Genomic DNA, 228048 nt, shown 5'->3' on the forward strand with positions numbered 1-228048 from the left:
CAAGTACGGCAAGAAGATCGAGGTGGACGACCCGTGGGGCTACGGCCGTTCGCTGGAGTGGGCGACCTCCTGCCCGCCGCCGCGGCACAACTTCCTCACGCTGCCGCGCATCCGCAGTGAATCCCCCGCCTTCGACCTGCACCACCCCGAGATCTCCGCTGTCGACCAGCTGGAGAACGTCGGCCACGGTGAGAAGGCCCTCGCCGGCGGCAAGGAGGCCGGGAAGTGAAGATCCAGGGCAAGATGTTCATCTGGTTGAGCGTCTTCATCCTCGCCGTGGCGGTCGTCTACGGCTACTGGTCCAAGGAGCCGGCCGGCACCACGGCGCTGTTCCTGGCCTTCGGCCTGGCCATCATGATCGGCTTCTACCTCGCCTTCACGGCGCGGCGGGTCGACGCCGGGGCGCAGGACAACATGGAGGCGGACGTCGCGGACGACGCCGGCGAGGTCGGGTTCTTCAGCCCGCACAGCTGGCAGCCGCTCGCGCTCGCCGTCGGCGGCGCGCTGGCCTTCCTGGGCATCGCGGTCGGCTGGTGGGTGATGTACTTCTCGGCACCGGTCCTCATGGTCGGCCTGTTCGGCTGGGTCTTCGAGTACTACCGCGGTGAGAACCGCACCCAGTAGCACGCGTCGAGCACCGAGGGGCCCGGACACTCCGTCAGGAGCGTCCGGGCCCCTTCGTCTGCCGTACCGCCCTCACCCTTCCGGCTTACCCACCGTGCCGCCGTTGACGTCTCTCCCTAGCGTGAGGCCATGAGCATCCCGGTTCACTTCCAGGCGCGGGGGCGCACGGTCGTCGGCTGCACCCTGCTGGTGATCGCCCTCGGCGCGAGCGGCACCGCCTGCCTCGGCGACGACGACAACCCGCTGTCCGCCACGCCCTACGACGCGGCCGGCCAGATCTCCTTCAACGGCCCCACGGACGCCGGGAAGAAGGCCGACCCGGACAAACCCCTGGAGGTGGTCGCCGAGGGCGCCGACGGGCGCATCACGGACGTCACGGCCATGGACGCGGCCGGACGCCAGGTCGCGGGCGAGCTGTCCGCCGACGGCGCCCGCTGGCACAGCACCTCGCCCCTGGCGGCCAACGCCAGCTACACGGTGCGCGTCAGCACCGAGGACGAGGACGGGGCGCCCGGCCGCAAGGTGCTCACCTTCGAGACCGGCAAGCCCGGCGCGAAGAAGACCCTGGACGTCGCCTTCGGGCCCAAGGCGGGCGGGTACGGCGTCGGTCAGCCCGTCACGGCGGAACTGAGCCAGCCGGTCCGGGACCCGGCGCAGCGGGCCATAGTGGAGCGTGCCCTGAAGGTCGACTCCACCCCGGCGGTGCAGGGCGCCTGGTACTGGGTGGACGACAAGAAGCTCCACTACCGGCCCCAGGAGTACTGGCCCGCCCACGCCACCATCAAGGTCCACAGCACCCTGGACGGCATCAAGATCGGCGACCGGATGTGGGGCGGCAAGGCCAAGCCCCTGAAGATCACCACGGAGGACCGCGTCGTGGCCGTCACCGACGCCTCCGCGCACACCCTGACCGTCTACCAGGACGGCGAGGCGATCCGGGAGATCCCGGTCACCACCGGCAAGCCCGGCTTCGAGACCCGCAACGGCGTCAAGGTCGTCCTCGGCAAGGAATCCTTCGTACGCATGCGCAGCACCACCGTCGGCATCGCCGAGGGCTCGTCGGAGGCGTACGACCTGCCGGTCCACTGGGCCACCCGCGTGACCTGGAGCGGCGAGTACGTGCACGCCGCCCCCTGGTCCGTCGGCTCCCAGGGCATCGCCAACGTCAGCCACGGCTGCGTCGGCATGAGCACCGACAACGCGGAGTGGTTCTTCAACACGGTCCAGGAGGGCGACCTGGTCCAGGTCGTCAACTCGGACGGCGAAACGATGGAACCCTTCGGCAACGGCTTCGGCGACTGGAACATGGACTGGACGAAATGGCGCACGGGCAGCGCCCTGACTGGCGGCACGGGTGCGTCGAACAACCAGGACACGGCACGTCTACGCCCAACGGCTGTGTGAGCTCCTGAGGGGCGCGGGGCTGTATCGATATGCGGCTCCGCCGCGTGGGCGCGACCAGCCACGACGCAGCCGCACCCGCCAGAGCGCCGCGCTCCCGAGCTCTCAGGCGCTCTGCAACCTCCGCTGCCGCAGCAGCGAAGCCAACGCACCCGCGAACTCCACCGGCTCCACCGGCAGCGTCACAGCCGCCTCCGCCCGGCTCCACGTCGCCAGCCACGCGTCCTGCGGCCGTGCGATGAGCAGCAGCACCGGCGGGCACTGGAAGACCTCGTCCTTGATCTGGCGGCACATGCCCATGCCGCCCATGGGCACCGCCTCACCGTCCAGGACGCAGACGTCGATCCCGCCCTTGTCCAGCTCCTTGAGCACGGCGGCCGGGGTGGCGCACTCCAGGAACTCGACCACGGGCACGTCCGGAGCCGGTCGGCGACCGGTCGCGAGCCGCACCTGTTCGCGGGTGTTGGAGTCGTCGCTGTAGACCAGCACCGTGGCGGTCGCCTGCATGCTTCCTCCGATACGCGGTGAGACCGGTGAAGGCTGTCGTAGCCCGTTGGGGCGGATGCTACTCCCTCGGACGTCCCGTCAGCACGGGTTCGGACAGGGCTTCGACGGGCCGTTCGATGGGCCATCCGGGCCGTACAAGCAGGGGGAACACACCGAACGGCACCCCCCGGGGTGAGGGCGGGATAAGCGACCGACATAATGTCGGTCGTGGCGACAGCAACGACAGTAGAAACCGGGCACGCGCACCCGTCGGTCAACCGGCCGAACCTCACCAGCGTCGGAACCATCATCTGGTTGAGTTCCGAGCTGATGTTCTTCGCGGCCCTCTTCGCGATGTACTTCACCCTGCGATCGGTGACGGGCCCGGACTTCTGGTCCGAGAAGGCCCACGCGCTGAACGTCCCGTTCTCCGCGACGAACACCACGATCCTGGTGCTCTCCTCCCTCACCTGCCAGCTCGGCGTGTTCGCGGCCGAGCGCGGTGACGTGAAGAAGCTCCGGATGTGGTTCATCGTCACCTTCGTGATGGGTGCGATCTTCATCGGCGGTCAGGTGTTCGAGTACACCGAACTGGTCAAGAAGGACGGGATCTCCCTGTCCTCCGACCCGTACGGCTCGGCGTTCTACCTGACCACCGGCTTCCACGGACTGCACGTGACGGGCGGCCTCATCGCCTTCCTGCTGGTCCTCGGCCGCACCTACGCGGCCCGGAGGTTCACCCACGAGCAGGCGACCGCCGCCATCGTCGTGTCCTACTACTGGCACTTCGTCGATGTGGTCTGGATCGGCCTGTTCGCCACGATCTACCTGATCAAGTAGTCGCGGCACGCACCCGCGCAATACCAGAAGCATCGACGCAGAAGATCCTGACACCGGGGTAATCCGTGAAAAAGCTCTCCGCACGACGACGCCATCCGCTGGCGGCCCTCGTCGTCCTACTCCTCGCGCTGGCATGCACAGGGGGGCTGTACGCCGCGTTCGCACCCGCGAGCAAGGCGCAGGCCGATGAATCCGCCCAGTCCCTCGCCATCGACGAGGGCAAGAAGCTCTACGCCGTCGGCTGTGCCAGTTGCCACGGCACCGGAGGGCAGGGCACCAGCGACGGTCCGAGCCTGGTCGGCGTAGGCGCCGCGGCCGTCGACTTCCAGGTGGGCACCGGCCGTATGCCCGCCCAGCAGCCCGGCGCGCAGGTTCCGAAGAAGAAGGTCATCTACTCCCAGGCGGAGATCGACCAGCTCGCGGCCTACATCGCGTCGCTGGGTGCCGGTCCGGCCGTCCCCTCGGAGGAGAAGTACGGCCCCGAGGGCGCGGACATCGCCAAGGGCGGTGAGCTGTTCCGCACCAACTGCGCGCAGTGCCACAACTTCACCGGCAAGGGTGGCGCCCTGACGCACGGCAAGTACGCGCCGAGCCTCGAGGGCGTCGACCCGAAGCACATCTACGAGGCCATGCAGACCGGCCCGCAGAACATGCCCTCCTTCCCCGACACCACGCTGTCGGAGCAGAACAAGAAGGACATCATCGCCTACCTGGACGCGGTCAACGGTGACGACACCGAGAACCCCGGTGGTCTCAGCCTCGGCGGACTCGGCCCGGTCAGTGAGGGTCTGTTCGCCTGGGTGTTCGGACTGGGCGCGCTGATCGCCGTCGCCGTCTGGGTCGCCGCTCGGACCGCAAAGGCCAAGAAGTCATGAGTAGCCAAGACATTCCAGAAACGAAGCTGCCGGCAGAGCAGGACCGCCCGCACGGCGCGGCCGCCCGGCCCGCGGACGAGACGAACCCGTTCGCCGACCCGGGGCTGCCGCCCCACGAGCCGCGGGTCCAGGACGTCGACGAGCGGGCCGCCAAGCGGTCCGAGCGCACGGTCGCCCTGCTGTTCACGCTGTCGATGCTGGCCACCATCGGCTTCATCGCCTCGTTCGTGGCGATCGACGTCGACAAGTCGGTCTACATCTTCCCGCTCGGTCACATCAGTGCGCTGAACTTCGCGCTCGGCATGACGCTCGGCGTCGCGCTGTTCGCCATCGGCGCGGGCGCGGTCCACTGGGCCCGCACCCTGATGTCCGACGAGGAGGTCGCCGACGAGCGGCACCCGATCGAGGCGTCTCCCGAGGTCCGTGCCAAGGTCCACGCGGACTTCAAGCAGGGCGCCAAGGAGTCCGTGATCGGGCGCCGCAAGCTGATCCGCAACACGATGCTGGGCGCGCTCACCCTGGTGCCGCTCTCCGGCGTCGTCCTGCTGCGCGACCTCGGCCCGCTGCCCGGGACCAAGCTCCGCCACACCCTGTGGTCCAAGGGCAAGCTCCTCGTCAACATGAACACCAACGAGCCGCTGCGTCCCTCCGACGTCGCGGTGGGCTCGCTCACCTTCGCCATGCCCGAGGGCCTGGAGGAGCACGACGAGGACTTCCAGAACGAGATCGCCAAGGCGGCCCTGATGATCATCCGGCTGGAGCCGGACTCCATCAAGGACAAGCGCGAGCTCGAGTGGTCGCACGAGGGCATCGTGGCGTACTCGAAGATCTGCACCCACGTCGGTTGCCCGATCTCCCTGTACGAGCAGCAGACGCACCACGCGCTCTGCCCCTGCCACCAGTCCACCTTCGACCTTGCCGACGGCGCCCGGGTCATCTTCGGTCCCGCCGGTCACGCCCTGCCGCAGCTGCGCATCGGCGTGAACGACGAGGGTTACCTCGAAGCGCTCGGCGACTTCGAAGAGCCCGTCGGTCCTGCTTTCTGGGAGCGCGGATGAGTACTGCAGCCAACGAACCGTCCCGCTCACGCGGGAAGGCACCGGCCGGCGAGCGCGTCGCCGACTGGGCCGACGGCCGACTGGGGATCTACTCCCTGGCCAAGGCCAACATGCGCAAGATCTTCCCCGACCACTGGTCGTTCATGCTGGGTGAGGTCTGCCTCTACAGCTTCATCATCATCATCCTCACGGGTGTGTACCTGACGCTGTTCTTCCACCCGTCGATGGCCGAGGTCGAGTACCACGGCTCGTACGTGCCGCTCCAGGGCCAGATGATGAGTGAGGCGTACGCCTCCACTCTGGACATCAGCTTCGACGTCCGCGGCGGTCTGCTGATCCGGCAGATCCACCACTGGGCCGCGCTGATCTTCCTGGCCGGCATGTTCGTGCACATGATGCGCGTCTTCTTCACCGGCGCGTTCCGCAAGCCGCGCGAGGTCAACTGGCTGTTCGGCTTCCTGCTGCTCGTCCTCGGCATGTTCACCGGCTTCACCGGTTACTCGCTCCCGGACGACCTGCTCTCGGGCACCGGCATCCGCTTCATGGAGGGCGCGATCCTGTCCGTGCCGATCGTCGGCACGTACATCTCGTTCTTCCTCTTCGGCGGGGAGTTCCCCGGCCACGACTTCGTGTCCCGGTTCTACTCGATCCACATCCTGCTGCTGCCGGGCATCATGCTCGGCCTGCTGGTGGGCCACCTGATCCTGGTCTTCTACCACAAGCACACGCAGTTCGCGGGTCCCGGCAAGACCAACAAGAACGTCGTCGGCATGCCGCTGCTGCCGGTGTACACGGCGAAGGCCGGAGGCTTCTTCTTCCTGGTCTTCGGTGTGATCGCCATCGTGTCGGCCATCGCCACGATCAACCCGATCTGGTCCATCGGTCCCTACCGCCCCGACCAGGTCTCCACCGGCGCCCAGCCGGACTGGTACATGGGCTTCTCCGAGGGCCTGATCCGGGTGATGCCTGGCTGGGAGATCAACTTCTGGGGTCACACACTCGTCCTCGGCGTGCTGATCCCGCTGATCATCTTCCCGCTGGTCCTGGCGGCGATCGCGGTCTACCCGTTCATCGAGTCCTGGGTCACCGGCGACAAGCGCGAGCACCACATCCTGGACCGCCCGCGCAACGCCCCGACCCGTACGGCCTTCGGTGTCGCCTGGCTGACCGTGTACTTCGTGCTGCTGATCGGTGGCGGCAACGACCTGTGGGCCACCCACTTCCACCTGTCGATCAACGCGATCACCTGGTTCGTCCGCATCGCGTTCTTCGTCGGCCCGGTCCTCGCCTTCATCGCCACCAAGCGGATCTGCCTCGGCCTCCAGCGCCGGGACAAGGACAAGGTGCTGCACGGGCGCGAGTCCGGCATCATCAAGCGCCTGCCGCACGGTGAGTTCATCGAGGTGCACGAGCCGCTCAGCCAGGAGCAGCTGCACACGCTCACGGCGCACGAGCAGTACAAGCCGGCCGAGATCGGCCCGACGGTCGACGAGAACGGCGTCGAGCGCAAGGCCACGGGCACGCAGAAGCTGCGCGCCAAGCTCAGCGAGGCCTACTACGGCGAGGAGTCCCAGATTCCGAAGCCGACCGTCGAGGAGTACAAGGAGATCACGAGCGGCCACGGCCACCACTGACCTTCCAGCGTCGCCACACCACGGTCGAAGGGCCCCGTTCCGTTCCGCGGACGGGGCCCTTCGCCGTGCCCGGGGCTGGATAGGGTGGGAGCACGACCCCCGTCGACGACCCACACGATTCAGGAGCGGCTATGAGCGCTGTGACCCCCGCTGGAGGCGACACCACGGCGGACCGCTCCTGGCCCGCCCTGCTGAACGGACTGCTGGACGGCCGCGACCTGAGCGCGGACGACACCGCCTGGGCGCTGGACGTGATCATGCGCGGTGAGGCGACCGACGCGCAGATCGCCGCCTTCGCGGTGGGCCTGCGGTTCAAGGGCGAGACGGTCGAGGAGATCTCCGGGCTCGTCCGCACCATGTACGAGCACGCCAACGTGATCGAGGTGCCGGGGGAGACCGTCGACATCGTCGGCACCGGCGGCGACGGCGCCAAGACGGTCAACATCTCCACCATGTCCGCGATCGTCGTGGCCGGCACGGGGGCGAAGGTCGTCAAGCACGGCAACCGGGCCGCCTCCTCGGCGTCCGGGGCCTCCGACGTCCTGGAGAAACTCGGCGTCAACCTGGAGCTGACGCCGAAGCGGGTGGCGGAGGTCGCCGAGGAAGCCGGCATCACCTTCTGCTTCGCGGTGAAGTTCCACCCGGCGCTGCGCCACGTGGCGGCGGCCCGCGGTCAGCTCGGCATCCGCACGGTGTTCAACTTCCTGGGCCCGCTGACCAACCCCGCCCGGGTGAAGGCCCAGGCGATCGGGGTCGCGCACGCCCGGATGGCGCCGATCATCGCCGGTGTCTTCGCCGAGCGCGGCCACTCGTCGCTGGTCTTCCGCGGCGACGACGGCCTCGACGAGCTGACCACCACCGCCACGTCCCGGGTCTGGACCGTGCGCGAGGGCCGGGTGACCGAGGAGACCTTCGACCCGCGGGACGTCGGCATCGAGCTGGTGCCGGTCGAGGCGCTGCGCGGCGCCGACGCCTCCTACAACGCCGACGTGGCCCGCCGCCTGCTGGCCGGCGAGACGGGCCCGGTACGGGACGCGGTGCTGCTGAACTCGGCGGCGGCCCTGGTGGCGCTGAACCCCGGCGAGGAGCCCCTGGCGGCACAGCTGCGGGCCGGGATGGACCGGGCGGCCGAGGCGATCGACTCCGGGGCGGCCCGCCGGGTGCTGGAGCGGTGGGTGGCCGTCAGCAACGCCTGAGCGGCAGTACGGCGGTACGGCCCTACATGTGACGTGCGTCCCGCGATCCGGACTCGGGTTGCGGGGCGCCGATCTCTTCCCCTAGGTTTTTCGACAGGTGATGAGTGACAGTCATGAGGCCCCGGCCGACTGTCCGGCAACCCTCCGTCCGTGGCGGGGTGCCCCGGGTGAAGACCAGGTCGTGGACAGCAAGGTCCACGGCAAGCGCGGACCCCTCGCGAAACCAGGGGTCCTGGGTCGTCTGAGGGAGTCTTCCGTGAACCAGCGAATGCGATAGGGCGCAGAGCCCCGCCTCCGCACGCCTTTCCTCACTTCACTTCACAGCGCCCCGCCGCGCGCTGGTCCTCACGGGAGTCCGTCATGTCCGTACCCACCGCTGTCGCCACCCCGCTGCCCGTCCTCGGCCGGGACGTCACCGTGCCGCTCGTCACCGGCGGGGAGGTCACCTACGCCGCGCTCGACTACGCCGCCAGCGCGCCCGCGCTCCAGCGGGTGTGGGACGACGTGGCCGCCTACGCCCCGTACTACGGCAGCGTCCACCGGGGCGCCGGGTACCTCTCGCAGCTGTCGACCGACCTGTTCGAGAACGCCCGCCGGACCGTCGCCGAGTTCCTCGGCTGCCGGGACGAGGACCAGGTGGTCTTCACCCGGTCCACCACCGACTCCCTGAACCTGCTCGCCGCCGCGCTGCCCGCCGGCTGCCGGGTCTTCGTCTTCGAGACCGAGCACCACGCCTCGCTGCTGCCCTGGCGGAACGCCGACGTGACCTACCTCGACGCCCCGCGCACCCCCGCCGAGGCCGTCGAGACCCTGGAGCGGGCCCTCGCCGCCCGCGAGCCGTACGGGCCCGCCCTGGTCTGTGTCACCGGCGCCTCCAACGTCACCGGCGAGCTGTGGCCGGTGCGGGAACTGGCCGCCGCCGCCCACGCGCACGGCGCCCGGATCGTGCTGGACGCCGCCCAGCTCGCCCCGCACCACCCGGTGTCGGTGGCCGACCTGGACGTGGACTGGGTCGCCTTCTCCGGGCACAAGCTGTACGCGCCGTTCGGCTCCGGCGTGCTCGCCGGGCGGGCCGACTGGCTGCGCGAGGCCGAGCCGTACCTGGCCGGCGGCGGCGCCAGCCGCAGCGTCTCCCGGCGCGCGGACGGCGGCGTGGACGTGCGGTGGCACGACAGCGCCGCGCGGCACGAGGCCGGATCGCCCAACGTCATCGGCGCCTACGCCATCGCCTCCGCCTGCAAGGCGCTCACCGAGGCCGGGTTCGACACGCTGGTCGCCCGCGAGGAGTACCTGATCGGCAAGGTGCGCGAGGGCCTCGCCGAGGTGCCCGAGGTGCGGATCCTCTCCCTCTTCGGGGACGACGCGCCCCGGGTCGGCGTGCTCTCCTTCGTCGTCGAGGGCTGGAACAGTTCGCACTTCGCCGCCGCGCTCTCCGCCGAGTACGGCATCGGCGTGCGCGACGGCCTGTTCTGCGCCCACCCGCTGGTGCGCACCCTGCTCGGCAGCGACCCGCAGACCCAGGGCGCGTGCGGGGCGCCCGAGGCGGCGCCCGGCGAGAAGTCCCTCAACGCCATCCGCGTCAGCTTCGGCGCGGGCACCCCGGACGAGCACGTCGAGCGGTTCGTGGACGCCGTCAGGGAACTGGTGACCGACGGCGCCCGCTGGAACTACCGCACCGAGGACGGGCGTTGCGTGCCCGACCGTACCTCCGCCGCCCCGGTGGCCGGTACCGGCGCCTGAGCCGCCCGGCCGGGCAGCCGCGACCCCAGCACGACCATCCGCAGCGCCCGCTCCGTGGCGTCCGTGAGGAGTTCGGAGGCGCGCAGCAGCGCGTCCGCCAGGGCCATCGGCGCCGGCATGATCCCGTGGCAGGCGTCCACCCCCGGCACCTCGTGCGCGCCCTCGCCGAGCGTGCCGGCCAGGGCGAGCACGGGCCGGCCGGTGAGCTTGGCGCGGCGGGCCACCTCGGCCGGGACCTTGCCGCGCGGCGTCTGGTGGTCCAGGGCGCCCTCGGCGGTGAGCACCAGGTCGGCGCGGGCGAGGCGGGCGTCCAGGTCGACGTGGTGCAGGAGCACGTCGAAGCGGGGCAGCAGCCGGGCGCCGACGGCGGCGAGACCCGCGCCGAGACCGCCGGAGGCGCCGGTGCCCGGGCCCGTACGCAGGTCGGTGCCGACGACCCCCAGGTCGCGGGTGAGGACGCGCGCCCAGTTCTCCAGCCCGGCCGACAACTCCTCGACCTGCGCGGGCGTCGCCCCCTTCTGCGGTCCGAACACCCGGGCCACGCCCCGCTGTCCGCACAGCACGTTGTACGGGTTGCAGGCGACCAGCAGCTCGGTGTCCTTCAGCCGGACGTCCAGACCGGACGGGTCGATGCGGACGAGGCGGTTCAGCTCCCGTCCGCCGGGCGGCAGTTCGAAGCCGTCCGCGTCCAGCAGCCGGGCCCCGAGCGCCTGGAGCGCGCCCGCGCCCCCGTCGGACGTGCCCGAGTCGCCGCAGCCGACCAGGACGCGCCGCACCCCGGTGTCCAGCGCGGCGCGGACCAGCTCACCGACGCCGTAGGTGGTCGTGGCGCCGGGGTCGCGCAGGGCGCGGGGCACCAGGGACAGGCCCGCGACGGCCGCCATCTCCACCACCGCCGTGTCCCGGGCGCCGAGCAGCGCGAAGTGGGTGCCGACCCGGTCGCCGACCGGTCCGGTGGCGGCCAGCGCGACCAGCCGCCCGCCGGTCGCCGACGCCAGCGCCACGGCGGTGCCCTCGCCGCCGTCGACCAGGGGGATGCGGTCGATCTCGGCGTCCGGCAGCACCCGGCGGACGCCCGCCGCGATGGCGTCGGCGGCGGCCTGGGCGGACAGGGATTCCTTGAAGCCGCTGGGCGCGACGACGACACGGTTCAGTACACGGGACGGAGAGGTCACGGACGGCTCCTTCAGCGGGTCACGGGCACGCCGAGCAGCGGCCAGACCGCGGCGGCGAAGAACAGCACGAGCAGGGCGGTCAGCGGCGCCAGCACGGCGGACAGCCGCAGCAGGTCGCGCGGGGTGTAGGTGGGGACGCCGGGGACGTCGGAGAAGAGCGTGACCGGCTTGGCGGAGGCCGGCAGCGTGTGGCAGAACCCGGCGGCCGCCGTGGAGGCGAGCGCGGCGGCGACCGGGTTGACCCCGGCGCCGACGGCCGCCGCGATCACCAGCGGGACCAGGACGGAGGAGCGGGCCGAGCGGGACTGGAGCACCAGGTGGGCCGCCGTGCTCACCGCGACCACCACGCCGAGGAAGACCCCCGGCGGGACGTCCGCGGGCAGGCCCGACACCAGCCACTTCGCCGCACCGGAGTCGGCCAGCGCGACGCCCATCGCCATCGTGGCCGCCATGAACAGCAGCAGCGACCAGGGGACGGTCTTCAGCGCGTCCTTGAGCCGTACGGTGCCCAGCGCGGGGGAGGAGGCGACGACCGCGCCGATCAGCGCCACGACGGCGGGGGAGACCCGGTGCAGGGGCTCGCTGCACCACAGGGCCACCACCGTGGCCAGCAGCAGCGCGCAGCGCTTCTCCGCCTGCGTCCACGGGCCGGTGACCGGGCTCTCGCTGTGCCGCTGCATCTCCTCGGCGGTGACGCGGACCGGGCCCGCGCGGTCCGCGCGCCGCGTGGTCGTCAGCAGGACCGTCTCGGCGGCGAGGTGGGAGGAGGCGACCGCCAGCGGCAGGCCGAGCAGCAGCCACTGGGTGAAGCCGATCCGGTCCCCGGTCGCCTCCCACAGCACCGACACCGTGATCAGATGCGCGCCCGCACCGATCAGGGTCGCCACCGCCGACAGCAGGATCACGGTCGGGAACAGCAGCGCCAGCATCACGACCAGCCTTTTGCGGTCGGCGAGCGCCTTGGCGAGGGCGAGGAACACCGGCAGCGCGAGCGCCGCCCGGCCCGAGGTGGCCGGCACCGCGAAGGCGGTGACGACCAGCGCGGCCGTCGTCAGGTGCACCAACTGCCGCACCGTGCGCGCCCCGCCCACCAGGAACGCCGCCGCCCGCCCCGCGAGCCCCGTCCGGGTGACCGCCGCCGCCAGCACGAAGGCGCAGATCAGCAGCCACACCGTGTCCTCGCCCAGGGTGCCGAAGAGGGTGTCGCTGCTGATGACGCCGGTCGCGGTCAGCGCGAGTCCGGCGCCCAGCGCGATGTACGTGTCGTCGACCGGCGTACCGATCCAGGCGCAGGTGGCCAGCGCGAACACGGCGAGGGTGAGGCGCGCGTCGCCGCCCAGGGCGGGGAAGTTGGCGGGGACCGCCAGCAGCGCGCACAGGGACAGCGCCACGCACAGGGCCGCCGCGAGGCGGAGGTTCAGCGTCACGCCTCGAGCGTCCACGGGCGCGGTGAGCCCCCAATGAGGGGCACATGAAGGAAACTTCACCAGGTCGGCAGTCGGTACCCCATCCCGCGCACGGTCTCCACCTGCTGGGCGCCGAGCTTCTTGCGCAGCGCCCGCACGTACACGTCCACGATGTTGGAGCCCGGGTCGAAGTCGTAGCCCCACACGTGCGACAGGATCTGCTCGCGGGACAGCACCTGCCCCGGGTGGCGCAGGAACAGCTCCAGGAGCACGAACTCACGGGCCGTCAGGTCCACCGTGCGGTCCTGGGCGCGGGCCCGGCGGGTGCGCAGGTCGAGGCTGAGCGACCCCGACCTCAGCACCGTCACCTCCGGCGCCCTGGCCGCCGTGCGCAGGCGCAGCCGCACCCGGGCGAGCAGTTCCTCGAAGCGGAACGGCTTGGTCATCCAGTCGTCGGCGCCGCCCTCCAGACCGGCCACCGTGTCCCGCACCGAGTCCCGGGCGGTCAGCACGATCACCGGGGTGGTCACCCGGGCCTCGCGCAGCTCCCGCAGGACGGTGAAGCCGTCCCGGCCGGGCAGCCCGATGTCCAGGACGACGAGGTCGAAGCCGCCGGTGAGGGCGTACTCGAAGGCGGCGTCGCCGTCGGCGACCGCGGTGGTGGTGAAGCCGTTGGCGCGCAGGCCCTTCTCGACGAAGGAGGCGATGCGCTCCTCGTCCTCGACGATGAGGATGCGGTTCATGGGAGCCTCTTCTTCGGGGTCAGTCCAGTGTGAGTACGAAGGTGGCGCCGCCGCCCTCGGTGGTGCGCAGCTCGACCCGGCCGCCGTGGCCCTCGGCGATCGCCCGCACGATCGACAGCCCGAGCCCGGCGCCCGTGCCGCGCACCCCGCGCCGGGCCGTGCCGCGCCGGAACCGCTCGAAGATCACCTCGGCGTCCTGCGGCTGCACGCCGGGTCCCGAGTCGGCGACGTACAGCTCGATCCGCGAGCCGTCGGCGCGGGAGCCCATGCGGACCCGCTGGCCGGCCGTGGTGTGCTGCACGGCGTTCTGCGCGAGCTGCACCATGGCCTGGGTGATCCGCTGCGGGTCGAGGTGGGCCTCCCGGTCGGCGACCCCGTCCAGCACCCACTCCCGGTCGCCCAGGGTGCGGGCCTTGACGTAGACGTCGGCGGTGAGTTCGGCCAGCTGCACCGGTTCGGGGGTGACGAAGTCGGGGCGTTCGGCCTTGGCGAGCAGCAGCAGGTCCTCGACGATGCGGCTCATCCGGTCCAGTTCGTCGGTGACCAGGCGGACGGTCTCCTCGCGCTCCGCCGGATCGTCGCCCATCAGCTCCAGGTGGCCGCGCACGATGGTGATCGGGGTGCGCAGTTCGTGGCCCGCGTCGTCGACGAACCGGCGCTGGGTGGCGAAGGCGCGCTCCAGGCGGTCCAGCATCGCGTTGAACGTCTCGGCCAGGGCCGCCACGTCGTCGTGGCCGTGCACCGGGATGCGCCGGGTCAGGTCCTGCTCGGTGAGCTGGGCCGCGGTCGTGCGCACCAGCCGCACCGGTTTCAGGATGCGGCCCGCGACCACCCAGGCGATGCCGGTCGTCATCAGCAGGGCGACGCCGGAGATGGCGAGCAGGACGCGGAACACCTCGTCCGCGCGCGCCTGTTCGCGGCCCGGGTGGAAGGCGACCACGAAGGCCGCCGCCGGTTCGCCGCCGTAGCGGGCCACGGTGACCTTGGCCCAGCGGATCTCCCCCTCGGGCCGGTCCAGGACGCCCGTGGAGTCGGGGGAGGCGTAGATGCGGCGCCGGGCGTCGGCGTCCTCGTGCAGGGGCCGGCCGACCGGGATCTCGCGCTGCTGGATGATCTGGGTGGGCTGGCCGCCCACCTCGCCGACCAGGCCGACCAGTTCCTCGTCCAGGTCGGCGTACTGCCGCTCCAGGAAGACCCGCAGCAGCCGGCCCGGATCGGTGAACGGACGGCCCGTCTCCGGGTCGAAGCCCTGCTCCTCGAAGTTGGCGAACTCGCCCGCCTCCTGCGCGAGCAGGCCGTTGATCCGCTGGTCGGTGTCGCGCAGCAGGATCGACCGGGTGGTCGCCGCCACCGAGGCCAGCGCGACCGCCATCACGAGCAGCAGCCACAGCAGGATGCGGACCCGGGCCGAGACCCGGCGGCGCTCGCGCTCACCCGTCACCGGGTCCGTCGTCGGCGTCCTGGCCCCGGTCGTCGTCATCGTCGTCATCCGCAGGGCCGTCGGTGACCGGCGGCCGCGTCACCACCTGGTCGCTGGGCGTCGGATCGGGCGAGGAGGAGGCCGGCTTCGGGGTGGGGGAGCCGCTCTCCAGCTCCACCTTGGCCGGGACCTTGGGCTGCTGCGGGCTGTCGGTCAGGGCGAAGCTGGTCGCGGCGATGCCGAGGGGGATCAGGACGACGGCCGCGAGGGCCGCCAGGCGGCGGGAGAAGACCATGCGGTGGATTCTGCGCGAGGAATCCGGTGGGCCGGATGAGTACCGCGTGAAGAACTCTTCATCCGGTGCCTCGGGCCGTCCGTCGTCTGCGGCTGCGTCGTGGCTGGTCGCGCAGTTCCCCGCGCCCCTGAAAAGCGCGCCCCTTCGGGGCGCGTCTCAGTTGTCCAGGCCGATGGCGAAGGCCGCCTCCAGGTCGTGCTGGGAGTAGGTGCGGAAAGCCACGTGGGTGTCGGTGCCCTCCACGCCCGGGATCTTGCTGATCCGGCCGGGGATGACCTCGGCCAGGTCCTCGTGCTTGCTCACCCGCACCATGGCGATCAGGTCGTAGGTGCCGGTGACGGAGAAGACCTCGCTGACGCTCTCCAGCGCGGCGATCTGCTCCGCGATCTCGGGAATGCGGTCCACGCTGGTCTTGATGAGGACGATCGCGCTGATCACGGCTGGTTCTCTCCCTCGGGCGCCGCCACTGGAACGTCACCAACTCTAGTCGTCCGTCCGAACCGCACCCAGGCGTAGGCGAAGCCCAGCCCGAAGCCCACCAGGTGCGCGAGGTACGCCACCCCAGGACCGTCCCCGGCCCGTCCCGCCGCCAGCCATTGCAGGGCCGCCCAGAACGGCAGCACCACCCAGGCCGGGAAGCGCAGCGGCAGGAAGAAGAGGAAGGGCAGCAGGCTGGTCACGCGGGCCCGCGGGAAGAGGAACAGGAAGGCGCCGAGCACCGCGGAGATCGCCCCCGAGGCGCCGACCAGGGACTCCTGGGAGTGGGCGTTGGCGCCCGCGTAGCCCAGCAGCGCCAGGTAGCCGCAGCCGAGGTAGAACAGGGCGAACTGGAGCCGGCCCATCCGTTCCTCGGTCATCGCGCCGAAGACGTAGAGGAAGAGCATGTTGCCCAGCAGGTGCACCCAGCTGCCGTGGACGAACAGCGCCGTGGCCGGGGTGAGCGCCGACCCGGGGGAGTCCTCGAACAGTTCTGCTGGGATCACGCCCCAGCGCCGGAAGTAGGCGCGCTGCGCCGCCAGCAGCTCCTCCCCGGTGCCGTACACCGGGTTCAGGCCCGCCGCCGGGCTGATCAGGAACAGCAGACAGCACAGCGTGATCAGCGTGTACGTCACCGGCGCCGCCCGGCGCCGCGACGAGCGGGCCCCGACCAGCGCCCCGACCGCGGTGACCGCTCCGCGGACCGCCTTGTTCCAGTTGCGGATCATGGACACAGAGCATGACGTAACGGGCGCGAGGGCTCATAGCGCCTCGCCGCCGCGGACACGCGGGCGTCGGACACCCGCCAGGCCGTAGGGTTACGTGCCACACGCCCCGGGAAGCCCGGCGCGTCACCGACACTGGAAGAGAGTGAACAGCCACGATGACGGTTCCCCTGCCGACCGACACGACGCGGTGGCGCTGCACCCTCTGCGGCAACCTCACCCGCTTCGACGTGACCCGGGCCTCGAAGGTCGTCGAGTACGTGCACCTCGATCTGGCCGGTGAGCCGACGGTGGAGGAGCGCGAGGTGCTCAGTGAGACCATCGAGTCGGTGCGGTGCCGCTGGTGCAACGCCGTGGACCAGGTGGAACTCGTGGACAGGCCGGGTGCCGCCTCCTGAGCGGAGCGGCCCCGCACAAGGCGATTCCGGCCCGGGATCGCCCTGAGACATTGGGGTGACGGATGGTGGAGACACACGGCGGGGGGCCGGGCGACGGCGCCGCTGAGGTGCTCGACCGCCCGCTGCCCGACGGCGTGCGCCGCCGGGTCGTGCAGATCGTGTCCGACGGCTTCGGCTCGCTCACCCTCGGTGAGCTGCCCGCCCAGCTCAGGCAGTACGCCAGGTTCGCCCCGAACCGCAGGGCCAAGTTCGCCGGCAACGCCATGGCCGCCGCCGTGGAGACCGACCCGCTCTTCCGCCAGCGCATCGGGGAGAAGTTCCGCGACGCCCAGCCGGAACTGGCCGGCGCCCTGGACGCCGGGTCCGCGCTCCCGGCCGCCGACCCGCTGGACGTGGCCGCCGCGGCCTACGTACTGCGCCCGCACGGCTGGGTGAAGCTGGTCACCGCCGCCGGCGAGGAGGCGCAGCGCGCGGACGCCGAGCGCGCCGACGAGGCGAACCGCGCGGAGCTGGAGCGGCTGCACGAGGAGCTGGCCCGGGCCCGGGAGTACACCAGGACCGAGACCGAGCGGCTGCGCGCCGAACTGGACGCGGCGAAGCGGGAGGCCGAGTCGCTGCACCGCAAGCTGCGCTCCGCCCTCAGCGACGTCAAGCGCGGCGAGGCGGCGCTGCGCAAGGTCCAGGCCGAGCTGGACACCGTACGGGCCGAGGGGCAGACCCAGGTGTCCGCCGCCGAGAGCGAGACCCGGCGGCTCAAGGCCCGTCTCGGGGAGGCCGAGGCGGCCCTGGAGGCCACCCGCAAGGCCGCCCGCGAGGGGCGCAGCGTCGAGGACATGCGCGTACGGCTGCTCCTGGACACCCTCCTCGACGCCACCCAGGGGCTGCGCCGCGAGCTGGCGCTGCCCCCGGTGTCCGTGCGGCCCGCCGAGACCGTGGACGCGGTCGAGCCGGGCCGGATGACGCCGAAGGACATCGCCAACCGGGCCCTGTCCGAGAACGACCCGGCGATCCTCGACCAGTTGCTGGCGCTGCCCCAGGCGCACCTGGTCGTCGACGGCTACAACGTCACCAAGACCGGCTATCCGCAGATGCCGCTGGAGAAGCAGCGACTGCGGCTGCTCGGCCAGCTCTCCCAGCTCGCCGCGCAGACCGGCGCCGAGATGACCTGCGTCTTCGACGGGGCCGAACTCGTGGCGCCGGTGCTGCTCGCGCCGCCGCGCGGAGTGCGGGTGCTGTTCTCCAAGCCCGGTGTCACCGCCGACGAGCTGATCCGCCAGCTGGTGCGGGCCGAGCCGCCGGGCCGGCCGGTCATCGTCGTCTCCACCGACCGCGAGGTCGCCGACGGCGTGGCGCGCGCGGGCGCACGCCCGGTGGCGTCCGCGGTACTCCTCAAGCGGCTTTCCTGAGCCCGCCGTCGGCTTCCGGCCACTTCCCTTCACTTCCGCATCAACCGTAACGTAGGCACCCTATGACCGAATTGACGGAACCGTCACGCAACGTAGCGTCAAAAGGGTGTCACTGCAGGTGAGTTGCGGCGAAAAACGCGGTGCGTAACCGTGATTTTTCGGCGGAGGATTTGAACTGATCACGAGTGGGTCACTAGGGTCACCCTTCGAACCCTCGAACGGGTGATCCCTCTCAAGAAGGAGCTCGTCTCCGTGGCGTCCCACCGTCGTCCCAAGCAGCCGAGCCGCACGCGCGTGACCGTGCTCACCACCGCTGCCGCCGCCGCTGTCGCTCTCAGCTCCCAGGCCGCCAACGCCGCCCCGAGCGAGAAGCCGAGCAAGGACGAGGTCAAGGCGAAGGTCGACAAGCTCTACGAGGAGGCCGAGCAGGCCACCGAGAAGTACAACGGCGCCAAGGAGAAGCAGGAGAAGCTCCAGAAGGAGATCTCCACCCTCCAGGACAACGTCGCCCGCGGCCAGGAGGAGCTCAACGAGCTGCGCGACGGCCTCGGTTCGATGGCCAGCGCCCAGTACCGCTCCGGCGGCATCGACCCCTCCCTCCAGCTCTTCCTGTCCGCCGACCCGGACAACTACCTGGACAAGGCCTCCACCCTGGACCAGCTGAGCGGTCAGCAGGTCGAGGCGCTGAAGAAGATCCAGACCAAGCAGCGCGACCTCGCCCAGCAGCGCTCCGAGGCGTCCGAGAAGCTCAAGGACCTCTCCGCCACCCGCACCGAACTGGGCAACAAGAAGAAGCAGGTCCAGGGCAAGCTCTCGTCCGCGCAGAAGCTGCTCAACACGCTCACCGCGCAGGAGAAGGCCGCCCTCCAGCAGGAGGAGCAGCGCTCCAACCGCGCCAGCGAGCGCCAGGTGCTCACCGGCGGCAGCTCCACCCCCGCCTCCGGCCGCGCGGGCGCCGCCTTCGCCGCCGCCCAGAGCAAGATAGGCACGCCCTACGTCTACGGCGCCACCGGCCCGTCCTCCTTCGACTGCTCGGGCCTGACCTCCTGGGCGTACGCGCAGGCCGGCGTCGGCATCCCGCGCACCTCCCAGGCGCAGGCCAACTACGGCACGCGCATCTCCTCGATGAGCGACCTCCAGGTCGGCGACCTCGTCTTCTTCTTCAGCGACCTGCACCACGTCGGCCTCTACGCCGGCAACGGCCAGGTGCTGCACGCGCCGCGCACCGGCACGAACGTCCGCTACGAGTCGATGGGCACCATCGGCGGCCCGTTCATGTTCGGCGTACGGGTCTGACCCCGACGCCTCCCGCGCCACCCGAAGTCACCCCCGCCGTGCCGCCCGTTCGGGCGAATCACGTCCGGGCCCTGTGACCCCCGCCCCGCCGGTGACCTGCGTCAGCGGCGGGGCGTCGTGTTGCGCGGCCCCCCGGGTCGTTGGCCGGTGCCCCGCCGTGGGGTTACTGTCTGCCGCGTTTCCCCGTCCGCCAGCGGAAGGAGTGCGGCTTCCCGTGGGGTCCCATCGCCGCCTTGCACCATCCGGGTTCGACCGTGGCTCCACCGCCGCCGTCGGCCTCCTCTCCGTGGCCGCCGCACTCCTGGGCGCCGTACCGGCCGCGGCCGCTCCGCACGACGACCGGCGGGCGGAGGTGGACCGCCTGCGCACCGAGGCGGAGCAGGCGACCGAGGCCTACAACAAGGCCGACGCCCGCACCGACGCGCTGCGCGAGGAGGTCTCGACCGCGCAGGACTCCATCGCCCGGCAGCAGCAGCGCGTCAACACCATGCGGGACGCGCTCGGTTCGCTGGCCGGCGCCCAGTACCGCTCCGGCGGCATCGACCCGGCGCTGGCGCTGCTGCTCTCCGCCGAACCGGACGACTACCTCGACCGGGCCTCCGTGCTCGACCGGATCAGCACCCGCCAGGCGGGTGAGCTGAGGGAGCTCCAGCAGGCGATGCGCGACCTCGCCCAGGACCGGGCCGAGGCGGCCCGCAAGCTCACCGAGCTGGAGAAGGGCCGCAAGGCCGTCGCCGCCCACAAGAAGACCGTGGAGCGCAAGCTCGCCAAGGCCCGCGCGCTGCTCGCCGCCCTGCCGGACGACGAACGGGCCGCCTACGGGCGCGGGTCCCGCTCGGGCCGCGAGGACCTGACCGCCCTCGCCGGGGCCGCCGCTCCCGCCTCCGGCCGGGCCGGGGCCGCCTTCGCCGCCGCCCGCTCCGCCCTCGGCAAGCCCTACGTCTGGGGCGCCAACGGCCCCTCCGGCTTCGACTGCTCGGGCCTGACCCAGTGGGCCTACGCCCAGGCCGGGGTCGGCATCCCGCGGACCTCGCAGGCGCAGTCCGGCGCCGGGCGGCGGGTGTCCCTGGCCGAGGCGCGGCCCGGCGACCTGGTCGCCTACCGCGACGACGCCAGCCACATCGGCATGTACGCGGGCAACGGCCAGGTGATCCACGCGCCCTACCCCGGCGCGCCGGTGCGCTACGACCCGGTCGGCATGATGCCGATCTCCTCGGTCACCCGGGTGTGACCCCACGGCCCCTCCCGGCCCCCGCGCTCTCCTCGCCCGGTGCCTTTCGCGGTCCCTCGCCCGTACGATCGGGAAGGTGGCTGGTCGAAGGCGGGTGTCGGGTTCCTCGGTGGTGGCGCTGTGCCTGCTGCTGGTCGCGCTGGTGGCGTGCGGCGGCCGGACCACGGCCGACCCCGCCCGGGCCGACGTCCAGCGGGTCCTGGACCGGCGTGCGGCGGCCGTCCTCGCCCACGACGCGGCCGCCTACGCGCGCACCGGCACCGGTACGGGCTTCGACCGCCTGAGCGCGCTCCCGCTGGCCGCCTGGTCCTACCGGGTGCGGGACGTGGAGCGCAGCGGCGACACCGCCACCGCCGACGTCGAGCTGCGCTACCGCGTCGACGGCTACGACCGGGGCCCCGTCGCCGCGGGCCGCACCGTGCGGCTGAGCCGGGACGGCACGGCCGGGACGTGGGCCGTCGACTCCGACCGCCCCGCCGAGGAGTCCGGCCAGCAGCCCTGGGACCAGGGCGCGGTCGAGGTCGTCCGCGGCACGCACAGCCTCGTCCTCGGCGTCGGGCAGTCCACCGCGCTGCTGCGCCGCTTCGCCGGCCTGGCCGACCGGGCGGTGCCCGCCGTCTCGGACGCCTGGGACGGCGACTGGTCCCGCCGGGTGGTCGTGGTCGTCCCCCGGTCGGTGGAGGGCATGGCGGGCCTGCTCGGGTCCCCGGTCTCGTCCTACCGGGGCATCGCCGCGGTCACCACCGGGGAGACGGGCGGCCGGGAACACGCCCCCGCGGACCGGATCATCGTCAACCCCGACGCGTACGGGCTGCTCGGCAGCCTCGGCAAGCAGGTCGTGCTCACCCACGAGACGACCCACGTCGCCACCCGCGCCGACACCACCTCGGCCACGCCGCTGTGGCTCTCCGAGGGCTACGCCGACTGGGTCGGCTACCGCGACACCGGCCGGACCCCCGCCCAGGCCGCCCCCGAACTGGCCGAGACGGTCGCCGAGGGCCGGGTGCCCGCGCACCTGCCGACGGACGAGGACTTCGGCTTCACCGCCGAGGCGGAACAGCTGGCCCGGGCCTACGAGGGCGGCTGGCTGGCCTGCCGGATGATCGCCGAGCAGTGGGGCGAGGACCGGCTGGACGCGTTCTACCGCGCCGTGGGCGCCCACGACGACCGCACCGACGCCGTCGAGAACGCGCTGCACGAGGTCCTCGGCACGACGGAGGAGGACCTCACGACGCGCTGGCGGGAGTACCTGCGGGCGAGCCTCGGCTGACCGGGACGGCCGGAGCGCTTCATGGTGTGGCGGCGGGGGCGTCCGCGGGCGCCGGGGCCCGGCCGAGGCGTCCGGGGGTGCCGGGCGGGGCCGGGGCGGGGCGGCGTACCGGGCTGCGCCACAGGGCGCGGGCGCCGAGGAGGGCGGCGGTCACCAGGAGGCCGTTGCGGACGAACAGGAGCGTGATGCCGAGGGGGGTGCTCGCCACGACGTCCCCGAACAGGAGCGGGAACTCCAGCAGCGTCAGCGGGGTCGCCGCCAGCACCAGGGCGACCGGCACCCGCATCCGGCTCGCCCGGAAGCACCGGCAGACCGCGCCGAGGCCCACCAGCCACACCAGGTACTGCGGGCTGATCACCCGGCTGGTCACCGTGAACATCAGCACCGCCACGAACGCCGCGTCCGCCGCCGTGTGCGCCGCGAACCGCGGGGCCGCCGGCCGCGAGGCCCGCAGCCGCCACAGCAGCAGCCAGCCGAACGCGACCGCGCTCAGCCCCAGGGAGACCGTGCCCACCGTGTCCACGTGCGGACCCAGGAACTCCATCGAGCCGTAGTTCAGCAGCACCCCGCCCTCCCAGCCGACGTGCCGGGCGACGTGGAAGACCAGCGAGCCCAGCGACTCCACCTCGATCCCGCGCTCGCGCTGGAACGTCAGGAACGCGAACGCCCCGGGCATCGACACGGCGAACAACGCGGCCAACACCGCCCCGCCCACCGCGGCGGCGATCCACGGCGCCCGCCCCCGCATCCCGACCAGCACCAGCGCCGGCCACACCTTCAGCAGCGCCCCGAGGGCCGCCAGGGTCCCCGCCACCCGCGGATGCCGCCCGGCGGCGAGCAGCGCGGCCACCGCGACCGCCGTCACCATCACGTCGTAGCGGGCGTACACCGTCGGCCCGAGCAGCGGCACGCCCGCCACCCACACCCACGCCCCGCGCGGCGACCGGCCCGCCCCCCGGCCCGCACGCCACAGCAGCGCGAGGACGGCGGCGTCCGTGACACACGCGAGGACGAAGAACGCCGTCGCGTACTCCAGGAAGGGCAGCAGCGCGGGGGCCAGCACCGCGAAGGCCGCCGCCGGCGGGTACTGCCAGGTGACGTCCGCCAGCGGAAACGTTCCGGTGCGCAGGACGCCGGCCCAGTCCCGGTAGATGACGGACACGTCGCTCGTGACGTCGGGACCGGGGAAGACCAGCACCTTCAGCACGAACAGCAGCAGCACCAGCCGCGTGGCGCCCCAGGCCGTCGGCAACCACACCGGTGACCGCCCCGCGTCCCTCGTCTCCACGTGCTACCTGCCCGTCCGTGCCCGCCTCGTACCTGCCTGTCCCCCTGCCCGTCCCCGCCCCGTACCCGCGTGTCCGCCGGTGCGGCCATGATGACCCGGACCCCCGTGGGCCTGCCACAGGAGGCGGCCGGGCCCGGCACCCGGCGGCCGGTTCGGTAGGGTCGGCGGCGTGCGCAAGACCTTGATCGTGACGAACGACTTCCCGCCCCGCCCGGGCGGCATCCAGGCCTTCCTGCACAACATGGCGCTACGGCTGGACCCCGAGCGGCTGGTCGTCTACGCCTCCACCTGGAAGCGCGGCCGCGAGGGCGTCGAGGCCACCGCCGCCTTCGACGCCGAGCAGCCCTTCACCGTCGTACGGGACCGCACCACGATGCTGCTGCCGACGCCGGGCGCCACCCGGCGGGCGGTGGGCCTGCTGCGCGAGCACGGGTGCACGTCGGTATGGTTCGGGGCGGCCGCGCCCCTCGGCCTGATGGCCCCGGCCCTGCGCAAGGCGGGCGCCGAGCGCCTCGTCGCCACCACCCACGGCCACGAGGCGGGCTGGGCCCAACTGCCCGCCGCCCGGCAACTGCTGCGCCGGATCGGGGAGTCCACGGACACGATCACCTACCTCGGCGAGTACACGCGCTCCCGCATCGCGGGCGCCCTCACGCCCGAGGCGTCCGCGCGGATGGTGCAACTGCCGCCCGGTGTCGACGAGAAGACCTTCCATCCGGCCAGCGGCGGCGACGAGGTGCGCGCCCGCCTCGGCCTGACCGAGCGCCCCGTGGTCGTCTGCGTGTCCCGGCTGGTCCCGCGCAAGGGCCAGGACACCCTGATCCGGGCGATGCCGCGCATCCTCGCCGCCGAGCCGGACGCCGTCCTGCTGATCGTCGGCGGCGGCCCCTACGAGAAGGACCTGCGCCGCCTCGCCGAGGAGACCGGCGTCGCCGCCTCCGTCCACTTCACCGGGGCCGTGCCCTGGTCCGCACTGCCCGCGCACTACGGCGCCGGGGACGTCTTCGCCATGCCCTGCCGCACCCGCCGGGGCGGCCTCGACGTGGAGGGCCTCGGCATCGTCTACCTGGAGGCCTCCGCGACCGGCCTGCCCGTCGTCGCCGGCGACTCGGGCGGCGCCCCCGACGCCGTACTCGACGGCGAGACGGGCTGGGTGGTCCGGGGCGACGACCCCAACGAGTCCGCCGACCGCATCACCACCCTCCTCGCCGACCCGGAACTGCGCCGCAGGATGGGCGAGCGGGGCAGATCCTGGGTCGAGGAGAAATGGCGCTGGGACCTACTGGCCGAGCACCTGAAGGCTTTGCTGTAACGCGGGCGCCTTGTCAGCACGGTGAAGTGGACCGACCCAGGGGCGCGGGGAACTGCGCGACAAGCCACGACGAGGCCGCACCCGCCCATGGCGACCAAGGGGCACCCCCATAGGCGCCCCCGCCCGACTACTTGGCGTAGATCGCCTCGATCTCTTCCGCGTAGTCCTTGGCGACAACATTCCGCTTCAGCTTCAGCGAAGGCGTCAAATGCCCCGAGTCCTCGGTGAACTGCGCCCCCAGCACCCGGAACTTCCGCACCGACTCCGCCTTGGACACCGCCGCGTTCCCGTCGTCGATCGCGTCCTGGATCGCCGCGAGCAGGTCCGGGTCGTCCTTCAGCGACACCGCACTCGAACCGGCCGGCTTCCCGTGCTCCGCGCACCAGCGGTCCAGGAACTCCTCGTCCAGGGTGACCAGCGCGCCCACGAAGGGCCGCCCGTCGCCGACCACCATGCACTCGGCGACCAGCGCGTGCGCGCGGATGCGGTCCTCTATGACGGCCGGGGCGACGTTCTTGCCGCCGGCGGTGACGATGATCTCCTTCTTGCGGCCGGTGATCCGCAGGTACCCGTCCTCGTCGAGGGTGCCGATGTCGCCGGTGTGGAACCAGCCGTCGGCCAGCGCCTCCGCGGTCGCGCCCGGGTTGTTCCAGTACTCCTTGAACAGGTGCTCGCCGTGCAGCAGCACCTCGCCGTCGTCCGCGATGCGCACCACGGAGCCGGGCAGCGGCTGGCCGACCGTGCCGATCTTCTGCCGGTCCCAGGGGTTGAAGGCGGTCGCCGCGCAGGACTCGGTGAGGCCGTAGCCCTCCAGCACGGTGAAGCCGATGCCGCGGAAGAAGTGACCGAGCCGCTCGCCGAGCGGGGCGCCGCCGGAGATGGCGTACTCGCCGCGGCCGCCGAGGACCGTACGGAGCTTGCTGTAGACGAGCTTGTCGAAGACCTTGTGCTTGAGCTTCAGGCCCACGGACGGGCCGGACGGGGTGTCCAGGGCCTTGCTGTACGCGATCGCCGTGTCCGCGGCCTTGTCGAAGATCTTGCCCTTGCCGTCGGCCTGCGCCTTGGCCCGCGCCGAGTTGTACACCTTCTCGAAGACGCGCGGCACGCCGAGGATCAGCGTGGGCCGGAAGGCGGCCAGTTCGTCGGTGAGGTTCTTGATGTCGGGGACGTTGCCCAGCTTGATCGGCGCGATCATCGGCGCGACCTGGACCAGCCGTCCGAAGACGTGCGCGAGCGGGAGGAAGAGGAGGACCGAGCACTCACCGGTGCGGAAGAGCGGGCGCAGCCGCTCGACGACGTTCCCGCACTCCGCGAAGAAGCTGCGGTGGGTCAGCACGCAGCCCTTGGGGCGGCCCGTGGTGCCGGAGGTGTACACGATGGTCGCGGGGTCGTCGGCCTTCGCGATCGAGCCGCGCTCCTCGACGGTGCGGTCCGTGACGTCCTGGCCCAGCCGCCCCAGCTCCTCCACGGCGCCGGCGTCGATCTGCCAGACGTTCTTGAGGGCGGGCAGCTGCTCGCGCACCGACTCGACGGTGGCGGCGTGCCCGGCCGACTCCACGACGCACGCCGTGGCACCCGAGTCGCTGAGGATCCACTGCACCTGCTCGGGCGAGCTGGTCTCGTACACCGGCACGGTGATCGCGCCCGCGCTCCAGATCGCGAAGTCCAGCAGGGTCCACTCGTAGCGCGTGCGGGACATCAGGCCGACCCGGTCGCCCGGCTGGACACCGGAGGCGATGAGGCCCTTGGCGGCGGAGTGCACCTCGGCGAGGAAGATGCGCGCGGTCACGTCCTGCCAGGCGCCGCCCACCTTGCGGGCGATGACGGCGACGTCCGGATGCTGCGCGGCGTTTCTGCGGACGATGTCGGTCAGGTTTCCGTCCGCGGGGACCTCGTACAAGGCCGGAAGGCTGAACTCGCGCAAGACTGCTGCTCCTCATAGGGCGCCGGCGCCACGACGTTGTGTGATGCGACGGTGCGGTCCAAGGCTCGGGCTGTGGCTCCGGAGGACTCATGCGGGATTCACATGTTGAAATCCAGAGCACGACTGGACTGCCCGGACGTTACCCGCCGGTATGTGGTCTCCGACAGGGGGTCCCCGCGAGATGTTCGCTGCGTCACACGGATGGGGTTTGCTGTGCGCACAGTAGTCGACGGATCAACGGACCAGCCAGTAACCGCAGGTCCGACCGCCACTGTTCACATCAGGCACGCGCTGCTTACGCTTGATCGCCATGGCACCCACACCGCCCCGTAACACGAGCACGCGCGTCCACGTGGTCAGCGACGTCCACGGCAACGCCCGCGACCTGGCCAGGGCCGGCGAGGGCGCCGACGCCCTGATCTGCCTGGGGGACCTGGTCCTCTTCCTCGACTACGCCGACCACTCGCGCGGCATCTTCCCCGACCTGTTCGGCGTCGCGAACGCCGACCGCATCGTCGAGCTGCGCACCGCCCGCCGCTTCGCCGAGGCGCAGGAGTTCGGGGCGCGCTTGTGGGCCGGGGTCGACGGGGACCGGCGGGAGCTGATCGAACGGGCAGTGCGCAAGCAGTACGCCGAACTGTTCGCCGCGTTCCCCACCCCGACGTACGCCACCTACGGCAACGTCGACGTGCCCCCGCTGTGGCCCGAGTACGCCCGTCCCGGCACCACCGTGCTCGACGGGGAGCGGGTGGAGATCGGCGGCCGCGTCTTCGGCTTCGTCGGCGGCGGGCTGCGCACCCCGATGCGCACGCCGTACGAGATCAGCGACGAGGAGTACGCCGCGAAGATCGAGGCGGTCGGCGAGGTGGACGTGCTGTGCACCCACATCCCGCCCCAGGTGCCGGAACTGGTCTACGACACGGTGGCCCGGCGCTTCGAGCGGGGCAGCCGCGCGCTGCTGGACGCGATCCGCCGCACCCGCCCCCGCTACGCCCTGTTCGGCCACGTCCACCAGCCGCTGGCCCGGCGGATGCGCGTCGGCGCCACCGAATGCGTGAACGTCGGCCACTTCGCGTCGACGGGACGGCCGTGGGCGCTGGAGTGGTGACCGTGCCCGGCGGACCCGCGCAGGTGGGTGGTGGCATGCGCGCTCCCCGTGCGCGATAGCCTTCACGCGGCACACACGTAGCGGCCCGCATCCGGAGGAGCCACGACGATGGCGGAACACACCAGCTCGAGCATCACCATCGAGGCGGCACCGGCCGACGTCATGGCGGTGATCGCCGACTTCGAGCGCTATCCGGACTGGACGGGCGAGGTGAAAGAGGCCCAGGTCCTCGCGGCCGACGCGCAGGGCCGTGCCGAGCAGGTCCGGCTCGTCATGGACGCCGGGGCGATCAAGGACGACCAGACGCTGGCCTACACCTGGACCGGCGAGCACGAGGTCTCCTGGACGCTGGTCAAGTCCCAGATGCTGCGCTCCCTCGACGGCACCTACCTGCTGCGCCCGGCGGGCACGGGCACGGAGGTCACCTACCGGCTCACGGTGGACGTCAAGATCCCGATGCTCGGCATGATCAAGCGCAAGGCGGAAAAGGTCATCACGGACCGCGCCCTGGCGGGCCTGAAGAAGCGGGTGGAGTCGAAGTAACGCAGCTGCGGGCAGTCGTGCCTCCCCCAGTGCCTGAACGGCCTGGGAGGTACCCCCAGACGACACGGGTGGGCGCAGCGGCACCCCGCGACGCCGGGCAGCGCACCCCGCCGGTCACCGCTCAACCGGCGGAGCCCCCAGGTAGCGTTCACCCCCATGCGCACCCTCCTGATCACGGGCCCCGGCGGCACCGGCCGTACCACCGTCGCCGCCGCCACCGCGCTCGCCGCAGCCCGGCAGGGCACCCGCACCCTCCTGCTCGGCACCGACCGCGACGACACCCTCGGCGCCGTGCTCGGCCTGCGCACCGGCCCGGCGCCGACCCCCGTCGAACCCGGCCTCACCGTCTGGCGCCCCGACGCCGCCCAGGGCTTCCGCGACGGCCTCGCCGCCCTCCAGGACCGCGCCGCCTCCGCGCTCGACCTCCTCGGCGCCGCCCGCCTCGACCCCGAGGACCTCACCCCGCTGCCCGGCGCCGAGGACCTCGCCCTGCTGCGCGCCCTGCGCGAGGCCGCCCTCGCCGAGGCGCACGACCTCCTCGTCGTCGACCTCCCGCCCGCGCCCCGCGCCCTCGCCCTGCTCGCCGCGCCGGAGGAGCTGCGCCGCTGTCTGCGCCGCCTGCTCCCGCCCGAGCGGCAGGCCGCCCGCGCCCTGCGCCCCGTCCTCGGCCGGCTCGCCGGCGTCCCCATGCCGGCCGAGGCGCTGTACGAGGCCGCCGCCCGCTGGGACCTGGAACTCGCCGCCACCGAGGCCGTACTGGCCGACCGGAACACCGTCGTACGGCTGGTCGCCGAACCCGGACCGGCCGGAGCCGACGCCGTCCGCGCCACCGCCCTCGGCCTCGCCCTGCGCGGCCTGCGCACCGACCTCCTGGTCGCCAACCGGGTCCTGCCGGAGGACACCCCGGCGGACAGCTGGCTCAGCGGCCCCCTCGCCCAGCAGCGCAAAACCCTGGAGGAATGGCGGGGGTCCCACGACGTCCGCGCCGTCGCCCATCTCGGCCGCGACCCGCGCGGCACGGACGACCTCGCCGCCCTCGACGTGCCGGGCGTCAACCCGGACGCCTCCCCGGTCGAGTGGCCCGTCACCGACCGGCTGGCCGAGGACGGCGTGCTGGTCTGGCACATCCCGCTGCCCGGCGCCGTCCGCGAGGAGCTGGACCTGATCCGCCGCGGTGACGAACTGGTCGTCGCCGCCGGGCCCTTCCGCCGCATCGTCGCGCTGCCCTCCGCGCTGCGCCGCTGCACCGTCGACGGGGCGGCGCTGCGGGACGGCACGCTCGCCGTCCGGTTCGCGCCGGACCCGGAACTGTGGCCGCGGGGACGCTGAGCCGACCGGACCCGCCTGAGCACCGGCCCGTTCGGGTAACGTCGTAAGGACGAACCGTAGTCAGGAGTCCGTCATGAGCGAAGAGCTCCCCCCGTCCGAGGCCCCCCGCCCCGACGAGGCCGACGCGGTCGACACGACGCGAGCGGCCGACGCCGACGCCGACGCCTGGTCCACGGCGTGTGCCGAGGACCTGGAGGCCGAGAAGGCCCGCCGCCGTGCCGAGTACGGGCCGCAGCCCGGCTCGGCCGCCGAGGAGCTGCGCCGGCTCGTCGACACCGTCGCGGACAAGCTGTCCGGTCTCCAGTCCCCGCTGCTCGGCCAGGTCGCCGGGCCCGCCGCCCAGCAGGTGGTCCGGCAGGTCGTGCAGCAGGCGAAGGCCGCCGTCGAACCGGTCATCGAACGCAACCCGGACGTGTTCGACCACCTCGCCGCCGCCGGCGGTGAACTCCTCGCCGCCTACCGCTCCGCCGTCCAGAACCAGGAACGCCGCTGGACCACCGGCGACCCCGCGCCCAGCGAGCCACGCGACCCGCGTGACCTGGACGAACACGAGGCCGACGGCCGCGACGACGGCGACGAGGGCACCGGCCCGGGACAGCGCATCGACCTGGACTGAGCCCCGCCTCGGGTACGGTTGCCCTTAGCGGGGCTCGACCGAACTGAGGGATTCATGGGACTCACCATCGGCGTCGACATCGGCGGCACGAAGATCGCGGCCGGCGTGGTCGACGAGGAAGGCAACATCCTCTCGACCCACAAGGTGCCGACCCCCACCACACCCGAGGCCATCGTGGACGCCATCGCCTCCGCGGTGGAGGGCGCGCGCGTGGGACACGACATCGTCGGCGTCGGCATCGGTGCCGCCGGATACGTCAACCGCCAGCGCTCCACGGTCTACTTCGCGCCCAACATCGACTGGCGCCAGGAGCCGCTCAAGGAGAAGGTCGAGGCCCGCGTCGGCCTCCCGGTCGTCGTGGAGAACGACGCCAACGCCGCGGCCTGGGGCGAGTACAAGTTCGGCGGCGGCAAGGGCCACCGCAACGTCATCTGCATCACCCTGGGCACCGGCCTCGGCGGCGGCATCATCATCGGCAACAAGCTGCGCCGCGGCCACTTCGGCGTGGCCGCCGAGTTCGGCCACATCCGCATGGTGCCCGACGGCCTGCTGTGCGGCTGCGGCTCGCAGGGCTGCTGGGAGCAGTACGCGTCGGGCCGGGCGCTGGTGCGGTACGCCAAGCAGCGCGCCAACGCCACCCCCGAGCGCGCCGAGGTGCTGCTCGCGCTCGGCGACGGCACCCCCGACGGCATCGAGGGCAAGCACATCTCGGTCGCCGCCCGGCAGGGCTGCCCGGTCGCCGTCGACTCCTACCGGGAGCTGGCCCGCTGGGCCGGCGCCGGCCTCGCCGACCTGGCCTCGCTCTTCGACCCGTCCGCCTTCATCGTCGGCGGCGGCCTCTCGGACGAGGGCGACCTGGTCCTCGACCCGATCCGCAAGTCCTACAAGCGCTGGCTGGTCGGCGGCAACTGGCGCCCGGTCGCCGACGTGATCGCCGCCCAGCTCGGCAACAAGGCGGGCCTGGTCGGCGCGGCCGACCTGGCCCGGGAGCCCGACCCGATCATGTAGCAAACGGTCACCGCACGCCGCCAGGGGCGCGGGGCGGAGTCCATCTGGGGCTCCGCCCCGCGGGCGCGACAAGCCACGTACTACCGGCAGTCGCCCACGATCCCCGCGCCCCGAGCCGGTGGGCGTACATTGATCAACATGGAGCAGCTCCCCAACTCCCAGACAGAACCCGACGGTTCCGCGGTCCTCCGCGTCCTGAGCTACAACATCCGCTCGCTGCGCGACGACACCGACGCCCTCGTCCGCGTCATCCGGGCCTGCGCACCCGATCTCGTCCTCCTCCAGGAAGCCCCCCGCTTCTTCCGCTGGCGCAAGAAGCTCACCCGCCTGGCCCGCGAGACGGACCTGGTGCTCCTCTCCGGTGGCGGAACCGCCGCCGGCCCCGCGCTGCTCTGCTCCCTGCGGGCCACCGTGGAGCGCACCGAGGACGTGCTGCTCCCGCTCACCCCCGGCCAACACCGCCGGGGCCTGGCCACCGCCGTGGTCCGGATCGGCGGGGCCCGTCTCGGCGTGCTCAGCACCCACCTGTCCCTGGACGCGGACGAGCGCCACGAGCAGGCGGGGCTCCTCCTCGACCGGCTGGCCGCCCTGGGCGTGCCCCACGCCGTGGCGGGCGGCGACCTGAACGAGCGCCCCGGCGGCCGCACCTTCCGGCGGCTCGGGGACGGGCTGCGCGACTGCTGGACCGCGGCCCCTTGGGGCGGCGAGTACACCTTCCCGGCCGCCGCCCCGGACCGCCGTATCGACGCGGTCTTCGTCACCGAGGGCGTCGAGGTGCTGGGCTGCGGGGTGCCGTCGGGGCTGCCCGGGGTGGCCGAGGACGACCTGAGGGCGGCCACGGACCACCTCCCGGTCCTGACCGCCCTCCGCGTACCCGCGACCGCCTGACCCGAGGCCCGAGGCCCGAGGCCCGGAGCCGGGCCGTCCGGCTACACCACCGCGCCCCGGCCCGGATCGTCGTCGTCCTCGTCGCCCGTCCGCATCCGCATGACCAGGGTGGCGAAGCCGCCGAGGAAGCCGCCGATGCTCAGGGTCGTCAGCCACCAGGTCATGTCCCAGCCGAGCACCACCGCCAGCAGGAGCAGCACAGGGCCGCCGAGCACGCCCAGCCAGGCGAACTTCGCGGTGGGGTCGGCGTCGGGCAGCGGGGGCGGCTCGGGCGGCACGAAGTGGCCCTCGTCGTCCGCGTCGAAGTCGTCGTCGGACGGCTCGGCGGGCGTGTGGTCGCGGGGCCCGACGCCGGGCGCGAAGGCGACGGAGCCGCCCAGCGGCCGGTCCGAGGCGGGCCGCTGCGCCGAAGGCTTCTCGTCGTTCACCTCCGGCTCCAGCAGCGCCAGGTCCTCGACCGACTTGAAGGGCTTGGTGCCCGGCGGGTCCGGGGGCTCCTCCCCGTACCCGGCGACGATCGCGGCCCAGGCGGCGTCCTCGTCGAGGGACACACCCTGCGCCTCGGGACCGCCGTCCGCCGCGCGCTCCCGTGCCTCGCGGCGCTCCCGCTCCAGGTCCCGTTCCTCGCGTTCCTCGCGGTCCTCGCGGTCCTCGCGGTCGGAGTCGTGCTCAGCCACCTGCGGCCGTCCCTTCCTTGCCGAGACCGGACTCCGGTTCCCCGACGGAACCGGGCGCGAGCCGGCCGATGAACGCGACGCTCTCAGCGAAGATCCGGTCCGCATCGTGGTCCAACGTCGCCACGTGGTAGCTCTGTTCCAGCAGGATCTCCGTCACGTCCGTCGACGACACCCGGCCCAGGATGCGCGCCGAGTCGGCCGGCGGCACCACGTGGTCCTGCGGACTGCGCAGCAGCAGCAGCGGCTGGGTCACCTGCGGCAGGTCGCCGTCGGTGAGCCGGAAGAAGGCGCGCAGCGAGTGCGCCGCGTGCAGCGGCACCCTGTCGTACCCCAGCTCCGTGCTGAGCGGCTTGGCGATGTCGCTGGCGATGCCCTTCGTCGCGGGCACCAGGTGGCGCAGGAGCGGAAGGGCGTGCTGGGCGACGCCGTGCATCCGGTTCGCCGGGTTGACCACGACGACGCCCGACACCGCGTCGCCGTGCTTGGCGGCGAGCCGCAGCGCCAGCGCGCCGCCCATGGACAGCCCGGCCACGAAGACCCGCGCGCAGCGCTCGCGCAGGACGCGCAGCTCGCGGTCCACCTCCGCGTACCAGTCCGGCCAGCCGGTGACCTGCATGTCCTGCCAGCGGGTGCCGTGCCCGGGCAGCAGCGGCAGCGCCACGGTCAGACCGCGCGCGGCCAGGTACTCGGCCCAGGGGCGCAGCGACTGCGGGGAACCGGTGAAACCGTGACAGAGGAGGACGCCGACCTCACCGCCCTCGTGGCGGTACGGCTCGGCTCCGGGCAGGACCGACACGTCTCGGTCTCCTGTCGTCAGGGATACTCGCGGGCCTTTCACCGTACGCGACCGCGGTGACACCGACCAGGGCCGTCGGGGCCATTGACGGTGCCCCGGGTTAAGGTCTGAGCCACGGACACGGGAGGCACTGGGTTGTTGTACGGCGCGATGAAGGTCACCATCGGGGGGTCGCTGAAGCTAGCCTTCCGGCCCTGGGTGGAGGGCCTGGAGCACATCCCGGCCGACGGCCCGGCCATTCTGGCCAGCAACCACCTGTCGTTCTCCGACTCGTTCTTCCTGCCCGCGGTCCTCGACCGCAAGGTGACCTTCATCGCCAAGGCCGAGTACTTCAACACCCCCGGGGTCAAGGGCCGGCTGACCGCCGCCTTCTTCAAGGGGGTCGGCCAGCTCCCCGTGGACCGCTCCGGCGCGCGCGGCGCGGGGGAGGCCGCCATCAAGAGCGGCATGGAGGTCCTGGAGCGCGGCGAGCTGTTCGGCATCTACCCCGAGGGCACGCGCTCCCCGGACGGCCGCCTCTACCGCGGCAAGCCGGGCGGACTGGCGCGCGTGGCGCTCGCCACCGGCGCGCCCGTCATCCCCGTCGCCATGATCGACACCGAGAAGATCCAGCCGCCCGGCCAGGTGATGCCGAAGCTGATGCGGCCCGGCATCCGCATCGGCACGCCGCTGGACTTCTCCCGCTACCAGGGCATGGAGCACGACCGCTTCGTGCTCCGCGCGGTGACCGACGAGGTCATGTACGAGATCATGAAGCTCTCCGGCCAGGAGTACGTCGACATGTACGCGACCGCCATGAAGCGGCAGCTCACGGAGGCGGCGAAGGCGGAGAAGGCTGCCAAGGCCGAGAAGGCCGCGCAGGCCGAGAAGGACCGGGCCGGGACGTAGGCACGGGGGAGGGAGGGGGGACATGGCCAGACGCGAGCGAGTCATGAGGATGTCGGTCGAGCAACCGCTGTGGCGCGCGCTCGCCGGCTACCGCGTGCTCACCATGCTGTACGCGATCGGCTTCTTCGCCACCGCCTGGTCCGGGTTCGCCCGCCCCTGGCTCGCCGTCGCCTACTACGCGGTCCTCCTCGTCTGGACCCTGGCCACCCTGCCCAAGGTCGCGAACGCCGCGAGCTGCACCAAGCGGTTCCTCGCCGCCGACCTCACCGTCGCGATGGCCGGCATCCTGCTCACGCCCTTCGCCGACGCCCACGAACGCGTCATGGACGGCGGACCGACCCTGCCGTCGATATGGACCGCCGGCTCCGTGCTGGCCTTCGCCATCAAGGGCGGCTGGCGCTGGGCCGCCGTGGCCTCCACCCTCGTCGCCGTCGCCAACCTGGTCGAACGCGGCACCCCGGCCCGCGACACCGTCCACAACGTCATCCTCGTCTGGGTCGCCTCCATCGCCATCGGCTACGTCGTCGAGGTCGCCCGCGCCTCCGAGCGCACCCTCGCGCGCGCCCTGGAGATCGAGGCGGCGACCAGAGAACGCGAACGGCTCGCCCGGGACATCCACGACAGCGTCCTCCAGGTGCTGGCGATGGTGCAGCGCCGGGGCGCCGTCATCGGCGGCGAGGCGGCCGAGCTGGGCCGGCTCGCCGGGGAGCAGGAGGTGGCCCTGCGCACCCTGGTCTCCCGCGGCCTGGTGCCCGTCTCCCGCGTGTCGGAGGACGCCGCCGAGGGCGCGGTCGTCCGGGTGGTCGACGAACCGGAGGGGGCGGACCCGGGCGGCCCGGTGGATCTGCGCGACCTGCTCGCGCCGTACGCCGGTTCCCTGGTGAACCTCGCCGAACCGGGCGCCCCGGTCCTCCTGGCCCCGGAGGCCGCGCGGGAGCTGGCCGCCGCCGTGGGCGCCGCCCTGGACAACGTCCGCGAGCACGTCGGTGCGCGGGCCCGCGCCTGGATCCTGGTCGAGGACGAACCGGACGAGGTGATCGTCACCGTCCGCGACGAGGGGCCCGGCATCCCGGACGGGCGGCTCGCCGAGGCCGAGGGCGAGGGACGGCTCGGCGTGGCCCTGTCGATCCGCGGCCGGCTGCGCGACCTCGGCGGCACCGCCGAGGTGATCTCGGTGCCCGGCCAGGGCACGGAGGTCGAACTGAAGGCGCCGAAGAAGACCGTCGGTACCACCGCACGGGGGAAGGCAGCGGACCATGAGCGAACGACAGAACCCTGAACGACAGGCCCCTGAACGGCAGGACCCTGCGCGCCAGGACCCTGGGAGCCGGGACGCGATCAAGGTCATGGTGGTCGACGACCACCCGATGTGGCGCGACGCGGTCGCCCGGGACCTGGCCGAGTCCGGCTTCGACGTGGTCGCCACGGCGAGCGACGGCGACCAGGCGGTGCGCCGCGCCCGCGCCGCGGCCCCCGACGTCCTCGTGCTCGACCTCAACCTGCCCGGCAAGCCCGGCGTCCAGGTCTGCAAGGAGGTCGTCGGCGCCGACCCGCGGCTGCGCGTGCTGGTGCTCTCGGCGAGCGGGGAGCACGCCGACGTCCTCGAGGCGGTCAAGTCCGGCGCGACCGGGTACCTGCTGAAGTCGGCCTCCACCGAGGAGCTGCGGGACGCGGTGCACCGTACGGCCGCCGGTGACCCGGTGTTCACCCCGGGGCTGGCCGGACTGGTCCTCGGCGAGTACCGCCGCCTCGCCTCCGAACCCGCCCCCGCGGCGGGCACCGACGACCCCGGCGCACCCCGGCTCACCGACCGGGAGACCGAGGTGCTGCGCCTGGTCGCCAAGGGTCTGAGCTACAAGCAGATCGCCGAACGCCTGGTCATCTCCCACCGCACCGTGCAGAACCACGTCCAGAACACCCTCGGCAAGCTCCAGCTGCACAACCGGGTCGAGCTGGTGCGGTACGCGATAGAACGGGGTCTGGACGACGCGTGACCCGCGCGGGACAGTGGCAGTGGCCTCAACCACCCACTGTGGCAAGGGGATTACGCGATGAAGGTCGGAGTACTGACCGGCGGCGGTGACTGCCCCGGGCTGAACGCCGTGATCCGGGCCGTCGTCCGCAAGGGCGTCCAGGAGTACGGCTACGAGTTCACCGGCTTCCGGGACGGCTGGCGCGGCCCCCTGGAGGGCGACACCGTCCCGCTCGACATCCCGGCCGTCCGCGGCATCCTGCCCCGCGGCGGCACCGTCCTCGGCTCCTCGCGCACCAACCCGCTCCAGCAGCAGGGCGGCATCCGGCGCATCAAGGACAACCTCGCCGCCCTCGGCGTCGAGGCGCTCATCACCATCGGCGGCGAGGACACCCTCGGCGTCGCCACCCGCCTCGCGGACGAGTACGGCGTGCCCTGCGTCGGCGTCCCCAAGACCATCGACAACGACCTGTCCGCCACCGACTACACCTTCGGCTTCGACACCGCCGTCGGCATCGCCACCGAGGCCATCGACCGGCTGCACACCACCGCCGAGTCCCACATGCGGGTCCTGGTCGTCGAGGTCATGGGCCGGCACGCCGGCTGGATCGCCCTGCACTCGGGCCTGGCCGGCGGCGCCAACGTCATCCTCATCCCCGAGCAGCGCTTCGACATCGAGCAGGTGTGCTCCTGGGTGACCTCCCGGTTCCGGGCGTCCTACGCCCCGATCGTGGTCGTCGCCGAGGGCGCGATGCCCCGCGACGGCGACCTGGTCCTCAAGGACCAGTCGCTGGACTCCTACGGGCACGTCCGGCTGTCCGGGGTCGGCGAGTGGCTGGCCAAGCAGATCGAGAAGCGCACCGGCAAGGAGGCCCGCACCACCGTCCTCGGGCACGTCCAGCGCGGCGGCACACCCAGCGCCTTCGACCGCTGGCTCGCCACCCGCTTCGGCCTGCACGCCATCGACTGCGTCCGCGACGCCGACTTCGGCACGATGGTCGCCCTGCGCGGCACCGACATCGTCCGCGTCCCGATCGCCGAGGCGACGGCCCGCCTGAAGACGGTCGACCCGGCGCTGTACGAGGAGGTGGGCGTCTTTTTCGGCTGACCGGCGAGGGCGGGCCCGGGGTCGTATATTCGGCCCGGAGCCCACCAGGACGGGAGCGGTCGTGGAGATCCTTGCCTTCGGCGTCCAGGCCGACGAGAAGCCCCTGATCGAGCGGGCCTTCCGCGACCAGGAGGAGGTCCGCTGCCTGGACGTCTTCCTCAACGAGGACACCGCCCCCATCGCGGCCGGCCACGAGATCGTCTCCACGTCCGTCAACGCCGACCTCGGCGCGGCCGTCCTGGAGATCCTCGCGGCCGGCGGCACCCGGATGGTGGCCCAGCGCTCCACCGGCTTCAACAACGTCGACCTGGACGCGGCCGAACGGCTCGGCATGACCGTGGCCCGGGTGTCGTCCTACTCGCCGTACTCGGTCGCCGAGTTCGCCTGGGCCCTCGCCATGGCCGTCAACCGGCGGATCGTGCGCGCCTCCATCCGCACCCGCGACTTCGACTTCCGCCTCGACGGCCTGATGGGCCGGGACCTGCACGGCCGCACCGCCGGCGTCCTCGGCACCGGGAAGATCGGCGAGGCCTTCGCCCGGATCGCCCACGGCTTCGGCATGCGCCTGCTCGGCTGGGACGTCGCCGAGAACCCGGCCTGCGCCGAACTCGGCATGCGCTACGTCCCGAAGGACGAGCTGCTCGCCCGCTCCGACCTGATCACCCTGCACGTCCCGCTGATGGCCGAGACCCGGCACCTGATCGACGCGGCCGCCCTGAAGGCGATGCGCGACGACGCCCTCCTGATCAACTCCAGTCGCGGCGGCCTGATCGACACCGCGGCCCTCGTCGGCGAGCTGCGCGCGGGCCGCTTCACGGGCGTGGGCCTGGACGTGTACGAGGCGGAGGCGGGCCTGTTCTTCCTCGACAAGTCCCTGGAGGCCGTCGAGGACGACACCCTGGCCCGCCTCGTCACCTTCCCGAACGTCCTGGTCACCTCCCACCAGGCGTACTACACCGAGGACGCCGTCGGCCAGATCGTCGACGCGACGGTGCGCAACGTCCTCGACTACCGCGCGGGCCGCCGCTCGGAGAACGTGCTCGTGCCGCGCAGCTGACCGGTCAGCTCCCGCACGATCGCCGTGCCGTTCAGCGTCAGCACCGACTCGGGGTGGAACTGCACGCCCGCCAGGCCCGGCCCGCGCAGCGCGTGCACCTCGCCGTTCGCGGCCCGGCTCACCTCGATGCCGTGCGCGGCCAGCCCGGCGGCCGCCCGGTCGTCGCAGCGCGCGGTGAAGCTGTTGTAGAAGCCGACCGTCTCCGGCCGCCCGAACAGGTCGATCCCGGTCTGCGCACCCTGGTAGGGCACCTCCTTGCGGACGACGTCCAGACCCAGCTCCGCCGCGATCAGCTCGTGCCCGAGGCAGACACCGAGGACGCCGTTCCGGTTCGCCCCCAGCACCTCGGCGGTCAGGGACCGCAGGAAGCGCATCTTCGGGTCGGCCGGGTCGGCGGGATCACCGGGGCCGGGCCCCAGCACCACCGGCCCGCCCTCGTGCCCGAGGACCGCCTCGCGCAGCCCCGGCTCGTCGTACCGCCGGACGCTCACCGCGAGCCCCGACGAGCGCAGCACGTGCGCGAGCATCGCCGTGAAGGTGTCCTCCGCGTCCACGACCAGCGCGTGCCCGGTGAGCGAGGCCGACGGCTCCCGCATCCGCAGCCAGAACGGGGCCAGCGAGGCGCGCCGCCCGTCCAGCGCGGCCCGCACCCGGGGATCGTCCGCCAGTCTCGGCCGCCCGGCCTCCGCCCGCGGCCGGGACGGGCGTACGCCCAGCGCCGCCAGCACCCCGGCCGCCTTGGCGTGCGTCTCCGCGACCTCGCCCGCCGGGGCGGAGCCGCGCACCAGGGTGGCGCCGACCGGCACCCGCAGCCGCCCGTCGGCGTCGATGTCGGCGGTGCGGATCAGGATGGGGGAGTCCAGGGTCTGGGGCCCGGCCGGCCGGCCCGGCCCCTCACCCGGGTCCCGGCCGAGCAGCGCCAGCGCGCCCGCGTAGTAGCCCCGGCCCCCGGCCTCGTGCCGCTCGATGACCCGGCAGGCGTTCTGCACCGGGGAGCCGGTGACCGTCGCCGCGAACATCGTCTCCCGCAGCACCTCCCGCACGTCCAGCGAGGACTTCCCGCGCAGCTCGTACTCGGTGTGCGCGAGGTGCGCCATCTCCTTCAGCCGCGGGCCGACGACCACCCCGCCCATGTCGCCGACGGTGCACATCATCTTCAGTTCCTCGTCGACGACCATCGACAGCTCCTCGATCTCCTTGCCGTCGGCGAGGAAGTCGAGCAGGTGCTCGGGCGTCGGCCCCTCGGCGGGGTAGCGGTACGTGCCGCTGATCGGGTTCATCACGACCGTGCCGCCGGACATCCGCACGTGCACCTCCGGACTGGCGCCCACCAGCGTCCGCTCCCCGGTGTGCACCACGAACGTCCAGTACGCGCCCCGCTCGCCCTCCAGGAGCCGTCGGAACAACGCCAGCGCGTCGGCCCGCCCGAACCCGGGGATCCGGCCCTCGTACGTCCGCCGGATCACGAAGTTGGCGCCCTCGCCCCGCCCGATCTCCTCGTCGAGGACCCGCCCGACGATCCGCGCGTACTCCTCGTCGCCGACGTCGAAGCCGCCGCCCTCGACCCGGACCTCGTGCGCGGGCAGCCGGTCCAGCGCCTCGGCGAGCGGGATGCCGTACCGCTCCTCGGGGGTGAGCATCAGCAGCGGGGTGCCGTCGTCGCGGACGTCGAAGCCGCGCTCGCGGATCTGCCGGAAGGGGACGAGCGCCAGCCCCTCGTCGGGCAGGTCGGCGAGACGGTCGTACTCCGCGACCGGTCCGACCAGCAGCTCCACCAGGTCGTGGTCGTGGCCGGGGGCGCGACGGCGCAGCAGGGCGAAGGGGCGGGGGTCGGTCAGGAGGCTGTCGAGCGGTGTCATGGGTCCGTGTCCTTCTCGGTTCGTCGGTGAGGAGGAACGGACCCGGGCTCGGAAACACCGAAGGCCGCCCCTCGGGCGGCCTTCGCGAAGTCTTGCGTACGCGCAGTCAGTGGGCCGCCGGATGAGCGGTCCACCACCAGTTCTGGGTCGAGTGCGCGAACATGCCGCCGACCCTAGCGCATCCGCGCCGGGGCCGACGGCGATCGACTCAGATGATCATGCCGTAGGTGTTCCAGCCGCCGCCGACCTTGGCGCGGGTCTTGAACGGCGCCGTGGCGCTGCCGGTGCCCTGGTAGAACCAGAGCACGCCGTCCTTGTCCCGGGCGATCAGGTCCGGCACCCCGTCGCGGTTCAGGTCGCTCGGCCCGTTCAGCACGGTGTAGACCGACCAGCCGCCGCCGACCCTGGACTTGGTCGCGAAGGGTGACGCGGCGTTGCCGGTGCCCTTGTAGAGCCACAGGACACCGCTCTTGTCGCGGGCGATCAGGTCGGCCTTGCCGTCACCCGTGAGGTCGCCGGTGTCGGTCAGCGCGTTGTAGACGGACCAGCCGCCGCCGACCCGGGTGCGGGCCGCGAAGGGCGCGGTCGTGTTGCCGGTGCCCTTGTAGAGCCAGAGCACGCCGCTCTTGTCGCGGGCGATCAGGTCGGCCTTGCCGTCACCCGTGAGGTCACGGGCGCCGATGATCGTGTCGTAGACGGACCAGCCGCCGCCGACCCGGGTGCGGGCCGCGAACGGCGCGGCGGTGTTGCCGGTGCCCTTGTAGTACCAGAGCACGCCGCTCTTGTCCCGGGCCACCATGTCGCCGGTGCCGTCGGCGCGCAGCGCCGTCATCGTCGTCACCGCGTCGTAGGCGTTCCAGCCCGGGCCGACGCGGAAGCGGCCGAAGAACGGCGAGGACGCGCTGCCGGTGCCCTGGTACTGCCACAGCACGCCCGAGGAGTCCCGGCCGAGGATGTCGTACCGGTCGGTGCCCGGGTCGGGCGCGGTGCCCTTGGCCAGCTGGACGTCGGCCGTGCGGACGTAGCCGATGCGGTGGTTGAAGTGGATCGGGTAGTACGTGGTGTTGCCCACCACCACCGTGCGCGAGCCCGCGCCCGAACCGTCCATGTTGCCGCTGTTGTAGTACGAGCCCTTCATGGCGCCACCGGCCAGCGCGTACTTCTGCCCGGCCAGGACGCCGTACTTGGTCAGCGACTCGTTGTTCTTGGTCTGAACCGGCACTCCGGTGCCCGTGTACGCGCTGTCCTCGGGGTAGGCGCGCCCGTACACCGGGACCGAGGACGACCCCGCCTTGGGCGTGACCACGTCCGGGGTGCCGACGGGGGTGGCGAACTGGCCGCCGCGGTTGGAGAACCAGGCCTTCTTGCCGCCGTACCAGATGGCCGTCCAGTCCTGCCGGGCCTCGGCGACCACGAACTCGCTGCCGGCCAGGACCTTGTTGCCCCAGTTCCAGCCCTCGGACCAGGTCTGGCTGCCCAGGTACGGGTCGGTGAGGGTGGCCGAGGAGGTGGACGGCGAGGAGTACAGGTAGGTGAAGTTCGCCGGCTGCGCGGGGACCGGGGAACCGCTGTTGGTGATCTTCGGCTGGTTGGCCGTGGTGAACGGCGGGACGACGCGGATCACCTGGCCGGCCTTGTACGGGCCGCCCGGACCCCCGGCGCCGGTGGGGGCGCCCAGCAGGTCCATGTAGTGGTTCCAGTCCCAGAACGGGCCCGGGTCCCAGTGCTGGGACTTCACGTTGCCGTCCAGGACGCCCGGGACCTCGTCGTGGCCGAGGACGTGCTCACGGTCCAGCGGGATGTCGTACTTTCCGGCCAGGTACTTCACCAGCGCGGCCGAGGACTCGTACTGCGGCTCGGTGTACCAGCTGCCGTCCTTGATCGCGTAACCCTCGTGCTCGATGCCGATCGAGTGCATGTTGAGGGTCTTGTTGGCCGCGTGCCACGCCTCGTTCTTGTTCTCGACCAGCTGGGTGACCAGACCGTCGGAGGCGCGGATCAGATAGTGGGCGCTGGCGTACGACAGGGAGTTCTGGAAGACGCCCAGGGCGCTGCTGTAACTGCCCTCGGTGTCGTGGATCACGATCGAGGTGATCTCGTGGCCGGCCGTGGGGCGGTTCGCGACGTTGTAGTTGCCCCAGTCGTCGATGCCGCCGTTCTGCTTGTAGGCGGCGGGACGGAAGTCGCAGTTCAGGCCGGACGGGCACTCGGGGGCCGGGGCGGCGGAGGCCGCGGCCAGCTCCAGGTCCGTCGTCTTGCGCGGCTTCACCGCCGGGTCGGCCGGCAGGCTGAGCGACTGGCCGTCGGCGGTGACGCGCTGCTCACCGGTCTTGATCGAATCGAACACGCGCTGCGCGAAGAGCTGCGCGCCCTTGGTGTCCGGGGCCTGGCTGGCGCGGGCCACCGCCGGGTACCAGGCGCCGGGGTCCGCGGGCAGCGAACCGGTCGCGTCCTTCTGGTACTTGGCCAGCAGCGCGGCGCCCGCCCGGATGCTCTCGCCGGTGTCGCTCTGCACCGTCTCGGCCGACGCGTCGATGAGGCCGGCCGCCTCGTCCAGGGTGTGCAGCCGCGGGTCGTCGGTGTCGACGGGCTCCTCGTCGAGGCTCTTGAGCGCCTTGTCGGCGTCGAAGTGCTTCTCGACCACCGGGTCGCCGCTGCGGTTCATGTGCTCGAGCCGGTGCTCGCGCTCCTCGGCGGCGCCGTCGTGCTCCAGGCTGTCCGCGTCGACGTCCGTGAGGCCCATCACGTTGTAGGCGCCGGTGGTGCTCGGCAGCCCGTCGTGGTCCTCCCAGCGCGTCTGCCGGTACGAGACCGCCATCAGCACGCTCTGCGGGACGTCGAACTCCTCGGCCGCCTGCTCGAACTCGCTCTGCAACCGGGCCCCCGGGGCCACGGCGGCCTGGGCCTGGTCCGAGCCGAGCAGGCCCGGCGAGGCCAGGGCCAGGCCGCCGGCCGTGGCGGCGACGGCCACCGCCGAGGCGGCGGCGTAGACGAGCAGTCTCTTCTTCTTGCGGTCTCTGCGGTGCTCCGCGCTCAAAACCCCACCCCGGTATGCGCTCGATATGAATATGTCTGTGAGTTCACCGTGATCCGAACTCAGGAGGCGCGTGAGGTTACCAACCCGGCAGCGCCGGCCCGCACCGGGGTCCCGTCTCACCTGTCGAGCCACGCGAAAACCGCGTGACGCGACCCCGTAGGGTTGAGGGGTGACCGTGAACGCTAAGACCAGCCCGAGCGCTGGCAACACCTGGCGAGACCTGCCCGCGGCGCAGCAGCCCGAGTACCCCGACCTTGAGGCTCTGCGCGCAGTGATCGCGGACCTCGAGTCGTATCCGCCGCTCGTCTTCGCGGGCGAGTGCGACCAGCTGCGCGCCCGGATGGCGGCCGTCGCCAAGGGAGAGGCGTTCCTCCTCCAGGGCGGCGACTGCGCCGAGGCCTTCGACGCGGTGTCCGCGGACCACATCCGCAACAAGCTCAAGACCCTCCTCCAGATGGGGGCCGTCCTCACCTACGCCGCCTCCGTGCCCGTGGTGAAGGTCGGCCGGATCGCCGGCCAGTACTCCAAGCCGCGCTCCAAGCCGACCGAGACCCGCGACGGCGTGACCCTGCCGACCTACCGCGGCGACTCCGTCAACGGCTTCGACTTCACCGAAGAGGCCCGGATCCCGGACCCCGAGCGGCTCAAGCGCATGTACCACGCGTCGGCGTCCACGCTGAACCTGGTGCGCGCCTTCACCACCGGCGGCTACGCCGACCTGCGCCAGGTGCACGCCTGGAACCAGGACTTCGTGAAGTCCTCCCCCTCCGGCCAGCGCTACGAGCAGCTCGCCCGGGAGATCGACAACGCGCTGAACTTCATGCGTGCCTGCGGCACGGACCCGGCCGAGTTCCAGACCGTGGAGTTCTTCTCCTCGCACGAGGCGCTGCTGCTGGACTACGAGTCGGCCCTCACCCGCGTCGACTCGCGCACCGGGCAGCTGTACGACGTCTCCGGGCACATGGTGTGGATCGGTGAGCGCACCCGGCAGCTGGACCACGCGCACATCGAGTTCGCCTCGCGGATCCGCAACCCGATCGGCATCAAGCTCGGCCCGTCCACCACGGCCGAGGAGGCGCTCCAGTACATCGAGCGCCTGGACCCCGAGCGCGAGCCCGGGCGGCTGACCTTCATCGTCCGGATGGGCGCGGACAAGATCCGCGACAAGCTCCCGGAGCTGGTGGAGAAGGTCACCGCGTCCGGCGCCACGGTCGCCTGGATCACCGACCCGATGCACGGCAACACCTACGAGGCGGCCTCCGGTCACAAGACCCGCCGCTTCGACGACGTGCTCGACGAGGTCAAGGGCTTCTTCGAGGTGCACAAGTCGCTCGGCACCCACCCGGGCGGCATCCACGTCGAGCTGACCGGCGACGACGTCACCGAGTGCGTGGGCGGCGGCGACGAGATCTTCGTCGACGACCTGCACCAGCGCTACGAGACGGCCTGCGACCCGCGGCTGAACCGCAGCCAGTCGCTCGACCTGGCGTTCCTGGTGGCAGAGATGTACCGGGACCAGTAACGGGACCGCCCCTGGCTGGGCGGGTGAAATGGGGCGCGGGTCACATGGGATCCGCGCCCCTCCCACTTTTGCCGGCCTTGCGCGATGGGTAAGGTTAGGTTTGCCTCACCGATCAGTCGGGCCCCCCGGTCGTCGGTACGGCACGACCTTGTACCCCGTCCGGGAGGTGAACCGCGTGTTCGTCTGCAGCTGCTTCGGTGTCACCGAGGAACAGGTGAAGAGCCACGCGGAGGCCGGCGCGTGCACGCCCCGGCAGATCGCCTCCGCCTGCAAGGCGGGCACCGACTGCGGCGGCTGCGTACGGCGCATCCAGGCCCTGCTCGGGCGCGGCGCCTGCCCCCGTCGGCAGCTGGCCGACCAGGGCGCCCCGGTCCTCGCGGAGCTTCCCGAGGCGGCCTGAGGGCCGTATCCGGTCAGAGCGATCCCGGTCCGGACGGGTCCGGCTGGGTCTGCTCGATCACCGTCGACAGGTAGAGCGACTCGCCCAGCTTCTCGATCAGGTCGAGCTGGGTCTCCAGGTAGTCGATGTGGTGCTCCTCGTCGGCGAGGATCGCCTCGAAGACGTTGGCCGACGTGATGTCGTGCTTGGCCCGCATCACCTCGATGCCCCGGCGCAGCCGGTCGATCGCCTCCAGCTCGATCTCCCGGTCGGCCTGGAACATCTCGGTCACGCTCTGGCCGACGCGCACGTGGAAGAGCCGCTGGTAGTTCGGCAGGCCGTCCAGGAGCAGGATGCGGTCGGTGAGCACCTCGGCGTGGCGCATCTCGTCGAAGGACTCCGCGCGCGTGTACTTCGCGAGCTTGGTCCAGCCCTTGTGGTCCTGCAGCTTCGCGTGCAGGAAGTACTGGTTGATCGCCGTCAGCTCGGCGGTCAGCTGCTCATTGAGGAACTCGATGACTTCCGGGTCGCCCTGCATCGCTTGAGGCTCCTTCGAACGGGAACAGGCGTGTTGCGCGGCATGATTGCACCGGCGTCGAAGATCGTCCAGTAAGTGTTGACTTAGTAAGTAAGTACAGGCTTAGTCGGATTGGTCGTTCTTGTTGCCGTTTGCCCGAATGTAAGTGAGGTGGGTCAGGGGCATCGGTCCGGGTCTGTCAGGATGGAGGCATGGGTCAGCCGGTGGAAGACGGATCGGGAGAAGACGGTTCGCAAGGAGCCTCGCGGTTCGAGCTCCCCCCCGGGCAGCGACTGCAACGAGGCTGGCCCGTCACGCACTACGGACCGGTCCCCAAGTTCCGCCCCGAGCGCTGGGAGTTCCGCGTCTTCGGCGCCACCACCGACGACGAGAAGCACGGCTGGACCCACGACGAGTTCACCGCCCTGCCCTACACCACGGTCGTCGCCGACCTGCACTGCGTCACGAAGTTCAGCATGCTCGGCGCCGAGTGGGGCGGCGTCCCGGCCGCCACCATCCTGGAGCTTGCCCCGCCCGCGCCCGACGTCACCCATGTGATGGTGTGGGCCGAGTACGGATTCAGCTCCAACCTCCGGCTGTCCGACTTCGCCGCCGAGCGCACCCTCTTCGCCACCCACAAGGACGGCGAGCTGCTCACCGCCGAGCACGGCTTCCCGCTGCGCCTGGTCGTCCCGCACCTGTACGCCTGGAAGGGCCCGAAGTGGGTGCGCGGCATCGAGTACATGACCGCCGACCGGCGCGGCTTCTGGGAGGAGCGCGGCTACCACAACATCGGCGACCCCTGGCGGGAGCAGCGCTACTCCTACCAGGAAGAGCCCGGGGACGGCCCCGAGCTGTGACCCCCCGGGGACCGCTCGGGGGTCAGCCGTCGCGCAGCCTCTTCAGCCGCGCCACGTCCGCCGCGTGCCCCTCCTTGCCGCCCGGCGTCTCGATGACCAGCGGCACGCCCTCGGTCGCCGGGTGGGTCATCAGCGCGCGGAACGGGTCCTCGCCGATGTGACCGGCGCCGATGTTCTCGTGCCGGTCCTTGTGGGCGCCGGCCACGTCCTTGGAGTCGTTGGCGTGGATCAGCTTCAGCCGGCCCGCGCCGACGGTGTCCACCAGCAGGTCGAGGGTCTGGTGCATGCCGGACGGGCCGGTCAGGTCGTGGCCCGCCGCGAAGATGTGGCAGGTGTCCAGGCACACGCCCAGCTTCGGGTGGGCGTCCAGCGCCTCGAAGTACGGCCCGAAGTCCCAGGTCCGCGAGCACAGGGAGGCGCCCTGGCCCGCCGTCGACTCCAGCAGCAGGTACGGGTCGTCGTCGTGGGTCAGCTCGTCGAGCAGCGGCAGCAGGTGCTCGCGCACCTGCTTCAGCGCCACCGACCTGTCCCGTCCGCCGGTCGCGCTGCCGGTGTGCACGACCACGCCGAGCGCCCCGATGGCCCGCCCGCGCCGCAGCGAGTGCCGCAGCGACTGAACCGACCGCTCCACCGTCGCCTCGGTGTGCGAGCCGAAGTTGATCAGGTACGGGGCGTGCACGTACGCCGGGACCGAGCCGGCTGCGCAGGCCTCCCGGAAGGCCTCGTCCTGCTTCGGGTTGCCGGCCGGGGTGGCCCAGCCGCGCGGATTGGCGACGAAGACCTGCACGGTCTCGGCCTTCAGCTCACGGGCGTAGGACAGGCCGACGGAGTGCAGTCCGCCGGCCACGGGGACGTGGCCGCCGACGGGGTTGCGCGGCACGGGGGAGGGGGATGCGGATGCGGTGCTCATGTCCGCACCAAGGATGCCAGGACGTGGGGACGGACCCCGGATCAGGGTACGGCCGCACCGGCGCCGCCCGTCACAGCGCCGGTCCGGCCCGGCCGCCGGGTCAGCGGATCGTGAGGGTGATGGTCGAGCCCTCGGGGGCCGTGTCCCCGCCGTCCACGGACTGCTTCTTGACGGTGTCGCCGAACAGTCCGAGCAGACCGCGGTCCTCGTCCACCTCGAAGCCTGCGTCCTGGAGCGTCCGCTTGGCGTCGTCCACGCTGTCGCCGACCACGTCCGGCACCTCGATCATCCGGGGGCCCTTGGACACCGTGAGCGTCACCGTGTCCCCCTCGGCGGCCCGGCCGCCCGGCTCCGGCGTCTGGCGGGCGACCTGGCCGCTGTCGTACTCCGAGTTCACCCGCGCGTCGGCGACCTTCACCTGGAGACCGGCCCGGGTCAGCTCGTCCCGCGCGTCGGCCAGGTCGTCGCCGGTGACGTCCGGGACGTCGATCGGGCTGCCCTTGCTGACGACCAGGGCGACCGCGGAGCCCGCGCGCACCGTGGTGCCCGAGCCTGGCTCGGTGGAGATCACGAAGCCCTTGGCCGCCTCGTCGCTGAACGCCCGGGTCACCATGCCCGGCTCCAGTCCCTCGTCCTCCAGCAGCGTGCGGGCCTTGTCCAGCTTGTAGCCCGCCACGTCCGGCAGCTTCACGGTGTCGGGGCCGTCGGAGACGGTGAGCGCCACGGAGTCGTTCTTCCGGATGCGGTCGCCCACCCCCGGGTCGGTGCTGATGACCTTGCCGCGCTCCACGGTGTCGCTGTAGGCGTGCCGCACCGTGCCGACGTCGAGACCGGCGTCGTCCAGCCGGTCCCGGGCCTGCGACTCGGTCTTGGACAGCAACGGCGGCACCTTGGTGAACTGGCCGGAGTTGATGTACCAGACGCCGGTGCCGAGCCCGAGCACCAGCAGCACGGCCACGACGATCGTCAGCGGCCCGCGGCGCAGCCGGAGCCGCCGGGGCGGGGCGGCGGGCGGCGGGGGAGCCGTGAGCCGGCTGGTGCGGTCGATCCCGTCCGAAGCGAAGCGACCGACCGTGCCGTCGGCCTCGTCGTCCTCGTTGACGGGCAGCGGCCGGGGCATCGTGAGCGCGCGCGGGATCACGCTCGTGCGGTCCTCGGCGTTGTCGTGCTCCGCGGCGAGCGCCTGCGGCGGCACGACGTCCAGCTGTGCCGCGCTCAGCGCCTCCCGCGCCTCGCGGGCCCGCGCGAGCAGCGCCACGGCGTCGTGCGGCCGGATCTCCGCGTTGCGCGCGGTGGCCGCGGCGACCAGCTCGTCCAGCTCGTACGCCAGCTCCGGCACGGCCGCCGACGGCGGCGGCACGTCCTCGTGGAGGTGCTTGTACAGGACGGCCGCGGGGGAGTCCCCGTCGTGCGGCTTGGCGCCGGTCAGCATCTCGTACAGCAGGACACCGCACGCGTAGACGTCGACCCGGGGGTCGGCGGTGCCCTGCTCGATCTGCTCGGGCGCCAGATAGGAGACGGTGCCGAGGACGGAGCCGGTGGTGCTGGTGACGGTGTCCACGGCGCGGACCAGGCCGAAGTCGGCGACCTTGACCCGGCCGTCGTCGCCGATCAGCACGTTCTCCGGCTTCATGTCCCGGTGCACGAACCCCGCCCGGTGCGCGGCACCGAGCGCGGCGAGGACCGGCTCCAGGATGTCCAGCGCGGCCCGCGGCCTGAGCGCCCCGCGCTCGCGCAGCACGTCCCGCAGGGTGCAGCCCGCGATGTACTCCATCGCCAGGTAGACGTACGCCCCCTCGGCACCCTGGTCGAAGACCTGGACGACGTTGGGGTGGTCGAGCCGGGCCACCGACTTGGCCTCGCGGATGAACCGCTCGACGAAGGCGGCGTCGGTCGCGAGCGTCGGGTGCATCACCTTCAGCGCGAGCACGCGGTCCAGGCGGGTGTCCACGGCCCGGTAGACCGTGGCCATCCCGCCGACCGCGATCCGCGCCTCGACGCGGTACCGGCCGTCGAGCACCTGCCCGACGAGAGGGTCCTGAAGGGTCGTGTCCACGCAGGTGAGTCTACGAGCCACCACGGACACCCCGCGTCGCCGACCGAAATCGGGGCGGGACTGTGACGCACGTAGCTGCGGGCAGTCGTGCCGCTGGGGCGGCACGGGTGGGCGATGGGGGTACCTCCCAGGCCGTTCAGGCACTGGGGGAGGCATCCCCGCAACGCCGGGCTGCGCAGCCACCTAAAAGGCCGGCCGCTCCGGGTCCAGCACCGCCAAGCCCTCCGCAGGAGACGACGCCTCGGCGAAGTGCCGCCGCGGAATCCGCCCGGCCCGCCGGGCCAACCGCCCCGCCTCCACCGCGGAGCGCATCGCCGCGGCCATCAGCACCGGCTCCTGCGCCCGCGTCACCGCCGAGGCGAGCATCACACCCGCACACCCCAGCTCCATCGCCAGGGCCACGTCCGAGGCCGTACCGGCCCCCGCGTCCAGGATCACCGGCACGCGCGCGTGCTCCACGATCAGCTGGAAGTTGTGCGGGTTGCGGATTCCGAGCCCGGACCCGATCGGCGAGCCCAGCGGCATGATCGCCGCGCACCCGACATCCTCCAGCTTCCGCGCGAGCACCGGGTCGTCGTTGGTGTACGGCAGGACGGTGAACCCGTCGTCGACCAGCGTCTCCGCCGCGTCCAGCAGCTCGACCGGGTCCGGCAGCAGCGTGCGCTCGTCGGCGATGACCTCCAGCTTGACCAGGTCCGTGCCGAGCGCCTCGCGCGCGAGGCGGGCGGTGAGCACCGCCTCCCCGGCGGTGAAGCAGCCGGCCGTGTTCGGCAGCACCCGGATGCCGAGCCGCTCCAGCACGGACAGCACCGACCCGTGCACCGAGGCGTTCACCCGCCGCATCGCGACGGTCGTCAGCTCCGTGCCGGAGGCCACCAGCGCGCGCTCCAGCACGTCCAGGCTGGGCGCTCCGCCCGTACCCATGATCAGGCGGGACGCGTACGTCGTGCCGCCGAGGACGAAGGGATCGTCGGCCATGGTCAGCCTCCTTGGACGGCGGTGAGGACCTCGACGCGGTCGCCCTCGGACAGCGCGGTGGCGGACCACCGCGCGCGCGGGACGACGGTCTCGTTCAGGGCGGCGGCCACTCCGGACGGCGCCAGGGTGAGCGTGCCCACCAGCGTGTCCAGGGCGGTGCCCGGAGCCACCTCGCGCGGCTCGCCGTTGACGGAGATGTTCATGCGGGCTGCTCCGAGAGGGCGGGGGCGGCGCTGAAGCGCCGGGGGCTGAAGGGACGGGCCTCCTCCGGCAGTTCCCCGCCGGTCAGGGCGTCCGCCATGACGTCGCCGGTGACGGGGGTGAGCAGGACGCCGTTGCGGTAGTGACCGGTGGCCAGCAGCAGGCCGTCCAGCGCGGTCGGGCCGAGCAGCGGGGCGTTGTCCGGGGAGCCGGGGCGCAGACCCGCGCGGGTCTCCGTCAGGGGCAGCTCCGTGATGCCGGGGACCAGCTCGTGGGCGTCGCGCAGCAGCTCGTAGACGCCGCCCGCGGTGACCCTCGTGTCCCAGCCCAGCTCCTCGCTGGTGGCGCCGACGACCAGCTCACCGCTCTCCCGGGGCACCAGGTAGACGTGGTTGCCGCGCACCACGGCACGCACGGTGCGGTTCAGCAGCGGCCCCGGCGTCCCCGGCATGGTCAGCCGCAGAACCTGCCCCTTCACGGGCCGCACCGGCGGCAGTACGGCCTCCGGCACACCCGGGAGCCGCCCGCTCAGGCTGCCCCCGGCCAGCACCACCCGCCCGGCCTCCAGCGCGGTGCCGTCGGTGGTGACGACGCCGGTGGCACGGTCCCCGGGGCCGACGGTGAGCCGCTCGGCCCACGCCCGGTGGAAGACCACGCCCGCGTGTGCGCAGGCGGCCACCAGCGCGCGGGCGAGTCGGCGGGGGTCGATCTGGTGGTCGCCGTCCACCCGCAGGCCCCCGCGCACGCCCGGCGCGAGCATCGGCTCCAGGCGTCGGCACTCGCGCCCCGACAGCCACTCGGACTCCAGTCCGGAGCGCTGCTGGAGCGCGTGCAGTTCGCGCAGGTGGGCGCGGTCGTCGGCGTCCAGCGCGACGGCGAGCGTGCCGCAGCGGCGGTAACCGAGGTCGTGGCCGGTCAGCTCGGTCAGCTCGGCCGCGAACTCGGGGTAACGGCGGGCCGAGGCGAGGTTCAGCGCGAGCAGCGTCTCCTCGCCGTAGTGCAGCTCCGTGACGGCGGCCAGCATCCCGGCCGCCACCTGGGCCGCCCCGCCGCCCGGCTCGGGGTCCACGAGGGCCGTGACCAGCCCGCGCTGCGCGGCCCGCCAGGCGGTGACGAGCCCGATGATCCCGCCTCCGACGACGAGGACGTCGGGGGTACGTGACGTACAAGGCATACGAGACGTGTGCGGTGGAGACGACATGGGCGTCCAGCCCCTCCCTTCGCCGGCATGACCCGGATCAGGTTCGTACGGTCGGAGGCCGCCAGCCTCCCTCTCAGCCCGGTGCGTCCGGGCTCCCGCGAGTGCCTTACGTTGGCCACCCTAGCCCGCAGCCCAACGCACGTGTAAGGGAGCCTCCATCCGTGGCGCGTTCACTCGACGGTCTCGTCCTCGCCCCCGTCGCCGACCAGGCGCCCGGCCAGGTGGGCACCCGGACCCGGTTCACCTACCACGAGCGGGACGGCGCCGTGTGGGCCGAGTACGCGGGCGGTGACGTCGTCCGCGGGCACCTGGTGGGCACCAGGGAGGGCGACCGCCTGGACTTCCGGTACGTGCAGCTCAAGACCGACGGCAGCACGTCGTCGGGGCACTGCGTGTCCACCGTCGTCGAACTGCCGGACGGGCGCGTGCGGCTGGACGAGAGCTGGGAGTGGGAGTCGCAGCCGGGCAGCGGAACCAGCGTGGTGGAGCAGCTCACCGCGCACGGGCACTGACCGGCGAATCGCGGGGTGTCTATGGTGATCAGGTGAGCGAGCAGACGCGGGAGCGGGGACAGGGACCGGCGGCGGACGGGGAGCGGCGCGCGGTCGTCGTGGGCGCCGGGATGGCGGGCGTGCAGACCGCGGTCGCCCTGCGCGAACAGGGCTTCACCGGACCGGTGACCCTGATCGGCGCGGAGCCGCACCAGCCGTACGACCGCCCCCCGCTGTCCAAGGCCGTCCTGCTCGGCACCGCGGAGGGCTCCGCCTTCGACGTCGACTTCGAGGCGCTCGGCATCACCCTGCGGCTGGGCTGCGAGGCCCTGGGCGTCCGCCCCGGCGAGCACCTCCTGGACACCTCCGAGGGGCCCGTGCCGTACGACGCCCTCGTCCTGGCGACCGGCGCCGAACCGGTCCGCCTCCCGGGCGCCGAGGGGGTGCCCGGCGTGCACCTGCTGCGCACCCTGGACGACGCCGCACGGCTGCGGCCGGTGCTCGCCCGGCAGCACGCCATCGTGGTGGTCGGCGCGGGCTGGATCGGCGCCGAGTTCGCCACCGCCGCGCGCGAGGCGGGCTGCGCGGTGACCGTGGTGGAGGCCGCCGACCGGCCGCTGGCCGACGCGCTGCCCGCCGAGGTCGCCGCGCCGATGACCGCCTGGTACGCCGACGCGGGCGCGGAACTGCGCACCCGCGCGCGCGTGGAGCGCGTCGAGCCCGGCGGCCCCGGTGAGTCCGGGCGGGTCGTCCTCGACGACGGCACCCGGCTGGCCGCCGACGCCGTCGTCGTCGGCATCGGCGCCCGCCCCGCCACCGGCTGGCTGGCCGGTTCCGGCATCGCCCTCGGCGCGCACGGCGAGGTCCTGGCCGACGACCGCCTGCGCACCTCCGCGCCGGACGTCCACGCGGTCGGCGACTGCGCCTCCTTCCCGTCCGCCCGCTACGGCGAGCGGCTCCTGGTGCACCACTGGGACAACGCCCTCCAGGGCCCGCGCACGGTCGCCGCCGACATCGTCGGCGCCCCGGTCGGCGAGGCCCCGGCGCCCTACGACCCGGTGCCGTACTTCTGGTCCGAGCAGTTCGGCCGCTTCGTCCAGTACGCCGGTCACCACACGGCCGCCGACACCACCGTGTGGCGCGGCGACCCGGCGAGTGAGGCGTGGACGGTCTGCTGGTTGCGCGAGGGCCGCCTGGTCGCCCTGCTTGCTGTGGGCCGCCCCCGCGACCTGGCGCAGGGCAAGCGCCTGATCCAGGCGGGTACGCCGATGGACCCGGACCTGCTGGCCGACCCGGCGAAGCCGCTGAAGGCGGCGACGGCCACGGCGTAGCCGGGTTTCCCACTGTCAGTGCCAGGTGGCAGGCTGGAGGCGTGACCGAGATTGACGCAAAGATTGATGCTCTCGTGCCCGCCTGGCTCACCGTTCCCGACATCGCCGAGATGCTCGGTGTCGAGGTGACCCGGGTGCGCCAGCTGATCAGGGAAGGCCAGCTCATCGCCGTCCGCCGCGGTGAGAACCGCGCACTGCACATCCCCGCGGCCTTCATCGACGAGGACAAGGTCGTCAAGGGCCTGGTCGGGACCCTGACGCTGCTGCGGGACGACGGCTTCACGGCCGAGGAGATGCTGGAGTGGCTCTTCACGCCCGACCCGAGCCTGCCCGGCACCCCCGCCCAGGCCCTGAGTGAGAATCGCGGTACGGAGGTGAAGCGCCGCGCCCAGGCGCTCGCCGTCTGACCGGCCGCCTCGCCGCTCCGCCACCCCGCTCGGCGTGCGGGCCACGCACGCCGGGCTTCCGTGCCCGTACGCCACCCTCGCGCGGCCCGTCACGGGCCCGCGCCACCCGACCCGGGGGACACCCGCATGCCCGCCACCACCACCGCCCGCGCCCGGCTCGCCGACGCCCGGCTCTACCTGTGCACGGACGCCCGCCGGAGCCAGGGCGACCTGCCCGAGTTCCTGGAGGCCGTGCTCGCCGGCGGCGTCGACATCGTGCAGTTGCGGGACAAGGGAATGGAGGCGGCCGAGGAGCTGGAGCACCTGGAGGTCTTCGCCGACGCCTGCGCCCGCCACGGCAAGCTCCTCGCCGTCAACGACCGCGCGGACGTCGCCCACGCCGCCCGCGCCGACGTGCTGCACCTCGGCCAGGGCGACCTGCCGGTGCCCGCCGCCCGGGCGATCCTGGGCGACGACGTCCTCGTCGGCCGCTCCACGCACGCCGAGTCCGAGGCCGCCGCTGCCGCCGCCCAGGAGGGCGTGGACTACTTCTGCACCGGTCCCTGCTGGCCGACCCCGACCAAGCCCGGCCGCCACGCACCCGGCCTCGACCTGGTCCGCCGCACGGCGGCGCTGGGCACCGACCGCCCCTGGTTCGCGATCGGCGGCATCGACCTGGGCAACCTCGACGAGGTGCTGGACGCGGGCGCCCGGCGCGTGGTCGTCGTCCGCGCCATCACCGCCGCCGACGACCCGGGCGCGGCGGCGGCCGAGTTCGCGAAGCGGCTGCGGCAGGCGGCCCCGGCACCGGCGTAGCCGCCCGTCGTCGCGGCGCGTCGGCTGCGGCGGGCTCTGACCGGCTCCGACGGGCAGTCCAAACGGGAGGTGTCCAAAGGGGAGGTGTCCAAAGGGTGGACAACAACTCGACAATGTGGACAAATATCCCGCATCCGGTTGGGTGACCGCCGCCCCCTGGCTAACCTGCCCGTATGGCCCTCGGAACCGCAAGCACGAGGACTGATCGCGCCCGCACGGTGCGTGACATCCTCGCCACCGGCAAGACGACGTACTCGTTCGAGTTCTCGGCGCCGAAGACGCCCAAGGGCGAGAAGAACCTGTGGAGCGCGCTGAGGCGGGTCGAGGCCGTGGCCCCGGACTTCGTCTCCGTGACCTACGGGGCCGGCGGCTCCACGCGCGCGGGCACGGTCCGCGAGACCCAGCAGATCGTCGCCGACACCACGCTGACCCCGGTGGCCCACCTCACCGCCGTCGACCACTCCGTCGCCGAGCTGCGCAACATCATCGGCCAGTACGCCGACGCCGGGATCCGCAACATGCTGGCCGTGCGCGGCGACCCGCCCGGCGACCCGGGCGCCGACTGGATCGCGCACCCCGAGGGCCTGACGTACGCCGCCGAACTGGTCAGGCTCATCAAGGAGTCGGGCGACTTCTGCGTCGGCGTCGCGGCCTTCCCCGAGATGCACCCGCGCTCCGCCGACTGGGACGCGGACGTGGCGCACTTCGTCGACAAGTGCCGGGCCGGCGCCGACTACGCCATCACCCAGATGTTCTTCCAGCCCGAGTCCTACCTCCGGCTGCGCGACCGGGTCGCCGCGGCCGGCTGCGCGACCCCGGTCATCCCCGAGGTCATGCCGGTGACCAGTGTGAAGATGCTGGAGAGGTTGCCGAAGCTCAGCAACGCCTCGTTCCCGCCGGAGCTGAAAGAGCGGATCCTCGCGGCCAAGGACGATCCGGCGGCGGTACGCTCGATCGGCATCGAGTTCGCCACGGAGTTCTGCGCGCGGCTGCTGGCCGAAGGTGTGCCCGGACTGCACTTCATCACGCTCAACAACTCCACGGCGACCCTGGAAATCTACGAGAACCTGGGCCTGCACCACCCACCGCGGGCCTAGACCGGCCGCACGTATTTGCGACACACTGCGTAACGGCCACTGGGAGAGGGGCGTACATGGGCTGGACGGTCCTCTACATCGCGTTCGGCGTCGTCGCGCTGTGGCTGCTGGGCGAGGTGCTGCTGCAATACAAGGCGCGCCTGCGCTGGCGGCTGCTCGCCTTCGGCGGCTTCGTCGGCGTCGTCGCCGGCGTGCTGATGTCGAACGTGTTCGTCATCGGTCTCGGCGCCGCCGCCTTCGCGGTCGGCCAGACCTACGTCACGCTGTCGTTCCGCCGCGGCTTCGAGGCCGGCTGGGCGGTCAACGCCCCGGCGAGCCTCGTCGGCAAACGCGGACGTCCCGAACGGGCCCGCCGGGAACCGGCGTCGGAGGTCTCCGGGCCCGGGCGCGCCGAGAGCGAGCGGGACCACCAGGATGGCTACGACGACCGCGCCCAGGCGCACGCCCCGGGGCAGGACGTCCCGCCCTACGGGCACGACGACTACGACCGCGACGACGTCTTCACCCCGGCCCGGCCCACCACCGCCCCCTCGGCCGCGGAGACCACCGCCGTCTACGAACCGCAGCCCATGCCGGACGACACCGCTTCGTACGGCGTGTACACGGACGCCGGTTACGGCACCGGCCAGCAGCAGGCGGCCACCGCGCCGGGCGCCGACCAGTCCTACGCCTACGACTACTCCGGCTACGGCCAGCAGCAGGACTACGGCTACGACAACGGCGGCCAGCAGCAGTACGCCGCCTACTCCGACCCGTACATCGGCACCCCCACCTACGACGGCGGGCCGTACGACACCGGCGGCTACGACACGACGGGTGCGCAGCCCTACGGCCAGCAGGGCTACGGGCAGGACCAGTACGCCACCGGCGAGTCCGGCGGCTACGGCGGCGAGACCCCGGCCGGCGGAGTGTGGGTGCCGCAGCAGCGCAGCACCGACGACCCCTACGGCGGCGAACTCCCGCCCGAGCAGCCGCCGTACCCCTACCAGGGCGACGGCCGGCCGCAGGGGCAGGGACAGGGGCAGAGCCAGGACTACGACGAGCAGTACCGCTACTGAGGAATCCTCCCCGAGGTTCCCGCCCGCTCACTGGGAGCCGCGGAACTCCGGCCCCTCCACCACGAGTCCGGCCACCAGCGCGCCCGACATCCCCGCGTGCGGCAGACCGCCGCCGGGGTGCGACCAGCCGCCGACGGTGAACAGGCCCACCGTGCGCGTGCCGTTCGCCGGGTGCAGCAGCCGTCCGTCGGCGCCCGCCAGCGCCGGCGCCGGAATCGCGCCGTCCGCCACACCGGTGTCCGCCGCGACCTCGGCCGGGGTGCGCACCTCATGCCACAGGAGGCGGGCGCGCAGGTCCGGTACCGCCCGCGCCGCGACGTCGATCAACTGCTCGGCCCAGCGGGCGAACACCTCGGTCGTGGCCCGGCCGGACGCGCCGTCCAGGGCGGGTACCGTCGCGGTGAGGGTCACCGCCTCGTGGTCCGCGTCCGGGACCAGCGCCGGGTCCTCGGGCCGCAGGACGGTGACGGTCGGCCGCGCGGCCATCCCGGGAGCGGCGCCGAACAGGCGGTCCAACTCGGCCGCACGGTCCGCCGCGTGCACCACCGTGCGGTGCGCCGTGCCCTCGGGCCGGCCGCCCCGCAGGGCCAGCAGCACCGTCAGCCGGCTCGGCCCGCCGCGCCGGGCCGGCACCTCGTCCGCGCCGCGCACCGGCGCTTGACCGCACAGGCGGTCCAGTACCTCGGGCGCCACGCCGGAGACCACGAACTCGGCCTCCGCCAGGGCCCCTTCGGCCAGCTCCACGCCCGCCACCCGGCCGTCCTTCTCGACGATCCCGGTGACCTCCGCCTCGAAGCGGAACTCGACCCGGCGGGCCAGACACCGCTCGTACACCGCCCGCGCCAGCTCCCGCAGACCGCCGCCGCGCACGTACCAGACGCCGAACGCGTACTCCATGTACGGCAGGACCGCGGTGTTGGCCGGGGCGGTGCGGGGGTCCAGGCCGTGGGCGAGCGCGTGGCTCTCCAGCAGGGCGGCGAGCCGGGCGTCGCGCAGCTCCCAGGCGCCGACCTCGGCGAGCGTGCCCGCCCGGCGGGTGCGCAGCAGCCGCTTGTGCGGGACCGCCGGATAGGGCTCGCGCTCGGCCAGCACCCGCCAGTTCGGCCACAGCGGCTCCTCCAGCAGGGGGCGGCGCGTGCGGTCCCAGGTCTCCCTGGCCCGCACCAGGAAGTCGCCCCAGCGCTGCCCGGCGCCCGCACCGAGCGCCGCGTCCAGGGCGGCGACGACACCCGCGCGCGAGGCGTTCGCCAGCGCGACCTCCGTGCCGTCGGCGAACACGTGCCGGGACGACGGGTCGACCTGGACCAACTCGACGCACGACTCCAGCGGCTCCTTGCCGGTCTTCACGAACAGATCGCGCCAGACCGCGGGCAGCGGGAGCAGACCGGGGCCGGTGTCGAAGGAGAACCCGTCCCGCTCGAACCGGCCCAGGGCTCCGCCGTACGTCCGCGTCCGCTCGTAGACCACCACCCGGTGGCCCGCGACGGCCAGCCGGGCGGCCGCCGCCATGGCGCCCATCCCGGCGCCGATCACCGCAATCCGTGCCATGCCAGGGACTTTATCCGCCGCTACCGACACCGCCGTGCGAGGGCTGAGTACCGGGACGGGCGTTCAGATGACCGGTCGGCGGCGCCGCGCCGTGGGGCGGGGTGCCCAGGGCTGAGTAGCTGTACCTAGTACGGCAGATGAGTACGCGCGCGGATGGGCTCCGACCTGCGGGAACGAGAGAGTGGAGACACGGAGAGGGGCACGGCTCCGGTACCGGCGGCACGGGGCGCCGGAACAGAGTTGGGCCCGCGATCCGCTCCTTCCGCCGACCGTGGTCGGCGGGAGCGAGACACGGGGGAGCCCGGAGGGACGACCGGCGACGGGAGTTCCGACGGGGGAACGTACGGGGGAGCAGGAGAAGGCGCCGGTCCGACGGCGGCCCGCGGGGGACGCGGCCACCACGGACCGGCGTTCTTCGTGCGCGGCCCCGCCCCTTTTCGGTCAGCCCCGGCCGCTCACGCGCCCCTGGAGCAGCCGCGACAGCGCGGCGTGCACGTCGTCCAGGGAGCGCTCCGGCTGGAACGCCTTCCAGTCCAGCGCGGCCACCAGGACCATGCCGACGAGCGCGGCGGCGGTCAGCGGCACGTCGATCTCCTCGCTGAACTCACCGCTCGCCACACCCGCGCGCAGCACCCCCTCCACCACCGCCACGGCCTCCTGCCGGACCACCAGCAGCGTGGACTGCCAGGCCCGGTTGGTGCGCCACAGCTCGGCCACGTACAGCTGCGTGAAGGCCGGATAGCGGTCGATGAAGACGAGCCCCGCGCGGATCATCGCGTCCAGGGCGTCGACCCGGCCGCGGCCCTCGCGGGCGGCCTGTTCCGCGGCCTGGCGCAGCGAGGCGGTCAGCAGGCCGACACCGTGCCGCAGCAGCTCCTCGAAGAGGACGGACTTGCTGGCGAAGTTGTAGTAGACCGTGCCCTTCGCGACCCCGGCCCGCTCGGCGATCTCGTCCACGGTGGTGGCGGAGAAGCCCTGCTCGGCGATGAGGGTGACCGCCGCCTCGTAGAGCTTCTGCCGGGTGGCCTCGCGACGGCCGCCGCTCTGCGCGGAGGTGCTGCTGCTTTCCATGGTCCCGATTCTCACAGCACCCCCCGTCAGGGCGGCACCGCAGGCCCGCCCGGACGCCGAACCGAACAGTCGATCGAACAAAAGCCCAGGTCAGAACGGATTGTCAGTGCCATACCTCACGATGGGCACATACGGCACCTCCTGCCAGGGGCGTGCCGTCACGGAGACGACAGGAGGATCGTCATGGCCCACTCGTCCGCAGCCGCCGCCCGGCGGCGCCGCGCAGCCGGCCCTGCACCCTCACTGACCGGACCGGCGAGCGACGTGCACCCCGTGCTCCGCCGGACGACCGCCCCGCCCGCCGCCCTCGACCTGCTCGCCCAGGCCCGGGCCGGACTGGAGGAGGCCACCGCCCTCGAAACGCCGAACGAGCGGTACGCGACGGCCCACCTCGCCGCCCTGCGCACCGCCGCCGCCGTGCTGGCCGCCCGCGGCCGCCCGGAGACCAGCCCACGGGCCAGGGCCCGCATCCGCAGCGCCTGGGAGGTGCTGCCCGAGATCGCACCCGAGCTGTCCGACTGGAGCGCGCTGTTCGCCTCCGGCGCCCGGCGCCGGGCCCGCGCCGAGGCGGGCATCCAGGGCGCCGCGGGCACCCGGGACGCCGACGACCTGATACGCGACGTGGCGATGTTCCTGCGTCTGGTCGAGCGGATGCTGGTCCTCCAGCCCGTCCTGCCCCAGCCCCGGTCCGACGCCGACCCACCGGGTCCCGAGCGGCCCGGCCGCTCCGACGCCGGTCACCCGGGCCGCGACCTGCCGGACGCCGGATGAGCGGGGGACGGACGGGTGCCCGGCGGGCGCGGCACAGGCAATAGGGTGGGAGTCGCCTGAAGCCTCCCCCGCCCCGCACCGGGGCCGGGGGCGGCAGCCCGTTCCGCTCCGCCCGTGTCCGAGGCGGTGCCGCGCCGAGGAGTCAACTGCCGTGTCGGACCCGATGCGCCCGCCCGCCTCCGAGCCCCGACCGCACACGGCGGCTCCGCGCTCCGAGCCCTCCCGTTCCCGGGCCGCCCTGCGCACCGCCGTGGTCTGGGACGTCCTCCAGGACGCTCTGGACCGCCGGGTCAAGGCCACCGGCCGCCAGGCACTGGACGTCCTCGACACCGGCGGCGGCAGCGGCAACTTCGCGGTGCCCGTGGCCGGCCTCGGCCACCGCGTCACCGTCGTGGACCCGAGCCCCAACGCCCTGTTCGCCCTGGAGCGCCGTGCCGCCGAGGCCGGCGTCGCCGACCGCGTGCGCGGCGTCCAGGGCGACGCCCGCGGCCTCTTCGACGTGGTCGAGCGCGGGGGCTACGACGCGGTGCTGTGCCACGGCGTCCTGGAGTACGTGGACGACCCCGCGGAGGGCGTCCGCAACGCGGTGGCGGCCCTGCGCGCCGACGGCGTCCTGAGCCTGCTCGCCGCGGGCCTCGGCGGCGCCGTGCTCGCGCGTGCCCTCGCCGGTCACTTCACCGAGGCCCGGCAGGCCCTGGGCGACCCGGACGGCCGCTGGGGCACGGGTGACCCCGTGCCGCGCCGGTTCACCGCCGAGCAGCTCACCGGTCTGGTCGAGGCCGCCGGGCTCCGGGTCGGCGCCGTGCACGGCGTACGCGTCTTCGCCGACCTCGTCCCCGGCGTGCTGGTGGACACCGAGCCCGGGGCCATGGACGCCCTGCTGAAGCTGGAGGCCGCGGCGGCCGAACTCGCCGCGTTCCACTCCGTGGCCACCCAGCTCCATGTGCTCGGTGAGACGCGAGGGGCCGACGGGGCCTGAGCCGACCCGTGGGGTGAGGCGCTGATCAGGGGCGCGAGTGCAGATGGAGTACGCCACAGGCCCCCCGAACGGGGGGCAGTCGCCGTATGATCGAGGGAGACCGCCCGGCATGACGGGTCGGCCGCTGGGGAATGGGACTTCAGTGAGCCGGTACGGCCATGACGGAGTCCGGTTTGGTCAATTGGCGCAGAGGGGCGGGTTTCACGGGGGCGATTCCCTGCCTATCCTGAAGGGACCCCCCGGGTCGCCCCGGCGACTGCACGATGAGGAGGACTCCGTGCCGCTCTCGGAGCACGAGCAGCGCATGCTCGAGCAGATGGAGCGAGCGCTGTACGCCGAAGATCCCAAGTTCGCGACAGCGCTCGAGGGAAGCGGGCTGCGTACGTACACCCGGCGACGGGTCTACCAGGCGGTCGCGGGCTTCCTCGTAGGTATTGCGCTCCTCATGGCCGGTATGGTCGCCCAGCAGGTGTGGCTCAGCGTGGTGGGTTTCCTCGTCATGCTGGGGTGCGCGGTGCTCGCCGTGACCGGCTGGCGCAAGGCCCCCAAGCCGGGCGAGCAGCCGCAGGCGGCCGGTGCCGGTCCGCAGGCGGCACGCCGCCAAGGACGCCAGAAACGTTCCATGATGGATCGCATCGACGAGCGCTGGCAGCGCCGCAGGGATGAGCAGCAGGGCGGCCAGTAGCGCCGCCGGAAGAGCCGCTCACCAGAACTTCCGCGTGAGGGGGTGACCACCGTCCGGGTGGCCACCCCCTCACGCACACCCAGGAGCACATGAGGCCGCCGTGAGCCGCAGTCCCCGCCCCACGGCGGGGTGCCCCGGCCTCACCGCTGAGCCCCACCGGCCGCCGCTGAGCCCCGCCGACCGGCGCGCTCTGCCTATCGGCGACGAGTTCTGCCTCGCCGCTGGACGACTCACCCCACCGGCCGACGGGCTCATCCCCGCCGGTCAGCCACCCGGTTGGCTGGCGGAGCCCTGTCGAGCAACCGGGCTGAGCCCGCCTGCCGACGGGCTCGGCCCTGACGATTGACGGTTTCAACCCACCGGCCCACGGTCGTCGCCACCCGGTTGGCTGGCTCAGCCCGGCCGAACAACCGGGCTGAGCCCATCGGGCGACGGACTCAGCCCCGCCGGCCGACGGTCTCCGCCGTCCGGTCGGCGGGCTGAGCCACCCGGGGCGGCTGGCTCAGCCCTGTTGGTCCGAGGTTTTTCGCCATGCCGGTCGGGGCGTCGTGGCGCGTCGTTTCAGGGACGTCCACCGGGCCGATGCTGCCCAGGTCACCCGAATGGCCGAACGTGGGGCGAACCGTGCGCGCAGCCGGGTGCCGCGGCCGACCGCGGCCCGCAGACCCGTGGCCGCCAGCCGTACGTCGTCCGTCAGCCCCGCCGTCAGGCGCGGGTGGGGCGCGTAGAGGACCTGCTCGACGGCGTCCGCCACCCGGTGCACCGCCTGCGCGGCCGTCGGCTCCAGTCGGCCCAGCCGGACGATGCGGGCCGCCGCCTTGCGCGGGGTCTGCGACTCCTGGGGCGGGATGCCGAGGTCCCAGGCCGTGTCGGTCAGCTCCTGCCACACCGCGAGGGTGTGCGGCCCGGCGTCCGCCGCACCGCGGCCGTGCGACCCGAGCCGTACCGCCCGGGCGCGCAACCGCCACAGCATCGGGGCGAGCGGGATCAGCAGCACCGCGAGCCCGGCCAGGGACCAGGCCAGCAGCGCGTACCACTTCGGTCCGTCGCCGCCGGTGACGGGCAGGGCCGCCGCGGTCTCGGTGGAGCAGGCGTCCAGCTTCTTGTCCTGCGGGGAACACGTCTCACTCGACGAGGGCGCCGCCGACGGCTCCGTCTCCGTGCTCTGCGACGGCAGGACCGGGTCCGGCACCGAGCTGCCCGGCCGGTCCGTGATGGTGTACGACGGGGTCGAACCACGCGTCGGCGTCGGCTCGAAGCGGGTCCAGCCCACGCCCTCGAAGTACACCTCCGGCCACGCGTGCGCGTCCCGCAGCCCCACGGACACCGAGCCGTCCGCCTGCGGGGAGCCCGGCGCGAAGCCGACGGCGACCCTGGCCGGAATGCCCAGGGAGCGGGCCATCGCCGCCATGGCGAAGGAGAAGTGGACGCAGAAGCCCTCCTTGTCCTTCAGGAACCGGGCGATCGCGTCCGAGCCGCTGCCGACCTTGACCTGGGTGTCGTACTCGAAGCCGCCGTTGACTGCGAAGTACTCCTGGAGCCTGACCGCCTGCTGGTACGGGTTCGCCGCGCCGGCGGTGACCTCGCGGGCGGTCCGGGAGACCACCGCGGGCAGCGAGTCCGGCAGCCGCGTGTACTCGCGCAGGAGCGCCGCCGACGGCGGGGGCGCCGCGGCGAGCTGCTCCGCCGTCGGCTGCACGTTCAGGCTGCGCACCTCGTACTTCAGCCCGCGGGTGTTCTGGCCGTGATCGCCGACCAGGGTCATGCCGACGGGTTCGTAGCGCCAGTTGCCCGCGACGCGCACGCCGCTGGGCGGGTAGGGCATGGGCAGCCAGTCCTGGGCGTACCAGTCGGCGGCCGCCACCAGGGTTCGGGTCTCCGTCCGCTTGATGTCGGAACCGAGTCCGGCCGGGGTGGGGAACGTGCCGTCCGGCACGGCGGTGATGTGCCGCTTGGACGGCTTCCAGGTGGTGCCGTCGAAGTCGTCCAGGGACACGATGCGCAGGTACAGGTTGGACAGGTCCTCGGAATCCGTCTGGACGGAGAGGACCTGGCGGTTCTCGTTGACGTTGAGGCTGTCCCGCAGGGAGACCAGCGGGTTCACCGCGGAGATCGTGCCGCCGCCCCCGGTGCCGGAGCCGACACCGCCGCGCGCGCCGTCCAGCAGCCCGCCGTCCATCGCGGGCAGGGCCAGCGGCACCACCAGGGCGATGCCCAGCGCGAAGGCGCCGATACGCCGCCCGGTGCGGATCGGGGCGAGGGCACGCCCCTGCTCCGGTCCCGGGGCGCGCGCCGAGCCGCCGAACACCCGGCCCCACTGCGAGAGCCGGTCACGTCCCTCGGCCAGGAGCAGCGCCAGATAGCCGACCGCCGCGACCAGGAACCACAGCCAGTCGGCGCCGCCCTCGGACAGTCCCGCGGCCACCGAGTAGAGGGCGAGCAGCGGCAGGCCGGCCGGGGCGGCACTGCGGAAGGTCACCGCGAGGGTGTCCACCAGCAGCCCGATCACCAGGACGCCGCCAACCAGCATCAGCCGGATGCCGTCCGACTCCAGCGGCGCCGGGATCGCGTACCGGGCGATGTCGTCGCCGCCCTGCTGGAGCAGGTCGGCGAAGCGCTGGAAGGCCTGCGGACCGGGGATCAGCCCGGCGAGCGCCTGCTGCCGGGCAAAGACCAGGGTCAGCAGCAGCAGCGTGACCAGGGCCTGCGCCGCGACGGTCAGCGGCCGGGCGAGCGGCACCCGCCGCGCCACCGCGCCCACGCCCGACTGCACCGCCAGCAGGACCGCCGCTTGCAGGATCCACGTGGCCGGCTCGACCAACGGCAACAACGCACAGGCCGCCGTCAAGGTGGCCGCCCAGGCACACACGGCCAACCGCGCCCGCCCACTCATCGCACCGCCCCCCGCCCACTGCCCCCGGCGGCGGGACAGGCATGCGAGGCACCGCCCGGACACCCGTCGACCCCGGACACCGCGCCGCGCACGTCCGTCATGAGCCGCGTCCGCCCGCTCATCGGGTTCCCTTTCCGCCGGTCGGCGTGGTGAGGGTGGTGCGTTCGTGGTCGGCCAGGCGCCACAGCTCCTCCACGGTGGCGCCCCGTGGGACGGTCACGGCGGTCCAGCCCGCCTCGCGGAGCATCCGCAGCCGCTCCCCGCCCCCGGCCAGCGGGCCGGGCACCTCGCCCGGCTCCCGTGCCCACGTCTCGCTGTCCAGGACGAAGGCGACGGCACCGCCGCTGCGCTGCCGCATCTTGGCCACCACCGTGGCCTGCTCCTCGTCCAGGTCGCCGAAGAACGCCACCAGCAGCCCCTCGTTCCCGCCGCGCAGCACGTCGTACGCCCGCGACAGGCTCGTGCCGTCGGACTGGTCGATCACGGCGAGGGTGTCCATCATCAGCCCGGCCGCGTCGGCCGTGCCCTGGCTCGCGCCCGCGAAGCCGTCCGAGCCCTCGCCCGGCGCCGAGTCGCCGGCGTCGGTGAGCAGCCGGACGGAGAAGCCCCGCTCCAGCATGTGCACCAGCACGGACGCCGCGCCCGACACCGCCCACTCGAAGGCCGAGTCGGGGCCCCCGCCCTCGAAGGCCACGACCCGGGTGTCGAGCAGCACCGTGCAGCGGGCCCGCTGCGGCTGCTCCTCACGGCGCACCATCAGCTCGCCGTAGCGTGCGGTGGAACGCCAGTGCACGCGGCGCAGGTCGTCGCCGTACCGGTACCCGCGCGGGATCACGTCGTCGTCGCCGGCCAGGGCGAGCGAGCGCTGCCTGCCCTCGCCGTACCCCTTCGCCTCGCCGCTCAGCCGCACCGGCGGCAGCGCCTCCACGCGCGGGATCACGGTCAGCGTGTCGTACGTCGAGAAGGAACGGGTCAGCTCGCACAGGCCGAACGGGTCGGTCAGGCGCAGTTGCAGCGGGCCCAGCGGATACCGGCCGCGCAGGTCGGAGCGGACCCGGTAGGACACCTCGCGGCGACCGCCCGGCTCCACCCGGTCGAGTACGAAGCGGGGACGCGGCCCGAGCACGTAGGGCACCCGGTCCTGGAGCATCAGCAGACCGGTGGGCAGCCGGGAGACGTTGTCGACGCGCAGATGGACCCGGGCCTCGCTGCCCGCGGACACCCGCCCGGGGGACAGCCGGCGGCTGCCCGCGACCCGGTAGCGCGTGCGGTGCAGCACGGCCGCGCAGACCAGCGGCAGCGCGCCCAGGAGCAGCCCGACCCGCAGCAGATCGCTCTGCCCCAGGACGTACGCGCAGATCGCGGCCGCGATGCCGGCGGCCAGGAAGGAACGCCCGCGGGTGGTCAGACCGGCCAGGGCGGTCCGGACACCGCCGCCCTCACCCCGGTCGCCCTCGCCCGGGTCTGTCCCCCCGGCGTCCATCACAGCCTCCGCGGCGGCTGCTGACCGTACGCCGGCGTGCCGCGGCCCACGCCGAAGCCCGGCTGCTGCTGGGACGCCGCGGGCACCGGGGTGCGCTGGAGGATCTCCTCGACGACCTGCTCGGCGGTGCGGCGGTTGAGCTGGGCCTGCGCGGTCGGCAGCAGCCGGTGGGCCAGGACGGCGACCGCGAGGGCCTGCACGTCGTCCGGCAGCGCGTACTCCCGGCCACTCAGGGCGGCGGACGCCTTCGCCGCGCGCAGCAGATGCAGCGTGGCACGCGGCGAGGCGCCGAGCCGGAGATCCGGGTGGGAGCGGGTGGCGGCGACCAGGTCCACCGCGTACCGCCGGACCGGGTCCGCCACGTGGACGGCGCGGACCGCCTCGATCAGCTTCAGGATCTCGTGCGCGTGCGCCACCGGCTGGAGGTCGTCCAGCGGGTTGACCCCGCCGTGCACGTCGAGCATCTGCAACTCGGCCTCCGGGCTCGGATAGCCGATGGACACCCGGGCCATGAAGCGGTCCCGCTGGGCCTCCGGGAGCGGGTAGGTGCCCTCCATCTCGACCGGGTTCTGCGTCGCCACCACCATGAAGGGGGCGGGCAGCTCGTAGGTCTGGCCGTCGATGGTGACCTGGCGCTCCTCCATCGACTCCAGCAGCGCCGACTGCGTCTTCGGCGAGGCGCGGTTGATCTCGTCGCCGATCACCACCTGCGCGAAGATGGCACCCGGTTTGAACTCGAAGTCCCGGCGCTGCTGGTCCCAGATGGACACCCCGGTGATGTCCGAGGGCAGCAGGTCCGGCGTGAACTGGATCCGGCGCACCGAACAGTCGATGGACCGCGCCAGCGCCTTGGCCAGCATGGTCTTGCCGACCCCCGGCACATCCTCGATCAGCAGATGACCCTCGGCCAGCAGCACGGTCAGCGAGAGCCGCACGACCTCGGGCTTGCCCTCGATCACGCCCTCCACCGAGCCGCGCACCCGCTCGACCACCGCGGTCAGATCATCACCCACGCCCGCATACGCTCCCGAGGGGGCACCCCCATGGCTCGCCCGATCGTCATAGGTCGTCACCCGGCCCTCCTCGGCCTTTCCCCGCACTCCCTGGGAAGTGGAGGTTCCCCAACTTGCCGGGCCGGGCCCGCACCGCGGACGGCCCACCCCGAATCACGGACGCCGCGCGGAAAAAGTTCCGCGCGACACCACTTCCCGCATTCTTGCCGCCGTTACCGATTCGTGTCACTCGCCTGTGGACAACTGGCCGCGATATGTCGGCCTTTGCGGCGCTTGCGCGGCGGGATCGCCGGGGCGGGCCACCGGATCAGGCGGGGTCGACCTCGCGCAGCAGGCCCGTCTTCACGTCGAAGACGAAACCGCGCACGTCGTCGGTGTGCAGCAGGAACGGCGAGGTGCGGACCCGCTCGATCGACTGCCGCACGTCCTGATCGGCGTCCCGGAAGGCCTCCACCGCCCACGCCGGACGCTGGCCGACCTCCAGCTCCAGATCGTGCCGGAAGTCCTCGGTGATGGTTTCCATGCCGCAGCCCGTGTGGTGGATGAGGGCCACGCTGCGGGTGCCGAGCGCCCGCTGGCTGATGGTCAGGGAGCGGATCACGTCGTCGGTGACGACACCGCCCGCGTTGCGGATGGTGTGGCAGTCGCCGAGCTTCAGGCCGAGCGCGGCGTGCAGGTCCAGGCGCGCGTCCATGCAGGCGACGACCGCCACGCGCTGTACGGGGCGGGCGTCCATCCCGGGGTCGGTGAACGCGGCGGCATAGCGCTGGTTCGCCTCGACGAGCCGGTCGGTGACGGTGTGGTCGGCCACTATGGCGGATTCCCGGCCTGCGGGTACCGATGCAGAAGTCGTCATATCCATGACGTTACTGGCCGTCCCCGCCCCCGGCCCGCTGTGAAGCGGGACAAAGAACGTCATCGGGGCTTGTTGTGAGCCAACCCACAGGGTGGTGCGGATGCGGCCGTCCGAGTGAAAAGGCGCGCGATGCCGGTTTGCGGACGCCGGGGTCCGCGACGCGCAGGCCGGTTGATTGACCGGGCGACACGGTGGACTAAAGTGACGCGAAGCGGGAGGCGAGGTCCTCCCTGCTGGACTGAAATCCCCGGAGACCTGGGCGACGTCCCGCCAGATCTCCCCACGTGCGCGGCGCGTACGTACGGCTCGGCCTCCTCCCGCTCCCGGCCGGCCGACGCTCTTGGCGCCGGCAGGCCTCCCCTTCAGATGCGAGCGGGAGGGGACCCGGCAGTGCGTGACGCCGCGCCGGACCTGAGAGGCCGCCCCACTTGAGCCAGAGTCGACACGTCCCGGTGATGCTCCAGCGGTGTCTGGACCTGCTGGCGCCCGCCCTCCAGGAGCCGGGAGCCGTGGTCGTCGACTGCACGCTGGGACTCGGCGGGCACAGCGAGGCACTCCTCGAACGCTTCCCCGAGGCCCGGCTCGTCGCGCTCGACCGCGACACGGAGGCCCTGCGCCTGTCCGGCGAGCGGCTCGCCCCGTACGGCGAGCGCGCCACCCTCGTGCACGCCGTCTACGACGAGCTGCCCGACGTGCTCGACCGGCTCGGCGTCCCCCGCGTCCAGGGCGTGCTGTTCGACCTCGGCGTCTCCTCCATGCAGCTCGACGAGGCCGGCCGCGGCTTCGCCTACGCCCAGGACGCCCCGCTCGACATGCGGATGGACCAGACCACCGGCATGAGCGCCGCCGAGGTCCTCAACACCTACCCGCCCGGCGAACTCGTCCGCATCCTGCGGGCGTACGGCGAGGAGAAGCAGGCCAAGCGGATCGTGTCCGCGATCGTGCGCGAGCGCGAGAAGGAGCCGTTCACCCACAGCGCCCGCCTGGTGGAGCTGATCCGCGCGGCGCTGCCGCAGGCCGCCAAGCGCACCGGCGGCAACCCGGCCAAGCGCACCTTCCAGGCCCTGCGGATCGAGGTCAACGGCGAGCTGTCGGTCCTGGAGCGGGCGATCCCGGCCGCCGTCGAGTCCATCGCGGTCGGCGGACGGATCGCCGTGCTGTCGTACCACTCGCTGGAGGACCGGCTGGTCAAGCAGGTGTTCGCGGCCGGCGCCGCCAACACCGCGCCGCCCGGCCTGCCGGTCGTCCCCGAACAGTACGCGCCCCGGCTCAAGCTGCTCACGCGCGGAGCCGAACTCCCCACCGAGGAGGAGATCGCCGAGAACCGGCGGGCGGCACCGGCACGGCTGCGCGGCGCCGAGCGCATCAGGGAGTCCCTCGGGTGAAGGCGGTCGGGCGGGTGGCACCAGCGAGGCAGGCCAGGCAGGGGTGGGGACGGCCCACCCGGGGCCGAGGGGAGGGCGCGTGAGCAGGAAACCCGAACTGAAGGGCCGGGCCGCCCGGCTCGCCCGGCTCCTCCCGGCCGGCGGCGCCCGCGGCCAGGCGGCCCGGGCGCCCTTCGTGCTCCTGGTCGTCCTCCTCCTCGGCGGCGGCCTCATCGGGCTCCTCGTGCTGAACTCCGCCCTGAGCGAGGGCTCCTTCCAGCTGGACGACCTCAAGCAGCGCACCAAGGAGCTCAGCGACGAGGAACAGGCGCTCCAGCGGGACATCGACGCCTACTCCGCCCCCCGGGCCCTCCAGCGCCGCGCCCGCGAACTGGGGATGGTGCCCGGCGGCGACCCCGCCTTCCTCGACCCCGACGGCACCGTCAAGGGATCGCCCAGCCCCGCGCCCGCCGCGGCCACCCCGCTCGTGCTGGCCCCCGAGGCGCTGGCCTCCACCTCCGCCGGCGCGGCCACGGGCACGCCGTCCCCCTACACCGCCCCCTCGGCACCGGCCCCCACGCCCACGACCGCGGCCCCACCCAGCACAGCCGCCACCCCCACCGCGGCGGCGACGCCCACCCCGACCCCGACTCCCGGCAGGTGACGGAAGTGTCCGACAGGGAACCGCCGCGCCGCCGGGTGCCCGGACCCGCGAGGCCCGTCCGCCCCGGCGGCGGGCGCCGCCCGGGACCGGGCGCCCGGCCGGCCCGCAGGCCGGGACCGCCCCGGCGGGCGCCCCGCGCCTTCCGGCTGGGCAGCCCGCGCCCCCGGCTGCGCATGATCGGCCTCGCGCTGACCCTGGTGCTGGCCGCCTTCGTGGTACGGCTCCTCCAGGTGCAGGCCGTCGACGCCGGCACGTACTCCGCGAAGGCCGAGCAGAACCGCTACGTCGTGCACACCCTGCCCGCCGAACGCGGCGGGATCACCGACCGCAACGGCGTCGCCCTGGCGACCACCGTGGACTCCTACGACATCACCGCCGACCCCACGATGTTCACCCGCGAGCAGCTGAAGGTCGACGACGGGCCCGAGCAGGCGGCGGCGCTCCTCGCGCCGATCCTCGGCGAGGACCAGGAGCAGCTGGCCAGGACGCTCCGCCCGAAGAACAGGGAACTGCGCTACGTCCGCCTCGCGCGCCGGCAGACCCCCCAGGTCTGGAACCAGATCAAGGACCTGAAGACCGCCCTCACCACGAAGGCGGAGACCGACCGGTCGACGGTCAACGTGCTCGCGGGCGTCTTCGCCGACCCCAGCAGCAAGCGCGTGTACCCGGGCGGCGACCTCGCCGCCGCCGTCCTCGGCTGGGTCGGCGCCGACGGCAAGGGCGGCGGCGGCCTGGAACGGAAGCTGGACAAGACGCTGGCCGGCGAGGACGGCAAGATCCGCTACGCGCAGTCCGGCGGACGCCAGGTGCCCACCGCCGGTTCCACCGAGACCCCCGCCGTGCCCGGCAGCGACGTCGAGCTGACCATCGACCGCGACATCCAGTGGGCCGCGCAGGACGCCATCAGCGAGCAGGTGGAGAAGTCCAAGGCGGACGGCGGCTATGTCATCGTCCAGGACACGACCACCGGCGAGATCCTCGCCATGGCCAACTCGCCCGGCTTCGACCCCGGCGACCTCGCCCACGCCGACCCCGCGGCGCTGGGCAACGCCGCGCTCCAGGACGCCTTCGAACCGGGCTCCACCGCCAAGGTGCTGTCGATGGCGGCCGTGCTGGAGGAGAACGCCGCCACGCCCGGCACCCACATCACCGTCCCCAACCGGCTCAAGCGCGGCGACCGGCTCTTCAAGGACGACATCGACCACCCGACCTGGTACCTCACGCTCAACGGCGTGCTCGCCAAGTCCAGCAACATCGGCACGATCATGGCCACCGGCGAACTGGGCAAGACCCAGGCCGAGGCCAACAAGGTGCTCTACTCCTACCTGCGCAAGTTCGGCCTCGGCGACTACAGCGGCCTCGGCTTCCCGGGGGAGACCAAGGGCATCCTCGCGCCGCCCGGCCAGTGGTCGACCTCGCAGCAGTACACGATTCCTTTCGGCCAGGGCGTCTCCGTGAACGCGCTCCAGGCGGCCTCGATCTACTCGACCATCGCCAACGGCGGCGTCCGGATCGAACCCACGCTCGTGCGCGGCACGAAGGGCGACGACGGACGCTTCACCCCGGCCCCCGAACCCAAGAAGACCCGCGTGACCAGCGAGAAGACCGCCAAGACCCTCTCGCAGATGCTGGAGTCCGTCGTCGACGACGAGGAGGGCACCGGCACCAAGGCCCGCATCCCCGGCTACCGGGTGGCGGGCAAGACGGGCACGGCCAACCGGGTGGATCCGGCCACCGGCCAGTACAAGGGCTACACCTCGTCGTTCGCCGGGTTCGCCCCCGCCGACAAGCCCCGCGTCACCGTCTACTGCGCCATCCAGAACGCCACCCAGGGCAGCTACTTCGGCGGCCAGATCTGCGGCCCCATCTACAAGCAGGTCATGGAGTTCGCCCTGAAGACCCTCCAGGTCCCGCCGACCGGGGCTGCCCCCGCGCGGCTCCCGGTCACCTTCAAACCCTGAACCGCACCGCCCGCCCGCTCCGCATCGAGCCCGTACCGAGCCAGCGCCGTTTCAGTACCGAGCCACCAGGAACCACCCGTGACAACGATCACCCCCGACCCCGGGAACCGGAGCGCCTCCCAAGCCTCCCCCCAGCCCTCGCTTCGCCGGGAAGCGGGTACTGCCGGTACGCTCACCGCCGTGCCACACCCTGATCAGTCCCAAACCACCCAGAAGGGCCACCCCGTGACATACCCGGGACCGCCCCGGCCGGTGCGGATCTCCGCCACCCCCCTCGCGGAACTCGCCGATCAGCTGGGTGTCGCCGCGCCGGACGGCTCCGCCGAGGTCACGGGCATCACCCACGACTCGCGTGCCGTGCGCCCCGGCGACCTGTACGCCGCCCTGCCCGGAGCCCGCCTGCACGGCGCCGACTTCGTCACCCAGGCCGCCGGCCTCGGCGCGGCCGCCGTGCTGACCGATCCGTCCGGCGCGGAACGCGCCGCGGCCGCCGGTCTGCCGGCGCTCGTCGTCGACGACCCGCGCGCGCGGATGGGCGAGCTGGCGGCCACGATCTACGGCCACCCGGGCCGCGACCTGCTCCAGATCGGTATCACCGGTACCTCCGGCAAGACCACCACCGCCTACCTCGTCGAGGGCGGCCTGCGCACGGCCAAGTCCACCGGCCTGATCGGCACGGTCGAGATGCGCATCGGCGACGAGCGCATCAAGTCCGAGCGCACCACGCCCGAGGCCACCGACCTCCAGGCGCTGTTCGCGGTGATGCGCGAGCGCGGCACCGAGGCGGTCGCCATGGAGGTCTCCAGCCACGCCCTGGTACTCGGCCGCGTCGACGCCTGCGTCTTCGACATCGCGGTCTTCACCAACCTCAGCCCGGAGCACATGGAGTTCCACTCCGGCATGGAGGACTACTTCCAGGCGAAGGCGCAGCTCTTCACGCCCGAGCGCAGCAAACTCGGCGTGGTCAACGTCGACGACGAGTACGGGCGGCGCCTCGCCAACGAGGCCACCGTCCCGGTCGTCACCTACTCCGCCGAGGGCCACCCCGACGCCGACTGGCGCGCCGACGAGGTCGAGGTCGGCCCGCTGGACTCCACGTTCACCGTGCTCGGGCCGAAGGGCGAGCGGATCGCCGCCAGGTCGCCGCTGGCCGGACCGTTCAACGTGGCGAACACCCTCGCCGCGATCGTCGCCCTGGCCGCCGCCGGACTCGATCCGCAGAGCGCCGCCGACGGCGTCGCCGCCGTACCGGGCGTGCCGGGCCGGCTGGAGCGCGTGGACGAGGGCCAGCCGTTCTTCGCGGTGGTCGACTACGCCCACAAGACCGACGCCGTCGAGTCGGTGCTGCGGGCCTTGCGCAAGGTCACCGAGGGCAGGCTGCACGTGGTGCTCGGCTGCGGCGGCGACCGGGACACCACCAAGCGGCAGCCGATGGGCGCCGCCGCGGCCCGGTTCGCCGACACCGCCGTACTGACCTCCGACAACCCCCGCTCCGAGGACCCCCTCGCGATCCTCGCCACCATGCTCCAGGGCGCGGCGTCCGTGCCCGCGCACGAGCGCGGCGAGGTGCAGGTCTTCGAGGACCGGGCCGCCGCGATCGCCGCCGCCGTCGCCCGGGCCGAGCCCGGCGACACGGTGCTGGTGGCCGGCAAGGGCCACGAGCAGGGCCAGGACATCGCCGGGGTCGTCCGTCCCTTCGACGACCGCCAGGTGCTGCGCGAAGCCATCCAGAAGACCCAGGGATGAGATCCCGAATGATCCAGCCGATCCTGATCCTGATCCAGGGGACGAACTTGTGATCACCCTCTCACTCGCCGAGATCGCAGACGTCGTCGGCGGGCGGATGCACGACATACCGGACGCCTCCGCCGCGGTCACCGGGCCGGTCGTCCGGGACTCCCGGGAAGCGGGGCCCGGCAGCCTCTTCGTCGCCTTCGTGGGCGAACGGGTGGACGGCCACGACTTCGCCGCGCAGGTCGTCGAAGCGGGAGCGGTGGCCGTCCTCGGCTCCCGCCCCGTCGGCGTGCCCGCGATCGTCGTGGACGACGTCCAAACCGCCCTGGGCGCCCTCGCCCGGCACGTCGTGCGACGCCTCGGCACCACCCTCGTGGCCCTCACCGGGTCGGCCGGCAAGACCAGCACCAAGGACCTGATCGCCCAGGTCCTGCGCCGCAAGGCGCCCACGGTCTTCACACCCGGCTCCATGAACAACGAGGTCGGGCTGCCGCTCACCGCGCTCACCGCCACCGACGAGACGAAGTTCCTCGTCCTGGAGATGGGCGCCCGCGGCATCGGCCACATCCGGTACCTGTGCGAGCTGACCCCGCCGAAGATCGGCCTCGTCCTCAACGTCGGCTCCGCGCACATCGGCGAGTTCGGCGGCCGGGAGCAGATCGCCCAGGCCAAGGGCGAACTCGTCGAGGCGCTGCCGCCGGCCGAGGAGGGCGGCACCGCGGTCCTCAACGCGGACGACCCCCTCGTACGGGCCATGGCCTCCCGAACGAAGGCGAAGGTGATCCTTTTCGGAGAGTCCGGCGAAGCGGACGTTCGCGCCGAGAACGTGCGACTCACGGACACCGGACAGCCTTCCTTCAGCCTTCACACACCCTCCGGTGCAAGCGATGTGACCATGCGCCTGTACGGTGAGCATCACGTGTCGAACGCGCTCGCCGCGGCCGCCGTCGCCCACGAGTTGGGCATGTCCGCAGACGAGATCGCCACCGCGCTCTCCGAGGCGGGCTCCCTCTCCCGCTGGCGGATGGAGGTCACCGAGCGCCCGGACGGCGTGACGGTCGTCAACGACGCCTACAACGCGAACCCCGAGTCCATGAAGGCCGCGCTGCGTGCGCTGGTCGCCATGAGCAAGGGGCGCCGTACGTGGGCGGTGCTCGGCAAGATGGCCGAGCTCGGGGACGAGGCGCTCGCCGAGCACGACGCGGTCGGACGGCTCGCCGTCCGGCTCAACGTCAGCAAGCTCGTCGCGGTCGGGGGCAGGGAAGCCCAATGGCTGCAACTGGGCGCATATAACGAGGGTTCGTGGGGTGAGGAGTCGGTGCACGTGTCCGACGCACAGGCGGCGGTCGACCTGTTGCGCAGCGAGTTGCGCCCGGGGGACGTCGTGCTCGTGAAGGCGTCCCGTTCGGTGGGTCTGGAAAGCGTCGCCACGGCGCTGCTCGAGGCCGGCACCGAGGGTGAGGTTGCCGCCCGATGATGAAGCAGATCCTGTTCGCAGGAGTCATTGGCCTCTTCCTGACGCTGGTCGGCACCCCGCTGCTGATCAAGCTGCTGGCCCGCAAGGGCTACGGCCAGTACATCCGCGACGACGGCCCGCGCGAGCACGCCAGCAAGCGCGGTACGCCGACCATGGGTGGTATCGCCTTCATCCTGGCGACGGTCGCCGCGTACTTCCTCGCCAAGGGCATCACCGGCTATCTGGACCCCGACATCGACGCGGGGCCGACCTTCTCCGGTCTGCTGGTGCTCGGCCTGATGGTGGGCATGGGCCTGGTCGGCTTCCTCGACGACTACATCAAGATCGTCAAGCGGCGTTCGCTGGGCCTGCGGGCCAAGGCGAAGATGGCCGGCCAGCTGATCGTCGGCATCGGCTTCGCCGTGCTCTCGCTTCAGTTCGCGGACAACCGGGGCAACACCCCGGCGTCCACGAAGCTGTCGTTCATCACCGACTTCGGCTGGACCATCGGCCCGGTGCTGTTCGTCATCTGGGCGCTGTTCATGATCCTCGCCATGTCGAACGGCGTGAACCTCACCGACGGCCTGGACGGCCTGGCCACCGGCGCCTCCGTCCTGGTCTTCGGCGCCTACACCTTCATCGGCGTCTGGCAGTTCCAGGAGTCCTGCGCCAACGCGCTGACCCTGACCAACCCGGGCGCCTGCTACGAGGTGAGGGACCCGCTCGACCTGGCGGTGGTCGCCTCCGCGCTGATGGGCTCCTGCCTCGGCTTCCTGTGGTGGAACACCTCGCCGGCCAAGATCTTCATGGGCGACACCGGTTCGCTCGCGCTCGGCGGCGTGCTGGCGGGTCTGGCGATCTGCTCGCGCACCGAACTGCTGATGGCCATCCTCGGCGGCCTGTTCGTCCTGATCACCATGTCGGTGGTCATCCAGGTCGGCTCCTTCCGCCTCACCGGAAAGCGGGTCTTCCGGATGGCGCCACTCCAGCACCACTTCGAACTCAAAGGCTGGTCCGAGGTCCTTGTCGTGGTCCGTTTCTGGATCATCCAGGGCATCTGTGTGATCGTCGGACTCGGCCTCTTCTACGCGGGATGGGCAGCGGACAAGTGACCTCCTCGGTGCCTTCGGAATTCACCGGCAAGCACGTCACCGTCGCCGGACTCGGCGTCTCCGGCGTCCCGGCGGCCAAGGTGCTGCACGGGCTCGGCGCGCACGTCACCGTCGTCAACGACGGCGCCGACGAGCGCGCCCGGACGCAGGCGGCGGAGCTGGAGGCGCTCGGCGTCACCGTGCGCCTGGGCGACGGGGACACGCTTCCCGAGGGCACCGAGCTGATCGTCACCGCGCCGGGCTGGAAGCCGGACAAGCCGCTGTTCACGGCGGCCCGCGAGGCAGGCGTCCCCGTCTGGGGCGACGTCGAACTGGCCTGGCGCCTGCGCGGCCCGGGCGCCGCCCCCTGGCTGGCGGTCACCGGCACCAACGGCAAGACCACCACCGTCCAGATGCTCGCGTCGATCCTGAAGGCGGCCGGTCTGCGCACCGCCGCCGTCGGCAACATCGGCGTCTCTCTGCTGGACGCGGTCACCGGCGAGGAGGAGTACGACGTCCTCGCCGTGGAGCTGTCCAGCTACCAGCTCCACTGGGCGCCCTCCCTGCGCGCCCACTCCGCCGTCGTGCTCAACCTCGCCCCGGACCACCTCGACTGGCACGGCTCGATGGAGGCCTACGCCGCCGACAAGGGCCGCATCTACGAGGGCAACCAGGTCGCCTGCGTCTACAACGTCGCCGACAAGGCCACCGAGGACCTGGTGCGCGCCGCCGACGTCGAGGAGGGCTGCCGGGCGGTCGGCTTCACGCTGGGTACGCCCGCCCCCTCCCAACTCGGCGTCGTGGAGGGCCTCCTGGTCGACCGCGCCTTCGTCGAGGACCGGCAGAAGAACGCCCAGGAACTCGCCGAGGTCTCCGACGTCAACCCGCCGGCCCCGCACAACATCGCCAACGCCCTTGCCGCCGCGGGCCTCGCCCGCGCCTTCGGCGTCCCCGCCGCCGCCGTACGGGACGGGCTGCGCGCCTTCACCCCGGACGCCCACCGCATCGCGCACGTCGCCGACGTGGACGGGGTGGCGTACGTGGACGACTCCAAGGCCACCAACACCCACGCCACCGAAGCCTCCTTGGCGGCCTACGAGTCGATCGTGTGGATCGCCGGCGGACTGGCGAAGGGCGCGACCTTCGACGAACTGGTCGCGGGCGCGGCGAAGCGGCTGCGCGGCGCGGTCCTCATCGGCGCCGACCGTGCCCTGATCCGCGAAGCCCTGGCGCGACACGCGCCGGAAGTACCCGTGGTCGACCTCGACCGGACCGACACTGGGGCGATGCTCCAGGCCGTCCAGGAGGCGCGGCGGCTCGCCCGGCCCGGCGACACGGTGCTGCTGGCACCGGCCTGTGCCTCGATGGACATGTTCACCAACTACAACCAGCGCGGTGACGCGTTCGCGCAGGCCGTTCGCGAACTCGGCGCCTGACCCGGCCGCCTCCTGCCGCCGGGTGAACTCGGGAGGACGCGTGGGACGGTCCATGCCGACGGACAGCGGAGGCCGCGATGCCCGGTAGTCCCCAGAGCCGCACCGGACGCCCGCCCGTGCAGCGGTCCGTCAAGCGACCCGCCGCACCGGTGCCGCCGCACGAGAACCCCGTGCTCCGCCTCTACCACCGGCTGCGCCGCGCCTGGGACCGGCCGCTGACCGCGTACTACCTGATTTTCGGCGGCAGTCTGCTGATCACCGTGCTCGGCCTGGTGATGGTCTACTCGGCGTCCCAGATCACCGCGCTCCAGCTGTCGCTGCCGGGCTCGTACTTCTTCCGCAAGCAGGCGCTCGCCGCGCTCATCGGCGCCGGCCTCATGGTCGCCGCCATGCGGATGCCGGTCAAACTGCACCGGGCGCTGGCCTATCCGATCCTCGCCGGGGCCGTCTTCCTGATGATCCTGGTCCAGGTGCCGGGGATAGGAGTCGCGGTCAACGGCAACCAGAACTGGATCTCGCTGGGCGGCTCCTTCCAGATCCAGCCCAGCGAGTTCGGCAAGCTGGCCCTGGTGCTGTGGGGCGCCGACCTGCTCGCCCGCAAGCACGACAAGAAGCTGCTGACCCAGTGGAAGCACATGCTGGTGCCGCTGGTGCCGGCCGCGTTCATGCTGCTGGGGCTGATCATGATCGGCGGCGACATGGGTACCGCGATCATCCTCACGGCGATCCTCTTCGGCCTGCTGTGGCTGGCCGGCGCGCCCACCCGGCTGTTCGCGGGCGTGCTCTCGATCGCCCTGCTGCTCGGCGTCATCCTCATCAAGACCAGCGCGAACCGCATGGCCCGGCTCAACTGCCTCGGTGCCACCGACCCGGGGCCCGGCGACTCCTGCTGGCAGGCCGTGCACGGCATCTACGCCCTCGCCTCGGGCGGGCTGTTCGGGTCCGGGCTCGGGGCCAGTGTGGAGAAATGGGGCCAACTCCCCGAAGCGCACACCGACTTCATCTTCGCCGTCACCGGTGAGGAACTGGGTCTGGCGGGGACGCTGTCGGTGCTCGCCCTCTTCGCGGCTCTAGGCTATGCGGGTATCCGCGTGGCCGGACGCACGGAGGACCCCTTCGTGAGGTATGCCGCGGGAGGCGTGACCACCTGGATCACGGCCCAGGCCGTGATCAACATCGGCGCGGTCCTCGGGCTGCTGCCGATCGCCGGTGTCCCGCTCCCGCTGTTCTCCTACGGGGGTTCCGCCCTGCTGCCGACCATGTTCGCCATCGGTCTGCTGATCGCCTTCGCGCGTGACGAACCCGGTGCGCGGGCGGCGCTTGCGTTGCGGCAACCTCGCTTTGGTAGAAAGCGGGGAGCCAGGGCACCCGCGGCCAAGCGGAGCCCTGGGAGTTGGAACACGATGCGACGGCGCGCCTCCGCGGCGCGCTCGTCCGGAGAGCGGTGAATTTCGGTGCATGTCGTACTCGCCGGCGGAGGAACCGCGGGCCACATCGAGCCCGCGCTCGCCCTCGCGGACGCCCTGCGCAGGCAGGATCCGACCGTGGGGATCACGGCCCTGGGCACGGAACGCGGCCTGGAGACCCGCCTGGTGCCCGAGCGGGGTTACGAGCTGGCGCTGATCCCGGCCGTACCGCTGCCGCGCAAGCCCACCCCCGAGCTGATCACCGTCCCGGGCCGGCTGCGCGGCACCATCAAGGCGGCCGAGCAGATCCTGGAGCGCACCAAGGCGGACGCCGTGGCCGGCTTCGGCGGTTACGTGGCGCTGCCCGCCTACCTCGCGGCCAAGCGGCTCGGCGTGCCGATCGTCGTCCACGAGGCGAACGCCCGGCCCGGTCTCGCCAACAAGATCGGCTCGCGCTACGCCGCGCAGGTCGCCGTCTCCACCCCCGACAGCAAGCTGCGCAACTCCCGCTACATCGGCATCCCGCTGCGCCGGTCCATCGCCACCCTCGACCGGGCCGCCGTCCGTCCCGAGGCCCGCGCGATGTTCGGGCTCGACCCCAACCTGCCGACGCTGCTGGTCACCGGCGGCTCGCAGGGCGCCCGCCGTCTCAACGAGGTGATCCAGCAGGTCGCGCCCTGGCTCCAGCAGGCCGGCATCCAGATCCTGCACGCGGTCGGCCCCAAGAACGAACTGCCGCAGGTCCACCAGATGCCGGGGATGCCCCCGTATGTCCCGGTAAGTTATCTGGACCGGATGGATCTCGCGTACGCCGCCGCCGACATGATGCTCTGCCGCGCGGGCGCGATGACCGTCGCCGAACTCTCCGCCGTCGGGCTCCCGGCCGCCTACGTCCCGCTGCCCATCGGCAACGGCGAACAGCGGCTCAACGCCCAGCCGGTGGTCAAGGCCGGCGGCGGGCTGCTGGTCGACGACGCGGAACTCACGCCCGAGTGGCTCCAGCAGAACGTCCTGCCCGTGCTCGCCGACCCGCACCGGCTGTACGAGATGTCCCGCGCCGCCGCCGAGTTCGGCCGCCGGGACGCCGACGACCTCCTCGTCGGCATGGTGTACGAGGCGATCGCCGCCCGCGCGCACCGCTAGACACGTCTGACGGAAGGCAGGGGAGCGTGGCCGGACCGACCACCGCCGAGCGCGGTGCACGCCAGGAGGAGTCGTCCGGCCCGCCCCGGGCCCGCCGCTTCCGGCCGCCCCGCCTTCGTACGATCATCATCCTCGCCGTCGCGCTCGTGCTCGTCGCGGGCGGAACGGTCTGGGTGCTCTACGGCTCGAACTGGACGCGCCTCGAAGACGTGTCCGTCTCGGGTACACGTGTTCTGACGCCCGCTCAGGTGCGCGAGGCCGCCGACGTGCCGGTCGGGGACCCGCTGATCTCGGTCGACACGGAGGCGGTCGAGGCCCGGCTGCGCCGGAAATTGCCCCGCATTGACGAGGTCGAGGCGGAGCGTTCCTGGCCGCACGGAATCGGACTGAAAGTGACCGAGCGTACTCCGGTCCTGATTGCCCAAAAGGGCCGAAACTTCGTAGAAGTGGACGAGGAAGGTGTCCGTTTCGCCACGGTTTCCAAGGCCCCGAAAGGCGTGCCCGCGCTGAAATTGGAACCCGCCCGTTCCGGCTCCGCCGCGCCGAGCCTGCGCCGCTTCGACGACGACCGCCTGGTGCGCGAGGCGGTGCGGGTGGCCGGCCGGCTTCCGGACAAGGTCGCCCGGGACACACGGGTCGTCGAGGTCCGTTCCTACGACGACATCTCGCTGGAGTTGAGCGGCGGGAGGACCGTGTCGTGGGGCAGCGGTGAGCAGGGTGTGCGCAAAGCCCGCGCGCTCACCGCGCTGATGAAAGCGACGCCCGACGCGCGGCACTTCGACGTGAGTGTTCCCACCGCCCCGGCGTCATCGGGGAGTTGACGGCCATACACGCAGGCCAGCACCCTGGTTGGGCAGCGCTACGGCTGATCACATAGGGTGAAAAGAAAAACGGGAGGTTCGGCGTGTTCGTTGAACGTGCGCCACTTGTCGACTTAGTGTCCTGTTCGGAAGAGTCCAAGGAACAGACACACTGGTAACCCTAAACTTCAGCGTTAGGGTTCGGGTCGGCGCTACGGACCGTCCCAATCGGCATCAGTCGTCGGGTCGCGGGGGCATCAGAGCTTCGGCGGCCGGACGACACGTAACTCGAGGCGAGAGGCCTTCGACGTGGCAGCACCGCAGAACTACCTCGCAGTCATCAAAGTCATCGGTGTCGGCGGCGGTGGTGTCAATGCCATCAACCGGATGATCGAGGTCGGTCTCAAGGGCGTCGAGTTCATCGCCATCAACACCGACGCACAGGCGCTGTTGATGAGCGACGCCGACGTCAAGCTCGACGTCGGCCGCGAACTCACCCGCGGACTCGGCGCCGGAGCCAACCCGGCCGTCGGCCGCAAGGCCGCCGAGGACCACCGCGAGGAGATCGAGGAGGTCCTCAAGGGGGCCGACATGGTCTTCGTGACAGCCGGTGAAGGCGGCGGCACCGGCACCGGCGGCGCACCCGTCGTGGCCAACATCGCCCGCTCGCTGGGCGCCCTCACCATCGGCGTGGTCACCCGCCCGTTCACCTTCGAGGGACGGCGCCGGGCCAACCAGGCCGAGGACGGCATCGCCGAGCTCCGCGAAGAGGTCGACACCCTCATCGTCATCCCCAACGACCGCCTGCTGTCCATCTCGGACCGGCAGGTCAGCGTGCTCGACGCGTTCAAGTCCGCCGACCAGGTGCTGCTCTCCGGTGTGCAGGGCATCACCGACCTCATCACCACGCCCGGCCTGATCAACCTCGACTTCGCCGACGTGAAGTCGGTCATGTCCGAGGCCGGTTCGGCGCTCATGGGCATCGGCTCGGCCCGCGGCGACGATCGCGCGGTGGCCGCGGCCGAGATGGCGATCTCCTCGCCGCTGCTCGAGGCGTCCATCGACGGCGCCCGGGGCGTGCTGCTCTCCATCTCCGGCGGTTCCGACCTCGGTCTGTTCGAGATCAACGAGGCCGCCCAGCTGGTCAGCGAGGCCGCCCACCCCGAGGCCAACATCATCTTCGGTGCGGTCATCGACGACGCCCTCGGCGACGAGGTACGGGTCACCGTGATCGCGGCCGGCTTCGACGGGGGCCAGCCGCCGTCCAAGCGGGACAACGTCCTCGGGTCCTCCTCGGCCAAGCGCGAGGAGCCCACCCCGGCCCGGCAGACCGAGAGCCGCCCGTCCTTCGGCTCGCTGGGCAGCGTCAAGCCGAAGGAGGAGCCCGAGCAGGCGCCCGCGCCGGAGCCGGTCGCCGACCTGCCGCCGGTCTCGCCGCCGCCGGTGCCGCCGTCGCGGACCTACTCGGACAGCGCGGCCGAGGAACTGGACGTGCCGGACTTCCTGAAGTGATAGGACAGCGCGACACCGTGAACGGCGCGCACTTCGGCTTCACCGACCGGTGGGGCGGAGTGAGCGCCGTTCCGTACGAGGAGCTCAATCTCGGCGGCGCGGTCGGCGACGAACCCGGCGCCGTCACGGCCAACCGGGAGCTGGCGGCCAAGTCGCTGGGCGTCGACCCGGCCCGGGTGGTCTGGATGAACCAGGTGCACGGCGCCGACGTCGCCGTGGTCGACGCGCCCTGGGGCGACCGCCCGGTGCCGCGGGTCGACGCCGTCGTCACCGCCGAACGCGGTCTCGCCCTCGCCGTCCTCACCGCCGACTGCGTGCCCGTCCTGCTGGCCGACCCGGTCGCCGGCGTCGCCGCCGCGGCCCACGCGGGCCGGCCCGGCCTGGTCGCGGGGGTCGTCCCCGCCGCCGTACGGGCCATGACCGGACTCGGCGCCGACCCCGCCAGGATCGTCGCCCGCACCGGACCCGCCGTGTGCGGCCGGTGCTACGAGGTGCCCGAGGAGATGCGCGCCGAGGTGGCCGCCGTCGAACCGGCCGCGTACGCCGAGACGAGCTGGGGCACTCCGGCGCTCGACGTGGGCGCCGGGGTGCACGCACAGCTCGAACGCCTCGGGGTGCGCGACCGGGCGCAGTCGCCGGTGTGCACCCGGGAGTCGGCGGACCACTTCTCGTACCGACGCGACCGCACCACCGGGCGGCTCGCGGGCTATGTGTGGCTGGACTGATGGGGCATGACGGACCGTAAGCACGAACTCGCCGCCAACCTGGCGGCAGTGGAAGAGCGCATCACCGCGGCCTGCGCGGCCGCGGGCCGCCCGCGCGAGGACGTGACCCTGATCGTGGTCACCAAGACCTACCCCGCGGACGATGTGCGCATTCTCTCGGAACTCGGGGTGCGCCACGTCGCGGAGAACCGCGACCAGGACGCGGCGCCCAAGGCCGCCGCCTGCTCCGACCTGCCGCTGACATGGCATTTCGTCGGTCAGTTGCAGACCAACAAGGTGCGTTCCGTAGTCGGTTACGCGGACGTCGTGCAGTCGGTCGACCGGGCCAGGCTGGTCACGGCCCTGTCGAAGGAGGCCGTACGGGCCGGCCGCGAGGTGGGCTGCCTCCTCCAGGTCGCGCTCGACGCGGGGGAGAGCGGGCGCGGGGAGCGCGGTGGCGTCGCGCCCGGCGGAATCGAAGAGTTGGCCGACCTGGTCGCCGGATCGGACGGGCTGCGGTTCGACGGGCTGATGACCGTGGCCCCGCTCACCGGCGAGTACGCGGGACGGCAACAGGCGGCGTTCGAGCACCTCATGGATTTGTCGACCTACGTGCGCCGAACCCATCCGGCTGCGAACATGGTCTCCGCGGGGATGAGTGCGGACCTCGAACAGGCCGTGGCCGCCGGAGCGACACATGTACGCGTCGGCACTGCGGTACTCGGAGTCCGCCCCAGGCTCGGGTAACGTCGCCAAGAAGTCGGACCACAGCAGAAAATATGGTCATTACCGCCGAAAGGCGGACGCAACGACCTCGTGGATCGCAGGCACTTGGAGTCGTCGGCAGATCCACCACAGAGCGGAGGACTCAGAGCATGGCCGGCGCGATGCGCAAGATGGCGGTCTACCTCGGCCTCGTGGAGGACGATGGGTACGACGGCCGGGGGTTCGACCCCGACGACGACTTCGAACCCGAACTGGACCCGGAACCCGAACGGGATCACCGGCGCCACGAACCGGCGCACCAGTCACATGGTGCGCATCAGCCCCAAAGGGACGAAGAGGTACGAGTCGTACAACCGCCCGCGCAGCGCGAGCCGATGCCCCGTTCCTCTTCGCTCGCGGCGGAATCCGGTCGTCCGGCGCGGATCGCGCCCGTGGCGTCCATCACACAAGAACGCGCAAGCCTGGAAAAGAGCGCACCGGTCATCATGCCCAAGGTCGTGTCCGAACGAGAGCCCTACCGGATCACCACACTTCACCCCCGGACCTACAACGAGGCCCGTACCATCGGGGAACACTTCCGTGAGGGCACTCCGGTGATCATGAATCTCACTGAGATGGATGACACAGATGCGAAGCGACTTGTCGACTTTGCGGCCGGTTTGGTGTTTGGTCTTCACGGCAGTATCGAGCGGGTGACGCAGAAGGTGTTCCTGCTGTCTCCTGCTAACGTCGATGTCACGGCGGAGGACAAGGCCCGCATCGCAGAGGGCGGGTTCTTCAACCAGAGCTGAGACGCACCACCGGTACAGAGCAAGAACACGGGCCCGAAGAAGGGTCCGAGAGATGGTTCAGGGGAGAGGGAAGCACAGGTCATGAGCGTGGTCCTGGATGTCATCTACATCGCGCTGATGTGCTTCCTCATCGTGCTCATCTTCCGGTTGGTCATGGACTACGTCTTCCAGTTCGCCCGCTCGTGGCAACCCGGCAAGGCGATGGTGGTCGTTCTGGAGGCCACCTACACTGTCACCGATCCACCGCTGAAGCTTCTGCGGCGGGTCATCCCGCCGCTGCGTCTCGGGGGCGTGGCGCTCGACCTGTCCTTCTTCGTACTGATGATCATCGTCTACATCCTGATCTCGATCGTGAGCCGGCTGTGATCGATGAGAGAGATACGGGCTTGCCGAATGCCGACGACAACGTTGAGGTGAAGAGATGCCGTTGACCCCCGAGGACGTGCGGAACAAGCAGTTCACGACCGTCCGCCTCCGAGAAGGCTATGACGAGGACGAGGTCGATGCCTTCCTCGACGAGGTCGAAGCCGAACTGACCCGGCTGCTCCGCGAGAACGAGGACCTGCGCGCCAAGCTGGCCGCGGCGACGCGCGCGGCCGCGCAGAACCAGCAGAACATGCGCAAGCCTCCGGAACCTCCGCAGGATCAGCAGCAGCAGCCGCAGCACCAGCAGGGGCATCCCCAGCAGCAGGGCGGTATGCCGCAGCAGGGCATGCGAGGACCCGGCGCTCCGGTGCCCGCCGGCATATCGGGCCCGCCGCAGCAGCAGATGGGTGGCCCCATGGGTGGACCGCCCCAGCTGCCGAGCGGTGCCCCGCAGTTGCCCGCCGGCCCCGGCGGACAGGGTGGCCCGCAGGGTCCCGGCCCGATGGGCCAGGGTCCGGGGCCGATGGGCCAGGGTCCGATGCAGGGCCAGATGGGTCCCGGTCCGATGGGCGGCCCCATGGGCGGCCCGCAGGGTCACGGCGGCCCCGGCATGCCCGGTCAGGGCGGCCCCGGCGGCGACAGTGCCGCCCGGGTGCTCTCGCTGGCCCAGCAGACCGCCGACCAGGCGATCGCCGAGGCCCGTTCCGAGGCCAACAAGATCGTCGGTGAGGCCCGTTCGCGCGCCGAGGGTCTGGAGCGGGACGCCCGTGCCAAGGCGGACGCCCTGGAGCGGGACGCGCAGGAGAAGCACCGCGTCGCGATGGGCTCCCTGGAGTCCGCCCGCGCCACGCTGGAGCGCAAGGTCGAGGACCTGCGCGGCTTCGAGCGCGAGTACCGCACGCGGCTGAAGTCCTACCTGGAGTCGCAGCTGCGCCAGCTGGAGACCCAGGCGGACGACTCGCTCGCCCCGCCGCGCACGCCCGCGACGGCTTCCCTGCCGCCGTCCCCGGCGCCCTCGATGGCACCGGCCGGTGCCAGTGCCCCGTCCTACGGCGGCAACCAGTCGATGGGCAGCGGTCCGGGCCAGTCCGGTCCGTCCTACGGCGGCCAGCAGCAGATGTCGCCGGCGATGACCCAGCCGATGGCACCGGTGCGGCCCCAGGGGCCGTCGCCGATGGGGCAGGCGCCGTCGCCGATGCGCGGGTTCCTGATCGACGAGGACGACAACTGAGCTGTAGTACGGCGTAGCCTTCGGCAACGTTCAGGGAGGGCCCCGGGTTTCCGACCCGGGGCCCTCCCTTTTGCGCGGCGGCGCCCGGCAAGCGCCGGTGAGCGAGACCCACCCTTGGGCCCGCACCGACAGACAGCAACGGCAGACAGCACTGGGCCCGGCGCCCCTCGCGCGAGGGAGGCCGGGCCCAGGTGTCGCCGGGCGGTTACTGCTTGCGCAGCCGGAACGAGAGGGACAGCCCCTCGTCCGTGAACGGCTCGCCGTATGTGTCGTCCGCCTCGCCCTGGGCGAAGTCCGTCGCCAGGACCTCGTCGGCGATCAGGCCGGAGTGGTCGGTCAGGGCGGCGATCGTCGCCGGGTCCGTGGCCGTCCAGCGCAGGGCGATCCGGTCGGCGACGTCGAGGCCGCTGTTCTTGCGGGCCTCCTGGATCAGGCGGATCGCGTCCCGGGCGAGGCCCGCGCGGCGCAGCTCCTCCGTGATCTCCAGGTCGAGCGCCACCGTCGCGCCCGAGTCGGAGGCGACCGACCAGCCCTCGCGCGGCGTCTCGGTGATGATCACCTCGTCGGGGGCGAGGGTCACGGTCTCGCCGTCGACCTCCACCGAGGCCGTGCCCTCGCGCAGCGCGAGGGACAGCGCGGCGGCGTCCGCGGCGGCGACGGCCTTCGCCACGTCCTGGACGCGCTTGCCGAACCGCTTGCCCAGCGCCCGGAAGTTGGCCTTCGCCGTCGTGTCGACCAGGGAGCCGCCGACCTCGCTCAGCGACGCCAGGGACGCGACGTTCAGCTCCTCGGTGATCTGCGTGTGCAGCTCGGGGGAGAGCGTGTCGAAGCCGGCCACCGCGATCAGCGCGCGGCTGAGCGGCTGCCGGGTCTTGACGCCCGACTCCGCGCGCGTGGCACGGCCCAGCTCGACCAGGCGGCGGACCAGGACCATCTGCTTCGACAGCTCCGGGTCGATCGCCGTGAGGTCGGCCTCCGGCCACGAGGACAGGTGCACCGACTCGGGCGCGCCCGGGGTGACCGGCACGACCAGGTCCTGCCAGACCCGCTCGGTGATGAACGGGGTCAGCGGCGCCATCAGCTTGGTGACCGTCTCGACGACCTCGTGCAGGGTGCGCAGCGCCGCCTTGTCGCCCTGCCAGAAGCGGCGGCGGGAGCGGCGCACGTACCAGTTGGACAGGTCGTCGACGAACGCGGACAGCAGCTTGCCCGCCCGCTGGGTGTCGTAGGCGTCCAGCGCCTGCGTGACCTGGTCGGTCAGCGCGTGCAGCTCGGAGAGCAGCCAGCGGTCGAGGACCGGGCGGTCGGCCGGGGCCGGGTCCGCCTCGCTCGGCGCCCAGCCCGAGGTGCGGGCGTACAGGGCCTGGAAGGCGACCGTGTTCCAGTACGTGAGGAGCGTCTTGCGGACCACCTCCTGGATGGTGCCGTGGCCCACCCGGCGGGCCGCCCAGGGCGAACCGCCGGCCGCCATGAACCAGCGGACCGCGTCGGCGCCGTGCTGGTCCATCAGCGGGATCGGCTGGAGGATGTTGCCCAGGTGCTTGGACATCTTGCGGCCGTCCTCGGCGAGGATGTGGCCGAGGCAGACCACGTTCTCGTAGGACGACTTGTCGAAGACGAGGGTGCCGACCGCCATCAGCGTGTAGAACCAGCCGCGGGTCTGGTCGATGGCCTCGGAGATGAACTGCGCCGGGTAGCGGCTCTCGAACAGCTCCTTGTTCTTGTACGGGTAGCCCCACTGCGCGAACGGCATCGAACCCGAGTCGTACCAGGCGTCGATCACCTCCGGCACGCGCGTGGCCGTCTTCCCGCACCCGTCCTGGGGGCAGGCGAAGGTCACGTCGTCGATGTACGGGCGGTGCGGGTCCAGGGCCGACTGGTCGGTGCCGGACAGCTCGGTCAGCTCCGCTCGGGAGCCGACGACCGTGAGGTGGTCGTCCTCGCAGCGCCAGATGGGCAGCGGGGTGCCCCAGTAGCGGTTGCGGGAGAGCGCCCAGTCGATGTTGTTGTTCAGCCAGTCGCCGTACCGGCCGTGCTTGACCGCCTCCGGGAACCAGTTGGTCTTCTCGTTCTCCTGGAGCAGGCGGTCCTTGATGGCGGTGGTGCGGATGTACCAGGACGGCTGCGCGTAGTACAGCAGCGCCGTGTGGCAGCGCCAGCAGTGCGGGTAGCTGTGCTCGTAGGGGATGTGCTTGAAGAGCAGGCCCCGGGTGTCCAGGTCCTCGGTCAGCTTCTCGTCGGCCTTCTTGAAGAAGACGCCGCCGACGAGCGGGACGTCCTCCTCGAAGGTGCCGTCCGGGCGGACCGGGTTGACCACCGGCAGGCCGTACGCGCGGCAGACCTTGAGGTCGTCCTCACCGAAGGCGGGGGACTGGTGGACGAGGCCGGTGCCGTCCTCGGTGGTGACGTACTCCGCGTTCACCACGTAGTGCGCGGGCTCGGGGAACTCCACCAGCTCGAAGGGGCGCTGGTACGTCCAGCGCTCCATCTCGGCGCCGGTGAAGGATTGCCCGGTGGTCTCCCAGCCCTCGCCGAGGGCCTTCTCCACCAGCGGCTCGGCGACGACCAGCTTCTCCCCACCTTCCGGGCCCTTCGTCGCGACGACGTAGGTGACGTCGGGGTGCGCGGCGACCGCCGTGTTGGAGACCAGGGTCCACGGGGTCGTCGTCCAGACGACCAGCGCGGCCTCGCCGGCCAGCGGGCCCGAGGTCAGCGGGAAGCGGACGTAGACGGACGGGTCGACGACCGTCTCGTAGCCCTGGGCCAGCTCGTGGTCGGACAGGCCGGTGCCGCAGCGGGGGCACCAGGGGGCGACGCGGTGGTCCTGGACCAGCAGGCCCTTGTCGAAGATCGTCTTCAGCGACCACCAGACGGACTCGATGTACTCGGGGTCCATCGTGCGGTACGGGTCCTGGAGGTCCGCCCAGTAACCCATGCGCGTGGTCAGCTCTTCGAAGGCGTCGGTGTGCCGGGTCACCGACTCGCGGCACTTCGCGTTGAACTCGGCGATGCCGTACGCCTCGATGTCCTGCTTGCCGGAGAAGCCCAGCTCCTTCTCCACCGCCAGCTCCACGGGCAGGCCGTGGCAGTCCCAGCCGGCCTTGCGGCCCACGTGGTAGCCGCGCATCGTGCGGAAGCGGGGGAAGACGTCCTTGAAGACCCGCGCCTCGATGTGGTGGGCGCCGGGCATGCCGTTGGCGGTGGGCGGGCCCTCGTAGAACACCCACTCGGGGCGGCCCTCGGACTGCTCCAGGCTCTTGGCGAAGATCTTCTGCTTACGCCAGAAGTCGAGCACCGCGTGTTCGAGCGCGGGCAGGTCGACCTGGGCGGGCACCTGGCGGTACTGCGGCTGCGTATTCAACGAGCTTCCTCCGGCGGACGTGCTGCCTTCCGTCGGAGGGACGAGAGCCGTGCTCCCGCGGTACCACCCTCCTTGGCCCGCCGGTGCGTCGTGTGCTCCGGTGAGCCCCCTCATTGGGGTCGCGAGCCGGTTCTACTCGCCGCGGCGGTCCTGCCACGGCTTTCTTCCGGCGGCTCCGGGGTGATCTTCACGTCGCGCTTGGCCCCCGGGCTCACACCGTCCCCGGGTCGCTCTGGGCTGCTGACGCCGCTACTCGTCCCCATCCACGCTTTTCGCTGCGCCCAGTGTACGGCGCCGGGCGGACAGCGGCCGACCGGATTTGTTGTGACCCGAATGCCGCCGTCCGGGGACCGGGTCCCGAGCGGTCCGGCCAGGGGGCTCGCGGCGGATTACCGGGCGGGGAGCTGGGCACAACGCAGGCATGCTCGCCGCGCGGCGCACGGTGGGCGGGCGAGTCGGGCGGCGTGCCCCGTTGCCGCGAGGGCGGAGTCGATTTATCGTCCCAGCACGATTCGCACGCAAGATCACAATATGTGAAGGGGCCGCGGCCATGGTGGCGAAGAAGAAGACGACGGCCGCGAAGCAGGGCGCCGCCGAGGAGGGCGCCGCGGAGCAGGACCCCGCGAAGAAGGCGGCGGCAGGGAAGAGCCCGGCACGGAAGACCGGGGCCGAGAAGACCGCGGCGAAGACCGCCGCGAAGAAGAGCACGGCCAAGAAGAGCACGGCGAAGAAGAGCACGGCCAAGAAGGCGGGCGCGGCCGAGGCCGCGGAGCAGACGGGAGCCACGACGGTGGTTGCGAAGAAGACTCCTGGCACGGCCACGGCGGCCAAGACCGCTGTTCCCAAGGCCCGCGGCACCGCTGCGGACCCCGGCGACCTCGCGGTACGCCCCGGGGAGGAACCATGGACCCCGCAGGAGGTCGAGGAGGCGCGCGGCGAGTTGCAGTCCGAGGCCGACCGGCTGCGCACCGAGATCGACTCCTCCGAGCGGTCGCTCCAGGGCATGATGCGGGACTCCGGCGATGGCGCGGGCGACGACGAGGCGGACACCGGCAGCAAGAACATCACGCGCGAGCACGAACTGGCGCTGGCCGCCACCGCGCGCGAGGTGCTCACCCAGACCGAGCGCGCCCTGGAACGCCTGGACGCGGGCACCTACGGCCTGTGCGAGAACTGCGGCAACCCGATCGGCAAGGCGCGGATGCAGGCCTTCCCGCGGGCCACCCTCTGCGTCGAGTGCAAGCAGAAGCAGGAGCGCCGGTCCTGAGCCGCGGCCGGGACGGGAAGTGTGCCGTACCCTCGTGCTCAGTCAAGGACCTAGGCTGAGGGACTCACGTGGCAGAGGCGGAGCGCATCATCGGTACTCCGGACACCCCGGACGCGGCGGGGGACGGGCGGGAGCGGCCCGACGCCGAACCGGAGCGGAAGCAGGAGCAGGCTCCTGAGCACCCTCGGGGCAAGCGGCGGGTCGCCGTGCTGTTCGCGGTCGCCGTGATCGCGTACCTGCTCGACCTGGGCAGCAAGATGCTGGTGGTCGCCAAGCTGGAGCACCACGAGCCCATCGAGATCGTCGGGGACTGGCTGCGGTTCGCGGCGATCCGCAACGCGGGCGCGGCCTTCGGCTTCGGCGAGGCCTTCACGATCATCTTCACGGTGATCGCCGCGGCCGTGATCGTCGTGATCGCCCGCCTCGCGCGCAAGCTCCGCAGCCTGCCCTGGGCGATCGCGCTCGGCCTGCTGCTCGGCGGTGCCCTCGGCAACCTCACCGACCGGATCTTCCGCGCCCCCGGCGTCTTCGAGGGCGCGGTCGTGGACTTCATCGCGCCCAAGCACTTCGCCGTCTTCAACCTGGCCGACTCGGCCATCGTCTGCGGCGGCATCCTGATCGTGATCCTCTCCTTCCGGGGCCTGGACCCGGACGGGACCGTCCACAAGGACTGAGCGGGCACCGGGGCTGAGCGGGCACCGGGACTGAGCGCGCGTTCGGGAGTGTCCGGGCCGTCCGGCATACTCGACGGGTGAGCACGATTCCCGAGATCCGCACCCTGCCCGTGCCCGACGGCCTGGAGGGCGAGCGCGTCGACGCCGCCATCTCCCGCATGTTCGGCTTCTCCCGTACCAAGGCCGCGGAGCTTGCCGCGGCGGGCAAGGTGCAGGTCGACGGATCGGTGGTGGGCAAGTCCGAGCGGGTCCACGGCGGCGCCTGGCTCGAGGTCGAGATGCCGCAGGCGCCCGCGCCCGTGCAGGTGGTCGCCGAGCCCGTCGAGGGCATGGAGATCGTGCACGACGACGAGGACGTGGTCGTGATCGTCAAGCCCGTCGGCGTCGCCGCCCACCCGTCCCCGGGCTGGAACGGGCCGACGGTCATCGGCGGACTGGCCGCCGCCGGGTACCGCATCTCCACGTCCGGCGCCGCCGAGCGCCAGGGCATCGTGCACCGCCTCGACGTCGGCACCTCCGGCCTGATGACGGTCGCCAAGTCGGAGCGCGCGTACACCTCGCTCAAGCGCCAGTTCAAGGAGCGCACGGTCGACAAGCGCTACCACACGCTCGTGCAGGGCCACCCCGACCCGACCAGCGGCACCATCGACGCCCCCATCGGGCGCCACCCGCAGCACGACTACAAGTGGGCCGTCACCGCCGAGGGCAAGCCCTCCGTCACGCACTACGACCTCATCGAGGCATTCCGCGCCGCCTCCCTGCTCGACGTGAAGCTGGAGACCGGCCGCACCCACCAGATCCGCGTCCACATGGCCGCCCACCGCCATCCCTGCGTCGGCGACCTGACCTACGGCGCGGACCCCACCCTCGCCAAGCGGCTGCGGCTGACCCGCCAGTGGCTGCACGCCGTGCGGCTCGGCTTCGAGCACCCCGGCACCGGCGACTGGGTCGAGTACGCCAGCGACTACCCCGAGGACCTCCAGCAGGCCCTGGACCTGGTCCGCGAGGAGACCTACGGATGAGCACCCCGAGCCCGGCCCCGGCCGCCTACGAGGTGCGTGTCGCCGAGGACCCCGCCGACCGCGAGGCCTGCTTCGCCGTGCGCAAGGACGTCTTCGTCGCCGAGCAGAAGGTCCCCGAGGACATCGAGTACGACGCCTACGACGCCGATGCCGTGCACGTCCTGGCCCTGCGCGAGGACGGCGTGCCGCTCGGCACCGGCCGGCTGCTGCATGGCGCGGCCGCCGCCGCGAAGAACGGTGACGGCGACCCGGCCGTCGGCTCCCTGGGCCGGCTCGCGGTGACCGCCGCCGCCCGCGGACTGGGCATCGGGGCCGCGCTGGTGCGGGCCGTCGAGGACGCCGCACGCGCGCGGGGGCTCACCGCCGTGGACCTGCACGCGCAGACCCACGCCCTGGGTTTCTACGAGCGGTTGGGGTACCAGGCGTACGGACCCGAGTTCCCCGACGCCGGGATCCCCCACCGCGCGATGCGGCGCTCCCTGTAACGGGGGCGGCGCACCGGCCGGTGCGACCGGTGGCGTGGCAGGCTTGGGGTTCGCCGGGTGAACGCCCAGACCACAGCCCCTAGACCCCCCGGAGCGGTGACCGTGGATCAGCTGGCCCTGTTGTTCATGCTGTTGCTGGGGGCCCTGCTGAGCGTCCCGATCGGTGCCCGGCTCGGGCTGCCGGCGCCGGTGCTGATGACGCTCCTCGGGATCGTCCTGGCCCTGCTCGACTTCGTGCCCAACGTCGACATCCCGCCCGAACTGATCCTGCCCGGGCTGCTGCCGCCGCTGCTGTACGCCGCCGTGCGGCGCACCTCCTGGCGGCAGTTCGCGGCCAACAAACGCCCGATCTTCCTGCTGGCCGTCGCGCTGGTCCTCGTCACCATGGTCTGCGTCGCCTCCGTGGCCCACGCGATCGTGCCGGGTCTGCCGCTCGCCGCCGCCTTCGCGCTGGGCGCGCTGGTGGCGCCGCCCGACCCGGTCGCCGCGACCGCCGTCGCTGGACAACTGGGGCTGCCGCGCCGCCTGGTGTCCATCCTGGAGGGCGAGGGGCTCTTCAACGACGTGACGGCCATCGTCCTGTACCACGTGGCCATCGCCGCGGCGGTCGGCGGCTCCTTCTCGCCGTGGCGGGCCGGGTTCGACCTCGTGCTGTCCGCCGTCGTCGCCGTCGCGGTCGGGCTCGTCCTGGGCTGGGGCTCCAACAAGCTGATGAGCGTCCTCGGCGACCCGACGTTGCAGATCGGGCTGACCCTGCTGGTGCCGTTCGTGAGCTATGTCGCCGCCGACGAACTGCACGGATCGGGTGTGCTCGCCGTGCTCACCACCGCCATGTTCCTCGCCGAGTACGCCTCGGACGCCGACGACGTGATGACCCGGCTCGGCGGACACACCGTGTGGGACGTGGTCGACACCCTGGTCACCGGGGTGGCCTTCGGCCTGATCGGACTGGAACTGCACAACGCCGTCCGCACCGCCTCCGGCCGGTGGACGGAACTGCTGGGCTGGGCCGCGGCCATCCTGGTGGTGGTCGTCCTGGTCCGGCTGCTGTGGCTGCTGCCGGCCACCTGGCTGACCCAGCGGCTGCACGCCCGGCGCGACCAGGACGAGGACATCCCGACCAGCTGGCGGGAGACGGTGGTCATGTGGTGGGCGGGGATGCGGGGCGTGGCCTCGGTCGCGCTGGCCCTGGCGATCCCGCTGGAGACCGACGACGGGGCCGCCTTCCCGCACCGGGAGGAGATCGTCTTCATCGCGTTCGGGGTGATCATGGGCACGCTGCTGCTCCAGGGACTGACCCTGCCCTGGCTGGTGGGCCGGCTCGGGGTGCGGGCGGACACCGAGCGGGAGCAGGAGTTCGAGCGGGACCTGGCCCTGCGGGCGGCCAAGGCGGCCAAGCAGCGGCTCAAGGAGATCGAGTCGGTGGAGGAGCTGCCGGAGGAGCTGTCCGAGCAGATGCTGCGGCGTGCCTTCGACATCGGCGTCCGCATCAGCCCGGACCTCGGCGACGAGGAGCGGCGGGAGGCCCAGGAGCAGCGGGCGCGGCGGATCAAACGGGTCCGGCGCATCCAGGGCGAGATGCTCAGCGCCGCCCGGCACGAGGTGCTGGCCGCCCGCAGCGAGCCCGGCGCCGACCCGGAGATCGTCGACCGGGTCCTGCGCCACCTCGACGTACGCAGCCTGCGCTGACCCGCGGGCGCGGCCCCGCGCCGGTCACCGGCTCTTCGTCGGCCGTTCCGTGAAGTGCCGGGAGCCCGCCCCGGACGGGCGCCGGGAGTCCGCGTCGCGGGAGCGGCGGGCGTGCGGGAGGCCGTCGCGGGACGGGCGCGCGGCCGCGTCCGCCGTGTTGACCCGGGGCAGCGCGTAGGGGTGCTCGTCGGCCAGCCAGCGGATCATCCCCTCGCGGACCGCGACCCGCACCGTCCAGATGTCGTCCGCGTCCTTCGCCGTCACCAGGGCCCGCACCTCCATGGTGGTCGGGGTGGAGTCCGTGACGGTCAGGTTGTAGCTGCGCCCGTCCCAGGCCGGGCACTCGCGCAGCAGGTCGCGCAGCCGCTCCCGCATCGCGTCGAGCGGCGCCGCGTGGTCGAGGTGCCAGAACACGGTCCCGGTCATCTGCGGGGTGCCGCGCGACCAGTTCTCGAACGGCTTCGAGGTGAAGTACGACACCGGCATCGTGATCCGGCGCTCGTCCCAGGTGCGCACGGACAGGTACGTCAGCGTGATCTCCTCGACGGTGCCCCACTCGCCGTCCACCACGACCGTGTCGCCCATGCGCACCATGTCGCCGAAGGCGATCTGGAACCCGGCGAACAGGTTGCCCAGCGTGGACTGGGCCGCCACACCGGCGACGATGCCGATGATGCCGGCCGAGGCCAGCAGCGAGGCGCCCGCGGCGCGCATCGCCGGGAACGTCAGCAGCATCGACGACACGGCGACCACGCCGACGATCGCCGTGACCACCCGCATGATCAGCGACACCTGGGTGCGCACCCGGCGCACCCGGGCCGGGTCCCGCTCGGCGTGGGCGTGCGCGTAACGGGAGTAGGACGTCTCGACGACCGCCGCGGCGATCCGGACCACCAGCCAGGCCACCGAGCCGATCAGCGCCAGCGTCAGCGTCCGGCCGACCCCGATCCGGTGCTCGGGGAAGACCCCGGCCTCGACGTACGACCCTCTCAGCAGGCCCGCGCACAGCGCGATCTGGTAGGGCACGCGGGCCCGCCGCAGCAGCCCCCACAGGGGCGTCTCGGGGTGGCGTCCGTCGGCCTTGCGCAGCAACAGGTCGGTGGCCCAGCCGATGACCAGGGTCAGCAGCACCGAGCCGCCGACCACGATCAGCGGGCGGAGTATCGTCTCCATCCCTCGAACGTAACCGGCCGCGCGGCGTTGTGAACCTGTGACCTGTGTCCCGTGCGGGGGAACTCCGCGCGCCACCCCGTCACACCCGGCTGGCACCATGGCCTCATGAACATCGTGCTCTTTCACTCGACCCTCGGCCCGAGGCCCGCGGTGCGGCAGGCCGCCGACCGGCTGCGCGAAGCCGGGCACCAGGTGTGGACCCCGGACCTCTTCGAGGGCCGGACCTTCGACTCGGTCGAGGAGGGCATGGCCCATCAGGACGGGATCGGCCGGGAGGAGCTGCTGAAGCGGGCCGTGCTGGCCGCCGCGCCCTACTCGGAGCGGGGGCTGGTGTACGCCGGGTTCTCGCTCGGCGCCTCCATCGCCCAGACCCTCGCCCTCGGTGACCACCGGGCGCGCGGGCTGCTGCTCCTGCACGGCACCTCGGACCTCGCGCCCAACGCCTCGGTCGACGAGCTGCCGGTCCAGCTGCACGTGGCCGAGCCGGACCCCTTCGAGACCGACGACTGGCTGAGCGCCTGGTACCTCCAGATGGGCCGGATCGGCGCCGACGTCGAGGTGCACAGGTATCCCGGGGCCGGTCACCTCTACACCGACCCGGAGCTGCCCGACTACGACGCGGAGGCGGCCGAGGCCACCTGGCGGGTGGCGCTCGGCTTCCTCGAGTCCCTCCGGGAGGCTCAGACCGGGGCGTAGACGCGCTCGACGCGCTGCGTGCCGCTGCGCGTGCGGTAGGAGCGGGCCCAGGCGGAGGTGGCCGCCGCGTCGGTGCGGTCGGAGACGACGTAGTAGTCCATCTGCGCCCGGTCCGCGGTGATGTCCAGGACGCCGTAGCCGTGCCGGTCGGTGTCCACCCAGTGGACGTGCCGGTTCGCGGCCCGGATCACCGGCGCGGCGATCGCCGAGACGGTGCCCTCGGTCACCTTCACGATGTCGTCGAGGTTGTCGGAGGTCACCGACGTGACGACGAACTCGGTGGCCGCCGAGGCGGACAGCGGGTAGGTCCCGGCGTCGTACGGCACGTCGTTGGCCCACGCCATGTGGATGTCGCCGGTCAGGAACACGGTGTTGCGGATCGCGTGCGCGCGCAGGTGGGCCAGCAGCTCGCGGCGGTCGTCGGTGTAGCCGTCCCACTGGTCGGTGTTGAGGGCGATGCCCCCCTTCGGCAGCCCGAGCAGTTCGGCGAGCGGCCCGAGCAGCGAGGCGGGCAGCGAGCCGATCGCGAACGGCGAGATCATCACCGGGTTGCCGACCAGCCGCCAGGTGGCGTCGGAGGACGCAAGCTGCGACTTGAGCCAGTCGAGCTGGGCGCGGCCGGTGAGGGTGCGGTCCGGGTCGTCGACCTCGCCGTCGCCGAGCGCCACCTGCTGCGAACGGTAGGAGCGCAGGTCGAGCAGCGAGAGGTCGACGAGCTTGCCGAAGCGCAGCCGCCGGTAGGTGGTGCCGGCGATCGCCGGGCGCACCGGCATCCACTCGAAGTAGGCACGCTTGGCGGCGCTCTGCCGCTCCGCCCAGCTCCCCTCGGCGCCCTCGGTGTGGTTCTCGGCGCCGCCCGACCAGGTGTCGTTGGCGATCTCGTGATCGTCCCAGATGGCCACCACCGGCGCGGTGGCGTGCAGCGCCTGGAGGTCGGGGTCGGTCTTGTAACGGCCGTGCCGGATGCGGTAGTCGGCGAGGGTGAGGATCTCGTGGGCCGGGGCGTGCGGGCGCACGACGGTGTCGCGGGTGCCGTACTCGCCGGTGCCGTACTCGTAGATGTAGTCGCCCAGGTGCAGCCAGGCGTCCAGGTCGCCGCGGGCCGCGAGATGGCGGTACGAGGAGAAGTACCCGGCCTCCCAGTTGGCACAGGAGACCACGCCGAAGCGCAGGCCGGTGACGGCCGCGTCGTGCGCGGGGGCGGTGCGGGTGCGGGCGACGGGGGAGTCGGTGGGGCCCGCGGAGAAGCGGAACCAGTAGTCCGTGGCGGGCGCGAGGCCGCGGACGTCCGCCTTGACGGTGTGGTCGGAGGCGGCCGTCGCGGTGACGGAGCCCTTGGCGACCACGTGGGTGAGGGCCTTGTCCGTGGCGACGACCCAGCTCACCTCGGTGTCCGGACCGGCACCGGAGCCGGGTATGGCCTCGGGCGTCGGGGTCACCCGGGTCCACAGCAGGACGCCGTCGGGCAGCGGATCGCCGGAGGCGACGCCGTGCAGGAAGGCGGGGGCCGCGTCGGCCGCGCCGGCGGGCAGCGCCGCGGCGAGCGGGGCGGCCAGGACCGCACCGGCCGCCGCGGCCTTGACGACCGTACGGCGGCTCGGGGTGCGGGAGTTCTCAAAGGCTCTGTGTCGACTGGTCACGGCCGATCAGGTTACTGATCGGTACCCGCGCGGGTGGGCGAACGCGCAAAAGTTCGCCCACCCGTCAGACGACGATCACCGGGTCACTTGGTGACGCCCGCGTCCTTCAGCGCCTTCTGCCACGCGTCGGGCGTGCTCGGGGTCTCGATCACCTTGTCGTCGATCTTGATGGTCGGGGTCGACTGGACGCCCTCGGCCTTGTCGAAGGACTTGCTCATCCGCATCGCCCAGGCGTCGTAGGTGCCCTTCTCCACGGCGTCCTGGAACTTCTTGTTGTTCTTCAGGGCGTCGACCGTGTCCGCCACCTTGATCAGGTAGTCGTCCTTGGCGAACTCGTCGCTCGACTCCTCCGGGTGGTACTTGGTGGAGTACAGCGCGGTCTTGTAGTCGACGAACGCCTCGGGGCTGACGTTCAGCGCGGCGCCGAGCGCGCTCAGTGCGTTCTTCGAACCCTCGCCGCCCAGGTTGCCGTCGAGGAAGGTGCCGATGGTGAAGGACAGCTTGTAGTCGCCGTCCTGCATGCCCTTGTTGACGGTCTCGCCGATGCTCTGCTCCATCGCCGCGCAGCCCGGGCAGCGCGGGTCCTCGTAGAGGTGGACGACGTGGTCGGACGTGGACTTGCCCATGACGACGGTGGTGCCGTCCTTGCCCGAGGTGTTGGCCGGGGCCACCACCTTGGCCTCGGCGGCCTTGTCCCAGCCGCTCGGCTTGTTGCCCTGCACGACGGCGTAGCTGATGCCGCCGGCTATCGCCAGCACGCCGACGATGGAGGCGGCCACGATGACCTGCCGCCTGACCTTGTCGCGCTTGGCCTGGCGCTCGCGCTCCTGGCGCAGACGCTCACGGGCCGCCGTCTTCGCCGCCTGGCTGTTCCGCTTGCTCATGATGGTGATCTCTCCGGGGACGCGCACACGGGAGTGTGCGGAGTGCGTATGGGGGACTGCGTGCTCGGTGGTCCTGGTGCGGCCCGGGTGCCGGGTCACACGAGGGCGGTCACCGGGTACGGCGGTCCGCGTCGTCCCAGGGAGTGGGTGAGGATCCGCTCGCGGGCGCCGGCGGCACGGCGGGCCGGGGGAGCCGGGCGGCGCACCGCAGGGGCCCGGCGTACGCGCACGGCCGCGACGGCGAGCAGCAGGGGCCGGAAGGTGGTCGCGGCCACCGCGCCGAGCAGCTGGCCCAGCGCCCGCTCGCCGCGCCGCAGCCAGGCCGCCGCGAGCAGCCCGACCCCGACGTGCGCGGCAAGCAGCAGCCAGGCGGTGCCGGGGGCGGCCTGCGCCAGCACCGACGCCATCCGGTCGGTCTCCGCCCCGGTCACCCGGGTCAGCGGCGCCGTCACCCCGGCGTGGAGGCCGGTCCCGTCGCCGCACAGCACGTCGAAGCCGACCGAGCGCAGCGGGCCCGCGACCGGGCCGCCCGCCCGGCCGTAGCAGACGTGCTGGCCGGTGGTGAAGACCGTGTCGGCGGCCAGCTCCAGCGGGATCAGCAGGGCGGCGATCCGCCCGAAGCCGCGCTCGCGCCGCCCGGCCAGGGCGTACGCGATCAGGAACACGGCGGCGGCGACCGCGGCCACCGTGGGCAGCGGCAGCGGAACCCCGGACAGCAGCACGTGCGACGCGGTGCTGAGGGTCACGGCGAGGGCCGTGAACAGCGCCGCGCGTACGGCTCTGAGCGGGGTTCCGGATATGTCCATAGCAGTAGAAGAGTGTGTCACGGGGTCCGGTAAGGGACCCCTAAAGGGTTCCTGTGAGCCTACCGACAGACGCGGGCCCGCTACAGGCCCGGGATCCGGCCGTTGCGGAACAGGTCGACGAAGGTCTGGTGGTCGGCACGCGCGCGGGCGCCGTAGCGGTGCGCGAAGTCGACCAGCAGCGGCGCGAAGCCCTCCTCGTCGGCCGCGATCGCCGCGTCGATGGCCCGCTCGGTGGAGAACGGCACCAGGGACTCCCCGGACTGGTCGTCGGCCGCCGCGTGCATGGTCGCGGTGGCCCGGCCCAGGTCGGCGACGACCTCGGCGATCTCCTCCGGGTCGTCGATGTCGCCCCAGTCCAGGTCGACGGCGTACGGCGAGACCTCGGCGACCAGCTGCCCGGCGCCGTCCAGCTCGGTCCAGCCCAGCCACGGGTCGGCGTGCGCCTGGAGGGCGCGCTGGGAGATCACCGTGCGGTGGCCCTCGTGCTGGAAGTAGTCCCGGATCGCCTGGTCGGTGATGTGCCGGGAGACGGCCGGGGTCTGGGCCTGCTTGATGTAGATCACGACGTCGTTCTCCAGGGCGTCGCTGTTGCCCTCCAGCAGGATGTTGTACGAGGGCAGGCCGGCCGAGCCGATGCCGATGCCCCGGCGGCCGACGACGTCCTTGACGCGGTAGGAGTCCGGGCGGGTCAGGGAGGACTCGGGGAGCGTCTCCAGGTAGCCGTCGAAGGCCGCGAGCACCTTGTAGCGCGTGGCGGCGTCCAGCTCGACGGAACCGCCGCCGGGGGCGAAGCGGCGCTCGAAGTCCCGGATCTCGGTCATCGAGTCCAGCAGCCCGAAGCGGGTCAGCGAGCGGGCCACCCGCAGCGCGCCCAGCAGCGGGCCCTCCGCGGTGTCCAGCGTGAAGGGCGGCACCTCGTCGCTCTTGGCCCCGGTGGCCAGGGCGCGGATCCGCTCGCGGTACGCGCCCGCGTACACCCGCACCAGCTCGGTGATCTGCTCGTCGCTGAGCGCCTTCGCGTACCCGATCAGCGCGACGGAGGCGGCGAAGCGCTTGAGGTCCCAGGTGAAGGGGCCGACGTAGGCCTCGTCGAAGTCGTTGACGTTGAAGATCAGCCGGCCGGTGGAGTCCATGTACGTGCCGAAGTTCTCCGCGTGGAGGTCGCCGTGGATCCACACCCGGGAGGTCCGCTCGTCCAGATAGGCGCCGCCGGGCTGGTCACCGAACTCCGGGTCCTCGGTCAAATCGCGGTAAAAGAGACCGGCGGCGCCGCGGTAGAAGGCGAAGGCGGAGGCGGCCATCTTCCGGAACTTCACGCGGAAGGCGGCGGGGTCCGCGGCCAGCAGCTGGCCGAAGGCGGTGTCGAAGACGGCGAGGATCTCCTCACCGCGGTGCTCCTCGTTGAGCTGCGGGACCGACATGCCTGGTGCCTCCTGGTGCGGGTGGTTCCTCACGGATGGAGCGGATCTCCACTGGGGCCAACGTGCGAGCCGGAGTGGGAGTGCCCGCCCCAGAAGGTACGCGTGGTGGCCCTCGGAGTGTCAGTCGCGAGGCATAGACTTCGACGCTGACCCCCCGGATCGACCGCCGTCAGTCGTCCCCAGTTTTCCCAGGAGGCCGCACGTGTCCAAGCCGCCGTTCACGCACCTGCACGTCCACACCCAGTACTCGCTGCTGGACGGTGCCGCGCGGCTCAAGGACATGTTCAACGCCTGCAACGAGATGGGCATGACGCACATCGCCATGTCCGACCACGGCAACCTGCACGGGGCGTACGACTTCTTCCACTCCGCGAAGAAGGCCGGAGTCACCCCGATCATCGGCATCGAGGCGTACGTCGCCCCCGAGTCCCGGCGCAACAAGCGCAAGATCCAGTGGGGCCAGCCGCATCAGAAGCGGGACGACGTGTCCGGTTCGGGTGGTTACACCCACAAGACCATGTGGGCGACGAACAGCACCGGCCTGCACAACCTCTTCCGCCTCTCCTCCGACGCGTACGCCGAGGGCTGGCTGCAGAAGTGGCCGCGGATGGACAAGGAGACCATCAGCCAGTGGTCCGAGGGCATCGTCGCCTCCACCGGCTGCCCCTCCGGCGAGGTGCAGACCCGGCTGCGCCTCGGCCACTTCGACGAGGCCCTCAAGGCCGCCGCCGACTACCAGGACATCTTCGGCAAGGACCGCTACTTCCTGGAGCTGATGGACCACGGCATCGAGATCGAGCACCGGGTCCGCGACGGACTCCTCGAGATCGGCAAGAAGCTCGGCATCCCGCCGCTGGTCACCAACGACTCGCACTACACCTACGCGCACGAGGCGACCGCCCACGACGCCCTGCTGTGCATCCAGACCGGCAAGAACCTCTCCGACCCGGACCGCTTCCGCTTCGACGGCACCGGCTACTACCTGAAGTCCACGGACGAGATGTACGCCATCGACTCCTCGGACGCCTGGCAGGAGGGCTGCGCCAACACGCTCCTGGTCGCGGAGATGGTCGACACCACCGGCATGTTCGAGAAGCGCGACCTCATGCCGAAGTTCGACATCCCCGAGGGCTACACCGAGATCACCTGGTTCCAGGAGGAGGTCCGCCGGGGCATGGCACGCCGCTTCCCGGGCGGCGTCCCCGAGGACCGCCAGAAGCAGGCCGAGTACGAGATGGACGTCATCATCCAGATGGGGTTCCCGGGCTACTTCCTCGTGGTCGCCGACTTCATCATGTGGGCCAAGAACCAGGGCATCGCGGTCGGCCCCGGCCGAGGCTCCGCGGCCGGTTCGATCGTGGCGTACGCGATGGGCATCACCGACCTCGACCCGATCCCGCACGGCCTGATCTTCGAGCGCTTCCTCAACCCCGAGCGCGTCTCCATGCCCGACGTCGACATCGACTTCGACGAGCGCAGGCGCGTCGAGGTGATCAGGTACGTGACCGAGAAGTACGGCGCCGACAAGGTCGCCATGATCGGCACCTACGGCAAGATCAAGGCGAAGAACGCCATCAAGGACTCCGCGCGCGTCCTCGGCTACCCGTACGCGATGGGCGACCGGCTCACCAAGGCCATGCCCGCCGACGTCCTCGGCAAGGGCATCGACCTCAACGGCATCACGGACCCGACGCACCCGCGTTACAGCGAGGCCGGCGAGATCCGCTCGATGTACGAGAACGAGCCGGACGTGAAGAAGGTCATCGACACCGCCAAGGGCGTCGAGGGCCTGGTCCGGCAGATGGGCGTGCACGCGGCCGGCGTGATCATGTCCAGCGAGCCCATCGTCGACCACGCCCCGATCTGGGTGCGGCACACCGACGGCGTGACCATCACCCAGTGGGACTACCCGCAGTGCGAGTCGCTCGGCCTGCTGAAGATGGACTTCCTCGGCCTGCGCAACCTCACGATCATGGACGACGCCGTCAAGATGGTGAAGTCCAACAAGGGCATCGACCTCGACCTCCTGTCGCTGCCGCTGGACGACCCCAAGACCTTCGAACTGCTCCAGCGCGGCGACACGCTCGGCGTCTTCCAGTTCGACGGCGGCCCGATGCGCTCCCTGCTGCGGCTGATGAAGCCCGACAACTTCGAGGACATCTCCGCCGTCTCCGCGCTCTACCGCCCCGGCCCCATGGGCATGGACTCGCACACCAACTACGCGCTGCGCAAGAACGGCCTCCAGGAGATCACGCCGATCCACAAGGAGCTGGAGGAGCCCCTCCAGGAGGTCCTCGCGGTCACCTACGGCCTGATCGTCTACCAGGAGCAGGTGCAGAAGGCCGCCCAGATCATCGCGGGCTACTCGCTCGGCGAGGCCGACATCCTGCGCCGCGTGATGGGCAAGAAGAAGCCCGACGAACTGGCGAAGAACTTCGTCCTCTTCCAGGCCGGAGCCCGGAAGAACGGCTACAGCGACGAGGCCATCCAGGCCCTGTGGGACGTGCTGGTCCCCTTCGCCGGCTACGCCTTCAACAAGGCGCACTCGGCCGCCTACGGCCTGGTCTCGTACTGGACCGGTTATCTGAAGGCGAACTACCCGGCCGAGTACATGGCCGCCCTGCTCACCTCGGTCAAGGACGACAAGGACAAGTCGGCCGTCTACCTGAACGAGTGCCGGCGCATGGGCATCAAGGTGCTGCCGCCCAACGTCAACGAGTCCATGTCGAACTTCGCCGCGCAGGGCGACGACGTGATCCTCTTCGGCCTCTCCGCGGTGCGCAACGTCGGCACCAACGTGGTCGAGTCGATCATCAAGTGCCGCAAGGCCAAGGGGAAGTACGCGTCCTTCCCCGACTACCTGGACAAGGTGGAGGCGGTCGTCTGCAACAAGCGGACGACGGAATCGCTGATCAAGGCCGGCGCCTTCGACGAGATGGGGCACACCCGCAAGGGCCTCACCGCGCAGTACGAACCGATGATCGACAACGTGGTCGCGGTCAAGCGCAAGGAGGCCGAGGGGCAGTTCGACCTCTTCGGCGGCATGGGCGACGAGCAGAACGACGAGCCGGGCTTCGGACTCGACGTGGTCTTCGGCGAGGACGAGTGGGACAAGACCTACCTCCTCGCCCAGGAGCGGGAGATGCTCGGTCTCTACGTCTCCGACCACCCGCTCTTCGGCCTGGAGCACGTGCTGTCCGACAAGGCGGACGCGGGCATCTCCCAGCTCACCGGCGGGGACTTCGGCGACGGCGCGGTCGTCACCATCGGCGGCATCATCTCCGGCCTCCAGCGCAAGATGACCAAGCAGGGCAACGCCTGGGCCATCGCCACCGTCGAGGACCTCGCCGGCTCGTTGGAGTGCATGTTCTTCCCGGCGACGTACCAGCTGGTGTCCACGCAACTGGTCGAGGACGCCGTGGTGTTCGTCAAGGGACGCCTCGACAAGCGGGAGGACGTGCCGCGGCTGGTCGCGATGGAGCTGATGGTTCCCGACCTGTCCAACGCGGGCACCAACGCGCCCGTCGTCCTCACCATCCCGGCGACCCGCGTCACCCCGCCGATGGTCAGCAGGCTCGGGGAGATCCTGACCCACCACCGGGGCGACAGCGAGGTGCGGATCAAGCTCCAGGGGCCCACGAAGACGACGGTGCTGCGCCTGGACCGGCACCGGGTGAAGCCCGACCCGGCGCTGTTCGGCGACCTGAAGGTGCTGCTCGGGCCGTCCTGCCTGGCGGGCTGAGCGGACAGACGCGCGAGGGGCGCCCCCGGTTGCCGGGTGCGCCCCTCGTCGTGCGGGGGCCGCGACGGCCCGTACCGCGGGTGTCAGTTGTGGCCGAAGCGCTTCTGCCGCTTGCGGGAGGCCGCGTCGCCGGGCGTCGTCAGCTGCGGGGAGTGCTGCTCCTCGCGGTCCAGCACGGCCGACTCGGCGGCCTGCGGGGAGCGCTCGGCCTGGGGCTGCTTACGATCACGGTTGTTCTTGTTCTTGGCCATGGTGATCTACCTCCTGAGGGGGATCTGGGGGCCAGGTCCTGCCTCAGATTCACATAGCCCAACAAAGAACGCATATCGGGCAATTACCGTCCGTGACGCGGTGCGGCGGGGCGCGGGGCGCCGAAACGCCACGCCGAAGATCGAGTTCGGGCCGTTAACCTCCGTGCGGTCGGGCAGACTCGAAGGAAGCCCGAAGCAAACCTCCCGGAAAGAGGGTGGATCGCGTGGACCGCTGCATCGTCCTGGTGGATGCCGGGTATCTGCTGGGGGCCGCCGCGAGTCTCCTTGCGGGAGAACCCTCGCGTTCGCGCATCACCGTCGACCACGCCGCCCTCATCCAGGGGTTGCGCGACCGTGCCGAGTCCGACACGCAGCAGCCCCTGCTGCGCATCTACTGGTTCGACGGCGCCCCCGACCGCGTCCCGCAGCCCGAGCACCGGCGGCTGCGCGTGATGCCCCGGGTCACCGTCCGGCTGGGCGCCCTCACGCGCAGTGACGGGCGCTGGGCGCAGAAGGGCGTGGACGCCGCCATGCACGCCGAGCTGACCGAGCTGGCCCGCAACCGCGCCTGCTCCGACGTCGTCCTGGTGACCGGCGACGGCGACCTGCTGCCCGGCATGATGGCCGCCAAGGAACACGGCGTCGCCGTCCACCTGTGGGCCGTACAGGCCGCCGACGGCGACTACAACCAGTCCGAGGACCTGGTCGCCGAGGCCGACGAGCGCCGCGTCCTCGACCGTACGTGGATCACGAAGGCCGTACGCGCCAAGGAGCTCGGCGGCATCTGCGCGCCGCCGCCCGTGCCCCGCCCGGAGATCGCCGCGATCCTCTCCGCGCCGCTGCCCGAGTCCGCCCTCTCCGCCGCTCTGCGGCCCGCCGAGACGCCCGAGCACCCCACCACGTCCGCCGCAGGGCCCGCGGGGCAGGGCGGCACCGACGAGCGGGTACCGCCCGCCAAGGGCGTCCCCACCCCCAAGGACCTCGCCGCCCTGCGCGCCCCCGGCGCCCAGACCGCCGCCCCGCAGCCGGCCAACGCCACCCTGCGCTGGTCCTCCGACAAGGGCTGGGTGGACCGGCCCGTCGCCGAGCCCTCCGAGGCCGCCTCGCTGCCGACGCTGGCCCAGCTCACCACCGCCGAGCAGCGCTGGGCCGACCGCGAGGAGGACATCACCACGGTCGGCGGCGACCCGTACGAGGTGGGGCAGGTCTTCGCCCGGCGCTGGCTCGAACGCCTCGGCGACCACGGCCACCTGCAGAAACTCTCCGGGATGTACCCGCGCATCCCGCACCGCGTCGACGGCGAGCTGCTGCGCTACGCGGCCCGCTTCGGGCTGCTCGCGCACAAGGACGACCAGATCGACGAGCACGACCGGTACGCCATCCGGGCGGGGTTCTGGCGCGAGATCGACGTGCGCACGGCGACCGAACGCACGCCCGCCGCGGACTGAGACACCCCGGCGCTCCCGGCCGGACCGACACCTGCTGAATCGACACTTATGGGCGGACCCGGGAGCGGGCCGGGGGGACCGACCCCGTAGTCTCCTCCCTTGTGAGTACGCGCGCGGCACAGGCACCTGGACCCGGTGGCGATGCCGTGTGCGTGGTGCGCGCGCTGACCAAGACCTATCCGGCCGTGCGCGGCAGGCGCGGCGCGCCCGCCACTCCCGAGGTGCGGGCCACCGACGACGTCACCCTGGACATCCGCCGCGGTGAGATCTTCGGGCTGCTCGGACCCAACGGCGCCGGCAAGTCCACCCTGGTGCGCCAGCTCACCGGGCTGATGCGGCCCGACGGCGGCAGCGTGGAGATCCTCGGCCACGACATCGTGCGCCACCCCGAGCGGGCCGCGCGGATCCTCGCCTACCTGGGGCAGGAGTCCAGCGCCCTGGACGAGCTGACCGTGTCGCTCGCCGCCGAGACCACCGGGCGGCTGCGCGGCCTGGAGGTGCGCCGGGCGCGCGCGGAGCGGGACGCCGTGCTGGAGGAGCTGGGCCTGACCGGGCTCGCCGCCCGCCCGATCAAGAAGCTCTCCGGCGGTCAGCGCCGCCTGGCCTGCTTCGCCGCCGCCCTGGTGGGCCGGCGGCCGCTGCTCGTCCTGGACGAGCCGACCACCGGCATGGACCCGGTGGCCCGGCGCGCGGTGTGGTCGGCCGTCGACCGGCGGCGCGCCGAACACGGCGCCACCGTGCTGCTCGTCACCCACAACGTCATCGAGGCCGAGACCGTGCTCGACCGGGTCGCCGTCCTCGACCGGGGACGCGTGATCGCCTGCGACACGCCCTCCGGGCTCAAGGAGAAGGTCGCCGGAGAGGTCCGCGTCGACCTGGTGTGGCGGGAGAGCGCGCCGCTGCACGTCCCGGAGGTCGCCGCCCTGCGCGACCGCGTCGTCGCGTCGGGGCGCCGCTGGACGCTGCGGCTCGCCCCCGAGGAGGCCCGCGCGGTCGTCGCCACCGTCACCGGCGGTGCCGCCTTCGCCGCCCTGGACGACTTCACCCTGGCCACGCCCAGCCTGGAGGACGTGTACCTGGCGCTGGGCGGCGCCGCGCGGCAGGGGCTGGTGAGGGCGTGAGCACGCGAGCGGTGAGAACACCGGCCGCCGCATCCGTACCCGTCGGGGCGAGCGTCCCCGCGGGGGCGACCGCTTCGAACGACCCGAGCGAAGGGGAGCTGCGCGACGTGAGTGTCGTACCCGCCGATGCCCTGCGAGGTGCCGCCCGGGCAGCCGAGGGGCAGCGCGTGGCCGGCCCGGCCGAGCTGGCGCCCAGGGCACGGCTGTGGCCCTCCCTGGTGGCCGTGTACCGGGCGCAGCTGTCCCGGGCGCGGGTCGCGCGCATCCCGCTGCTGTTCGTGGCGACCTTCCAGTCGGTCGGCATCATGATCCTGATGCGCGGCGTCGTGGACGGCGGCGGCGAGGCACGCGCCGTGGTCGCCGGGTCCGCGGTGCTCGTCGTGGCCTTCGTCGCGCTGAACCTCCTCGCCCAGTACTTCGGCCAGCTGCGCGCCAGCGGCGGCCTCGACCACTACGCGACGCTGCCGGTGCCGCCCGCCGCGGTGGTGCTGGGCGCGGCGGGCGCCTACGCGTCCTTCACCGTGCCCGGGACCGTGGTGACGGCGGTGTTCGGGTGCCTGCTGTTCGGGCTGCCGATGACCCATCTGTGGGTGCTGGTGGCCGTGATCCCGCTGGCGGGCGCCGCCCTCGCCGGACTCGGCGCGGCGCTGGGCCTGCTCGCCCCCCGGCCCGAGTTCGCCACCCTCCTCGGCCAGCTCGGCATGTCGGCGGCGCTGCTGCTCGGCGTGCTGCCGCCCGAGCGGTTGCCGCAGGTGGTCCGCCTGGCCCGGGACCTGCTGCCGTCCACGTACGGCGTGGAGGCATTCGCGCGCACGTTCGGCGAGCGGCCCGACTGGGGCTTCGTCCTCGGCGACCTCGCGGTGTGCGCCGCGGTCGGGGTGCTCTCGCTGGCCGTGGCGACCTGGGCGTACCGCCGGGCCGCCGTCCGGTGACGCGCCGCACAGGCGGGTTTGGCACGATGGCACGGTGACCGCACCCTTGACTCCGCCACCGCCGCCGAACGAACGCTCGTCGTACCAGGGCGGGCCGGTGCCGCAGCCCGTCGGCGCACACGCGGTGGGAGCCGCGCCCGGCGGTTCCCACGACCCTGACGGCAGGTACGGCGAACAGGACGGCCCCGGGATGCTGACTGAAGTGCGACAGGCCGCCGTGACCGCGGTGGCGGTCGCGCTCTCCGGTGCGCTGCTGGGCGTGCTGTGGTGGAAGCTGGCACCGAGCGTGCCGCTGGTGGGCGAAGTGCTCAACGGCCGATGGATCGTCTATCTCAAGGACTCCGAGGGCGAGCAGGCGATCGGCGTCGACGGAACGTTCACGCTGCTCGCGCTGGCGTTCGGGGCGCTCAGCGCGGTCGTGGTCTTCCTGCTGCGGCGGCGCGGGGGCGTGCCGCTGGTGGTGGCCCTCGGCGCCGGCGGGCTGCTCGGGTCGCTGCTGGCCTGGCGGCTCGGCGTGTGGCTCGGGCCGACGCAGGACGTGATCGCGCACGCCAAGGACGTGGGCAAGGGGGTGACCTTCCCCGCCCCGCTCAAGCTGGGCGCGAAGGGTGCGCTGCTGGCCTGGTCGCTGGCGGCGCTGGTGGTCCACCTGGGGCTGACCGGCCTGTTCGGGCCGCGGGACCCGGAGCCCGACCCCTGGCCGGCACCGGGGCAGTACCCGTCGGCACCGTACGGGGACAAGCCGGCCTAGGCCGGGCGGCGGCCGTGGCTGGCCCTGCCCTTCCGGGCCCGCCGGCCTGTCGGGATCAGGCGCGTCCGACCGGCGCCAGGACCGCGCCCGTGAGCTGGGCCAGGTCGTCGGGGGACAGCTCGACCTCCAGGCCGCGGCGGCCCGCCGAGACGCAGATCGTGGCGTGCTCCGAGGCCGACGCGTCCAGGACCGTCGCCAGCCGCTTGCGCTGGCCCAGCGGGGAGATGCCGCCGCGCACATAGCCCGTGGTGCGCTCGGCCAGGGCCGGGTCGGCCATCGCCGCGCGCTTGCCGCCCACCGCCGCCGCCAGCGCCTTGAGGTCCAGCTGGCCCGCCACCGGCACCACCGCGACCGTCAGGGCGCCGTCGACGTCCGCGACCAGGGTCTTGAACACCCGCTCCGGCGAGACGCCCATCGCCTCGGCCGCCTCCTCGCCGTAGGACGGGTGGGCCGGGTCGTGCTCGTAGGCGTGGACGGTGTACGTCACCCCGGCCGCCGTGAGCGCCACCGTCGCGGGCGTGCCGCCGGACTGCTGCTTCTTCGTCTTGCTCGGCTTGTTCGGCTTCTTCGCCATGCGGGCTAGTACCTCAGTTGAGACTCGTCGGGCCGCGCGTCAGGTCCGACGCCGGCAGGGACGGCAGCGTACGGATGATGGAGGTCTCCGAGCGAAGGAGTTTCAGCTCGTCCCGCAGCCGCGAGGCGGTGTCCGGGGCTTGGAGCAGGCGCTGCTTCGTCGGCGTGTCCAGCATCATCGCGGCGGCGACCAGGTACGAGACCACCCCCGGTTCGTCCGGCAGGTCGGAGCCGGTCGCCAGCGACCGCTCGCGCGCCCCCGCCAGCCGCTTCTGGTACTGCCGGAAGGACCGCAGCACGCCCTCCGCCAGGGCGCCCGCCTCGTCGCCGGGCTCCTCGGGCAGCGGGTCCAGCTCGGCCGTCAGGAACGGGCCCGACGTCTCCACCGACAGCAGCCGCATCCGGGTCGTGCCGGTCGCCAGCACCTCGAAGGTGCCGTCGGCCCGCTCGCGGATCGTCGCCGCGTCCGCGACGCAGCCCACCTTGTGGAACGCCTTGAGCGGGTCGGTCCCGAACCCGGCCGCCGGCCCGCGTTCCACGGCGGCCGTCGGGTCGGGCAGGCCGGGGGCGGTCTGGGCCACCTCGTAGCCGTCGCGGATCGCCACGACGGCGAACCGGCGTGGTTCGTCCTCGGGAGTCTTCAGCAACTCGCGCATCATGGCGCGATAACGCTCCTCGAAGATGTTGAGCGGGAGCACCAGCCCCGGGAAGAGGACCGAGTTCAGGGGGAAGAGGGGGAGCCGGACGGTGGTCACGACGCAGAAGCCTAATGGTCGCCGGGGCGGACGCGTCCGCCGTGCCCACTTCGTGGCTGTCCCGAACACGCCGTACCGGCCCCGGAGACCGCTCACGCCACGCGCGCACGGACGTCCGCGCGCACCCGGAGGAAGCCGCCGAGCGGGTCGTCCGTGTCCCGGTCCCACGGGAAGGACGTGACGTACGGGCCGGTCAGCCGCAGCTGCTCCGCCGCGTCCCGGTGGCGTTCCAGGCGGACGAGGACGTGGACGAGCAGGTTCCGCAGCTCCGCCGCCCAGGGGTCGGCCGCCGGGTGCACCGCGGAGAGGGCGATCGCGCGGTCCGCGGCGGCGTCCAGGCGGCGGCGGTGGGTGCGGACGGCGGTGGGCGTCGGGCAGGTGAGCGCCGCGTGCAGCGGCAGTGCCCGGACGAGGGCGTCCTCGGGGGCGTCCTGGGCGGCCGTCTCCGCGAAGTCCAGGCACTCGCCGTGCGCGTCGGGCGAGGCGGCGGCCAGGTACTCCAGGGCGGCGACGTGGCTGCCGTAGTGGTGCGGGCAGCGCCGGACCGCCTGCTCCCACAGGCGCTCGAACTCGGCGTGTCCGGCACGCGCGCCCCGCGCGGCGTCCAGGGCGGTCCGCCACGGCACCGGGTCGTCGGGGCCGGCGGACTCGGCGGCGGCCACCACGGTGGGGACCACCTGGCGCAGCAGTTCGGCGCGGGCCGGCGAGTCCCAGTCGCGGTGGACCGTCAGCCGGGCCGCGACCAGCAGGGCGTCGGGGTCGTCCGGGGCGGCGGCACGCCAGGCGTCGAGCCACTCGGAGCGGGAGCGGGCGAAGGCGGCGAGCCGGGTCGCGTAGCGGTCGCGGTGGTCCCATTCGGCGTTCTCGCGGGTACCGGCGAGCAGGCCGGCCGCGGGGCCGTGCTCGCCCCGGGCCGCGGCGACGAGGGCGGGGGCGAGGCGGTCGTCGGGGGCGTCGAGGAGCACGTCGTCGTCTTGGGCGGGCCGTGACGACCGGGAGCGGGCCCGGGCGGTCGCGGTCCGCAGGAACGCGCGCAGCATGGCCAGTACGACGGCCGAGGGTTCGGGATGGTTGTGCGGCCCCGGCTCCGCCTTTGGCCGAACCTGTGTACCCACCCGCACCACCTGTGCGGCATGCGGCGCCGGGTGCGAGCCCACACCGGGAGACGGGTGTCCGGGGCCCGTCCTGCCGCCGGGGCGGGCCGGGGCCGTCCCGGCGGAGTCAGTTGCGGCGGAGCAGGCGGGTGGCGCCCGCCGCCACCGTGGTGGCCAGGACCCAGCCCAGCAGGACCAGGGCCGTCGACAGCCACTGCCAGCCGTCGTGGAGCTGCCAGGAGGCCGCCTGGCCCAGGTCGATCACCGGGAGGAGGAGGTCGAGGGCGAAAAGCGCCGGGTTCCAGTCCGGGTGCTCGCCGCTCTTCAGCGGAGGCGGCTCCGCGCGGGCGAAGGCGAGGGAGCCGGCCGCCCACAGCACCGCCATCCACACCGCCGCCCGGCCCGGCCGGTAGCCGTAGGCCACCGTCCAGTCCTGCGCGTAGCCCACCAGCTTCGCGGCGACCGGCAGGCTCTCGCGGCGCCTGCGGTGCTTGGCCAGCAGCACCTCGCGGGCGTCCTCGTCCTCGCCGCCCGCCCGCAGCACGGCGGCGAGGCGCTCGTACGGCTCCGGGTGGTACTCGGCGGTCGCGGCGCCCACCCAGCGCAGCCGCTTCTCCAGCGGGAACGGCCCGCGCGGCACCAGGTTCTCGTAGGCGAAGCCGCCCATGTGCAGCCGGCCGGGGCCCGGCCAGCTGTCCGCCCGGTCCATCAGGTTGACCACCCGCGCCCCCGACAGCACCACCCGCCCGCGCGCCGGACGCTCGCCCAGGAAACGCAGCTCGGGCGTCTGCACCCGGCGCAGCGACAGCTCCTGGTCGTCGGTGAAGGTGAACCGGGCGTGCTCCAGGTCCAGGGCGTCGCCGAACCGCCCGTCGTCGAGGCGCACCCCGCCCTCGCACTCGAAACGCTGGATGCGGGTGCCCTGCGCCGGGGTGGTGCCGCGCAGCAGCGGGCTGCCCAGGCCCGCCGGGGTCAGGTACAGCGTGCGCTCCACCGTCAGCTGCGGGGCGTTCAGCGCGTGCCGCGTGTACGGGTTCAGCAGCCGGGCGCCGCGCAGGCTCAGCGACACGCCGACCTGGGCGCTGCGCAGGCTCACCTCGCCGTGCGACTCCAGCATCTCGGCCTGGAGGTCCTGCCCGACCGTCATGCCGTCCGCGGCGATGGAACGCCCGCTGCGGTCCCGGTGCACGATCGCCTGGTTGAGCAGCAGGTCGGTGCCTATGCGCGCGTCCGTGAGCCGGATGCCGCCCGGGAAGCGGGAGCGCGGCAGGTGCAGGTCGCCCTCGGTGTGCAGCCGGGCCGCCTCCAGGCGCGGCACCGCGCAGTCCACCAGCCGCACCGTCGTGAACCGGGTCTCCGGCAGCAGCACCTCGCGCTCGAAGCGGCAGCGCCGCAGCTCGACGTAGGGCACCACCGTGCCGCCCGCCAGATCCATCGTGTCGCTGATCCGCACGCCCACCAGCTGGAGCGAGGACACCCGGCCCGCGAGCGCCGGCGGACCGTCCAGGAGCAGCCAGCACACGACGCGGGCCCGCACGGTCCGCTCCGGCCCCCACGGACGCCCGCCGTGCGGGTCGTCGACGAGCGGGTCGCCGCTGCTCAGGTCGTACACGCTGCCGTTGCGGAACGCCTGCCACATGCCGGCCTCGGCGATGGTCAGGTCGTCCGGCAGCTCTCCGTCACGATGGCCGGCCCCCTCGGTCACGGTGCTTCACTCCCTCCCCGGCTACTCGTCGGTCGCTCACTCTTCGTACAACCGTTCATGCCCACTGCGTGACCTTCCGAACACTCAAAGTGAGCACGGATCGCGTGAGTTCACCGCGGGCCGTGAGGTCCGTCGCGTTCTGTATCAGCCATTGATACGCGCGGACCGTGCCGGACGCGGGTCTGAGAGAATTGGTTCCGTGATCTCCCGAATCGATCTGCGCGGCGACGCCCTCCCCGAGGGCCCCGCCCTGCGCGACCTGCTGCCCCGAGCCGACTTCGACGTCTCGGCCGCCCTGGAGAAGGTGCGTCCGATCTGCGAGGCCGTGCACCATCGCGGGGACGCGGCGCTGATCGACTTCACCGAGCAGTTCGACGGCGTCCGGCTGGAACGGGTGCGGGTCCCGGCCGAGGAGCTGACTCGCGCGCTGGAGGGCCTCGACCCGGCCGTGCGCGCCGCGCTCGAGGAGTCCATCCGCCGCGCCCGCCTCGTCCACCGCGAGCAGCGCCGCAGCACGCACACCACCCAGGTGGTGCCCGGCGGGTCGGTCACCGAGAAGTGGGTGCCGGTCGAGCGGGTCGGGCTCTACGTGCCCGGCGGCCGGTCGGTCTACCCGTCGTCCGTCGTCATGAACGTGGTGCCCGCGCAGGAGGCCGGCGTCGGCTCGATCGCGCTCGCCTCGCCCGCGCAGGCCGAGTTCGGCGGCATCCCGCACCCCACCATCCTCGCCGCCTGCGCCCTGCTCGGCGTGGACGAGGTGTACGCGGCCGGCGGCGCCACCGCCGTCGCGATGTTCGCCTACGGCACCGAGTCCTGCCCGCCCGCCGCCATGGTCACCGGCCCCGGCAACATCTGGGTCGCCGCCGCCAAGCGCTTCTTCACCGGGAAGATCGGCATCGACGCCGAGGCGGGCCCGACCGAGATCGCCGTCCTGGCGGACTCGACCGCCGACCCGGTGCACATCGCCGCCGACCTGATCAGCCAGGCCGAGCACGACCCGCTGGCCGCCGCCGTCCTGGTCACCGACTCCGTGGAGCTGGCGGACGCGGTGGACAAGGAACTGCGGCCGCAGGTCGAGGCGACCAAGCACATCGAGGACCGGATCCGCCCGGCCCTCGCCGGCCGCCAGTCCGCGATCGTCCTCGTCGACGGCCTGGACGAGGGCCTGCGCGTGGTCGACGCCTACGGCGCGGAGCACCTGGAGATCCAGACCGCCGACGCCGCCGCCGTCGCCGACCGGGTCAAGAACGCCGGCGCGATCTTCGTCGGCCCCTGGGCGCCCGTCTCGCTCGGCGACTACGCGGCCGGGTCCAACCACGTCCTGCCCACCGGCGGCTGCGCCTGCCACTCCTCCGGCCTGTCCGTGCAGTCCTTCCTGCGCGGCATCCACATCGTCGACTACACGCGCGACGCGCTCGCCGAGGTCGCGCGGCACGTGGTGACGCTGGCGGAGGCGGAGGACCTGCCCGCGCACGGCGCGGCGATCAAGGCGAGGTTCGAGTGGAAGGTCCCGGAGAGCAAGTGACGTTCGGCATCGACGATCTCCCCGTACGGGACGAGCTGCGCGGCAAGTCCCCCTACGGCGCGCCCCAGCTGGACGTGCCGGTACGGCTGAACACCAACGAGAACCCGTACCCGCTGCCCGACGCGCTGGTCGAGCGGATCACCGAGCGGGTCCGCGAAGCCGCCCGCGACCTCAACCGCTACCCCGACCGGGACGCGGTCGAGCTGCGCACCCAGCTCGCCGCGTACCTGACGAAGACCACCGGGCACCCCCTGGACGTGCGCAACGTCTGGGCGGCCAACGGCTCCAACGAGGTCATCCAGCAGCTGTTGCAGACCTTCGGCGGGCCGGGCCGCACCGCGATCGGCTTCGAGCCGTCGTACTCGATGCACGGCCTCATCGCGCGCGGCACCGGCACCGGCTGGATCTCCGGGCCGCGCCACGAGGACTTCACCATCGACGTGCCCGCCGCCGAGCAGGCGATCGCCGAGCACCGCCCGGACGTCGTCTTCGTCACCACCCCCAACAACCCCACCGGCAACGCGGTCCCGGCCGAGACGGTCCTCGCCCTGTACGAGGCGGCCCAGGCGGCGAAGCCGTCCATGGTCGTGGTCGACGAGGCGTACATCGAGTTCAGCCACGGCGCCTCCCTGCTGCCGCTGCTGGACGGCCGGCCGAACCTGGTCGTCTCGCGCACCATGTCGAAGGCGTTCGGCGCGGCGGGCCTGCGCCTGGGCTACCTCGCCGCGCACCCCGCCGTCGTCGACGCGGTCCAGCTCGTACGGCTGCCGTACCACCTGTCGGCCGTCACCCAGGCGACCGCGCTGGCCGCCCTGGAGCACACGGACACGCTGCTGAAGTACGTGGAGCAGCTGAAGACCGAGCGGGACCGGCTGGTCGCCGAACTGCGGGCCATCGGCTACGAGGTGACCGAGTCCGACGCCAACTTCGTCCAGTTCGGGCGGTTCACGGACTCCCACGCGACCTGGCGGAAGATCCTCGACCGGGGCGTCCTGGTCCGGGACAACGGCGTGCCGGGCTGGCTGCGGGTCACCGCCGGCACCCCGCAGGAGAACGACGCGTTCCTCGACGCGGTACGTGAAGTCAAGAAGGAGCAGCACACATGAGCCGCGTAGGGCGCGTGGAGCGCACCACCAAGGAGACCTCGGTCCTCGTCGAGCTCGACCTCGACGGCACCGGCAAGACCGACATCGCCACCGGCGTCGGCTTCTACGACCACATGCTCGACCAGCTCGGCCGGCACGGTCTGTTCGACCTGACCGTGAAGACCGACGGCGACCTGCACATCGACTCCCACCACACCATCGAGGACACCGCCCTCGCGCTGGGTGCCGCCTTCAAGCAGGCGCTCGGCGACAAGGTGGGCATCTACCGCTTCGGCAACTGCACGGTCCCGCTGGACGAGTCCCTCGCCCAGGTCACCGTCGACCTCTCCGGCCGCCCCTACCTCGTGCACACCGAGCCCGAGAACATGGCGCCGATGATCGGCGAGTACGACGTGACGATGACCCGGCACATCCTGGAGTCCTTCGTCGCCCAGGCCCAGGTCGCCCTGCACGTGCACGTGCCCTACGGACGCAACGCGCACCACATCGTGGAGTGCCAGTTCAAGGCGCTGGCCCGGGCCCTGCGCTACGCCTCGGAGCGCGACCCCCGCGCGGCCGGCATCCTGCCTTCCACGAAGGGCGCGCTGTAACCGATGAACGGTACGTCCACCGCACTGATCGTCGTCGGTCTCTTCCTCCTCGGCGGCATCTACTCCTTCGCCAAGCAGCAGATGCCCAGGGGCCTGATCGTGCTGCTCTCCATCGGCGCCGGCATGTGTCTGCTCGCGGGCGTCCTGAGGCTGGAGGTGTGGAGTTGACCGCCGCCAAGAAGGTCGTCGTCTTCGACTACGGCTTCGGCAACGTCCGTTCCGCCGAGCGTGCCCTCGCGCGCGCGGGAGCCGACGTCGAGATCACCCGCGACTACGACCGGGCCATGAACGCCGACGGGCTGCTGGTCCCCGGCGTCGGCGCCTTCGCCGCCTGCATGGACGGCCTCAAGGCCGCCCGCGGCGACTGGATCGTCGACCGCAGGCTGTCCGGCGGACGCCCGGTCATGGGCATCTGCGTCGGCATGCAGATCCTCTTCACCCGCGGCATCGAGCACGAGGTGGAGGCCGAGGGCCTGGACGAGTGGCCCGGCACGGTCGGACCGCTCCAGGCCGACGTCGTGCCCCACATGGGCTGGAACACGGTGGAGGCACCGGCCGACTCCCGGCTCTTCGCCGGCCTGGACCCGGACGCCCGCTTCTACTTCGTGCACTCCTACGCCGTCCACGAGTGGACCCAGGAGGCGCACAACCCGCTGATCGCCGCGCCCAGGGTCACCTGGGCCACGCACGGCGAGCCCTTCGTGGCCGCCGTGGAGAACGGCGCGCTGTGGGCCACCCAGTTCCACCCCGAGAAGTCCGGTGACGCCGGAGCCCAGCTCCTCACCAACTGGATCGAGACCCTGTAGAGATGAGCCCGGTAGAGATGAGCAAGTTCGAACTCCTCCCCGCCGTCGACGTCCGCGACGGCCAGGCCGTCCGCCTCGTGCACGGCGAGTCCGGCACCGAGACCTCCTACGGCTCCCCGCTGGAGGCCGCCCTCGCCTGGCAGCGCTCCGGCGCCGAGTGGCTGCACCTGGTGGACCTGGACGCGGCGTTCGGCACCGGGGACAACCGCGCGCTGATCGCGGAGGTCGCGAAGGCGATGGACATCAAGGTGGAGCTGTCCGGCGGCATCCGCGACGACGACACCCTCGCCGCCGCCCTCGCCACCGGCTGCACCCGGGTGAACCTGGGCACCGCCGCCCTGGAGACCCCCGAGTGGGTCGCCAAGGTCATCGCCGAGCACGGCGACAAGATCGCGGTCGGCCTGGACGTACGGGGCACCACGCTCCGCGGCCGGGGCTGGACCCGCGACGGCGGTGACCTCTACGAGACGCTGGACCGCCTGAACAAGGAGGGCTGCGCCCGGTACGTCGTCACCGACATCGCCAAGGACGGCACCCTTCAGGGCCCCAACCTGGAGCTCCTGAAGAACGTCTGCGCCGCCACCGACCGCCCGGTCGTGGCCTCGGGCGGCGTGTCCTCCCTGGACGACCTGCGCGCGATCGCCGGGCTGGTCCCGGACGGTGTCGAGGGGGCCATCGTCGGGAAGGCCCTCTACGCGAAGGCGTTCACCCTGGAAGAGGCCCTGGAGGCTGTGTCCACATGACATCCGAAGCCGTACGCCGCGTGCAGAGCGGAAGTCCCTGGGAAGAGTCCTTCGGTTTCGCACGGGCGGTGGCGGCGGGTGATCGTGTCATCGTGGCGGGCACCACCGCCGCCAAGGGCGACATGCTCCACGGCGAGGGCGACCCGTACGAGCAGACGAAGGTGGCCTTCGGCTTCGCCGTCGAGGCCCTCGCCGAGTTCGGGCTCGGCATCGAGTCCGTGATCCGGACCCGTGTGTGCCTGGCACATTCCCGTGACGTCGACGCGGTGGGCCGCGCCCACAAGGAGCTGTTCGACTCCGTACGCCCGGTCACGACCCTGCTGGTCGTGCAGGGCTTCATCGACTCGCGGGTGCTGGTGTCCGTCGAAGTGGAAGCGTATAGAGGAGCCGTGGATTCATGACCCTGGCGGTCCGAGTCATCCCCTGCCTGGACGTGGACAACGGCCGGGTCGTCAAGGGCGTCAACTTCCAGAACCTGCGCGACGCGGGCGACCCCGTCGAGATGGCCAAGGTGTACGACGCCGAGGGCGCCGACGAGCTGACGTTCCTGGACATCACCGCCTCGTCGGGCGACCGCGAGACGACCTACGACGTGGTGCGCCGCACCGCCGAGCAGGTGTTCATCCCGCTGACCGTGGGCGGCGGGGTGCGCACCGCCGACGACGTGGACAAGTTGCTGCGGGCCGGTGCGGACAAGGTGGGCGTGAACACGGCCGCCATCGCCCGCCCCGACCTGATCCGCGAGATCGCCGAGCGGTTCGGCCGGCAGGTCCTCGTGCTGTCGGTCGACGCCCGCCGCACCGAGGCCGGCACCTTCGAGGTGACCACCCACGGCGGCCGGCGCGGCACCGGCATCGACGCGGTCGAGTGGGCGCACCGGGCCGCCGAGCTGGGCGCGGGGGAGATCCTGCTCAACTCGATGGACGCGGACGGCACGAAGGACGGCTACGACCTGGAGATGCTGGCGGCGGTGCGCAAGCACGTGACCGTCCCGGTCATCGCCTCGGGCGGCGCGGGCGGCCTCGCCCACTTCGCCCCGGCGGTCGAGGCGGGCGCGGACGCGGTACTGGCGGCGTCGGTCTTCCACTTCGGCGACCTGCGGATCGGCGAGGTGAAAACCGCCCTGCGCGAGGCGGGGCACCCCGTTCGGTAGTTCGAAGGGTCCCCCTTGGTAGTGAAGGCGGTAGTGGCTGCGGTTTCGCTATCGCTAAGGTGCTCATATGCCTGGGATCACGATTGAGTTCACCGAGGAAGAGCTGGCCGAGCTGCGCGCGGAGGCCAAGGAGCAGGGCGTCGCGATCAAGCGGCTGGCGCACGACATACTGACCGAGGACGTGGTGCGCCGGCGGCAGAAGCAGCGGTTCGTGGAGGGGGCGTCCAAGAAGGCCCGCGAGATCATGGCCGACTTCGAGGAGCGCTTCCCGAGGGGGCTTCGGTGACGCTGTATGTGGACACCGGCTGGGTCCTCAACATCCAGGTGAACGTGTCACCGCAGAACACGCCGATCCGGGACTGGGGCGCGCTGCACTGCATGGTCGAGCGGCACAGGTACGAGCGGGTCGCCGGTGAGCCCTACTACGAGGAGGTGCCCGCGCGGGCCGCGACGTTTCTGCACACCGCGCTGCGACTGAGGCCCTTCACCGACTACAACGCTTCCATCGGTGTGGCCTGCTCCTGGGAGTACATGGAGCAGGCCGGGATGCCCTTCGAGCTGCCGTACGGGGAGATGGCCAAACTCGTCTCCGACATCCGCAGCGACGAGGCCGACCTCAACGAAACCGCCCGCCTGCTCCGTGACTGGGCCGCCTGACCAGGTGTCCGACCTCACCGACATATCCGACCGCCGGATCGAGTCCACCCCCGGCCGCCCCGCCCACCGTGACCCCAATGTCCTGCGCTGGGTCGGTGCCTATACCGCGTCCATGGTCGGCGACATGGTGTTCTTTCTCGCGCTGTCCTGGGCCGCCGTGCAGAACGGCACCCCCGCGCAGGCCGGCCTCGTCACCGCCGTCAGTGCGGTGCCCCGGGCGCTGCTCATGCTCGGCGGGGGAGTGGTCGCCGACCGGCTCGGGCCGCGCCGGGTCGTCATCGGCAGCGACGCCGTACGGTGCGGCGCGGTCCTCGCCGTCGCCGCCGTGCTCTTCGCGGCCGACCCCGGGCTGTGGCTCCTCGCCCTGCTCGCCCTTGTCTTCGGCACCGTCGACGCCGTGTTCCTGCCCGCGGTCGGGGCCCTCCCGGCGCGGATCACCTCCAAGGACCAGCTCGCCCGCGTCCAGGGACTGCGCGGTCTCGCCGTGCGCTTCGCCGCCGTCGTGGGCGCACCGCTCGGCGGACTCGGCGTGGCGCTCGGCGGCGCGGCGGCGGCCTTCGCGTTCGCCGGACTGCTGATCGCCGTGTCCCTGCCGCTGCTGGTCTCCGTACGGATGCGCGACCTGCCCGCCGACGACGCGCCCACCGCGCGGGGGACCACCGCCTGGCGGGACCTGGTGGGCGGGCTCCGCTACGTCCGCCGGCACCGCGTCCTCGGCCCGCTCATGGTGACCATCGCCCTGGGCGACCTCGGCTTCGTCGGCCCCCTCAACGTGGGCCTCACCCTGCTCGCGGACGAGCGGGGCTGGGGCGCCTCCGGGATGGGCTGGGTGCTCGCGGGGTTCGGGACGGGCGCCGGAGCCGCCGCCCTGCTGCTGACCGTACGGGGACGCCTGCCGCGCGCCGGGTGCGTCGCCGCCGGCGCCATCATCCCCGGCGCGGCCGCGATCGCCGCCCTGGCCCACGCGCCCGGCCTCCCCGCGGCCGTCGGCACGGCGCTGCTCATCGGCCTGCTCACCGGGCTCAGCGGCGCCATGTGCGGCGCCCTGCTGCAAACCCAGTCCGACCCCGCCTACCTGGGCCGCGTCACCGCCGTCGGAGGCATCGTCAGCCTGGGGATCGCGCCGCTGAGCATGCCCCTGTCGGCCGCCGCCATCGGCGCCTGGGGCACCGGCCCCGTCTTCGCCGTCAGCGCCGTGGTCTGCGGCCTCGGCGGGGTCGTCGCCCTGTGCGCGCCGGGCGTACGGCGGGCCGAGCTGCCGAAGTGAGCGACCCGGGGATCAGATCCCGAGCTGCTTGGTCTCCCGCAGCTTGGCGATGGCGTCCTGCTCGCCCTCCAGCTCCACCTTCGCGGCGCTCTGCCGGCCGTACGCGAACAGCAGCAGCTCGGACGGCTCGCCCGTCGCCGTCACCACCGGCGTGCCCCGGTGGGCGACGGTCGTCTGGCCGTTGGGACGGCGCAGCACCAGACCCGTCGGGATGCCCCGGCCCATCAGGCGGGCGGCGCGCTCCAGACGGGACCACAGGGCGTCCTGGAAGACCGGGTCCAGCTCGCGCGGCGACCAGTCGGGCTGGGCGCGGCGGACGTCCTCGGCGTGGACGTAGAACTCGACCGTGTTCGCCGCCTCGTCCACCTGCTTGAGCTGGAAGGGGGAGAAGCGCGGCGGGCCCGTGCGGATCAGCTGGAGCAGTTCCTCGTACGGCTTCGCGCCGTACTCCTCCCTCACCCGGTGGAGGCGGGAGGCCAGCGGCTTGATCAGGGCGCCTCCGGCCGCGTCCGGGCGCCGTTCGCGCACCACCACGTGCGCGGCCAGATCACGGGTCCGCCAGCCCTCGCACAGGGTAGGGGCGTCCGGACCCGCCGTCTCCAACAGGTCCGCGAGCAGAAGTCGTTCACGCTTGGCGAAGGTCGACATGGAGTCAGCCTACGGCGGCCCGCCGGGTCCGCCCAATGGACATCCCGGAAGCGTGTCCGTCCCGCGCGGCACAATGGGCGCATGACCAGCAGCTCCCCCACCAGCGGCGGCCCCGGGCGGTCCGGCCCGCTCGCCTCCGAGATCGCCGACCGGCTCAAGCGCAGCGCCGACGGCCTCCTGCCCGCCATCGCCCAGCAGTACGACACCGGCGAGGTGCTGATGCTCGGCTGGATGGACGACGAGGCACTGCACCGCACGCTGACGACCGGCCGCTGCACCTACTGGTCGCGCAGCCGCCGGGAGTACTGGGTCAAGGGCGACACCTCGGGGCACTTCCAGTGGGTGAAGTCCGTCGCCCTTGACTGCGACGCCGACACCGTGCTCGTCAAGGTCGACCAGGTGGGCGCCGCCTGCCACACCGGCACACGCACCTGCTTCGACACCGACGTGCTCCTCGCCGAAGACGCCGAAGACGCCGCGGGCACCGACGCGCCCGGTGCGGGTCAGTAGGGTCTGCCGCCATGGACGACATGGACCTCGAGACCTTCCGCAAGCTCGCCGCCGACCGCCGGGTGATCCCGGTCGGCCGCAAGCTCCTCGCCGACGGCGACACCCCCGTGGCCCTGTACCGCAAGCTCGCCGCCGAGCGCCCCGGCACCTTCCTGCTGGAGTCCGCGGAGAACGGCCGGTCCTGGTCCAGGTACTCCTTCGTCGGCGTCCGCAGCGCCGCCACCCTCACCGAGCGGGACGGGCAGGCCCACTGGCAGGGCACCCCGCCCGTCGGCGTCCCCACCGACGGCGACCCGCTCGCCGCCCTGCGGGCCACCGTCGAGGCCCTGCACACCCCGCGCGACCTCGCCCACGACCTCGGCCTGCCGCCCTTCACCGGCGGCCTGGTCGGCTACCTCGGCTACGACATCGTGCGCCGCCTGGAGAAGGTCGGCCCGGGGGAGCGCGACGACCTGAGGCTCCCCGAGCTGACCATGCTGCTCACCAGCGACCTCGCCGTCATGGACCACTGGGAGGGCTCGGTCCTGCTGATCGCCAACGCGATCAACCACAACGACCTGGAGACCGGCGTCGACGAGGCCTACGCCGACGCGATCGCCCGCCTGGACGCCATGGAGGCCGACCTCACGCGCGCGGTGGCCCAGCCCCCGGCCGCGCTGCCGCCCTCCGAGCTGCCCGAGTACACCGCGCTGTGGGGCGGCCCCGACTTCCAGGACGCCGTCGAGGACATCAAGGAGCGCATCCGCGCGGGCGAGGCCTTCCAGGTCGTCCCCTCCCAGCGGTTCGAGACGCCCTGCACGGCGAGCGCGCTCGACGTGTACCGGGTCCTGCGGGCCACCAACCCCTCGCCGTACATGTACCTGCTCCGCCTCGACGGCTTCGACGTCGTCGGCTCGTCCCCCGAGGCCCTGGTCAAGGTCGAGGGCGGACGCGCCCTGGTGCACCCCATCGCCGGCACCCGCCCGCGCGGCGCCACCCCGCAGGAGGACCAGGCCCTCGCCGACGAACTGCTCGCCGACCCCAAGGAGCGCGCCGAGCACCTGATGCTCGTCGACCTCGGCCGCAACGACCTGGGACGCGTCTGCGAGCCCGGCTCGGTCGAGGTCGTCGACTTCATGTCCGTCGAGCGGTATTCGCACGTCATGCACATCGTCTCGACGGTCACCGGACGGGTCGCCCCGGGCCGCACCGCCTTCGACGTCCTCACCGCCTGCTTCCCGGCCGGCACCCTCTCCGGCGCGCCCAAGCCGCGCGCCCTTCAGATCATCGACGAACTCGAACCCTCCCGGCGCGGCCTGTACGGCGGCTGCGTCGGCTACCTCGACTTCGCGGGCGACTCCGACACCGCCATCGCCATCCGCACGGCGCTGCTGCGTGACGGCACCGCCTACGTCCAGGCGGGCGCCGGCGTCGTCGCCGACTCCGACCCGGTCGCCGAGGACACCGAGTGCCGCAACAAGGCGGCGGCCGTGCTGCGGGCCGTACACACGGCCAACCGGCTGGCGCAATAGGGGCAACCGGCCGGAGGGGTGGGGCGATTCTCACGCCCCCAATGCGAACCCCGGGTGACGGTTCGCCCGGGGTTCGGGTGATAGTGGAGTACGTGACAGCCGTTCCTCACCCCCGCACCCCAGCCGCAGGACCCGCCCGGGCCGGCCGCCGGAGCCTCGCCGTCGCCCTGATGTGCGGCGCGCTCGGCGCCGCCGTCGCCCTGCTCGCCACCCGGCAGGAGTGGGCGGAGGGCACCGCGACGGTGGCCGGCGGCGCGTTCACCCTGACCGCCAAGGGCAGCGACGTCACGGGCGTACCCGCGGCGCTCGCCATAGTCGGCCTCGCCGCGCTCGTCGCCGTCTTCGCCGTCCGCCGCGCCGGCCGCTTCGCCGTCGCCGCCGTGCTCGCGCTCAGCGGCGCGGGCACCGTCGCCGCCGCCCTGGCGGGCGCCTCCGACAGCTCGGCCCTGGACGACCAGGCCGCCAAGGCGGCCGGTGACACCTCGGCCACCGTCGACGTGCTCTCCCACACCGCGTGGCCGTACGTCGCGGCCGTGGGCGGTGCGCTGCTCCTGCTGGCCGGGCTGCTCGCGCTGCGCTACGGCCGCCAGTGGCCCGCGATGTCCGGCCGCTACGAGCGCGACGGCACCCCGCGCCCGCGCCGCAGGCCGCAGACCGTCGACCCGGACCGCCCCGAGGACCTGTGGAAGGCCATCGACCGCGGCGAGGACCCCACCAGCGCCTGACCGCCCGAACCGCGTGTTCACCCGCCGGAGCACCCCCGCTCACGGCGCGTGCCCCCGTGCGGGACAATGGGTGCGAGCGTCCTGCTCAGACATGGCACACAGCAACGAGGAGCAAGCAATGGCGGGCAGCAGCCACGGTCACACCCCGGCCGCCTGGACCGGTGTCATCATCTCCTTCATCGGTTTCTGCATCGCGGGCATGTTCATGGTGGCCGCCCAGCCGTGGGGTTTCTGGGCCGGCCTGGCGGTCGTGCTCCTCGGCGGTGTCGTCGGCTACATCATGAAGATGATGGGCCTCGGCCAGCCGAAGCAGAACCACCCCGTGCACCAGGTCAGCGGCGAGCGCGCGCAGGCCGGCGCCAAGGGCTGACCACCGGGCACGGCGGTCACGGACCTCCTGAGGGGCGGACCGGCACAGGGGTGCCGGTGACCGCCCCTCACGTGCGCGCGGGGGCCGCCGGGGGCAGAATGCGGGCGTGGACGTCGAGAGCGGGAAACCCATGCGGACCGGCACCGGCACCCTCCGGCCCCGCGGCGCGGTCCTGCGCCTGGCCGTCCCGGCCGGAGTGCTCGCGGCCGTCGCCGGGGCCTTCGCCTACGTGGGGAGCGTGGACCCCTACGAGCCCGGCCACTACCCCGTCTGCCCCCTGCTGCGTTTCACGGGCGTCTACTGCCCCGGCTGCGGCGGCCTGCGCAGCGCCCACTCCTTCGTGCACGGCGACCTGACCGCCGCGCTGCACGCCAACGCGCCCGCCGTCCTCGCCTATCTGGGCTTCGCCGTCCTGTGGACCGTCTGGGTGGTCCGCGCGGCCCGGGGGCGTCCGGTGCGCATCGACCTCGGGCCGGTCCACCTGTGGACCCTGGGGACGTTGCTGCTGGTCTTCACCGTTGTCCGGAACCTGCCGTTCGGCGGCTGGCTCCTTCCTTGATCATCCACGGAACGTCCACCCAGTGGGACCCGGATCGGCCGGATGCGGGACCGGTGCCCGGCTCCGGATACCATCACAGTGACCACACGTTTCGCCGTCTGAAAGGGGGCCGCTCGCGTGAGTGTGCTCGACGAGATCATCGACGGAGTCCGTGCCGACCTCGCGGAGCGGCAGGCGCGCGTCGGCCTCGACGAGCTCAAGGAGCGCGCGGCCAAGGCCCGCCCCGCGAAGGACGGCGTGTCCGCGCTGCGCGGCGACGGCGTCAAGGTCATCTGCGAGGTCAAGCGCTCCAGCCCCTCCAAGGGCGCGCTCGCGGCCATCGCCGACCCGGCCGGGCTCGCCGCCGACTACGAGGCGGGCGGCGCGGCCGTCATCTCCGTCCTCACCGAGGAGCGCCGCTTCGGCGGCTCGCTGGCCGACCTGGACGCGGTCCGCGCGCGCGTGGACATCCCCGTGCTGCGCAAGGACTTCGTCGTCACCTCGTACCAGCTGTGGGAGGCCCGCGCCCACGGCGCCGACCTCGTGCTGCTGATCGTCGCGGCCCTCGAACAGCCGGCCCTGGAGTCGCTGATCGAGCGCGCCGAGTCCATCGGACTCACCCCGCTGGTCGAGGTGCACGACGAGGACGAGGTCGAGCGCGCGGTGGACGCGGGCGCCAAGGTCATCGGCGTCAACGCGCGCAACCTGAAGACGCTCGAGGTCGACCGCGGCACGTTCGAGCGGGTCGCCCCGGAGATCCCCGCGCACATCGTCAAGGTCGCCGAGTCCGGCGTCCGCGGCCCGCACGACCTGATCGCCTACGCCAACGAGGGCGCCGACGCCGTCCTGGTCGGCGAGTCCCTGGTCACCGGCCGCGACCCCAAGACGGCGGTCTCCGACCTGGTGGCGGCCGGCGAGCATCCCGCACTCCGCCACGGCCGGGGCTGACCCGCCGGTAAGCTGAGCCCGATGACTCCCGCACTCGCTCCGGCCCCCCGGGACCCGTACGCCCGCCTCGCGCGCGGCTGCCGGCCCCGCGGCTGCCGCGCGCCCGCACGCCGGGTGCACGGCCGCCGGGTGCGGTACGTCATCGGCGACGAACCGGGTCAGGTCAACGGCATGCGATGGCGACGCGCCCCATAGGGGTGCGGGGAACTGCGCGACCGGCCCGCCACGGCGGCCGGTGGCCGACACATGGTCCCCGCCCCCACGGCGATTAGTCCCCACCAGACACTCACCGTGAGGTACCCGCATGCCCAGCACCTTCTTCATCCCCGACCCGGAGGGCCAAGTCCCCTCCGCAGAGGGCTACTTCGGCGCCTTCGGCGGCAAGTTCATCCCCGAGGCCCTCGTCGCCGCCGTCGACGAGGTCGCCGTCGAGTACGACAAGGCCAAGTCCGACCCCGAGTTCGCCCGGGAGCTGGACGACCTCCTGGTCCACTACACCGGCCGCCCCTCCTCCCTCACCGAGGTACCGCGCTTCGCCGCCGAGGCCGGCGGAGCCAGGATCTTCCTCAAGCGCGAGGACCTGAACCACACCGGCTCGCACAAGATCAACAACGTGCTCGGCCAGGCCCTGCTCACCAAGCGCATGGGCAAGACCCGCGTCATCGCCGAGACCGGCGCCGGCCAGCACGGTGTGGCCACGGCCACCGCCTGCGCCCTCTTCGGCCTCGACTGCACCATCTACATGGGCGAGATCGACACCCAGCGCCAGGCCCTCAACGTGGCCCGTATGCGCATGCTCGGCGCCGAGGTCATCGCCGTGAAGTCCGGCAGCCGCACGCTGAAGGACGCGATCAACGAGGCGTTCCGCGACTGGGTCGCCAACGTCGACCGCACCCACTACCTGTTCGGCACCGTCGCGGGTCCCCACCCCTTCCCGGCGATGGTCCGCGACTTCCACCGGGTCATCGGCGTCGAGGCCCGCCGCCAGCTCCTGGAGCAGGCCGGACGCCTGCCCGACGCCGCGATCGCCTGCGTCGGCGGCGGCTCCAACGCCATCGGCCTCTTCCACGCCTTCATCCCCGACGCGGACGTCCGCCTCATCGGCTGCGAGCCCGCCGGGCACGGCGTCGAGACCGGCGAGCACGCGGCCACCCTGACCGCGGGCGAGCCCGGCATCCTGCACGGCTCCCGGTCCTACGTCCTCCAGGACGACGAGGGCCAGATCACCGAGCCGTACTCGATCTCGGCCGGCCTGGACTACCCGGGCATCGGACCCGAGCACGCCTACCTCAAGGACTCCGGCCGCGGCGAGTACCGCGCGGTCACCGACGACGCCGCCATGCAGGCCCTGCGCCTGCTGTCGCGCACCGAGGGCATCATCCCGGCCATCGAGAGCGCCCACGCGCTGGCCGGTGCCCTGGAGGTCGGCAAGGAGCTGGGCAGGGACGGGCTGATCGTGGTCAACCTGTCCGGCCGCGGCGACAAGGACATGGACACCGCCGCCCGCTACTTCGGGCTGTACGACACCGACGCCGAGGTCGCCGCCGACGAGACCGGCGCCGCGGAGATCGAGGGGGACGCCAAGTGAGCGGGAACGTACAGCTGCTGGACGACACCCTCGCGGCCGCGAAGTCCGAGGGCCGCGCCGCCCTGATCGCCTACCTCCCGGCCGGGTTCCCGACCGTCACGGGCGGCATCGCGGCGGTCAAGGCCGCGCTCGACGGCGGCGCCGACGTCGTCGAGGTGGGCCTGCCGCACAGCGACCCGGTGCTCGACGGGCCGGTGATCCAGACCGCCGACGACATCGCCCTGCGCGGCGGCGTGCGGATCGCCGACGTGATGCGCACGGTCCGCGAGGCGCACGAGGCCACCGGCAAGCCGATCCTCGTCATGACGTACTGGAACCCGATCGACCGCTACGGCGTGGAGCGCTTCACCGCCGAGCTGGCCGAGGCGGGCGGCGCCGGGTGCATCCTGCCCGACCTGCCCGTCCAGGAGTCGGCCCTGTGGCGGGAGCACGCCGACAAGCACGGGCTGGCCACGGTCTTCGTGGTCGCGCCCAGCAGCAGGGACGCGCGCCTCGCCGAGATCACCGCGGCCGGCAGCGGCTTCGTCTACGCGGCCTCCCTCATGGGCGTCACCGGCACCCGCGAGTCGGTCGGGGCGCAGGCCGAGGACCTGGTGCGGCGCACCCGCGCCACCACCGACACCCCGGTCTGCGTCGGCCTCGGCGTCTCCAACGCCGCGCAGGCCGCCGAGGTCGCCCGGTTCGCCGACGGCGTGATCGTCGGCTCGGCGTTCGTCAAGCGGATGCTGGACGCGCCCGACGACGCGGCCGGCCTGGAGGGCGTCCGCGCGCTCGCCGCCGACCTGGCGAAGGGCGTGCGCGGACAGGCGTGACGCCGGGCCCGGGAACGGGCCCAGCACAGAGGTCCCTCGTACGAGTGGACCTGGGACCGGGGAGGCGCGCTGCGCCTCCCCGGTTCGTTCTGCGGGGTGTGAGCGAGAAGAACCGACAGGGAAAGCGCGGCGCCCGCGAGAAGCTGGCGGCCGAGCGCGAGAAGCAGAAGTCCAGGGACAAGCGCCGCCGCGCGCTGATCGTCGGCGCGAGCGTGGTCTGCGTGCTGGGACTCGCGGCGGTGATCGGCGTGGTCGCGGCCAACGCGGGCAAGGACGACGGCAGCGAGTCGGCCGGTCCGGTCGTGGCGCCCTCGGGGGCCCAGGGCAAGGACGGCCTGGCGATCCCCGTCGGCAAGGAGAGCGCCAAGTCGACGCTCACCATCTGGGAGGACTTCCGCTGCCCGGCCTGCAAGGCCTTCGAGCTGGCGTACCGCGACACCGTCCACGAGCTGACCGACGCCGGGCAGCTCAAGGTCGAGTACCACCTCGCGACCATCATCGACGGCAACATGGGCGGCACCGGCTCGCGCAAGGCGGCCAACGCCGCGGCCTGCGCCCAGGACGCCGGGAAGTTCCCCGCCTACCACGACGTGTTGTACGACAACCAGCCGCCGGAGACCGAGGACGCCTTCGCCGACGAGGACAAGCTCCTCGACCTGGCGGGCAAGGTCGACGGCCTCGACACCACCCTGTTCCAGGAGTGCCTGAAGAACGGCAAGCACAACAGCTGGGTGGAGAAGTCCAACAAGGCCTTCCAGAACGGCGGCTTCAGCGGCACCCCCACGGTCCTCCTGGACGGCAAGAACATCTACCAGGACCGCTCCATGACCCCGGCCAAGCTCAAGCAGATGGTGGAGGAGGCGAACAAGTAGCGCGCCCGCTCGTTACGGACCCGTAGCCGGGCTGCCCACCGCGCCCCGCGTCCGACACGGTAGCGTCGACCCTGCCATGGAACTTGCCTTCATTCCCAGCCCGTCGCGCGGGGTGCTGCACCTCGGCCCCATCCCGCTGCGCGGCTACGCGTTCTGCATCATCATCGGCGTCTTCGTTGCCGTCTGGCTCGGCAACAAGCGCTGGATCGCCCGGGGCGGGCGGCCCGGCACGGTGGCCGACATCGCGGTCTGGGCCGTTCCCTTCGGCCTGATCGGCGGACGCCTCTACCACGTGATCACGGACTACCAGCTGTACTTCAGCGAGGGCCGTGACTGGGTCGACGCGTTCAAGATCTGGGAGGGCGGGCTCGGCATCTGGGGCGCGATCGCGTTCGGCGCGGTGGGCGCCTGGATCGGTGCCCGGCGCCGGGGTGTCCCGATGCCCGCGTACGCCGACGCCGTCGCCCCCGGCATCGCTCTCGCGCAGGCCATCGGCCGCTGGGGCAACTGGTTCAACCAGGAGCTGTACGGCAAGGCGACCGACCTGCCGTGGGCCGTGGAGATCACCTCGACGGCCGACGGCCGGGTGCCGGGCACCTACCACCCGACCTTCCTGTACGAGTCGCTGTGGTGCATCGGTGTCGCGCTGCTCGTCATCTGGGCCGACCGGCGCTTCCGGCTGGGCCACGGGCGAGCCTTCGCCCTGTACGTCGCCGCGTACTGCGCGGGCCGGTTCTGGATCGAGTACATGCGCGTCGACGACGCCCACCACATCCTGGGCCTGCGGCTGAACAACTGGACCGCGCTCGTGGTGTTCCTGCTCGCCGTGGTGTACATGGTGCTCTCGGCGCGGAAGCGGCCGGGCCGGGAGGCCGTGGTGGAGCCCGGCGCGGAGACCGCCGCCGGTGACGCCGGGACCGACGGGACCGCCGGGGAGAAGGACGCGAAGCAGGACGCCGGGGCCGCCTCCGCGGACGCCGGAACCGACGACGCGGACGATGCGGACGGTGCGGACACCGCCGGGAAGACCGACGCCCCCGACCTCACCAAGCCCACCGGGACCGCCGGGGACACGCACGCCCCGGAGGACGCGAAGGACGCCGAGGCCGTGAAGGACGGCGCCGACTCCGCGAAGAAGGGCTGACCCGCCCGTCACGTACGCCGCCGAGGGCGCCCGGGACTTCCCGGGCGCCCTCGGCGTATGCCGGGCCGGGGCTCAGGACAGGGTCGGCCGCCGGGCCAGCGCCAGGGTGCGCCGGGCCGTCGCCACCACGGCCGCGTCGATGAACCGGCCGTCCGGCAGCGCCTGCGCGCCCGGCTGGACCGTGGCCGCCTTGACGATCGTCTCCGCCTCCTCCAGCTCCCGCTCGGTCGGCAGGTACGCCCGCTCGATGATCGGCAGCTGGCGGGGGTGGATCGCGGCCCGCCCCAGGAACCCCAGGGCGCGGCCGTGGGCGCAGGACGCCGCCAGACCCTCCAGGTCCCGGGTGTCCGGATGCACCGTCTGGGACGGCGGCGCCAGCCCCGCCGCCCGCGCGGCCACCACCACCCGCGAGCGCGACCAGTCCAGGCCGGCGTCCCCGCGCACCCCCAGGTCGGCCCGCAGGTCCGCCTCCCCGAGGGCGATCCCGCGCAGCGCCGGGTGGGCGGCGGCGATCCAGTACGCCCGCTCCACCCCCAGGGCCGTCTCCAGCAGGGCGTACAGCGGCGGCCCGCCGGTGGTCTCGGCGACCTTGATGACCTGCTCCGGCGACGTGATCTTGGGCAGCCGCAGCCCGGACAGACCCGGCAGCGCGGCCAGTGCCGCCAGGTCGCCGGCGGCGAGCGGACCGTCCAGGGCGTTGACGCGGACGTGCACCGGCACCGGCTGCGGCTCGCCGAGCAGCTCGGCGGTGGCGTCACGGGCGTACTCCTTGCGGTCGGCGGCGACCGCGTCCTCCAGGTCGACCACCACCACGTCGGCACCGGCGGCCAGCGCCTTGGCCACCACCCGGGGCCGGTCCCCGGGGGCGTACAGCCAGGTCAGCGGGGGTGCGGTCATACGACGCCCTCCTCACGCAGCTCCTTCACGTCCGCCGGGGTGAGCCCCAGCCCGGTCAGCACCTCCTCGGTGTCGGCGCCGTGCGGGCGGCCCGCCCAGCGGATCGCGCCCGGGGTGGCGGAGAGCCGGAAGAGGACGTTCTGCATGCGCAGCGGGCCCAGCTCCGGATCGTCGACCGTGGTGAGGGTGTCGAGGGCCCGGTACTGCGGGTCGGTCATCACATCCCGCACGTCCTGGACCGGCGCGACGGCCGCCTCGGCCCTCTCGAACGCGGCGAGCACGTCGGCGCGGGAGTGCCGGGCGATCCAGTCGCCGACCGCGGTGTCCAGCACGTCGGCGTGCCGGGCCCGGTCGGCGCCCGTCGCGAACCAGGGCTCGTCGATCAGCTCCGGGCGGCCCACCAGGCGCATCACCCGTTCGGCGACCGACTGCGCCGAGGTGGAGACGGCGACCCAGGTGCCGTCGGCGGTGCGGTAGGTGTTGCGCGGGGCGTTGTTCTGCGAGCGGTTGCCGGTGCGCGGCTGGACGTGACCGAGCTGGTCGTACCAGAGAGGCTGCGGGCCCAGCACGGTCAGGATCGGCTCGATGATCGCCATGTCGACGACCTGGCCCTCGCCGGTGCGCTCCCGGGCGGCCAGCGCCGTCATCACGGCGTACGCCGTCGCCAGCGCCGCGATGGAGTCCGCGAGGCCGAACGGCGGCAGCGTCGGCGGCGCGTCCGGTTCGCCGGTCATCGCGGCGAAGCCGCTCATGGCCTCGGCGAGGGTGCCGAAACCGGGGCGGCGCGCGTAGGGGCCGAACTGGCCGAAGCCGGTGACCCGGGTCAGGACCAGGCGCGGGTTGACGGCGGACAGCTCGTCCCAGCCCAGGTTCCACTTCTCCAGGGTGCCCGGCCGGAAGTTCTCGACGACGACGTCGGCGGTGGCGGCGAGGCGGAGCAGCGTGGTGCGCCCGGCGGGTTTCGACAGGTCCAGGGTGATGGCGTGCTTGTTGCGGCCCAGCAGCTTCCACCACAGGCCCACGCCGTCCTTGGACGGGCCGTGCCCCCGGGAGGGGTCGGGCCGGGTGGGGTGCTCGATCTTGATCACCTCGGCGCCGAAGTCACCGAGCATGGTGGCGGCGAGCGGTCCCGCGAACAGGGTGGCGAGGTCGAGGACGCGCAGGCCGGTCAGGGGAGGGGAGACGGGGCGAGGGGCGGCGGGCTCGGGCATGGGCGGGTGGCCTCCCGGTGGGTGAGGTGGGCGAGGGTGTCGAAGCCGACGCCGTCGAAGTCGCCGACGGAGGTGGCCAGGCGGTTCTTCAGCGGGGCCGTCCAGTGCGCGGGCAGCGCGGCGGGGGAACCGGCCAGCAGTCCGGCGACGCTCCCGACGGTGGCGCCGTTGGAGTCGGTGTCCCAGCCGCCCGACACGACCCGCGCGACCGAGCCGGTGAAGTCGCCGTCCGCGTGGGTGAGCGCGGCGGCGATCAGGGCGGTGTTGGGGACCGCGTGCACCCAGTGGTGGGCGGGGGAGTGGACGGCGTGCAGCTCGTCCACGACCGTGTCGAAGTCGGCGTGCGCGCCCGCGAGCCGTACGGCGTGGCGGACGGCCCCGGCGAGGCGGGAGCCGGGCGGCACGACCGCGAGGCCGGAGCGCAGACAGGCGTGGACGTCCTGGGTGCCGCCGGCGGCGGTGGCGATGACGGCCGCCGCGAACATCGCCGCGTGGACGCCGACCGCGGTGTGCGTGAGGGTCGCGTCCCGGTGCGCCTGCCCGGCGGCGCCGGCCGGGTCGCCGGGGTTGGTCCAGCCGTGCGCGTCGGCGCGGATCAGGGCGCCGATCCACTCGCGGAACGGGTTGCGGTGACGGGCGGTGTCCGGGGGTTCGAGGCCGGTGAGGAGGTTGCGCAGGGCGAGGCGCTCGGCGGTGAAGGTACGGCCGGCCGGGAGTTCGTCGAGCCAGACCCGGGCCACGTCGGCCGTCTCGAAGCCCCGGCCGTGGCGCTGGAGCAGCTTCAGGCCCAGGAGCGGGTAGTTGAGGTCGTCGTCCTCCGGCATGCCGTCGATGTTCTCGGCCAGGGAGGTGGGCGCGGAGCGGCGGTTCCAGGGATACGCGGCGAGCAGGTCGCCAGGGACGCCCCGGGCGGTGAAGTACCTGGCCGGGGGCCAGTTCCCGGTAGCCCGGCCGAGCAGGCGGATGCCGGTCAGGGGCAGTTTCTCGACCGGCTTGCCCAGGAGGCACCCGACGGCGCGGCCGAGCCAGGCGGCCTCCAGACGGGAGGGGGGCACGGACGCGGCGGGGCGCGGGGTCGGCCAGTCGGGGCACAGGGCCCTGATCCGGCCGAGGTCCGTCGGCTCGGCGTCCGCCAGGGGAGCGGGCAGGCGGGCCAGTTCGTCCAGGAGCTCTTCGGCCAGGGCCCGGAGGCCGGGCGATGCGGGCCGGTCGGAGGCGCCCGCCCGGGGCGGGGCCTCGCCGCCGCCCGCCGTGCGCCAGCGGGCCGCCACCGCCGACGCGTCGCGGCCGTCCAGCCGTGCCTGGCGCAGTTCGTGGCCGACCAGGTCCTCGGGCTGGACCCAGGTCAGCCGGAGCATCCCGCGCCCCCGATCGCGGCGAACGCCTCCTCATGGGCGCGGCGGCGCCGTACGTCGCGCGCGAAGACCTCCCGCGCGACCCCGGTGAGCGTCGCCGCCGGTTCCCACAGGTCCAGGCGGCTCGCCTCCGCGACGGTCTTCGCCCAGTCCTCCGGCACCGGCGAGCCCAGCGCCCCGGCCAGGGCGCCCGCCATCGTGGCGATGGAGTCGCAGTCGCGGCCGTAGTTGACCGCGCCGAGCACCGCGTGCCGGAAGTCGCCGCCGGAGACGAGCAGCATGCCGAGGGCGACCGGCAGTTCCTCGATGGCGTGCAGGCGCGAGGGGCGGCGGGCACCGAGCGAGGGCGCCCGGTAGTCGGGGCCCACCGTGTCGTACGGGGCCACCGCCGCGCGCAGCGGTGCGAGCGCCGACTCGAACTCGGAGTGGCGTGACGCCACGTCGCACACGGCCTCGATCGCGGCCCGGGTGCCGTCCTTGGCCAGGGACAGCGCGGCGGCCACCACCGACTCGGGGGTCGCGCCCGGTGCGCAGGCCGCGGCCACCGCCGCCGCGAAGACACCGGCCGCCTCCCGGCCGTACGACGACTGGTGCGCGCCCGCGACGTCCAGGGCCTCGGCGTAGGCGGCCGCGGGGTGCGCGGCGTTGACCAGGCCGACCGGGGCCATGTACATCGCGGCACCGCAGTTGACGATGTTGCCGGTGCCGGCCTCGCGCGGGTCCACGTGGCCGTAGTGGAGCCGCGCGACCAGCCACTTCTCGGCGAGGAAGATCCGCTGGAGCGGAAGCGCCTCGGCCTCCAGTTCCGGGATCCAGCGCGGGTGGGTGATCAGGTCCGGGACCAGGTGCTCGGCGATCGCGTACGCGTCCAGGTGGTCGCGGACCGTGCCGTAGACCCGGACCAGCGCATGGGTCATCAGGGTGTCGTCGGTGACGTGGCCGTCGCCCTTGTGGTACGGGGCGAGGGGGCGGGCGGTGCGCCAGGCGTCGCCGTTCCAGGGGCCGACGACGCCGTGGACGCGGCCGCCGTGGCGTTCGAGGATCTGCTCGGGGGAGTAGCCCTCGACCGGGCCGCCGAGCGCGTCGCCGACGGCGGCGCCCACGAGGGCGCCGGTGACGCGCTCGTCGAGGGGTGCGGTGGAGCGGTGGTCCTGGGTGGGGGTGGTCATGGGGTGGTGCCTCGTCCTTCCGGTGGGGACGGTCGCGTGGCGTGCAGGAGACCGGCGAGTTCGACCAGGTCGGTGCCGGTGAGCCGGGGCAGTACGCAGCCGGGCAGGGTGCGGCAGGCGTCCCGCCAGGACGCGGGGAGCGACGTGCCGCCGCCGAGCGCGCCGGTGAGGGCGCCGGCCAGCGCGGGAGCGGAATCCGCGACCCTGGACAGACAGGCCGCCGCCGGTACCGCCTCCGCGACGCGGCCCCGGGCGGCGGTGGCCAGGGCGAGGGCGACCGGGACGGTCTCGGCGGCGGCGATGCCGTAGCTGTAGACGTGGTCGACGATGCGGTGCTCCAGGAGCGGGACGAGGGCGAAGGTGCTCCCGGCGTCCGCCGCGAGGGCCAGGGCGTGGCGGGCGTTGCGGCCGATCTCCGTCGCCTCGGGGAGTTCGGCGAGCGCGGCCCTCACGCAGGCGTCCACGTCGGCGCCGTCGAGGGCGCACGCCAGTGCCGCCGCCATGGCCCGCGCGCCGTGCACGCCGTCGCCGTCCTGGGTGTAGCGGGCGTCGAACTCGGCGAGGTCGGCGGCGGGGCGCGGGGCGCCGGGGTGGGCGACGGCGAGGACGCAGGCCCGTACGCAGGCGGCGTCGTCGAAGTAGTGCGGGTTGTCGTGGCCGGTGGCGGGCGGCCGCAGGCCGGTGGCGAGGTTGCCGAGCCCGGCCCGCACCGAGATGCGGGCGCGCAGCGGCAGCACCGCGGACTCCACCTCGGGGGCGCGGTCGGCCGCCGCGGCGACTTCGCTGGCGACGGCGTTCCAGGTCAGGTCGATCGCGGCCCGCATCCGGCGGTCCCGGCTCAGGTCCCCGAGCACGCTGTCGTCCCCGGCCCGCAGCACGGCCTCGGCCGCGAACGCCGCCCACTCGGCGTCGTCCGAGGGGCCCAGGCGCAGCGGTTCCGGAGGCTGGTTCAGGGCGATGGGGACGGGCAGGGTGGTGGTCGCGTTCTGCTCGGCGAAGGTGTCCAGCTCGCGGGTGAGGCGGCGCGTCCACTCCGGCATCCGGGCGGCCCGGTGCCGGGCGGCCGGCCAGCCGGCGGCGTCTCCCGCGGCGAGCCCGAGCAGCAGCCCCTCGATGCGGTCCAGCAGCGGCACCGCACGGGACGCCACCGTCCCCGGGCCGGTTCCCGGCCGTTGCCCGCTCCCGCCCGGCGGGTCCGTCCCCGGCCCCCCGGGCCCCTCGACGTACGCCGTGACGCCCGTCGCCCCGACCCCGGAACGCGCCGTGCTCACGGCCCGACCTTCGCCGGAGGGGTGGGGGCGGTGTCGCCGGGTGGTGCGGCCGGTGCCTGATGACGGGCTCGGTCCGGGTGACGCGGCGGCAACGCGACGGAGTCCGGGGCGGGGAGGCCGGCCCCGGGGTCGCCCACGTCTCGCGCGTCCGGCGGAGCCTCGCGTGCCGCCCGGGTCAGCAGGTCCGCCACCTCCAGGACGTGGTGGCCGGCCATCGTCGGGAGGCAGCTGCCGCGGGCCGGGGCGATGGCGGCGGCCCAGTCGGCCGGGATGGCGTGGACGCCGCGGGTCGCGCCGGCCAGGGCACCGGCCACCGCGGCCGTGGTGTCGGCGTCCCGGCCCATGTTGACGGCCGTCAGCACGGAGTCCGTGAAGTCGCCGTCGGCCGCCGCGTAGGCGCCGAAGGCGAGGGCGACGGCCTCCGGGGCCAGGTCGGTCCACGGGTAGCCGCCGATGACCACCGCGGAGCGCACCGCGCGTTCGCCCCGGTGGGCCGCCGTCAGCGCGCGGCGCAGACAGCGGGCCGTCCAGGAGTCGTCCGGGACGACGGCCAGCGCGGAGGCCGCCACCGCGACGGTCGACGCCCCGGCCATCGCCGCCGCCACGCCCGCCGCCACCGCCTGGCCGCCGTAGATCCCCTCGCCCTCGTGGCTGACCGAGCCGTCGATCGCGGCCAGCCGGGCCGCCTCGGCGGGGCGCCCGGCCGCGAACACGCCGTGCGGCGCGGCCCGCATGGCCAGTCCGTCGCTCCAGGCGTGCCGGTGCTGGGCGGAGATCGGGGCGGCGAGCCCCCGGCGCAGGTTCTCCAGGGTGCCGCGTTCGCTGAAGCCCGCGCCCCGGAACGGGCCCTCCTCCCGGTCCGCGATCCACTCGTGCCAGGCCGCCTCCACATGGGCCTGGGTCAGCCCGGCGCCGTGGCGGGCCAGCAGCAGCCCGGAGAAGATCGCGTACTCCGTGTCGTCCGTACCGGCGGGCCGGTCGGCGACGTACCCCGTGATGCGGCCCCAGCGGGCGCGGATCTCCGAGGGCTTCATGTTCTCGGCCGGCGCCCCGAGGGCGTCCCCGACGGCCAGTCCGAGCAGCGCGCCCCTGGCCCGGTCGCGGAGCCCGACGGTGTCGTGCGGCGCGGGGACCGGGGGAATGCAGGCGGTGGATGCCATGCGGCCTCTCCTCTCCCTCCGCACATCTGTCCCCGGCGCGGTGCGCACCGCAGCCGAACCGGGCGCAGCGTCACCCGGTCGACATATGAGCGGGCAAGATCACGAATGAGTGCGAAGAGGTAAAGCCGCAGGTAAGCGCAGCCTTTCCTTGCTGGCGAGGCGGAAATGATCGGCGTAGATTGTGTGTTGTTAAAAAGTGGAATGAGTCCAAACTAGCTCCCGGGGGGACCCTGATGGCCATCATCGAAACCGAGGCGCCACTGCACGAGGCGCACCGTGACAACCACACCCACCGCGACGTGAACGGCGGCTGGCTGCGCCCCGCCGTCTTCGGCGCGATGGACGGACTGGTCTCCAACCTCGCCCTGATGACCGGTGTCGCCGGCGGCACGGCGAGCCAGCAGACCGTGGTGATCAGCGGACTCGCCGGACTGGCCGCCGGCGCCTTCTCCATGGCCGCCGGCGAGTACACCTCCGTCGCCTCCCAGCGCGAGCTGGTCGAGGCCGAGCTGGACGTGGAGCGCCGCGAGCTGCGCAAGCACCCGGCGGACGAGGAGGCCGAGCTGGCCGCGCTCTACGAGGCGCGCGGCGTCGAGCCGGACCTCGCCCGCGAGGTGGCCCGCCAGCTCTCCAGCGACCCCGAGCAGGCGCTGGAGATACACGCCCGCGAGGAACTGGGCATCGACCCCTCCGACCTGCCCTCGCCGACGGTCGCGGCCGTGTCCTCGTTCGGGTCCTTCGCGCTGGGCGCCCTGCTCCCCGTCCTGCCGTTCCTGCTTGGCGCGAGTGCGCTGTGGCCCGCCGTGCTGCTCGCGCTGGCCGGACTGTTCCTGTGCGGCGCGGTGGTCGCCAAGGTCACGGCCCGCAGCTGGTGGTACAGCGGGCTGCGGCAGCTCGCCCTCGGTGGTGCGGCGGCCGGTGTGACGTATCTCCTGGGCAGCCTGTTCGGAACGGCCGTAGGATAGTCCGGCTCGAACTTATGCGGTGGACCGTATAAGTAGCCGTTACTCGCTGGTTTCGAGTACGTAATCTCCGGGCATGAGCCGTAAGCGCTGTGGGCAATGACGCCTGCCGTGCACTCGTGGAGTGGGCGACGACGCCCCCGCCACCCCCCTCGGACCGACGGACACCGATCTGCCCGCCCCGGTCCCCATAGCTTCCACCGCGGGTGCGGCACCCCACCGCCACCCTTCGGTGTCCGCATGCTGGAACGGATTGTCCCGTTTACCGAGAACTCATCCATCATGTAACCTGCACCAAATTTTGCACCCACCGCAGAGGGCCAACGTCGTCCCTCGGCACCTGCACATGCCAGATGACGACGACGGGAGAGCCGATGCGTACGCCGCGCCAGCCGTCCCAGCACTCCGCGAATGGCCAGAACTGGTCCTTCATGGATGCTCGCCCTGCTGCTCAGGGTATGTACGACCCCCGCAACGAACACGACGCGTGCGGCGTCGGTTTCGTCGCCACCCTCACCGGCGAGGCCTCCCACACCCTGGTCGACCAGGCGCTCACCGTGCTGCGCAACCTGGAACACCGCGGCGCCACCGGCTCCGAGCCCGACTCGGGCGACGGCGCGGGCATCCTCTCCCAGGTGCCCGACGCGTTCTTCCGCGAAGTGGCCGGATTCGAGCTGCCGGAGGCCGGGGCGTACGCCGTCGGCATCGCCTTCCTGCCGGGCGACGGCACCGAGGACGCCGTCTCGCGCATCGAGACGATCGCCGAAGAGGAGGGCCTCACCGTCCTCGGCTGGCGCGAGGTCCCGGTCGCCCCGCAGATGCTGGGTGCCACCGCCCGCTCCACGATGCCGGTGTTCCGCCAGATCTTCGTGAGCGACGGCGTCTCGCAGGGCATCGCGCTGGACCGCAACGCCTTCGCGCTGCGCAAGCGCGCCGAGCGCGAGGCCGGTGTCTACTTCCCGTCGCTGTCCGCGCGGACCATCGTCTACAAGGGCATGCTGACCACCGGCCAGCTGGAGCCGTTCTTCCCGGACCTGTCCGACCGCCGCTTCGCCTCCGCGATCGCGCTCGTGCACTCCCGGTTCTCCACCAACACCTTCCCGAGCTGGCCGCTCGCCCACCCGTACCGCTTCGTCGCGCACAACGGCGAGATCAACACGGTCAAGGGCAACCGCAACTGGATGCGCGCCCGCGAGTCCCAGCTGGCCTCGGACCTGTTCGGCTCCTCCGCGGACCTGGAGCGGATCTTCCCGATCTGTACGCCGGACGCCTCGGACTCCGCCTCCTTCGACGAGGTCCTGGAACTGCTGCACCTGGGCGGGCGCTCGCTGCCGCACTCCGTGCTGATGATGATCCCGGAGGCGTGGGAGAACCACGCCTCCATGCAGCCGGACCGGCGCGCCTTCTACCAGTTCCACTCCACGATGATGGAGCCCTGGGACGGCCCCGCCTGCGTCACCTTCACCGACGGCACCCAGGTCGGCGCCGTACTCGACCGCAACGGCCTGCGCCCCGGCCGCTACTGGGTCACCGACGACGGCCTCGTCGTCCTCGGCTCCGAGGTCGGCGTCCTCGACATCGACCCCGCCAAGGTCGTCCGCAAGGGCCGCCTCCAGCCCGGCCGCATGTTCCTCGTGGACACCGCCGAGCACCGCATCATCGAGGACGACGAGATCAAGGCCCAGCTCGCCGCCGAGCAGCCGTACGGCGAATGGATGGAAGCCGGCGAGATCGAGCTGTCCGACCTGCCCGAGCGCGAGCACATCGTGCACACCCACGCCTCGGTCACCCGCCGCCAGCAGACCTTCGGGTACACCGAGGAGGAGCTGCGCGTCATCCTCGCGCCGATGGCCAAGGCCGGCGCCGAGCCGATCGGCTCCATGGGCACCGACTCGCCGATCGCCGCGCTCTCCGAGCGCCCCCGGCTGCTCTTCGACTACTTCACCCAGCTCTTCGCCCAGGTCACCAACCCGCCGCTGGACGCCATCCGCGAGGAACTGGTCACCTCCCTGCGCTCCTCCCTCGGCCCCCAGGGCAACCTGCTGGACCCGACCGCCGCCTCGTGCCGCAGCGTCCTGCTGCCCTTCCCGGTGATCGACAACGACGAGCTGGCCAAGCTCATCCACATCAACGCCGACGGCGACATGCCGGGCTTCAAGGCCGCGACCCTCTCCGGTCTCTACCGGGTGCACGGCGGCGGCGACGCGCTGGCCGCGCGCATAGAGGAGATCTGCGCCGAGGCCGACGCCGCGATCGAGAACGGCGCCCGGCTGATCGTCCTGTCCGACCGCCACTCGGACGCCGAGCACGCGCCCATCCCGTCGCTGCTGCTCACCGCGGCCGTCCACCACCACCTCATCGGCACCAAGCAGCGCACCCAGGTGGGCCTGCTGGTCGAGGCCGGCGACGTCCGCGAGGTCCACCACGTCGCCCTGCTCATCGGCTTCGGCGCCGCCGCGGTCAACCCGTACCTCGCGATGGAGTCCGTCGAGGACCTGGTCCGCGCGGGCACCTTCCTGCCCGGCGTCGAGGCCGAGCAGGCCATCCGCAACCTGATCTACGCCCTCGGCAAGGGCGTCCTCAAGGTGATGTCCAAGATGGGCATCTCCACCGTCGCCTCCTACCGCGGCGCCCAGGTCTTCGAGGCCGTCGGCCTGGACGAGGCCTTCGTCGCCAAGTACTTCAACGGCACCACCACCAAGATCGGCGGTGTCGGCATCGACGTCGTCGCCAAGGAGGTCGCCGCCCGCCACGCCAAGGCGTACCCGGCCAGCGGCATCGCGCCGGCCCACCGCGCGCTGGACATCGGCGGCGAGTACCAGTGGCGCCGCGAGGGCGAGCCGCACCTGTTCGACCCGGAGACGGTCTTCCGCCTCCAGCACTCCACGCGCTCCGGCACGTACGACATCTTCAAGAAGTACACCGAGCGGGTGAACGAGCAGTCCGAGCGGCTGATGACGCTGCGCGGCCTGTTCGGCTTCAAGTCGGACCGGCAGCCGGTCCCCCTCGACGAGGTCGAGCCCGTCTCCGAGATCGTCAAGCGCTTCTCCACCGGCGCCATGTCGTACGGCTCCATCTCCCAGGAGGCGCACGAGACCCTCGCCATCGCCATGAACCAGCTGGGCGGCAAGTCCAACACCGGTGAGGGCGGCGAGGACCCGGAGCGCCTGTACGACCCGGCGCGCCGGTCCAGCATCAAGCAGGTCGCCTCCGGCCGCTTCGGCGTCACCTCCGAGTACCTGGTCAACGCCGACGACATCCAGATCAAGATGGCCCAGGGCGCCAAGCCCGGCGAGGGCGGCCAGCTGCCCGGCCACAAGGTGTACCCCTGGGTCGCCAAGACCCGGCACTCCACCCCGGGCGTCGGCCTGATCTCCCCGCCGCCGCACCACGACATCTACTCCATCGAGGACCTGGCCCAGCTGATCCACGACCTGAAGAACGCGAACCCGCAGGCGCGGATTCACGTCAAGCTGGTCTCCGAGGTCGGCGTCGGCACGGTCGCGGCGGGTGTGTCCAAGGCGCACGCGGACGTGGTGCTCATCTCCGGCCACGACGGCGGTACGGGCGCTTCGCCCCTGACGAGTCTCAAGCACGCGGGCGGCCCCTGGGAGCTGGGCCTCGCCGAGACCCAGCAGACCCTGCTGCTCAACGGCCTGCGCGACCGGATCGTCGTGCAGACCGACGGCCAGCTCAAGACCGGCCGCGACGTCGTCATCGCCGCGCTGCTGGGCGCCGAGGAGTTCGGTTTCGCGACCGCGCCGCTCGTCGTCTCCGGCTGCGTCATGATGCGCGTCTGCCACCTGGACACCTGCCCGGTCGGCATCGCCACCCAGAACCCGGTGCTGCGCGAGCGGTTCTCCGGCAAGGCCGAGTACATCGTGAACTTCTTCCGGTTCATCGCCGAGGAGGTCCGCGAGATCCTCGCCGAGCTGGGCTTCCGCTCCATCGAGGAGGCCGTCGGCCACGCCGAGACCCTCGACGTGACCCGCGCGGTCGACCACTGGAAGGCGCAGGGCCTGAACCTGGAGCCGCTGTTCCACGTGCCCGCGCTGGCCGAGGGCGCGGTGCGCCACCAGGCCATCGGCCAGGACCACGGCCTGGAGAAGGCACTCGACAACCAGCTGATCAAGCTCGCCTCCGACGCGCTGGCCGCCCCGGACGCCACCCAGGCCGCCCCGGTGCGCGCCCAGGTCGCGATCCGCAACATCAACCGCACGGTCGGCACCATGCTCGGCCACGAGGTCACCAAGAAGTTCGGCGGCGGCGGTCTGCCCGACGACACCGTCGACATCACCTTCACCGGCTCCGCCGGCCAGTCCTTCGGCGCCTTCGTCCCGCGCGGCATCACCCTGCGCCTGGAGGGCGACGCCAACGACTACGTCGGCAAGGGCCTGTCCGGCGGCCGGATCGTCGTCCGCCCCGACCGGGGCGCCGACCACCTCGCCGAGTACTCCACCATCGCCGGCAACACCATCGGCTACGGCGCCACCGGCGGCGAGATGTTCCTGCGGGGCAAGGTCGGCGAGCGCTTCTGCGTCCGCAACTCCGGCGCGCTGGTCGTCTCCGAGGGCGTCGGCGACCACGGCTGCGAGTACATGACCGGCGGCCACGCGGTCGTCCTCGGCGAGACCGGACGCAACTTCGCGGCCGGCATGTCCGGCGGCATCGCCTACGTCGTCGACCTCGACCGCGACAACGTCAACGTCGGCAACGTCGACGCGATCCGGGCCCTGGACGACGCCGACAAGGACTGGCTGCACGACGTGGTGCGCCGCCACGCCGAGGAGACCGGGTCCACGGTCGCCCAGAAGCTGCTCGCCGACTGGCCCGTCGCCGTGGAGCGCTTCAGCAAGATCATCCCCAGCACGTACCAGGCAGTGCTCGCCGCCAAGGACGCCGCCGAGCGAGCCGGTCTCTCCGAGACCGAGACCACCGAGAAGATGATGGAGGCGGCGACCAATGGCTGATCCCAAGGGCTTCCTGAACCACGGACGCGAGGTCGCCAGGACCCGCCCCGTCGAGGAGCGCGTCAAGGACTGGAACGAGGTCTACGTCCCCGGCTCCCTGCTGCCGATCATCAGCAAGCAGGCCAGCCGCTGCATGGACTGCGGCATCCCGTTCTGCCACAACGGCTGCCCGCTCGGGAACCTGATCCCCGAGTGGAACGACTACGCCTACCGCGAGGACTGGTCGGCGGCGTCCGAGCGCCTGCACGCCACCAACAACTTCCCGGAGTTCACCGGCCGTCTGTGCCCGGCCCCGTGCGAGTCGGCGTGCGTGCTCGGCATCAACCAGCCGCCGGTCACCATCAAGAACGTCGAGGTCTCGATCATCGACAAGGCGTGGGAGACCGGGGACGTCGCCCCGCAGATCCCGGAGCGCCTGTCCGGCAAGACCGTCGCCGTCATCGGCTCGGGCCCGGCGGGCCTGGCCGCCGCCCAGCAGCTCACCCGGGCCGGCCACACCGTCGCCGTCTACGAGCGCGCGGACCGCATCGGAGGTCTCCTCCGCTACGGCATCCCCGAGTTCAAGATGGAGAAGCGGCACATCAACCGCCGCATAGAGCAGATGCGCGCGGAGGGCACCCGCTTCCGCACCGGCGTCGAGATCGGCCGCGACCTCAAGGCGACCGACCTGAAGAAGCGCTACGACGCCGTCGTCATCGCCGCCGGTTCCACCACCGCCCGCGACCTGCCGGTCCCCGGCCGCGAGCTGAACGGCATCCACCAGGCGATGGAGTACCTGCCGCTGGCCAACAAGGTCCAGGAGGGCGACTACGTGGCGCCCCCGATCACCGCCGAGGGCAAGCACGTCGTCGTCATCGGCGGCGGTGACACCGGCGCCGACTGCGTGGGCACCGCCCACCGTCAGGGCGCGGCCTCCGTGACCCAGCTGGAGATCATGCCCCGGCCGGGCGAGGAGCGGGACCCGGCGCGCCAGCCGTGGCCGACCTTCCCCATGCTCTACAAGGTCACCAGCGCCCACGAGGAGGGCGGCGAGCGGGTCTACGCCGTCTCCACCACCCACTTCGAGGGCGACGAGGACGGCAACGTCCAGTGGCTGCACCTGAGCGAGGTCGAGTTCATCGAGGGCAGGCTGACCCCGAAGCCGGGCACCGAGCGCAAGATCCCGGCCCAGCTGGTCACCCTCGCCATGGGCTTCACCGGCACCGACAAGGAGAACGGTCTCGTCGACCAGTTCGGCCTGGAGCTCGACGAACGGGGTAACATCGCCCGGGACGCCGACTTCCAGACCAACGTGCCGGGTGTGTTCGTCGCCGGTGACGCCGGCCGCGGCCAGTCGCTCATCGTCTGGGCGATCGCCGAGGGCCGCTCGGCCGCGCGCGGCGCCGACCGCTTCCTGACCGGGGCCAGCGACCTGCCGGCCCCGATCCGCCCGACCGACCGCGCCCTCGCGGTCTGACGGACGGAACAACCGAAGAACGTCCCGCACAAAGGCGTGCGGAACACTGATGGCGCCTGCCCCGTCCCCGACCGGACCAAGGGCAGGCGCTGTCGCATGCTCAGGGCACCCGGTAGGTGTCCCCGTACATCTCCCACACCAGCGGCGTCGCCAGCTCCAGGTTCCCGGCGGCGAGGAACCGGCGCTGGGCCGTGCCGACGCGGGAGGTGTCGATGCCCGGGCGCTTGGCCTCCATGGCCCGCTCGCGCACGCCCAGGAAGGTGTCCAGGTAATCCTGTTCGGCACCGCCCTGGCCCGGCGTCCTCGCCTCGGCCATGGCCCGCTGGCGCAGCCCGTAGAAGCCCTCGGCGTCCGTGTCCGGGCCGTGGAAGACCATCGCGTCGTAGTAGACGAACTGGCCGAGCGTGCCCAGGCCGTCCAGCTTGGCCAGGCGCACCGCCGGTTCGAAGTAGACCCGGTCGCGCTCCTCCTCCTGGGCCGCGCGGAACGCCGGGACCTCCGCCTCCGCCTTCCACGCCGCGGTGAAGCCCGGGTCCAGGCCCTCGTGGGAGTCGCTGCCGTCGACCTCGCGCAGGGCGGGCAGGTACGCGGCCAGGCCGTTGCCGGGGTGGGCCTCGGTGTAGCGCTCGACCAGAGCGAGCAGGTCGTGGGTGCCGGTGCAGAAGCCGATGATGCCCGCGGTGTACCCGTCGCCGTCCCCGAGGTCCTCGATGCTGCCGTAGGCCGTGCGCCACCGCGTGGTCGAGTTCTCGGCGCTGGACACGAGCTGCTGGGCCAGCTCCTTCTTCGCCGGTGCGGCGAGCCCCGGCGGCAGGTCGGCGATGAGCGCGTCGTCCGCCTCCCGCTCCTGTTCGGCCCGCTCCTTGGCGTCGTCGCGGGCCGAGCGGGCGGTGGCCGACGAGGACGCGGACGCGGCGGCCGCGGTGTCCGCCGGCCCTGCCCTCCTCGCCGGGCCGTCCGGCACGGCGAGGTACACGCCCGCGGCGATCACGGGCAGGGCTCCGAAGAGCAGCAATCCGGCACGTTTCACAGGGGGACACCTCTCCTGGGGGGCAGCTCGCGCAGCGGGGGACGCTCACGGCGGGGACGTCTCACAGGGGGAGGCCCCCGCCCGTCAGCTCGGACACTCTGACCGCCGCCGCGACCGCCAGCAGTACCAGCAGCGCGGCACCCGTACCGGCCTGCACCGCCGCCCGGCGTCCGTCCCGGGGCGCGTACGCGAACGCCAGGGCCAGTGCGCCGCCCACCAGCAGGCCGCCGAGGTGCCCCTGCCACGAGGTGAACCAGGCGGAGACCACCAGCCACAGCAGCAGCCCGGCCATGAGGCGGTCGACCCGGGCCATGTCGGCGCCCAGCCGGCGGTGCAGCACGTAGTACGCGGCCCCCACGCCGAAGACCGCGCCGGACGCGCCGACCGAGACCTGCCCGGGGTCGGCGAGGAGCAGCTCCAGCACGGAACCGCCGAGCGCCGACAGCAGGTACAGGGCGGCGAACCGGACCCGGCCGAGCATCAGCTCCACCACCCGCCCCAACTGCCACAGCGCGACCATGTTCAGCGTGACGTGCAGAATCCCGAACGTGCCCTCGAAGGGCGACTGGTGGAGGAAGGCGCTGGTGAGCATCCGCTCCCACTCGCCCCCGGCGACACCTTCCACCCGCGGCACCCCGAGGACGAAGAGCGGCTGGTCCGCGGGGTAGTAGCCGCCGTCCGGAGCGACCAGCCGGGCACCGACCATGGCGAACCGGTCCACGATCTCCGGCCGCACCACCTCCGCCAGATACGCGAGCACGGTGAGCGCGAACAGCACGTACGTCACCACCGGCGTCGTCGACACCCGGCCGCCCGCGAGGGTCCGGGCCTGCCGCACCGACCGCGCCGCCTCCTTCACACACTCGGGGCACTGGTGGCCGACGGGCGCCGCACGCATGCAGTCGGGGCAGATGTACCGCTCGCAGCGGGTGCAGCGGACCTGGCACTCCACCGCGGGATGGCGGTAGCAGGGGGTGGCGGTGGACTCGGAATCCACGGGGCCGGCTCCTCGGGACGGGCGGACGGTGAGCCGGTGGGGACGGCGGCGAACAAAATAGCGAATGCCCGGGGACCGGCGCAGCGGCGGGGTGCGCCGTGCCGTAACCTCGGCACCCGGATGCCGCAGGGCAGGGGTGACGGGGGAGTCCGCATGGCCGCGATCAGTCTCACCAAGGTGCGGGAGACGGCGCCCGCGCTGGTCGATCTGTACAAGACCGCCGGGGTGTCGCTCACCCGGCACGGCATGGAGGGGACCCGGGCGGCGGTCTACCTCGTCGTCGACTACTCCGGCTCGATGAAGCCGTACTACAAGGACGGCAGCGTGCAGGCGCTCGCCGACCGGGTGCTGAGCCTGTCCGCCCACCTCGACGACGACGGCACCGTGCCCGTGGTGTTCTTCTCCACCGACGTCGACGCCGTCACCGAGATCGCGCTCGCCGACCACCAGGGGCGCATCGAGCGGATCGTGGCCGGTCTCGGGCACATGGGCAAGACCAGCTACCACCTGGCCATGGACGCCGTCATCGACCACTACCTGGACAGCGGCGCCCGCCACCCCGCCCTGGTCGTCTTCCAGACCGACGGCGGCCCGATCAACCGGCTCGCCGCCGAGCGGTACCTGTGCAAGGCGGCGCCGCTGCCGCTGTTCTGGCAGTTCGTCGGCTTCGGCGACCCGGACAGCCGCCAGTTCGAGTACCTGCGGAAACTCGACGAACTGGCGGTGCCCGGCAAGCGGGTCATCGACAACGCCGGGTTCTTCCACGCGGGCCGCGACCCGCGCCAGGTGACCGACGCCGACCTGTACGACCGGCTCGTGGGCGAGTTCCCGCAGTGGCTGGCGACCGCACGCGCCCAGGGCATCGTGCGGCCCGCCTGAGCCGGCGGTCAGTGCCTGAGCGAGAAGCCCAACGCGACCCGGGCGGAGACCTCCACCACTCCCGGAGCCAGCGCGCCGGGCGGTCCGCCGCCCGCCGAGGCACGGAAGGCGGCGACCGGCTCGGCCTCCACGTCCTGGATGTGCAGGACCGGCCCCAGCCGCGCGTCCGCCGCCTCCGCGTACACCTCGGCCTTGCGGCGGGCCGCGGCCACGGCCCTGCGCCGTGCCTCGTCGAGCAGCCCGGGTCGGTCGCGCACGTCGAACTCGACGCCGTCGATCCGGTGCGCGCCCGCCTCGACCACGTTCGCGACCAGCCGCTCCAGCTCGTCCAGCGCCTCGGTCTCCACCGCGTAGGAGGCCTGGCACCGGTAGCCGAGCAGCGTGCGGCCACGGCCGTGACCGTCGTACTCCGAGCTGAGGCCCAGCCGGGAGCCCGACACCGAGGCGTCCGGCACGCCGTGCCGGCGCAGGACCTCCCGCAGCCGGGCCACGGCCTCCCCGGCCCGCTGGAAGGCCAGCTCCGGCGACGGTTCCAGCACGTCCACGGCCGGCCGGACCCGCGCGAGTGACGGTTCGGCCCGCACCGTGCCCGAGCCGAACACGCTGATGCCCCAGGGTTCTTCGATGGCCTGTGTCATACGGGCATTCAAGCAGCGACCCGGCACCGCGCGTGCCCGATCACGTGTCGCACTCCAGCACCGTCCGGCACAGCCCGCACCGCGCCCGGACCCGCCCGCGCACCGGCACCCTGATCCGCTGGTGGCAGGTCGGGCAGGGGAACGACACCCGGAGCTGTCCGGGCGGGCGAGCGGTGAAGGAGTAGGGGTCGCCGTCCGCCGCCGCCTGGGCGGTGTGCGGGTCCTGCGCCTGCCGGCGGTCCCGGGCGTAGCGGCGGCGGCCCGCCCAGCCGGCCGCGGTCAGCGGCGGCTGCCGCTCGTCCCGGCGCGCCCGGGCCAGGCCCTTGCCGTACGCCGTGTACGCCTGCGGACTCGTGAACCACACCGACGGGTCCTCGCCGAACAGCAGCGCCCGCTTGGCCAGCACGTAACCGAACTCCTCCGGCGTCAGGTACCCCAGCTTCTGCGAGGTCGCCGCGTCCTCCCGGTAGGCGTCGAGCAGCAGCCAGCCCGCGCCCAGGTACGTCGTCGCCGTGTCGGTGAGGATCTCGTTGTCCCGGGTGGAGGGGAAGGACAGGTCGAGGCGGTGCAGGTACACGTGCATCACCTCGTGCGCGAGGGCCGCGCCGATGTCCCGGCGATGGGTGCGGAAGCGGTCGTTCAGCTCGATGAAGTACTCCGGGCCCGCCGTCAGTTCCACGTTCGCCGCGTGGGTCATCTCGCGGAACGAGACGATCATGCGGGCGTCGGGCAGCCGGTAGTGCCGCACCAGCTCGTGCGCCACCCGCTGCGTGCCCAGGTGCAGGTCGTCCGTGTCGCAGAACGCCACGTCCACCGGGGCCACACTGGCCGAGAACGTCCGGACGGTGTCGTACGACAGCCGCCGGTACAGCGCCGTGACCGCCTCCCGCACCGTCTCCAGGTGCGGGAACCCGTGCTCGACCGGTCCGCCGTTCGCCACGCCCGACCCCCAAGACGCCTGGACCCTGCCTCCTGAACCCTGCTCCCACTGTACGAGGACCCGGCGGCGTTCAGCGCCTGAGACGGTCTGCGACAGCCGGGCCGGCGCCCGTAGGGTGTGCGCCCATGACCACCAGCAACACCGGTACCGATGCCGTCGAACCCGCCGTCCGCGAGGAGCTGGCCCGGCTGCGGGACAGTATCGACAACATCGACGCGGCCGTCGTCCACATGCTCGCCGAGCGCTTCAAGTGCACCCAGCAGGTCGGCCACCTCAAGGCCCGCCACCGGCTGCCGCCCGCCGACCCGGCCCGGGAGGCCCAGCAGATCGCCCGGCTGCGCACCCTCGCCGAAAGCGCCAAGCTGGACCCGGCGTTCGCCGAGAAGTTCCTGAACTTCATCGTCGCCGAGGTGATCCACCACCACGAGCGCATCGCGGAGAGCAACGGCGGCGGCGCGCGGGCCTCCGACTGAGACGGGCCGCGCCCCCGTCCGCGGGGGCGCCCGCCCGCGGAGCGCGACCGCCGCCGCGACGGACCGGACATACGGCGCGTACCGAACCGCCTCTGTGCCCTGCCCACCGCATCAGGCAGCATGTCGTGCATGTCCGTACTGACGCGCGACGAAGCGCAGACCCGTGCCCGGCTCCTCGACGTCCACCACTACGCGATCGACCTCGATCTGACCGGTGGGGACGAGACCTTCGGCTCCCGGACCGTCATCCGGTTCACCGTCCGCGGCGACACGGACAGCACGGACACGTTCGTCGAGGTCAAGCCCGCCGAGCTGCGCACCGTCACCCTGGACGGACACCCCCTGGACCCGGCCGCCCTGGACGAGAACCGGCTGGCGCTGAAGAACCTCGCGCCCGGCGAGCACGAGCTGCGCGTCGAGGCCGCCATGCGCTACTCCCGCACCGGCGAGGGCATGCACCGCTTCACCGACCCCGCCGACGGCGAGACCTACGTCTACACCCAGCTCTTCCTCGACGACATCCAGCGGGTCTACGCCGCCTTCGACCAGCCCGACCTCAAGGCCGTCTTCGACCTCACCGTGACCGCCCCCGAGGGCTGGACCGTCCTCGCCAACGGCGTCACCGAGCACACCGGCGACGGCCGCTGGAAAGCCGCCACCACCCCGCTGATCTCCACCTACCTCGTCGCCGTCGCCGCCGGCCCCTGGCACTCCGTGCGCACCGAACACCGCGGCCTGCCCTTCGGCATCCACTGCCGCCGCTCGCTCGCCCCGCACCTGGACGCCGACGCCGACGAACTCTTCGAGGTCACCCGGGCCTGCTTCGACCGCTACCACGAGAAGTTCGACGAGCCCTACCCCTTCGACTCCTACGACCAGGCGTTCGTCCCCGAGTTCAACGCCGGCGCCATGGAGAACCCCGGCCTGGTCACCTTCCGCGACGAGTTCGTCTTCCGCTCCGCCGTCACCGACACCCAGCGGCAGACCCGCGCCATGGTCATCGCCCACGAGATGGCCCACATGTGGTTCGGCGACCTCGTCACCCTGCGCTGGTGGGACGACATCTGGCTGAACGAGTCCTTCGCCGAGTACATGGGCTACCAGACCACCGCCGAGGCCACCCGCTTCACCGACACCTGGACCGACTTCGGCGTCACCCGCAAGGCCTGGGGCTACGACGCCGACCAGCGCCCCTCCACCCACCCCGTCGCCCCGGAGGACGTCCGGGACACCGCCTCCGCGCTGCTCAACTTCGACGGCATCTCCTACGCCAAGGGCGCCTCCGCCCTGCGCCAGCTCGTCGCCTGGCTCGGCGAGAAGGACTTCCTGGCCGGCATCAACACCCACTTCGAGCGGCACAAGTTCGCCAACGCCTCCCTCGCCGACTTCATCGACTCGCTGGCCGCCGCCACCGACCGCGACGTCCACGCCTGGGCCGACGCGTGGCTGCGCACCACCGGCGTCGACACCCTCGTCCCGAGCGTCACCGGCGACAACGGCAGCCGCGCCCTCACCGTCCGGCGCACCGGCGAGCGCCCCCACCGCATCACCGTCGGCCTCTACGACCAGAACCCGGGCGACGCGGGCCGCCTCACCCCGCGCGAACGCCTCGACCTCGACGTCCCCCAGGCCGAGCCCCGGCCCATCGGCAAGCTCCCCGCCCTGGTCGTGCTCAACGACGGCGATCTGAGCTACGCCAAGGTCCGCTTCGACGCCGACTCCTTCCGGACCCTGCGCGAGAGCCTGTCGGGACTGCCCGACCCGCTCACCCGGGCCGTCGTCTGGAACGCGCTCAGGGACGCCGTCCGCGACGGCGAACTCCCCGCCGCCGCCTACCTGGACATCGCCCGCGCCCACCTCCCGCACGAGACGGACCTCGCGCTCGTCGACGGCGTCCTCGCCTTCGCCGCCGGCCAGGTCGCCGACCGCTACGTCACCCCCGAGCAGCGGCCCGCCGCCCTGCACACCCTCGCCGAGCTGTGCCGCGACCTGATCCGCCGCACCGAGGACGGCGACCACCCCGGACTGCGCCTGATCGCCGTCCGCCACCGCATCGCGACGGCCGCCCACCCCGACACCATCGCCGCCTGGCTCGCCGACGGCACCGTGCCCGGTGGTCCCGAACTCGACCCCGAGCTGCGCTGGCGCATCCTCACCCGGCTCGCCGTCCTCGGCGCCACCGACGAGGACGCCATCGCCGCCGAGCTGGCCGACGACCCGAGCGCCACCGGCCAGGAGGGCGCCGCCCGCTGCCGCGCCGCGCTGCCCGACGCCGAGGCCAAGGCCCGCGCCTGGGACGCCATGTTCGCCTCCGACGACCTCTCCAACTACCTGTTCACCGCCACCGCCCAGGGCTTCTGGCAGCCCGAACAGGCCGACCTCGTACGGGAGTACGTACCGCGCTACTACCCCGAGGCCGTCGCGCTCGCCGCCCGCCGCGGCCCCGCCATCGCCGACGCCGCAGGACGCTGGGCCTTCCCCGCCCACGCCGTCGACGCCGACACCCTCCGCCTCGGCCGGGAGTGCCTCGCGGACGCCGACCCGATCCCCGCCCTGCGCCGCAAGCTCGCCGACCAGCTCGACGACCTGGCACGCGCCCTGCGGGTGCGGGAGGCCAACACGGACTGACGCACCGGACCCGGCCGGTCCGCCCCGGGGCGTCCCGGGCGCGGGGACGGACCGGCCGCGGGGGACCGGTCGGGACCCGGCCGGGAGCCGGGGGGGATACCCTTTCGGGTCCCCGCCCTGCGCCGCAAGCTCGCCGACCAGCTCGACGACCTGGCACGCGCCCTGCGGGTGCGGGAGGCGAACACGGACTGACGCGCCGGACCCGGCCGGTCCGCCCCGGGGCGTCCCGGGCGCGGAGGCGGACCGGCCGCGGGGGACCGACCGCGACCCGGCCGGGGGGGCGGGGGATACCCCTTTCGGGTTGTGGTCACTGGGCTGTCCGGGCGTACGCGCCCTTCCGCGTGGAAGCTGTAACCCCAGCCCCCGTGCCCGGAGGACAGCTCATGGGCATGCCGCCCCTCGCCTCGGGACCGCACGGCACCGACGCCCTGCGGCCCCTGCTCGACACCGTGCTCGACGCCCTGCGCGCCGGCACGGCCCGGCGCGGCGGTCCGCTGCCCGCGGGCGGCCCCGGTGCCGTCGCCGCCCGGGTGGCGGACGCGGCCGGCGACATCCTGCCCGACCGGGGCGACCCCGAGGCGCTCCGCGTCCTGGTCACCGCGCTCGCCGAGGGCGCCGCCGACCCCGCCCACCCGCTGTGCGCCGCCCACCTGCACACCCCGCCGCTCGCCGTCGCGGCCGCCGCCGACCTGGCCGCGAGCGTCCTCAACCCCTCCCTCGACTCCTGGGACCAGGCACCCGCCGCCTCCGCCCTGGAAGCCCTCGTCACCCGCGCCCTCGCCCGGGAGACCGGCGCCGCCGACGCCGTCGTCACCACCGGCGGCACCGAGTCCAACCAGCTCGCCGTCCTGCTCGCCCGCGAACGGCACGGCGCGGGCCTGCGGCTGGTCCACGCAGCCGGCGCCCACCACTCGCTGCCCCGCGCCGCCTGGCTCCTCGGCCTGCCCGCACCCGTCGTCGTCCCCGCCCCCGCCGGCACCCTCGACCCGGCCGCCCTGGACGAGGCCCTCACCCGGACCCCCGGCCCGCACCTCGTCGCCGCCACCGCGGGCACCACCGACGCCGGGCTCATCGACCCGCTGCCCGGGATCGCCGACCGCTGCGCCGCCCACGGCGCCCGCCTCCACGTCGACGCCGCCTACGGCGCCGGCCTCCTGTTCAGCGACCGGCACCGCGCCCGGCTCGCGGGACTGGAGGCCGCCGACACCGTCACCCTGGACCTGCACAAGCTCGGCTGGCAGCCGATCCCGGCCGGCTTCCTCACCGTCACGGACGCCGACGACCTCGCCGCCCTCCACCACCGCGCCGACTACCTCAACGCCGACGACGACACCGAGGCGGGCCTCCCCGATCTTCTCGGGCGCTCCCCGCGCACCAGCCGCCGCCCCGACGTCCTGAAGACCGCCGTCACCCTCAAGACCCTGGGCCGCGCCGGACTGGGCGCCCTCGTCGACGCGGTCTGCTCCCTGGCCGGGGAGTTCGCCGGGCTGGTCGAGGCCCACCCCGGGTTCGCACTGCACGCCCCGCCCGCCCTCAGCACGGTCCTGTTCCGGCCCGCGCGAGCGACCGACGACGACGTCGCCGCCGTACGCCGCGCGCTGCTCACCACCGGCCGCGCCGTCCTCGGCCGAGCCCGCGCCGACGGCCGGCTCTGGCTCAAGGCGACCCTGCTGAACCCGCACACTCGCCCAGACGACCTCGCAGCACTCTTGACGCTCGTGGAAGGACACGTCCCGCGATGAACACCCCCGCGCACCACACCCCCGACGCCCCCCGGGACCTCGTCGGCATCGGCATCGGCCCCTTCAACCTCTCCCTCGCGGCCCTCGCCGACCCCCTCACCGGCCTCGACGCCGTCTTCTACGACCAGCGCCCCGACTTCCGCTGGCACCCCGGCCTGCTCCTCGACGGCGCCCGCGTCCAGGTGCCCTTCCTCGCCGACCTGGTCACCCTCGTCGACCCGGCGAGCCCCTGGACCTTCCTCAACCACCTCAGGGCCAGAGAACGCCTCTTCCCCTTCTACTTCGCCGAACGCTTCCACATCGAGCGCGCCGAGTACGACGCCTACTGCCGCTGGGTCGCCGAGAACCTGCCCGCGCTCCGCTTCCACCACCAGGTCGACGCGGTCCGCTGGAACCCCGACCGCGACCTCTTCGAGGTCGACTACACCCAGCTCGACACCGCCGGGGAGGCCGAGGCCCTCGGCCGCACCCACACCAGGAACGTCGTCCTCGGCATCGGCACCGAACCCCACGTCCCCGACCCGCTCAGGCCGCTCGTCGAGGACCCCACCGTCCCCGTCGTGCACGCCGCCGACTACCTCCGCCACCGCGACACGCTCCTGGCCGCCGGGCACGTCACCGTCATCGGCACCGGCCAGTCCGGCGCGGAGGTCTTCCTCGACCTGCTCCGCCACCGCCCCGCGGGCCGCGAGCGGCTGCACTGGCTGGGCCGCACCGGGGCCCTCGCGCCCATGGAGTACTCCAAGCTCGGCCTCGAACACTTCACCCCCGACTACACCCGCTACTTCCACGGCCTGGCCGAACCGGTCCGCGACCGCCTCGTCGCCGCCCAGTGGCAGCTGCACAAGGGCATCGACGCCGACACCACCGCCGCCATCCACGACGAGCTGTACCGGCGCACCCTCGACGGGGGCTGGCCCGACACCACCCTCACTCCCGGCGTCCACGTCCGCACCGCCGGCCGCATCGCCGCCACCCAGGTCGAACTCCACCTGGAACACGAGCAGCAGAAGACCCGCTCCCGCCTCACCACCGACGCCGTCGTCCTCGCCACCGGCCACCGCGAACGCCCGCTCGGCCGCCTCCTCGCCGGTCTCGACCCCTACATGCGGCGCGACAACTCCGAACGCCCCCGCGTCGACGACCGCCACCGCCTCGTCCTGGACCCGTGTGTCACCGGCTCCGTCTACGTGCAGAACGCCGAGACGCACACCCACGGGGTCGGCACGCCCGACCTGGGCCTCGCCGCCTGGCGCAGCGCGACCATCCTCAACGACCTCACCGGGCGGGAGCCGTACCCGCTGCCCGCCCGCACCGCCTTCACCACCTTCGGCCTGGAGGGCGGCCGGCCCCAGATCCCGTCCGCGCGCCACCACCGGGCGCTCACCCCCCTGGTGGACGGAATCTGAGGAGGCGGCCGCGCCGGGCCCGAGCCCGTCAGAACACCGGCGTGCCGTCGCGCGTCAGCGACCAGTTCACGGACGCGAAGTCCTTCGGGTCCAGCACGCCCTTCGCGGTCGCCCACTCCGCGATCCGGGTGCGGATCTCCGTCGACTCCGACCACAGCTCCTTGGCCGACGCCACGTGCGGGAAGGCGCCGCCGCCGTTGGCCCGGTAGTTGTTCACGGCCAGCACGAACTGCCGGGCGTCGTCCAGCGGGGCACCGCCGTAGGTGAGGTTCTTGATCCGGGAGCCGGCCGGCTGCGCGATGTCGATCTCGTACGTCAGGCCCGAGACGTAGTCGTAGTTGTAGTCCGGACGGCCGTTCGCGTTGGTCAGCTTGGCCACGTCCACCGGCGCACCGGCGGCCGTCCGCACGTAGTACTCCGCCGAGTACTCCAGGTACGCCCGCAACTGTGCGCCCGTCAGCAGCTTGGCGACCAGCGTGTTGTCGTACACGTACAGGCTCGACAGGTCCCGGATCGTCACCTCGCCGGCCGGGATCTCGGAGGTCCGCGAGAAGGGCGACGCCTGCGCGAGGACCGGCAGCGAGGCGTACTCCGTGCCCGCCAGCGCCTGCTTGACCACGTCCTCCTGCACCGTGGTGATCAGGTCGATGATCGGGGCGTCCTTGTACCGCGCCTCGACCGTCGTCAGCGTCTCGGTGGCGGTGCCGACGACCTGGTTGACGTACGCCACCACCTTCGCGTGCTCGTCCGCCAGCAGCCTCGTGATCCGCGGGTCGTCCTCGACCGCGTTGGAGTTGCGCAGCGACGCCTTGACCGACTCGACGTGCCAGCGGCCCCGCTCGAAGACCAGCTCGAAGTCGAACAGGGTGAGCCGCTCGGCGTAGCACAGCGGCTCCGACAGCACGACCGTCTTCCCGGTCTCCTCGTTGACGACCTTCAGCTCGGCGATCTCCTCGTGCGCGTGCCCGACGAGGATCGCGTCGATGCCCGGCACCTGCCGGGCCACGTTGGCCGCCGCGTTCTCCACGTAGGGGACCTGGTCACCGTAGGAGGACGTGCCCGAGGAGCCCGAGTGGGCGGAGACGACCACCACGTCCGCGCCCATCGAGCGCAGCTTCGGCACCCACTTGGCCGCCTGCTCCTCCAGGCCCGGGAAGGCCAGCTTCCCCTGCACGTACGCCTTGTCCCAGATCGCGATGCCCGGGTTGGTCAGCCCCAGCACCGCCACCTTCACCGGCGGCGCGCCCTTTACCCGGAACGTCTTCATGAAGTACGGCGGGAAGGCGGGCTTCAGGGTCTTGGCGTCGACCGCGTTCGCGCCGAGCAGCGGGAAGTCGCACTGCTCCTCGAACCGGCGCAGCGTCTCGATGCCGTAGTTGAACTCGTGGTTGCCGAGGGCCACCGCGTCGTAGCCGATGGCGTTCATCGCCTGCGCCATCGGGTGCACCGGACCGCCCTCGGCGGTGATCGGGTCCACCTTCGCGTAGTAGTACGTCAGCGGGGTGCCCTGAATGGTGTCGCCCGCGTCCAGCAGCAGGGTGTTGTGGCGGCCCTTCTCCTCGCGGACCTGGTTCACCAGGGTGGAGATCCGGCCGAGGCCCTGGGCGTTGCCCGCCGTGTCCGTGTACTCGGCGTCCTTGAAGTAGTCCCAGTTGAAGACGTGTCCGTGCAGGTCGGTGGTGCCGAGCACGGTCAGCGCGTACCGCTTGGGCTTCCGGCGGCCCGGGTGCGCGGGGGCCGCGGCCTCGGCCGCCGGAGCAGCCGCCGCGCCGGCCAGGGCGACCCCCGCCCCCGTCACGGCGGACCTGCTCAGGAACGTGCGGCGGTTCAACGGCATGACTGACTCTCCTCGGTGGACCCGCGCAGACAGGGGCAACGCGCGTAGATTCTGTCCTGGACATGTCTTCTGTCAAGAGGCGCAGTCCCACTCGAATGCTCATCGGAGCGGCCCGCCGCGCAATTCAACACTTGTCAATATCCCTTTACTCAAAGGTTGTTGAGTGGTCATGCGTGGCCAATTCGCTACCCGGCAGTAAGTCATAGGCTCGACTCATGCGCCGAGCAAAGATCGTCTGTACTCTTGGGCCCGCCACCGACTCGTACGACCAGATCAAGGACCTGGTCGACGCCGGTATGGACATCGCCCGCTTCAATTTCAGCCACGGCACCCACGCCGAGCACGAGGAGCGCTACCGCCGGGTCCGCAAGGCGTCCGACGAGACGGGCCGCAGTGTCGGCACCCTCGCCGACCTTCAGGGTCCGAAGATCCGGCTCGGCCACTTCGGTGAGGGCCCGGTACTCCTTGAACGCGGCGACAGCTTCACCATCACCGTCGAGGAGGGCGTCGAGGGCGACCGCCACACCTGCGGCACGACCTACGCGGGCCTCGCCGAGGACGTCACCCCCGGTGAACGCGTCCTCGTCGACGACGGCCGGGTCTGCCTGGAGGTGACCGGCGTCGACGGGCCGCGCGTGCGCACCAGGGTGATCGAGGGCGGCATGGTCTCCGACCACAAGGGCCTCAACCTGCCCGGCGTCGCGGTGTCCGTGCCCGCCCTGTCGAAGAAGGACGAGGACGACCTGCGCTGGGCGCTGCGCAGCGGCTTCGACGTCGTCGCGCTGTCCTTCGTGCGCAGCGGCCGGGACGTCCTCGAGGTGCACCGCATCATGGACGAGGAGGGCCGCCGCCTGCCCGTCATCGCCAAGGTCGAGAAGCCGCAGGCCGTGGAGAACATCGAGGACATCGTCGCGGCCTTCGACGGGATCATGGTCGCCCGCGGCGACCTCGGCGTCGAGATGCCCCTGGAGCAGGTGCCGATCGTCCAGAAGCGCGCCATCAAGCTGGCCAAGCGCAACGCCAAGCCGGTCATCGTCGCCACCCAGATGCTCGACTCGATGATCGACAACGCCCGCCCGACCCGCGCGGAGGCCTCCGACGTCGCCAACGCGGTCATCGACGGCACGGACGCGGTGATGCTCTCCGGCGAGACCAGCGTGGGCAAGCACGCGACCGACACGGTGCGCACGATGGCCCGGATCGTCGAGGCGGCCGAGGAGGACATCCTGGCCAAGGGGCTGCCCCCGCTGACCGAGCGCAACAAGCCCCGCACCCAGGGCGGTGCGGTGGCCCGCGCGGCGGCCGAGATGGGCGACTTCCTCGGCGCGAAGTTCCTGGTCGCCTTCACCCAGTCCGGCGACACCGTCCGCCGCCTGTCCCGCTACCGCTCACCCATTCCGCTGCTCGCCTTCACCCCGGAACCGGCGACCCGCTCGCAACTGAGCCTGACCTGGGGCGTGGAGACCTTCCTCGGCCCGCACGTGGACTCCACGGACGCGATGGTCGACCAGGTGGACGAACTGCTCACCCGGTACGGGCGGTGCGAGAAGGGGGACACCGTGGTCATCACGGCCGGCTCTCCGCCGGGGGTGTCCGGCACCACGAACCTGGTGCGGGTGCACCACATCGGGGAGGACGACCGCTGAACGGGTGTCCCCGCGGCGGCTTCGGGATGCCTTCGAAACGAAGGTAAAGTGCCCCGGGTGGGACTCGAACCCACACTGAATGCCTTTTGAGGGCATCGTCTCTGCCGATTGGACTACCGGAGCCTCTTCGAACCGAAGGTCAGTGTAGCCCCTCGGTGACTCAAACATACAGGAGCTAGGTAGGCTCTTGTCAGCAGTACCCCTGCCCCGAACGAGGAGCCCACGTGACCGCCCCCGAGTCGCCCCAGCCCGTTGACGTGCCCGACGACGACCAGTCGCACGTTCCTCCGCTGACGACCCGTGTCGTCATCGCCGAGGACGAGGCGCTCATCCGGCTGGACCTCAAAGAGATGCTGGAGGAGGAGGGGTACTCCGTCGTCGGTGAGGCCGGTGACGGTGAGCAGGCCGTGGAACTGGCCCGCGAGCACCGGCCCGACCTGGTGATCCTGGACGTCAAGATGCCCAAGCTCGACGGCATCTCCGCGGCCGAGAAGATCGCCGAGGAGTCCATTGCGCCGGTGCTGATGCTGACCGCCTTCTCGCAGCGCGACCTGGTGGAGCGGGCCCGGGACGCCGGAGCCATGGCGTACCTCGTGAAGCCGTTCAGCAAGAGCGACGTCGTGCCGGCGATCGAGATGGCCGTCTCGCGGTTCACGGAGCTGAAGGCGCTGGAGAAGGAGGTCGCCGACCTCAGCCAGCGCCTGGAGACCCGCAAGCTGGTGGACCGCGCCAAGTCGGTGCTCCAGACGGAGTACGGGCTGACCGAGCCGGCCGCCTTCCGCTGGATCCAGAAGACCTCGATGGACCGGCGGATGTCGATGCAGCAGGTGGCCGAGGCGGTCATCCAGGACGCCGAGGAGAAGAAGGCGTCCAAGGGCTGAGCCCTCCGGCGTACGAGTGAGGCCCGCGTCCCCGGTGGGGGAGCGGGCCTCAGCCGTGCGGTTCCTCGGGGGCCTCAGTCCTCGCCGAGGTAGGCCTTGCGGACCGACTCGTCGTGCAGCAGGTCCTGGCCGCTGCCGGACAGGACGATGTTGCCGACCTCCATGACGTGGCCGTGGTCGGCCAGGGACAGGGCGGCCTGGGCGTTCTGCTCCACGAGCAGGATCGTGGTGCCCTGGGACTTCAGCTCCGCGATCGTCGCCATGATCTTCTGCATCATGATCGGCGAGAGGCCCATGGAGGGCTCGTCGAGCATGAGCAACTTGGGCTGGGACATCAGGGCACGGCCCATGGCGAGCATCTGCTGCTCACCGCCGGACAGGGTGCCCGCGGCCTGCTTGCGGCGCTCACCGAGGATCGGGAAGAGGTCGTAGGCGCGCTGGATGTCCTTCTCGATGCCCGCCCTGTCGCTGCGCAGGAAGGCGCCGAGGCGCAGATTGTCCTCGATCGTCATGCGCGGGAAGATGTGCCGCCCCTCGGGCGAGTGGGCGAGCCCGAGCGAGACGATCTGGTGCGCGGGCACCTTCTTGAGCGACTTGCCGCCGAACTTGATCTGGCCGCCGACCGGCTTCAGCAGCCCCGACAGGGTGCGCAGCGTCGTGGTCTTGCCGGCGCCGTTGGTGCCGATGAGGGTGACCACCTCACCGGCGTCCACCGTGAAGGAGATGCCCTTGACGGCCTCGATCTTGCCGTAGGCGACGCGGAGGTCCTCGACCTCGAGCAGTGCGGTCATCGGTCGTTCTCCTTGCCGGCCGCGGTGTCCGTGGTGGTGTCCGCTCCCGATGCCTGCGCCGCCTCGGCGGCCTCCACCTCGGCCGCCTCCGTGGCACCGGGGTCGTTCTCCAGGGGCTCGCCGAGGTAGGCGGCGACCACGCGTTCGTCGCCCTGCACCGTGGCGCTGTCGCCCTCGACGAGCTTCTCGCCCTGCACGAGCACGGCGACGCGGTCGCAGAGGTTGAAGATGAACCGCATGTCGTGCTCGATGACGAGGACGGCGATGCCCTGGTCGCGGATGGCGAAGACCAGTTCCTCGGTGGCCCGCGTCTCCTGCGGGTTCATGCCGGCCGTCGGCTCGTCCAGGAGCAGCAGCCCCGGCTCGCTGGCCAGCGCGCGGGCGATCTCCAGCTTGCGCTGCTCGCCGTAGGGCAGGTTGCGCGCGAGGTGGTCGGCCTTGGGCGCGAGGCCCACGAACTCCAGGAGTTCCATGGCGCGTTCCCGGGAGGTTTTCTCCGCGCGGTGGAAGCCGGGACCGCGCAGCACGGCCGACCAGAAGCCCTCCTTGGTCCGCGTGTGCCGGCCGACAAGGACGTTCTCCAGCACCGTCATGTTGCCGAACAGCCGGATGTTCTGGAAGGTGCGGGCGATGCCGGCGGCGGTCACCTTGAAGGACTTGGCCGGCAGGACCCGGCCCTTGTAGCGGACCTCGCCCTCGGTCGGGGTGTAGAGGCCGGTCAGGCAGTTGAAGAAGGTCGTCTTGCCGGCGCCGTTGGGGCCGATCAGGCCCACGATCTCGCCGCTGTCGACGGTGAGGTCGACGCCGTTGACGGCGGTCAGTCCGCCGAAGCGCATCGTGACACCGCGCGCGTCGAGGATGGTGGTGCCGGGGGCCGGGGCGCCCGGTGCGGTGTCCTTGGTGGTGGTGTCGGTGGTCATGGTGGTCAGGCCCCTGTCTTGCTCAGGGTGGTGGGCGCTTCGGCCTCTTCGTGGAATTCCAGCTTGCGGCGCCGGTTGGCGATGAGGCCTTCGGGACGGAAGCGCATGAGCAGGACGAGCGCGAGTCCGAAGGCGAAGAGCTGGTAGTCGCCGAGGAACTGGAGCTTGTTGGGGATCAGGAAGAGCAGCGAGGCGCCGATGAGCGGACCCGCGATGGTGCCCATGCCGCCGAGCACGACCGCGGCGAGCAGGAAGGCGGAGTTGGGCGGGGTGGTGCCCGCGAAGAGGTACTGCTCGGGCGTGACCGTGTAGGTCACGTGCGCCTGCACGGTGCCGGCCAGGCCCGCGAGGGTGGCGCCGACGGCGAACGCGATGAGCTTGACGCGGAAGCCGTTGATGCCCATCGCCAGAGCGGCGGTCTCGTCCTCGCGGATGGCGACCCAGGCCCGGCCGATACGGGAGTCACCGCTGCGCCGGAAGACGAGGACGACGACGGCCGTGATGATCAGCATCAGGAAGAAGTAGTTGGCGAACCGGCCGATCGTGAAGCCGCCGACGTCGTGCTGGACGCCGAGGTCCAGACCGAGGACCTTGAGGTCCGGGATGGACGAGACGCCGTTGGAGCCGTTGGTGAGGTCCGGTCCCGAGGTGCCGTCCAGGTTGTTGGCGGTGATGCGGAAGATCTCACCGAAGCCGAGCGTCACGATGGCGAGGTAGTCGCCGCGCAGCCGCAGGGTCGGGGCGCCGATGAGCACACCGAAGATCAGCGAGGCGAGGGCACCGACGATGACCGCGGCCCAGAACGGGAAGTGCACGTCGAACGGCGAGCTGGGCGAACCGGAGACCAGCGCGGCCGCGTAGGCGCCGACGCCGAGGAAGGCGACGTAACCGAGGTCGAGCAGGCCCGCGAGGCCGACGACGATGTTCAGGCCCAGGGCGACCGTGGCGAAGATGAGGATGTAGACGCCGAGGGTGGCGTACTGGTCGTCGGACTGCGTGAAGGGGAAGCAGGCCGCCGCGACGAACGCGCCGCACACGGTGATGTTCTGGTGCCGGGAGGTGATCTCGGTGGCCTGGGCGATCAGGCCGGCCCGGTGCACGGCGGCGAAGCCGAGACCGGAGACGATCAGGAATCCGACGAAGAGCTCGTCGTACTCGGTGCCGATGCCGTAGGTGAAGACGAGCAGGGCGATCGCGAGGACGGCGACGATGATCAGGATCTCGGCGTAGGACGGCAGGGCGCGCACGGGGCGCGGGGTGCCGGTGGCGAAGGCCGCCCTGACGGTCTGCCAGCTGTGGGAGGCACTGTGCTTGAACTGCTCCCAGCCGGTGTCGTCGGGGTCGATCGGGTCCGGCTCGGGGCGCTCGAAGGGGAGCGCGAGGGAGCCGACGAGGGCGAGCAGGGTGGCGGCCGCGGCGACGTAGCCGCCGGGCTCCAGGTTGACCAGGCCGCCGAGCTGGGCGCTGATCGCGACGATCGTGTACCAGGTGGTCGCGAAGGCGGCGAGGGCGGCGAACTTCAGCGCCGCGTCGGCGCCGGCGGGCACGAGCCAGCGCAGCCCCTTGACGCCGTACGAGGCGAGGCCGAACAGGGTGGTGAGGGCGCCGGCCACCAGCACCAGCACCTGGAGGCCGCCCGGGTAGCCGTAGACGGTGAGGTCGCCGGGGAACTCGGCGGTCCACGTCCAGGCCAGGAAGGTGGAGACGACGGTGAGGACGCCGCCGCCGGTGGCGAGAGCACGGCCGAGGGGCGCGGGTATGCCGATGAGGCCGGGGGTGTCGGCGGCGGCGGAGGCGCCGGCCGTCTTCGGAGCGGTGGTCTGTGTGGTCATCGGTGTCACGCCCTGTCCGCAACGCGTTCGCCGAGCAGGCCCTGTGGCCTGAACAGCAGCACGAGGATGAGGAGGATGAAGGCCCAGACGTCCGCCCAGGACTGGCTGCCGAGCTTGTCCAGACCGGGCACGTCGGCGATGTAGGCGGTGGCCAGGGTTTCGGCGACACCGAGGACGACGCCGCCGATCATGGCGCCGTAGATGTTGCCGATGCCGCCGAGGACGGCGGCGGTGAAGGCCTTGAGACCGAGGATGAAGCCCATCCGGAAGTCGATGTCGCCGTACTTCAGGCCGTTGGCGACACCACCGACGGCGGCGAACACGGCACCGAGGGCGAAGGCGACCACGATGATGCGGTCCGTGTTGACACCCATCAGCTTGGCGGTGTCCGGGTCCTGCGCGGTGGCCTGCATGCCGCGTCCGGTGCGGGTGCGCATCACGAAGTAGGCGAGGATGGCCATGCTGACCGGGGCCGCGACGAGCAGGAAGATGTCGCCGGTCTGGATGGTGACGCTGCCGATGTGGAACGGCCCGCCCTCGATCTGCGGGAAGCTGATCTTCGACTTGGCGCCGGGGTACCAGGCCCACACCGCCTGCTGGAGGGCGAGGGAGAGGCCGATCGCGGTGATGAGGGGGGCGAGGCGGGGGGCCCCGCGCAACGGGCGATAGGCGAACCGTTCCGCGCCGACGGCCACGGTGACGGCGACCACCATCGCGCCGATGAGCATGAGGGGAAGGGCGATCAGCATGGAGGTGCCGTCGGGCAGGATGTACAGATAGACCGTGAGCGCGCCGAAGGCGCCGGTCATGAAGATCTCGCCGTGGGCGAAGTTGATGAGCTGGACGATGCCATAGACCATCGTGTAGCCGATGGCGACCAGCCCGTACATGGATCCCAGTAGCAGGCCGTTGACCAGCTGCTGCGGCAGTTCGTTCACCGCATGTCCTCCGAGACGTTCGGAAATTTCGACGGATGTGGCCGGATGCGAGTCCGCGCGGGGCGCCTGTGGAACAGCGCCCCGCGCGGCTCGTGATCACGTGATCAGTGATGCGGAGGTGGGTCAGCCGGTGTAGGTGCCGGACTTCACCGACGCCCAGGCACCGTCCTTGACGGCGTACACGGTGAGCTGCTTGTTCGTCGCGTCACCGAACTCGTCGAAGGAGACCTTTCCGGTCACACCGTCGAAGGAGACGTTCTGCATGGCCTCGGTGACCTTGGCGCGGGCGTCGTCGGGAAGCTTCCCGTCGTTGTCCTCGACGACCTTCTTGACGGCCTCGATGATCGCCCAGGCGGAGTCGTAGGAGTAGCCGCCGTACGCCTCGTAGGCCTCCTTGTAACCGGCGGCCTTGTAGTTGGCGACGAACTCCTTGGCGGAGGGCAGCTCCTCGACCGGGGCGCCGACGGAGGTCGCGAGGTCACCGGTGCCGCTGGCGCCGGCGAGCTTGATGAAGTCGGCGCTGTAGATGCCGTCACCGCCGACCACCGGGATCTTGGCACCGGCGGCCTTGATCTGCTTGCTGAGCGGGCCGGCCTGCGGGTATTCGCCGCCGTAGTAGACGACGTCGGCGCCGGAGTTCTTGACCTTGGTGGCGACCGCGTTGAAGTCCTTGGTGTCCGGGTTGATGTGCTCGGTGCCCGCGACCTGGCCGCCGAGCTTCTTGAACTCCTCGGTGAAGGTGGCGGCCAGACCGGCGCCGTAGGTCTTCTTGTCGTCGATGACGAAGACCTTCTTCTTCTTGGCGTCGTTGTAGACGTACTGCGCGGCGAACGGGCCCTGGACGGCGTCCGTGGTCGCGGTGCGGAAGTACGACTTGTAGGGCCGGACCTTCTCCTTCTGCCAGTCCACGCCCTGGGTGAGGGCGGGGTTGGTGTTGGCCGGGGAGACCTCGACCAGCTTGGCCGTGTCGAAGACCTTCTGCATGGACTCGCCGACCGAGGAGTTCAGCGGGCCGACGACACCGAGGACGTCGTCGTCGGCGACGAGCTTGGTGGCGTTCTGCTGGCCCACGGAGGGCTGGCCCTGGTCGTCGAGGGCCTCGACCTTGAAGGTGATGCCGTCGACGGTCTTGTCCTTGTTGGCCGTCTTGGCCGCGAGGTCCACCGAGTTCTTGATGCCGAGGCCCAGCGCGGACAGGTCGCCGGTCAGCGGGGCGTCGACACCGATGACGACGGTGGTGCCACCGCCGCCGCCGTTGCCGGAGTCCGACCCGCCGTCGTCGTCGCGCGAGCCGCAGGCGGTGAGGGTGAGCGCTCCCGCCGCCAGAGCGGCGGTGATGGCGATGAGCGAACGTTGACGCACGATCAGTCCTTTCCCTGGCACAGCCGCCTCCCCGTGGAAACGGCCGAGTCGAGCGCTGGACCGAGATGACTATCGGACGGCGCGGTGACTGGCCGTGACTCTAAGCGTGTGTGGGGAAGGTGGAGGAGGGTCTGACTGAGGCTGTGACTCTCTTGTTATGACATCGGGTATTGCAGAGCGGTACTCGCTGGGAAGAAGGGCTGAATTCAGGCTGATTCGCCCTGTCCGCATGCTGAGAACTCGCAGGACCGGCGGCCCGAGTTCAGGCGTCTCGGGCGTTTTGGTAGTTACCTTGAATCGTTGCCACAGGCGACTTCAAGGGCCTGGGAGAGGTCCCGCGCATAGCGCGTCCCCAGGATGAAACTGTGGGCTTCTATTGCGCGCGCATTACGCAGTGTTACATCCAGGAAAGGGAGTCCGGGATTCCGGGGCGCTTTTTCACATTCCGTCACCCGTAGCGTGACAGTGATCTTTCGGGTGAAATGCGAATTTGTCTGGAAAGGTGCCGCGGGGGAGGACGTCACCGACAGGCCGTCGTAGGGCTGGGTCAGCCGCGTCACGGTGACGGGCGGTCCCGACCGCACGGTCAGCAGCACCGTGAAGCGGTAGCCGCCGCCCGTGGCCCCCGGCGAGCCGGCCGCGGGGGCCGCGTAGACGAGGTCGACCGCCTGGGAGGGGTAGGGCGGCGGGGGAGCGGGCCGCGGCTGCGGACGGCTCGCGTACAGGTAGCCGCCGCCCGCCAGGACGACGAGGGCGGCGCCGGAGGCGAGGACCGTCCTGCGGTGGCGCGCGTAGCGCAGCGCGAGGCGCCCGCGCGGCCGGGGCTGCGGGGTGTCCCGGACGCGGGTGTCCTCGCCCGGCTCGACCGGTCCGATGCCGCTCATCGCTGCCACGGGCCGACGCCCGGAGCACCGTCGCGGTACCGCTCGGCACCCGCCCGGCGCACCTGGCGGCCGATCAACTCGCCGGCGGCCGGGGCGCCTTGGTCCCGCTCCTTGGCCCGTGCCGCGTTCACGACCTCCCGCAGGATGCCGTACTGCCGGTTGGACAGTCCCATCGACTGATAGTCGCCGTAGGGCTCGCCGCCGTCCAGCGTCTCGCGCGCCCAGTACCCGACGGCGCGGACGCGCTGCGCGTGGCGCGCCGGGGGAACCGCCCCCTCCGTCACGGGAGTTGCCGCAGCCGACGACCGCGACGGCCGTCACCGGCGTCAGCGCCGCCCGTCCCCGCCGGAGGGGCCCTCCCCGTCCCATGCCCCGACGCCAGGACGCGGGGGGACCGCGGGCCATGCCGCGGCCACGGGTGCCGCGGACCGGCATGGCACCGGGGAGCGTCCGGCGCGGGCCCTCAGCCCGCCGCGCCTGCCGGGGCCGCGTCGCCGGGGTTCACGTCCCGCAGCAGGCAGGTCAGCCGGGCCGTGCACACCCGGCGGTCCTGCTCGTCGCTGATCACGATCTCGTACGTCGCCGTCGACCGGCCCCGGTGCACCGGCGTGGCCACCCCGGTGACCAGGCCGGAGCGGGCCCCGCGGTGATGGGTGCAGTTCAGGTCGACACCGACGGCGATCTTGGAGGAGCCGCCGTGCAGCATCGAGCCGACCGACCCGAGGGTCTCGGCGAGCACGGCCGAGGCGCCGCCGTGCAGCAGTCCGTACGGCTGCGTGTTGCCCTCCACCGGCATCGTGCCGACGACCCGGTCCGCCGACGCCTCGACGATCTGGACGCCCATGCGCGTCCCCAGGTGCCCGGCGGAGAACAGCGCGGGCAGGTCGACGCCGAGTGCGGCGTACTCGTCGATGACCTCCTGCGGGAACTGCACCTGTTGCTGCTCGCCCATGGGCCGGCTCCGTTTCGTCGATCCGTCTGTGCCCGACGGCCGGTCGCTGGGGCCGGCCGGCCGTCGGCATCGCTTCGCTTCGCTGAGCAAACGCTCAGTCGGTCGCCGATTGTTCCAGACGGACGACCACGGACTTGCTGGCCGGGGTGTTGCTGGTGTCCGCGGTGGCGTCCAGTGGCACCAGCACGTTGGTCTCCGGGTAGTACGCCGCCGCGCAGCCCCGGGCCGTCGGGTAGTGCACGACGCGGAAACCGGGCGCCCGCCGCTCCACCCCGTCCCGCCACTCGCTCACCAGGTCGACGTACGAGCCGTCCGCGACGTCCAGACTCCGGGCGTCCTCCGGGTTGACCAGGACGACGCGACGGCCGTTCTTGATCCCCCGGTAGCGGTCGTCCAGGCCGTAGATCGTGGTGTTGTACTGGTCGTGCGAGCGCAGTGTCTGGAGCAGCAGCCGCCCCTCGGGCAACTCGGGGAACTCGACCGGCGCGGCGGTGAAGTTGGCCTTGCCGGTGGCCGTCGGGAAGCGGCGCTCGTCGCGCGGGGCGTGCGGGAGGGCGAAGCCCCCGCGGTGCGCCACGCGCGCGTTGAAGTCCTCGAAGCCCGGCACGACCCGCCCGATGCGGTCGCGGACCGTCGCGTAGTCCTTCTCGAACTCCTCCCACGGCGTGCGGCTCTCCTCGCCCAGCACCCGGCGCGCCAGCCGGCACACGATCGCGGGCTCGGACAGCAGCTGCCGGCTCGCGGGCTCCAGCCGCCCGCGCGAGGCGTGCACCATGCCCATCGAGTCCTCGACGGTCACGAACTGCTCGCCGCCGCCCTGGAGGTCCCGCTCCGTGCGGCCCAGCGTCGGCAGGATGAGCGCCCGGGCGCCCGTGACCGCGTGCGAGCGGTTCAGCTTCGTCGACACGTGCACGGTGAGCCGGGCGCGGCGCATCGCCGCCTCGGTGACCTCCGTGTCGGGGGAGGCGGAGACGAAGTTGCCGCCCATGGCGAAGAAGACCTTCGCGTCGCCGTCGCGCAGCGCGCGGATGGCCCGTACGACGTCGTAGCCGTGCTCGCGCGGCGGGGCGAAGCCGAACTCCCTCTCCAGGGCGTCCAGGAAGGCGGGCGCGGGCCGCTCGAAGATGCCCATCGTGCGGTCGCCCTGCACGTTGGAGTGGCCGCGCACCGGGCAGACGCCCGCGCCGGGACGGCCGATGTTGCCGCGCAGCAGCAGGAAGTTCACCACCTCGCGGATCGTGGGCACCGCGTGCTTGTGCTGGGTCAGGCCCATCGCCCAGCACACGATGGTGCGCTCGGAGGCGAGCACCATGCGCAGCGCCGCCTCGATCTCCGCGCGCGTGAGACCGGTCGCCGCGAGCGTCTCGTCCCAGTCGGCGGCGCGGGCGGCCGCGGCGAACTCCTCGTAGCCGTGCGTGTGTTCCTCGACGAAGGTCTGGTCGACCGCGCCCTCCGTCTCGAGGATCAGCTTGTTCAGGAGCCGGAACAGCGCCTGGTCGCCGCCGAGGCGGATCTGCAGGAACAGGTCGGTGAGGGAGGCGCCCGCGGTGAGCCCCTTGGGGGTCTGCGGGTTCTTGAAGCGCTCCAGACCGGCCTCGGGCAGCGGATTGACGCTGATGATCCGCGCGCCGTTCGCCTTGGCCTTCTCCAGCGCCGAGAGCATCCGCGGGTGGTTGGTGCCCGGGTTCTGGCCCGCCACGATGATCAGGTCGGACTTGTACAGGTCCTCCAGCAGGACGCTGCCCTTGCCGACGCCGATGGTCTCGGACAGGGCCGAGCCGGACGACTCGTGGCACATGTTGGAGCAGTCCGGCAGGTTGTTGGTGCCCAGCTCGCGCGCGAAGAGCTGGTACAGGAACGCCGCCTCGTTGCTGGTGCGCCCCGAGGTGTAGAAGACCGCCTCGTCGGGCGAGTCCAGCGCGGCGATCTCCTCCGCGACGATGTCGAAGGCGCGCTCCCAGGTGACCGGCTCGTAGTGCTCGCCGCCCTCCGGCAGGTACACCGGGTGCGTCAGCCGGCCCTGCTGGCCCAGCCAGTAGCCGCTGCGGGTCGCGAGATCGGCCACGGAGTGCGCGGCGAAGAACTCCGGGGTGACGCGGCGCAGGGTGGCCTCCTCGGCCACGGCCTTCGCGCCGTTCTCGCAGAACTCCGCCTTGTGCCGGTGGTCGCCCTCCGGCCAGGCGCAGCCCGGGCAGTCGAAGCCGTCCTTCTGGTTGACGCTCAGCAGCGTCAGCGCCGTCCGCCGCACACCCATCTGCCGCTGCGCGACCCGCAGGGTGTGCCCGATGGCCGGGATGCCCGCCGCCGCGTGCTGCGGCTCCGAGACCCGCGGCGCGTCCTGAACCGGATCACCCTTGGGCGGCTTGGTCGCCATCGCGCGCTCCTTCGCTTACGCGTTGTGAAGTACGTCTCCGATCCTCGCACGCCCCGGCCGCAGCTACCGATGCCGGGCGCGACTGGCCTCCAAAGGGGTGCGGGGCTCTGCTCACTGTGCGGCTCCGCCGCGTGGGCGCGACCAGCCACGACGCACCCGCCGACGAATGGCCGCGCCCGTGCCACCGGCGATCGCGGCACCGACTGTCAGTGCCACGTGGCAGGATCGGAGTCGTGGCGAAGACAGCATCGAAGAAGACCGACAGCACCTCCGGCGACCGACCGCGGCTGATGCTCATGGACGGGCACTCGCTGGCGTACCGCGCGTTCTTCGCGCTGCCCGCGGAGAACTTCACGACCGCGACCGGCCAGCCGACCAACGCGATCTACGGCTTCGCGTCGATGCTGGCCAACACCCTGCGTGACGAGGCGCCCACCCACTTCGCGGTGGCGTTCGACGTCTCCCGCAAGACCTGGCGCTCCGAGGAGTTCACCGAGTACAAGGCGAACCGCTCCAAGACCCCGGACGAGTTCAAGGGGCAGGTGGAGCTGATCGGCGAGCTGCTCGACTCCATGCACGTCCCCCGCTTCGCCGTCGAGGGCTTCGAGGCCGACGACGTCATCGCCACCCTCGCCACCCAGGCCGAGGCCGAGGGCTTCGACGTGCTGATCGTCACCGGCGACCGGGACTCCTTCCAGCTGGTCAGCGAGCACACCACGGTCCTGTACCCGACCAAGGGCGTCTCCGAGCTGACCCGCTTCACCCCGGAGAAGGTCTTCGAGAAGTACGGGCTGACCCCCGCCCAGTACCCCGACTTCGCGGCGCTGCGCGGCGACCCGTCCGACAACCTGCCCGGCATCCCGGGCGTCGGCGAGAAGACCGCCGCGAAGTGGATCAACCAGTTCGGGTCGTTCGCGGAGCTGGTCGAGCGCGCCGACGAGGTCAAGGGCAAGGCCGGGCAGAACCTGCGCGACCACCTGGAGTCCGTGAAGCTCAACCGCCGGCTCACCGAGCTGGAGCGCCGGGTCGAGCTGCCGAGGACCGTCACCGACCTGGAGCGGACGGCCTACGACCGCAAGGGCGTCGCGGTGATCCTGGACACCCTGGAGATCCGCAACCCCTCCCTGCGCGAGCGGCTCTACGCCGTCGACCCGGGCGCCGAGGAGGCCGAGGCCACCCCGGTGGTCGCGGACGGCGTGGAGCTGGACGGCACCGTGCTGGGCACCGGCGAGCTGGCCGGCTGGCTCGCCGAGCACGGCACCCGGCCGCTCGGTGTGGCCACGGTCGACACCTGGGCCCTGGGCACCGGCTCGGTGGCCGAGGTCGCGCTCGCCGCGTCCGACGGGAAGGCCGCCTGGTTCGACCCGACGGAGATCGACGAGGCCGACGAGACGGCGTTCCGCTCCTGGCTCTCCGACCCGGACCGGCCGAAGGTCTTCCACAACGCCAAGGGCGCGATGCGCGTCTTCGCCGAGCACGGCTGGAGCGTCGCGGGCGTGGGCATGGACACCGCGCTGGCCGCCTACCTGGTCAAGCCGGGACGCCGCTCCTTCGACCTGGACGCGCTGTCCCTGGAGTACCTGCACCGTGAGCTGGCCCCCGCCGCCGCGGCCGACGGACAGCTCGCCTTCGGCGCGGACGAGGGCGCCGAGGCCGAGGTGCTGATGGTGCAGGCCCGCGCCATCCTCGACCTGGGCGAGACCTTCGAGAGCCGCCTGGCGGAGGTCGGCGCCGCCGATCTGCTGCGCGACATGGAGCTGCCCACCTCCGCGCTGCTCGCCCGCATGGAGCGGCACGGCATCGCGGCCGACCGCGAGCACCTCCAGGCCATGGAGCAGATGTTCGCGGGCGCCGTCCAGCAGGCCGTGAAGGAGGCGCACGCGGCGGCCGGCCGTGAGTTCAACCTGGGCTCGCCCAAGCAGCTCCAGGAGGTCCTCTTCGGCGAGCTGAACCTGCCGAAGACCAAGAAGACCAAGACCGGCTACACCACCGACGCCGACGCCCTGGCCTGGCTCGCGGCCCAGACGGACAACGAACTGCCGGTGATCATGCTCCGCCACCGCGAGCAGGCCAAGCTGCGCGTCACGGTGGAGGGCCTGATCAAGACCATCGCCGCGGACGGGCGCATCCACACCACGTTCAACCAGACGGTCGCCGCGACCGGCCGCCTCTCCTCCACCGACCCGAACCTCCAGAACATCCCGGTCCGCACCGACGAGGGCCGGGCGATCCGCCGCGGCTTCGTGGTCGGCGAGGGCTTCGAGTCCCTGATGACGGCCGACTACAGCCAGATCGAGCTGCGGGTGATGGCCCACCTCTCCGAGGACGCGGGCCTGACCGAGGCGTTCACGTCCGGCGAGGACCTGCACACCACCGCCGCCGCCCAGGTCTTCTCCGTCGAGCAGTCCGCCGTGGACGCCGAGATGCGCCGCAAGATCAAGGCCATGTCCTACGGCCTGGCGTACGGACTGTCCGCCTTCGGGCTCTCCCAGCAGCTGAACATCGAGGCGGCCGAGGCACGGGGCCTGATGGACGCCTACTTCGAGCGCTTCGGCGGCGTACGGGACTATCTGCGCCGGGTCGTCGACGAGGCACGGGCCACCGGATACACGGCGACCCTCTTCGGCCGCCGCCGCTATCTGCCCGACCTCAACAGCGACAACCGCCAGCGCCGCGAGGCGGCCGAGCGGATGGCCCTGAACGCGCCGATCCAGGGCACGGCGGCCGACATCGTCAAGATCGCCATGCTCAACGTGGACCGGGCGCTGCGCGAGGCCGGCCTCACGTCCCGCATGCTCCTCCAGGTCCACGACGAAATCGTCCTGGAGATCGCCCCGGGGGAGCGCGCGGCGGCGGAGGAACTCGTGCGCCGCGAAATGGCCAACGCGGTGCAGCTCAGGGTCCCCCTGGGCGTCTCCGTGGGCTCGGGCCCAGACTGGGAATCGGCAGCACACTAGCCGCCACCCGCCGTAGCTGCGGGCAGTCGCCGTTCCCCCGCCGCCGCTGCGGGCAGTCGTGCCGCTGGGGCGGCACGGGTGGGCGCAGCGGCACCCCGTTACGCCGGGCTGCGCACCCCCCCCGGGCCCCACCCGCGCCGCCTACCTGGTCAGCGACGGGCTGCGCAGTCCCCGGTCCGCTCGCGCCGGCCACCCGGTCAGCGCCGGGCTGCGCGCCCAGAGCCCGCTGCGCCCACCCCCCGTCACTCCGGTGGCCCCCGAGGAAACGCCCCACCCCCGCTCTCCCGTGAGGATGCGGGCATGGGTATACGCATGCTCCACCCCCGGACGACACCGGCATGGGCACGCACCGACGCACCCGCCCGCGTGCCACTCCTCCCGGTCCCGGTCTGCGCCCCGGGCGCAAGTACCGGCCGCACCCCCGCCACCCTCCCGACGGTCCTGCGCCGCACCGCGACCGGCCTCCGCCGCGGACTCGCCCGCCGCACCCCCGCGGCCACCGTTCCGCAGGAGACACCCGCCTGGCGGTTGTGGGCCGACCTGGCCCGCGGCTACCTCGCGCTGGCCCTCACCCTGCTGCCGCGCCCCCGGCCCGCCCACACCTTCACCGTCTTCGTCGCGACCGCCGACACCCTCGGCGCGCGACGCGGCGGTCCGGCTCCGTACTGACGTACAGTCCCGGGGCTCATATGGCCAAGTGGTGAATATCGGGCAGGAACGGGTGCCCGCGCAAAGGAAGTTGTCGTAGGGTCGCCTGCGGCACCGTACTGGTCGAACAGACGAGCACGGTGCTCGGAGGATCGCCGTGCAACCGTCTGCGCCGGTCGATCGTCACAACAGGGCGGGCACAGCCGGTACAACGGGCGCGTACGACAGCAGAAGACGGACGGAGACGGACGCGCGGGCGTCCAGGGGAGGGCTTCACTCTATGGCGGCGCAGTTCGACAGGAGGCTCCGCAAGGCGGCGGTCACCACCACCGTGGCTGCGGTCGTGGTCGCGGCCCTGTCCGCGTCCCAGGCCCCCGACGTGACGGCCGACGGCAACGGCAGACAGACCACCGCCGACAACGCGCCGACGTCCGACCCGTCGTCCCAGGAGAGTGCCACCGGCAACTCGCCCTACTACACCGACCTGCCGCCCCTCAACAGTCCGCTTCCCTCCCCGACCACGGGCACCCCTCCCGCCCGGGGTTCGGCAGAGGCCGGCATTCCCGCCACCGTCCTCGACGCCTACAAGCAGGCCGAGTCGGAGCTGCGCCGGTCCAAGCCCGGCTGCAACCTGCCGTGGCAACTGCTCGCCGCCATCGGCAAGGTGGAGTCCGGTCAGGCCCGCGGCGGCCGCGTCGACGCGGCCGGTACCACCATCGGCAGGATCATCGGCCCGCAGCTCGACGGCAACGGCTTCGCGCTCATCAAGGACACCGACAACGGCGTCTACGACGGCAACAGCAGCTACGACAACGCCGTCGGTCCCATGCAGTTCATCCCGTCGACCTGGGCGTGGGCGGGCCGCGACGGCAACGGCGACGGCAAGGAAGACCCCAACAACGTCTACGACGCCGCCCTCGCCGCCGGCCACTACCTGTGCCGCAACGGCTGGGACCTGTCCGTCCAGGCCGACCTCAACCGCGCGATCCTCAGCTACAACAACTCGCAGGACTACCTGAACACGGTCCTGTCGTGGCTGGAGCACTACCGCAGGGGCATCCAGGAGATCCCGGACGGCACCGGCAGCCTCCCGGTCGGCCGCAGCGACGACCCCGACCTGGGCATCAGTCCCTCACCGGGCCGCACGGGCGCGCACACGGGGTCCCAGGCGCCGGGCACGGTGAAGCCGAGCCCCGACCCGTCCCCGAGCAAGCCGCCGGCCTCGGGCAAGCCCACCGACCCCGGGCGCCCGAGCACCAAGCCGCCCACGGACCCGGCGCCGCCGACCGAGAACCCCACGCCCATCCCCACGCCCACCGACACGGTGCACCACCTGGAGAACGCCGGCAGTACCGGCCTCACCGCGGTCGCGGGCGACACCTTCGCCAAGAAGCTCAGCGCCCGCGCCGAGACCAAGGCCGGAAAGGCCGTCGGCAAGGTGCGCGTCCGGTTCACCGTCCTGGGCGACACGGACGCCACCTTCACCGGCGGCGAGAAGGTCGCCGCGGTCATCACCGACGCCTCCGGCGTGGCCGTCGCGCCCGCGCTGGTGGCCGGCGAGCAGACCGGCGAGTTCACCGTCCGCGCCACCGTCATCGGCCGTACCGTGCCGGGCCTCGACTACAAGGCCACCGTCACCGAGCGGGTCGCCGACGCCCTCGCCCGCACCACCGCGACCGAGCTGACGTGCACGCCGGGCGGCGAGTTCGCCGACCCGGTCCAGGTGAAGGCCACGCTCAAGGGCGCCGTCGCGGACAAGGTCGCGGTCACCGCCACGCTCATCAAGTCCGCGGCCGACCCGACCGAGAACGACAAGGGCCCGTACTTCAAGGGCGCCGACGGCAAGACCGTCCGTACGCTGTCCGGCCTGAAGACCGACGCCAAGGGCCTGCTGACGCTGCCGAAGCTGTACGCGGACCAGGCCGAGGGCTCCTACGTCCTCCGCCTCACCACGGCGGGCGGCGCCCACCTCGACGTCACGCTGAAGGTGGCCAAGGCGGCCGAACCGACGCCGGACCCGTCGACCGAGACGCCGACGGCACCGGAGGCGTAGGCACACTCCCGCCCGGCGGGGTGCTTCCCCGCCGGGGCCCGGTCACGTGCCGAGCCGGGCCTTCGTGTACCGCGTCGGCTCCGCCGTGGCCGGGTCCTCCGGCCACGGGTGCTTCGGATACCGGCCGCGCAGCTCCGCCCGTACGCCCTTGTAGCCGTCCTTCCAGAACGAGGCCAGGTCGGCGGTGACCGCGGCGGGGCGGCCGGCGGGGGAGAGCAGATGTACGAGGAGCGGCACCCCGGCGATCTCGGGTGACCGCTGGAGCCCGAACATCTCCTGCAACTTCACGGCGAGGACGGGCTGTTCGGGGTCGCCGTAGTCGATCCGGATCCTGGACCCACTGGGGACGAGGATCCGCTCGGGGGCCAGCTCGTCGAGCCGCGCCGCTTCCCCGGACGCCCAGGGCAGCAGCCGCGTCAGCGCCTGCCCGGCGTCGATCCGGCCCAGGTCGGCCCGCCGCCGGGCCCGGCTCAACTCGGGTTCCAGCCACTCGTCCGCGCGCGCGAGCAGTGCCTCGTCGGTGACCTCCGGCCAGGGCTCACCGAGGTGCCGCCGCAGGAACGCGAGTCGCTTGCGCAGCAGGTCGGCGTCGGCCGAGCGACGCAGCAGCCCGAGCCCCTCCCGGCGCAGCCCCTCCAGCAGCGCGTCCCGTACGAGGGCGGGGTCGGGGTCGGCGAGGGGCCGCACCGCCAGTTCCACCGCTCCGAGCCGCTCGACCCGCCGGGCCACCACGTCGCCGTCGGCCCAGTGCACCTCGTCCCGCTCGGTCAGCAGCGCTCCCGCCGCGAGCCGGGCGATCTCCTCGTCGACGGCCGCGCCGAGCTGCACGCGCGCGTGCCCCCGGCCCACGGGCCGGTCGGCCACGGCGACCGCGATCCACGGCGCCCCGCGCAGCGCCGACGCCTGAGGCAGTTCCGCCCGGGTGCCGGAGACCATCAGGTACGAACCGCCGTCCTTCCTGGCCACCCGCTCGGGAAACGCCAGCGCGGCCACCAGCCCGGCGAGGACGTCGTCGCCGACCGGCACTCCCCGCCCGCCCTCCACGGCGGCCCGCAGCCGCCGCACCTCGGCCCGCCACCGCGGCCCGTACGCGTCCCCACCCCGCCGAGCCGCCCGCAGTACGGACACGAGATCGTCCCCGTACTCCCGCGGCGCCTCCTCACTCAACAACCCCACCACCTCCGCCACCACCTCGCCCCCACGGCCCCCCGCCCGAGAACCGCCGCTCCGACCCCCACCCGCCCCCGTGGCGTCCGCTGCGTGGCCCGCTGTCGGGAAGGAAGCCTCCCCGGCCCGGCCGGTCCCGGACCCGACCGCGCGGGTGGCGTCGGCCCGGAAGCCGCCTGCCCGGGAGCCGCCGGCCTCGGAGGTGGTCGGACGCGTGGTGTGGCCGTCGGCAGGGTGTGGGGCCGTGGGTGGTGCCGGTGTCGAGGTGGGCCGGGGTGGGAGGGTCGCGGCCAGGTCCGTCGCGTCCAGGAGGGCGCGGCCCAGGCGGGGGTGGAGGCCGAGGCGGGCCAGGCGTGCGCCCCGGTCCGTCGCCCGGCCGGCGGAGTCCACCGCGCCGACCGCCTCCAGCACCGACCGGGCGGCCGTCATCGCCCCGCCCGGCGGCGGATCGAGCAAGGCCAGACCGGACGCGTCCGGATCGCCCCAGCAGGCCGCCTGCAACGCGAACGCCGTCAGGTCGGCCACCTTGATCTCCGGCGCCGGGAACCGCGGCAGACGGGCGTCCTCCGCCTCCGCCCAGCAGCGGTACACCACCCCCGGCGCCTCGCGGCCGGCCCGGCCCGCCCGCTGCCGTGCCGCCGCCCGCGAGGCCCGTACCGTCGTCAGCGCGCTGAGCCCGCGCGCGTGGTCCACCCGCGGCTCCCGCGCCAGCCCCGCGTCCACGACCACCCGGACGCCGGGGACCGTCAGCGACGACTCGGCCACCGAGGTCGCCAGCACCACCCTGCGCCGCGCCCCGGGCGCCAGCACCGCGTCCTGCACGGCCGCGGGCGCCCGCCCGTGCACCTGGAGCACGTCCACGTCCCCGAGGCCCGCCAGCTGACCCGAAACCCGGGAGATCTCCCCGACCCCCGGCAGGAAGCACAGGACGTCCCCGTCCCGTTCGGCCAGCGCCCGCCGTACCACCGCGGCCACGTGCGCGAGCAGCGCCGGGTCCACCCGCATCCCGTGCGGCGGCCGCACCGGACGCACCGGCGGCGCCCACACGACCTCGACGGGGTACGACGCGCCCCGCGCCTCGACGACCGGCGCGTCCCCCAGCAGCCGGGACCAGCCCTCCGCGTCGGTCGTGGCGGACGCGGCCACCAGCCGCAGCTCGGGCCGTAGGGCCTGCCGCACGTCCCACAGGAACGCCGCCGACGTGTCCGCGTCCAGATGCCGCTCGTGGCACTCGTCCAGCACCACCACGTCGACGCCCGTCAGCTCCTGGTCCCGCTGGAGCCGCTGCAACAGCACACCCGTCGTGACGACCTCCACGCGCGCGTGGCGTCCGACGACCCGCTCCCCGCGCACCGTGTAGCCGACTCGCGCGCCCGGCTCCTCACCCAGCAGCCACGCCATCCGCCGGGCCGCCGCCCGCGCCGCGATCCGCCGCGGCTCGGCCACGACCACGCGCCGCGCGGGAGCCTCGTCCCCGCCCAGCAGCCCGGCCAGCGCGAGCGGCACCAGCGTCGTCTTGCCGGTGCCGGGCGGCGCGACCAGCACCGCCGTGCCGTGCCCCTCCAGGGCGTCGTGCAGCGCGGGCAGGGCACCGCGCACGGGCAGCGCGTCCAGGGCGTCGTAACGGATCACGCCCCCAGTGTCGTACGTCCGCGAAACCGCCCTCCGCGCGCGGGCGCCCGCGCCCCGAGTACGGCTCAGTCGCGCTCGCAGACGAAGATCGCCGTCCCCGGGATCAGGTGTCCGCGCAGCGGCGACCAGCCGCCCCACTCCGAGGTGTTCCAGTCCGGCCACTCCGGCTCCACGAGGTCCACCAGCCGGAACCCCGACACCACCACGTCCCGCACCCGGTCACCGAGCGTCCTGTGGTGCTCGACGTACACCGCGAGGCCCTCGTCGTCCTGCTCGACGTACGGCGTCCGGTCGAAGTACGAGGCGGACACCGACAGCCCCTCGGGGCCCGGCTCGTCCGGGAACGCCCAGCGCAGCGGGTGCGTGACGGAGAAGACGAAGCGGCCGCCGGGCCGCAGCACCCGGCGCACCTCCCGCAGCACCAGCCGCGGGTCGGCGACGAACGGCAGCGCCCCGTACGCCGAGCACGCCAGGTCGAACGAACCGTCCGCGAAGGGCAGCACCGACGCGTCGGCACACACCAGGGGGAACGAGCCGCCGATGCGCAGGGCGTGCTGGAGCTGGCGGTGGGAGAGGTCCAGGGCCACCGCACGGGCCCCCTGGGCGGTCAGCCAGCGCGAGCACTGGGCGGCGCCGGCGCCGATCTCCAGGACGTCCTTGCCCTTCAGCTCCTCCGCCGGGCCGAGCAGCTCGGCCTCCACCTCGTCCAGGCCCTCGGGACACCACACGAAGCGGTCGTCGCCGAGGAAGGTGCCGTGCTCGGTCTGGTACTCGTCCGCGTTCCGGTCCCACCAGCCGCGGTTGGCGCGGGAACTCTCCGTCACACCGGCCGCGCGCCGGGTGGCCTCGGGCTCTGGTCCGTCGGTTCCTTCGGCCTCGGACGTTATGGGCTCTTGGATGACCGGCTCCCTCGTACTAGTCTGCGGGCTCTTCCGTGCCGCCCGCCCCGCGTGTCAGGCAAGGGGCGTCCAGGGGTCCGTGTGGCCTCGGGAGACGGCTTTTGTGCCGGGTATGCGAGGATCCGCCCCGGGTGTGCGGCTTCGCGCATTGACCCTGCCCGGCTGCCCCCGTATGCTACAAGTTGCGCTGCGGGCCTGCGCACCTCAGACGTAGCAGGTCGCGCTCGCATCTGTTGTATGTCCCCTCGGTTCTCGAGGCGTCACCAGTGGATTTCGGTGACGCTTCCTTGGCTGTCCGGCTTCGGCAGAGCGAAACGGGCTCCCGGCGTAAGCAGTACCTACGACTTCAATGTCCGTACCGGAGCCCTTTCCCACATGACGAGCAGCACCGAGACCACCGCCACCACCCCGCAGGTAGCGGTCAACGACATCGGTAACGAGGAAGCCTTCCTCGCCGCGATCGACGAGACGATCAAGTACTTCAACGACGGCGACATCGTCGACGGCGTCATCGTGAAGGTCGACCGGGACGAGGTCCTGCTCGACATCGGTTACAAGACCGAAGGCGTTATCCCGAGCCGCGAGCTCTCGATCAAGCACGACGTCGACCCCAATGAGGTCGTCGCCGTCGGTGACGAGATCGAGGCCCTTGTTCTCCAGAAGGAGGACAAGGAAGGCCGCCTGATCCTCTCGAAGAAGCGCGCCCAGTACGAGCGTGCCTGGGGCACCATCGAGAAGATCAAGGAAGAGGACGGGATCGTCACCGGTACCGTCATCGAGGTCGTCAAGGGTGGTCTCATCCTCGACATCGGCCTCCGCGGCTTCCTCCCGGCCTCCCTGGTCGAGATGCGCCGCGTCCGCGACCTCCAGCCCTACGTGGGCAAGGAGCTCGAGGCGAAGATCATCGAGCTGGACAAGAACCGCAACAACGTGGTCCTGTCCCGCCGTGCCTGGCTGGAGCAGACCCAGTCCGAGGTCCGCCAGACGTTCCTCACCACCCTCCAGAAGGGCCAGGTGCGTTCCGGCGTCGTCTCCTCGATCGTCAACTTCGGTGCCTTCGTGGACCTGGGTGGCGTCGACGGCCTGGTCCACGTCTCCGAGCTGTCCTGGAAGCACATCGACCACCCGTCCGAGGTGGTCGAGGTCGGCCAGGAGGTCACCGTCGAGGTCCTCGACGTCGACATGGACCGCGAGCGTGTCTCCCTGTCGCTGAAGGCGACCCAGGAAGACCCGTGGCAGCAGTTCGCCCGCACCCACCAGATCGGCCAGGTCGTGCCCGGCAAGGTCACGAAGCTGGTTCCGTTCGGTGCGTTCGTCCGCGTGGACGAGGGCATCGAGGGTCTGGTCCACATCTCCGAGCTGGCCGAGCGCCACGTGGAGATCCCGGAGCAGGTCGTCCAGGTCAACGACGAGATCTTCGTCAAGGTCATCGACATCGACCTCGAGCGCCGCCGCATCAGCCTCTCGCTGAAGCAGGCCAACGAGGCCTTCGGTGCCGACCCGTCCACGGTCGAGTTCGACCCGACCCTGTACGGCATGGCCGCGTCCTACGACGACCAGGGCAACTACATCTACCCCGAGGGCTTCGACCCCGAGACCAACGACTGGCTCGAGGGCTACGAGACCCAGCGCGAGGCGTGGGAGACGCAGTACGCCGAGGCCCAGCAGCGCTTCGAGCAGCACCAGGCGCAGGTCATCAAGTCCCGCGAGGCGGACGAGAAGGCCGCTGCCGAGGGTGTCGACACCGCTGGTGCGGCTCCGGCCGCCTCCAGTGGTGGCGGCGGCGGCTCGTACTCCTCCGAGGGCGGCGACAACTCCGGCGCCCTGGCGTCGGACGAGGCGCTGGCCGCGCTGCGCGAGAAGCTGGCCGGCGGCCAGAGCTGAAGCTCTGAACACCGGCCGCTGATCCCAGCGGTCGCAGCACAGCGGTAGCCGAGGGGCCGCACCTTCCGAGGTGCGGCCCCTTCGGTGTGTCCTGGCGGGAATGCCCCACCCCACAAAGGCGTTGCCACAGACGAACACATGGAGGGGAGCGGTCACTGTGCTTGATCCGCAGGATTTGTACGCCTGGGAGCCGAAGGGCCTTGCCGTCGTCGACATGGCACTCGCCCAGGAGTCCGCCGGACTGGTCATGCTGTACCACTTCGACGGATACATCGACGCCGGGGAGACCGGCGACCAGATCGTCGACCAGGTGCTCGACTCGCTGCCCCACCAGGTCGTCGCCCGCTTCGACCACGACCGGCTCGTGGACTACCGGGCGCGTCGGCCGCTGCTGACGTTCAAGCGGGACACCTACACGGACTACGAGGAACCCACCATCGAGGTGCGCCTCGTCCAGGACGCCACCGGAGCGCCGTTCCTGCTCCTGTCGGGCCCCGAGCCGGACGTCGAGTGGGAGCGGTTCGCCGCGGCCGTGGCACAGATCGTGGAGCGGCTCGGCGTGCGCCTCGCGGTGAGTTTCCACGGCATCCCGATGGGCGTCCCGCACACCCGCCCCGTCGGCATCACCCCGCACGGCAGCCGCACCGACCTGGTGCCGGGCCATCGCAGCCCCTTCGAGGAGGCGCAGGTCCCCGGCAGCGCGGAGGCCCTCGTCGAGTACCGGCTCGCGCAGGCCGGCCACGACGTGCTGGGCGTCGCCGCGCACGTCCCGCACTACATCGCCCGCTCCGCGTACCCGGACGCGGCACTGACCGTCCTGGAGGCGATCACCGCGGCGACCGGTCTGGTCCTGCCGGGCATCGCGCACTCCCTGCGCACGGACGCCCACCGCACCCAGACGGAGATCGACCGGCAGATCCAGGAGGGCGACGAGGAGCTCACCGCCCTCGTCCAGGGCCTCGAGCACCAGTACGACGCCGCCGCGGGCGCCGAGACCAGGGGCAACATGCTCGCCGAACCCGTCGAGATCCCGTCCGCGGACGAGATCGGCCGCGAGTTCGAACGGTTCCTCGCGGAGCGGGAGGGCGACAACTGACGTCGTGACCGGCACCCTCTAAGCTTCCGCCCATGCTGAAGGTGGGCCTGACCGGAGGGATCGGCGCCGGCAAGAGCGAGGTGTCCCGGCTCCTCGTCGAGCACGGCGCCGTACTGATCGACGCCGACCGGATCGCGCGCGAGGTCGTCGCCCCCGGAACACCGGGACTCGCGGCGGTCGTGGCGGCGTTCGGCGAGGACGTCCTGGCCGAGGACGGCAGCCTGGACCGGCCGAAACTGGGCGCGATCGTGTTCGCCGACCCGGAGAAGCTGGCCGTCCTGAACGGCATCGTGCACCCCCTGGTCGGTGAGCGCTCCCGCGCCCTGGAGGAGGCCGCCGCCGAGGACGCCGTCGTCGTCCACGACGTCCCCCTGCTCACGGAGAACGGCCTGGCGCCGCTGTACGACCTCGTGATCGTCGTGGACGCCGACCCGGCCACCCAGCTCGACCGGCTGGTCCGGCTGCGCGGCATGACCGAGCAGGACGCACGAAACCGCATGGCCGCCCAGGCGACGCGCGAGCAGCGCCGGGAGATCGCCGACCTGGTCGTCGACAACGACGTACCGCTGGAGGAACTGCGGCGCCGCGTCAAGGAGGTCTGGGACGAACTGGTGCGCAGGACGCACACGGAATAGCGGCCCCCGCGCGTGCGTTGATCCCTTGCAGCGAGGGAAGGACTCAGCCGTGCCCGAGACCAGCAGTCCCACCGGACGTACTCCGGAGACGGATGTCATCGACTTCCGTGCCGCCGAGCAGCTGCTCGCGGCGCGGGACCCGCGCGGCGCGGTGAAACTGCTCGACGGAGTCATCGGCGCCCACCCCGAGAACACCGCCGCGCGGCTGCTGCGCGCGCGTGCCTTCTTCGCGGCGGCGCAACTGCGACCGGCCGAGCTGGAGTTCACCATCGTCCTGGAGCGCGAGCCGGACAACGCGTTCGCGCACTTCGCCCTCGCCCGCACCTACGAGCGCCGGGGCTGTCCCGACCAGGCCCGCCGTCACTTCCGGCTGGCGGCCGCGCTGGACCCGAACCCGGAGTACCTCCAGCAGGCGCGCTTCGACTCCTGACGGTCAGCGTCTCGGCGGCGGGTACGGCGGGATGTTCCGGCCCGGCTGGTAGTGCGGACCCTGGCGGATGTGCCGGAGGATCACGGCCAGGTCGACCGTGACGACGAGCCACAGCACTCCGCAGGCCAGTGCCCAGCCGAACCGCCCGGTGAGCGCGAAGGCGGCCGTGCCGAAGACGGCCCAGACCAGCCCCCACAGGCTCAGCCAGAACCGCGCCCGCAGGGCACTGCGCGCGGTCGCCGGTTCACTGCCCGTACGCATCGGTTCACCACTCCTCTATCGAACCTACTGCGGCAGGTCGGGAGGGGGAAGCGAGCCGTACCGCCGGCCCGGCGGCCCCTTTGGGAACCGGCGCGTTCACTCGGACGGGTGAATCCGCACCGGAGGGGAACGGCTGTGCGGGCGTGGGCCGTTGGACGGGCATGGAACTGAGAATGCGAGAGGGACACCAGGGGACGGGACCCGGAGCCATCACGCCGGACGGCTGCGCCGTCGCGCTCTATTCGCGGCTGCCCGCCGGAGCCGAGCCGGACATCGTCGCCGCCGCCGTGCCCGAGGGCGCGCGGATCCTGGAGCTGGGCAGCGGCGTGGGGCGCATGACCCACCCCCTGCTGGAGCGCGGGTTCACCGTCACCGCGGTGGACGAGTCCGCCGAGATGCTGGAGCACGTGCGTGGGGCGCGCACCATATGCAGCCCGATCGAGGACCTCGACCTCGGCGAGCGCTTCGACGCGGTGATGCTGGCGTCGTTCCTCGTGCACACCGGGGACGTCGAGGTGCGGCGCGGGCTGCTGCGCACCTGTGCCCGGCATGTCGAGGAGACGGGCTGTGTGCTGATCCAGCGGGAGGGAGCGGACTACCACACGAACGTGCCGCGGGAGCGGGTGGACCCCAGCGGCTTCACCGTCCGGATCCTGTCGGCGGACCCGGTGGGTGACGGCGTCAACTCCGTCCGGGCGGAGTACGAGTTCCCGGACGCCGTCTGGACCCAGACCTTCCGGGCCCGCCCGCTGACCACGGAGCAGTTCGAGGAGGCACTGGGGGAGGTGGGACTGGCGGTGGACCGGTATCTCACCGAGGACGGGACGTGGGTGAGGGCGGTTCCCGCGCAGGGGTAGCGGCACGCCGCGGCGATGAGTTCCGGGGCGGCGAGCGGTCTGTATCCCGACAGCAGCACGGACCGCCCAGCCCAGGAGAGCGCCATGTCCGAGACCACCGTTTCCCCCGCCCCCACCGTTTCCCCCGCCTCCACCGTGTCGGCCCGCGGGCGTGGCGCCCGGGTCGCCCTGCGCGTGGTGCAGGTGTTCCTCGCGCTGTTCTTCGCCCTCGCGAGCGCCCTGCCCAAGCTGATCGGGCACTCCTCGGCGGCGGACGCCTTCGCGGAGATGGGCTGGGGCGACGCGGGCATGTACGCGATCGGTGTCCTCGAACTGGCCGGAGCGATCGCCCTGGTCGTCCCGGTGCTTCAGTCGGTGGCCGCGGCGGCGCTGAGCGCACTGATGGTGGGCGCGTTCGTCGTCCAGCTCACCAGCTTCGACGGGGCGAACGCGGCGACGCCGCTCGTCCTGATGGTGCCGCTCCTGGTCATCGCCCGGGCCCGCCGCGGGCACAACGAGGACCTGCTCCGGCTGGTGCGGTCGCGGGTCCGGCGCGGCTGATCAGGACCGGACCGCCCGCGAACCGGCCCCGCTCAGGGGCGGTTCGCGGCGTCCCGCCGGGAGCTGCTCAGGCCCTCGAGCCCGCGCAGCCGGTCCATCTCGCGGCGGTCCCGCTTGGTCGGGCGTCCGGCGCCCCGGTCGCGGATACCGGCCGGGGCGACGGCCTCGCGGGGCGGGGGCGGCGGGGAGTTGTCGACGTAGCACTGGACGGCGACCGGCGCCCCGACGCGCTTGCGGATCAGCCGCTTCACGACGACGATCCGCTCCCGGCCCTCCTGTCGCAGGCGCACCTCGTCGCCGACGCGGAGCGAGTGGGCGGGCTTGACCCGCTCGCCGTTCACCCGGACGTGGCCGCCGCGGCAGGCGGTCGCGCCCAGCGAGCGGGTCTTGATCAGGCGGACGGCCCAGATCCAGCTGTCCACGCGGACGCTCTCGCCGTGCTGCGGCCCGGCCGCCTCGGCGGCGGCGATCGCCGCCGCCGTCTTCGGGTCGGGTGCCCCGGCGGTGGCAGCGGCGTCGTCCCGCGCGGCGGCCACCCGGCCGCTCCCGCCTTCGTCATGCTCGGAAGCCATGCTCCGACCCTAACCGCCCGGCGCGGCGGAACGGGCCGCAATTTCGGTGGCCATCGGCGGACCCCGACCAGCTCCACGGACCCCCGCGTGTCCCGTACCCGCGGGCCGAGGTCTTACGGTGGACGCATGGACACCGGCGGCCTCTCCGTACTCGACCAGCGCATCGCGGGGTGCCGGGCCTGCCCGAGGCTGGTCGAGTGGCGCGAGGAGGTCGCCCGTACCAAGCGGGCCGCCTTCGCCGACTGGACGTATTGGGGCCGGCCGGTGCCGGGGTTCGGCCCGCCCGACGCCCGGCTGCTGATCGTCGGACTGGCCCCCGCCGCCCACGGCGGCAACCGCACCGGCCGGATGTTCACCGGCGACCGCTCCGGAGACGTCCTGTACCAGGCGCTGTACGACGTGGGCCTCGCCTCGCAGCCCACCGCGGTCCGGGCCGACGACGGTCTGGAGCTGTACGGCGTGCGCGTCACCTCGCCGGTGCACTGCGCCCCGCCCGCGAACAAGCCCACCCCCGCCGAACGGGACACCTGCCGTTCCTGGCTCGTCCAGGAGCTGGAGCTGCTGCGGCCGACGCTGCGGGCGGTGGTCGTCCTCGGTGCCTTCGGCTGGCAGGCCGCGCTGCCCGCGTTCGCCGGGGCGGGCTGGACCGTGCCCCGCCCCCGCCCGGCCTTCGCGCACGGCCGGCACGTGCGGCTGGACGCCGCCGACGGACCCGGCCTGCACCTCTTCGGCTGCTTCCACGTCAGCCAGCGCAACACCTTCACCGGCCGGCTCACCCCCGAGATGCTGCGCGAGGTGCTGCGCACGGCGGCGGACACGGCGGGGCTGCCCGCCGGGTGAGGCCCTCCACAAAAGCGGGTGAGCGCCCGGGCCGCCGCGGCTACGGTGCTCCGATGGGCCTGTATCCGCAGATCGAACCGTACGACCACGGCATGCTCGACGTCGGCGACGGCAACCACGTGTACTGGGAAACCTGCGGGAACCCGCACGGCAAGCCCGCGCTCGTCCTGCACGGCGGACCGGGCAGCCGCGCGAGCCCGGGGCTCAGGCGCTACTTCGACCCGGCCGCCTACCGGATCGTCCTCCTCGACCAGCGGGGCGCCGGACGGTCGCGGCCCCGCGCCAGCGCCTACGACACCGACATGAGCGTCAACACGACCGCCCACCTCATGGCGGACCTGGAGCGGCTGCGCGCCCACCTGGGGATCGAGCGGTGGCTGGTGTGGGGCGTGTCCTGGGGCTCGGTCCTGGGCCTGCGGTACGCGCAAACACACCCCGGCGTGGTGACCGAGCTGGTGCTGACCGGCGTCGCCACCGGCTCCGACGCCGAAGTGGCCCTCCTGACGCGGGGGCTGGGCACCATCTTCCCCCAGGCGCACGAGCGGTTCCTCGCCGAGCTGCCCTCGGGCGAACGCGACGGGAACCTGGCCGCCGCGTACAACCGGCTGCTGGAATCACCGGACGCGGCGGTGCGCGAGCGGGCCGCGCGGGCCTGGACCGACTGGGAGACGGCGACGATCCCGGCCCCGCCCGGCTCGGTCGCCCGGTTCCAGGACCCGGAGTTCCGCATGGGCTTCGCCCGCACCGTCACGCACTACTGGGGCAACGACCACTTCCTCGGCGACGGCAACGACGAGGGCGTGGTCCTCAGGGACGCGCACCTGCTGGCGGGCATCCCCGGCACCCTGGTCCAGGGCAGCCTCGACTTCGGCAACCTCCTCGGCATCGTCTGGCGGCTGCACCACGCCTGGCCGGACAGCGAGCTGGTGATCGTGGACGAGGCCGGGCACGACGCCGGGGCGGCCGGCGACGAGGCCCTGCTGGCGGCGACGGACACGTACGCGCGCGCGTACACCGGCGGATGAGGGACTAGGGGGTGTCGTTTGGATCTTGCCGGGGTCGCGGGGTCTGGCACGCACATCTGCGGCGTTGTCGTCACTCGCCGACGCTCCGCGTCGACTCCCTCCTCCGCCTTGCAGCTGCACGCACCAGACCCCGCTCGGGTCGGGAACAAGGCACCGTCGCCCGGAGCCGGCCTGATCCAAACGACACCCCCTAGGACCGCCGGGGCCGCCACACGTAGCGCACGTCCGGCTCCCGTTCCTCGTTCCGCTCGCCGTCCGTCCACTCCACGGGCGTGAAACCGTGCCGCTCGTAGAAGCGCCGCGCGGGCGCGTTGACCTGGAAGGTCCACAGCGACAGCCCGTCCGCCCGGCGCTCCTTGGCCAGGGCGACGAACCGGTCCCCGATCCCGCGCCCGCGGCGCTCGGGGGCGAGGTACAGCTGAGACAGCTCCTCGCCCTCCAGCACCATCACACCGGCGACCGCGCCGTCGGCCTCCTCCGCCAGCCAGGTCTCGTACCGCTCCACCACCACGTGCCGGAAGTAGGCACGGACCTCGGTGTCCGAGCGGGGCCGGACCACGGTCGGCAGCGCGGCCGCGAAGGAGCGCAGCCAGACGTCGGCCGCGGCCCGCGCGTCGGCGGCGCGGGCGCGGCGCAGAACGACCCCCTCGGCACCGGACGCGGCACGGGACTCGGCTCCCGTCTCCCGGTTCATGGGCGGCCGGTCTCGGGCACGGCCGCGGTCGCGGTGATCTCCACCAGCTGTCCCGGATAGCCGAGGCAGCTCACCCCGAGCAGCGTCGAGGAGTGCGGACCGGCGCTGAGCCCGGACGCCTCGACGACGTCCCAGACGGCGGACAGCGGGGCGGTCTCGGTGCTCACGACGTACACATCGGTGGACAGCACGTGCTCCGGGCCGCTCCCGACGGCGCGCAACTGCTCGGTGAGGTTCGCGATCACCTGCTCGGCCTGACGGACCGGATCGCCCTCGCCGACCAGCTTCCCCTCCGCGTCGAGCGGCACGGAACCGGCGAGGAACGCGAGCCTGGTCCCGGCCTCGACCACGGAGGCGTGCGAGTAGCGGGGCGGCGGGAAGAGGCCGGGCACGGTGACGCGCTGGATCACGGGGGCTCCTGGAAGACGGGCGGGCAACCTCCTGATCGTCCGTTCTCCGCCCGCGCCGCGCACCCGAATTTCGCTCGCGGCCCGCTCCCCGGCCGCCTAGGCTCCCCGGCGTCGGCCCCACCCCGCCCGCCCGTACCGTCAGGAGCCCGCACCAGTGCCCACGCCCACCCTCACGGACCAGGCCTTCCTCGACACCACGGCCGACCGGCTCGCCGCCCTGCCCGCGGTCCGCGCGGTGACCCTCGGCGGCTCCCGGGCGCAGGGCACGCACGGACCGGACAGCGACTGGGACCTGGCGGTCTACTACCGGGGCGCCTTCGACCCGGCGGACCTGCGGGCCGTCGGCTGGCCGGGCGAGGTCTCGGAGATCGGCGCCTGGGGCGGCGGCGTCTTCAACGGGGGCGCCTGGCTGACGATCGACGGGCGCCGCGTCGACGTGCACTACCGGGACCTCGACGTGGTCGAGCACGCGACGACGGAGGCCGAGGCGGGCCGCTTCGGCGTCGAGCCGCTGATGTTCCATCTGGCGGGCATCCCCACCTACCTCCTGGCCGCCGAGCTGGCGATCAACAAGGTGCTGCGCGGCGACCTGCCCCGCCCCGACGGCTACCCGGAGGCCCTGCGCACCACCGCGCCCGCACACTGGTACGGCGCGGCCACCGCCACTCTCGCCTACGCCGAGACCGGCCACGCCCCCAAGGGCGCCCTCACCCAGGTCGCCGGCGCACTCGCCCTCGCCACCACCCAGACGGCACACGCCGTGCTGGCGGCGCGGGGGGAGTGGGTGACGAACGAGAAGGGGATGGTCGGCCGGGCCGGGCTCGACGGCGTGGACGCGCTGCTCGCCGGACTGACGCCACAGCCGCGGGCCCTGGCCGACGCGGTGACGCGGGCCGGGACACTGCTGCGCGAGACCCTGGAGGCCGCCCGCTGCTGAGCGCACGGCGCCGCGGTGCTCCCGGGTGCCCGGCGGCCGTCATCCGCCCGAAACAGGCCCGTTTCCGCGCCTACGAAAACCCGTCGTACGCTGGACAGCGCACCGCCCAGCCCGGCCACCGTCGCCCGAAGGCTCACCACCGCCCTCGACCGGACGACAGGAGCCCCGCACCCCGTGTTCCGCACCGCAGCCCAAGCGCTCCCGCCCTGGCTCGGCCACGCCCTGAACGCCCAGCACGGCCCCGTGCCCTGGAACGCGGTGGCCCGGGGGGCCCTGGCGGGCGGGCCGCTGCTGACCGCGGCCCTGGTCGCCGGGCGGCCCTCCCTCGGAGTCGTCGCCGCGATCGCCGCCATGCTGGCCGGCATCAACGACCGGCCGGGCAGCCGCCGCACCTCCGTGCGCCGGATCGGCGTACCCGCGCTCGCGGGGGCCGCCGGACTGCTCGTCGGGACGTACGCCGGGCAGCACCTCGGGGCGGTGGCGCTGACCCTGGTGCTGACCGGGCTCGGACTGGTCGCCGGATGCGTCAGCGCCGTCGGGCCGGTGGCGTCCGGGACGGGGACGCAGGTGCTGGTCACCGCGGCCGTGGGCGCCGGGATGCCGCTGCCCGACCCCGGATGGCGGAGCGCGCTCGCCTTCCTCGCCGGCGCCGGCTGGCTGCTCCTGCTGAGGCTGGCCCTGCCCACGCCGACCGCTCTCACCGGCGACCTCCGTCTCGACTTCCGCTTCGACGGGGAACGGGCGGCCGTCGCCGACGTCTACGAGGCGGTCGCCGCGCTGCTCGACGCCGTCGGCACGGAGCACGCCGTGGCTCGCCGGGCCGCGCTCACCGCCGCCCTCGACCACGCGCAGGACGCGCTCGCCGGACCCCGGCTGCGGCGCCGTGCCTCGACCGCGGCCGAACGCCGGCTGCACGCCCAGTACGCCGCCGCGCTGCCCCTCGGTGAGGCCGCGACCGCGCTCGCGTGGGCGGAGCAGGTCGTGCCCGCGCGGGCCTCCGAAGGGCCCCGGCGGCTCGCGGCGGCCGTCCGCGTCAACGCCCACGCCGGGCCGCTGCCCGCGCCCAGCCGGACCGACCCCGCCCTGCGCGCCCTGGACGACGCCCTGCTGCACGCGGCCGATGCCTTCGACCGGGGCAGGGGCGCCGACCTGCACGTCCGCAGGCGATCGCCCCGCTCCGTGGCGCGCGCCGTGCTCGGCCCGGCCGGGCGGGAGTACGGGCTGCGGGCCGGGCTGTGCTTCGGCGCCAGCGCCGCCGTCGCCCAGGCACTGCACCACGGTCACTGGTACGGCTCCCACCAGCACTGGTACTGGCTGCCCGCCACCGCCGTCTTCCTCGTCAAGCCCGACCTCGGCCCGCTCGTGTCCCGGGTGCTGTGCCGGGCGGCCGGGACGGTGCTCGGGGCGCTGCTGTTCGCCGGGTTCGCGGCGGTACTGCCCCGGCCGGAGGGGCTCGTCGTCCTCGTCGCCGTGTGCGGTGCCCTGGTGCCGGTCGCGGCGCGGCACTTCGCCGCCCAGACCACCGTCGTCACCATTCTCGTCCTGGCCCTGGTCATGGTCGGCGGCGAACCGCAGGCCTCCGCGGGCCGCATCGGGGAGACGCTGCTGGCCTGCGCGATCGTGCTGGTGATCGGTCACCTGCCGCTGCCGGGGCAGCGGGGCGCCGGCATCCGGGCGGGCGTCGACGCCGCCGACGCCGCCGCACAGGCCTACCTCGCGCACGTACTGGGCGAGTCCGACGACCGCGCCACCCGCTGGACGCTGCGCCGGGAGGCCTACCGCACCCTCGCCCAGGCCCGCGCCGCCAGCGCCCGCGCCGCCGCCGAACTGCCCGCCCTCGCCCGGCACTCCGCGGGCACCGACGAGGTCGCCGCGGTCCTGGAGCGGCTCGTCGACACCACCACCGCGTGCGCCGTGCACCTCGACGACACCGGGCGGCTCACCCCGCGCCACACCGAACGGCTCGCCGCACTGCGGGACGAACTCGCCGAGCGGCGCGGACGCGTGGGACGGCACCGTACGTTGGCGTGATGACGCCTTCCTCACCCGAGCCCGCCGATCTCGTCATCACCGGCTGCACCGTCCTGGTGCACGACGCGCACGAACGGATCGGCTTCGAGCAGGACGCGGCCGTCGTCGTACGCGCCGGGGTCGTCGACTCCGTGACCACCGCCGCCGCAGGCGCCGCGGTGCCCGCCGCCGAGCGCATCGACGCCCGCGGTCAGGTGGCCCTCCCCGGGCTGGTCAACTGCCACACGCACGCGCCCATGGTCGCGCTTCGCGGCCTCGCCGAGGACCTGCCCACCGAGGAATGGTTCAACGACGTCGTCTGGCCCGTCGAGTCCAACCTCACCGCGCGGGACGTCGTCCTGGGCGCCCGGCTGGCCTGCGCCGAGATGATCCGCGCGGGGGTCACGACCTTCGCGGACAGCTACTTCCACATGGACGCCGTGGCCGCGGTCGTCGACCGGTGCGGGATGCGGGCCCAGCTGGGGCAGGCGTACTTCTCCTCGCAGGGGCCCGAAGGCCGGGAGGCGTCGCTGGAGTTCGCGCTCCGGCACCGTGGCGGGGCCGGCGGCCGGATCACCACCGCCCTCGCCCCGCACGCCCCCTACACGGTGACCGACGCCGACCTCGCCGCGACCGCGGAACTCGCCCGCGACCACGGCCTGCCCGTGCACCTGCACGCCGCCGAGAACCGCGAGCAGACCGACGCCAGCCTCGCCCGGCACGGGGTCACCCCCATCGAGGTCCTCGAACGCACCGGCGTCCTCGACACCGACGTGCTCATCGCCCACGGCACCGGCATCACCGAGGGCGACCTGCCGCTCCTCGCGCGCGCGGGGGGTCGTACGGCGGTGGCGACCGCGCCCCGCGGCTACCTCAAGTTCGCCTGGCCCGGCACCACACCCGTGCGCGCGCTGCGGGACATCGGCGTCGCCGTGGGGCTCGCCACGGACGGTGCCGCGTCCAACAACTCCCTCGACGTGTGGGAGTCGATGGCGCTCACGTCCCTGGTCCAGAAGTCGGCCGAGGGCGACCCGCGCTGGCTGACCTCCCGCCAGGCCCTCCACCACGCCACCGTGCAGAGCGCCCACGCGGTCGGCCTCGGGGACGCCGTGGGCCGCATCGCACCCGGGCGGCGGGCGGACCTGATCCTCGTCGACCTCACCGGACCGCACACCCAGCCCGTGCACGACCTCGCCGCCACCCTGGTGCACAGCGCGCGCTCCGCCGACGTGCGCACCACGATCGTGGACGGGCGGGTCCTCATGCGGGACCGCGAACTGCTCACCGTGGACGTGCCCGCGGTGGTGCGGGAGCTGGGGGAGCGGCTGCCCGCCCTGACCGACCGCGGACACGGCCGGCGCATCCAGGAGTACGACACCTGAACAGCCTGCTCGGAGACCGTTCGGCGACCTGTGGAAAAGAATCTTGCCGGGCAGCGATGAGTTCCGCTCCGCCCCTCGGTCACCACCCGGACGGCCCGGCCGCTGCGGACCGTCGGCCGTCGGACCGAAGCACGACGCACGTCGCACAGGAGGCTGGAGCCATGTCGCTGCCCGAGATCGTCACCCGCGCCCACTGGCGCGCGGCGCGCGAGGCCTTACTGGCCAAGGAGAAGGCGGCCACCCGCGCGCGTGACGCCCTCAACGCCGAGCGGCGCGGGCTGCCCATGGTGGAGGTCGACAAGGAGTACGTGTTCGAGGGCGGCGACGGCAAGGCCACCCTGCTCGACCTCTTCGAGGGCCGCGAGCAGCTCGTCGTCTACCACTTCATGTTCGCGCCCGAGTGGGACGCCGGCTGCCGCAGCTGCTCGGCGTTCCTGGACCAGATCGGGCACCTCGCGCACCTCAGGGCCCGCGGCACGTCGTTCGCCGCCGTCTCCCGGGCGCCGTATCCCAGGATCCTGCCGTTCAAGGCGCGGATGGGCTGGACACTGCCCTGGTACTCGTCGTACGTCAGCGACTTCAACACCGACTTCGAGGTGACCCTGGAGCACGAGGGCGAGCTGGTCGAGCGGCCGGGGCTCAGCTGCTTCCTGCGGGACCGCGAACGGGTCTTCCACACCTACTCGACGTACGAGCGCGGCCTGGACGGGCTCGGCTCGACGACCAGTCTGCTCGACCTGACCGCGCTCGGCCGGCAGGAGCCGTGGGAGAAACCCGAGGGGCGCGCGTCGGCTCTCGGTGCGCCCGCGGGCAGTGCGGGAGTGCGCTATCACGACGAGTACGAGGACTGAGACGCTCGGTAGCGAGAACGGCCGGACGGCCGAGGCGCCGCTCACCCTTTGCGGTGAACGGGTGTCGACTGTGTCTCAGTACCATCACCGGGCGAGGTGTTCACCCCATGGTGGCGTTTGACTCTACGAGTACAGCGCTACATGGAGGTGCGGAGTGAACGGGCGAACGGTGCTCGAACGCTTTCCCGCCGGTGGACCACGAGGATCCTGGCCCGCGGAGGAGTTCGCTCAGGCGCGGCGCCTGGAGGGTCTGGCCGCCGAGGTCGTGATGGACCTCGCCACGGACATGTTCCTGGTCGTCGTGCGCGGCGGCGACGCCGCGGGTGACGCGGCGGCCTGACGCGCCGCCGCCCCGCGCCTACGCGCTGACCGTCCGGTGCCTACGCGCTGACCGGCCGCGACCAGGTCGGCGTCGTGTTCGTCAGCCGGCACAGGGCCAGATACAGCGGGATCGGCGGCGTGTAGGGAACCGTGCCGTCCGAGCGGTGGAGGAGAGCCGGCAGGTCCGAGGTGCCGGGTACGACCGCACCGGTGGCGTACCGCGCGGGCGCGGGCCATTCCAGGGCGTAGTCGGAGTCGGACGGAACGATCCACCACCAGTGCGTCTCATCGGCGTAGACGCACCCCACGCGCGGCAGCCGGGGCAGCACCTGCTGGGCGAGGAACGCGGGCACCGCCACCGCGTCGCAGCCCAGGGGTGCCGTCATGCCGTCCGGCATGGGCAGTCTCCGAGGTGTCCCGGCGGTCTGCCGTCCGCGCTGGAGGCGGACCATCGTGTCCAGACCGAGAGGTCGGACGCCGGACGCGGCCCTCATAGCCATTCGGTCCCCGTTCCGCGGAGTGTCTCCCGGGCTTCCCGGCCTTCCCTGCGGCGGGACTCGGCCTCGTCCTCGTCCCCCGGGTCGTCCGTGGGGGCGGGCTTCGGCCGGGCGCCCCAGCCCAGGTCGTTGTGGGGCTCCAAGGGGTCGCGCGGTCCGTCGGCCTTGCGCGGCAGCTCGGCCCAGACCAGCAGTCCGGGACCGTGCTCGTGGGCGCCCCAGGCGTCGCACAGGGCGTCGACCAGAAGCAGCCCCCTGCCGTGCTCGTCCTCGGGCTGCTGACCGGCCGAGGGGTGGGGCTGGCCCGGGGCGCAGCCCTCGTCGCGCACGGCTATGCGGACCAGGTCGTCGGCGTCGTGCAGCTCGCACACTATGTGCCTGCTCGCCGTGTGCACGATCGCGTTCGTCACCAGCTCGGAGACCACCAGGGCCGCGGTGTCACAGGTGTCGTCGCACACCGCCCAGCCGCTCAGCCGGGCCCGTGTCAGGCGTCTGGCCTGCGAGGGAGAGCCCGGATGAGCGGCCAGCTCGAAACGGAACCGGCGCTCGGCGGCGGCGGCTCCCGAGAAGCCGGCTCCCATGGCGGCACCGAGGCCCAGGGAGCCCGCGGTGGCGTCTGTTCCTAAGGGCGCGGACGGAATCACGCTTGCCACTATCGCCCCGCCGTGAACACTTGGCAAGTGTCACTCTGAAAAATGCAGAGTGCTGTGTGACGTTCTGGGTGGCCGTGGCACACTGCTCGCAACAGCACGTCGAGCGGCGCCACTTCAGGTCGTCGAAGACTTCTCCAGGTTTTCGAACGCATCTTCGAATGGCGCCGCCGGGCTGTCCGCACCAGGACACGCCGGGCTCGCCGAGGCTGTCCGTACCAGGGAACAGGGACGCAACGACTCTTTCGGACTCTTCAGGAGGTGGGCGGTGAGCGAGCCGCGGTCCGCGCCGACGGTCGGCCAGGTCGTCCTCGGCCGGCGCCTGCTGGACCTGCGGGAACGTGCCGGTCTCAAGCGCGAGGAAGCGGCCCGCATCCTGCGCGTCGCCCCCGCCACGGTCCGCCGCATGGAGATGGCCGAGGTCGCCCTCAAGATCCCGTACCTCCAGCTCCTGCTGAAGGCCTACGGCGTCGGCGACGAGGAGGCCGAGGCCTTCGTCCGGCTGGCCGAGGACGCCAACAAACCGGGGTGGTGGCAGCGCTTCCACGACATCCTCCCCGGCTGGTTCTCGCTGTACGTCAGCCTGGAGGGCGCGGCCTCCCTGATCCGCGCCTACGAGCCCCACTTCGTCCCCGGAGTGCTCCAGACCGAGGACTACGCGCGTGGCGTGCTGCGCTCGGGCGCCATCGGGCAGACCCGCCCCGACGACATCGAGCGCCACGTCGACCTGCGCATGCGGCGCCAGGAACTGCTCACCCGCAAGGACGCACCCCGGCTGTGGGTCGTGATGGACGAGACCGCGCTGCGCCGCCCCGTCGGGGGCCCGGAGGTGATGCGTGCCCAGATCGACCGGCTGCTCGACGCCACGAAGCTGCCCAACGTGACGCTGCAAATCGCGCCGTTCTCCAGCGGGCCGCACCCCGGCACGTACGGGCCCTTCGTGCTGTTCCGATTCGCCATGCCGGAACTCCCGGACATGGTCTACAGCGAGTACCTGACCGGCGCCGTCTACCTCGACGCGCGTGCCGAGGTGGCGACCCACCTCGAGGTCATGGACCGCATGGCGGCGCAGGCCGCCACGGCACATCGCACGAAGGAGATCCTCCGGGATCTCCGCAAGGAGCTGTGAATGAACCGCATCAAAGCCCAGCGCCCGCCACTGACCCGCGGTGCGCGGATCTACAACGGCATGCCCGCCCGTGAACTGGGCAGCGAGGGCTGGCACAAGCCGTGGAGCGGCGGCAACGGAGGCAACTGCCTGGAGGCCATGAAGCTCGCCGACGGCCGGATCGCGGTACGGCAGTCCACCGACCCGGACGGGCCGGCGCTCATCTACACCTCGGCCGAGATGACGGCGTTCATCGAGGGAGCGAAGGCGGGAGAGGCGGACTTCCTTCTGTCCTGAAACGGGTCACCCCGTTGCTTGTTCTTTTTAAGCTGTTTGGCACCTGAGTTGATCACCCATCGCGACGAGGACTCGACACCTGGGAGTGCGTCATGACCGGGCAGCACGGCCCCGCCGGGATCGACACGAGCAAGCCGCACCCCGCGCGGATGTACGACTGGTATCTCGGCGGAAAGGACAACTACCCGGTCGACGAGGCGATGGGCCGGCAGATGCTCGCCCTCGACCCGAGGGTGCCGGTGATGGCGCGGGTCAACCGCGCCTTCATGCACCGTGCCACCCGATGGCTGGCGAGCCGCGGCACACGGCAGTTCCTGGACGTCGGCACCGGTATACCGACCGAGCCCAATCTGCACCAGGTCGCCCAGGAGATCGCGCCCGACGCCCGCGTCGTCTACTGCGACAACGACCCCATCGTGCTGGCCCACGCGGCGGCCCTGCTGCGCGGCACGCCCGAAGGGGAGACCGAGTACCTCCAGGCCGACGTCCGGGACCCGGAGGCCGTCCTGGAGGGGGCCGCGAAGATCCTGGACTTCGACCGGCACGTCGCCCTGTCCCTGGTCGCGCTGCTGCACTTCGTCCCGGACGAGGACGGGGCGCACGACCTGGTCCGCCGGCTGCTGGACGCGCTGCCCTCCGGCAGCCACCTGGTGATGACCCACGCGACGGCCGACTTCACCCCCGAGGAGTCGCGGGCGGCCACCGAGAAGCTCCGTGCCGCCGGGGTCACCCTGGCGCTGCGCTCGCGCGAGGAGTTCACCCGCTTCTTCACCGGCCTCGACCTGGTGGAGCCCGGAGTCGAGGTGCCGCACCGGTGGCACCCCGAACTGGGCGAGCCGGTCGCCGGCCAGGACGACGGCGTCATCCCCGGGTACGGGGCGGTGGCCCGCAAGCCGTGAAGGGCAGGGCCCGGCGGCCGCGCGCGAGGTGGTGTGTGCGGTGGATCGGGCCGCCGGTGGATCAGGCCGTCATCGGCCGGACGGGTCAGGCCGTCATCGACCGGACGGATCAGGCGGTCATCGGCCGGTCGTACGGGCCGATCGGCGCCGGCAGCCGGGTGGCGCCGCCGGACAGATGGCGGTCGACGGCCGCCGCCACCGCCCGCCCCTCCGCTATCGCCCAGACGACGAGGGACTGCCCGCGTGCCGCGTCCCCGGCGGCGAACACCCCCGGGACGTTGGTCGCGAAGTCCCGGTCCCGGGCGATCGTGCCACCGGCGTCCAGCTCCAGCCCGAGACCGTCGACGAGCCCGTCCCGCCGGTCGGGTCCCGAGAACCCCAGGGCGAGGAGGACCAGGTCCGCGGGGAGCGAGCGTTCGGTGCCGGGCAGCGGCCGGCGGCCGGCGTCCACCCCGACCAGGTGCAGCGCACGCACGTGCCCCCGCTCGTCGCCGGTGAGGCGGAGCGTGGACGCCGCGAACAGCCGGGCGTCCACGTCCGCCGCCGGCGCGGACCGCAGCTCGTCCGCCTCCTCGTGCGCCGCCGACAACCGGTACAGGCGCGGGTACGTCGGCCAGGGCTCGGACTCCTCGTCGCGTTCCGCACCCGGCCGCGCGTAGATGTCCAGCTGCGTCACGGACGCCGCCCGTTCCCGCACCGCCGTGCCGAGACAGTCCGCGGCCGTGTCGCCGCCGCCGACGATGACGACGTGCTGTCCGGCGGCGGACAGCGGGGAGCGCTCGAGGTCGCCCTCGCACACCCGGTTGGCCAGCGGCAGGTACTCCATCGCCTGATGAACCCCCGCCAGCTCCCGGCCGGGCACGCTCAGCTCGCGCCACGCGGTCGCCCCGGTGGCGATCACCACCGCGTCGTAGCGGGCCCGCAGCCCCGCGGCGTCCACGTCCCGGCCGACCGCCGTCGACGTACGGAACCGCGTCCCCTCCGCCCGCAGCTGGCCGATGCGCCGCTCCAGGTGCCGCTTCTCCATCTTGAACTCGGGGATCCCGTACCGCAGCAGCCCGCCGATCCGGTCGTCCCGCTCGTACACGGCGACCGTGTGCCCCGCCCGGGTCAGCTGCTGTGCCGCCGCGAGGCCCGTGGGCCCCGAGCCGATCACCGCCACCGTCCGCCCGGACAGCCGCTCCGGGGGCCGCGGCGGGGCGAGGCCCTTCTCCCAGGCCATGTCGGCGATCGCACACTCGACGTTCTTGATGGTGACGGCGGGCTGGTTGATGGCGAGTACACAGCCCGCCTCGCACGGTGCCGGACACAACCGGCCGGTGAACTCCGGGAAGTTGTTGGTGGCGTGCAGCCGCTCGCTCGCCGCCCGCCAGTCCGACCGGGAGACCAGGTCGTTCCACTCCGGGATCAGGTTGCCCAGGGGGCAGGCCTCGTGGCAGAAGGGGACGCCGCAGTCCATGCACCGGTCGGCCTGCCGACCGACGATCGGCAGCAGCGCTCCCGGGACGTACACCTCGTCCCAGTCCCCGACCCGCTCCCCGGCCGGCCTGCGGGGCCACTCCTCGCGGGGCGTGGTCAGGAAACCCTTGGGATCGGCCATGGCCGTCTTCCTTGCGTGCGGGGTGGCTGGCCGCGCGCCGTGGGGCGGCGCTCTCGCGCTCCACGATACGACCGGCCCGCCCGACGCGCAGAACGCCCGGACGGCCCCTCGCGCGCGGTGCCGCCCAGCACCGGACGGCGTGGGTCTTCCCTCGGTCCGGGCCCCGCCTCACCCGCCTCAGGCGAGCGCCAGCACGTACGCCACCGCCGCGGCGGCCGCAGCACCCGTACGCACGTGGTTCCAGGCCGTCCACTCGCGCACGTACGCGGTCCAGCGGTCCGCCGCCTCCGCGGAACCCGGCTCCAGCCGGAGCAGCGCGTCGTTGCGGGGCACGTTGGCCGCCACGGTGACCCCGAACGACCCGACCAGGTACAGCCCGCTGCCCAGCAGCAGCTCCACTGCCGCGTCCTTCGGCCACACCGCCAACGTGACCACCGCGATCGCCAGGGCCAGCACCGCCGTCCCGAGGAACACGGACATGAAGGCCGGCCGTACGGCGGCCTTGTTGATCGCGTTCATCGCGGCGACCCCCTGTGCGGGCGGCAGCGCGGCCAGCCCCCGCATGACGAAGGTGGAGAACGCGCAGAAGACACCGGCCGTCACACCGGTCCCGAGCACGCCCAGCACCGTCAGCACGAAGTACGGTCCGTCGATCATGTCCTGTCGACTCCCACCCGTCTCGACTCCCACCCGTCCCGACTCCCACCCGTCCCGACTGCCACCCGTCGAGCTGCCGTCGGACCGGTGGGCGCCTCCCGGCGTCGCCGTCCGTCGACCACCCCAAGTCAAGCTCCGCACCGGCACGGTGACCATGGCCGAGCGCCGCGGGGCCATGCGCGAGCGTCCAGGCCGGCCGGGCGGCGACCGACGGGACGACCGTCGTGTCGGCCGACGCGGGAACTGACGCATCATGGGCGGGTGCGACTGGAAGCGATCACCTGGGACCGGCTCGGCGACCGGCTCGCCGAGCGAGTGCTCGACCTGGAGCCCACCGACGGCAGCGCCTGGACCCGTGTCGCCCTCGACGGCGCCCCGGCCGCCCGCCCCGGCGACCTCGCCGAACGGGTCGGCGAGGCCCTGCGCGTCCGCGGCCGCCCCTCCCTCGTCGTCGGAACGGAGGGCTTCCTGCGACCCGCCTCGCTCCGTCTGGAGTACGGGCACCAGGACGTCGAGTCCTACTACAACGGCTGGTACGACACCGGCGCACTGTGGCGCGAGGTCTTCGATCCCCTCGGCCCCGGCGGCGACGGGCGGGTCCTGCCCGACCTGTGGGACCCGGTCACCGACCGAGCCACCCGCAGCCCCTACGTCCCGCTCCCTCCCGGCGGTGCGCTGCTGCTCCACGGCCCCTTTCTGCTCCGGCACTGGTTCCCCCTCGACCTGAGCGTCCATCTCGTCCTCACCCCGGGCGCCCTGCGCCGCCGCACCCCCGAGAGCGAGCAGTGGACCCTGCCCGCGTTCGAGCGCTACGACGAGGAGACCGACCCGTCGGGCGCCGCCGACGTCCTGGTGCGTGCCGACGACCCACGGCATCCCGCCTGGAGCGGCTGATCCGGCGCGGCCGGCCCGGAGCGGCTGACCTCTCAGAGCCAGCCGTTGCGCCTGAATCCCCGGTGCAGCGCCAGGCAGGCGACGGCTATCACGCCTATGACCATGCCGTAGCCGTACCGCCAGCCCAGCTCCGGCATGTGGTCGAAGTTCATGCCGTACACGCCGCAGACCATCGTGGGCACCGCGACGATGGCCGCCCACGCCGTGATCTTCCGCATGTCCTCGTTCTGCGCGACCGTCACACGGGCCAGGTGTGCCTGGAGGATCGAGTTGAGGAGTTCGTCGAAGGCCGCGAGCTGTTCGGTGGCCCGCAGCAGGTGGTCGGCGACGTCGCGGAAGTAGGCCCGTATCTCCGGTTCGATCACCCGGAACGGCCGCGTGGCCAGCTCCTCCAGCGGCCGGCCCAGCGGCACCACGGCCCGCCGCAGCTCCAGGAGTTCACGCTTGAGCTGGTAGATGCGCCCGGGGTCGACCCGCGCGCCGTTCTCCGCGAACACCTCCGTCTCGACGTGGTCGACGTCCTCCTGGACCGACTCGATGACGCTCAGGAAGTCGTCCACCACATGGTCCGCGATCGCGTGCAGCACCGCCGACGGTCCCTTGGCGAGCTGCGCCGGATCGGACTCCAGCTCTTCCCGCAGCGGTCCCAGCGAACCGTGCCGCCCGTGCCGCACGGTGATCACGAAGTCCTGCCCGGCGAACACCATGATCTCGCCGGTGCTCACCACCTCGCTGGTGGCCGTGAGTTCCTCGTGCTCCACGTAGCAGACGGTCTTGAACACGGCGAAGAGCGTCTCTCCGTACCGCTCCACCTTGGGCCGCTGGTGGGCCTCGATCGCGTCCTCGACCGCCAGCGGATGCAGCTCGAAGAGCTCCGCGACACCCGCGAACTCCGCGTCCGTCGGCTCGTGCAGGCCGAGCCAGACGAAGCCCGCTCCGCGCCCGCGCATCCGCGCCACGGCCTCGGCCGGATCACCGCCTTCGGGTGTGCGGACCCCGTCCCGGTAGGTCACGCAGTTCACCACCGAGGAACCCAGCGGGGAACGGGCGTGGTGGCTCAGGTCCACCCGCGGCCGTCGGCGGGCCAGCCGTGTCACCTTCCGGAGGCCGCCGGTCCTTCCCAGCTCCGTGACCTTCCGCAAATTCCCCGCCATGGTCATCCGAATCTCCTCGCGTGGGTCCCCTCGCGCCGTGCTTCCCGCGCCCTTGGCCCGCCAGTCTGCCAGGACGGCGGGCACGGCGAACGAGCCTGTGGAAACGGCGGGTTCCGCTTTGTTCCCGCCTGTGGACAGACCGCTCGGGGACCGCCCACGGCCCCGCCCTGACGGCCTCGGCCGCCCGGAGGAGGCCCGCGTGCCGGAGCGTCGCCCCCTTCGCACAAGCGGGACAACTGGGATGATCGCCGCATGACGCGAACCGACGGATACCTCCTCGACAACGGCCGGTCCGAGGCGGCGGAGCGCTTCGACGCCTTCGCCACGCTCTTCGACCCCACGACGTTCCGGCACCTGGAGGCGCTCGGCGTCGGCCCCGGCTGGCGCTGCTGGGAGGTCGGGGCCGGCGGCACCTCCGTGGTGTCGTGGCTGGCCAAGCGGGTCGGACCGACCGGCAAGGTCCTCGCGACGGACATCGACACCTCCCGGGTCGTCCCGGCCCGTCGGCCGCCGGTCGAGGTCCGCGTGCACGACGTCGGCGCGGAGGAACCGCCGGGGGAGGGCTTCGACCTGGTGCACGCACGGCTCGTCCTCGTCCACGTCCCCGACCGGGACGCGGCGTTGCGGTCGATGATCAGGGCCCTGCGTCCCGGTGGCCGCCTCCTGGTCGAGGACGCCGACCCGGCGCTCCAGCCCCTGCTCTGCCCCGACGAGCACGGCCCCGAGCAGCAGCTGGCGAACAGGCTCCGGCACGGCTTCCGCCACCTGCTGTCCCAGCGTGGCGCCGACCTCTCCTACGGCCGCCGGCTGCCCCGGCTGCTCCGGGAGGCGGGGCTGCGCCGCGTGGAGGCCGACGCCTACTTCCCGGTCACCTCGCCCGCGTGCGCCGCCCTGGAGTCCGCGACGGTACGACAGCTCCGCGACCAGCTGGTCGCCGCCGGGGTCGCCACCCACGACGACATCGACCGCCACCTCGCGAACGTCGCGTCCGGCGGCATGGACCTCGCGACCGCGCCGATGATCTCGGCGTGGGGGCGCAAGGCATAACCCGGCCACCAACCCCGGCTACCCGTCGGCCGCTCGCCCGTCGTTCGTTCGCGGCGGTCTCCCGCCCACCCGCTCGACCGCCCGTGCTCCTGCCCGGCACCCGGCGGCCGCCGCCTCCCCGGGCTCCGCGCCCGCGAGCAGCGCGGCGAGGAACGCGCCGGTGAAGGCGTCACCGGCCCCAGTGCTGTCCCGGGGCGACGCCGTGACCGCGGCGACCCGTGCGCGCACGCTGCCGGACCGGGCCACCAGGGCCCCTTCCGCCCCCTGCTTGACGATCACCAGTGGAACGTGCCGGCTGAGCTTCGCGGCAGCGTCCGCCGCGTCGGGCAGGCCGGTGAGCAGACACGCCTCGTCACGACTGGGCAGCAGCACGTCCACACCCTCGACGAGGCCGAGGAAGCGGCCCACCCCCAGCGCGGTGAGGAACCCGGTCGACGCCGGGTCCAGGCTGACCGGCACCCCACGCGCGCGGGCCGCCGACAGGGCGACCGTCACCAGGGCGCGGCTCGGCTCCGAGAACAGGAGGTAGCCCGACAGGTGCAGCCGGCCCACGCCGTCGAGCAGCGCGTCCGACCAGTCGTCCGGCCCGAGCCGCAGCGACGCCCCGCTGTCGGTGAGGAACGTCCGCTCGGCCGAGTCGGCGGTGTCGACCAGGCAGATCACCGTCCCCGTGGGCGCCGCCGCGTCGACGACGAGGAGCGGGCGCACCCCGCACGCCGCCAGCTCCCGCTCGTGCCACGCGCAGGCGTCGGTGCCCACCCGGCCCAGCAGCCGGACCTCCCCGCACCCTTCGTGCGCGGCCCAGCAGGCCACGTTGGCACCCGCCCCGCCGGGCAGCCGCCGGACCGAGGCGGCGGTGTCCGTGCCGGCGGCCAGCGGCCCCCGGTGCCGGGCAACGACGTCCGTGACCACGTCCCCGACGACCAGCAGCGCACCGCCCGGCGCCACCATCACGCCCCGGTCCAGGCCGCGGCGATCCGGGCCGCCAGCCGCACGTTCCCCCGCACCGCGGCCAGGTTGGCGCTCAGCGAGGCCCCGTCGGTGAGCCGTACCAGGCGTTCGAGGAGGAACGGCGTGACCGCCTGACCGGTGACCCCCTCCGCCTCGCAGGCGTGCAGCGCGTCGGCGAGCACGCGCGCGTGGAGCGCCGGATCGAGCTGCTCGTCCTCGGGCACCGGGTTGGCGACCACGAGCGCGGACGGCGGCCCGCCCAGCGCGTCCTGCGCCCGCATGGCCGCCGCCACCTGCTCCGGATTGTCCAGCGTCCAGTCCACCGGGTGGCCCGAGTCGGACAGGTAGAAGCCGGGGAAGCGGTCCGTCCCGTACCCGGCCACGGCGACCCCCAGCGTCTCCAGCCGTTGCAGGGTCGCCGGTACGTCCAGGATGGACTTCACGCCCGCGCAGACCACCGTGATCCGGGTGCGGGCCAGCAGGCCCAGATCGGCCGACTCGTCCTGCGTCACCGTCCACTCCCGGTGCACGCCGCCCAGCCCTCCGGTCGCGAACACCCGTACGCCCGCGAGGGCGGCCAGCAGGGCGGTCGCCGACACGGTGGTCGCCCCGCTCGCGCCGGAGGCCACCGCGAGCGGCAGGTCCCGGTGCCCCAGCTTGCGGATGCCGTCCTCGTTGGCGACCCGCTCCAGTTGCTCCTTGTCCAGGCCGACGTGCGGCCGTCCGTCCAGCACGGCGATCGTCGCCGGTACGGCGCCCTCCCGCCGGACCGCCTCCTCCAGCTCCCGCGCCACCAGCAGATTGCGCGGGCGCGGCAAACCGTGCGCGATGATCGTGGACTCCAGGGCCACCACGGGGCGACGGGCGTCCAACGCCTCCCGTACCTCTTCCGACACCACCAGCATCACGAGCCTGCCTCCCGCCGACGGTTCTCCCTCAGCTCCGGTCTCCCTCATCCCTGGCGGGCGGGGGACCCCGCCAAACCCCGCCGGTGCCGCGACGGGCCCCTTGCGGCGCCGGGGACCGGCCACGAGCCTGGAGTCATGACGGACAACACGACACGTCTCGACCACGTCGTCCTCTGGGTGCGCGACCCGGTCGCCGCCGCCGGTTTCTACGAGAAGAACCTGGGCCTGGAACCACTGCGGGTCACCGAATACGCCGCGGGGACCGTGAGCTTCCCCTCCGTGCGTCTCAACGACGAGACCATCCTCGACCTCGCACCGCACACCATGGCGGACCGCATGCGGATGGTCCCCGGCGCCGACGCCAGTGCCGGGCATCCCGTCAACCACATCTGCGTGTCCCTGCCCGCAGACGACTTCGACGCCCTGCGCGCCCGCCTGCGGGAGCAGTCCATCCCCGTCTCGGACCTCTCGCACGACTCCTACGGCGCCCGCGGCCTGGCCAGGCGGAGCTTCTACTTCGGCGACCCGGACGGCAACATCATCGAGGCCCGGCACTACGAGTAGCCCCGCCCGGCGGCTGTCCGCCCCTCAGAACAACGGCTCGGGGAGCACGCCCTCCAGCGCGAGCAGCCGCCGCTTGGTGTCCACACCGCCGCCGAACCCGCCGATGCCGCCGTCGCTCTCCACGACCCGGTGGCACGGCACGACGACCGGCAGCGGATTGGCCCCCATGGCCATGCCCACCGCCTGCGCGGCGCCCGGCTGCCCCACCCGGCCGGCCAGGTCGCCGTAGCCGACGACCTGGCCGTAGGGGACGCCGGACGCCAGCTCGCGCAGCACCTGCCGGTTGAAGCCCGAGATCAGCGACCAGTCCAGCGGCACGTCGAAGTCGCGCCTGCGGCCCGCGAAGTACGCCTCCACCTGGCGTATCGCCTCGGCCAGCAGCGGGGAACCGGGCGCCTCGACGGGCTGAGTGCCCAGCCGGGCCGCGAGCCTCTCGAGCGCCCGGTCGCGGATGGCGTCGGTGGCGTGGAACACCACGTTGACCAGACCGTCGCGAGTGGCGGCCAGCAGCAGCGGACCGATGCCGGTCCCGACGACGGTCCACACGACCCGCTGTTCGTACTGCCCAGGGCTGTCCATGCGCCCACGGTACGGCCGGCCACTGACAACGCCGGGTCAGTCCACGGCGTCCCGCACCACGTCGGGCTTGTTGGTGATGATGCCGTCGACGTCGTACCCGGCGACCCGGCGCGCGGTGTCCGCGTCGTTCACCGTCCAGGTGAGCACCTCCAGCGGCCTGCCGTGCGGCCCGGTGAACGCGTGCACCGCGGACACGTAGCTCAGGGAGAGCGAGCCGTACGACGGGTTGATCTGGTCGACGAACTCCGCGTACGCCGGCAGCTCCGCGACGGCCGGGGTGCCGAGGAGGCCGGTCTTGACGGCGGGCTTGAGGTCGTGGACCGTCCGGATGCTGTCGGCGTCGAAGCTCTGCACGACCAGCCGCCCGGCCACGTGCCGCCGGTCGAGCCAGCCCTCGTTGGCGAGGACCTTGAGGGTCTGCCGCTCGATGCCCGGGTACAGCCCGGGGCTCTTCAGCTCCAGGAGCAGCTTCTGGTGGTTGTGCTCCACCCGGTCCACGTACTGCTCCAGCGTCGGCACGCGCGCGCCCGCGTACGCGGGACCGAACCAGCTCCCCGCGTCCAGCCGCGCGATCTCGGCGGCCGTGAAGTCCTTCACCTTCCAGGGCGACCGGTCCGGGAAGACCTCCTCCACGTCGGTCGTACGGGCCAGGCTCTCGTCGTGCAGGACGACGAGCTCGCCGTCCCGGGTGCGCTGGACGTCGTTCTCCACCCAGCGGATGCCCAGCTCGGCCGCCCGGTCGATGGCGGCCAGGGTGTTCTCCGGCGCGTATCCGGAAGCGCCCCGGTGGGCGACGACCGTGGGCCCGTCGTCGCCCGCCCCGTCGGCCCGGGCGTGCGAGAGGGGAGCCGTGAGGGCGACCCCAAGAAGGGCGGTGGTCGTGACGGCTACTGCGCGCACGTGCATGCGTACTCCTCGCGTCGAACGATCACGGACAGCACCACTGTGACACCAGAGAGTCGACAAAAGAGGGGTGCAGAGTGGCCACAGGCTGAATGGAGTTGCTCAACTACGCTCACGAGGACGGCACAACTGGGGCGAGGCCGTGATTCTTTGCCGGAGAATCGTTCGTCCATTCCGGTGGACGTCATACTCTCTGCCTCGACCCTGATCGTTCGCGCGGTCCTGGGAGGGGGGCGCACATCAGGAGAATCCGGGACACCACCGGGGCGTAAGAAGGCGGAAGGGCAGCCGCACATGCACACCACGGTCCACGGATTCGGCTACGGACTCGTCACACCGCTGGCCGCCTACCTCATGGCGTGCCTCGGCGGCGCCCTCGGCCTGCGCTGCACCGCCAGGGCCATGCTGGTCACCCGTTCCTGGCGCCCGGGATGGCTCGCCCTGGGCGCGGCGGCGATCGGCTCCGGCATCTGGACCATGCACTTCGTGGCGATGATGGGCTTCACGATCGAACACACGCCGATCCGCTACGACTGGCTGATGACCTTCGCCAGCCTGGCCGTCGCCGTCGTCATGGTGGGGGTCGGGATCTTCATCGTCGGCTACCGGGGCGCGAGCGGGGCGGCCCTGTTCACCGGCGGCACCATCACCGGCCTGGGCATCGCCTCGATGCACTACCTGGGAATGGCCGGGATGCACCTGGACGGACAGCTGACCTACAACACGTTCACCGTCGCCGTGTCCGTCGTCATAGCCATGGCCGCCGCCACCGCCGCCCTGTGGGCGGCCGGACAGGTCCGGGGCTTCCTGTGGAGCGTGGGCGCCGCCCTGATCATGGGACTGGCCGTCACCGGCATGCACTACACGGGGATGGCCGCCGTCGAGGTCCACGTCAGCGGCACGGCCGAGCCCTCCGCCGGCGGATCGCCCGCCGAACTGCTCGCCCCCATGCTGATCGGTCCCCTCGTCTTCCTCCTCCTCGCCGGTGTCGTCGTCGTGCTCGACCCGCTGATGGTCATGGGGAAGCCCGCCGCGGCCCCCGTCGAGCGGAAGCCGGGCATCTCCGCCCACGCCGAGGGCGCCCGCACGATCCGCCACCCGGCACACCACCCCGCGCGCCGCACCCGCCGCCCCCTGGTCCACCGGCGCCCCCGCACCCCGCAGAACCGCTGACCGGGACCCGTTGTCAGTGCGGGGTCGTACGGTGGAACCCATGCGGCCCGTTTCCCAGATCGAACGCACGGTGGCGCCCTTCGAGGTCGTCAGCCCGTACCAGCCCAACGGCGACCAGCCGGCGGCCATCGCCGAGCTGGCCCGGCGCATCCAGGCAGGCGAGAAGGACGTCGTCCTGCTCGGCGCGACCGGCACCGGCAAGTCCGCCACCACCGCGTGGATGATCGAGAAGCTCCAGCGCCCCACCCTGGTGATGGCGCCGAACAAGACCCTCGCCGCCCAGCTGGCGAACGAGTTCCGCGAGCTGCTGCCCAACAACGCCGTCGAGTACTTCGTCTCGTACTACGACTACTACCAGCCCGAGGCATACGTCCCCCAGTCGGACACCTACATCGAGAAGGACTCCTCGATCAACGAGGAGGTGGAGCGACTGCGCCACTCCGCCACCAACTCGCTGCTCACCCGCCGTGACGTCGTCGTGGTCGCCTCCGTGTCCTGCATCTACGGCCTCGGCACCCCGCAGGAGTACGTCGACCGCATGGTCCCGCTGCGGGTCGGCGAGGAGCACGACCGGGACGAGCTGCTCCGGCGCTTCGTCGACATCCAGTACACGCGCAACGACATGGCCTTCGCCCGCGGCACCTTCCGGGTGCGCGGCGACACCATCGAGATCTTCCCGGTCTACGAGGAGCTGGCCGTTCGCATCGAGATGTTCGGCGACGAGATCGAGGCCCTGTCCACGCTCCACCCGGTCACCGGCGAGATCATCAGCGACGACCAGCAGCTGTACGTCTTCCCGGCCTCCCACTACGTCGCCGGCCCCGAGCGCCTGGAGCGGGCGGTCAACGACATCGAGAAGGAGCTGGCCGAGCGCCTGACCGAGCTGGAGAAGCAGGGCAAGCTCCTGGAGGCCCAGCGGCTGCGGATGCGCACCACGTACGACATCGAGATGCTCCGCCAGATCGGCTCCTGCTCCGGCGTGGAGAACTACTCGATGCACTTCGACGGCCGCTCGCCCGGCTCCCCTCCGAACACACTGCTGGACTACTTCCCCGACGACTTCCTGCTCGTCATCGACGAGTCGCACGTCACCGTCCCGCAGATCGGCGCCATGTACGAGGGCGACGCGTCCCGCAAGCGGACCCTGGTCGACCACGGCTTCCGGCTGCCCTCCGCGCTCGACAACCGCCCGCTGAAGTGGGAGGAGTTCCAGGAGCGCATCGACCAGACCGTGTACCTGTCGGCCACCCCGGGCACCTACGAGCTCTCCCGCTCGGACGGCGCCGTCGAGCAGATCATCCGCCCCACCGGCCTGGTCGACCCGGAGGTCGTGGTCAAGCCCACCGAGGGCCAGATCGACGACCTGGTGCACGAGATCCGCAAGCGGACCGAGAAGGACGAGCGCGTCCTGGTCACCACCCTCACCAAGAAGATGGCCGAGGACCTCACCGACTACTTCCTGGAGCTCGGCATCCAGGTCCGCTACCTCCACAGCGACGTCGACACGCTGCGCCGCGTCGAGCTGCTGCGCGAGCTGCGCGCCGGTGAGTACGACGTCCTGGTCGGCATCAACCTGCTGCGCGAGGGCCTCGACCTGCCGGAGGTGTCCCTGGTGGCGATCCTCGACGCCGACAAGGAGGGCTTCCTGCGCTCCGGCACCTCCCTGATCCAGACCATCGGCCGCGCGGCGCGCAACGTCTCCGGCCAGGTCCACATGTACGCGGACAAGATCACGCCGGCGATGGAGAAGGCCATCGACGAGACCAACCGCCGACGCGAGAAGCAGGTCGCGTTCAACAAGGCGAACGGCATCGACCCGCAGCCACTCCGCAAGAAGATCAACGACATCGTCGCGCAGATCGCCCGTGAGGACGTCGACACCGAACAGCTCCTCGGCTCGGGCTACCGCCAGGGGAAGGAGGGCAAGGGCGCCAAGGCCCCCGTGCCCGCGCTGGGCGGCCAGGCGACGGGCGGAGCCAAGGCGGCCAAGGGCAGGGCCAAGGAGACGGCGGTGACCGACCGTCCCGCGGCGGAACTGGCCGAGCAGATCGAGGACCTCACCACCCGGATGCGGGCGGCCGCGGCCGACCTCCAGTTCGAGATCGCGGCCCGGCTGCGCGACGAGGTCTCCGAGATGAAGAAGGAACTGCGCCAGATGAAGGAGGCGGGCCTGGCCTGACGGCCCGTCCGGGCACGCGCTGTGTTGCAAGACCGACACAAAGCACGGGCCGGGGTGGGGCGCTGTCAGTGCCCCTGCGTAGGGTTCTGGTCAACCGCGGAGACCGCGGCAACAGGGGACAGCTCGAGAGGGGATCAGCGCGTGACCGTCAACATGACCAAGGGTCAGGCCATCAGTCTGCAGAAGAGCGACGGCGGCAGCCTGACGTCGGTGCGCATGGGTCTCGGCTGGCAGGCGGCTCCCCGGCGCGGCCTGTTCGGATCGCGCACCCGGGAGATCGACCTGGACGCCTCCGCGGTCCTCTTCGCGGACAAGCAGCCGGTCGACGTCGTCTTCTTCCGCCACCTGGTGAGCGACGACGGCTCCGTGCGCCACACCGGGGACAACCTCGTCGGCGGTGTCGGCCAGGGCGGCGACGACGAGGCGATCCTCGTCGACCTGCAGCGCGTTCCGGTCCACATCGACCAGATCGTCTTCACGGTGAACTCCTTCACCGGCCAGACCTTCCAGGAAGTGCAGAACGCCTTCTGCCGCCTGGTCGACGAGACCAACGGCCAGGAACTCGCCCGCTACACGCTGGCCGGCGGCGGAGCCTTCACGGCCCAGATCATGGCCAAGGTGCACCGCGCCGGCCAGGGCTGGGCGATGACCGCCATCGGCACCCCGGCCAACGGCCGCACCTTCCAGGACCTGATGCCGGCGATCCTGCCGGTCCTGTAGCGGCCGCAGCGGCCGACCCGCGGGGGGTCCGGCCCGCAGCAGTCCGACACCGACGGCCGGTCCCGCGCGCGGGAGCGGCCGGGCCCGCCTGACGTCTCGCGGGTGCCGCACGAATGACACAGGGGGAAAGGCGATGACGGCCGAGCTGACGCGGGGACAGAACCACCCGCTGCCCCGGGCTCGTCTCGAGATCCGGATCTCGGCCGGCACGCCGGTCGTGACCGGGGCCACGCTCGGCGACGAGAACGGCACCGTCCACGGCGTCGACCAGGTGGTCCACCCGGGGGCGCCCACCCTGCCGGGCCTCGAGGTCTCCCGGCAGGCCGCCGCCGACCACCGCCTCGCGGTGGACCTGGACGCCGTGCCCGACGCGGTGCACCGCGTCAGCGTACTGCTCGCCCTGCCCGCCGGCGGGACGGGACCGGCCCGGTTCGGGGCCGTCGCCGCCCCCTTCGTCGCCGTCACGGACCTCGACGGTGACGAGGTCGTCAGTTACACCATCACCGGCCTGGAGGCCGAGACCGCCGTCGTCGCCCTGGAGCTCTACCGGCGCCAGGGCGCCTGGAAGGTCCGCGCCGTCGGCCAGGGCTACGCGGGCGGGCTCGCCGAGCTTCTCGCCGACCAGAAGCTGTCCCAGGCCCACCAGCTCGCGGCGAGCATCCACGAGGCGGTGGCCAGCGGGCTGGCCCGTTCGATACCGGCCCCGCCGGCCGCCGCCCCGGCACACCGCCCGGACCACAACACCGCGCCCCGGACCGGCCCGGGTGCTCCCGTGGCGCCGGCGTCGCCGTACGACCCCCAGGGCGCCTCCGCTCCCGGCCCGCAGACGCCCGGGGCGCCGGGGCGGCCCGGCGCACCGCAGCCGTACCCGGGCGGACCGGGGGAGCCCGCCACCGCCGGCCAGCCGTCCGCGCCCACCGCAGGCGGCCCGATCGACTACAGCCACCCACGCCGGCAGAACGCGGCGCCGCCCCCGCCCCCGCCGGCCGCGCCCCCGGCCGAACCCGGCCGGCCGGCCCGGCCCGTCGCGGGTGACGCCACCGGCTGGTCCCTGGAGGAACGGCTCTACAACCAGGTGTGGGGCATGTTCGAGGACCTGGCCCGCACCACGGCCGCCTACCGCAGCGCCGTCGACTTCGCCGAATCCCGCATGGAGAAGGAACTCGACCAGGTCCTGTCCGATCCCCGCAGCCGGATCGGCGGGCAGGGCGACGCCGCCAGGGAAGCGGCGCGCTCCCGGCACGGCCTGCTGGTGTCCCAGGCCCGGGAGGTCCTGGACCGGGACGTCGCGCAGCTCGTCGCCGAGGCCGAGGTCGTCGAGCCCGCCCTGCCGGCGGCCTTCGCACGCTGGGACAACCCCGTCTGGCACGCCTACCGGGTCCCCATGGAGATCCCGATGGCCCTGCGGCTGGGCGATCTCCATCTGCCGGAGGCCGACCGCATACGCATCCCGATGCTGATCCGGCTGCCGCTGGAGCGCGGTCTGTGGATCGACAGCGGGCGCTCCGCCTCGCTCGACGGTTCGTTCGCCGACTCCCACGAGATGCGGCGCCTGGGCCTGGAGACGGCCGTCGCCCACGCGGCCCGGCTGCTCGCCGTCTACCCGGCGGGCGAGTTCACCGTGCACGTCATCGACCCGGCCGGGTCCGGGGCGCAGGCCTTGGCGCCGCTGGTGCTGAGCGGGGTGCTCGCCGCGCCGCCCGCCCAGGGCGCCGCGGGGGCGGCGGACGTGCTGGCCCGTCTCACCCAGCGCGTCGACCTGGTCCAGATGGCGTTGCGCGGAGGGGCTCCGGACGCGCTCCCGCCCGGTCTCGACACCTCGCAGCAGCTGCTGGTCGTCAACGACTTCCCCCACGGTTTCGACGACCGGGCCGTCAACCAGCTGCGCTACCTCGCCGACGAGGGGCCGGCCGTCGGCGTCCACCTGATGATGGTCGCCGACCGCGAGGAGTCCGCCGGGTTCGGACCGCTGCTCGACCCGCTGTGGCGCTCGCTGCTGCGGCTGACGCCGGTGGCCGACGACCACCTCGCCGACCCGTGGGTCGGGCATGCCTGGACGTACGAGCCCCCGCTCGTGCCGCCCGGCAGCCAGGTGCTCCAGCAGGTGCTCGACCAGGTCGCCGCCGCCCGGCGTTCATGGGGCCGGTGATCGCTCCCGAGCTGGTCTTTTGAGCTTAATTTGCAAATCTCTTTACCTTCCCTTGGGGATTGGGGTACTGTCGTCCGTACGGAGGGGAGTACTCCCTGTCTGTGCGGCGTTCCCGTCAATACGGATCAGGCCAGATCCCGGGGCGTCGGCCCGTGGTTCCGGGCGCATCGCGCGTCCCGGACCCCTGGGTGGAAGAGACCTCCGGCAGCGACGACGCTGACATCTGCCGTGTGACGTACTGCCGGAGGCGTAGTGGAAGTTTCGGTGACCCTGTGGGTCCTTACCATCGTGGGCCTTGCCGCCCTCATCGCGGTCGATTTCTTCATCGGCCGCAAACCGCACGACGTATCGATCAAGGAAGCCGGCATCTGGACCGGCGTCTGGATCGCCCTGGCGGGCCTCTTCGGGCTCGGCCTGCTCCTCTTCGGGGGCGGTGAGCCCGCCGGCGAGTTCTTCGCGGGCTTCATCACCGAGAAGTCGCTGAGCGTGGACAACCTCTTCGTCTTCGTGCTGATCATGGCGAAGTTCGCGGTCCCCTCGCAGTACCAGCAGCGGGTTCTGCTCATCGGTGTCCTCATAGCCCTGATCCTGAGGGCCGTCTTCATCGCCGCGGGTGCCGCGATCCTGGCCAGCTTCGCCTGGGTCTTCTACATCTTCGGTGCCTTCCTCATCTACACCGCCTGGAAGCTCATCCAGGAGGCGCGGGCCGACGAGGAGGACGAGGAGTTCGAGGAGAACAAGCTCCTCAAGGCCGCCGAGCGACGCTTCGGTGTCGCCGACCGGTACCACGGCACCAAGCTGTGGATCGAGGAGAACGGCAAGCGGATCATGACCCCGATGCTGGTCGTGATGCTCGCCATCGGCACCACCGATGTGCTCTTCGCGCTGGACTCCATCCCGGCGATCTTCGGTCTGACGCAGGACCCGTACATCGTGTTCACGGCCAACGCGTTCGCCCTGATGGGTCTGCGTCAGCTGTACTTCCTCATCGGCGGTCTGCTGAAGAAGCTGGTCCACCTCTCCTACGGCCTGTCCGTGATCCTGGGCTTCATCGGCGTCAAGCTGGTGCTGCACGCCCTGCACGAGTCCGGCGTCCATGTCCCGGAGATCAGCATCCCGGTCTCCCTCGGCGTGATCTGCTCCGTCCTGATCGTCACCACGATCACCAGCCTCCGTGCCTCGAAGAAGCAGGCCGAGGCGGACGCGGCGGCCGCCGGGAGCGGCGAGGCGTCGAAGGACAGCGTCGAGGCCTGATACACCCGGGCCCGGGGAGCGGTGAACGGCGGGAGCCGTTCACCGCTCCCCGCGTGTTCGGCCGCGTGTTCGGCGGGCCCGCAGGGCCCATGGGCTCGTTGGATTCGGGCCGGAGATCCGGAATGCGGGGCCCGTCGCCCTCTGCGACGATCACCGCATGGTCACCGGTCCCAGGGCGCTCCTCGCACAGTGGACGACCGTCACGCCCGTGATCGCGGTCGTGCTGCTGGCCTTCACCTGGGGCCGTCCGCTGCCCGGCGCGGTCGTCGCGCTGCTCACGATCGTCCTGGCGGCGTCGGTCCTGGCCGCCGTGCACCACGCCGAGGTGGTCGCCCACCGGGTCGGCGAGCCCTTCGGCTCCCTGGTCCTCGCCATCGCGGTCACGGTCATCGAGGTCGCGCTGATCGTGACCCTGATGGCGGACGGCGGCGACAAGAGCGCGACCCTGGCCCGGGACACGGTCTTCGCGGCCGTCATGATCACCTGCAACGGCGTCGTCGGCCTCAGTCTCCTGGTCGCCTCCCTGCGACACGGGATCGCGGTGTTCAACCCGGAGGGCACCGGCGCCGCCCTCGCGACGGTGGCGACCCTGGCCACCCTCAGCCTGGTGCTGCCGACCTTCACCACCAGCGCGCCCGGGCCGGAGTTCTCCACCGTGCAGCTGACCTTCGCGGCGCTGTCCTCGCTCGTCCTCTACGGCCTGTTCATCGCCACCCTGACCGTGCGGCACCGCGACTACTTCCTGCCGATCACCCGGCAGGGCGAAGTGATCACGAGCGAGGAACACGCCCACGCCCCGTCCTCACGCACGGCCCTGCTCAGCCTCGGGATGCTGGGCCTGGCCCTGATCGGGGTCGTCGGCCTCGCCAAGGGCGTGTCGCCGACCATCGAGGACGGGGTGGCGGCCGCCGGCCTCCACCACGCCGTCGTCGGCGTCATCATCGCCTTGCTGGTCCTGCTCCCCGAGACCATCGCCGCGGTGCGCTCCGCGCGCCGCGACCGGGTGCAGACCAGCCTGAACCTGGCGCTCGGTTCGGCCATGGCCAGCATCGGCCTGACCATCCCCGCCGTCGCCCTGGCCTCCGTGTGGCTCAGCGGGCCGCTGGTCCTCGGCCTCAGCCCCGTCCACCTGGTGCTGCTCGCCCTGACCGTGGTGGTGGCCTCCCTGACGGTCGTGCCGGGCCGGGCCACGCCCTTGCAGGGAGGCGTCCACCTGGTGCTGTTCGCGGCCTACCTGGAACTGGCCGTCAACCCGTAGGCCGCGGCCGGGCCGGCGGAGCACCGTGATAGACCGGGACCGAGCGGCGGTCGCGCAGGGCCGCCGCACCCCCTCACGGACCGGAGGAACCGTGCCCCGCACCCTGGCCAACGCCCCGATCATGATCCTGAACGGGCCCAACCTGAACCTGCTCGGCCAGCGCCAGCCGGAGATCTACGGCTCCGACACCCTGGCCGACGTCGAGGCGCTGTGTGTGAAGGCGGCGGCCGCGCACGGCGGCACGGTGGACTTCCGGCAGTCCAACCACGAGGGCGAACTGGTCGACTGGATCCACGAGGCCCGGCTGAACCACTGCGGGATCGTGATCAACCCCGCCGCCTACTCGCACACGTCCGTCGCCATCCTGGACGCGCTCAACTCGTGCGACGGGCTGCCGGTGGTGGAGGTCCACATCTCCAACATCCACCAGCGTGAGCCGTTCCGGCACCACTCCTACGTCTCGCAGCGCGCCGACGGAGTCGTCGCGGGATGCGGTGTGCAGGGGTACGTCTTCGGGGTGGAGCGGATCGCGGCCCTGGCCGGGGCGGGCTCGGCCCGGACCTGAGACGCCGGGGCCGCCGGCCGGGGGCGGGGATCGGGAGGCCGGCGGCCCCTGCCGCCCAGGAGCCGTCGTTCCTGTGCGCGGCTGCCACCAGTCGACCGCGCCCCACCGGTGCGAGGGGAGCGCGCGCGGACCGCGGATGTGTGCGAACGCTTCACACGGGGCGCGTACGCAGGCGCGAGGGCGCGGGTCAGTGGCCGACGCGCCCCGCCGTCACCAGCCGCGCGCCCGCCATTCCGGCAGGTGCGGCCGCTCCGCGCCGAGCGACGTGTCGTTGCCGTGCCCGGGGTAGACCCACGTCTCGTCCGGGAGCACGTCGAAGACCTTGGTCTCCACGTCGTGGAGGAGACTGGCGAACGCCTTCGGGTCCTTGTGGGTGTTGCCCACACCGCCCGGGAAGAGACAGTCCCCGGTGAACACATGAGGATGCCCGTGCGGGTCGTCGTAGATCAGGACGATGGCGCCCGGGGTGTGTCCGACGAGGTGGCGTGCGGTGAGCTCCACCTGACCCACCCGGATGGTGTCGCCGTCGTCGACCAGGACGTCGGTCGGCACCGGGATGCCCTCGGCGTCGTGCCGGCCGGCGTGGGTGCGGGCGCCGGTGGCCGCGACGACCTCGGCGAGGGCCTGCCAGTGGTCGCCGTGCCGGTGGGTGGTGACGACGGACGCGATGCCGTCGTCACCGATGGTGCCGAGCAGGGTGTGCGCGTCGTTGGCGGCGTCGATCAGCAGTTGCTCGTCGGTGGCCCGGCAGCGCAGCAGATAGGCGTTGTTGTCCATCGGGCCGACCGCGACCTTGGTGATCATCAGGTCCTTGAGCTCGTGCACGTCGGCGGGACCGCCGACCGTCACCTCTCCGCTGTACGTCATGACCGCCAGCCTAGCGCCGGGAGACCGTCCGCAGACCGCCTCCCGCCCGCCTACAGGGGCGGCAGCGCCGGCAGCGGACCGCCCTCCACCGCGAGGGCCGAGCCCTCACGGCGACCGGCGAGCCAGCCGAGCAGATCGGCCGGGGGACCGGTGACGGTCACCTCGGCGGCGTCCGCCTCCCGCCCCGTGCGCCACGCGCGCGTGCCGTCCGTGAGCCGGGTCGGCGGCACCTCGGGGTGACCGGAGAACCGGGCGGCGAGGAAGCCGGTCTCCCGCTCGGTGAACTCCGCCGGAAGGTCCTCCAGCTCGTAGCCGATGCCGAGGTCCACGTGGTGCAGCTCCACCTCGGCCCACCGCCGGAGCGGCACCCGGGAGGCCGAGTCCGTGATCCCGTTGCGCAGCTCCACGGTGCGCGACCAGTCGGCGGGGGCGGCCGAGACGTCCTGGAACCGGGCCGCGCTCTCGCGCACGTCCGCGAGGTGCGCGGCGAGGGGGCGCGGGGCGTCCCGTTCGATGTCGGCGTCCCGGGCGTCGCCGGAGACGTACATGGGGCGTCCTTCGAGGACGTTCACGAGGGCGTCGGCGTTGCGGGCGACGTGGGCGAGGACGTGGCCGCGAGTCCAGCCGGGAAGCCGTGACGACTCCGTCACGGACGCGTTGTCCAGTTTCCCGACCGCGGTGAGCAGCCGCTCGGTCGCGTCACGTACAGACGCCAGGTCATGCGCGTGATCAATCATGCCGCTGACCCTAGACCGCACCACACCTTCGGGTGAAGGAGGTGGACGACCCCCGCAATTCGAATGCACGTGCTATAAGGTCGACAGCGGCGTCGGGCATGCTGGGAAGTCGGGGTTTGTTGACAACCGGTGAATCGACCGGCGTTGTCAGTGGCTCCCCCTAGTCTGAGAAAGACGGGGGCCCCGCCCCTGTCACTTCTCTCAAGAAAGGTGCGGACCGGCGTGGCCGACCGTCTCATCGTCCGTGGCGCGCGCGAGCACAACCTGAAGAACGTCTCGCTCGACCTGCCTCGTGACTCGCTCATCGTCTTCACGGGCCTGTCCGGGTCGGGCAAGTCCTCCCTGGCCTTCGACACGATCTTCGCCGAGGGCCAGCGGCGCTACGTGGAGTCGCTCTCGTCCTACGCCCGGCAGTTCCTCGGCCAGATGGACAAGCCGGACGTGGACTTCATCGAGGGCCTCTCCCCGGCGGTCTCCATCGACCAGAAGTCGACCTCGCGCAACCCGCGCTCGACGGTGGGCACCATCACCGAGGTCTACGACTACCTGCGTCTGCTCTTCGCCCGCATCGGCAAGCCGCACTGTCCCGAGTGCGGCCGGCCGATCTCGCGCCAGTCGCCGCAGGCCATCGTGGACAAGGTCCTGGAGCTGCCGGAGGGCAGCCGCTTCCAGGTGCTGTCGCCCCTGGTGCGCGAGCGCAAGGGCGAGTTCGTCGACCTCTTCGCCGATCTTCAGACCAAGGGCTACTCCCGCGCGCGGGTGGACGGCGAGACCGTCCAGCTGTCCCACCCGCCCACGCTGAAGAAGCAGGAGAAGCACACCATCGAGGTGGTCGTCGACCGCCTCACCGTGAAGGACTCCGCCAAGCGGCGCCTCACCGACTCCGTGGAGACCGCGCTCGGTCTGTCCGGCGGCATGGTCGTGCTCGACTTCGTCGACCTCCCCGAGGACGACCCCGAGCGCGAGCGCATGTACTCGGAGCACCTGTACTGCCCGTACGACGACCTGTCCTTCGAAGAGCTGGAGCCCCGCTCCTTCTCCTTCAACTCGCCCTTCGGCGCCTGCCCCGACTGCTCCGGCATCGGCACGCGCATGGAGGTCGACCCGGAGCTGATCGTCCCCGACGAGGACAAGTCCCTCGACGAGGGCGCCATCCACCCCTGGTCGCACGGGCACACCAAGGACTACTTCGGCCGCCTGATCGGTGCCCTCGCCGACGCCCTCGGCTTCCGCACGGACATCCCCTTCGCGGGTCTGCCGCTGCGCGCCCGCAAGGCCCTGCTGCACGGTCACAAGACCCAGGTCGAGGTCCGCTACCGCAACCGGTACGGCCGCGAGCGCCGGTACACCACGGCCTTCGAGGGTGCGATCCCCTTCGTCAAGCGCCGGCACAGCGAGGCGGAGAGCGACGCGAGCCGTGAGCGCTTCGAGGGCTACATGCGCGAGGTGCCCTGCCCCACCTGTGAGGGCACCCGCCTCAAGCCGCTCGTCCTCGCGGTCACCGTCATGGGCAAGTCGATCGCCGAGGTCTCGGCGATGTCCATCAGCGACTGCGCGGACTTCCTGGGCGAGCTGACGCTCAACGCCCGGGACAAGAAGATCGCCGAGCGGGTGCTGAAGGAGGTCAACGAACGACTGCGGTTCCTGGTCGACGTCGGCCTGGACTACCTCTCGCTGAACCGCGCGGCGGGCACCCTCTCCGGCGGCGAGGCCCAGCGCATCCGGCTGGCCACCCAGATCGGCTCCGGACTCGTCGGCGTGCTGTACGTCCTCGATGAGCCGTCCATCGGCCTGCACCAGCGCGACAACCACCGGCTGATCGAGACCCTCGTCCGGCTCCGGGACATGGGCAACACGCTCATCGTCGTCGAGCACGACGAGGACACCATCAAGGTCGCCGACTGGATCGTCGACATCGGCCCCGGCGCCGGTGAGCACGGCGGCAAGGTGGTGCACAGCGGCTCCGTCAAGGAACTGCTCGACAACCCCGAGTCGCAGACCGGCCTGTACCTGTCCGGGCGGAAGGCCATCCCGCTGCCCGACATCAGGCGCCCGCTGGACCCCTCCCGGCGGCTGACCGTGCACGGCGCCCGGGAGAACAACCTCCAGGACATCGACGTGTCCTTCCCGCTGGGCGTGTTCACGGCGGTCACCGGCGTCTCGGGTTCCGGCAAGTCGACGCTGGTCAACGACATCCTGTACACCCACCTGGCCCGCGAACTGAACGGCGCGCGGAACGTCCCGGGCCGGCACACGCGCGTGGACGGCGACGACCTCGTCGACAAGGTCGTCCACGTCGACCAGTCGCCCATCGGCCGCACCCCGCGGTCGAACCCGGCGACGTACACCGGCGTCTTCGACCACATCCGCAAGCTGTTCGCGGAGACGACGGAGGCGAAGGTGCGGGGCTACCTGCCCGGCAGGTTCTCCTTCAACGTCAAGGGCGGCCGCTGCGAGAACTGCGCGGGCGACGGCACGATCAAGATCGAGATGAACTTCCTCCCGGACGTCTACGTCCCGTGCGAGGTCTGCCACGGCGCCCGGTACAACCGGGAGACCCTGGAGGTCCACTACAAGGGCAAGTCCATCGCCGACGTGCTGAACATGCCGATCGAGGAGGCGACCGACTTCTTCGAGGCGGTGCCCGCCATCTCCCGGCACATGAAGACCCTGAAGGACGTCGGCCTCGGTTACGTCCGGCTCGGCCAGTCCGCGACCACCCTGTCCGGCGGCGAGGCCCAGCGCGTCAAGCTCGCCAGCGAGTTGCAGCGCCGCTCCACCGGGCGCACGGTCTACGTCCTGGACGAGCCGACCACCGGTCTGCACTTCGAGGACATCAGCAAGCTGCTGACGGTCCTCGGCGGCCTGGTCGACAAGGGCAACACGGTCATCGTCATCGAGCACAACCTCGACGTGATCAAGACCGCCGACTGGGTGGTCGACATGGGCCCCGAGGGCGGCGCCGGCGGCGGGCTGGTGGTCGCCGAGGGCACGCCCGAGCAGGTCGCGGGCGTCCCCGCCAGCCACACCGGCAAGTTCCTGCGGGACGTCCTCGGCGCCGACCGGGTCAGCGACGCGCCCGCGGTGAGCGGGCCGCGCAAGGCGGCGAAGACGGTCGCGACCAAGGCCACCGCCAAGAAGACCGCCACGAAGACGGTCACGGGCACGGCCGCCAAGAAGGCGACCGCGAGCAAGACGGCCAAGACAGCCAAGACGACGGCCAAGAAGGCCGCCAAGCCCGCCGCGAAGAAGACCACGCGGACCAGCAAGGGCTGAGTCCGACGGCGGCGGGCCCCACGGGAGCACCCGTGGGGCCCGGCGCCGTCAGGCGGCGACCTCGTGGGCGTACGGCGGTTCCGCGCCCGCGCGGGAGCAGGTGACCGCCGCCGCGCGGGCGGCGAAGCCCAGCAGCCCCGCCCAGCCGTCCGGTCCCAGGGCGGCCACGGCCGCGTCGTCGAGGGCGTCCCGGGCCGCGAGGCCGTGCAGGAGCGCCGCGTTGACCGTGTCGCCCGCGCCGATCGTGTCCACCACCTCGACGCGCTCACCCGGCACCGTGTACTCGCCCCCGTCCCGGACGAACGCCGTCAGACCGTCGCCTCCCCGGGTGACCACGACCGCCGCCGGTCCCGCCGCGAGCCACTCGCGGGGCGTGCCGCCGAGCCACTCGGCGTCCTCGGCGGACAGCTTCAGCAGCGACACCGACGGCAGCCAGCTCTTGAATCGGGCCCGGTAGGCGTCCGGGTCCGGGATCAGCCCGGCCCGGATGTTCGGGTCCAGCGCCGTGAACACGCCCCGCGCGGCCGTCTCGCGCAGCAGCTCCTCGTACGCGCTCGCGCCCGGCTCCAGCACCAGCGAACAGGTTCCGAAGGAGACGGCCCGGGTGCCGGGCGGCAGACCGGCGGGGAGCGCGAACAGCCGGTCGGCCGTCCCGTCCACGTAGAAGGAGTACGCGGCCGAGCCGTCCGCGTCGAGCGAGGCCACGGCGAGGGTCGTCGGCTCGGCCCCGCGCTGCACCGGCGAGACGTCCACGCCGGTCTCGCGCAGCCGGTCCAGCAACGCCTCGCCGAAGGCGTCGTACGACACCCGGGAGCAGAACGCGGCGGGTGAGCCGAGGCGGCCCAGTGCGACGGCCGTGTTGTACGGACCGCCGCCGAGCGCGGGCCGCAGCGCGGCGAGGGCGCCCGTGCCCTGCGGTACCAGGTCGATCAGTGCCTCACCGGCGACGACGATCACGGGAGGGTCCTTTCGTGGGCCTTGGCATGGGCTTGTCCGGACTGCCTGGAGAGTGGTGCGGGCTGCTCGGCACAGCCGCAGGAGTCGCGGTGGACGAAGGTGCAGGGCAGCCGCAGGGTCCGCGCGGGCCGGTCCGGCGCGGCGAGCCGTTCGAGGAGCAGCCGGACGGCCCGCGCCCCGATGTCCCTGCTGGGCTGGGCGACGGCGGTGAGCCGGGGCGAGAAGAGGTCCGCCCAGGCGAAGTCGTCGAAGCAGCACAGCGCGAGGTCGCCGGGCACGGACAGACCCCGGTCCCGCAGGGCGCGCAGGGCGCCGATGGTCATGGCGTTGTTGGCGGTGACCAGCGCGGTGGGCGGCACCGCCAGGGAGAGCAGGCCGGCCGTGGCCCGTTCGCCGCCGGCCGCCTCGGAGTCGCCGTGGACCAGCAGCCGTTCGTCGAAGGGCAGCCCGGCGGCGGCGAGGCCGTGCCGGTACCCGGTGATCCGCTCGCGGGTGGTGCTGAGCCCCGGCCGGCCCGCGACCAGGCCGATCCGGCGGTGCCCCAGTCCGGCGAGATGGCCCACCAGCCGGGTCGTCGGCTCGGCGCTCTCGGCGCAGACCTGGTCGAAGCGCGGGGCGTCCGCGCCCTCCGGCACGTCGACGATCCGGTCGAGGAACACGGCCGGCACCTGGTGGCGCGTGAGGTAGGCGAGGAGACCTTGGGGCTCGGCGGAGGGTGCGACGATCATGCCGTCCACCCGCCGCTCGTGCAGCAGCCGGACCACCTCGCGCTCGTGCTCGGGGTCGTCGTGCGGATCGGCGATGAGCAGGCCGTAACCGTGCTCCAGGGCACTGGCCTCGACGCCTTGCAGGATCTCCGTGAAGTACGGGTTGCTGATCGCCGACACCGCGAGCCCGATGGAGCGGGTGCGGGAGGTCACCAGGGAACGGGCCAGGGTGTTCGTGGTGTAACCCAGCTCTTCGACGGCGTCCAGCACCGCCTGGCGGGTGTGCGGCAGCACCGGGCGGGTGGCGTTGAGCACGTGCGAGACGGTCGCCACGGACACCCCGGCGCTCCGTGCGACATCGGCCATGGTCGCCACCGGCGTCCCCCTTCGCGTGCGGTCGGGCCGTGGCCGGACCGTACCCCATGACCCGGGGGCGCGTAAACGCTTGCGCAAGCGTTTACGCGGCCCCGTCGGAGACCCCACCACAGACCTTGCGGGAGACCTTCGCGCCCGGGCCCCCGGCCCACCGGACCGTCAAGGCCGCCGGATATCGTCGCCCTGCACCCGCACCGCCCACCCGCACGCACGCACGCCTCACCCGCACCCCCCACCCACGCAGCCCCGCCCCTGCCCGCCCCGACCAGTGGAGATTCCATGTCCGGCCGTCCCGCCCCGAGCCGCCGTACCGTCCTGCGTTCGGCGGCCGCCACGCCCGTCGTCGGACTCGGCCTGGCCGCCTGCTCCCCGGGCGACGACGGTGCCGCGCCGGCCAAGCCGACCGCGCCCGTGGACCTCGGCCCGGACGGGGAGGTCGCCAAGGGCGCGACCAAGCTCTTCCCCGACGGCAACGTGGTGGTCAGCCGGGCCGCGGACGGCTCCCTGAAGGCGTTCAGCACGGTCTGCACGCACGCGGGGTGCCCCATCAAGAAGCTGGAGGGGACGAAGCTCGTCTGCAACTGCCACGGCAGCGAGTTCGACGCCCGCACCGGTGAGGTGCTGCACGCCCCGGCGACCGTGCCACTCGCCGAACTGCCCGTCGAGGTGAAGCAGGGCCGGATCGTCGCGAGCCCGGGGACCTGACCGGCAGGGGCCGGCAGGGGCCGGCGTCCGCCCGGGCGTCCTACTCCCAGTCCCAGCCGATCCCCAGCATCCCCGACCTGACCCGCGGCTCCACGAAGTGCACCGAGTGGTGCCGTCCGCTGAGCACCAGCTCCTGCCGGCCGCCGCGCGGTGCCGCCGGAGAGTGCTGGGTGAACCGGTGGCAGCGCACCGGAAGGGCCGCGACGTCGAACCGCACCTGGAGCGCGTACTGCCCGCCCGCGGTGCCGAACCCGCGGACGTACTCGCGCGACACACCGGCCGTGCCGTCCTCGACGCCGTAGCGGAAGAGGTGCGTGTCGCCCGCCCGCAGCCGGGTGTCGAAGAGCAGCTCCGTCACGAGGACGCCGGTGTCGTGGTGGGTGCGGACACGTCCGGTGCGGCAGTTCTCCAGCGCGTGGACGGTCATCCGCGCGGGGACGCATCCCGGATCGCCGTAATGGACGGCGACGAAGCGGTCGACGCCGTCCCGGTGGGCGCGGACGATGAGGTGCGACTCGCGGTCCGCCAGCTCACGGCCGGACCCGATCCGGATCCGTTCGTGGTGCCCGAGGATGTGCACCCCGCCGTCCGGCGCCGGGTACTCCAGCTCGGCCAGCAGCCGGTCCAGGACGCCCGAGGCGGCCAAGTGGGCGCGGTAGGAGCGGCCTGCGGGCGGTCGCTCCGCGGTCTCCGCGTCGGCCTCGGAGAGCAGGCGTATCAGCGACTCCTCGGGCAGCTGGAGTATCTCCTCCAGGGCCCGTACGGCCCGCAGGGACTCCGGACGCTGCGGACGCCGGGCGCCCTGCTGCCAGTAGCTCAGACTCGTGACGCCCACTTTCACTCCGTGGCGCGACAGATGGTGCTGCACGCGCTGGAGCGGCAGTCCGCGGGCGGCGATCGCCGCCCGCAGGGCGACGTGGAAGGGGCCACCGCGCAGGGCCGAGTCGAGTTGCGCGGTGGCGACGTCCGCGTGCTGTGTGGCGTGCGGCATGCAGGGGGCCCTTCTGTGAAGTTCACGACGGCTGGTCAGACCGCCGACACGGATCGGACGGGGCCGCCCGCCCCCGTCGCGGCGCAGAGTCTTCACATCCGTACGCCGCGCTTCAGGGCCCCGAGTCCCCCCGCATTGAAGCGTGTTGCCCTAGTCCCGACAACACCTGGCGCCCGACCGTCGCGCGCTCCTGGCCGAGAACGCTCGGGCCCGCCGTCCCGGGGGCCACCCGGCGTGACCGACCGGCCCCGCACCGTCGTCCCCGCCCTTGCCCGCGGGCCGTCCACAGGGGGCCGGCCCGTCGTCCACAGCCCCGCCGGAGTGTCGGTCCGCGCCAGTAGGGTGTGAGTCATGGCCGACCCCTCCAGCTACCGCCCCAGGCCGGGAGAGATCCCGGACTCCCCGGGGGTGTACAGGTTCCGTGACGAGCACCGCCGGGTGATCTACGTCGGAAAGGCGAAGAGCCTGCGCCAGCGCCTGGCGAACTACTTCCAGGACCTGGCGAACCTGCACCCGCGCACCCGCACCATGGTCACGACGGCCGCGTCCGTGGAGTGGACCGTGGTGTCCACGGAGGTGGAGGCGCTCCAGCTGGAGTACTCCTGGATCAAGGAGTACGACCCCCGGTTCAACGTCAAGTACCGCGACGACAAGAGCTACCCGTACCTCGCGGTGACGATGAACGAGGAGTTCCCGCGCGTCCAGGTGATGCGCGGCCAGAAGAAGAAGGGCGTGCGCTACTTCGGGCCGTACGGGCACGCCTGGGCGATCCGCGACACCGTCGACCTCCTGCTGCGCGTCTTCCCGGTGCGCACGTGCTCCGCGGGCGTCTTCAAGAACGCCGCCCGCACCGGCCGCCCCTGCCTGCTCGGCTACATCGGCAAGTGCTCGGCGCCCTGCGTCGGCCGCATCACCCCCGACGACCACTGGGACCTGGCCGACGAGTTCTGCGACTTCATGGCCGGCCGCACCGGTACCTACCTGCGCCGCCTGGAGCGGCAGATGGCCGAGGCGGCCGAGGACATGGAGTACGAGCGGGCGGCGCGCCTGCGGGACGACATCGGGGCCCTCAAGAAGGCCATGGAGAAGAGCGCGGTGGTGCTCGCCGACGCCACCGACGCCGATCTGATCGCGGTCGCCGAGGACGAGCTGGAGGCAGCCGTCCAGATCTTCCACGTGCGCGGCGGACGCGTGCGCGGCCAGCGCGGCTGGGTCACCGACAAGGTGGAGGAGATCACCACCGGCGCCCTCGTCGAGCACGCCCTCCAGCAGCTGTACGGCGAGGAGAGCGGCGACGCCGTCCCCAAGGAGGTCCTGGTCCCCGCGCTGCCCGACCCGGTGGAGCCCGTCCAGCAGTGGCTGACCGAGCGCCGCGGGTCGGGGGTGTCGCTGCGCATCCCGCAGCGCGGCGACAAGAAGGCGCTGATGGAGACCGTCCAGCGCAACGCCCAGCAGGCCCTCGTCCTGCACAAGACCAAGCGTGCCTCCGACCTGACGACGCGCTCGCGCGCGCTGGAGGAGATCGCCGAGGCCCTCGACCTGGACAGCGCCCCGCTGCGGATCGAGTGCTACGACATCTCGCATCTCCAGGGCGACGACGTCGTGGCCTCCATGGTCGTCTTCGAGGACGGGCTGGCCCGGAAGAGCGAATACCGGCGGTTCCAGATCAAGGGCTTCGAGGGACAGGACGACGTCCGTTCCATGCACGAGGTCATCACCCGCCGCTTCCGCCGCTACCTCGCCGAGAAGGAGAAGACCGGCGAGTGGACGGACGGCGAGGGACTGACCGACGGCGACCGGCGCGCGGACGGCGCGAGCGGGGCGGACGGCATGGGCGGGGCGGACGGCATGGGCGGTGCGGGCGCCACGGACGACGCCGCGGCACTCACCGACGGCCCCGCGCTCAAGGACGACGACGGGCGGCCCAAGCGCTTCGCCTACCCGCCGCAGCTCGTCGTCGTCGACGGCGGGCAGCCGCAGGTCGCGGCCGCCCAGCGGGCGCTGGACGAGCTGGGCATCGACGACATCGCCGTGTGCGGTCTCGCCAAGCGCCTGGAGGAGGTCTGGCTGCCCCGCGAGGACGACCCGGTCGTCCTGCCCCGCACCAGCGAGGGCCTGTACCTGCT

206 protein-coding genes, 1 tRNA gene, 2 pseudogenes and 2 riboswitches (1 of these 211 only partly in view) are annotated in these 228048 nt (G+C 72.5%); of the genes and pseudogenes, 129 read left to right on the forward strand and 80 right to left on the reverse strand.

What is annotated here, in order from left to right; genetic code table 11:
* The 3 genes and pseudogenes from ACIRGB_RS23135 to ACIRGB_RS23145 form a co-directional block, all read left to right on the forward strand.
* A pseudogene (locus tag ACIRGB_RS23135) lies at nucleotides 1–229 on the forward strand (cytochrome ubiquinol oxidase subunit I); the annotation flags it as partial.
* On the forward strand, nucleotides 226–624 hold the full coding sequence (locus tag ACIRGB_RS23140; RefSeq protein ID WP_403868193.1) for a cytochrome c oxidase subunit 4: 399 nt from the start codon (nucleotides 226–228) through the stop codon (nucleotides 622–624). The pseudogene ACIRGB_RS23135 and the gene ACIRGB_RS23140, both read left to right, overlap by 4 nt.
* Nucleotides 625–753: 129 nt before the next feature.
* Complete coding sequence (locus tag ACIRGB_RS23145) at nucleotides 754–2028, forward strand: Ig-like domain-containing protein (RefSeq protein ID WP_403868196.1); 1275 nt, start codon at nucleotides 754–756, stop codon at nucleotides 2026–2028.
* 102 nt (nucleotides 2029–2130) lie between these two features.
* On the opposite strand, the gene ACIRGB_RS23150 is transcribed toward ACIRGB_RS23145, so the two are convergent.
* The gene (locus ACIRGB_RS23150) at nucleotides 2131–2532 is read right to left on the reverse strand and encodes a hypothetical protein (protein WP_403868199.1); all 402 of its coding nucleotides are present in this window, start codon (nucleotides 2530–2532) and stop codon (nucleotides 2131–2133) included.
* A 198-nt stretch (nucleotides 2533–2730) separates the two neighbouring features.
* Here ACIRGB_RS23150 and ACIRGB_RS23155 point away from each other — a divergent pair, with 198 nt between their 5' ends.
* From ACIRGB_RS23155 to ACIRGB_RS23180, 6 genes are all read left to right on the forward strand, one after another.
* Nucleotides 2731–3351, forward strand: coding sequence for a heme-copper oxidase subunit III (locus ACIRGB_RS23155; RefSeq protein ID WP_030186375.1), 621 nt, complete (start codon nucleotides 2731–2733; stop codon nucleotides 3349–3351).
* Nucleotides 3352–3416: 65 nt separating this feature from the next.
* Nucleotides 3417–4226 carry a c-type cytochrome gene (locus ACIRGB_RS23160; protein WP_123623479.1) on the forward strand — a complete coding sequence of 270 codons (810 nt, stop codon included), beginning with the start codon at nucleotides 3417–3419 and terminating at the stop codon, nucleotides 4224–4226.
* Nucleotides 4223–5284: a Rieske 2Fe-2S domain-containing protein gene (locus ACIRGB_RS23165; RefSeq protein ID WP_403868203.1), complete on the forward strand. Its 1062-nt coding sequence runs from the start codon at nucleotides 4223–4225 to the stop codon at nucleotides 5282–5284. Before ACIRGB_RS23160 ends, ACIRGB_RS23165 begins: the two co-directional genes overlap by 4 nt.
* Complete coding sequence (locus tag ACIRGB_RS23170) at nucleotides 5281–6918, forward strand: cytochrome bc complex cytochrome b subunit (protein ID WP_403868206.1); 1638 nt, start codon at nucleotides 5281–5283, stop codon at nucleotides 6916–6918. Before ACIRGB_RS23165 ends, ACIRGB_RS23170 begins: the two co-directional genes overlap by 4 nt.
* A 131-nt stretch (nucleotides 6919–7049) precedes the next feature.
* On the forward strand, nucleotides 7050–8114 hold the full coding sequence (trpD, locus tag ACIRGB_RS23175; protein ID WP_403868209.1) for an anthranilate phosphoribosyltransferase: 1065 nt from the start codon (nucleotides 7050–7052) through the stop codon (nucleotides 8112–8114).
* A gap of 96 nt (nucleotides 8115–8210) precedes the next feature.
* Nucleotides 8211–8327, forward strand: a riboswitch (SAM riboswitch).
* A gap of 147 nt (nucleotides 8328–8474) precedes the next feature.
* The gene (locus ACIRGB_RS23180) at nucleotides 8475–9854 is read left to right on the forward strand and encodes an aminotransferase class V-fold PLP-dependent enzyme (RefSeq protein WP_403868211.1); all 1380 of its coding nucleotides are present in this window, start codon (nucleotides 8475–8477) and stop codon (nucleotides 9852–9854) included.
* Here ACIRGB_RS23180 and ACIRGB_RS23185 read toward each other — a convergent pair.
* The 7 genes from ACIRGB_RS23185 to ACIRGB_RS23215 all read right to left on the reverse strand — a co-directional run bounded on the left by ACIRGB_RS23185 (nucleotide 9782) and on the right by ACIRGB_RS23215 (nucleotide 16098).
* Complete coding sequence (locus ACIRGB_RS23185; RefSeq protein WP_403868214.1) at nucleotides 9782–11029, reverse strand: glycerate kinase; 1248 nt, start codon at nucleotides 11027–11029, stop codon at nucleotides 9782–9784. The two genes, ACIRGB_RS23180 and ACIRGB_RS23185, sit on opposite strands and share 73 nt — an antisense overlap.
* A gap of 11 nt (nucleotides 11030–11040) precedes the next feature.
* Complete coding sequence (locus ACIRGB_RS23190; RefSeq protein ID WP_403868217.1) at nucleotides 11041–12456, reverse strand: SLC13 family permease; 1416 nt, start codon at nucleotides 12454–12456, stop codon at nucleotides 11041–11043.
* Between the two features lie 56 nt (nucleotides 12457–12512).
* Complete coding sequence (locus ACIRGB_RS23195) at nucleotides 12513–13178, reverse strand: response regulator transcription factor (RefSeq protein WP_123623468.1); 666 nt, start codon at nucleotides 13176–13178, stop codon at nucleotides 12513–12515.
* A gap of 19 nt (nucleotides 13179–13197) precedes the next feature.
* Complete coding sequence (locus tag ACIRGB_RS23200) at nucleotides 13198–14550, reverse strand: ATP-binding protein (RefSeq protein ID WP_403869087.1); 1353 nt, start codon at nucleotides 14548–14550, stop codon at nucleotides 13198–13200.
* Between the two features lie 58 nt (nucleotides 14551–14608).
* Complete coding sequence (locus ACIRGB_RS23205; protein WP_403868220.1) at nucleotides 14609–14893, reverse strand: small secreted hydrophilic protein; 285 nt, start codon at nucleotides 14891–14893, stop codon at nucleotides 14609–14611.
* Between the two features lie 156 nt (nucleotides 14894–15049).
* Entirely contained in the window at nucleotides 15050–15331 is a 282-nt protein-coding gene (locus tag ACIRGB_RS23210; protein ID WP_030186400.1) for an Lrp/AsnC family transcriptional regulator, read from the reverse strand.
* Nucleotides 15328–16098, reverse strand: a complete 771-nt coding sequence (locus ACIRGB_RS23215; RefSeq protein WP_403868223.1) for a rhomboid family intramembrane serine protease — start codon at nucleotides 16096–16098, stop codon at nucleotides 15328–15330. The genes ACIRGB_RS23210 and ACIRGB_RS23215 overlap by 4 nt, the downstream gene beginning before the upstream one ends.
* 155 nt (nucleotides 16099–16253) lie before the next feature.
* Here ACIRGB_RS23215 and ACIRGB_RS23220 point away from each other — a divergent pair, with 155 nt between their 5' ends.
* The 5 genes from ACIRGB_RS23220 (at nucleotide 16254) to ACIRGB_RS23240 (ending at nucleotide 21696) form a co-directional block, all read left to right on the forward strand.
* A complete protein-coding gene (locus tag ACIRGB_RS23220) occupies nucleotides 16254–16493 on the forward strand; it encodes a hypothetical protein (protein ID WP_052841425.1) in 240 nt (79 codons plus the stop codon).
* Nucleotides 16494–16555: 62 nt separating this feature from the next.
* Nucleotides 16556–17899 carry an NYN domain-containing protein gene (locus ACIRGB_RS23225; RefSeq protein ID WP_403868225.1) on the forward strand — a complete coding sequence of 448 codons (1344 nt, stop codon included), beginning with the start codon at nucleotides 16556–16558 and terminating at the stop codon, nucleotides 17897–17899.
* Between the two features lie 252 nt (nucleotides 17900–18151).
* Nucleotides 18152–19195, forward strand: a complete 1044-nt coding sequence (locus tag ACIRGB_RS23230; protein ID WP_403869090.1) for an NlpC/P60 family protein — start codon at nucleotides 18152–18154, stop codon at nucleotides 19193–19195.
* Nucleotides 19196–19409: 214 nt separating this feature from the next.
* Nucleotides 19410–20426 (forward strand): NlpC/P60 family protein, encoded by a 1017-nt coding sequence (locus tag ACIRGB_RS23235; RefSeq protein WP_403868228.1) that lies wholly within the window; start codon nucleotides 19410–19412, stop codon nucleotides 20424–20426.
* A 76-nt stretch (nucleotides 20427–20502) separates the two neighbouring features.
* Nucleotides 20503–21696 carry a hypothetical protein gene (locus tag ACIRGB_RS23240; RefSeq protein ID WP_403868230.1) on the forward strand — a complete coding sequence of 398 codons (1194 nt, stop codon included), beginning with the start codon at nucleotides 20503–20505 and terminating at the stop codon, nucleotides 21694–21696.
* A gap of 19 nt (nucleotides 21697–21715) precedes the next feature.
* Here the strand turns inward: ACIRGB_RS23240 and ACIRGB_RS23245 are convergent, their stop codons facing one another.
* On the reverse strand, nucleotides 21716–22984 hold the full coding sequence (locus ACIRGB_RS23245) for a glycosyltransferase 87 family protein (protein WP_403868233.1): 1269 nt from the start codon (nucleotides 22982–22984) through the stop codon (nucleotides 21716–21718).
* Nucleotides 22985–23153: 169 nt separating this feature from the next.
* Between ACIRGB_RS23245 and ACIRGB_RS23250 the strand changes: the two genes are divergently transcribed.
* Complete coding sequence (locus ACIRGB_RS23250) at nucleotides 23154–24296, forward strand: glycosyltransferase family 4 protein (protein ID WP_403868236.1); 1143 nt, start codon at nucleotides 23154–23156, stop codon at nucleotides 24294–24296.
* Nucleotides 24297–24423: 127 nt separating this feature from the next.
* On the opposite strand, the gene ACIRGB_RS23255 is transcribed toward ACIRGB_RS23250, so the two are convergent.
* Nucleotides 24424–26220: an AMP-dependent synthetase/ligase gene (locus tag ACIRGB_RS23255; RefSeq protein WP_403868239.1), complete on the reverse strand. Its 1797-nt coding sequence runs from the start codon at nucleotides 26218–26220 to the stop codon at nucleotides 24424–24426.
* Between the two features lie 310 nt (nucleotides 26221–26530).
* On the opposite strand from ACIRGB_RS23255, the gene ACIRGB_RS23260 reads away from it, so the two are divergent.
* The 6 genes from ACIRGB_RS23260 (at nucleotide 26531) to ACIRGB_RS23285 (ending at nucleotide 31712) form a co-directional block, all read left to right on the forward strand.
* Entirely contained in the window at nucleotides 26531–27328 is a 798-nt protein-coding gene (locus ACIRGB_RS23260) for a metallophosphoesterase (protein ID WP_403868241.1), read from the forward strand.
* A 108-nt stretch (nucleotides 27329–27436) separates the two neighbouring features.
* Nucleotides 27437–27871, forward strand: coding sequence for an SRPBCC family protein (locus ACIRGB_RS23265; RefSeq protein ID WP_403868245.1), 435 nt, complete (start codon nucleotides 27437–27439; stop codon nucleotides 27869–27871).
* A 156-nt stretch (nucleotides 27872–28027) separates the two neighbouring features.
* Nucleotides 28028–29200, forward strand: a complete 1173-nt coding sequence (locus ACIRGB_RS23270; protein ID WP_403868248.1) for an ArsA-related P-loop ATPase — start codon at nucleotides 28028–28030, stop codon at nucleotides 29198–29200.
* Nucleotides 29201–29273: 73 nt separating this feature from the next.
* Nucleotides 29274–29816, forward strand: a complete 543-nt coding sequence (locus ACIRGB_RS23275; RefSeq protein ID WP_403868251.1) for a DUF5304 domain-containing protein — start codon at nucleotides 29274–29276, stop codon at nucleotides 29814–29816.
* Between the two features lie 54 nt (nucleotides 29817–29870).
* On the forward strand, nucleotides 29871–30824 hold the full coding sequence (locus tag ACIRGB_RS23280) for an ROK family glucokinase (protein ID WP_104636216.1): 954 nt from the start codon (nucleotides 29871–29873) through the stop codon (nucleotides 30822–30824).
* A 138-nt stretch (nucleotides 30825–30962) separates the two neighbouring features.
* Nucleotides 30963–31712, forward strand: a complete 750-nt coding sequence (locus tag ACIRGB_RS23285) for an endonuclease/exonuclease/phosphatase family protein (RefSeq protein ID WP_403868254.1) — start codon at nucleotides 30963–30965, stop codon at nucleotides 31710–31712.
* A 41-nt stretch (nucleotides 31713–31753) separates the two neighbouring features.
* On the opposite strand, the gene ACIRGB_RS23290 is transcribed toward ACIRGB_RS23285, so the two are convergent.
* Both ACIRGB_RS23290 and ACIRGB_RS23295 read right to left on the reverse strand, forming a co-directional pair.
* Nucleotides 31754–32389: a hypothetical protein gene (locus ACIRGB_RS23290; protein ID WP_403868257.1), complete on the reverse strand. Its 636-nt coding sequence runs from the start codon at nucleotides 32387–32389 to the stop codon at nucleotides 31754–31756.
* Nucleotides 32382–33185, reverse strand: coding sequence for an alpha/beta hydrolase (locus ACIRGB_RS23295; RefSeq protein WP_403868260.1), 804 nt, complete (start codon nucleotides 33183–33185; stop codon nucleotides 32382–32384). Before ACIRGB_RS23295 ends, ACIRGB_RS23290 begins: the two co-directional genes overlap by 8 nt.
* A 150-nt stretch (nucleotides 33186–33335) precedes the next feature.
* Here ACIRGB_RS23295 and ACIRGB_RS23300 point away from each other — a divergent pair, with 150 nt between their 5' ends.
* From ACIRGB_RS23300 to ACIRGB_RS23320, 5 genes are all read left to right on the forward strand, one after another.
* On the forward strand, nucleotides 33336–34073 hold the full coding sequence (locus tag ACIRGB_RS23300) for a lysophospholipid acyltransferase family protein (RefSeq protein WP_403868263.1): 738 nt from the start codon (nucleotides 33336–33338) through the stop codon (nucleotides 34071–34073).
* A gap of 22 nt (nucleotides 34074–34095) precedes the next feature.
* Entirely contained in the window at nucleotides 34096–35352 is a 1257-nt protein-coding gene (gene macS, locus ACIRGB_RS23305; protein ID WP_403868266.1) for a MacS family sensor histidine kinase, read from the forward strand.
* 67 nt (nucleotides 35353–35419) lie between these two features.
* Nucleotides 35420–36067, forward strand: coding sequence for a response regulator (locus ACIRGB_RS23310; RefSeq protein WP_403869093.1), 648 nt, complete (start codon nucleotides 35420–35422; stop codon nucleotides 36065–36067).
* Nucleotides 36068–36124: 57 nt separating this feature from the next.
* Entirely contained in the window at nucleotides 36125–37153 is a 1029-nt protein-coding gene (locus tag ACIRGB_RS23315) for a 6-phosphofructokinase (protein ID WP_403868269.1), read from the forward strand.
* 61 nt (nucleotides 37154–37214) lie between these two features.
* On the forward strand, nucleotides 37215–38210 hold the full coding sequence (locus ACIRGB_RS23320) for a 2-hydroxyacid dehydrogenase (protein WP_403868272.1): 996 nt from the start codon (nucleotides 37215–37217) through the stop codon (nucleotides 38208–38210).
* Here ACIRGB_RS23320 and ACIRGB_RS23325 read toward each other — a convergent pair.
* From ACIRGB_RS23325 to ACIRGB_RS23335, 3 genes are all read right to left on the reverse strand, one after another.
* On the reverse strand, nucleotides 38162–40069 hold the full coding sequence (locus ACIRGB_RS23325) for an anthranilate synthase family protein (protein WP_403868275.1): 1908 nt from the start codon (nucleotides 40067–40069) through the stop codon (nucleotides 38162–38164). The genes ACIRGB_RS23320 and ACIRGB_RS23325 overlap by 49 nt on opposite strands.
* A gap of 106 nt (nucleotides 40070–40175) precedes the next feature.
* The gene (locus ACIRGB_RS23330) at nucleotides 40176–40232 is read right to left on the reverse strand and encodes a trp operon leader peptide (protein WP_071528813.1); all 57 of its coding nucleotides are present in this window, start codon (nucleotides 40230–40232) and stop codon (nucleotides 40176–40178) included.
* A 45-nt stretch (nucleotides 40233–40277) separates the two neighbouring features.
* Nucleotides 40278–43106, reverse strand: a complete 2829-nt coding sequence (locus tag ACIRGB_RS23335) for an N-acetylmuramoyl-L-alanine amidase (protein ID WP_403868278.1) — start codon at nucleotides 43104–43106, stop codon at nucleotides 40278–40280.
* A 169-nt stretch (nucleotides 43107–43275) separates the two neighbouring features.
* Here ACIRGB_RS23335 and ACIRGB_RS23340 point away from each other — a divergent pair, with 169 nt between their 5' ends.
* Nucleotides 43276–44628 (forward strand): class II 3-deoxy-7-phosphoheptulonate synthase, encoded by a 1353-nt coding sequence (locus ACIRGB_RS23340; RefSeq protein ID WP_403868281.1) that lies wholly within the window; start codon nucleotides 43276–43278, stop codon nucleotides 44626–44628.
* A gap of 166 nt (nucleotides 44629–44794) precedes the next feature.
* Nucleotides 44795–45028, forward strand: a complete 234-nt coding sequence (locus tag ACIRGB_RS23345) for a bacterioferritin-associated ferredoxin (RefSeq protein WP_030869393.1) — start codon at nucleotides 44795–44797, stop codon at nucleotides 45026–45028.
* Nucleotides 45029–45041: 13 nt separating this feature from the next.
* Here the strand turns inward: ACIRGB_RS23345 and bfr are convergent, their stop codons facing one another.
* Nucleotides 45042–45545, reverse strand: a complete 504-nt coding sequence (bfr, locus tag ACIRGB_RS23350; protein ID WP_007448529.1) for a bacterioferritin — start codon at nucleotides 45543–45545, stop codon at nucleotides 45042–45044.
* A gap of 191 nt (nucleotides 45546–45736) precedes the next feature.
* Here bfr and ACIRGB_RS23355 point away from each other — a divergent pair, with 191 nt between their 5' ends.
* Nucleotides 45737–46384: a sulfite oxidase-like oxidoreductase gene (locus ACIRGB_RS23355; RefSeq protein ID WP_403868285.1), complete on the forward strand. Its 648-nt coding sequence runs from the start codon at nucleotides 45737–45739 to the stop codon at nucleotides 46382–46384.
* A gap of 22 nt (nucleotides 46385–46406) precedes the next feature.
* On the opposite strand, the gene ACIRGB_RS23360 is transcribed toward ACIRGB_RS23355, so the two are convergent.
* From ACIRGB_RS23360 to thiO, 5 genes are all read right to left on the reverse strand, one after another.
* Nucleotides 46407–47294 carry a deoxyribonuclease IV gene (locus tag ACIRGB_RS23360; RefSeq protein WP_403868288.1) on the reverse strand — a complete coding sequence of 296 codons (888 nt, stop codon included), beginning with the start codon at nucleotides 47292–47294 and terminating at the stop codon, nucleotides 46407–46409.
* Nucleotides 47295–47394: 100 nt separating this feature from the next.
* Nucleotides 47395–49350 carry a Stk1 family PASTA domain-containing Ser/Thr kinase gene (pknB, locus tag ACIRGB_RS23365; protein WP_403868291.1) on the reverse strand — a complete coding sequence of 652 codons (1956 nt, stop codon included), beginning with the start codon at nucleotides 49348–49350 and terminating at the stop codon, nucleotides 47395–47397.
* Nucleotides 49351–49533: 183 nt separating this feature from the next.
* A complete protein-coding gene (locus tag ACIRGB_RS23370) occupies nucleotides 49534–50328 on the reverse strand; it encodes a thiazole synthase (protein WP_403868294.1) in 795 nt (264 codons plus the stop codon).
* 2 nt (nucleotides 50329–50330) lie between these two features.
* Complete coding sequence (gene thiS / locus ACIRGB_RS23375) at nucleotides 50331–50531, reverse strand: sulfur carrier protein ThiS (protein ID WP_403868297.1); 201 nt, start codon at nucleotides 50529–50531, stop codon at nucleotides 50331–50333.
* Entirely contained in the window at nucleotides 50528–51730 is a 1203-nt protein-coding gene (gene thiO, locus ACIRGB_RS23380) for a glycine oxidase ThiO (RefSeq protein ID WP_403868300.1), read from the reverse strand. Before thiO ends, thiS begins: the two co-directional genes overlap by 4 nt.
* A riboswitch (TPP riboswitch) is annotated at nucleotides 51728–51839 on the reverse strand. Its footprint overlaps the gene before it by 3 nt.
* 52 nt (nucleotides 51840–51891) lie before the next feature.
* On the opposite strand from thiO, the gene ACIRGB_RS23385 reads away from it, so the two are divergent.
* The 6 genes from ACIRGB_RS23385 (at nucleotide 51892) to ACIRGB_RS23410 (ending at nucleotide 56909) form a co-directional block, all read left to right on the forward strand.
* Entirely contained in the window at nucleotides 51892–52242 is a 351-nt protein-coding gene (locus ACIRGB_RS23385) for a hypothetical protein (RefSeq protein ID WP_403868303.1), read from the forward strand.
* 32 nt (nucleotides 52243–52274) lie between these two features.
* On the forward strand, nucleotides 52275–53552 hold the full coding sequence (locus ACIRGB_RS23390; protein ID WP_403868306.1) for an NAD(P)/FAD-dependent oxidoreductase: 1278 nt from the start codon (nucleotides 52275–52277) through the stop codon (nucleotides 53550–53552).
* Between the two features lie 41 nt (nucleotides 53553–53593).
* The gene (locus ACIRGB_RS23395; protein ID WP_398912779.1) at nucleotides 53594–53959 is read left to right on the forward strand and encodes an Rv2175c family DNA-binding protein; all 366 of its coding nucleotides are present in this window, start codon (nucleotides 53594–53596) and stop codon (nucleotides 53957–53959) included.
* A gap of 126 nt (nucleotides 53960–54085) precedes the next feature.
* Nucleotides 54086–54754, forward strand: a complete 669-nt coding sequence (gene thiE, locus ACIRGB_RS23400) for a thiamine phosphate synthase (protein ID WP_403868310.1) — start codon at nucleotides 54086–54088, stop codon at nucleotides 54752–54754.
* A gap of 173 nt (nucleotides 54755–54927) precedes the next feature.
* The gene (gene metF, locus ACIRGB_RS23405; protein ID WP_403868313.1) at nucleotides 54928–55851 is read left to right on the forward strand and encodes a methylenetetrahydrofolate reductase [NAD(P)H]; all 924 of its coding nucleotides are present in this window, start codon (nucleotides 54928–54930) and stop codon (nucleotides 55849–55851) included.
* A 56-nt stretch (nucleotides 55852–55907) separates the two neighbouring features.
* Complete coding sequence (locus tag ACIRGB_RS23410; RefSeq protein ID WP_403868316.1) at nucleotides 55908–56909, forward strand: hypothetical protein; 1002 nt, start codon at nucleotides 55908–55910, stop codon at nucleotides 56907–56909.
* Between the two features lie 27 nt (nucleotides 56910–56936).
* Here the strand turns inward: ACIRGB_RS23410 and ACIRGB_RS23415 are convergent, their stop codons facing one another.
* Both ACIRGB_RS23415 and ACIRGB_RS23420 read right to left on the reverse strand, forming a co-directional pair.
* Nucleotides 56937–58457 carry a phytoene desaturase family protein gene (locus ACIRGB_RS23415; RefSeq protein ID WP_403868319.1) on the reverse strand — a complete coding sequence of 507 codons (1521 nt, stop codon included), beginning with the start codon at nucleotides 58455–58457 and terminating at the stop codon, nucleotides 56937–56939.
* Nucleotides 58458–58898: 441 nt separating this feature from the next.
* A complete protein-coding gene (locus ACIRGB_RS23420) occupies nucleotides 58899–59528 on the reverse strand; it encodes a TetR/AcrR family transcriptional regulator (RefSeq protein ID WP_403868322.1) in 630 nt (209 codons plus the stop codon).
* Between the two features lie 183 nt (nucleotides 59529–59711).
* Between ACIRGB_RS23420 and ACIRGB_RS23425 the strand changes: the two genes are divergently transcribed.
* The 3 genes from ACIRGB_RS23425 to ACIRGB_RS23435 all read left to right on the forward strand — a co-directional run bounded on the left by ACIRGB_RS23425 (nucleotide 59712) and on the right by ACIRGB_RS23435 (nucleotide 61963).
* Nucleotides 59712–60299 (forward strand): SAV_6107 family HEPN domain-containing protein, encoded by a 588-nt coding sequence (locus tag ACIRGB_RS23425; RefSeq protein WP_403868325.1) that lies wholly within the window; start codon nucleotides 59712–59714, stop codon nucleotides 60297–60299.
* A gap of 151 nt (nucleotides 60300–60450) precedes the next feature.
* Nucleotides 60451–61278 (forward strand): methyltransferase, encoded by an 828-nt coding sequence (locus ACIRGB_RS23430; protein WP_403868328.1) that lies wholly within the window; start codon nucleotides 60451–60453, stop codon nucleotides 61276–61278.
* 277 nt (nucleotides 61279–61555) lie between these two features.
* Nucleotides 61556–61963, forward strand: a complete 408-nt coding sequence (locus ACIRGB_RS23435; protein ID WP_030186480.1) for a spore wall synthesis complex protein — start codon at nucleotides 61556–61558, stop codon at nucleotides 61961–61963.
* A gap of 502 nt (nucleotides 61964–62465) precedes the next feature.
* Here ACIRGB_RS23435 and ACIRGB_RS23440 read toward each other — a convergent pair.
* The 4 genes from ACIRGB_RS23440 to ACIRGB_RS23455 all read right to left on the reverse strand — a co-directional run bounded on the left by ACIRGB_RS23440 (nucleotide 62466) and on the right by ACIRGB_RS23455 (nucleotide 68214).
* Nucleotides 62466–64856 (reverse strand): DUF3488 and DUF4129 domain-containing transglutaminase family protein, encoded by a 2391-nt coding sequence (locus tag ACIRGB_RS23440; protein ID WP_403868333.1) that lies wholly within the window; start codon nucleotides 64854–64856, stop codon nucleotides 62466–62468.
* Between the two features lie 118 nt (nucleotides 64857–64974).
* The gene (locus tag ACIRGB_RS23445) at nucleotides 64975–66339 is read right to left on the reverse strand and encodes a DUF58 domain-containing protein (RefSeq protein WP_403868336.1); all 1365 of its coding nucleotides are present in this window, start codon (nucleotides 66337–66339) and stop codon (nucleotides 64975–64977) included.
* The gene (locus ACIRGB_RS23450) at nucleotides 66339–67412 is read right to left on the reverse strand and encodes an AAA family ATPase (RefSeq protein ID WP_403868338.1); all 1074 of its coding nucleotides are present in this window, start codon (nucleotides 67410–67412) and stop codon (nucleotides 66339–66341) included. The genes ACIRGB_RS23445 and ACIRGB_RS23450 overlap by 1 nt, the downstream gene beginning before the upstream one ends.
* Before the next feature lie 247 nt (nucleotides 67413–67659).
* Nucleotides 67660–68214 (reverse strand): beta-class carbonic anhydrase, encoded by a 555-nt coding sequence (locus ACIRGB_RS23455; protein ID WP_403868340.1) that lies wholly within the window; start codon nucleotides 68212–68214, stop codon nucleotides 67660–67662.
* A gap of 422 nt (nucleotides 68215–68636) precedes the next feature.
* On the opposite strand from ACIRGB_RS23455, the gene rsmH reads away from it, so the two are divergent.
* The 16 genes from rsmH to divIVA all read left to right on the forward strand — a co-directional run bounded on the left by rsmH (nucleotide 68637) and on the right by divIVA (nucleotide 86593).
* Nucleotides 68637–69593 carry a 16S rRNA (cytosine(1402)-N(4))-methyltransferase RsmH gene (gene rsmH, locus ACIRGB_RS23460; protein WP_403868343.1) on the forward strand — a complete coding sequence of 319 codons (957 nt, stop codon included), beginning with the start codon at nucleotides 68637–68639 and terminating at the stop codon, nucleotides 69591–69593.
* Between the two features lie 79 nt (nucleotides 69594–69672).
* Nucleotides 69673–70236: a septum formation initiator family protein gene (locus ACIRGB_RS23465; protein ID WP_403868346.1), complete on the forward strand. Its 564-nt coding sequence runs from the start codon at nucleotides 69673–69675 to the stop codon at nucleotides 70234–70236.
* Complete coding sequence (ftsI, locus tag ACIRGB_RS23470; protein WP_403868349.1) at nucleotides 70233–72197, forward strand: cell division protein FtsI; 1965 nt, start codon at nucleotides 70233–70235, stop codon at nucleotides 72195–72197. Before ACIRGB_RS23465 ends, ftsI begins: the two co-directional genes overlap by 4 nt.
* Before the next feature lie 225 nt (nucleotides 72198–72422).
* Nucleotides 72423–73943: a UDP-N-acetylmuramoyl-L-alanyl-D-glutamate--2,6-diaminopimelate ligase gene (locus ACIRGB_RS23475; protein WP_403868352.1), complete on the forward strand. Its 1521-nt coding sequence runs from the start codon at nucleotides 72423–72425 to the stop codon at nucleotides 73941–73943.
* Nucleotides 73944–73992: 49 nt separating this feature from the next.
* A complete protein-coding gene (murF, locus tag ACIRGB_RS23480) occupies nucleotides 73993–75408 on the forward strand; it encodes a UDP-N-acetylmuramoyl-tripeptide--D-alanyl-D-alanine ligase (RefSeq protein WP_403868355.1) in 1416 nt (471 codons plus the stop codon).
* Nucleotides 75408–76499, forward strand: a complete 1092-nt coding sequence (gene mraY, locus ACIRGB_RS23485; protein ID WP_403869097.1) for a phospho-N-acetylmuramoyl-pentapeptide-transferase — start codon at nucleotides 75408–75410, stop codon at nucleotides 76497–76499. Before murF ends, mraY begins: the two co-directional genes overlap by 1 nt.
* Before the next feature lie 8 nt (nucleotides 76500–76507).
* Nucleotides 76508–77914, forward strand: coding sequence for a UDP-N-acetylmuramoyl-L-alanine--D-glutamate ligase (murD, locus tag ACIRGB_RS23490; protein WP_403868358.1), 1407 nt, complete (start codon nucleotides 76508–76510; stop codon nucleotides 77912–77914).
* Nucleotides 77915–77991: 77 nt separating this feature from the next.
* Complete coding sequence (gene ftsW / locus ACIRGB_RS23495; protein WP_403868361.1) at nucleotides 77992–79362, forward strand: putative lipid II flippase FtsW; 1371 nt, start codon at nucleotides 77992–77994, stop codon at nucleotides 79360–79362.
* 6 nt (nucleotides 79363–79368) lie between these two features.
* Nucleotides 79369–80463 carry an undecaprenyldiphospho-muramoylpentapeptide beta-N-acetylglucosaminyltransferase gene (gene murG / locus ACIRGB_RS23500; RefSeq protein WP_403868364.1) on the forward strand — a complete coding sequence of 365 codons (1095 nt, stop codon included), beginning with the start codon at nucleotides 79369–79371 and terminating at the stop codon, nucleotides 80461–80463.
* Between the two features lie 26 nt (nucleotides 80464–80489).
* Nucleotides 80490–81284: a cell division protein FtsQ gene (ftsQ, locus tag ACIRGB_RS23505; RefSeq protein WP_403868367.1), complete on the forward strand. Its 795-nt coding sequence runs from the start codon at nucleotides 80490–80492 to the stop codon at nucleotides 81282–81284.
* A gap of 288 nt (nucleotides 81285–81572) precedes the next feature.
* Nucleotides 81573–82775: a cell division protein FtsZ gene (gene ftsZ, locus ACIRGB_RS23510; RefSeq protein WP_161380268.1), complete on the forward strand. Its 1203-nt coding sequence runs from the start codon at nucleotides 81573–81575 to the stop codon at nucleotides 82773–82775.
* Nucleotides 82772–83500: a peptidoglycan editing factor PgeF gene (gene pgeF, locus ACIRGB_RS23515; RefSeq protein ID WP_403868370.1), complete on the forward strand. Its 729-nt coding sequence runs from the start codon at nucleotides 82772–82774 to the stop codon at nucleotides 83498–83500. The genes ftsZ and pgeF overlap by 4 nt, the downstream gene beginning before the upstream one ends.
* Before the next feature lie 6 nt (nucleotides 83501–83506).
* The gene (locus tag ACIRGB_RS23520) at nucleotides 83507–84226 is read left to right on the forward strand and encodes a YggS family pyridoxal phosphate-dependent enzyme (protein ID WP_403868373.1); all 720 of its coding nucleotides are present in this window, start codon (nucleotides 83507–83509) and stop codon (nucleotides 84224–84226) included.
* A gap of 128 nt (nucleotides 84227–84354) precedes the next feature.
* Nucleotides 84355–84996, forward strand: coding sequence for a cell division protein SepF (locus ACIRGB_RS23525; protein ID WP_104635812.1), 642 nt, complete (start codon nucleotides 84355–84357; stop codon nucleotides 84994–84996).
* Between the two features lie 81 nt (nucleotides 84997–85077).
* Nucleotides 85078–85362 (forward strand): YggT family protein, encoded by a 285-nt coding sequence (locus tag ACIRGB_RS23530; RefSeq protein ID WP_115908676.1) that lies wholly within the window; start codon nucleotides 85078–85080, stop codon nucleotides 85360–85362.
* 55 nt (nucleotides 85363–85417) lie between these two features.
* A complete protein-coding gene (divIVA, locus tag ACIRGB_RS23535) occupies nucleotides 85418–86593 on the forward strand; it encodes an apical growth/hyphal branching protein DivIVA (RefSeq protein WP_403868378.1) in 1176 nt (391 codons plus the stop codon).
* Nucleotides 86594–86798: 205 nt separating this feature from the next.
* Here divIVA and ileS read toward each other — a convergent pair whose 3' ends face one another.
* Complete coding sequence (gene ileS, locus ACIRGB_RS23540) at nucleotides 86799–89954, reverse strand: isoleucine--tRNA ligase (RefSeq protein WP_403868381.1); 3156 nt, start codon at nucleotides 89952–89954, stop codon at nucleotides 86799–86801.
* Nucleotides 89955–90504: 550 nt separating this feature from the next.
* Here ileS and ACIRGB_RS23545 point away from each other — a divergent pair.
* From ACIRGB_RS23545 to ACIRGB_RS23565, 5 genes are all read left to right on the forward strand, one after another.
* Nucleotides 90505–91221: a TraR/DksA family transcriptional regulator gene (locus ACIRGB_RS23545; RefSeq protein ID WP_403868384.1), complete on the forward strand. Its 717-nt coding sequence runs from the start codon at nucleotides 90505–90507 to the stop codon at nucleotides 91219–91221.
* A gap of 68 nt (nucleotides 91222–91289) precedes the next feature.
* Nucleotides 91290–91895 (forward strand): signal peptidase II, encoded by a 606-nt coding sequence (gene lspA, locus ACIRGB_RS23550; RefSeq protein ID WP_403868387.1) that lies wholly within the window; start codon nucleotides 91290–91292, stop codon nucleotides 91893–91895.
* 77 nt (nucleotides 91896–91972) lie between these two features.
* Nucleotides 91973–92917: an RluA family pseudouridine synthase gene (locus tag ACIRGB_RS23555; protein WP_403868390.1), complete on the forward strand. Its 945-nt coding sequence runs from the start codon at nucleotides 91973–91975 to the stop codon at nucleotides 92915–92917.
* A complete protein-coding gene (locus ACIRGB_RS23560; protein WP_403868392.1) occupies nucleotides 92914–93402 on the forward strand; it encodes a GNAT family N-acetyltransferase in 489 nt (162 codons plus the stop codon). Before ACIRGB_RS23555 ends, ACIRGB_RS23560 begins: the two co-directional genes overlap by 4 nt.
* Before the next feature lie 102 nt (nucleotides 93403–93504).
* The gene (locus ACIRGB_RS23565; RefSeq protein ID WP_403868395.1) at nucleotides 93505–95091 is read left to right on the forward strand and encodes a Na+/H+ antiporter; all 1587 of its coding nucleotides are present in this window, start codon (nucleotides 93505–93507) and stop codon (nucleotides 95089–95091) included.
* Nucleotides 95092–95115: 24 nt separating this feature from the next.
* On the opposite strand, the gene ACIRGB_RS23570 is transcribed toward ACIRGB_RS23565, so the two are convergent.
* On the reverse strand, nucleotides 95116–96264 hold the full coding sequence (locus tag ACIRGB_RS23570) for a mechanosensitive ion channel family protein (RefSeq protein ID WP_403868398.1): 1149 nt from the start codon (nucleotides 96262–96264) through the stop codon (nucleotides 95116–95118).
* Between the two features lie 105 nt (nucleotides 96265–96369).
* Between ACIRGB_RS23570 and ACIRGB_RS23575 the strand changes: the two genes are divergently transcribed.
* Nucleotides 96370–96960 carry a dienelactone hydrolase family protein gene (locus ACIRGB_RS23575; protein ID WP_403868401.1) on the forward strand — a complete coding sequence of 197 codons (591 nt, stop codon included), beginning with the start codon at nucleotides 96370–96372 and terminating at the stop codon, nucleotides 96958–96960.
* On the opposite strand, the gene ACIRGB_RS23580 is transcribed toward ACIRGB_RS23575, so the two are convergent.
* From ACIRGB_RS23580 to ACIRGB_RS23595, 4 genes are all read right to left on the reverse strand, one after another.
* Entirely contained in the window at nucleotides 96945–98600 is a 1656-nt protein-coding gene (locus ACIRGB_RS23580) for an alkaline phosphatase D family protein (RefSeq protein WP_403868404.1), read from the reverse strand. The genes ACIRGB_RS23575 and ACIRGB_RS23580 overlap by 16 nt on opposite strands.
* 83 nt (nucleotides 98601–98683) lie before the next feature.
* Complete coding sequence (locus tag ACIRGB_RS23585) at nucleotides 98684–99484, reverse strand: DsbA family protein (RefSeq protein ID WP_403868407.1); 801 nt, start codon at nucleotides 99482–99484, stop codon at nucleotides 98684–98686.
* A 95-nt stretch (nucleotides 99485–99579) separates the two neighbouring features.
* Nucleotides 99580–100290, reverse strand: coding sequence for a hypothetical protein (locus tag ACIRGB_RS23590; protein WP_403868410.1), 711 nt, complete (start codon nucleotides 100288–100290; stop codon nucleotides 99580–99582).
* 80 nt (nucleotides 100291–100370) lie between these two features.
* Nucleotides 100371–101711, reverse strand: coding sequence for a DUF2252 domain-containing protein (locus ACIRGB_RS23595; RefSeq protein WP_403868413.1), 1341 nt, complete (start codon nucleotides 101709–101711; stop codon nucleotides 100371–100373).
* A 202-nt stretch (nucleotides 101712–101913) separates the two neighbouring features.
* Here ACIRGB_RS23595 and dnaE point away from each other — a divergent pair, with 202 nt between their 5' ends.
* Nucleotides 101914–105453, forward strand: a complete 3540-nt coding sequence (dnaE, locus tag ACIRGB_RS23600; RefSeq protein ID WP_403868416.1) for a DNA polymerase III subunit alpha — start codon at nucleotides 101914–101916, stop codon at nucleotides 105451–105453.
* A gap of 83 nt (nucleotides 105454–105536) precedes the next feature.
* On the opposite strand, the gene ACIRGB_RS23605 is transcribed toward dnaE, so the two are convergent.
* Complete coding sequence (locus ACIRGB_RS23605; RefSeq protein ID WP_052841490.1) at nucleotides 105537–105704, reverse strand: hypothetical protein; 168 nt, start codon at nucleotides 105702–105704, stop codon at nucleotides 105537–105539.
* A gap of 224 nt (nucleotides 105705–105928) precedes the next feature.
* On the opposite strand from ACIRGB_RS23605, the gene ACIRGB_RS23610 reads away from it, so the two are divergent.
* The 4 genes from ACIRGB_RS23610 to ACIRGB_RS23625 all read left to right on the forward strand — a co-directional run bounded on the left by ACIRGB_RS23610 (nucleotide 105929) and on the right by ACIRGB_RS23625 (nucleotide 109956).
* The gene (locus ACIRGB_RS23610; RefSeq protein ID WP_403868419.1) at nucleotides 105929–107152 is read left to right on the forward strand and encodes an NYN domain-containing protein; all 1224 of its coding nucleotides are present in this window, start codon (nucleotides 105929–105931) and stop codon (nucleotides 107150–107152) included.
* A 146-nt stretch (nucleotides 107153–107298) separates the two neighbouring features.
* Complete coding sequence (locus tag ACIRGB_RS23615) at nucleotides 107299–108273, forward strand: ABC transporter ATP-binding protein (RefSeq protein ID WP_403869100.1); 975 nt, start codon at nucleotides 107299–107301, stop codon at nucleotides 108271–108273.
* A 107-nt stretch (nucleotides 108274–108380) separates the two neighbouring features.
* The gene (locus ACIRGB_RS23620) at nucleotides 108381–109205 is read left to right on the forward strand and encodes an ABC transporter permease (protein WP_403868422.1); all 825 of its coding nucleotides are present in this window, start codon (nucleotides 108381–108383) and stop codon (nucleotides 109203–109205) included.
* Nucleotides 109206–109239: 34 nt separating this feature from the next.
* Nucleotides 109240–109956, forward strand: a complete 717-nt coding sequence (locus ACIRGB_RS23625) for an AAA family ATPase (protein ID WP_403868425.1) — start codon at nucleotides 109240–109242, stop codon at nucleotides 109954–109956.
* 55 nt (nucleotides 109957–110011) lie between these two features.
* Here ACIRGB_RS23625 and ybaK read toward each other — a convergent pair whose 3' ends face one another.
* The 4 genes and pseudogenes from ybaK to ACIRGB_RS23645 all read right to left on the reverse strand — a co-directional run bounded on the left by ybaK (nucleotide 110012) and on the right by ACIRGB_RS23645 (nucleotide 114083).
* Nucleotides 110012–110530, reverse strand: coding sequence for a Cys-tRNA(Pro) deacylase (gene ybaK / locus ACIRGB_RS23630; protein ID WP_403868428.1), 519 nt, complete (start codon nucleotides 110528–110530; stop codon nucleotides 110012–110014).
* 13 nt (nucleotides 110531–110543) lie between these two features.
* Complete coding sequence (locus ACIRGB_RS23635; RefSeq protein WP_403868431.1) at nucleotides 110544–111284, reverse strand: LON peptidase substrate-binding domain-containing protein; 741 nt, start codon at nucleotides 111282–111284, stop codon at nucleotides 110544–110546.
* A gap of 11 nt (nucleotides 111285–111295) precedes the next feature.
* Nucleotides 111296–112324, reverse strand: a pseudogene (locus ACIRGB_RS23640) (hypothetical protein).
* Between the two features lie 181 nt (nucleotides 112325–112505).
* Complete coding sequence (locus ACIRGB_RS23645) at nucleotides 112506–114083, reverse strand: oxidoreductase (RefSeq protein WP_403868434.1); 1578 nt, start codon at nucleotides 114081–114083, stop codon at nucleotides 112506–112508.
* 199 nt (nucleotides 114084–114282) lie between these two features.
* Between ACIRGB_RS23645 and hisD the strand changes: the two genes are divergently transcribed.
* The 11 genes from hisD to ACIRGB_RS23700 all read left to right on the forward strand — a co-directional run bounded on the left by hisD (nucleotide 114283) and on the right by ACIRGB_RS23700 (nucleotide 121930).
* Nucleotides 114283–115608: a histidinol dehydrogenase gene (gene hisD / locus ACIRGB_RS23650; RefSeq protein ID WP_403868437.1), complete on the forward strand. Its 1326-nt coding sequence runs from the start codon at nucleotides 114283–114285 to the stop codon at nucleotides 115606–115608.
* The gene (locus ACIRGB_RS23655; RefSeq protein ID WP_403868440.1) at nucleotides 115605–116714 is read left to right on the forward strand and encodes a histidinol-phosphate transaminase; all 1110 of its coding nucleotides are present in this window, start codon (nucleotides 115605–115607) and stop codon (nucleotides 116712–116714) included. The genes hisD and ACIRGB_RS23655 overlap by 4 nt, the downstream gene beginning before the upstream one ends.
* Nucleotides 116711–117304 (forward strand): imidazoleglycerol-phosphate dehydratase HisB, encoded by a 594-nt coding sequence (gene hisB, locus ACIRGB_RS23660; RefSeq protein ID WP_403868443.1) that lies wholly within the window; start codon nucleotides 116711–116713, stop codon nucleotides 117302–117304. The genes ACIRGB_RS23655 and hisB overlap by 4 nt, the downstream gene beginning before the upstream one ends.
* A 3-nt stretch (nucleotides 117305–117307) precedes the next feature.
* A complete protein-coding gene (locus tag ACIRGB_RS23665) occupies nucleotides 117308–117472 on the forward strand; it encodes a hypothetical protein (RefSeq protein ID WP_403868446.1) in 165 nt (54 codons plus the stop codon).
* On the forward strand, nucleotides 117469–118110 hold the full coding sequence (hisH, locus tag ACIRGB_RS23670; RefSeq protein WP_403869102.1) for an imidazole glycerol phosphate synthase subunit HisH: 642 nt from the start codon (nucleotides 117469–117471) through the stop codon (nucleotides 118108–118110). Before ACIRGB_RS23665 ends, hisH begins: the two co-directional genes overlap by 4 nt.
* Nucleotides 118111–118127: 17 nt before the next feature.
* On the forward strand, nucleotides 118128–118853 hold the full coding sequence (gene priA, locus ACIRGB_RS23675; RefSeq protein WP_403869105.1) for a bifunctional 1-(5-phosphoribosyl)-5-((5-phosphoribosylamino)methylideneamino)imidazole-4-carboxamide isomerase/phosphoribosylanthranilate isomerase PriA: 726 nt from the start codon (nucleotides 118128–118130) through the stop codon (nucleotides 118851–118853).
* On the forward strand, nucleotides 118850–119254 hold the full coding sequence (locus tag ACIRGB_RS23680; protein WP_403868448.1) for a RidA family protein: 405 nt from the start codon (nucleotides 118850–118852) through the stop codon (nucleotides 119252–119254). The genes priA and ACIRGB_RS23680 overlap by 4 nt, the downstream gene beginning before the upstream one ends.
* The gene (hisF, locus tag ACIRGB_RS23685; RefSeq protein WP_403868451.1) at nucleotides 119251–120006 is read left to right on the forward strand and encodes an imidazole glycerol phosphate synthase subunit HisF; all 756 of its coding nucleotides are present in this window, start codon (nucleotides 119251–119253) and stop codon (nucleotides 120004–120006) included. Before ACIRGB_RS23680 ends, hisF begins: the two co-directional genes overlap by 4 nt.
* A 67-nt stretch (nucleotides 120007–120073) precedes the next feature.
* Nucleotides 120074–120292: a hypothetical protein gene (locus ACIRGB_RS23690; protein ID WP_102932556.1), complete on the forward strand. Its 219-nt coding sequence runs from the start codon at nucleotides 120074–120076 to the stop codon at nucleotides 120290–120292.
* The gene (locus tag ACIRGB_RS23695) at nucleotides 120289–120663 is read left to right on the forward strand and encodes a hypothetical protein (protein ID WP_403868453.1); all 375 of its coding nucleotides are present in this window, start codon (nucleotides 120289–120291) and stop codon (nucleotides 120661–120663) included. Before ACIRGB_RS23690 ends, ACIRGB_RS23695 begins: the two co-directional genes overlap by 4 nt.
* 4 nt (nucleotides 120664–120667) lie before the next feature.
* Complete coding sequence (locus ACIRGB_RS23700; protein WP_403868456.1) at nucleotides 120668–121930, forward strand: MFS transporter; 1263 nt, start codon at nucleotides 120668–120670, stop codon at nucleotides 121928–121930.
* 12 nt (nucleotides 121931–121942) lie between these two features.
* Here the strand turns inward: ACIRGB_RS23700 and ACIRGB_RS23705 are convergent, their stop codons facing one another.
* Entirely contained in the window at nucleotides 121943–122578 is a 636-nt protein-coding gene (locus tag ACIRGB_RS23705; RefSeq protein WP_403868459.1) for a TIGR03085 family metal-binding protein, read from the reverse strand.
* An 81-nt stretch (nucleotides 122579–122659) separates the two neighbouring features.
* Between ACIRGB_RS23705 and hisI the strand changes: the two genes are divergently transcribed.
* From hisI to lgt, 11 genes are all read left to right on the forward strand, one after another.
* A complete protein-coding gene (hisI, locus tag ACIRGB_RS23710) occupies nucleotides 122660–123088 on the forward strand; it encodes a phosphoribosyl-AMP cyclohydrolase (protein ID WP_403868462.1) in 429 nt (142 codons plus the stop codon).
* 20 nt (nucleotides 123089–123108) lie between these two features.
* Nucleotides 123109–124599: an anthranilate synthase component I gene (locus ACIRGB_RS23715; protein ID WP_403869108.1), complete on the forward strand. Its 1491-nt coding sequence runs from the start codon at nucleotides 123109–123111 to the stop codon at nucleotides 124597–124599.
* Nucleotides 124600–124682: 83 nt separating this feature from the next.
* Nucleotides 124683–125324 (forward strand): TIGR02234 family membrane protein, encoded by a 642-nt coding sequence (locus ACIRGB_RS23720; protein WP_403868465.1) that lies wholly within the window; start codon nucleotides 124683–124685, stop codon nucleotides 125322–125324.
* Nucleotides 125325–125442: 118 nt separating this feature from the next.
* Nucleotides 125443–125694: an HGxxPAAW family protein gene (locus tag ACIRGB_RS23725; protein WP_356362990.1), complete on the forward strand. Its 252-nt coding sequence runs from the start codon at nucleotides 125443–125445 to the stop codon at nucleotides 125692–125694.
* Between the two features lie 130 nt (nucleotides 125695–125824).
* On the forward strand, nucleotides 125825–126253 hold the full coding sequence (locus ACIRGB_RS23730) for a DUF2752 domain-containing protein (RefSeq protein WP_403869111.1): 429 nt from the start codon (nucleotides 125825–125827) through the stop codon (nucleotides 126251–126253).
* 117 nt (nucleotides 126254–126370) lie between these two features.
* On the forward strand, nucleotides 126371–127180 hold the full coding sequence (gene trpC, locus ACIRGB_RS23735; RefSeq protein ID WP_403868468.1) for an indole-3-glycerol phosphate synthase TrpC: 810 nt from the start codon (nucleotides 126371–126373) through the stop codon (nucleotides 127178–127180).
* Nucleotides 127181–127201: 21 nt separating this feature from the next.
* A complete protein-coding gene (trpM, locus tag ACIRGB_RS23740; RefSeq protein WP_403868471.1) occupies nucleotides 127202–127375 on the forward strand; it encodes a tryptophan biosynthesis modulator TrpM in 174 nt (57 codons plus the stop codon).
* A 109-nt stretch (nucleotides 127376–127484) separates the two neighbouring features.
* A complete protein-coding gene (gene trpB, locus ACIRGB_RS23745; RefSeq protein WP_403868474.1) occupies nucleotides 127485–128768 on the forward strand; it encodes a tryptophan synthase subunit beta in 1284 nt (427 codons plus the stop codon).
* Entirely contained in the window at nucleotides 128765–129580 is an 816-nt protein-coding gene (trpA, locus tag ACIRGB_RS23750) for a tryptophan synthase subunit alpha (RefSeq protein ID WP_403868477.1), read from the forward strand. Before trpB ends, trpA begins: the two co-directional genes overlap by 4 nt.
* Nucleotides 129581–129678: 98 nt before the next feature.
* Complete coding sequence (locus tag ACIRGB_RS23755; protein ID WP_403868480.1) at nucleotides 129679–130452, forward strand: DsbA family protein; 774 nt, start codon at nucleotides 129679–129681, stop codon at nucleotides 130450–130452.
* A 76-nt stretch (nucleotides 130453–130528) separates the two neighbouring features.
* Nucleotides 130529–131596, forward strand: coding sequence for a prolipoprotein diacylglyceryl transferase (gene lgt, locus ACIRGB_RS23760; protein WP_403868483.1), 1068 nt, complete (start codon nucleotides 130529–130531; stop codon nucleotides 131594–131596).
* 72 nt (nucleotides 131597–131668) lie between these two features.
* Here lgt and ACIRGB_RS23765 read toward each other — a convergent pair whose 3' ends face one another.
* The 6 genes from ACIRGB_RS23765 to ACIRGB_RS23790 are packed head-to-tail and all read right to left on the reverse strand — an operon-like array spanning nucleotide 131669 to nucleotide 138659.
* The gene (locus ACIRGB_RS23765) at nucleotides 131669–132493 is read right to left on the reverse strand and encodes an HpcH/HpaI aldolase/citrate lyase family protein (RefSeq protein ID WP_403868486.1); all 825 of its coding nucleotides are present in this window, start codon (nucleotides 132491–132493) and stop codon (nucleotides 131669–131671) included.
* On the reverse strand, nucleotides 132490–133704 hold the full coding sequence (locus tag ACIRGB_RS23770) for a CaiB/BaiF CoA transferase family protein (protein WP_403868488.1): 1215 nt from the start codon (nucleotides 133702–133704) through the stop codon (nucleotides 132490–132492). The genes ACIRGB_RS23765 and ACIRGB_RS23770 overlap by 4 nt, the downstream gene beginning before the upstream one ends.
* A complete protein-coding gene (locus ACIRGB_RS23775) occupies nucleotides 133662–135062 on the reverse strand; it encodes an ADP-ribosylglycohydrolase family protein (protein WP_403868491.1) in 1401 nt (466 codons plus the stop codon). The genes ACIRGB_RS23770 and ACIRGB_RS23775 overlap by 43 nt, the downstream gene beginning before the upstream one ends.
* The gene (locus tag ACIRGB_RS23780) at nucleotides 135050–136228 is read right to left on the reverse strand and encodes an ADP-ribosylglycohydrolase family protein (protein WP_403868494.1); all 1179 of its coding nucleotides are present in this window, start codon (nucleotides 136226–136228) and stop codon (nucleotides 135050–135052) included. Before ACIRGB_RS23780 ends, ACIRGB_RS23775 begins: the two co-directional genes overlap by 13 nt.
* Nucleotides 136225–137499 carry an ADP-ribosylglycohydrolase family protein gene (locus ACIRGB_RS23785; RefSeq protein ID WP_403868497.1) on the reverse strand — a complete coding sequence of 425 codons (1275 nt, stop codon included), beginning with the start codon at nucleotides 137497–137499 and terminating at the stop codon, nucleotides 136225–136227. Before ACIRGB_RS23785 ends, ACIRGB_RS23780 begins: the two co-directional genes overlap by 4 nt.
* Nucleotides 137496–138659 carry an ADP-ribosylglycohydrolase family protein gene (locus ACIRGB_RS23790; RefSeq protein WP_403868500.1) on the reverse strand — a complete coding sequence of 388 codons (1164 nt, stop codon included), beginning with the start codon at nucleotides 138657–138659 and terminating at the stop codon, nucleotides 137496–137498. Before ACIRGB_RS23790 ends, ACIRGB_RS23785 begins: the two co-directional genes overlap by 4 nt.
* A 233-nt stretch (nucleotides 138660–138892) precedes the next feature.
* Between ACIRGB_RS23790 and ACIRGB_RS23795 the strand changes: the two genes are divergently transcribed.
* From ACIRGB_RS23795 to ACIRGB_RS23805, 3 genes are all read left to right on the forward strand, one after another.
* Nucleotides 138893–139624: a VIT1/CCC1 transporter family protein gene (locus ACIRGB_RS23795; protein WP_226024295.1), complete on the forward strand. Its 732-nt coding sequence runs from the start codon at nucleotides 138893–138895 to the stop codon at nucleotides 139622–139624.
* 428 nt (nucleotides 139625–140052) lie between these two features.
* Entirely contained in the window at nucleotides 140053–144591 is a 4539-nt protein-coding gene (gltB, locus tag ACIRGB_RS23800; protein ID WP_403869113.1) for a glutamate synthase large subunit, read from the forward strand.
* Nucleotides 144584–146047 (forward strand): glutamate synthase subunit beta, encoded by a 1464-nt coding sequence (locus ACIRGB_RS23805; protein WP_403868503.1) that lies wholly within the window; start codon nucleotides 144584–144586, stop codon nucleotides 146045–146047. Before gltB ends, ACIRGB_RS23805 begins: the two co-directional genes overlap by 8 nt.
* Nucleotides 146048–146147: 100 nt before the next feature.
* On the opposite strand, the gene ACIRGB_RS23810 is transcribed toward ACIRGB_RS23805, so the two are convergent.
* Both ACIRGB_RS23810 and ACIRGB_RS23815 read right to left on the reverse strand, forming a co-directional pair.
* Nucleotides 146148–147077 (reverse strand): chitosanase, encoded by a 930-nt coding sequence (locus ACIRGB_RS23810; RefSeq protein ID WP_403868506.1) that lies wholly within the window; start codon nucleotides 147075–147077, stop codon nucleotides 146148–146150.
* Nucleotides 147078–147138: 61 nt separating this feature from the next.
* Nucleotides 147139–148074, reverse strand: coding sequence for a rhomboid family intramembrane serine protease (locus tag ACIRGB_RS23815; RefSeq protein WP_403868509.1), 936 nt, complete (start codon nucleotides 148072–148074; stop codon nucleotides 147139–147141).
* A gap of 153 nt (nucleotides 148075–148227) precedes the next feature.
* Between ACIRGB_RS23815 and ACIRGB_RS23820 the strand changes: the two genes are divergently transcribed.
* Nucleotides 148228–148953 carry a vWA domain-containing protein gene (locus tag ACIRGB_RS23820; RefSeq protein ID WP_403868512.1) on the forward strand — a complete coding sequence of 242 codons (726 nt, stop codon included), beginning with the start codon at nucleotides 148228–148230 and terminating at the stop codon, nucleotides 148951–148953.
* Between the two features lie 8 nt (nucleotides 148954–148961).
* On the opposite strand, the gene ACIRGB_RS23825 is transcribed toward ACIRGB_RS23820, so the two are convergent.
* A complete protein-coding gene (locus tag ACIRGB_RS23825) occupies nucleotides 148962–149591 on the reverse strand; it encodes an SIMPL domain-containing protein (protein WP_403868515.1) in 630 nt (209 codons plus the stop codon).
* 40 nt (nucleotides 149592–149631) lie between these two features.
* A complete protein-coding gene (locus tag ACIRGB_RS23830) occupies nucleotides 149632–150531 on the reverse strand; it encodes a hypothetical protein (RefSeq protein WP_403868517.1) in 900 nt (299 codons plus the stop codon).
* Between the two features lie 125 nt (nucleotides 150532–150656).
* Here ACIRGB_RS23830 and ACIRGB_RS23835 point away from each other — a divergent pair, with 125 nt between their 5' ends.
* The 4 genes from ACIRGB_RS23835 (at nucleotide 150657) to ACIRGB_RS23850 (ending at nucleotide 156783) form a co-directional block, all read left to right on the forward strand.
* Nucleotides 150657–151004, forward strand: a complete 348-nt coding sequence (locus ACIRGB_RS23835) for a chorismate mutase (protein ID WP_059299125.1) — start codon at nucleotides 150657–150659, stop codon at nucleotides 151002–151004.
* Nucleotides 151005–151124: 120 nt separating this feature from the next.
* A complete protein-coding gene (gene pepN, locus ACIRGB_RS23840) occupies nucleotides 151125–153632 on the forward strand; it encodes an aminopeptidase N (protein WP_403868520.1) in 2508 nt (835 codons plus the stop codon).
* Between the two features lie 383 nt (nucleotides 153633–154015).
* On the forward strand, nucleotides 154016–155374 hold the full coding sequence (locus tag ACIRGB_RS23845) for a pyridoxal phosphate-dependent decarboxylase family protein (RefSeq protein WP_403868523.1): 1359 nt from the start codon (nucleotides 154016–154018) through the stop codon (nucleotides 155372–155374).
* The gene (locus ACIRGB_RS23850; RefSeq protein WP_403868526.1) at nucleotides 155371–156783 is read left to right on the forward strand and encodes a lysine N(6)-hydroxylase/L-ornithine N(5)-oxygenase family protein; all 1413 of its coding nucleotides are present in this window, start codon (nucleotides 155371–155373) and stop codon (nucleotides 156781–156783) included. The genes ACIRGB_RS23845 and ACIRGB_RS23850 overlap by 4 nt, the downstream gene beginning before the upstream one ends.
* 28 nt (nucleotides 156784–156811) lie before the next feature.
* On the opposite strand, the gene ACIRGB_RS23855 is transcribed toward ACIRGB_RS23850, so the two are convergent.
* Nucleotides 156812–158620: a bifunctional metallophosphatase/5'-nucleotidase gene (locus ACIRGB_RS23855; RefSeq protein WP_403868529.1), complete on the reverse strand. Its 1809-nt coding sequence runs from the start codon at nucleotides 158618–158620 to the stop codon at nucleotides 156812–156814.
* A 215-nt stretch (nucleotides 158621–158835) separates the two neighbouring features.
* Here ACIRGB_RS23855 and pyk point away from each other — a divergent pair, with 215 nt between their 5' ends.
* On the forward strand, nucleotides 158836–160266 hold the full coding sequence (gene pyk / locus ACIRGB_RS23860) for a pyruvate kinase (protein ID WP_403868532.1): 1431 nt from the start codon (nucleotides 158836–158838) through the stop codon (nucleotides 160264–160266).
* Nucleotides 160267–160315: 49 nt separating this feature from the next.
* Here pyk and ACIRGB_RS23865 read toward each other — a convergent pair.
* Nucleotides 160316–160389, reverse strand: a tRNA-Leu gene (locus ACIRGB_RS23865).
* A gap of 101 nt (nucleotides 160390–160490) precedes the next feature.
* Between ACIRGB_RS23865 and ACIRGB_RS23870 the strand changes: the two genes are divergently transcribed.
* Nucleotides 160491–161147, forward strand: a complete 657-nt coding sequence (locus ACIRGB_RS23870) for an ANTAR domain-containing response regulator (protein ID WP_403868535.1) — start codon at nucleotides 160491–160493, stop codon at nucleotides 161145–161147.
* A gap of 74 nt (nucleotides 161148–161221) precedes the next feature.
* On the opposite strand, the gene ACIRGB_RS23875 is transcribed toward ACIRGB_RS23870, so the two are convergent.
* The 9 genes from ACIRGB_RS23875 to ACIRGB_RS23915 form a co-directional block, all read right to left on the reverse strand.
* Entirely contained in the window at nucleotides 161222–161938 is a 717-nt protein-coding gene (locus tag ACIRGB_RS23875) for an ABC transporter ATP-binding protein (RefSeq protein WP_403868538.1), read from the reverse strand.
* On the reverse strand, nucleotides 161935–162858 hold the full coding sequence (locus ACIRGB_RS23880; protein WP_403868541.1) for an ABC transporter ATP-binding protein: 924 nt from the start codon (nucleotides 162856–162858) through the stop codon (nucleotides 161935–161937). The genes ACIRGB_RS23875 and ACIRGB_RS23880 overlap by 4 nt, the downstream gene beginning before the upstream one ends.
* A gap of 5 nt (nucleotides 162859–162863) precedes the next feature.
* Nucleotides 162864–164690 carry a branched-chain amino acid ABC transporter permease gene (locus ACIRGB_RS23885; protein WP_403868544.1) on the reverse strand — a complete coding sequence of 609 codons (1827 nt, stop codon included), beginning with the start codon at nucleotides 164688–164690 and terminating at the stop codon, nucleotides 162864–162866.
* Nucleotides 164691–164695: 5 nt separating this feature from the next.
* Complete coding sequence (locus ACIRGB_RS23890; RefSeq protein WP_052841542.1) at nucleotides 164696–165628, reverse strand: branched-chain amino acid ABC transporter permease; 933 nt, start codon at nucleotides 165626–165628, stop codon at nucleotides 164696–164698.
* 123 nt (nucleotides 165629–165751) lie between these two features.
* Nucleotides 165752–166990 carry a branched-chain amino acid ABC transporter substrate-binding protein gene (locus tag ACIRGB_RS23895; RefSeq protein WP_052841543.1) on the reverse strand — a complete coding sequence of 413 codons (1239 nt, stop codon included), beginning with the start codon at nucleotides 166988–166990 and terminating at the stop codon, nucleotides 165752–165754.
* A gap of 287 nt (nucleotides 166991–167277) precedes the next feature.
* A complete protein-coding gene (locus ACIRGB_RS23900) occupies nucleotides 167278–167874 on the reverse strand; it encodes a Tat pathway signal sequence domain protein (RefSeq protein WP_403868549.1) in 597 nt (198 codons plus the stop codon).
* On the reverse strand, nucleotides 167871–168158 hold the full coding sequence (locus ACIRGB_RS23905) for a hypothetical protein (RefSeq protein WP_403868552.1): 288 nt from the start codon (nucleotides 168156–168158) through the stop codon (nucleotides 167871–167873). Before ACIRGB_RS23905 ends, ACIRGB_RS23900 begins: the two co-directional genes overlap by 4 nt.
* Nucleotides 168159–168337: 179 nt before the next feature.
* Nucleotides 168338–168826 carry a PaaI family thioesterase gene (locus ACIRGB_RS23910; RefSeq protein WP_403868555.1) on the reverse strand — a complete coding sequence of 163 codons (489 nt, stop codon included), beginning with the start codon at nucleotides 168824–168826 and terminating at the stop codon, nucleotides 168338–168340.
* A 94-nt stretch (nucleotides 168827–168920) separates the two neighbouring features.
* Complete coding sequence (locus ACIRGB_RS23915) at nucleotides 168921–171200, reverse strand: FdhF/YdeP family oxidoreductase (RefSeq protein WP_403868558.1); 2280 nt, start codon at nucleotides 171198–171200, stop codon at nucleotides 168921–168923.
* A 233-nt stretch (nucleotides 171201–171433) separates the two neighbouring features.
* Between ACIRGB_RS23915 and polA the strand changes: the two genes are divergently transcribed.
* The 3 genes from polA (at nucleotide 171434) to ACIRGB_RS23930 (ending at nucleotide 176858) form a co-directional block, all read left to right on the forward strand.
* Entirely contained in the window at nucleotides 171434–174157 is a 2724-nt protein-coding gene (gene polA, locus ACIRGB_RS23920; protein ID WP_403868561.1) for a DNA polymerase I, read from the forward strand.
* A gap of 300 nt (nucleotides 174158–174457) precedes the next feature.
* Nucleotides 174458–174826: a hypothetical protein gene (locus tag ACIRGB_RS23925; RefSeq protein WP_403868563.1), complete on the forward strand. Its 369-nt coding sequence runs from the start codon at nucleotides 174458–174460 to the stop codon at nucleotides 174824–174826.
* A 259-nt stretch (nucleotides 174827–175085) separates the two neighbouring features.
* Nucleotides 175086–176858, forward strand: coding sequence for a lytic transglycosylase domain-containing protein (locus ACIRGB_RS23930; RefSeq protein WP_403868566.1), 1773 nt, complete (start codon nucleotides 175086–175088; stop codon nucleotides 176856–176858).
* Nucleotides 176859–176900: 42 nt separating this feature from the next.
* Here the strand turns inward: ACIRGB_RS23930 and ACIRGB_RS23935 are convergent, their stop codons facing one another.
* Nucleotides 176901–179657, reverse strand: coding sequence for an ATP-dependent RNA helicase (locus ACIRGB_RS23935; protein ID WP_403868569.1), 2757 nt, complete (start codon nucleotides 179655–179657; stop codon nucleotides 176901–176903).
* A 65-nt stretch (nucleotides 179658–179722) separates the two neighbouring features.
* The gene (locus ACIRGB_RS23940; protein WP_403869116.1) at nucleotides 179723–180556 is read right to left on the reverse strand and encodes a class I SAM-dependent methyltransferase; all 834 of its coding nucleotides are present in this window, start codon (nucleotides 180554–180556) and stop codon (nucleotides 179723–179725) included.
* A 375-nt stretch (nucleotides 180557–180931) separates the two neighbouring features.
* Here ACIRGB_RS23940 and rpsA point away from each other — a divergent pair, with 375 nt between their 5' ends.
* From rpsA to ACIRGB_RS23960, 4 genes are all read left to right on the forward strand, one after another.
* Nucleotides 180932–182440, forward strand: coding sequence for a 30S ribosomal protein S1 (gene rpsA / locus ACIRGB_RS23945; protein ID WP_403868572.1), 1509 nt, complete (start codon nucleotides 180932–180934; stop codon nucleotides 182438–182440).
* Nucleotides 182441–182597: 157 nt separating this feature from the next.
* Nucleotides 182598–183536: a PAC2 family protein gene (locus ACIRGB_RS23950; protein ID WP_403868575.1), complete on the forward strand. Its 939-nt coding sequence runs from the start codon at nucleotides 182598–182600 to the stop codon at nucleotides 183534–183536.
* A 32-nt stretch (nucleotides 183537–183568) separates the two neighbouring features.
* The gene (gene coaE / locus ACIRGB_RS23955) at nucleotides 183569–184171 is read left to right on the forward strand and encodes a dephospho-CoA kinase (RefSeq protein ID WP_403868577.1); all 603 of its coding nucleotides are present in this window, start codon (nucleotides 183569–183571) and stop codon (nucleotides 184169–184171) included.
* Nucleotides 184172–184220: 49 nt separating this feature from the next.
* Complete coding sequence (locus tag ACIRGB_RS23960) at nucleotides 184221–184601, forward strand: M48 family metallopeptidase (RefSeq protein ID WP_076973850.1); 381 nt, start codon at nucleotides 184221–184223, stop codon at nucleotides 184599–184601.
* A 3-nt stretch (nucleotides 184602–184604) separates the two neighbouring features.
* On the opposite strand, the gene ACIRGB_RS23965 is transcribed toward ACIRGB_RS23960, so the two are convergent.
* Nucleotides 184605–184862 (reverse strand): DUF6343 family protein, encoded by a 258-nt coding sequence (locus ACIRGB_RS23965; RefSeq protein WP_398912642.1) that lies wholly within the window; start codon nucleotides 184860–184862, stop codon nucleotides 184605–184607.
* A gap of 173 nt (nucleotides 184863–185035) precedes the next feature.
* On the opposite strand from ACIRGB_RS23965, the gene ACIRGB_RS23970 reads away from it, so the two are divergent.
* Together ACIRGB_RS23970 and ACIRGB_RS23975 are read left to right on the forward strand one after the other, a co-directional pair.
* Entirely contained in the window at nucleotides 185036–185719 is a 684-nt protein-coding gene (locus ACIRGB_RS23970; RefSeq protein ID WP_403868581.1) for a class I SAM-dependent methyltransferase, read from the forward strand.
* Between the two features lie 84 nt (nucleotides 185720–185803).
* On the forward strand, nucleotides 185804–186259 hold the full coding sequence (locus tag ACIRGB_RS23975) for a DoxX family protein (protein WP_403868584.1): 456 nt from the start codon (nucleotides 185804–185806) through the stop codon (nucleotides 186257–186259).
* 32 nt (nucleotides 186260–186291) lie between these two features.
* Here the strand turns inward: ACIRGB_RS23975 and ACIRGB_RS23980 are convergent, their stop codons facing one another.
* A complete protein-coding gene (locus tag ACIRGB_RS23980; RefSeq protein WP_403868587.1) occupies nucleotides 186292–186831 on the reverse strand; it encodes an RNA-binding S4 domain-containing protein in 540 nt (179 codons plus the stop codon).
* A 126-nt stretch (nucleotides 186832–186957) separates the two neighbouring features.
* Between ACIRGB_RS23980 and ACIRGB_RS23985 the strand changes: the two genes are divergently transcribed.
* On the forward strand, nucleotides 186958–187671 hold the full coding sequence (locus tag ACIRGB_RS23985) for a uracil-DNA glycosylase (RefSeq protein WP_403868590.1): 714 nt from the start codon (nucleotides 186958–186960) through the stop codon (nucleotides 187669–187671).
* A 53-nt stretch (nucleotides 187672–187724) separates the two neighbouring features.
* Nucleotides 187725–188696, forward strand: a complete 972-nt coding sequence (gene pip, locus ACIRGB_RS23990; protein WP_403868594.1) for a prolyl aminopeptidase — start codon at nucleotides 187725–187727, stop codon at nucleotides 188694–188696.
* A gap of 190 nt (nucleotides 188697–188886) precedes the next feature.
* Here pip and ACIRGB_RS23995 read toward each other — a convergent pair whose 3' ends face one another.
* A complete protein-coding gene (locus ACIRGB_RS23995) occupies nucleotides 188887–189390 on the reverse strand; it encodes a GNAT family N-acetyltransferase (RefSeq protein WP_403868597.1) in 504 nt (167 codons plus the stop codon).
* Entirely contained in the window at nucleotides 189387–189800 is a 414-nt protein-coding gene (locus ACIRGB_RS24000; RefSeq protein ID WP_403868600.1) for a RidA family protein, read from the reverse strand. The genes ACIRGB_RS23995 and ACIRGB_RS24000 overlap by 4 nt, the downstream gene beginning before the upstream one ends.
* 154 nt (nucleotides 189801–189954) lie before the next feature.
* Here ACIRGB_RS24000 and ACIRGB_RS24005 point away from each other — a divergent pair, with 154 nt between their 5' ends.
* The 5 genes from ACIRGB_RS24005 to ACIRGB_RS24025 all read left to right on the forward strand — a co-directional run bounded on the left by ACIRGB_RS24005 (nucleotide 189955) and on the right by ACIRGB_RS24025 (nucleotide 195320).
* Entirely contained in the window at nucleotides 189955–190737 is a 783-nt protein-coding gene (locus ACIRGB_RS24005) for a nucleotidyltransferase domain-containing protein (protein ID WP_403868603.1), read from the forward strand.
* Between the two features lie 174 nt (nucleotides 190738–190911).
* Nucleotides 190912–192768, forward strand: coding sequence for an FUSC family protein (locus ACIRGB_RS24010; protein ID WP_403868606.1), 1857 nt, complete (start codon nucleotides 190912–190914; stop codon nucleotides 192766–192768).
* Complete coding sequence (locus tag ACIRGB_RS24015) at nucleotides 192768–194129, forward strand: amidohydrolase (protein ID WP_403868610.1); 1362 nt, start codon at nucleotides 192768–192770, stop codon at nucleotides 194127–194129. The genes ACIRGB_RS24010 and ACIRGB_RS24015 overlap by 1 nt, the downstream gene beginning before the upstream one ends.
* 161 nt (nucleotides 194130–194290) lie before the next feature.
* Entirely contained in the window at nucleotides 194291–194980 is a 690-nt protein-coding gene (locus ACIRGB_RS24020; RefSeq protein ID WP_403868613.1) for a DUF899 domain-containing protein, read from the forward strand.
* Between the two features lie 154 nt (nucleotides 194981–195134).
* Nucleotides 195135–195320 (forward strand): hypothetical protein, encoded by a 186-nt coding sequence (locus ACIRGB_RS24025; RefSeq protein WP_356362885.1) that lies wholly within the window; start codon nucleotides 195135–195137, stop codon nucleotides 195318–195320.
* Nucleotides 195321–195360: 40 nt separating this feature from the next.
* Here the strand turns inward: ACIRGB_RS24025 and ACIRGB_RS24030 are convergent, their stop codons facing one another.
* Together ACIRGB_RS24030 and ACIRGB_RS24035 are read right to left on the reverse strand one after the other, a co-directional pair.
* Nucleotides 195361–195801, reverse strand: coding sequence for a hypothetical protein (locus tag ACIRGB_RS24030; protein ID WP_403868616.1), 441 nt, complete (start codon nucleotides 195799–195801; stop codon nucleotides 195361–195363).
* Entirely contained in the window at nucleotides 195792–196451 is a 660-nt protein-coding gene (locus tag ACIRGB_RS24035; RefSeq protein ID WP_403868619.1) for an ATP-binding protein, read from the reverse strand. Before ACIRGB_RS24035 ends, ACIRGB_RS24030 begins: the two co-directional genes overlap by 10 nt.
* 265 nt (nucleotides 196452–196716) lie before the next feature.
* Between ACIRGB_RS24035 and ACIRGB_RS24040 the strand changes: the two genes are divergently transcribed.
* The 3 genes from ACIRGB_RS24040 (at nucleotide 196717) to ACIRGB_RS24050 (ending at nucleotide 198752) form a co-directional block, all read left to right on the forward strand.
* Nucleotides 196717–197577, forward strand: a complete 861-nt coding sequence (locus ACIRGB_RS24040; RefSeq protein ID WP_403868622.1) for a helix-turn-helix transcriptional regulator — start codon at nucleotides 196717–196719, stop codon at nucleotides 197575–197577.
* On the forward strand, nucleotides 197578–197853 hold the full coding sequence (locus ACIRGB_RS24045; protein WP_030185873.1) for a DUF397 domain-containing protein: 276 nt from the start codon (nucleotides 197578–197580) through the stop codon (nucleotides 197851–197853).
* A gap of 92 nt (nucleotides 197854–197945) precedes the next feature.
* A complete protein-coding gene (locus ACIRGB_RS24050; protein WP_403868627.1) occupies nucleotides 197946–198752 on the forward strand; it encodes an SAM-dependent methyltransferase in 807 nt (268 codons plus the stop codon).
* 109 nt (nucleotides 198753–198861) lie between these two features.
* Here the strand turns inward: ACIRGB_RS24050 and ACIRGB_RS24055 are convergent, their stop codons facing one another.
* Together ACIRGB_RS24055 and ACIRGB_RS24060 are read right to left on the reverse strand one after the other, a co-directional pair.
* Nucleotides 198862–200352: a glutamate synthase subunit beta gene (locus ACIRGB_RS24055; RefSeq protein WP_403868630.1), complete on the reverse strand. Its 1491-nt coding sequence runs from the start codon at nucleotides 200350–200352 to the stop codon at nucleotides 198862–198864.
* A 177-nt stretch (nucleotides 200353–200529) separates the two neighbouring features.
* On the reverse strand, nucleotides 200530–201009 hold the full coding sequence (locus ACIRGB_RS24060; protein WP_403868633.1) for a DUF1772 domain-containing protein: 480 nt from the start codon (nucleotides 201007–201009) through the stop codon (nucleotides 200530–200532).
* A 261-nt stretch (nucleotides 201010–201270) separates the two neighbouring features.
* On the opposite strand from ACIRGB_RS24060, the gene ACIRGB_RS24065 reads away from it, so the two are divergent.
* The gene (locus ACIRGB_RS24065; RefSeq protein ID WP_403868635.1) at nucleotides 201271–201903 is read left to right on the forward strand and encodes a uridine kinase; all 633 of its coding nucleotides are present in this window, start codon (nucleotides 201271–201273) and stop codon (nucleotides 201901–201903) included.
* Nucleotides 201904–201935: 32 nt separating this feature from the next.
* Here ACIRGB_RS24065 and ACIRGB_RS24070 read toward each other — a convergent pair whose 3' ends face one another.
* Nucleotides 201936–203063 (reverse strand): magnesium and cobalt transport protein CorA, encoded by a 1128-nt coding sequence (locus ACIRGB_RS24070; protein WP_403868638.1) that lies wholly within the window; start codon nucleotides 203061–203063, stop codon nucleotides 201936–201938.
* A gap of 246 nt (nucleotides 203064–203309) precedes the next feature.
* Between ACIRGB_RS24070 and ACIRGB_RS24075 the strand changes: the two genes are divergently transcribed.
* Nucleotides 203310–204104, forward strand: coding sequence for a methyltransferase (locus ACIRGB_RS24075; RefSeq protein ID WP_403868641.1), 795 nt, complete (start codon nucleotides 203310–203312; stop codon nucleotides 204102–204104).
* Between the two features lie 18 nt (nucleotides 204105–204122).
* On the opposite strand, the gene ACIRGB_RS24080 is transcribed toward ACIRGB_RS24075, so the two are convergent.
* Together ACIRGB_RS24080 and ACIRGB_RS24085 are read right to left on the reverse strand one after the other, a co-directional pair.
* Complete coding sequence (locus ACIRGB_RS24080) at nucleotides 204123–205055, reverse strand: carbohydrate kinase family protein (protein WP_403869119.1); 933 nt, start codon at nucleotides 205053–205055, stop codon at nucleotides 204123–204125.
* Nucleotides 205055–205960, reverse strand: a complete 906-nt coding sequence (locus ACIRGB_RS24085; RefSeq protein WP_403868644.1) for a pseudouridine-5'-phosphate glycosidase — start codon at nucleotides 205958–205960, stop codon at nucleotides 205055–205057. Before ACIRGB_RS24085 ends, ACIRGB_RS24080 begins: the two co-directional genes overlap by 1 nt.
* A gap of 138 nt (nucleotides 205961–206098) precedes the next feature.
* Here ACIRGB_RS24085 and ACIRGB_RS24090 point away from each other — a divergent pair, with 138 nt between their 5' ends.
* A complete protein-coding gene (locus ACIRGB_RS24090) occupies nucleotides 206099–206527 on the forward strand; it encodes a VOC family protein (RefSeq protein ID WP_403868647.1) in 429 nt (142 codons plus the stop codon).
* A gap of 24 nt (nucleotides 206528–206551) precedes the next feature.
* Here the strand turns inward: ACIRGB_RS24090 and ACIRGB_RS24095 are convergent, their stop codons facing one another.
* Nucleotides 206552–207106, reverse strand: coding sequence for a methylated-DNA--[protein]-cysteine S-methyltransferase (locus ACIRGB_RS24095; protein ID WP_403868650.1), 555 nt, complete (start codon nucleotides 207104–207106; stop codon nucleotides 206552–206554).
* Nucleotides 207107–207142: 36 nt separating this feature from the next.
* Nucleotides 207143–208012 carry a glycerophosphodiester phosphodiesterase gene (locus ACIRGB_RS24100; RefSeq protein WP_403868653.1) on the reverse strand — a complete coding sequence of 290 codons (870 nt, stop codon included), beginning with the start codon at nucleotides 208010–208012 and terminating at the stop codon, nucleotides 207143–207145.
* A 291-nt stretch (nucleotides 208013–208303) separates the two neighbouring features.
* Between ACIRGB_RS24100 and ACIRGB_RS24105 the strand changes: the two genes are divergently transcribed.
* The 7 genes from ACIRGB_RS24105 to aroQ all read left to right on the forward strand — a co-directional run bounded on the left by ACIRGB_RS24105 (nucleotide 208304) and on the right by aroQ (nucleotide 217307).
* A complete protein-coding gene (locus tag ACIRGB_RS24105) occupies nucleotides 208304–209182 on the forward strand; it encodes an MHYT domain-containing protein (protein ID WP_403868656.1) in 879 nt (292 codons plus the stop codon).
* Between the two features lie 40 nt (nucleotides 209183–209222).
* A complete protein-coding gene (gene uvrB / locus ACIRGB_RS24110; protein WP_403868659.1) occupies nucleotides 209223–211361 on the forward strand; it encodes an excinuclease ABC subunit UvrB in 2139 nt (712 codons plus the stop codon).
* Between the two features lie 141 nt (nucleotides 211362–211502).
* Nucleotides 211503–212081: a TerD family protein gene (locus tag ACIRGB_RS24115; protein WP_052841581.1), complete on the forward strand. Its 579-nt coding sequence runs from the start codon at nucleotides 211503–211505 to the stop codon at nucleotides 212079–212081.
* A gap of 133 nt (nucleotides 212082–212214) precedes the next feature.
* Complete coding sequence (locus ACIRGB_RS24120; RefSeq protein WP_403868662.1) at nucleotides 212215–214230, forward strand: TerD family protein; 2016 nt, start codon at nucleotides 212215–212217, stop codon at nucleotides 214228–214230.
* Between the two features lie 252 nt (nucleotides 214231–214482).
* Nucleotides 214483–215484: a TerC family protein gene (locus tag ACIRGB_RS24125; protein WP_403868665.1), complete on the forward strand. Its 1002-nt coding sequence runs from the start codon at nucleotides 214483–214485 to the stop codon at nucleotides 215482–215484.
* 157 nt (nucleotides 215485–215641) lie between these two features.
* The gene (locus ACIRGB_RS24130) at nucleotides 215642–216742 is read left to right on the forward strand and encodes a calcium:proton antiporter (protein WP_403868668.1); all 1101 of its coding nucleotides are present in this window, start codon (nucleotides 215642–215644) and stop codon (nucleotides 216740–216742) included.
* 91 nt (nucleotides 216743–216833) lie between these two features.
* Entirely contained in the window at nucleotides 216834–217307 is a 474-nt protein-coding gene (gene aroQ / locus ACIRGB_RS24135; RefSeq protein WP_403868671.1) for a type II 3-dehydroquinate dehydratase, read from the forward strand.
* 210 nt (nucleotides 217308–217517) lie between these two features.
* Here aroQ and ACIRGB_RS24140 read toward each other — a convergent pair whose 3' ends face one another.
* Both ACIRGB_RS24140 and ACIRGB_RS24145 read right to left on the reverse strand, forming a co-directional pair.
* Nucleotides 217518–218174 carry an MBL fold metallo-hydrolase gene (locus ACIRGB_RS24140; RefSeq protein ID WP_403868674.1) on the reverse strand — a complete coding sequence of 219 codons (657 nt, stop codon included), beginning with the start codon at nucleotides 218172–218174 and terminating at the stop codon, nucleotides 217518–217520.
* Nucleotides 218175–218224: 50 nt separating this feature from the next.
* Nucleotides 218225–218911, reverse strand: a complete 687-nt coding sequence (locus tag ACIRGB_RS24145; RefSeq protein WP_403868677.1) for a maleylpyruvate isomerase family mycothiol-dependent enzyme — start codon at nucleotides 218909–218911, stop codon at nucleotides 218225–218227.
* Nucleotides 218912–219133: 222 nt separating this feature from the next.
* Here ACIRGB_RS24145 and uvrA point away from each other — a divergent pair, with 222 nt between their 5' ends.
* Entirely contained in the window at nucleotides 219134–222187 is a 3054-nt protein-coding gene (gene uvrA / locus ACIRGB_RS24150; RefSeq protein WP_403868679.1) for an excinuclease ABC subunit UvrA, read from the forward strand.
* Nucleotides 222188–222235: 48 nt separating this feature from the next.
* On the opposite strand, the gene ACIRGB_RS24155 is transcribed toward uvrA, so the two are convergent.
* Both ACIRGB_RS24155 and ACIRGB_RS24160 read right to left on the reverse strand, forming a co-directional pair.
* Nucleotides 222236–223144, reverse strand: coding sequence for a carbohydrate kinase (locus tag ACIRGB_RS24155; protein WP_403868682.1), 909 nt, complete (start codon nucleotides 223142–223144; stop codon nucleotides 222236–222238).
* Nucleotides 223141–224226, reverse strand: a complete 1086-nt coding sequence (locus ACIRGB_RS24160) for a LacI family DNA-binding transcriptional regulator (protein ID WP_403868685.1) — start codon at nucleotides 224224–224226, stop codon at nucleotides 223141–223143. The genes ACIRGB_RS24155 and ACIRGB_RS24160 overlap by 4 nt, the downstream gene beginning before the upstream one ends.
* Before the next feature lie 279 nt (nucleotides 224227–224505).
* Here ACIRGB_RS24160 and ACIRGB_RS24165 point away from each other — a divergent pair, with 279 nt between their 5' ends.
* Nucleotides 224506–224931 (forward strand): Rieske (2Fe-2S) protein, encoded by a 426-nt coding sequence (locus tag ACIRGB_RS24165; RefSeq protein ID WP_403868688.1) that lies wholly within the window; start codon nucleotides 224506–224508, stop codon nucleotides 224929–224931.
* A gap of 40 nt (nucleotides 224932–224971) precedes the next feature.
* Here the strand turns inward: ACIRGB_RS24165 and ACIRGB_RS24170 are convergent, their stop codons facing one another.
* Nucleotides 224972–225922 carry a hypothetical protein gene (locus ACIRGB_RS24170; protein WP_403868691.1) on the reverse strand — a complete coding sequence of 317 codons (951 nt, stop codon included), beginning with the start codon at nucleotides 225920–225922 and terminating at the stop codon, nucleotides 224972–224974.
* A gap of 351 nt (nucleotides 225923–226273) precedes the next feature.
* Between ACIRGB_RS24170 and uvrC the strand changes: the two genes are divergently transcribed.
* Nucleotides 226274–228048, forward strand: partial view of an excinuclease ABC subunit UvrC gene (gene uvrC, locus ACIRGB_RS24175; RefSeq protein WP_403868694.1) — the 5' portion only. 385 nt of this gene lie beyond the right edge of the window; 1775 of the gene's 2160 nt are visible here — the first part of the coding sequence; it begins with the start codon at nucleotides 226274–226276; the stop codon falls past the right edge of the window.

Source organism: Streptomyces sp. NPDC102490 (genome assembly GCF_044765285.1).
Taxonomy (GTDB): domain Bacteria; phylum Actinomycetota; class Actinomycetes; order Streptomycetales; family Streptomycetaceae; genus Streptomyces.

Excerpts from the sequence above, each read along its gene's own strand:
- thiS (WP_403868297.1), bottom strand. The coding sequence starts at position 50,531 with ATGAACATCTCCGTCAACGGCGAGCCGCGCGAGGTGGCTCCGGGCACC.
- ACIRGB_RS23680 (WP_403868448.1), top strand. The coding sequence starts at position 118,850 with ATGACATCCGAAGCCGTACGCCGCGTGCAGAGCGGAAGTCCCTGGGAA.
- ACIRGB_RS23325 (WP_403868275.1), bottom strand. The coding sequence starts at position 40,069 with ATGACACCGCTCGACAGCCTCCTGACCGACCCCCGCCCCTTCGCCCTG.
- ACIRGB_RS23590 (WP_403868410.1), bottom strand. The coding sequence starts at position 100,290 with ATGGACATATCCGGAACCCCGCTCAGAGCCGTACGCGCGGCGCTGTTC.
- ACIRGB_RS24020 (WP_403868613.1), top strand. The coding sequence starts at position 194,291 with ATGTCGCTGCCCGAGATCGTCACCCGCGCCCACTGGCGCGCGGCGCGC.
- ACIRGB_RS23835 (WP_059299125.1), top strand. The coding sequence starts at position 150,657 with ATGACCACCAGCAACACCGGTACCGATGCCGTCGAACCCGCCGTCCGC.
- ACIRGB_RS24030 (WP_403868616.1), bottom strand. The coding sequence starts at position 195,801 with ATGGCTATGAGGGCCGCGTCCGGCGTCCGACCTCTCGGTCTGGACACG.
- ACIRGB_RS23975 (WP_403868584.1), top strand. The coding sequence starts at position 185,804 with ATGTCCGAGACCACCGTTTCCCCCGCCCCCACCGTTTCCCCCGCCTCC.
- uvrB (WP_403868659.1), top strand. The coding sequence starts at position 209,223 with ATGCGGCCCGTTTCCCAGATCGAACGCACGGTGGCGCCCTTCGAGGTC.
- ACIRGB_RS23410 (WP_403868316.1), top strand. The coding sequence starts at position 55,908 with ATGGGCTGGACGGTCCTCTACATCGCGTTCGGCGTCGTCGCGCTGTGG.
- ACIRGB_RS23790 (WP_403868500.1), bottom strand. The coding sequence starts at position 138,659 with ATGGCATCCACCGCCTGCATTCCCCCGGTCCCCGCGCCGCACGACACC.
- ACIRGB_RS23165 (WP_403868203.1), top strand. The coding sequence starts at position 4,223 with ATGAGTAGCCAAGACATTCCAGAAACGAAGCTGCCGGCAGAGCAGGAC.
- ACIRGB_RS24045 (WP_030185873.1), top strand. The coding sequence starts at position 197,578 with ATGAACCGCATCAAAGCCCAGCGCCCGCCACTGACCCGCGGTGCGCGG.
- ACIRGB_RS23880 (WP_403868541.1), bottom strand. The coding sequence starts at position 162,858 with ATGACCACCGACACCACCACCAAGGACACCGCACCGGGCGCCCCGGCC.
- ftsW (WP_403868361.1), top strand. The coding sequence starts at position 77,992 with ATGCCCGGTAGTCCCCAGAGCCGCACCGGACGCCCGCCCGTGCAGCGG.
- ACIRGB_RS23730 (WP_403869111.1), top strand. The coding sequence starts at position 125,825 with ATGCGGACCGGCACCGGCACCCTCCGGCCCCGCGGCGCGGTCCTGCGC.
- thiO (WP_403868300.1), bottom strand. The coding sequence starts at position 51,730 with ATGTCGTCTCCACCGCACACGTCTCGTATGCCTTGTACGTCACGTACC.
- hisI (WP_403868462.1), top strand. The coding sequence starts at position 122,660 with ATGACCAGCAGCTCCCCCACCAGCGGCGGCCCCGGGCGGTCCGGCCCG.
- macS (WP_403868266.1), top strand. The coding sequence starts at position 34,096 with ATGGCCAGACGCGAGCGAGTCATGAGGATGTCGGTCGAGCAACCGCTG.
- ACIRGB_RS23415 (WP_403868319.1), bottom strand. The coding sequence starts at position 58,457 with ATGGCACGGATTGCGGTGATCGGCGCCGGGATGGGCGCCATGGCGGCG.
- rpsA (WP_403868572.1), top strand. The coding sequence starts at position 180,932 with ATGACGAGCAGCACCGAGACCACCGCCACCACCCCGCAGGTAGCGGTC.
- ACIRGB_RS23925 (WP_403868563.1), top strand. The coding sequence starts at position 174,458 with ATGGGTATACGCATGCTCCACCCCCGGACGACACCGGCATGGGCACGC.
- ACIRGB_RS23765 (WP_403868486.1), bottom strand. The coding sequence starts at position 132,493 with ATGACCGCACCCCCGCTGACCTGGCTGTACGCCCCCGGGGACCGGCCC.
- ACIRGB_RS23150 (WP_403868199.1), bottom strand. The coding sequence starts at position 2,532 with ATGCAGGCGACCGCCACGGTGCTGGTCTACAGCGACGACTCCAACACC.
- ACIRGB_RS23910 (WP_403868555.1), bottom strand. The coding sequence starts at position 168,826 with ATGGGCGAGCAGCAACAGGTGCAGTTCCCGCAGGAGGTCATCGACGAG.
- ACIRGB_RS23315 (WP_403868269.1), top strand. The coding sequence starts at position 36,125 with ATGAAGGTCGGAGTACTGACCGGCGGCGGTGACTGCCCCGGGCTGAAC.
- ACIRGB_RS24095 (WP_403868650.1), bottom strand. The coding sequence starts at position 207,106 with ATGGACAGCCCTGGGCAGTACGAACAGCGGGTCGTGTGGACCGTCGTC.
- ACIRGB_RS24050 (WP_403868627.1), top strand. The coding sequence starts at position 197,946 with ATGACCGGGCAGCACGGCCCCGCCGGGATCGACACGAGCAAGCCGCAC.
- ACIRGB_RS23145 (WP_403868196.1), top strand. The coding sequence starts at position 754 with ATGAGCATCCCGGTTCACTTCCAGGCGCGGGGGCGCACGGTCGTCGGC.
- ACIRGB_RS23825 (WP_403868515.1), bottom strand. The coding sequence starts at position 149,591 with ATGACACAGGCCATCGAAGAACCCTGGGGCATCAGCGTGTTCGGCTCG.
- ACIRGB_RS23440 (WP_403868333.1), bottom strand. The coding sequence starts at position 64,856 with ATGAGTGGGCGGGCGCGGTTGGCCGTGTGTGCCTGGGCGGCCACCTTG.
- ACIRGB_RS23885 (WP_403868544.1), bottom strand. The coding sequence starts at position 164,690 with ATGACCACACAGACCACCGCTCCGAAGACGGCCGGCGCCTCCGCCGCC.
- ACIRGB_RS24075 (WP_403868641.1), top strand. The coding sequence starts at position 203,310 with ATGACGCGAACCGACGGATACCTCCTCGACAACGGCCGGTCCGAGGCG.
- ACIRGB_RS23725 (WP_356362990.1), top strand. The coding sequence starts at position 125,443 with ATGGCGGGCAGCAGCCACGGTCACACCCCGGCCGCCTGGACCGGTGTC.
- gltB (WP_403869113.1), top strand. The coding sequence starts at position 140,053 with ATGGATGCTCGCCCTGCTGCTCAGGGTATGTACGACCCCCGCAACGAA.
- ACIRGB_RS23265 (WP_403868245.1), top strand. The coding sequence starts at position 27,437 with ATGGCGGAACACACCAGCTCGAGCATCACCATCGAGGCGGCACCGGCC.
- ACIRGB_RS24165 (WP_403868688.1), top strand. The coding sequence starts at position 224,506 with ATGTCCGGCCGTCCCGCCCCGAGCCGCCGTACCGTCCTGCGTTCGGCG.
- ACIRGB_RS24085 (WP_403868644.1), bottom strand. The coding sequence starts at position 205,960 with ATGCTGGTGGTGTCGGAAGAGGTACGGGAGGCGTTGGACGCCCGTCGC.
- coaE (WP_403868577.1), top strand. The coding sequence starts at position 183,569 with ATGCTGAAGGTGGGCCTGACCGGAGGGATCGGCGCCGGCAAGAGCGAG.
- ACIRGB_RS23665 (WP_403868446.1), top strand. The coding sequence starts at position 117,308 with ATGAACGGTACGTCCACCGCACTGATCGTCGTCGGTCTCTTCCTCCTC.
- trpD (WP_403868209.1), top strand. The coding sequence starts at position 7,050 with ATGAGCGCTGTGACCCCCGCTGGAGGCGACACCACGGCGGACCGCTCC.
- ACIRGB_RS24090 (WP_403868647.1), top strand. The coding sequence starts at position 206,099 with ATGACGGACAACACGACACGTCTCGACCACGTCGTCCTCTGGGTGCGC.
- ybaK (WP_403868428.1), bottom strand. The coding sequence starts at position 110,530 with ATGGCGAAGAAGCCGAACAAGCCGAGCAAGACGAAGAAGCAGCAGTCC.
- ACIRGB_RS24070 (WP_403868638.1), bottom strand. The coding sequence starts at position 203,063 with ATGACCATGGCGGGGAATTTGCGGAAGGTCACGGAGCTGGGAAGGACC.
- ACIRGB_RS23900 (WP_403868549.1), bottom strand. The coding sequence starts at position 167,874 with ATGAGCGGCATCGGACCGGTCGAGCCGGGCGAGGACACCCGCGTCCGG.
- ACIRGB_RS23965 (WP_398912642.1), bottom strand. The coding sequence starts at position 184,862 with ATGCGTACGGGCAGTGAACCGGCGACCGCGCGCAGTGCCCTGCGGGCG.
- lgt (WP_403868483.1), top strand. The coding sequence starts at position 130,529 with ATGGAACTTGCCTTCATTCCCAGCCCGTCGCGCGGGGTGCTGCACCTC.
- ACIRGB_RS23775 (WP_403868491.1), bottom strand. The coding sequence starts at position 135,062 with ATGCTCCGGCTGACCTGGGTCCAGCCCGAGGACCTGGTCGGCCACGAA.
- ACIRGB_RS23805 (WP_403868503.1), top strand. The coding sequence starts at position 144,584 with ATGGCTGATCCCAAGGGCTTCCTGAACCACGGACGCGAGGTCGCCAGG.
- ACIRGB_RS23855 (WP_403868529.1), bottom strand. The coding sequence starts at position 158,620 with ATGCCGTTGAACCGCCGCACGTTCCTGAGCAGGTCCGCCGTGACGGGG.
- ACIRGB_RS23585 (WP_403868407.1), bottom strand. The coding sequence starts at position 99,484 with ATGAGCAAGCGGAACAGCCAGGCGGCGAAGACGGCGGCCCGTGAGCGT.
- pyk (WP_403868532.1), top strand. The coding sequence starts at position 158,836 with ATGCGCCGAGCAAAGATCGTCTGTACTCTTGGGCCCGCCACCGACTCG.
- ACIRGB_RS23595 (WP_403868413.1), bottom strand. The coding sequence starts at position 101,711 with ATGTCGGTCCCGCAGCTCAACGAGGAGCACCGCGGTGAGGAGATCCTC.
- ACIRGB_RS23360 (WP_403868288.1), bottom strand. The coding sequence starts at position 47,294 with ATGAGCACCGCATCCGCATCCCCCTCCCCCGTGCCGCGCAACCCCGTC.
- ACIRGB_RS24140 (WP_403868674.1), bottom strand. The coding sequence starts at position 218,174 with ATGACGTACAGCGGAGAGGTGACGGTCGGCGGTCCCGCCGACGTGCAC.
- ACIRGB_RS24100 (WP_403868653.1), bottom strand. The coding sequence starts at position 208,012 with ATGCACGTGCGCGCAGTAGCCGTCACGACCACCGCCCTTCTTGGGGTC.
- ACIRGB_RS23605 (WP_052841490.1), bottom strand. The coding sequence starts at position 105,704 with ATGGCCAAGAACAAGAACAACCGTGATCGTAAGCAGCCCCAGGCCGAG.
- ACIRGB_RS24060 (WP_403868633.1), bottom strand. The coding sequence starts at position 201,009 with ATGATCGACGGACCGTACTTCGTGCTGACGGTGCTGGGCGTGCTCGGG.
- ACIRGB_RS24105 (WP_403868656.1), top strand. The coding sequence starts at position 208,304 with ATGCACACCACGGTCCACGGATTCGGCTACGGACTCGTCACACCGCTG.
- ACIRGB_RS23215 (WP_403868223.1), bottom strand. The coding sequence starts at position 16,098 with ATGATCCGCAACTGGAACAAGGCGGTCCGCGGAGCGGTCACCGCGGTC.
- ACIRGB_RS23195 (WP_123623468.1), bottom strand. The coding sequence starts at position 13,178 with ATGAACCGCATCCTCATCGTCGAGGACGAGGAGCGCATCGCCTCCTTC.
- ACIRGB_RS24170 (WP_403868691.1), bottom strand. The coding sequence starts at position 225,922 with ATGCCGCACGCCACACAGCACGCGGACGTCGCCACCGCGCAACTCGAC.
- ACIRGB_RS23280 (WP_104636216.1), top strand. The coding sequence starts at position 29,871 with ATGGGACTCACCATCGGCGTCGACATCGGCGGCACGAAGATCGCGGCC.
- ACIRGB_RS23445 (WP_403868336.1), bottom strand. The coding sequence starts at position 66,339 with ATGGACGCCGGGGGGACAGACCCGGGCGAGGGCGACCGGGGTGAGGGC.
- ACIRGB_RS23690 (WP_102932556.1), top strand. The coding sequence starts at position 120,074 with ATGCCTGGGATCACGATTGAGTTCACCGAGGAAGAGCTGGCCGAGCTG.
- ACIRGB_RS23780 (WP_403868494.1), bottom strand. The coding sequence starts at position 136,228 with ATGACCACCCCCACCCAGGACCACCGCTCCACCGCACCCCTCGACGAG.
- ACIRGB_RS23525 (WP_104635812.1), top strand. The coding sequence starts at position 84,355 with ATGGCCGGCGCGATGCGCAAGATGGCGGTCTACCTCGGCCTCGTGGAG.
- ACIRGB_RS23260 (WP_403868241.1), top strand. The coding sequence starts at position 26,531 with ATGGCACCCACACCGCCCCGTAACACGAGCACGCGCGTCCACGTGGTC.
- thiE (WP_403868310.1), top strand. The coding sequence starts at position 54,086 with ATGCCCGCCACCACCACCGCCCGCGCCCGGCTCGCCGACGCCCGGCTC.
- trpB (WP_403868474.1), top strand. The coding sequence starts at position 127,485 with ATGCCCAGCACCTTCTTCATCCCCGACCCGGAGGGCCAAGTCCCCTCC.
- ACIRGB_RS23355 (WP_403868285.1), top strand. The coding sequence starts at position 45,737 with ATGGGTCAGCCGGTGGAAGACGGATCGGGAGAAGACGGTTCGCAAGGA.
- ACIRGB_RS23225 (WP_403868225.1), top strand. The coding sequence starts at position 16,556 with ATGGTGGAGACACACGGCGGGGGGCCGGGCGACGGCGCCGCTGAGGTG.
- ACIRGB_RS23980 (WP_403868587.1), bottom strand. The coding sequence starts at position 186,831 with ATGGCTTCCGAGCATGACGAAGGCGGGAGCGGCCGGGTGGCCGCCGCG.
- ACIRGB_RS23575 (WP_403868401.1), top strand. The coding sequence starts at position 96,370 with ATGAACATCGTGCTCTTTCACTCGACCCTCGGCCCGAGGCCCGCGGTG.
- ACIRGB_RS23770 (WP_403868488.1), bottom strand. The coding sequence starts at position 133,704 with ATGCCCGAGCCCGCCGCCCCTCGCCCCGTCTCCCCTCCCCTGACCGGC.
- mraY (WP_403869097.1), top strand. The coding sequence starts at position 75,408 with ATGAAGCAGATCCTGTTCGCAGGAGTCATTGGCCTCTTCCTGACGCTG.
- ACIRGB_RS23850 (WP_403868526.1), top strand. The coding sequence starts at position 155,371 with ATGAACACCCCCGCGCACCACACCCCCGACGCCCCCCGGGACCTCGTC.
- ACIRGB_RS23275 (WP_403868251.1), top strand. The coding sequence starts at position 29,274 with ATGAGCGAAGAGCTCCCCCCGTCCGAGGCCCCCCGCCCCGACGAGGCC.
- ACIRGB_RS23155 (WP_030186375.1), top strand. The coding sequence starts at position 2,731 with ATGTCGGTCGTGGCGACAGCAACGACAGTAGAAACCGGGCACGCGCAC.
- ACIRGB_RS23845 (WP_403868523.1), top strand. The coding sequence starts at position 154,016 with ATGGGCATGCCGCCCCTCGCCTCGGGACCGCACGGCACCGACGCCCTG.
- ACIRGB_RS24120 (WP_403868662.1), top strand. The coding sequence starts at position 212,215 with ATGACGGCCGAGCTGACGCGGGGACAGAACCACCCGCTGCCCCGGGCT.
- ACIRGB_RS23310 (WP_403869093.1), top strand. The coding sequence starts at position 35,420 with ATGGTGGTCGACGACCACCCGATGTGGCGCGACGCGGTCGCCCGGGAC.
- ACIRGB_RS24145 (WP_403868677.1), bottom strand. The coding sequence starts at position 218,911 with ATGATTGATCACGCGCATGACCTGGCGTCTGTACGTGACGCGACCGAG.
- ACIRGB_RS23560 (WP_403868392.1), top strand. The coding sequence starts at position 92,914 with ATGAGCACCCCGAGCCCGGCCCCGGCCGCCTACGAGGTGCGTGTCGCC.
- ACIRGB_RS23455 (WP_403868340.1), bottom strand. The coding sequence starts at position 68,214 with ATGGATATGACGACTTCTGCATCGGTACCCGCAGGCCGGGAATCCGCC.
- ACIRGB_RS23300 (WP_403868263.1), top strand. The coding sequence starts at position 33,336 with ATGAAGGTCACCATCGGGGGGTCGCTGAAGCTAGCCTTCCGGCCCTGG.
- pepN (WP_403868520.1), top strand. The coding sequence starts at position 151,125 with ATGTCGTGCATGTCCGTACTGACGCGCGACGAAGCGCAGACCCGTGCC.
- ACIRGB_RS23220 (WP_052841425.1), top strand. The coding sequence starts at position 16,254 with ATGACGGTTCCCCTGCCGACCGACACGACGCGGTGGCGCTGCACCCTC.
- ACIRGB_RS23820 (WP_403868512.1), top strand. The coding sequence starts at position 148,228 with ATGGCCGCGATCAGTCTCACCAAGGTGCGGGAGACGGCGCCCGCGCTG.
- ACIRGB_RS24055 (WP_403868630.1), bottom strand. The coding sequence starts at position 200,352 with ATGGCCGATCCCAAGGGTTTCCTGACCACGCCCCGCGAGGAGTGGCCC.
- ACIRGB_RS23205 (WP_403868220.1), bottom strand. The coding sequence starts at position 14,893 with ATGGTCTTCTCCCGCCGCCTGGCGGCCCTCGCGGCCGTCGTCCTGATC.
- ACIRGB_RS23970 (WP_403868581.1), top strand. The coding sequence starts at position 185,036 with ATGCGAGAGGGACACCAGGGGACGGGACCCGGAGCCATCACGCCGGAC.
- ACIRGB_RS23530 (WP_115908676.1), top strand. The coding sequence starts at position 85,078 with ATGAGCGTGGTCCTGGATGTCATCTACATCGCGCTGATGTGCTTCCTC.
- ACIRGB_RS23915 (WP_403868558.1), bottom strand. The coding sequence starts at position 171,200 with ATGGCGACCAAGCCGCCCAAGGGTGATCCGGTTCAGGACGCGCCGCGG.
- ACIRGB_RS23425 (WP_403868325.1), top strand. The coding sequence starts at position 59,712 with ATGGCCCACTCGTCCGCAGCCGCCGCCCGGCGGCGCCGCGCAGCCGGC.
- ACIRGB_RS23270 (WP_403868248.1), top strand. The coding sequence starts at position 28,028 with ATGCGCACCCTCCTGATCACGGGCCCCGGCGGCACCGGCCGTACCACC.
- ACIRGB_RS23170 (WP_403868206.1), top strand. The coding sequence starts at position 5,281 with ATGAGTACTGCAGCCAACGAACCGTCCCGCTCACGCGGGAAGGCACCG.
- ACIRGB_RS23705 (WP_403868459.1), bottom strand. The coding sequence starts at position 122,578 with ATGTCGACCTTCGCCAAGCGTGAACGACTTCTGCTCGCGGACCTGTTG.
- divIVA (WP_403868378.1), top strand. The coding sequence starts at position 85,418 with ATGCCGTTGACCCCCGAGGACGTGCGGAACAAGCAGTTCACGACCGTC.
- ACIRGB_RS23200 (WP_403869087.1), bottom strand. The coding sequence starts at position 14,550 with ATGGCGGTCGCGCTGGCCTCGGTGGCGGCGACCACCCGGTCGATCCTG.
- ACIRGB_RS23995 (WP_403868597.1), bottom strand. The coding sequence starts at position 189,390 with ATGAACCGGGAGACGGGAGCCGAGTCCCGTGCCGCGTCCGGTGCCGAG.
- ACIRGB_RS23370 (WP_403868294.1), bottom strand. The coding sequence starts at position 50,328 with ATGGCCGACGATCCCTTCGTCCTCGGCGGCACGACGTACGCGTCCCGC.
- ACIRGB_RS23285 (WP_403868254.1), top strand. The coding sequence starts at position 30,963 with ATGGAGCAGCTCCCCAACTCCCAGACAGAACCCGACGGTTCCGCGGTC.
- trpM (WP_403868471.1), top strand. The coding sequence starts at position 127,202 with ATGACTCCCGCACTCGCTCCGGCCCCCCGGGACCCGTACGCCCGCCTC.
- metF (WP_403868313.1), top strand. The coding sequence starts at position 54,928 with ATGGCCCTCGGAACCGCAAGCACGAGGACTGATCGCGCCCGCACGGTG.
- priA (WP_403869105.1), top strand. The coding sequence starts at position 118,128 with ATGAGCAAGTTCGAACTCCTCCCCGCCGTCGACGTCCGCGACGGCCAG.
- bfr (WP_007448529.1), bottom strand. The coding sequence starts at position 45,545 with ATGCAGGGCGACCCGGAAGTCATCGAGTTCCTCAATGAGCAGCTGACC.
- ACIRGB_RS23795 (WP_226024295.1), top strand. The coding sequence starts at position 138,893 with ATGGCCATCATCGAAACCGAGGCGCCACTGCACGAGGCGCACCGTGAC.
- ACIRGB_RS23930 (WP_403868566.1), top strand. The coding sequence starts at position 175,086 with ATGGCGGCGCAGTTCGACAGGAGGCTCCGCAAGGCGGCGGTCACCACC.
- hisF (WP_403868451.1), top strand. The coding sequence starts at position 119,251 with ATGACCCTGGCGGTCCGAGTCATCCCCTGCCTGGACGTGGACAACGGC.
- ACIRGB_RS23420 (WP_403868322.1), bottom strand. The coding sequence starts at position 59,528 with ATGGAAAGCAGCAGCACCTCCGCGCAGAGCGGCGGCCGTCGCGAGGCC.
- ACIRGB_RS23180 (WP_403868211.1), top strand. The coding sequence starts at position 8,475 with ATGTCCGTACCCACCGCTGTCGCCACCCCGCTGCCCGTCCTCGGCCGG.
- ACIRGB_RS23715 (WP_403869108.1), top strand. The coding sequence starts at position 123,109 with ATGGACCTCGAGACCTTCCGCAAGCTCGCCGCCGACCGCCGGGTGATC.
- pip (WP_403868594.1), top strand. The coding sequence starts at position 187,725 with ATGGGCCTGTATCCGCAGATCGAACCGTACGACCACGGCATGCTCGAC.
- ACIRGB_RS24130 (WP_403868668.1), top strand. The coding sequence starts at position 215,642 with ATGGTCACCGGTCCCAGGGCGCTCCTCGCACAGTGGACGACCGTCACG.
- ACIRGB_RS23570 (WP_403868398.1), bottom strand. The coding sequence starts at position 96,264 with ATGGAGACGATACTCCGCCCGCTGATCGTGGTCGGCGGCTCGGTGCTG.
- hisB (WP_403868443.1), top strand. The coding sequence starts at position 116,711 with ATGAGCCGCGTAGGGCGCGTGGAGCGCACCACCAAGGAGACCTCGGTC.
- ACIRGB_RS23875 (WP_403868538.1), bottom strand. The coding sequence starts at position 161,938 with ATGACCGCACTGCTCGAGGTCGAGGACCTCCGCGTCGCCTACGGCAAG.
- ACIRGB_RS23520 (WP_403868373.1), top strand. The coding sequence starts at position 83,507 with ATGACGGACCGTAAGCACGAACTCGCCGCCAACCTGGCGGCAGTGGAA.
- ACIRGB_RS23545 (WP_403868384.1), top strand. The coding sequence starts at position 90,505 with ATGGTGGCGAAGAAGAAGACGACGGCCGCGAAGCAGGGCGCCGCCGAG.
- ACIRGB_RS24080 (WP_403869119.1), bottom strand. The coding sequence starts at position 205,055 with ATGGTGGCGCCGGGCGGTGCGCTGCTGGTCGTCGGGGACGTGGTCACG.
- ACIRGB_RS23985 (WP_403868590.1), top strand. The coding sequence starts at position 186,958 with ATGGACACCGGCGGCCTCTCCGTACTCGACCAGCGCATCGCGGGGTGC.
- ACIRGB_RS24015 (WP_403868610.1), top strand. The coding sequence starts at position 192,768 with ATGACGCCTTCCTCACCCGAGCCCGCCGATCTCGTCATCACCGGCTGC.